General features: G+C 72.4%; 193 protein-coding genes, 2 tRNA genes and 3 pseudogenes. 119 read left to right on the top strand and 79 right to left on the bottom strand.

The features are described from left to right. Positions 1 to 49: 49 nt before the first annotated feature. Positions 50 to 268, top strand: a complete 219-nt coding sequence (locus ABGB21_RS09230; RefSeq protein ID WP_347651277.1) for a sigma factor-like helix-turn-helix DNA-binding protein — start codon at positions 50 to 52, stop codon at positions 266 to 268. Next, entirely contained in the window at positions 268 to 975 is a 708-nt protein-coding gene (locus tag ABGB21_RS09225) for a Clp protease N-terminal domain-containing protein (RefSeq protein WP_347677330.1), read from the top strand. The genes ABGB21_RS09230 and ABGB21_RS09225 overlap by 1 nt, the downstream gene beginning before the upstream one ends. 170 nt (positions 976 to 1,145) lie before the next feature. On the opposite strand, the gene ABGB21_RS09220 is transcribed toward ABGB21_RS09225, so the two are convergent. Continuing rightward, positions 1,146 to 1,835: a TetR/AcrR family transcriptional regulator C-terminal domain-containing protein gene (locus tag ABGB21_RS09220; protein ID WP_347677328.1), complete on the bottom strand. Its 690-nt coding sequence runs from the start codon at positions 1,833 to 1,835 to the stop codon at positions 1,146 to 1,148. Positions 1,836 to 1,964: 129 nt separating this feature from the next. Between ABGB21_RS09220 and ABGB21_RS09215 the strand changes: the two genes are divergently transcribed. Further along, positions 1,965 to 2,672 (top strand): DUF4386 domain-containing protein, encoded by a 708-nt coding sequence (locus tag ABGB21_RS09215; protein ID WP_347677326.1) that lies wholly within the window; start codon positions 1,965 to 1,967, stop codon positions 2,670 to 2,672. Positions 2,673 to 2,749: 77 nt separating this feature from the next. Here the strand turns inward: ABGB21_RS09215 and ABGB21_RS09210 are convergent, their stop codons facing one another. Both ABGB21_RS09210 and ABGB21_RS09205 read right to left on the bottom strand, forming a co-directional pair. Beyond that, positions 2,750 to 3,340 (bottom strand): DinB family protein, encoded by a 591-nt coding sequence (locus ABGB21_RS09210; RefSeq protein ID WP_347677324.1) that lies wholly within the window; start codon positions 3,338 to 3,340, stop codon positions 2,750 to 2,752. A 224-nt stretch (positions 3,341 to 3,564) separates the two neighbouring features. Next, positions 3,565 to 4,662 (bottom strand): crosslink repair DNA glycosylase YcaQ family protein, encoded by a 1,098-nt coding sequence (locus ABGB21_RS09205; protein WP_347677322.1) that lies wholly within the window; start codon positions 4,660 to 4,662, stop codon positions 3,565 to 3,567. A gap of 132 nt (positions 4,663 to 4,794) precedes the next feature. Here ABGB21_RS09205 and ABGB21_RS09200 point away from each other — a divergent pair, with 132 nt between their 5' ends. Continuing rightward, entirely contained in the window at positions 4,795 to 5,064 is a 270-nt protein-coding gene (locus ABGB21_RS09200) for a type II toxin-antitoxin system Phd/YefM family antitoxin (protein ID WP_347677320.1), read from the top strand. A 100-nt stretch (positions 5,065 to 5,164) separates the two neighbouring features. On the opposite strand, the gene ABGB21_RS09195 is transcribed toward ABGB21_RS09200, so the two are convergent. The 3 genes from ABGB21_RS09195 to ABGB21_RS09185 all read right to left on the bottom strand — a co-directional run bounded on the left by ABGB21_RS09195 (position 5,165) and on the right by ABGB21_RS09185 (position 6,771). Continuing rightward, positions 5,165 to 5,776, bottom strand: coding sequence for a histone H1 (locus ABGB21_RS09195; protein WP_347677318.1), 612 nt, complete (start codon positions 5,774 to 5,776; stop codon positions 5,165 to 5,167). A 241-nt stretch (positions 5,777 to 6,017) separates the two neighbouring features. Then, the gene (locus ABGB21_RS09190) at positions 6,018 to 6,209 is read right to left on the bottom strand and encodes a DUF397 domain-containing protein (protein WP_347677316.1); all 192 of its coding nucleotides are present in this window, start codon (positions 6,207 to 6,209) and stop codon (positions 6,018 to 6,020) included. Beyond that, the gene (locus ABGB21_RS09185; RefSeq protein WP_347677314.1) at positions 6,202 to 6,771 is read right to left on the bottom strand and encodes a DUF5753 domain-containing protein; all 570 of its coding nucleotides are present in this window, start codon (positions 6,769 to 6,771) and stop codon (positions 6,202 to 6,204) included. The genes ABGB21_RS09190 and ABGB21_RS09185 overlap by 8 nt, the downstream gene beginning before the upstream one ends. A gap of 455 nt (positions 6,772 to 7,226) precedes the next feature. On the opposite strand from ABGB21_RS09185, the gene ABGB21_RS09180 reads away from it, so the two are divergent. Next, positions 7,227 to 7,670 carry a class I SAM-dependent methyltransferase gene (locus tag ABGB21_RS09180; protein ID WP_347677444.1) on the top strand — a complete coding sequence of 148 codons (444 nt, stop codon included), beginning with the start codon at positions 7,227 to 7,229 and terminating at the stop codon, positions 7,668 to 7,670. 37 nt (positions 7,671 to 7,707) lie between these two features. Here the strand turns inward: ABGB21_RS09180 and ABGB21_RS09175 are convergent, their stop codons facing one another. Further along, positions 7,708 to 8,139, bottom strand: coding sequence for a hypothetical protein (locus ABGB21_RS09175; RefSeq protein ID WP_347651263.1), 432 nt, complete (start codon positions 8,137 to 8,139; stop codon positions 7,708 to 7,710). 90 nt (positions 8,140 to 8,229) lie between these two features. Between ABGB21_RS09175 and ABGB21_RS09170 the strand changes: the two genes are divergently transcribed. The 10 genes from ABGB21_RS09170 (at position 8,230) to ABGB21_RS09125 (ending at position 17,341) form a co-directional block, all read left to right on the top strand. After that, positions 8,230 to 8,562: a PadR family transcriptional regulator gene (locus ABGB21_RS09170; RefSeq protein ID WP_347651262.1), complete on the top strand. Its 333-nt coding sequence runs from the start codon at positions 8,230 to 8,232 to the stop codon at positions 8,560 to 8,562. After that, on the top strand, positions 8,559 to 9,638 hold the full coding sequence (locus ABGB21_RS09165; protein WP_347677312.1) for a hypothetical protein: 1,080 nt from the start codon (positions 8,559 to 8,561) through the stop codon (positions 9,636 to 9,638). The genes ABGB21_RS09170 and ABGB21_RS09165 overlap by 4 nt, the downstream gene beginning before the upstream one ends. Positions 9,639 to 9,846: 208 nt before the next feature. Further along, positions 9,847 to 10,533: a dienelactone hydrolase family protein gene (locus ABGB21_RS09160; RefSeq protein ID WP_347651259.1), complete on the top strand. Its 687-nt coding sequence runs from the start codon at positions 9,847 to 9,849 to the stop codon at positions 10,531 to 10,533. 19 nt (positions 10,534 to 10,552) lie between these two features. Beyond that, positions 10,553 to 11,275 (top strand): uracil-DNA glycosylase, encoded by a 723-nt coding sequence (locus tag ABGB21_RS09155; RefSeq protein ID WP_347677442.1) that lies wholly within the window; start codon positions 10,553 to 10,555, stop codon positions 11,273 to 11,275. Positions 11,276 to 11,347: 72 nt separating this feature from the next. After that, positions 11,348 to 12,136 carry a DUF4129 domain-containing protein gene (locus ABGB21_RS09150; protein WP_347651258.1) on the top strand — a complete coding sequence of 263 codons (789 nt, stop codon included), beginning with the start codon at positions 11,348 to 11,350 and terminating at the stop codon, positions 12,134 to 12,136. Further along, complete coding sequence (locus ABGB21_RS09145) at positions 12,133 to 12,729, top strand: hypothetical protein (RefSeq protein WP_347651257.1); 597 nt, start codon at positions 12,133 to 12,135, stop codon at positions 12,727 to 12,729. Before ABGB21_RS09150 ends, ABGB21_RS09145 begins: the two co-directional genes overlap by 4 nt. Continuing rightward, positions 12,726 to 13,739 (top strand): MoxR family ATPase, encoded by a 1,014-nt coding sequence (locus ABGB21_RS09140; protein WP_347651256.1) that lies wholly within the window; start codon positions 12,726 to 12,728, stop codon positions 13,737 to 13,739. Before ABGB21_RS09145 ends, ABGB21_RS09140 begins: the two co-directional genes overlap by 4 nt. A 35-nt stretch (positions 13,740 to 13,774) precedes the next feature. Continuing rightward, a complete protein-coding gene (locus ABGB21_RS09135) occupies positions 13,775 to 15,268 on the top strand; it encodes a DUF58 domain-containing protein (protein ID WP_347651349.1) in 1,494 nt (497 codons plus the stop codon). A 42-nt stretch (positions 15,269 to 15,310) separates the two neighbouring features. Beyond that, positions 15,311 to 15,862, top strand: coding sequence for a hypothetical protein (locus ABGB21_RS09130; RefSeq protein ID WP_347651255.1), 552 nt, complete (start codon positions 15,311 to 15,313; stop codon positions 15,860 to 15,862). 135 nt (positions 15,863 to 15,997) lie between these two features. Beyond that, positions 15,998 to 17,341 carry an NAD(P)/FAD-dependent oxidoreductase gene (locus ABGB21_RS09125; protein WP_347651254.1) on the top strand — a complete coding sequence of 448 codons (1,344 nt, stop codon included), beginning with the start codon at positions 15,998 to 16,000 and terminating at the stop codon, positions 17,339 to 17,341. A gap of 234 nt (positions 17,342 to 17,575) precedes the next feature. Here the strand turns inward: ABGB21_RS09125 and ABGB21_RS09120 are convergent, their stop codons facing one another. Further along, positions 17,576 to 19,420, bottom strand: a complete 1,845-nt coding sequence (locus tag ABGB21_RS09120) for a hypothetical protein (RefSeq protein ID WP_347651252.1) — start codon at positions 19,418 to 19,420, stop codon at positions 17,576 to 17,578. Positions 19,421 to 19,519: 99 nt separating this feature from the next. On the opposite strand from ABGB21_RS09120, the gene ABGB21_RS09115 reads away from it, so the two are divergent. The 4 genes from ABGB21_RS09115 (at position 19,520) to ABGB21_RS09100 (ending at position 21,939) form a co-directional block, all read left to right on the top strand. Further along, positions 19,520 to 19,603, top strand: a tRNA-Leu gene (locus tag ABGB21_RS09115). A 129-nt stretch (positions 19,604 to 19,732) separates the two neighbouring features. Then, positions 19,733 to 20,542, top strand: a complete 810-nt coding sequence (locus tag ABGB21_RS09110) for a Bax inhibitor-1/YccA family protein (protein WP_347651251.1) — start codon at positions 19,733 to 19,735, stop codon at positions 20,540 to 20,542. Positions 20,543 to 20,675: 133 nt separating this feature from the next. Beyond that, positions 20,676 to 21,431 (top strand): Bax inhibitor-1/YccA family protein, encoded by a 756-nt coding sequence (locus tag ABGB21_RS09105; protein ID WP_347651250.1) that lies wholly within the window; start codon positions 20,676 to 20,678, stop codon positions 21,429 to 21,431. A 214-nt stretch (positions 21,432 to 21,645) separates the two neighbouring features. Further along, a complete protein-coding gene (locus tag ABGB21_RS09100) occupies positions 21,646 to 21,939 on the top strand; it encodes a hypothetical protein (protein ID WP_347651348.1) in 294 nt (97 codons plus the stop codon). A 46-nt stretch (positions 21,940 to 21,985) separates the two neighbouring features. On the opposite strand, the gene ABGB21_RS09095 is transcribed toward ABGB21_RS09100, so the two are convergent. The 3 genes and pseudogenes from ABGB21_RS09095 to ABGB21_RS09085 all read right to left on the bottom strand — a co-directional run. Then, positions 21,986 to 23,248, bottom strand: coding sequence for an acetyl-CoA C-acetyltransferase (locus ABGB21_RS09095; RefSeq protein WP_347677310.1), 1,263 nt, complete (start codon positions 23,246 to 23,248; stop codon positions 21,986 to 21,988). A gap of 118 nt (positions 23,249 to 23,366) precedes the next feature. Continuing rightward, a complete protein-coding gene (locus ABGB21_RS09090; protein WP_347651347.1) occupies positions 23,367 to 24,158 on the bottom strand; it encodes an SGNH/GDSL hydrolase family protein in 792 nt (263 codons plus the stop codon). Between the two features lie 311 nt (positions 24,159 to 24,469). Further along, positions 24,470 to 25,447 (bottom strand): annotated as a pseudogene (locus ABGB21_RS09085) (SGNH/GDSL hydrolase family protein); the annotation flags it as partial. A gap of 237 nt (positions 25,448 to 25,684) precedes the next feature. Here ABGB21_RS09085 and ABGB21_RS09080 point away from each other — a divergent pair. Together ABGB21_RS09080 and ABGB21_RS09075 are read left to right on the top strand one after the other, a co-directional pair. Continuing rightward, on the top strand, positions 25,685 to 26,041 hold the full coding sequence (locus ABGB21_RS09080; RefSeq protein ID WP_347651248.1) for a YkvA family protein: 357 nt from the start codon (positions 25,685 to 25,687) through the stop codon (positions 26,039 to 26,041). Positions 26,042 to 26,289: 248 nt separating this feature from the next. Then, complete coding sequence (locus tag ABGB21_RS09075; protein WP_347651247.1) at positions 26,290 to 27,660, top strand: cystathionine beta-synthase; 1,371 nt, start codon at positions 26,290 to 26,292, stop codon at positions 27,658 to 27,660. Between the two features lie 59 nt (positions 27,661 to 27,719). On the opposite strand, the gene ABGB21_RS09070 is transcribed toward ABGB21_RS09075, so the two are convergent. From ABGB21_RS09070 to ABGB21_RS09040, 7 genes and pseudogenes are all read right to left on the bottom strand, one after another. Next, complete coding sequence (locus ABGB21_RS09070; protein ID WP_347651246.1) at positions 27,720 to 28,544, bottom strand: trypsin-like peptidase domain-containing protein; 825 nt, start codon at positions 28,542 to 28,544, stop codon at positions 27,720 to 27,722. A gap of 115 nt (positions 28,545 to 28,659) precedes the next feature. After that, positions 28,660 to 29,184, bottom strand: coding sequence for a GNAT family N-acetyltransferase (locus tag ABGB21_RS09065; protein ID WP_347651245.1), 525 nt, complete (start codon positions 29,182 to 29,184; stop codon positions 28,660 to 28,662). Positions 29,185 to 29,291: 107 nt separating this feature from the next. After that, positions 29,292 to 29,718 (bottom strand): annotated as a pseudogene (locus ABGB21_RS09060) (MBL fold metallo-hydrolase); the annotation flags it as partial. A gap of 337 nt (positions 29,719 to 30,055) precedes the next feature. After that, positions 30,056 to 30,343 carry a hypothetical protein gene (locus tag ABGB21_RS09055; protein ID WP_347651244.1) on the bottom strand — a complete coding sequence of 96 codons (288 nt, stop codon included), beginning with the start codon at positions 30,341 to 30,343 and terminating at the stop codon, positions 30,056 to 30,058. A gap of 170 nt (positions 30,344 to 30,513) precedes the next feature. Further along, a complete protein-coding gene (locus tag ABGB21_RS09050; RefSeq protein WP_347651243.1) occupies positions 30,514 to 33,237 on the bottom strand; it encodes an ADP-ribosyltransferase in 2,724 nt (907 codons plus the stop codon). Then, positions 33,234 to 33,566: a type VII secretion target gene (locus ABGB21_RS09045; protein ID WP_347677307.1), complete on the bottom strand. Its 333-nt coding sequence runs from the start codon at positions 33,564 to 33,566 to the stop codon at positions 33,234 to 33,236. The genes ABGB21_RS09050 and ABGB21_RS09045 overlap by 4 nt, the downstream gene beginning before the upstream one ends. A 2-nt stretch (positions 33,567 to 33,568) precedes the next feature. Further along, positions 33,569 to 33,970, bottom strand: a complete 402-nt coding sequence (locus ABGB21_RS09040) for a YbaB/EbfC family nucleoid-associated protein (RefSeq protein ID WP_347651241.1) — start codon at positions 33,968 to 33,970, stop codon at positions 33,569 to 33,571. Positions 33,971 to 34,214: 244 nt separating this feature from the next. Here ABGB21_RS09040 and ABGB21_RS09035 point away from each other — a divergent pair, with 244 nt between their 5' ends. Together ABGB21_RS09035 and ABGB21_RS09030 are read left to right on the top strand one after the other, a co-directional pair. Continuing rightward, the gene (locus tag ABGB21_RS09035) at positions 34,215 to 34,514 is read left to right on the top strand and encodes a muconolactone Delta-isomerase family protein (RefSeq protein WP_347677305.1); all 300 of its coding nucleotides are present in this window, start codon (positions 34,215 to 34,217) and stop codon (positions 34,512 to 34,514) included. 176 nt (positions 34,515 to 34,690) lie between these two features. Next, complete coding sequence (locus tag ABGB21_RS09030; RefSeq protein WP_347677304.1) at positions 34,691 to 35,152, top strand: SRPBCC family protein; 462 nt, start codon at positions 34,691 to 34,693, stop codon at positions 35,150 to 35,152. A 156-nt stretch (positions 35,153 to 35,308) separates the two neighbouring features. Here ABGB21_RS09030 and msrA read toward each other — a convergent pair whose 3' ends face one another. Further along, positions 35,309 to 35,968 (bottom strand): peptide-methionine (S)-S-oxide reductase MsrA, encoded by a 660-nt coding sequence (gene msrA, locus ABGB21_RS09025; protein ID WP_347651239.1) that lies wholly within the window; start codon positions 35,966 to 35,968, stop codon positions 35,309 to 35,311. A 188-nt stretch (positions 35,969 to 36,156) separates the two neighbouring features. Between msrA and ABGB21_RS09020 the strand changes: the two genes are divergently transcribed. Further along, the gene (locus ABGB21_RS09020; RefSeq protein ID WP_347651238.1) at positions 36,157 to 36,663 is read left to right on the top strand and encodes a hypothetical protein; all 507 of its coding nucleotides are present in this window, start codon (positions 36,157 to 36,159) and stop codon (positions 36,661 to 36,663) included. A gap of 53 nt (positions 36,664 to 36,716) precedes the next feature. On the opposite strand, the gene ABGB21_RS09015 is transcribed toward ABGB21_RS09020, so the two are convergent. Continuing rightward, a complete protein-coding gene (locus ABGB21_RS09015; protein WP_347651237.1) occupies positions 36,717 to 37,133 on the bottom strand; it encodes an HIT family protein in 417 nt (138 codons plus the stop codon). Positions 37,134 to 37,156: 23 nt separating this feature from the next. Here ABGB21_RS09015 and ABGB21_RS09010 point away from each other — a divergent pair, with 23 nt between their 5' ends. The 4 genes from ABGB21_RS09010 (at position 37,157) to ilvA (ending at position 42,013) form a co-directional block, all read left to right on the top strand. Further along, positions 37,157 to 38,299 (top strand): cystathionine gamma-synthase, encoded by a 1,143-nt coding sequence (locus ABGB21_RS09010; RefSeq protein ID WP_347651236.1) that lies wholly within the window; start codon positions 37,157 to 37,159, stop codon positions 38,297 to 38,299. 126 nt (positions 38,300 to 38,425) lie between these two features. Then, the gene (locus tag ABGB21_RS09005; protein WP_347651235.1) at positions 38,426 to 39,826 is read left to right on the top strand and encodes an amidase family protein; all 1,401 of its coding nucleotides are present in this window, start codon (positions 38,426 to 38,428) and stop codon (positions 39,824 to 39,826) included. A gap of 131 nt (positions 39,827 to 39,957) precedes the next feature. Then, positions 39,958 to 40,758 carry a DUF4328 domain-containing protein gene (locus tag ABGB21_RS09000; protein WP_347677303.1) on the top strand — a complete coding sequence of 267 codons (801 nt, stop codon included), beginning with the start codon at positions 39,958 to 39,960 and terminating at the stop codon, positions 40,756 to 40,758. Between the two features lie 34 nt (positions 40,759 to 40,792). Next, entirely contained in the window at positions 40,793 to 42,013 is a 1,221-nt protein-coding gene (gene ilvA, locus ABGB21_RS08995; protein WP_347677301.1) for a threonine ammonia-lyase, read from the top strand. 32 nt (positions 42,014 to 42,045) lie between these two features. On the opposite strand, the gene greA is transcribed toward ilvA, so the two are convergent. Both greA and ABGB21_RS08985 read right to left on the bottom strand, forming a co-directional pair. Beyond that, positions 42,046 to 42,543, bottom strand: coding sequence for a transcription elongation factor GreA (gene greA / locus ABGB21_RS08990; RefSeq protein WP_347651232.1), 498 nt, complete (start codon positions 42,541 to 42,543; stop codon positions 42,046 to 42,048). 217 nt (positions 42,544 to 42,760) lie between these two features. Further along, complete coding sequence (locus ABGB21_RS08985) at positions 42,761 to 43,195, bottom strand: DUF4307 domain-containing protein (RefSeq protein WP_347651231.1); 435 nt, start codon at positions 43,193 to 43,195, stop codon at positions 42,761 to 42,763. A gap of 227 nt (positions 43,196 to 43,422) precedes the next feature. Between ABGB21_RS08985 and mca the strand changes: the two genes are divergently transcribed. The 4 genes from mca to ABGB21_RS08965 all read left to right on the top strand — a co-directional run bounded on the left by mca (position 43,423) and on the right by ABGB21_RS08965 (position 48,988). After that, positions 43,423 to 44,304 (top strand): mycothiol conjugate amidase Mca, encoded by an 882-nt coding sequence (gene mca, locus ABGB21_RS08980; RefSeq protein WP_347651230.1) that lies wholly within the window; start codon positions 43,423 to 43,425, stop codon positions 44,302 to 44,304. Between the two features lie 52 nt (positions 44,305 to 44,356). Beyond that, positions 44,357 to 44,665, top strand: coding sequence for a hypothetical protein (locus tag ABGB21_RS08975; protein WP_347651229.1), 309 nt, complete (start codon positions 44,357 to 44,359; stop codon positions 44,663 to 44,665). A 221-nt stretch (positions 44,666 to 44,886) separates the two neighbouring features. Next, a complete protein-coding gene (locus ABGB21_RS08970) occupies positions 44,887 to 47,580 on the top strand; it encodes an EAL domain-containing protein (protein ID WP_347651228.1) in 2,694 nt (897 codons plus the stop codon). 67 nt (positions 47,581 to 47,647) lie between these two features. Further along, positions 47,648 to 48,988 carry a hypothetical protein gene (locus tag ABGB21_RS08965; protein WP_347677299.1) on the top strand — a complete coding sequence of 447 codons (1,341 nt, stop codon included), beginning with the start codon at positions 47,648 to 47,650 and terminating at the stop codon, positions 48,986 to 48,988. Between the two features lie 115 nt (positions 48,989 to 49,103). On the opposite strand, the gene ABGB21_RS08960 is transcribed toward ABGB21_RS08965, so the two are convergent. After that, positions 49,104 to 50,051: a helix-turn-helix domain-containing protein gene (locus ABGB21_RS08960; protein WP_347651226.1), complete on the bottom strand. Its 948-nt coding sequence runs from the start codon at positions 50,049 to 50,051 to the stop codon at positions 49,104 to 49,106. Between the two features lie 103 nt (positions 50,052 to 50,154). On the opposite strand from ABGB21_RS08960, the gene ABGB21_RS08955 reads away from it, so the two are divergent. Further along, on the top strand, positions 50,155 to 51,198 hold the full coding sequence (locus ABGB21_RS08955) for a saccharopine dehydrogenase NADP-binding domain-containing protein (protein WP_347651225.1): 1,044 nt from the start codon (positions 50,155 to 50,157) through the stop codon (positions 51,196 to 51,198). Positions 51,199 to 51,283: 85 nt separating this feature from the next. Here the strand turns inward: ABGB21_RS08955 and ABGB21_RS08950 are convergent, their stop codons facing one another. From ABGB21_RS08950 to ABGB21_RS08935, 4 genes are all read right to left on the bottom strand, one after another. Then, the gene (locus tag ABGB21_RS08950; RefSeq protein ID WP_347651224.1) at positions 51,284 to 51,502 is read right to left on the bottom strand and encodes a hypothetical protein; all 219 of its coding nucleotides are present in this window, start codon (positions 51,500 to 51,502) and stop codon (positions 51,284 to 51,286) included. Positions 51,503 to 51,541: 39 nt separating this feature from the next. Further along, a complete protein-coding gene (locus ABGB21_RS08945; RefSeq protein ID WP_347651223.1) occupies positions 51,542 to 51,739 on the bottom strand; it encodes a DUF397 domain-containing protein in 198 nt (65 codons plus the stop codon). An 88-nt stretch (positions 51,740 to 51,827) separates the two neighbouring features. Further along, positions 51,828 to 52,025: a DUF397 domain-containing protein gene (locus ABGB21_RS08940; RefSeq protein ID WP_347651221.1), complete on the bottom strand. Its 198-nt coding sequence runs from the start codon at positions 52,023 to 52,025 to the stop codon at positions 51,828 to 51,830. 35 nt (positions 52,026 to 52,060) lie between these two features. Then, on the bottom strand, positions 52,061 to 52,918 hold the full coding sequence (locus tag ABGB21_RS08935; protein WP_347651220.1) for a helix-turn-helix transcriptional regulator: 858 nt from the start codon (positions 52,916 to 52,918) through the stop codon (positions 52,061 to 52,063). A gap of 164 nt (positions 52,919 to 53,082) precedes the next feature. Here ABGB21_RS08935 and ABGB21_RS08930 point away from each other — a divergent pair, with 164 nt between their 5' ends. The 3 genes from ABGB21_RS08930 to ABGB21_RS08920 all read left to right on the top strand — a co-directional run bounded on the left by ABGB21_RS08930 (position 53,083) and on the right by ABGB21_RS08920 (position 55,156). After that, complete coding sequence (locus ABGB21_RS08930) at positions 53,083 to 53,409, top strand: hypothetical protein (RefSeq protein ID WP_347651219.1); 327 nt, start codon at positions 53,083 to 53,085, stop codon at positions 53,407 to 53,409. An 84-nt stretch (positions 53,410 to 53,493) separates the two neighbouring features. Then, the gene (locus ABGB21_RS08925; protein ID WP_347677297.1) at positions 53,494 to 54,243 is read left to right on the top strand and encodes a TipAS antibiotic-recognition domain-containing protein; all 750 of its coding nucleotides are present in this window, start codon (positions 53,494 to 53,496) and stop codon (positions 54,241 to 54,243) included. 445 nt (positions 54,244 to 54,688) lie between these two features. Continuing rightward, complete coding sequence (locus ABGB21_RS08920) at positions 54,689 to 55,156, top strand: hypothetical protein (protein ID WP_347677295.1); 468 nt, start codon at positions 54,689 to 54,691, stop codon at positions 55,154 to 55,156. 73 nt (positions 55,157 to 55,229) lie between these two features. Here ABGB21_RS08920 and ABGB21_RS08915 read toward each other — a convergent pair whose 3' ends face one another. Next, positions 55,230 to 55,676 carry a helix-turn-helix transcriptional regulator gene (locus ABGB21_RS08915; RefSeq protein ID WP_347677293.1) on the bottom strand — a complete coding sequence of 149 codons (447 nt, stop codon included), beginning with the start codon at positions 55,674 to 55,676 and terminating at the stop codon, positions 55,230 to 55,232. Positions 55,677 to 55,767: 91 nt separating this feature from the next. Further along, on the bottom strand, positions 55,768 to 55,914 hold the full coding sequence (locus ABGB21_RS08910; protein ID WP_347651214.1) for a hypothetical protein: 147 nt from the start codon (positions 55,912 to 55,914) through the stop codon (positions 55,768 to 55,770). A gap of 234 nt (positions 55,915 to 56,148) precedes the next feature. Here ABGB21_RS08910 and ABGB21_RS08905 point away from each other — a divergent pair, with 234 nt between their 5' ends. The 3 genes from ABGB21_RS08905 to purE are packed head-to-tail and all read left to right on the top strand — an operon-like array spanning position 56,149 to position 59,835. Beyond that, a complete protein-coding gene (locus tag ABGB21_RS08905) occupies positions 56,149 to 58,149 on the top strand; it encodes a thioredoxin domain-containing protein (protein WP_347677291.1) in 2,001 nt (666 codons plus the stop codon). A gap of 13 nt (positions 58,150 to 58,162) precedes the next feature. Next, entirely contained in the window at positions 58,163 to 59,338 is a 1,176-nt protein-coding gene (locus ABGB21_RS08900) for a 5-(carboxyamino)imidazole ribonucleotide synthase (protein ID WP_347651212.1), read from the top strand. Further along, complete coding sequence (gene purE, locus ABGB21_RS08895; protein WP_347651211.1) at positions 59,335 to 59,835, top strand: 5-(carboxyamino)imidazole ribonucleotide mutase; 501 nt, start codon at positions 59,335 to 59,337, stop codon at positions 59,833 to 59,835. The genes ABGB21_RS08900 and purE overlap by 4 nt, the downstream gene beginning before the upstream one ends. Before the next feature lie 43 nt (positions 59,836 to 59,878). Here purE and ABGB21_RS08890 read toward each other — a convergent pair whose 3' ends face one another. After that, positions 59,879 to 65,053, bottom strand: a complete 5,175-nt coding sequence (locus ABGB21_RS08890) for a zinc ribbon domain-containing protein (RefSeq protein WP_347677289.1) — start codon at positions 65,051 to 65,053, stop codon at positions 59,879 to 59,881. 220 nt (positions 65,054 to 65,273) lie between these two features. Next, entirely contained in the window at positions 65,274 to 66,701 is a 1,428-nt protein-coding gene (locus ABGB21_RS08885; RefSeq protein WP_347651209.1) for a UDP-glucose/GDP-mannose dehydrogenase family protein, read from the bottom strand. Positions 66,702 to 67,240: 539 nt separating this feature from the next. On the opposite strand from ABGB21_RS08885, the gene ABGB21_RS08880 reads away from it, so the two are divergent. Further along, positions 67,241 to 70,114, top strand: a complete 2,874-nt coding sequence (locus tag ABGB21_RS08880) for a M14 family zinc carboxypeptidase (RefSeq protein WP_347677287.1) — start codon at positions 67,241 to 67,243, stop codon at positions 70,112 to 70,114. A gap of 62 nt (positions 70,115 to 70,176) precedes the next feature. Here ABGB21_RS08880 and ABGB21_RS08875 read toward each other — a convergent pair whose 3' ends face one another. Further along, entirely contained in the window at positions 70,177 to 70,950 is a 774-nt protein-coding gene (locus tag ABGB21_RS08875; RefSeq protein WP_347651207.1) for an SDR family oxidoreductase, read from the bottom strand. Positions 70,951 to 71,145: 195 nt separating this feature from the next. On the opposite strand from ABGB21_RS08875, the gene ABGB21_RS08870 reads away from it, so the two are divergent. The 3 genes from ABGB21_RS08870 (at position 71,146) to ABGB21_RS08860 (ending at position 73,425) form a co-directional block, all read left to right on the top strand. Next, positions 71,146 to 71,598, top strand: coding sequence for a hypothetical protein (locus tag ABGB21_RS08870; protein WP_347651206.1), 453 nt, complete (start codon positions 71,146 to 71,148; stop codon positions 71,596 to 71,598). A gap of 9 nt (positions 71,599 to 71,607) precedes the next feature. Continuing rightward, positions 71,608 to 72,117: a hypothetical protein gene (locus tag ABGB21_RS08865; RefSeq protein ID WP_347651205.1), complete on the top strand. Its 510-nt coding sequence runs from the start codon at positions 71,608 to 71,610 to the stop codon at positions 72,115 to 72,117. 135 nt (positions 72,118 to 72,252) lie between these two features. Beyond that, positions 72,253 to 73,425, top strand: coding sequence for an acyl-CoA dehydrogenase family protein (locus tag ABGB21_RS08860; protein WP_347677285.1), 1,173 nt, complete (start codon positions 72,253 to 72,255; stop codon positions 73,423 to 73,425). Between the two features lie 46 nt (positions 73,426 to 73,471). Here the strand turns inward: ABGB21_RS08860 and ABGB21_RS08855 are convergent, their stop codons facing one another. Then, positions 73,472 to 74,464, bottom strand: coding sequence for a helix-turn-helix domain-containing protein (locus tag ABGB21_RS08855; protein WP_347651203.1), 993 nt, complete (start codon positions 74,462 to 74,464; stop codon positions 73,472 to 73,474). Between the two features lie 271 nt (positions 74,465 to 74,735). On the opposite strand from ABGB21_RS08855, the gene ABGB21_RS08850 reads away from it, so the two are divergent. From ABGB21_RS08850 to ABGB21_RS08825, 6 genes are all read left to right on the top strand, one after another. Beyond that, entirely contained in the window at positions 74,736 to 75,146 is a 411-nt protein-coding gene (locus ABGB21_RS08850; RefSeq protein WP_347651202.1) for a hypothetical protein, read from the top strand. A 27-nt stretch (positions 75,147 to 75,173) separates the two neighbouring features. Continuing rightward, on the top strand, positions 75,174 to 75,641 hold the full coding sequence (locus ABGB21_RS08845; protein WP_347651201.1) for a hypothetical protein: 468 nt from the start codon (positions 75,174 to 75,176) through the stop codon (positions 75,639 to 75,641). 17 nt (positions 75,642 to 75,658) lie between these two features. Continuing rightward, positions 75,659 to 76,165, top strand: coding sequence for a hypothetical protein (locus ABGB21_RS08840; protein WP_347651200.1), 507 nt, complete (start codon positions 75,659 to 75,661; stop codon positions 76,163 to 76,165). Positions 76,166 to 76,499: 334 nt separating this feature from the next. Then, positions 76,500 to 77,849 (top strand): hypothetical protein, encoded by a 1,350-nt coding sequence (locus ABGB21_RS08835; protein ID WP_347677283.1) that lies wholly within the window; start codon positions 76,500 to 76,502, stop codon positions 77,847 to 77,849. Positions 77,850 to 78,028: 179 nt separating this feature from the next. Then, on the top strand, positions 78,029 to 80,062 hold the full coding sequence (locus tag ABGB21_RS08830) for a S8 family serine peptidase (RefSeq protein ID WP_347677281.1): 2,034 nt from the start codon (positions 78,029 to 78,031) through the stop codon (positions 80,060 to 80,062). Next, positions 80,059 to 81,309, top strand: a complete 1,251-nt coding sequence (locus ABGB21_RS08825) for a S8 family serine peptidase (RefSeq protein WP_347677279.1) — start codon at positions 80,059 to 80,061, stop codon at positions 81,307 to 81,309. Before ABGB21_RS08830 ends, ABGB21_RS08825 begins: the two co-directional genes overlap by 4 nt. 15 nt (positions 81,310 to 81,324) lie before the next feature. Here the strand turns inward: ABGB21_RS08825 and eccCa are convergent, their stop codons facing one another. Then, positions 81,325 to 85,317, bottom strand: a complete 3,993-nt coding sequence (gene eccCa, locus ABGB21_RS08820; protein ID WP_347677440.1) for a type VII secretion protein EccCa — start codon at positions 85,315 to 85,317, stop codon at positions 81,325 to 81,327. Between the two features lie 223 nt (positions 85,318 to 85,540). On the opposite strand from eccCa, the gene eccD reads away from it, so the two are divergent. From eccD to ABGB21_RS08745, 15 genes are all read left to right on the top strand, one after another. Beyond that, positions 85,541 to 86,938 (top strand): type VII secretion integral membrane protein EccD, encoded by a 1,398-nt coding sequence (gene eccD / locus ABGB21_RS08815; protein ID WP_347651196.1) that lies wholly within the window; start codon positions 85,541 to 85,543, stop codon positions 86,936 to 86,938. Between the two features lie 3 nt (positions 86,939 to 86,941). Further along, positions 86,942 to 88,348: a type VII secretion protein EccB gene (gene eccB, locus ABGB21_RS08810; RefSeq protein ID WP_347677277.1), complete on the top strand. Its 1,407-nt coding sequence runs from the start codon at positions 86,942 to 86,944 to the stop codon at positions 88,346 to 88,348. A 74-nt stretch (positions 88,349 to 88,422) separates the two neighbouring features. Then, positions 88,423 to 88,779 carry a WXG100 family type VII secretion target gene (locus ABGB21_RS08805; protein ID WP_347651193.1) on the top strand — a complete coding sequence of 119 codons (357 nt, stop codon included), beginning with the start codon at positions 88,423 to 88,425 and terminating at the stop codon, positions 88,777 to 88,779. Between the two features lie 32 nt (positions 88,780 to 88,811). Further along, positions 88,812 to 89,102 (top strand): WXG100 family type VII secretion target, encoded by a 291-nt coding sequence (locus ABGB21_RS08800; protein ID WP_347651192.1) that lies wholly within the window; start codon positions 88,812 to 88,814, stop codon positions 89,100 to 89,102. A gap of 111 nt (positions 89,103 to 89,213) precedes the next feature. Then, positions 89,214 to 89,621, top strand: coding sequence for a hypothetical protein (locus ABGB21_RS08795; RefSeq protein ID WP_347677275.1), 408 nt, complete (start codon positions 89,214 to 89,216; stop codon positions 89,619 to 89,621). An 83-nt stretch (positions 89,622 to 89,704) separates the two neighbouring features. Continuing rightward, the gene (locus tag ABGB21_RS08790) at positions 89,705 to 92,113 is read left to right on the top strand and encodes a hypothetical protein (RefSeq protein WP_347677273.1); all 2,409 of its coding nucleotides are present in this window, start codon (positions 89,705 to 89,707) and stop codon (positions 92,111 to 92,113) included. A gap of 13 nt (positions 92,114 to 92,126) precedes the next feature. Then, complete coding sequence (locus tag ABGB21_RS08785; RefSeq protein ID WP_347651189.1) at positions 92,127 to 92,555, top strand: YbaB/EbfC family nucleoid-associated protein; 429 nt, start codon at positions 92,127 to 92,129, stop codon at positions 92,553 to 92,555. Beyond that, positions 92,545 to 92,880, top strand: coding sequence for a hypothetical protein (locus ABGB21_RS08780; protein ID WP_347651188.1), 336 nt, complete (start codon positions 92,545 to 92,547; stop codon positions 92,878 to 92,880). Before ABGB21_RS08785 ends, ABGB21_RS08780 begins: the two co-directional genes overlap by 11 nt. A gap of 77 nt (positions 92,881 to 92,957) precedes the next feature. Further along, a complete protein-coding gene (locus ABGB21_RS08775; RefSeq protein WP_347677271.1) occupies positions 92,958 to 94,223 on the top strand; it encodes a hypothetical protein in 1,266 nt (421 codons plus the stop codon). Positions 94,224 to 94,314: 91 nt separating this feature from the next. Next, entirely contained in the window at positions 94,315 to 96,006 is a 1,692-nt protein-coding gene (locus ABGB21_RS08770; RefSeq protein WP_347677269.1) for a hypothetical protein, read from the top strand. A 69-nt stretch (positions 96,007 to 96,075) separates the two neighbouring features. Further along, entirely contained in the window at positions 96,076 to 98,667 is a 2,592-nt protein-coding gene (locus ABGB21_RS08765) for a hypothetical protein (protein WP_347677267.1), read from the top strand. Next, positions 98,664 to 102,059 carry a right-handed parallel beta-helix repeat-containing protein gene (locus ABGB21_RS08760; protein ID WP_347677265.1) on the top strand — a complete coding sequence of 1,132 codons (3,396 nt, stop codon included), beginning with the start codon at positions 98,664 to 98,666 and terminating at the stop codon, positions 102,057 to 102,059. The genes ABGB21_RS08765 and ABGB21_RS08760 overlap by 4 nt, the downstream gene beginning before the upstream one ends. 248 nt (positions 102,060 to 102,307) lie before the next feature. Continuing rightward, entirely contained in the window at positions 102,308 to 102,796 is a 489-nt protein-coding gene (locus ABGB21_RS08755) for a sigma-70 family RNA polymerase sigma factor (RefSeq protein WP_347651183.1), read from the top strand. Positions 102,797 to 102,899: 103 nt separating this feature from the next. Further along, positions 102,900 to 103,142 carry a hypothetical protein gene (locus ABGB21_RS08750; protein ID WP_347651182.1) on the top strand — a complete coding sequence of 81 codons (243 nt, stop codon included), beginning with the start codon at positions 102,900 to 102,902 and terminating at the stop codon, positions 103,140 to 103,142. Between the two features lie 224 nt (positions 103,143 to 103,366). Then, complete coding sequence (locus tag ABGB21_RS08745) at positions 103,367 to 114,190, top strand: hypothetical protein (protein WP_347677263.1); 10,824 nt, start codon at positions 103,367 to 103,369, stop codon at positions 114,188 to 114,190. Positions 114,191 to 114,253: 63 nt separating this feature from the next. Here ABGB21_RS08745 and ABGB21_RS08740 read toward each other — a convergent pair whose 3' ends face one another. After that, on the bottom strand, positions 114,254 to 114,967 hold the full coding sequence (locus tag ABGB21_RS08740) for an SDR family oxidoreductase (protein ID WP_347651180.1): 714 nt from the start codon (positions 114,965 to 114,967) through the stop codon (positions 114,254 to 114,256). A 237-nt stretch (positions 114,968 to 115,204) separates the two neighbouring features. Here ABGB21_RS08740 and ABGB21_RS08735 point away from each other — a divergent pair, with 237 nt between their 5' ends. Beyond that, entirely contained in the window at positions 115,205 to 115,828 is a 624-nt protein-coding gene (locus tag ABGB21_RS08735) for a TetR/AcrR family transcriptional regulator (protein ID WP_347677261.1), read from the top strand. 163 nt (positions 115,829 to 115,991) lie between these two features. Here ABGB21_RS08735 and ABGB21_RS08730 read toward each other — a convergent pair whose 3' ends face one another. Both ABGB21_RS08730 and ABGB21_RS08725 read right to left on the bottom strand, forming a co-directional pair. Continuing rightward, positions 115,992 to 116,936 (bottom strand): hypothetical protein, encoded by a 945-nt coding sequence (locus tag ABGB21_RS08730; protein WP_347677259.1) that lies wholly within the window; start codon positions 116,934 to 116,936, stop codon positions 115,992 to 115,994. A 110-nt stretch (positions 116,937 to 117,046) separates the two neighbouring features. Then, positions 117,047 to 117,721, bottom strand: a complete 675-nt coding sequence (locus ABGB21_RS08725) for a hypothetical protein (RefSeq protein WP_347651177.1) — start codon at positions 117,719 to 117,721, stop codon at positions 117,047 to 117,049. Between the two features lie 273 nt (positions 117,722 to 117,994). On the opposite strand from ABGB21_RS08725, the gene ABGB21_RS08720 reads away from it, so the two are divergent. Next, positions 117,995 to 118,549 carry an acyl-CoA thioesterase gene (locus ABGB21_RS08720; protein WP_347651176.1) on the top strand — a complete coding sequence of 185 codons (555 nt, stop codon included), beginning with the start codon at positions 117,995 to 117,997 and terminating at the stop codon, positions 118,547 to 118,549. A gap of 171 nt (positions 118,550 to 118,720) precedes the next feature. Continuing rightward, complete coding sequence (locus ABGB21_RS08715) at positions 118,721 to 120,742, top strand: acetoacetate--CoA ligase (RefSeq protein WP_347677257.1); 2,022 nt, start codon at positions 118,721 to 118,723, stop codon at positions 120,740 to 120,742. Positions 120,743 to 120,777: 35 nt separating this feature from the next. Here ABGB21_RS08715 and ABGB21_RS08710 read toward each other — a convergent pair whose 3' ends face one another. Then, positions 120,778 to 121,470: a TIGR03089 family protein gene (locus ABGB21_RS08710; RefSeq protein ID WP_347651174.1), complete on the bottom strand. Its 693-nt coding sequence runs from the start codon at positions 121,468 to 121,470 to the stop codon at positions 120,778 to 120,780. Between the two features lie 229 nt (positions 121,471 to 121,699). On the opposite strand from ABGB21_RS08710, the gene ABGB21_RS08705 reads away from it, so the two are divergent. Next, positions 121,700 to 122,845 (top strand): glycosyltransferase family 1 protein, encoded by a 1,146-nt coding sequence (locus ABGB21_RS08705; protein ID WP_347651173.1) that lies wholly within the window; start codon positions 121,700 to 121,702, stop codon positions 122,843 to 122,845. 141 nt (positions 122,846 to 122,986) lie between these two features. Then, positions 122,987 to 124,087 (top strand): sugar phosphate nucleotidyltransferase, encoded by a 1,101-nt coding sequence (locus ABGB21_RS08700; protein ID WP_347651172.1) that lies wholly within the window; start codon positions 122,987 to 122,989, stop codon positions 124,085 to 124,087. A 27-nt stretch (positions 124,088 to 124,114) separates the two neighbouring features. Here ABGB21_RS08700 and ABGB21_RS08695 read toward each other — a convergent pair whose 3' ends face one another. Then, positions 124,115 to 124,717, bottom strand: a complete 603-nt coding sequence (locus tag ABGB21_RS08695) for an NUDIX hydrolase (RefSeq protein ID WP_347651171.1) — start codon at positions 124,715 to 124,717, stop codon at positions 124,115 to 124,117. Positions 124,718 to 124,754: 37 nt separating this feature from the next. Between ABGB21_RS08695 and ABGB21_RS08690 the strand changes: the two are divergent. Together ABGB21_RS08690 and ABGB21_RS08685 are read left to right on the top strand one after the other, a co-directional pair. Further along, positions 124,755 to 125,804: pseudogene (locus tag ABGB21_RS08690) on the top strand (hypothetical protein); the annotation flags it as partial. Positions 125,805 to 126,193: 389 nt separating this feature from the next. After that, a complete protein-coding gene (locus tag ABGB21_RS08685) occupies positions 126,194 to 127,219 on the top strand; it encodes a winged helix-turn-helix domain-containing protein (protein ID WP_347677255.1) in 1,026 nt (341 codons plus the stop codon). 7 nt (positions 127,220 to 127,226) lie between these two features. Here the strand turns inward: ABGB21_RS08685 and ABGB21_RS08680 are convergent, their stop codons facing one another. Then, positions 127,227 to 128,561, bottom strand: coding sequence for a coenzyme F420-0:L-glutamate ligase (locus ABGB21_RS08680; RefSeq protein WP_347677253.1), 1,335 nt, complete (start codon positions 128,559 to 128,561; stop codon positions 127,227 to 127,229). After that, a complete protein-coding gene (locus ABGB21_RS08675) occupies positions 128,558 to 129,688 on the bottom strand; it encodes a 2-phospho-L-lactate transferase CofD family protein (protein WP_347677251.1) in 1,131 nt (376 codons plus the stop codon). Before ABGB21_RS08675 ends, ABGB21_RS08680 begins: the two co-directional genes overlap by 4 nt. A gap of 97 nt (positions 129,689 to 129,785) precedes the next feature. On the opposite strand from ABGB21_RS08675, the gene ABGB21_RS08670 reads away from it, so the two are divergent. From ABGB21_RS08670 to ABGB21_RS08660, 3 genes are all read left to right on the top strand, one after another. Beyond that, positions 129,786 to 130,859, top strand: a complete 1,074-nt coding sequence (locus ABGB21_RS08670; protein WP_347677249.1) for a hypothetical protein — start codon at positions 129,786 to 129,788, stop codon at positions 130,857 to 130,859. A gap of 167 nt (positions 130,860 to 131,026) precedes the next feature. Continuing rightward, complete coding sequence (locus ABGB21_RS08665; RefSeq protein ID WP_347651166.1) at positions 131,027 to 133,555, top strand: bifunctional FO biosynthesis protein CofGH; 2,529 nt, start codon at positions 131,027 to 131,029, stop codon at positions 133,553 to 133,555. A gap of 350 nt (positions 133,556 to 133,905) precedes the next feature. Continuing rightward, a complete protein-coding gene (locus tag ABGB21_RS08660) occupies positions 133,906 to 134,163 on the top strand; it encodes a WhiB family transcriptional regulator (protein WP_192765159.1) in 258 nt (85 codons plus the stop codon). Positions 134,164 to 134,251: 88 nt separating this feature from the next. Here the strand turns inward: ABGB21_RS08660 and ABGB21_RS08655 are convergent, their stop codons facing one another. Continuing rightward, positions 134,252 to 134,701, bottom strand: coding sequence for a metallopeptidase family protein (locus ABGB21_RS08655; RefSeq protein ID WP_331212743.1), 450 nt, complete (start codon positions 134,699 to 134,701; stop codon positions 134,252 to 134,254). A gap of 203 nt (positions 134,702 to 134,904) precedes the next feature. On the opposite strand from ABGB21_RS08655, the gene ABGB21_RS08650 reads away from it, so the two are divergent. The 5 genes from ABGB21_RS08650 (at position 134,905) to ABGB21_RS08630 (ending at position 139,804) form a co-directional block, all read left to right on the top strand. After that, positions 134,905 to 135,273, top strand: coding sequence for a DUF3499 domain-containing protein (locus ABGB21_RS08650; RefSeq protein WP_347651165.1), 369 nt, complete (start codon positions 134,905 to 134,907; stop codon positions 135,271 to 135,273). A 325-nt stretch (positions 135,274 to 135,598) separates the two neighbouring features. Then, entirely contained in the window at positions 135,599 to 136,792 is a 1,194-nt protein-coding gene (locus ABGB21_RS08645; protein ID WP_347651164.1) for a spermidine/putrescine ABC transporter substrate-binding protein, read from the top strand. A 2-nt stretch (positions 136,793 to 136,794) separates the two neighbouring features. After that, complete coding sequence (locus ABGB21_RS08640) at positions 136,795 to 138,009, top strand: ABC transporter ATP-binding protein (protein ID WP_347651163.1); 1,215 nt, start codon at positions 136,795 to 136,797, stop codon at positions 138,007 to 138,009. A 5-nt stretch (positions 138,010 to 138,014) separates the two neighbouring features. Next, complete coding sequence (locus ABGB21_RS08635) at positions 138,015 to 138,959, top strand: ABC transporter permease (protein ID WP_347677247.1); 945 nt, start codon at positions 138,015 to 138,017, stop codon at positions 138,957 to 138,959. After that, positions 138,956 to 139,804 (top strand): ABC transporter permease, encoded by an 849-nt coding sequence (locus ABGB21_RS08630; RefSeq protein WP_347677245.1) that lies wholly within the window; start codon positions 138,956 to 138,958, stop codon positions 139,802 to 139,804. Before ABGB21_RS08635 ends, ABGB21_RS08630 begins: the two co-directional genes overlap by 4 nt. Before the next feature lie 42 nt (positions 139,805 to 139,846). Here ABGB21_RS08630 and ABGB21_RS08625 read toward each other — a convergent pair whose 3' ends face one another. Both ABGB21_RS08625 and ABGB21_RS08620 read right to left on the bottom strand, forming a co-directional pair. Continuing rightward, on the bottom strand, positions 139,847 to 140,206 hold the full coding sequence (locus ABGB21_RS08625) for an immunity 51 family protein (protein WP_347677243.1): 360 nt from the start codon (positions 140,204 to 140,206) through the stop codon (positions 139,847 to 139,849). Between the two features lie 37 nt (positions 140,207 to 140,243). Next, positions 140,244 to 141,050 (bottom strand): TIGR02452 family protein, encoded by an 807-nt coding sequence (locus ABGB21_RS08620; RefSeq protein WP_347651159.1) that lies wholly within the window; start codon positions 141,048 to 141,050, stop codon positions 140,244 to 140,246. A 132-nt stretch (positions 141,051 to 141,182) separates the two neighbouring features. On the opposite strand from ABGB21_RS08620, the gene ABGB21_RS08615 reads away from it, so the two are divergent. The 3 genes from ABGB21_RS08615 to ABGB21_RS08605 are packed head-to-tail and all read left to right on the top strand — an operon-like array spanning position 141,183 to position 144,732. Further along, complete coding sequence (locus ABGB21_RS08615; protein WP_347651158.1) at positions 141,183 to 141,854, top strand: phosphotransferase; 672 nt, start codon at positions 141,183 to 141,185, stop codon at positions 141,852 to 141,854. A 56-nt stretch (positions 141,855 to 141,910) separates the two neighbouring features. Continuing rightward, a complete protein-coding gene (locus ABGB21_RS08610) occupies positions 141,911 to 142,306 on the top strand; it encodes a hypothetical protein (protein WP_347677241.1) in 396 nt (131 codons plus the stop codon). Beyond that, a complete protein-coding gene (locus ABGB21_RS08605) occupies positions 142,306 to 144,732 on the top strand; it encodes a DUF4132 domain-containing protein (protein ID WP_347677239.1) in 2,427 nt (808 codons plus the stop codon). Before ABGB21_RS08610 ends, ABGB21_RS08605 begins: the two co-directional genes overlap by 1 nt. 16 nt (positions 144,733 to 144,748) lie before the next feature. Here ABGB21_RS08605 and ABGB21_RS08600 read toward each other — a convergent pair whose 3' ends face one another. The 7 genes from ABGB21_RS08600 to ABGB21_RS08570 all read right to left on the bottom strand — a co-directional run bounded on the left by ABGB21_RS08600 (position 144,749) and on the right by ABGB21_RS08570 (position 151,762). Next, positions 144,749 to 146,686 (bottom strand): hypothetical protein, encoded by a 1,938-nt coding sequence (locus ABGB21_RS08600; RefSeq protein ID WP_347677237.1) that lies wholly within the window; start codon positions 146,684 to 146,686, stop codon positions 144,749 to 144,751. A 226-nt stretch (positions 146,687 to 146,912) separates the two neighbouring features. Continuing rightward, complete coding sequence (locus ABGB21_RS08595) at positions 146,913 to 147,800, bottom strand: oxidoreductase (protein ID WP_347677235.1); 888 nt, start codon at positions 147,798 to 147,800, stop codon at positions 146,913 to 146,915. Positions 147,801 to 148,001: 201 nt separating this feature from the next. After that, on the bottom strand, positions 148,002 to 148,139 hold the full coding sequence (locus ABGB21_RS08590; RefSeq protein ID WP_347677233.1) for a hypothetical protein: 138 nt from the start codon (positions 148,137 to 148,139) through the stop codon (positions 148,002 to 148,004). A 40-nt stretch (positions 148,140 to 148,179) separates the two neighbouring features. Next, positions 148,180 to 148,980, bottom strand: coding sequence for an ABC transporter permease (locus ABGB21_RS08585; protein WP_347677231.1), 801 nt, complete (start codon positions 148,978 to 148,980; stop codon positions 148,180 to 148,182). Next, positions 148,977 to 149,924: an ATP-binding cassette domain-containing protein gene (locus tag ABGB21_RS08580; protein ID WP_347677438.1), complete on the bottom strand. Its 948-nt coding sequence runs from the start codon at positions 149,922 to 149,924 to the stop codon at positions 148,977 to 148,979. Before ABGB21_RS08580 ends, ABGB21_RS08585 begins: the two co-directional genes overlap by 4 nt. A gap of 374 nt (positions 149,925 to 150,298) precedes the next feature. Next, positions 150,299 to 151,159, bottom strand: coding sequence for a DUF4097 family beta strand repeat-containing protein (locus ABGB21_RS08575; RefSeq protein ID WP_347651149.1), 861 nt, complete (start codon positions 151,157 to 151,159; stop codon positions 150,299 to 150,301). A gap of 54 nt (positions 151,160 to 151,213) precedes the next feature. Continuing rightward, positions 151,214 to 151,762: a toxin-antitoxin system HicB family antitoxin gene (locus ABGB21_RS08570; RefSeq protein WP_347651148.1), complete on the bottom strand. Its 549-nt coding sequence runs from the start codon at positions 151,760 to 151,762 to the stop codon at positions 151,214 to 151,216. A gap of 169 nt (positions 151,763 to 151,931) precedes the next feature. Between ABGB21_RS08570 and ABGB21_RS08565 the strand changes: the two genes are divergently transcribed. The 3 genes from ABGB21_RS08565 (at position 151,932) to ABGB21_RS08555 (ending at position 156,382) form a co-directional block, all read left to right on the top strand. Further along, the gene (locus tag ABGB21_RS08565) at positions 151,932 to 153,911 is read left to right on the top strand and encodes an ATP-binding cassette domain-containing protein (protein ID WP_347651147.1); all 1,980 of its coding nucleotides are present in this window, start codon (positions 151,932 to 151,934) and stop codon (positions 153,909 to 153,911) included. Further along, positions 153,908 to 155,737 carry an ABC transporter ATP-binding protein gene (locus ABGB21_RS08560; RefSeq protein WP_347677229.1) on the top strand — a complete coding sequence of 610 codons (1,830 nt, stop codon included), beginning with the start codon at positions 153,908 to 153,910 and terminating at the stop codon, positions 155,735 to 155,737. The genes ABGB21_RS08565 and ABGB21_RS08560 overlap by 4 nt, the downstream gene beginning before the upstream one ends. Before the next feature lie 75 nt (positions 155,738 to 155,812). Beyond that, positions 155,813 to 156,382, top strand: coding sequence for a nucleosidase (locus ABGB21_RS08555; protein ID WP_347651145.1), 570 nt, complete (start codon positions 155,813 to 155,815; stop codon positions 156,380 to 156,382). Between the two features lie 21 nt (positions 156,383 to 156,403). On the opposite strand, the gene ABGB21_RS08550 is transcribed toward ABGB21_RS08555, so the two are convergent. The 3 genes from ABGB21_RS08550 to ABGB21_RS08540 form a co-directional block, all read right to left on the bottom strand. Continuing rightward, positions 156,404 to 157,366: a hypothetical protein gene (locus ABGB21_RS08550; protein ID WP_347677227.1), complete on the bottom strand. Its 963-nt coding sequence runs from the start codon at positions 157,364 to 157,366 to the stop codon at positions 156,404 to 156,406. After that, positions 157,363 to 158,958: a cellulose binding domain-containing protein gene (locus tag ABGB21_RS08545; protein ID WP_347651143.1), complete on the bottom strand. Its 1,596-nt coding sequence runs from the start codon at positions 158,956 to 158,958 to the stop codon at positions 157,363 to 157,365. The genes ABGB21_RS08550 and ABGB21_RS08545 overlap by 4 nt, the downstream gene beginning before the upstream one ends. Positions 158,959 to 159,355: 397 nt before the next feature. Then, positions 159,356 to 160,675, bottom strand: coding sequence for a cellulose binding domain-containing protein (locus tag ABGB21_RS08540; RefSeq protein ID WP_347651344.1), 1,320 nt, complete (start codon positions 160,673 to 160,675; stop codon positions 159,356 to 159,358). A 375-nt stretch (positions 160,676 to 161,050) separates the two neighbouring features. Here ABGB21_RS08540 and ABGB21_RS08535 point away from each other — a divergent pair, with 375 nt between their 5' ends. After that, positions 161,051 to 162,418, top strand: coding sequence for a PHB depolymerase family esterase (locus ABGB21_RS08535; protein ID WP_347651343.1), 1,368 nt, complete (start codon positions 161,051 to 161,053; stop codon positions 162,416 to 162,418). 21 nt (positions 162,419 to 162,439) lie between these two features. Here the strand turns inward: ABGB21_RS08535 and ABGB21_RS08530 are convergent, their stop codons facing one another. The 10 genes from ABGB21_RS08530 to ABGB21_RS08485 are packed head-to-tail and all read right to left on the bottom strand — an operon-like array spanning position 162,440 to position 171,790. Continuing rightward, a complete protein-coding gene (locus ABGB21_RS08530; RefSeq protein ID WP_347651142.1) occupies positions 162,440 to 163,234 on the bottom strand; it encodes a MaoC/PaaZ C-terminal domain-containing protein in 795 nt (264 codons plus the stop codon). After that, entirely contained in the window at positions 163,234 to 164,412 is a 1,179-nt protein-coding gene (locus tag ABGB21_RS08525; protein WP_347677225.1) for a thiolase family protein, read from the bottom strand. The genes ABGB21_RS08530 and ABGB21_RS08525 overlap by 1 nt, the downstream gene beginning before the upstream one ends. Beyond that, positions 164,409 to 164,894, bottom strand: a complete 486-nt coding sequence (locus ABGB21_RS08520; protein WP_347677223.1) for a maleylpyruvate isomerase N-terminal domain-containing protein — start codon at positions 164,892 to 164,894, stop codon at positions 164,409 to 164,411. Before ABGB21_RS08520 ends, ABGB21_RS08525 begins: the two co-directional genes overlap by 4 nt. Beyond that, positions 164,891 to 165,712 carry a fumarylacetoacetate hydrolase family protein gene (locus ABGB21_RS08515; RefSeq protein ID WP_347677221.1) on the bottom strand — a complete coding sequence of 274 codons (822 nt, stop codon included), beginning with the start codon at positions 165,710 to 165,712 and terminating at the stop codon, positions 164,891 to 164,893. Before ABGB21_RS08515 ends, ABGB21_RS08520 begins: the two co-directional genes overlap by 4 nt. A gap of 1 nt (position 165,713) precedes the next feature. Then, positions 165,714 to 166,541 (bottom strand): SDR family oxidoreductase, encoded by an 828-nt coding sequence (locus ABGB21_RS08510; RefSeq protein WP_347651138.1) that lies wholly within the window; start codon positions 166,539 to 166,541, stop codon positions 165,714 to 165,716. After that, on the bottom strand, positions 166,538 to 168,157 hold the full coding sequence (locus tag ABGB21_RS08505; RefSeq protein ID WP_347651137.1) for a long-chain-fatty-acid--CoA ligase: 1,620 nt from the start codon (positions 168,155 to 168,157) through the stop codon (positions 166,538 to 166,540). The genes ABGB21_RS08510 and ABGB21_RS08505 overlap by 4 nt, the downstream gene beginning before the upstream one ends. 24 nt (positions 168,158 to 168,181) lie before the next feature. After that, the gene (locus ABGB21_RS08500; protein WP_347651136.1) at positions 168,182 to 168,592 is read right to left on the bottom strand and encodes a thioesterase family protein; all 411 of its coding nucleotides are present in this window, start codon (positions 168,590 to 168,592) and stop codon (positions 168,182 to 168,184) included. A gap of 9 nt (positions 168,593 to 168,601) precedes the next feature. Further along, the gene (locus ABGB21_RS08495; RefSeq protein ID WP_347677219.1) at positions 168,602 to 169,819 is read right to left on the bottom strand and encodes an FAD-dependent oxidoreductase; all 1,218 of its coding nucleotides are present in this window, start codon (positions 169,817 to 169,819) and stop codon (positions 168,602 to 168,604) included. Beyond that, positions 169,816 to 170,838 (bottom strand): cupin domain-containing protein, encoded by a 1,023-nt coding sequence (locus tag ABGB21_RS08490; protein WP_347651134.1) that lies wholly within the window; start codon positions 170,836 to 170,838, stop codon positions 169,816 to 169,818. Before ABGB21_RS08490 ends, ABGB21_RS08495 begins: the two co-directional genes overlap by 4 nt. A 43-nt stretch (positions 170,839 to 170,881) precedes the next feature. Beyond that, positions 170,882 to 171,790 (bottom strand): PaaX family transcriptional regulator C-terminal domain-containing protein, encoded by a 909-nt coding sequence (locus ABGB21_RS08485; RefSeq protein ID WP_347651133.1) that lies wholly within the window; start codon positions 171,788 to 171,790, stop codon positions 170,882 to 170,884. Between the two features lie 173 nt (positions 171,791 to 171,963). On the opposite strand from ABGB21_RS08485, the gene ABGB21_RS08480 reads away from it, so the two are divergent. From ABGB21_RS08480 to ABGB21_RS08435, 10 genes are all read left to right on the top strand, one after another. Beyond that, positions 171,964 to 173,154 carry an ABC transporter substrate-binding protein gene (locus ABGB21_RS08480; RefSeq protein WP_347651132.1) on the top strand — a complete coding sequence of 397 codons (1,191 nt, stop codon included), beginning with the start codon at positions 171,964 to 171,966 and terminating at the stop codon, positions 173,152 to 173,154. Then, on the top strand, positions 173,151 to 173,924 hold the full coding sequence (locus ABGB21_RS08475) for an ABC transporter ATP-binding protein (protein ID WP_347677217.1): 774 nt from the start codon (positions 173,151 to 173,153) through the stop codon (positions 173,922 to 173,924). Before ABGB21_RS08480 ends, ABGB21_RS08475 begins: the two co-directional genes overlap by 4 nt. Further along, positions 173,921 to 174,574 (top strand): ABC transporter ATP-binding protein, encoded by a 654-nt coding sequence (locus tag ABGB21_RS08470; RefSeq protein WP_347651130.1) that lies wholly within the window; start codon positions 173,921 to 173,923, stop codon positions 174,572 to 174,574. Before ABGB21_RS08475 ends, ABGB21_RS08470 begins: the two co-directional genes overlap by 4 nt. Further along, a complete protein-coding gene (locus ABGB21_RS08465) occupies positions 174,571 to 175,431 on the top strand; it encodes a branched-chain amino acid ABC transporter permease (RefSeq protein WP_347677215.1) in 861 nt (286 codons plus the stop codon). The genes ABGB21_RS08470 and ABGB21_RS08465 overlap by 4 nt, the downstream gene beginning before the upstream one ends. Then, positions 175,431 to 176,423 carry a branched-chain amino acid ABC transporter permease gene (locus tag ABGB21_RS08460; protein WP_347651128.1) on the top strand — a complete coding sequence of 331 codons (993 nt, stop codon included), beginning with the start codon at positions 175,431 to 175,433 and terminating at the stop codon, positions 176,421 to 176,423. The genes ABGB21_RS08465 and ABGB21_RS08460 overlap by 1 nt, the downstream gene beginning before the upstream one ends. 16 nt (positions 176,424 to 176,439) lie before the next feature. Then, the gene (locus tag ABGB21_RS08455; protein ID WP_347651127.1) at positions 176,440 to 176,592 is read left to right on the top strand and encodes a hypothetical protein; all 153 of its coding nucleotides are present in this window, start codon (positions 176,440 to 176,442) and stop codon (positions 176,590 to 176,592) included. Between the two features lie 196 nt (positions 176,593 to 176,788). After that, positions 176,789 to 177,961 (top strand): FAD-dependent oxidoreductase, encoded by a 1,173-nt coding sequence (locus ABGB21_RS08450; RefSeq protein ID WP_347677213.1) that lies wholly within the window; start codon positions 176,789 to 176,791, stop codon positions 177,959 to 177,961. Positions 177,962 to 177,990: 29 nt separating this feature from the next. Next, positions 177,991 to 178,887 (top strand): RNA polymerase sigma-70 factor, encoded by an 897-nt coding sequence (locus ABGB21_RS08445; RefSeq protein ID WP_347651125.1) that lies wholly within the window; start codon positions 177,991 to 177,993, stop codon positions 178,885 to 178,887. A 26-nt stretch (positions 178,888 to 178,913) separates the two neighbouring features. Further along, a complete protein-coding gene (locus ABGB21_RS08440; protein ID WP_347677211.1) occupies positions 178,914 to 179,954 on the top strand; it encodes a hypothetical protein in 1,041 nt (346 codons plus the stop codon). A gap of 172 nt (positions 179,955 to 180,126) precedes the next feature. Further along, complete coding sequence (locus tag ABGB21_RS08435) at positions 180,127 to 180,822, top strand: NAD(P)H-binding protein (RefSeq protein WP_347651123.1); 696 nt, start codon at positions 180,127 to 180,129, stop codon at positions 180,820 to 180,822. Positions 180,823 to 181,178: 356 nt separating this feature from the next. Here the strand turns inward: ABGB21_RS08435 and ABGB21_RS08430 are convergent. The 4 genes from ABGB21_RS08430 to ABGB21_RS08415 form a co-directional block, all read right to left on the bottom strand. Continuing rightward, positions 181,179 to 181,253, bottom strand: a tRNA-Arg gene (locus ABGB21_RS08430). A 118-nt stretch (positions 181,254 to 181,371) separates the two neighbouring features. Then, positions 181,372 to 182,055: a winged helix-turn-helix domain-containing protein gene (locus ABGB21_RS08425; RefSeq protein ID WP_347651122.1), complete on the bottom strand. Its 684-nt coding sequence runs from the start codon at positions 182,053 to 182,055 to the stop codon at positions 181,372 to 181,374. Between the two features lie 190 nt (positions 182,056 to 182,245). Then, positions 182,246 to 183,055, bottom strand: a complete 810-nt coding sequence (locus tag ABGB21_RS08420; RefSeq protein WP_347651121.1) for a DUF305 domain-containing protein — start codon at positions 183,053 to 183,055, stop codon at positions 182,246 to 182,248. Positions 183,056 to 183,060: 5 nt separating this feature from the next. After that, complete coding sequence (locus ABGB21_RS08415; protein WP_347651120.1) at positions 183,061 to 183,960, bottom strand: DUF3105 domain-containing protein; 900 nt, start codon at positions 183,958 to 183,960, stop codon at positions 183,061 to 183,063. Between the two features lie 95 nt (positions 183,961 to 184,055). Between ABGB21_RS08415 and argS the strand changes: the two genes are divergently transcribed. The 4 genes from argS to thrC all read left to right on the top strand — a co-directional run bounded on the left by argS (position 184,056) and on the right by thrC (position 189,746). Next, positions 184,056 to 185,717, top strand: coding sequence for an arginine--tRNA ligase (argS, locus tag ABGB21_RS08410; RefSeq protein ID WP_347651119.1), 1,662 nt, complete (start codon positions 184,056 to 184,058; stop codon positions 185,715 to 185,717). A gap of 122 nt (positions 185,718 to 185,839) precedes the next feature. After that, on the top strand, positions 185,840 to 187,225 hold the full coding sequence (gene lysA, locus ABGB21_RS08405; RefSeq protein ID WP_347651118.1) for a diaminopimelate decarboxylase: 1,386 nt from the start codon (positions 185,840 to 185,842) through the stop codon (positions 187,223 to 187,225). After that, on the top strand, positions 187,222 to 188,571 hold the full coding sequence (locus ABGB21_RS08400; RefSeq protein WP_347651117.1) for a homoserine dehydrogenase: 1,350 nt from the start codon (positions 187,222 to 187,224) through the stop codon (positions 188,569 to 188,571). Before lysA ends, ABGB21_RS08400 begins: the two co-directional genes overlap by 4 nt. 125 nt (positions 188,572 to 188,696) lie before the next feature. Beyond that, complete coding sequence (thrC, locus tag ABGB21_RS08395; protein WP_347651116.1) at positions 188,697 to 189,746, top strand: threonine synthase; 1,050 nt, start codon at positions 188,697 to 188,699, stop codon at positions 189,744 to 189,746. A gap of 12 nt (positions 189,747 to 189,758) precedes the next feature. Here the strand turns inward: thrC and ABGB21_RS08390 are convergent, their stop codons facing one another. Then, positions 189,759 to 192,581, bottom strand: a complete 2,823-nt coding sequence (locus ABGB21_RS08390; RefSeq protein WP_347651115.1) for a BTAD domain-containing putative transcriptional regulator — start codon at positions 192,579 to 192,581, stop codon at positions 189,759 to 189,761. Between the two features lie 143 nt (positions 192,582 to 192,724). On the opposite strand from ABGB21_RS08390, the gene ABGB21_RS08385 reads away from it, so the two are divergent. The 8 genes from ABGB21_RS08385 (at position 192,725) to rho (ending at position 211,925) form a co-directional block, all read left to right on the top strand. Next, the gene (locus ABGB21_RS08385) at positions 192,725 to 196,078 is read left to right on the top strand and encodes a LamG-like jellyroll fold domain-containing protein (protein WP_347677209.1); all 3,354 of its coding nucleotides are present in this window, start codon (positions 192,725 to 192,727) and stop codon (positions 196,076 to 196,078) included. Positions 196,079 to 196,101: 23 nt separating this feature from the next. Continuing rightward, positions 196,102 to 202,341, top strand: coding sequence for an RHS repeat-associated core domain-containing protein (locus ABGB21_RS08380; protein ID WP_347677207.1), 6,240 nt, complete (start codon positions 196,102 to 196,104; stop codon positions 202,339 to 202,341). 311 nt (positions 202,342 to 202,652) lie between these two features. After that, positions 202,653 to 205,979 carry an efflux RND transporter permease subunit gene (locus tag ABGB21_RS08375; RefSeq protein WP_347677205.1) on the top strand — a complete coding sequence of 1,109 codons (3,327 nt, stop codon included), beginning with the start codon at positions 202,653 to 202,655 and terminating at the stop codon, positions 205,977 to 205,979. 187 nt (positions 205,980 to 206,166) lie between these two features. Beyond that, positions 206,167 to 207,375: an MFS transporter gene (locus ABGB21_RS08370; protein ID WP_347677203.1), complete on the top strand. Its 1,209-nt coding sequence runs from the start codon at positions 206,167 to 206,169 to the stop codon at positions 207,373 to 207,375. Between the two features lie 78 nt (positions 207,376 to 207,453). Continuing rightward, a complete protein-coding gene (locus tag ABGB21_RS08365) occupies positions 207,454 to 208,320 on the top strand; it encodes an SPFH domain-containing protein (RefSeq protein ID WP_347677201.1) in 867 nt (288 codons plus the stop codon). Between the two features lie 14 nt (positions 208,321 to 208,334). Beyond that, positions 208,335 to 208,595 (top strand): hypothetical protein, encoded by a 261-nt coding sequence (locus tag ABGB21_RS08360; protein ID WP_347677199.1) that lies wholly within the window; start codon positions 208,335 to 208,337, stop codon positions 208,593 to 208,595. Between the two features lie 62 nt (positions 208,596 to 208,657). After that, a complete protein-coding gene (thrB, locus tag ABGB21_RS08355; RefSeq protein ID WP_347677197.1) occupies positions 208,658 to 209,653 on the top strand; it encodes a homoserine kinase in 996 nt (331 codons plus the stop codon). A 295-nt stretch (positions 209,654 to 209,948) separates the two neighbouring features. Continuing rightward, complete coding sequence (gene rho / locus ABGB21_RS08350; RefSeq protein WP_347677195.1) at positions 209,949 to 211,925, top strand: transcription termination factor Rho; 1,977 nt, start codon at positions 209,949 to 209,951, stop codon at positions 211,923 to 211,925. Positions 211,926 to 212,013: 88 nt separating this feature from the next. On the opposite strand, the gene ABGB21_RS08345 is transcribed toward rho, so the two are convergent. Then, positions 212,014 to 212,904: an NAD(P)-binding domain-containing protein gene (locus tag ABGB21_RS08345; protein WP_347677193.1), complete on the bottom strand. Its 891-nt coding sequence runs from the start codon at positions 212,902 to 212,904 to the stop codon at positions 212,014 to 212,016. A 156-nt stretch (positions 212,905 to 213,060) separates the two neighbouring features. Here ABGB21_RS08345 and ABGB21_RS08340 point away from each other — a divergent pair, with 156 nt between their 5' ends. After that, on the top strand, positions 213,061 to 213,363 hold the full coding sequence (locus ABGB21_RS08340; protein WP_347651342.1) for a helix-turn-helix domain-containing protein: 303 nt from the start codon (positions 213,061 to 213,063) through the stop codon (positions 213,361 to 213,363). 65 nt (positions 213,364 to 213,428) lie between these two features. Beyond that, the gene (locus ABGB21_RS08335; RefSeq protein WP_347677191.1) at positions 213,429 to 216,869 is read left to right on the top strand and encodes a phosphodiester glycosidase family protein; all 3,441 of its coding nucleotides are present in this window, start codon (positions 213,429 to 213,431) and stop codon (positions 216,867 to 216,869) included. 60 nt (positions 216,870 to 216,929) lie between these two features. Here ABGB21_RS08335 and ABGB21_RS08330 read toward each other — a convergent pair whose 3' ends face one another. From ABGB21_RS08330 to ABGB21_RS08315, 4 genes are all read right to left on the bottom strand, one after another. Further along, the gene (locus ABGB21_RS08330; RefSeq protein WP_347651103.1) at positions 216,930 to 217,172 is read right to left on the bottom strand and encodes a hypothetical protein; all 243 of its coding nucleotides are present in this window, start codon (positions 217,170 to 217,172) and stop codon (positions 216,930 to 216,932) included. 71 nt (positions 217,173 to 217,243) lie between these two features. Then, entirely contained in the window at positions 217,244 to 217,450 is a 207-nt protein-coding gene (locus tag ABGB21_RS08325; protein ID WP_347651102.1) for a ribbon-helix-helix domain-containing protein, read from the bottom strand. Between the two features lie 96 nt (positions 217,451 to 217,546). Then, positions 217,547 to 218,446, bottom strand: a complete 900-nt coding sequence (locus ABGB21_RS08320; RefSeq protein WP_347651101.1) for an AAA family ATPase — start codon at positions 218,444 to 218,446, stop codon at positions 217,547 to 217,549. 56 nt (positions 218,447 to 218,502) lie between these two features. Then, positions 218,503 to 219,606 carry an RNA ligase gene (locus tag ABGB21_RS08315; RefSeq protein ID WP_347651100.1) on the bottom strand — a complete coding sequence of 368 codons (1,104 nt, stop codon included), beginning with the start codon at positions 219,604 to 219,606 and terminating at the stop codon, positions 218,503 to 218,505. A gap of 232 nt (positions 219,607 to 219,838) precedes the next feature. Here ABGB21_RS08315 and rpmE point away from each other — a divergent pair, with 232 nt between their 5' ends. Both rpmE and prfA read left to right on the top strand, forming a co-directional pair. After that, positions 219,839 to 220,063 carry a 50S ribosomal protein L31 gene (gene rpmE, locus ABGB21_RS08310; protein ID WP_120780597.1) on the top strand — a complete coding sequence of 75 codons (225 nt, stop codon included), beginning with the start codon at positions 219,839 to 219,841 and terminating at the stop codon, positions 220,061 to 220,063. 97 nt (positions 220,064 to 220,160) lie between these two features. Next, entirely contained in the window at positions 220,161 to 221,255 is a 1,095-nt protein-coding gene (prfA, locus tag ABGB21_RS08305) for a peptide chain release factor 1 (RefSeq protein WP_347651099.1), read from the top strand. Between the two features lie 111 nt (positions 221,256 to 221,366). Here prfA and ABGB21_RS08300 read toward each other — a convergent pair whose 3' ends face one another. Continuing rightward, the gene (locus tag ABGB21_RS08300) at positions 221,367 to 222,929 is read right to left on the bottom strand and encodes a GGDEF domain-containing protein (protein WP_347651098.1); all 1,563 of its coding nucleotides are present in this window, start codon (positions 222,927 to 222,929) and stop codon (positions 221,367 to 221,369) included. Between the two features lie 191 nt (positions 222,930 to 223,120). Between ABGB21_RS08300 and prmC the strand changes: the two genes are divergently transcribed. From prmC to ABGB21_RS08285, 3 genes are read left to right on the top strand one after another with little or no spacing between them, the layout of a single operon-like run. Then, on the top strand, positions 223,121 to 224,197 hold the full coding sequence (gene prmC / locus ABGB21_RS08295) for a peptide chain release factor N(5)-glutamine methyltransferase (RefSeq protein ID WP_347651097.1): 1,077 nt from the start codon (positions 223,121 to 223,123) through the stop codon (positions 224,195 to 224,197). Then, positions 224,197 to 224,838 carry an L-threonylcarbamoyladenylate synthase gene (locus ABGB21_RS08290; protein WP_347651341.1) on the top strand — a complete coding sequence of 214 codons (642 nt, stop codon included), beginning with the start codon at positions 224,197 to 224,199 and terminating at the stop codon, positions 224,836 to 224,838. The genes prmC and ABGB21_RS08290 overlap by 1 nt, the downstream gene beginning before the upstream one ends. Then, positions 224,838 to 225,470, top strand: coding sequence for a phosphotyrosine protein phosphatase (locus ABGB21_RS08285; RefSeq protein WP_347651096.1), 633 nt, complete (start codon positions 224,838 to 224,840; stop codon positions 225,468 to 225,470). Before ABGB21_RS08290 ends, ABGB21_RS08285 begins: the two co-directional genes overlap by 1 nt. Before the next feature lie 62 nt (positions 225,471 to 225,532). Here ABGB21_RS08285 and ABGB21_RS08280 read toward each other — a convergent pair whose 3' ends face one another. Then, complete coding sequence (locus ABGB21_RS08280; protein WP_347651095.1) at positions 225,533 to 225,829, bottom strand: hypothetical protein; 297 nt, start codon at positions 225,827 to 225,829, stop codon at positions 225,533 to 225,535. 298 nt (positions 225,830 to 226,127) lie between these two features. Here ABGB21_RS08280 and ABGB21_RS08275 point away from each other — a divergent pair, with 298 nt between their 5' ends. Beyond that, the gene (locus ABGB21_RS08275; RefSeq protein WP_347651094.1) at positions 226,128 to 226,592 is read left to right on the top strand and encodes a hypothetical protein; all 465 of its coding nucleotides are present in this window, start codon (positions 226,128 to 226,130) and stop codon (positions 226,590 to 226,592) included. After that, positions 226,589 to 226,813, top strand: a complete 225-nt coding sequence (locus ABGB21_RS08270) for a hypothetical protein (RefSeq protein ID WP_347677189.1) — start codon at positions 226,589 to 226,591, stop codon at positions 226,811 to 226,813. The genes ABGB21_RS08275 and ABGB21_RS08270 overlap by 4 nt, the downstream gene beginning before the upstream one ends. 705 nt (positions 226,814 to 227,518) lie before the next feature. Here the strand turns inward: ABGB21_RS08270 and ABGB21_RS08265 are convergent. From ABGB21_RS08265 to ABGB21_RS08255, 3 genes are read right to left on the bottom strand one after another with little or no spacing between them, the layout of a single operon-like run. Then, a complete protein-coding gene (locus ABGB21_RS08265; protein WP_347651092.1) occupies positions 227,519 to 227,872 on the bottom strand; it encodes a cyclic-phosphate processing receiver domain-containing protein in 354 nt (117 codons plus the stop codon). Positions 227,873 to 227,913: 41 nt separating this feature from the next. Beyond that, entirely contained in the window at positions 227,914 to 228,330 is a 417-nt protein-coding gene (locus ABGB21_RS08260; protein WP_347677187.1) for a hypothetical protein, read from the bottom strand. Between the two features lie 16 nt (positions 228,331 to 228,346). Continuing rightward, complete coding sequence (locus tag ABGB21_RS08255; protein WP_347651091.1) at positions 228,347 to 228,511, bottom strand: hypothetical protein; 165 nt, start codon at positions 228,509 to 228,511, stop codon at positions 228,347 to 228,349. A 454-nt stretch (positions 228,512 to 228,965) separates the two neighbouring features. Between ABGB21_RS08255 and ABGB21_RS08250 the strand changes: the two genes are divergently transcribed. Both ABGB21_RS08250 and ABGB21_RS08245 read left to right on the top strand, forming a co-directional pair. Then, positions 228,966 to 229,751: a helix-turn-helix transcriptional regulator gene (locus ABGB21_RS08250; protein ID WP_347651090.1), complete on the top strand. Its 786-nt coding sequence runs from the start codon at positions 228,966 to 228,968 to the stop codon at positions 229,749 to 229,751. Further along, on the top strand, positions 229,742 to 229,930 hold the full coding sequence (locus ABGB21_RS08245) for a DUF397 domain-containing protein (RefSeq protein WP_347651089.1): 189 nt from the start codon (positions 229,742 to 229,744) through the stop codon (positions 229,928 to 229,930). The genes ABGB21_RS08250 and ABGB21_RS08245 overlap by 10 nt, the downstream gene beginning before the upstream one ends. Positions 229,931 to 230,686: the final 756 nt, after the last annotated feature.

Here is a 230,686-nt window from a genome sequence, read left to right as displayed (position 1 = left end):
CGTCAGCATATGTTGACGCAGGCTCCAGCGTCAGCATATGCTGACGACCATGTCCGCGATGGCTGATCTCGACGACGCCGTACACGGCGGCGATCCCGACGCTGGACTCCGAGCCGTGGCCCGGCTCCGCCGGCTGGTGGAACAACTGGAAGCCGAGCATGTCGCGGCGGCGCGGCGGGCGGGATGGTCGTGGCAGGACATCGCCGCCCGGCTCGGCGTCACCAAGCAGACCGTGCACCGCAAGTACCACCGAGGCCGGGAGGAATGATGTTCCGAGGCGACCACCCCGAACTGCGTCGTGTGGTGGCCCGTGCCCTGGCACTGGCCGCAGACGTTGGGCACTCCCGCGCCGGCAGCGAGCACCTGCTGCTCGCCCTCACCACCACCGGCGGCGCGGTCGCGACCGTACTGGCCGAGTACGGCGTGACCACGGCAGCCGTGGACGAGGCGGTTGACCTCGCCGGCCCGGCCGGCGCGGGGGCCGCCGCCGACCGGGACACCCTGGCCCCGCTCGGAGTCGACATCGACCGGCTACTCGCCGCCTCCTGGACGGCGGTGCTGGACCAGCCACCGGTACGCGAACCGCTGCTCCCGTTCGGTGCGGCCGCGGCGAGACGCAGATGCGCCCGGATGAGCCCACCCCTCGGACTGGACGCCCAGGCGGCCTACGAGGCGTCGTTGCGACTCTCGCTGGCCCGCCGCGAGCGCGAACACCGACCCGAACATCTGGCGCTGGGACTCGTCGCGCTCGATCCCGGCGTCGCGTGGGTGCTCAACACCGCAGACGTCGACCCGCAGATGCTGCTCGGCGCCCTGGCGACGGCGTTCCCGCCGCCGCACCGCAATCCGTTGCTGCGGGTGGAACGGCGGCTCGGCCAGCGACTGCGGCAGCACGACATCGTCCGGCGCTACCAGCACACGACGGGGCGCCTCGCCACCGCGGGCCCCGCCGTCGCCACCCTCATCACCGGCTGAGAGAGTCCGTCCCCCTGCCCCGGGCTCGCCGTCACCGATTCGCCCCTTCTCCGGCCTGGCCGCCGCCGCGCAGCGGACCGACGGCGGCGCGGGCCGAGACGGCGATTGGTGATACCGGGTGCCGACTCCGTATCCGCCAGCGAGCGATGTCGAGATCCTGTGCACCCCGGTCAGCCGCGGAGGCGTTCGAGTCCGTCGAGGAGCAGGTCGAGGGTGAACTCGAACTCGACCTGGCTGTCGCACCAGCCGAGTGCCGGGTTGTCGGCGGTGTGGGCCTCGGTGCTGACCATGGCGGTCAGGTGGGGGAGTGCGTTGGCCATCGCGGCCAGGTCCGCCTCCGCAGTGTCGACCTGCGTGCTCCCGCCGGCCGATGCCGGGCTGAAGATCTCCTGGACGAACCCGAACGGCATGCTGCCGAACGCGTGCAGCGCCCGGTGTGCGAGGTGGTACGAGAACCCGGCGCGGACGAGGGTGCCGACGATCCCGTCGTAGTACGCGTACACCCCGGGCGGGATGGTCCGGCGTGAGCCCAGAAGCCCGGGCGCCCACGGGTGGCGCAGCATGACCTGACGCGCCGCGAGAAACCGTCGCCGCAGCCGGGTACGCCAGTCCTCGTCGCCACCACGGTCGCCGAGGCGGCCGACCGCGACGTCGATCTCCGCGATCACGGTCTCCACGACGCCGTCGAGCAGGGCCTCCTTGCCGGGCAGGTGGTAGTAGAGCGACATGGCCTCGACGCCGAGCTCGGCGGCGAGGCGACGCATCGTCAGCGCCTGGAACCCGTTTACGTCCGCCAGCACGACCGCCGCCGCCAGTACCCGCTCGCGGCTCAACGGCGCCCGATCTGCCCGTGCTGCCACAGTCCCCCCTCACCTCTTGCTGGCACCTTACATCGTATGGTTATCTTACGTCGTAAGGCCGACAGTCAGCTCTCCATCGCCAGGACGGACCGGAACCGGTACCGACCGGCGACGCCCGAAGGAGCCACGATGCACCCGCTGATCCGCACCGCCCGCATGACCGGGCTGCTCTACCTGGGTCTCGCCGTCACCGGCGCACTCGGATTCCTGCTCATCCGGCCGCGACTGTTCGCCGCCGGCGACCCCGGCACGACGCTCGCCAACCTGGTCGAGCACGCATCGCTGGCCCGCGCAGGCGTCGCCTTCGAACTGCTCGTCGTCGTCACCCAGACCCTCACCGCCGCCTGGTTCTACCGGCTGTTCCGCACCGCGGACCCGCTCAACGCCGGCGGCATCGCCACCTTCGGCCTGGTCAACGCGATCGCGATCCTGATCAGCGCGGCGACACTCGCCACGGCGGCCCAACTCGCGCTCGACCCGGTCGGCGACGCGGCAGCCACCGTCCAGCTGCTCTACCTGGTCAGCGGCAACCTGTGGGGCGTGGGGGCGCTGTTCTTCGGCCTGTGGCTCATCCCCATGGGCAGCTGCGTGCTCCGCTCCGGCTGGATGCCCCGCCCACTCGGCTGGATCCTCGTCGCCGGCGGCGTCGGCTACCTGCTCAGCGCGTTCGTCCGATACCTCGCCCCGGACGCACAGGTCGTCGCTGACGCTCTCGTCCTTCCCGCGACCGTCGGCGAGTTCTGGATGATCGGCTACCTGCTGATCCACGGCGTACGTCACCACGCACTGGATCAGGCACCGTCGGACACCCGCCTGCCGGTACCAGCCGCAGCGTGACGACCGCCAGGGTCGGCCGCACCGCGCGGTGGACCGACGTCCGGCCGGTGCCTCGGCTCCGGCCGGACCGGGACCAGCTAGTCGAAGCGGTCGGCCAGCTTCGTCAGCTTGCTGACGTACGCCGGCCAGTCATAGTCGTCAGGGATGTTGGCGTTCTCCCGACGCAGCCCCACCGCCATGTCGTGCTGCTCGCGCATGATGTCGGCGTGGCCGGCGTGACGAGCGAGGTCGCAGGTCACGTGGATGATGATCCGCTGCAGCGTCACCGCCTGTCCGCCTGGCCCCCACCACGACACCCGCCCCGGCGCGTCGAGCGGTAGCTGTTCGATCGTCTGGTCCGCGAACACTCCGACCCGGCGGTACAGGTCGATCAGCCCGTCCTTCGTCTCGTCCTCCCGTGCGTACCAGTCCGCCTGCGGGTCCTCGTCGAACGCCTGCTCGGGGACCAGTTCCTCGGGCGTCGGGAAGTCACGCCCGAAGGTGGGCCCGAAGTAGCCAGCTTCGACATTCAGGCAGTGCTTGAGGAGTCCAAGCAGGTTGTTGCCGGTCGCGGTACGGGGCAGCCTGGCGTCGCGTTCGCTCAGCCCGTCGAGCTTCCAGATCAGGTTGTCGCGGGTCGCTCGGAGGTAGTGGTGCAGTGCGGCCTTCGCATCGTCCAGGTCAGTCATGCCCGCCAGTCTTTCCTGTGCACCGGCCGTCGTGCGAGTTGCGTCCACGGGATCGGGGGCGAGGTTCCTCCGGCGGCGTGCCGGTCGACGGCGGTCAGCGGCGCGGTCGACGGCGGTCGGCGGCGCGTCCAGGAACCGGTGGATCGGGGGCCACCGCGTCGGCGACGGGACGGGCTGCCACCGACACGGCGGCCAGCAGCCCACGGAGGACCAGCGGGAGCCCGCTACGCGATGGCCAGGGGCAGCCGGAGCCAGTCCGCCAGCTCCTCGATCTCATGCCGTACCGCCGCGGTCATCGTTCTGGTGAACGGCACGTCCTGGTGGATAGCGTCCACCCGGAACACCCCGGCTGCGCGGTCGGCGGTCGCGTCGAGCTTTCCGACGAGTCGGTCCCCGTACAGGATCGGCATCGCCCAGTAGCCCCAGCGTCGTTTGGCGGCCGGCTTGTACATCTCCAGCTGGTAGTCGTACTCGAACAGCTCGATCAGCCGTTTACGGTCGAAGACCAGCCGGTCCAGTGGGGACAGCAGCGCGGCCCGGCCGGTGAACGGCCGGTCCAGCAGGTCGGGGTCGACCCGCCACTGGCCCGGCACACCCTCGACCACGGCCGGCTCGCCCGTTGTCCGTACGTCGTTCGGCTCGCCCGGGACCTGCTGGGCGCGGGCCCGCGCGATGCCGAGTGCCCGGAGCCGGCGCTGCGCACGGATCCGCAACGCCTCCTCGTACGGTACGACCTCGTCCGGATAGATCCGCTCGGCCAGGTCCCACAGTCGATCGGAGCCGCGCCTGCCGGCGGCCGCGACCTCGCCCCGCTGGACGAGAAAGTCGATCATCTTCGTGACGTTCCGGTTGTTGGTCCAACCGGAGGAGCGCCACGGGACCACGCAGGTGTCCGGCAGCTCCCGGGTGGTCAGCGGTCCGTCGGAGCGGAGCCGGGCCAGGATGTCCCGCCGGCAGCCGTTGTTGGCGTCCATCCAGTCGCGCAGGCCCTCCTGCCAGTCCCGCAACGGCGGACGGCCGGGCCACTCGGCCATCTCTGCCCGGTACAGCGCCAGATCCTCCGGCGGACGGACGAAACCGTGCAGCTCCAGCAGGGTCTGCTCGTCAAGGGCGTCGCGTAGCTGCGTCGGCGAGTACGCGGAGCCGAGGCGGCTCCAGAGCACCAGGTCCGCGCTGCGCGCCACGGCCGCCGTCGGATCGTTCTGCAGCAGGGTCAACCGGCGTACGACGTCGAACATCCCGCTCGGGCGGTCGGCGTCCAGCAGTTGGGCGTGTACGGCGAGTCGACGCGCGTCGGTGCGGGACAGCCTGTGCACGGTCACCGACCGAGACTAGGCGTCAGGTGCGACAACACCAGGCCCGGCTACCAGGTCCGACTGGCGAGTCCCACCGGGTTTCGGTGGGCAGGGCAGGCCTGGAAGGCGCACGATATGACGTACGACCTGGGGAGGGACATGAAGTTCATTACCGCATCCGACCTGCGCGCCAACCTCGCAGAGGTGTTCGACGCGATCCAAAACGACGCCGAACACCTCGTGGTGACTCGTAGCGGACATGAGCCACTGGTCGTCATGCCCAAGAGTGACTACGACGCATGGCTCGAGACAGAACACCTGTCTCGTGGTGCCAACGGCCGTGAACTGCGTCGTCGGATGGCAGAGATGGAAGCGGGCGAACGCATCGAGCACGAGTTGAGCGACGCGGAGGGTGAGACCGCTGCGTGAAACTCGTGTGGCACCCGAACGCCTGAGACGACTATCTGTCCTGTCGCTACCACTACGGAGACCGGTAAGACAGGGGCGCCAGACTACGTCCGCTGCAATCTCAGCGGGAGCGGGTTGCCGTACGGGCCGGTGCCTTGGCGGCGGTGGTCTTCCGCGCGGGCGCCTTCACCGCCTTCTTGCGGGCAGGTGCCCTGGTCGCGGTGGTCTTCTTGGCGGCGGTCGCCTTCCGGGCCGGCGCCTTCACCGCCTTCTTGCGGGCGGATGCCTGCGCCGTCCTCTTCCGGGCGGGTGCCTTGGCGGCGGCTGTCGTTTTGGCTGTCGTCGCCTTGGCGGTTGTCGTTCTGGCAGTCGTCGTCCTGCTGGCGGGGCTCTGCGCCGTCGCGAGGTTGCGGGCCCGGGTCGGGGCTGCCTTTTTCGCCACCGGGGCCCGTTTCGCCGCCGGCGTCCGCTTCGACGGCGGGGTCCGCTTGGCGGGTGTGCGGGCGGCGGCGGACTTTGTCGCCTTCTTCGGTGCCCCCTTGGCCACGGTCGCGCCGGTGGCCCGTCTGGTTGCGGTGGCGACCTTCTTTGCCCGGGCCGCCGCCTTCGTCGGCGCCTTCTTCGCGCCGGCGACCTTCCGGGCGGCGGCGGGCCTGGTCGCGGTCCGGGTCTGGCCGCCGCGTCCGGTACCACGGCCGGTTTTGTCACTCCGGCCGGAGATGAGTCTGCCCATCGCTGCCCCTCCCGTTCCGTCTGTCGGCGGCTGTCTCCCCCCGACCCGGGCAGCTAAACGGCTTTCCCGCCGGTTCCGCCTGGTACGGATCCGCCGACCGCGTTCAGTCGGTCAGGTGCGGGTTAGCGCGGTGCTGCTCGCGGCGCGCCGCGCGGTGAGCGCCACGGGATGAGTCCTGAACCGCCTCGGCCGGCACCGGCCCCGACGCCTCACCGGCTGTCAGGACCGGGGCCGGCCGGGGTCAGGTTCGCCGGGGGAGGCGGGTGAGGAAGGTAGACCAGGCGGCGGCGCGGAAGACCAGCGTGCCGCCGACCGGGTCCTTGCTGTCTCGCACCAGCACCCGCCCGGGCAGCCCACCGCCCACCTCGACGCACGCGCCCTGATTACTACTCCGGCTGCTCTTGCGCCAGCGCACCACGGTCGGCTCAGTCATCGACACCCTCCCTGATGATGACGGCGAGCAGGTCCTCGGAGTCCTCCTGGCTCAGCGCCAGGGTGTCGAGGGTCCGCCAGACGTCATCGTAGGCCCCGATCTCGGCCGGCTTGTCCAGATAGAGCGCGCCGGTCAGGTTCTCGCTGTAGACCGTGGTCGGCTCCGGCGGCCGGGTGCCCTGGGTCGGGAACTCGAAGATGTGGAACGAGCTGGCCACGGAGGCTGCGTGCGGACCGGCGGCGAGCGGCAGCACCCGGACGGTCACCGTCGGCAGCCGGTTGGCGTTCGCCAGGTGGGCGAGCTGGGCCAGCCAGGCGTCACGGTCGAGGATCGGCCGGCGCAGCACCGACTCGTCCACGATGACGTCCAACTCCGGTGCCCTGGGCCGGCGCCGGGTCAGGATCCGCTGCCGCTCCAGCCGTACCGCCACCTTCGCCGCGACCTGCCGCTCGGTGACACCCGGTCGGGTGCGGAAGAGGGCGGTGGCGTACTCCGGGGTCTGCAGCAGCCCCGGAACCAGCGTCGCCTCGAACTGGCGGATCCGGCGGGCGCTCTTCTCCACTCATCCACCTCGGGAGGTCGCGATGCCACACAACCCCGGACCGGGAAAGCCGCCGGCGTCCCGACCCCACGTACCGCAGCGGCCGATCTGGCTCTGCCGGGTCTGTGCCCGGCCCTGGCCCTGCCCGGTCGCCCGGTCACTGCTGCCGATCGAGTACGCCGCCGACCCGACCGCACTGCACGTCTATCTCGCCACCATGCTCCAGGACGCGATCAACGACCTGGCCCGGCTGAATCCGCATTCCGGACCGGAACCGGCCGTACTCCACCATCGTTTCCTCGGCTGGGCGCGCCCACGGCTGCGACCTGCCGGTGCGTACGATCCGGTGTCGCCGGAAGGCATGATCCCAAAGCGGTACCGATGGCTGCTGCGAATGTTGTCGGTCGCGCCGAACGATCAACTTTTGGAGATCGGCTGCGGACCGGGTACGGCAATATCGTTGATCTGCCCCCCGACTGGTCGGTGGTCGGATCGTCGGGATCGACGAGTCCGCCGAGATGGTCGAGCGGGCGCGACGGCGCAACGCCGAACATGTCGCGTCCGGGCGGGCGGAGATCCGGGCCGGCGCCCTCGCTGACCTCGACCGGGCCGGAGTGCTCGCAGACCTCGACCCGGCAGGGGAACGCTTCGACAAGGTCTTCGCGGTCAACCTCGACCTGTTCCACCGTGGTACGCCCGCCCCGGAACTGGCGATCGTCGCCCGCCTGCTCAAGCCGGGCGGCCGGCTGTGTCTCTGCTACGAGCCGCTGACCCCGGAACGAGCCGCCGAACTGGCCGAACGGCTGCCGCCGCTGCTCTCCCGGAGTGGGTTCAGCGCCAGCACCACCACGTCGACCACCACCACCAGCCGGGGGTCGCTGCTCGGCGTCATCGCGTACGCCCGCGACGGACGTACCTGACGCGTCCCGGGCGGTCGGCGAACTCGTTGGCGAGCGGTCAGCCGGTCAGGTGCAGGTCGGCGCGGTACTGCTCGCGTGGCGGCCGCTCGTCCCGGGACCACCACCAGGCGTAGCCGAGCTGCCCGGGGCGGGGCAGGTCGAGCACTATCCGGGCCACCAGTGGTCCCTCGTACGTGGTGAACCGGCCGGGTTCCTGTTGGGTGAAGCACACCACGCCGGGCAGTTCGAGACTGGCGACGTGCAGTTCCAGTCGGCCGTCCGGGCCGGACAGCAGGATGCTGTGTTCGACGTGCCGGAGCCCGTCCCGGTCGTTGGTCGCCTCGTAGTCCAGAATGACGGCACGCCCGTCCAGCGCGGAGGTCACCACCATCCGGGCCAGGAACGGGCCGCTCTCCGGGCCGTCGCCGCGCCCCCGGTAGACCCCGGTGGTGCGCAGCAGGCGGTGCAGGACGTCGGTTTCGGCGGGCACGGCGACACGGTAACCCCGGTCCGCCACGTAGCTCTGCGTCACAGTAGCGCAGCGTTGACGGTACTCCGCATTGAACAGTAGTATCAACCCATGGACACGACCCAGTTGCTCAAAGGCGTGCTGGATCTCGCGGTCCTGGCCGTACTGAAGGACGAGGACGGCTACGGCTACGACATCATGCGTCGGCTGCGCACCGCCGGGCTCGACGAGATCGGCGACGCCTCCGTCTACGGCACCCTCCGCCGCCTCTTCCAGGCCGGACTGCTCACCACCTACGTCGTGCCCAGCGAGTCGGGACCGCACCGCAAGTACTACTCGCTCAACGCGGCCGGCCGCGACCAGCTCACCCGTTCCGGCAAGACATGGCGGTCATTTGCCGGCACAATGGACCGGCTGCTCGACGACAAGGGGTTGGCGGCGTGACGCATCTGATCGAGCAGGAGATCGCCCGGTACGTCGACCGGGTCCGGTCGGCCCTGTCCGACCTGCCCCCGGCGACCCGCGACGAACTCCTCGAAGACCTGCCCGAGCACCTCGCCGAGGTCGCCGCCGAGGCCGCCACCGCCGGGGAGACCGCCGGCTCGCTGACCGACCGGCTCGGCCCGCCCGAGGCGTACGCGCGGGAACTGCGGGCCGCCGCCGGGGTGGCGCCGCCGACCGCCCCGGCCAACCTCGACCAACGGGTCGGCTCCCTGGTGCGCAAGGGCCGCGACCGGCTGCGCGCCGTCGACCGCAAGCTCGGCCCGGTGATCGGGTACGAGCGACTCAGCGACTACCTGCGGCTGCTCCGCCCCGCCTGGTGGGTGCTGCGCGGCTACCTGGCGGCCATGCTGATCGCCTTCTTCGCCTACGGGTCCTCCGGACTGCTGCCCCGGCTCGGCGGCAGCACCCTGGCCGCGCTGCTGCTGCTCGCCGCCACCGTCACCGGCTCGATCTGGCTCGGCCGCCGGACCGCCTCGCTGGGCCGCCGGGGGACGTTGATGATGCGCCTCGGCACGGGGGCACTGGTCCTCTTCGGCCTAGCCGGCTTCATCGGTTGGGGTAGCTACACCAGCCCGGGCATCCAGTACCAGCCGGTCTACAACGACCAGTACTCCGACATCCGGGACGTGTACGTCTACGACAGCGAGGGACGACTGCTGGAGGGCGTGCGGTTGTTCGACCAGAACGGCCGGCCGATCCGGCTCGGCGACCCGTGGTGCGAGTCGGCCCAGGAGCGGCTGCGGACCACCGTTGGCGACCCCTACTACACGGACCCGGCGCAGCAGCCGTACCCGTACTGCCCGGAGGGGGCGCCGTTCCGGCTGCACCCGACCAGCCCGGCACCGCCGGCCGGTCCGGTCGCGAGCCCGCGCGGCAGCGCTGTTCCGAGCCCCGGCGACAGCGCCGACCCGAGCCCGGACGGCGGTGCCGATCCCAGTCCGATCGACAGCCCGGACCCGACCGGGACGCCGGCCGACGACGCCAACCCGGAGGCCTCCCCGAGCCCGACCAGCTGATCTTCTTCGCCCCTCCACCAGGGCGCGTGACGACGTGGCGTACACCAGGGCAACGGGAGGTGTACGCCACTTCCACATTGCCTTCCGTCTTACCCGTCGGGCGTGGCAGGCTACCCGGACACCCGACACGCGAAGACCACCACCGCCGTCTTCGGTCGGAAAAACTGTGCGACCAGCCAACGATGACTGACCGACAGGAGGGCCACCGATGGGTGAGATGGTGAGTTACCGCAGTAACGGGGGAACCAGCGAGGGTTATCTCGCCCTGCCCGCGGCCGGTACGACCGGCCCGGCGGTCATCGTCATCCAGGAGTGGTGGGGACTGGTACCACACATCACCTCGGTCGCCGACCGGTTCGCCGCGGCCGGTTTCGTGGCCCTCGCCCCCGACCTCTACCACGGCGAGTCCACCACCGAACCGGACCACGCCGGCAAGCTCATCATGGGCCTCGCCATGGACCAGGCCGCCCGGGACATCGCCGGCGCCGCCGACTACCTCGCCGACCGGCCCGAGGTCACCGGCCCGACCGGCGCGGTCGGCTTCTGCGCCGGAGGCAGCCTGGCGCTCTGGTCCGCCACCCTCTCCGAGCGGATCGTCGCCACGGTCGGCTTCTATCCCGTGCTGCCCTGGGAGCGGATGCGTCCGGAGTGGACCAACTACGCCGGCAAGGCGGCGCTGATCCACTGCTCGGAGGAGGACGGCACCTCCGCCGCCGAGGGCGTGCAGACGGCCCGTCGGGCGATCGAGGCGGCCGGCGGCGACTGCGTCCTGCACGACTACCCGGGCACCTCGCACGCGTTCTTCAACGACGACCGCCCCGAGGTCTTCGACCAGCCGGCGGCGGCCAGCTCCTGGGCCCGTACCCTCGACTTCTTCCGGAACCGGCTTGGCTGAGCCGCGTACCCCCGGCGAGGTGGCCGCCCGCGCGCCGCGGGTGGCCGACCTGGCCGGGCTGGACGCGGCGATCGCCGACTGCTTCGCCTGCCCCCGGCTGGTCGCCTGGCGCCAGGAGGTCGCCGAGGTACGCCGGGCCGCCTTCCGCGACCAGGTGTACTGGGGCCGGCCGGTGCCCGGTTTCGGTCCCGCCGACGCCCGGATCGCCATCGTCGGCCTGGCACCGGCCGCGCACGGCGGCAACCGGACCGGACGGATCTTCACCGGGGACCGCTCCGGTGACGTGCTCTTCGCCGCGCTGCACCGGGCCGGGCTGGCCAACCAGCCGACCAGCGTCGCCGCCGACGACGGGCTGGAACTGCGGCACACCCGGATCGCCGCCGCGGTCCGCTGCGCGCCCCCGGACAACAAGCCCACCCCGGCCGAGCGGGACACCTGCGCACCCTGGCTGCACCGGGAGTTCGAACTGATCAGACCCACCCTGCGGGTGGTGGTCGCGCTCGGTGCGTTCGCCTGGGCCGCGTGGTGGCCGACGATGCGCCAGGTGTACGGCGTCCGCCCGCCCACCCCGCGACCCGTCTTCGGCCATGGGGCACACTGGTCGGGCGACGCCGTTCCGCACGTCCTCGGCTGTTACCACGTCAGCCAGCAGAACACCTTTACCGGCCGGCTCACACCAGCGATGCTGGACGAGGTGTTCGCCCGGGCCCGGATCCTGGCCGGGCTGGACGAGCGGGACTGAGGGCAGCGACAGGAGGCACGGGTCGCACGCCGACGACCCGGATCGCACCGACGGCACAGGAGGGCGGGGTTGATGACCGACGGGCACTCCGGTCGTGCCCGCTCCGGCGACCGTCCACCCCGTACCGGTCAGACCGGCGCGCTGCTGCGGGCGCTGTGGCCGCCGGCCGCCGTCGTCGGGCTGCTGGCGCTGGCCGCGTTCGCCGCGGCGCACTCGTCGGTCGGCTTCCAGCGGGTCACACCGCCGGCCGACGTCATGCCGACCCTGCGCCAGCCCGCCGTGCCGACCGAGGTCCCGGGCACCCCGCAGCCGTCCGCCGAACCCGGCGGCGGCTATCTGCCCGCCTGGCTGCAGACCGCCGGCCTGGTGCTCTGCGGCGTCGTGGCGGCGGTGCTGGTCGGCGCCCTGCTCTGGGCGCTCGTCCGGGACCTGCTGCGCCGGCGGATCACCGTCGCCCGGGCCGGGCGGGCCGGGCCCCGGCGTTCCGCCGCGCAGACCGCCGAGGAGGTGGTCGCCGCGCTCGACGCCGGTCTGGTCGACCTCTCCGACACCGACACCGACCCACGCCGGGCGGTGATCGCCTGCTGGGTACGACTCGAACAGGCCGCCGCCGCGGCCGGGGTCGAACGGCGCCCCGGCGACACCCCGACCGACCTGGTGACCCGGCTGCTCCGCGGCGGCCGGCCGGTCAGCGCCGACGTCCTGGGCGCGTTCGCCGAGGTCTACCGGCAGGCCCGGTACGCCACCCACACCGTCGACGAGCGGATGCGCGGCCAGGCCCGGTCCGCCCTGCAACGGCTGCGTACCGAACTCACCGCCCCGCAGGAGGCCCAGACCCCGACGGGTGGTGGGCACGGGTGAGCGGAGCCAGCGCCAGCATCGACGACCTGCTCGGCCACGACGAGGAGCCGGCGGGCACCCGGGAGCGACGGCGGCCGGGCGGGGTCCGGGCCTGGCTGCGCAGCCTGCTCGCCGCCGCCGCGCTCGCCGCCGGTCTGCTCGCCGGGCTGCGGATGGTCGGCGTCGCGCTCTCCCCGGCCGCGGTCTTCGCCGGTTTCCTGGCCCTGCTGCTGCTGCGCCGACTCACCGCCGGACTCGCCCCGGTCCCGGCGCCCCCGGTCCGGGTCAGCCGCGGCGAGGCGGGCGGCGAGGAGGACGGCAGCTACAACTGGTCCGCCCGGGACGTGCTGACCAGCTCGATCAGCCGCTGGGAGAACAAACTCACCTGGTCACAGGGGGAGGCGGACCGGTTCGGCCGTGCCGTACTGCCCCGGCTCGGTGAGCTCACCGACGAACTGCTGCGCCAGCGGCACGGGCTGACCCGGAGCAGCGATCCGCAACGGGCCCGCACCCTGCTCGGCGACAAGCTGTGGAATCTGCTGGAGACGCCGCCCCGGCGCACCCCGTCGCCGCGCGACCTCGCGGCGATCGTCGCCCAATTGGAGAAGTTATGAAGGAAGCCCAGCCGGTCACCATCTCCGACGTCGGGCGGCTGGCCCAGAGCGTGCTGGACCAGGTCGGCACGGTGGTGGTGGGTAAGCGGGATCCGCTCGGGCTGGTGCTGGCCGGCATCCTGGCCGGCGGACACGTGCTGCTGGAGGACCTGCCCGGGCTCGGCAAGACGCTCACCGCCCGCTCCTTCGCGCAGGCGCTCGGTCTCGACTTCCGGCGGCTGCAGTTCACCCCGGACCTGCTGCCCGCCGACGTCACCGGTTCGTTCCTGTACGACCAGCGCACCGCCGACTTCAGCTTCCGGGCCGGACCGGTCTTCACCAACCTGCTGCTCGCCGACGAGATCAACCGTACGCCGCCGAAGACCCAGGCCGCGTTGCTGGAGGCGATGCAGGAGAAACAGGTGTCGGTGGAGGGGGTCACCTACCGGCTCGACCCGCCGTTCCACGTCATCGCCACCGCCAACCCGATCGAGTACGAGGGGACGTACCCGCTGCCGGAGGCCCAGCTCGACCGGTTCCTGCTCCGGGTCTCGTTCGGCTACCCGACGCACGAGGAGGAGTGGGACGTCCTGCGCCGCCGGATGTCCCGCCGCCAGGAGGAGGCGGAACTGAAGGCGGTGGTCGACGCCGACACCCTGCGGGCCATGCAGGCCGCGCTGGAGGACGTGGTGGTCGAGGACTCGATCGGCCGCTACATCGTCGCGCTGACCGCCGCCACCCGGGAACACGCCTCCGTCCTGGTCGGCGCCTCGCCCCGGGGCTCCCTGGCGCTGCTGCTGCTGTCCCGGGCGATCGCCGCCTTCGCCGGCCGCGACTACGTCATCCCGGAGGACGTCAAGGCGGTCGCGGTACCGGTCCTGGCCCACCGGATCACGCTGCGGCCGGAGATGTGGCTGCGCCGGGTCGACCCGGCGTTCGTGGTCAACGAGGTGCTGGAGACCACTCCCGCCCCGGCCAGCGGCGCCCTGCCCAGCTACGCGGCCGGCCCGGCCGGCATGCTGTCCCCGTGACCTCCGTCGAACCGTCCGACCAGGTCGGGGAGCCGATGCTGCGCCCGGCGGTGCCCGGGCAGCGCCGGTCCGCCCCGGTCCGGGTGGAACAGCCGGCCGGCCCGGACTGGACACCGACCCGGGCGCTCGGCCGGGCGGTGCTGCTCACCGGTCTGCTGCTGGTCGCCGGGGCCCTGCTCGGCCGGGTCGACCTGGTCGTCCTGGCCGTGCCGTTCGCGCTCGGCACCGCGTACGCGCTGCGGCGTCGGCCGACCGGGCCGCCGGAGATCACCCTCGACGCCGACGACACGAACCTGGTGGAGGGCGGTGCGCTGGCCGCCGCGATCAGCGTCACCAACCGGGACGAGGTCGGCTACGACCTGGTGATGGCCCGCACCATGGTGTCCCGCTGGCTGCACGTCGAGCGGGTCAGCTTCGGCGTGGACGAGACCCCGGCGGCCAACGGCAGCCCGGACCCGGCCGGTCGTACCGGCCCCGGGGCCGTGGCGGGGGCCGCCGAGCGGGCCGGTGCCGCTGGTCCCGGCCGACGACGGGACGCGACCGACCGCCCGTACGGGTTCACCGTGCCGGCCGGCACCGTCGCCGACCTGGGCCTGACCGGCGAGTCGCTGCGCTGGGGACGGCACCCGCTCGGGCCGGCCGCGGCCCGGGCCGCCGCCTGCGACGGGCTGCTGATCAGCCGGCCCGTGGTCAGCGAACCGCGGACCCTCGCGGTCTATCCGGTCACCGAACCGTTCGACGCCGACGAGGCGATGCCCCGGGCCGCCGGACTGGTCGGCGGTCACCGGTCCCGGCGGCCGGGCGAGGGCGGCGAGCTGGCCGGGGTACGGATCTTCGGCCCGGGTGACCGGCTGCGCCGGATCGACTGGCGGGTCTCGCTGCGGGCCCGGCAACTGCACGTCGCCGCGATGCTGTCGGACCGGGACGCCGAGGTGGTGCTGCTGCTCGACGTGCTGGCCGAGGCGGGACGCTCCGGGGGGATCCGGGGCACCACCTCGGTCCTCGACACCTGCGTCCGGTCCGCCGCCGCGATCGCCGAACACTACCTGCACCGGGGCGACCGGGTCTCCCTGCTGGAGTACGGGCCGAGCGCCCGCCGGCTGCGTCCGGCCACCGGCCGCCGCCAGTACCTGACCGTGCTGGAGTGGCTGCTCGACGTCCAGGTCTCCGACGCGCCGTACGAGCCGTACGAGCAGATGTTCGGCCCGCACCTGCTCTCCTCCAACGCGCTGGTGGTGGTGCTCACCCCGCTGGTCGACCCCCGGTCGGCGGCGATGCTGGCCCGGTTGGCCCGGTCCGGCCGGTTCGTGGTGGCCGTCGACACCCTGCCGGCCTCGGTGACCCCGCCGTCCCGGGGGCAGTGGAGCGAGGTCGCGTACCGGCTGTGGCGGCTGGAGCGGGAGAACACCGTCGGACAGCTCCGCGAGCACGGGGTGCCGGTGGTCACCTGGGCCGGTGCGGGCAGTCTGGACCTGGTGCTGCGGGATGTGGCCCGGCTCGCCTCCGCGCCCCGACCCGCGCTGCGGTGAACCGGCGGTGGATCGGGGCGTGACGGTGGACGGAGGCGTACGGTGCTGAGCCGGATCAGGGCGTTCTACACGGCGGTCGGCCGGGTGACGCTCACCCCGCTGCTGGTCCGGGGTGGTGTGCTGCTCTGCGCGCTGCTGGCGCTGGTGCTGGCGTACCCCGACGAGATGTTCAGCCCTCGGGTGCTCCTGCTGCTGGCGGTGCTGGCGGCGTTCCCGGCGGTCGCGCCGAACCGGGCCTGGCCGACGGTGGTGATCCTGGTGGCGGTGGCCGGCTGGGTCGTCGGCACCGGCTGGTACGACCAGCGGGTCGAGTTGTGGCGGCTGCTCGGGCTGGCCACCTTCCTCTACCTGACCCACAGCCTGGCGGCGCTGGCCGCCCTGCTGTCGTACGACGCGGTGTTGGCCCCGGAGGTGTTGGCCCGGTGGATCTCCCGGGCGCTCGGGGTCGCCCTCGCCTCGGCGGTGCTCGCGGTGCCGCTGCTCACCCTCGACGGGCGGTGGGGCGACCGGAGCCTGGTTGTCGCACTGGTCGGCGGCCTCGCGGTCGCGGTGCTGGCCGCCGGGCTGCTCGGCTGGCTGCTCCGCCGCCGCTGACGCTCCCCGGCAGGTCGCCGGGGTGATTTGATCAAGCTTTTCCGATGGGCGTAATGAGCGTCACCTTGTTGTCCTCAGTCACAAAGGGCCCCATCTGGCGGGCGGGTCCGGGCCGGTGGGGGAAGGATGGGGGGCGTGAATCCGCAGCGGATCCTTGTGGTGGGTGCCGGTCACGTCGGGCTGTACGCGGCCCTGCGCCTGTCGAAGAAGCTCCGGTCGTGGGAGGCCGAGGTCATCCTGGTCGACCCGCAGCCGCACATGACCTACCAGCCGTTCCTGCCCGAGGCGGCGGCCGGCAACATCTCACCCCGGCACTCCGTGGTGCCACTGCGCCGCGAACTGCGCAAGTGCACGGTCGTCGCGGGTACGGTCACCCGGATCGAGCACGCCCGCAGGACCGCCACCGTGCAGCCGATCATCGGCCCGGCCCGGGAGATCCGGTACGACCACGTCATCGTCGCCCCCGGCTCGGTCTCCCGTACCCTGCCGATCCCCGGGCTGCGGGAACACGGCATCGGGTTCAAGACCATCGGCGAGGCCATCTACCTGCGTAACCACGTGCTGGACCGGCTCGACGTGGCGGCCGCCACCACCGACCCGGAGACCCGGCGGCGCGCGCTGACCTTCGTTTTCGTCGGCGGCGGGTACGCCGGCATCGAGGCACTCGCCGAGATGGAGGACATGGCCCGGGACGCGCTGAAGTACTACCCGGAGCTCAAGGCCGACGACATGCGCTGGGTGCTGGTGGAGGCGACCCTGCGGGTGCTGCCCGAGGTGGACCGGGACATGGGCGCGTACACCGTCGCCCAGCTGCTCAAGCGGAAGATGGACATCCGGCTGGACACCCGGCTGGAGTCCTGCGTCGACGGCCTGGTCCGGCTCTCCGACGGCGACAGCTTCCCGGCCGACACCATCGTCTGGACCGCCGGGGTGAAGCCGTCGCCGATGCTCGACCGGACGGACCTGCCGCGCGACGAGCGGGGGCGGGTCACCTGTTCGCCGACCCTGCAGGTGGTCGCGGACGGCAAGGTCGTCGAGGGGGCCTGGAGCGCCGGGGACTGCGCCGCGGTGCCGGACCTGACCAAGGCGCCGGGCAACTACTGCTCGCCGAGTGCCCAGCACGCGGTACGGCAGGCGTCCCGGATGGCCGACAACATCAAGGCCGTGATCCGGGGCCGGAACCCGGTCGACTACAAGCACAAGCACGCGGGCAGCGTGGCGAGTCTCGGCCTGCACAAGGGTGTCGCCCAGGTCTACGGCATCAAGATCAAGGGCTTCCCCGCCTGGGTCATGCACCGGACGTACCACATGAGCCGGATCCCGTCCTTCAACCGCAAGGTACGGGTGGTGGCGGACTGGACCCTCGCCTTCTTCCTCCGTCGCGAGGTGGTCGCGCTCGGTCAGCTGCACGACCCGCGCGAGGAGTTCGTCGAGGCGAGCTCGGCGACGCCGCCGGCTCGGACGACGGCCGCGCGCTGATTCTGTACGGGGTCAGGCTGGGGCCGGGTGTCCCGCCTGGTCGCTGTGTGGGGCTGGGGGCCGGGTGACCCGCTCTGGGCGGTCAGGCTTGATCCCGTCGCGGGTCACCCGGCCCCCAGCCGATCCGCCGCCAGGTACGTCCCCAGCCGGGCACGTCCGTCCGTCTCCGGTTGCCGGCCGCCTCCAGCGCCAGGCCTGTCGACAGCCGACCGAGTTGCCCGGCCTCCCGGTGGGTCAGCCGACCCGCCAGGTCCAGACGTCGACGGACCGGGTCGCCGGCCCGAGCAGGCCCTCCAGGGTCGTCCGCAGGCTCTCCGCGTGCGGGGCGTCGTCACCGAGCACCACGCAGGAGGCGTTCCAGAACCGGATGTCCTGCTGCGCCTGCTGACGTTCGGCGTCGCCGATCGCCGGCACCGCGCCGGTCTTCACCACCTCGGTCAACAGTTGTGAGGTCGGCTGCTTGTAGGTGCCCATCGAGGCCCGGCCGCCGGCCGCGTACGGCCCGATGAAAAAGCCCTCCGGCAGGGCGAACGAGGCGTCGGCGGCGACCGCCCAGCGCATCGGCCAGGGCTCCTGTGGCGTTGCCAGCGGCACCGGGACGAGCACCCCGCCCGGTTCGACACAGTCCCGCCAGTGCCCGGCGGTGAAGAACTGCGGCACCTCCGGCCGGGATGAGACCGGCAGCGGGGTCGGGAAGATCGGCACCAGGGCGATCATCGCCGACACCGGCAGCAGGATCCGGACCATCCGCTGCTCGGCGGCGAGCGCCCGGTCGACCGCGAGGGCCAGCACCGTGGCGATCAACGGCAGCAGGGCCAGGGCGAACCGCATCGGCAGCGCCCCGTCCACCACCGGTACGCCCAGCAGCAGCGCGTACGGGCCGCTGAGCTCGGTCGCCTCCCGGTTGACCACGATGGTCGGGCCGAGTGACAGGGCCACCATGGCGAGCCCGGTGAGCGCGGCGGCGATGACAACCGGTCGCCGGATCAGCCAGATGCTGGCGCAGACGGCGGCGACCAGGAGCGGCCAGCCGAGGAAGGTGTTGTACTCGGCCGGTCCGGTGGTCAGCCGGGCGGCCTGGTCGGCGCCGGCGAGCGACAGTGGCGAGATCGCCGGCCAACTCGCCAGGTCGGCGGAGAAGTAGTGCGGGCTGAACATCCCGTTGGGGACGCTCTGCGGCCCGGCGAACTGGAACCAGAGCGGGTACGCCAGCAGCGCCCCGGCGACCACGACCGCGAGCAGCATGCCGGCGAGGAAGCCGGGGGCCACCCGGCGGGCCAGTGACGGGTTCGCGGCAGCGTACACCAGGCTGAGGATCACCATCGCGACGGCGGTCAGGAAGAGCACTTCCTCGCCGATGAAGACCTGCACGGCGACGACGACGGCGAGGCCCACCGCGGACGTCACGACGCCCCGCCGGTCGACGCCGGGCCGATCCGGGCGGGCCTGCGGATCGGCTGCCCGGACCAGCCGGACGACCAGCCAGATCAGTACCGGGACCAGCCACTGCGCGGTCATGTGCAGATGGCTGTTGGTCTGGGAGAGCATGCCCGGCCCGAAGCCGCAGAGTCCGCCGGCCAGGGCGGCGGCGAGCCGGCGTACCCGCAGCGTCCGGGTGAAGAGCAGGTACCAGGCGGCGGCGGTGCCGGCCAGGTTGAGGGCGGCCAGTAGCGCGAAGGTGACCGGGGCGCCGAAGGCGAGGGTGACCGGGGAGAAGAGCACGCCGAGCGCGATGACCGTGGTGTTGGCCATCATGTTGACCCCGTCGGGGGCGTTGAGCCGGTCGCTCAGCAGGCTGAAGTCGCCGTGCAGGACGCGGGCGTCGGCGGCCAGGAACCATTCGTAGAGGGCCTGGTCCTCGGGGTTGAGGGCGAGCACCCGGGCGTCCGGGCTCGGCCACATCCCCTGGGTGAGCCAGGCCGCGAGCACCACGAAGAGCAGGAGGATGCCCAGGTCGACGCGGTGGCGGCGGAGCCCGCCGGCCCAGCGTTCCCCGCGGACGCGGGGCTGCCCGGAGTCGGTGTCGGTCGTGGCCGGGCCGGATTCGGCGCCCTGCGCCGCATGGGCTGTGCTGGTCACGACGATGACCCTAGTGCGGATCCGGCAACGGGGCGCGCCCGGTGGGTGTCGATTCGCTACCGTGGCAGGCACCGGGGCGCGACGGCTCCGGTGCACCCTGCCCGGGTGGTGGAACGGCAGACACGGCCGCCTTAAAAGCGGCTGCCGCAAGGCGTGCGGGTTCGAGCCCCGCCCCGGGCACCATCTTCACCCGCCGACCACGGCCGCCCTGTCGAGTACGAAGTGACGTGGATCTCCACAACATTGTCACCGACCATTACCCTGGACAGGGCACGCCTCATCGTGCACCGACCTTCCAGGAGGCTTGACAAAGTGAAGACGTCCAACCCGGTGCTGGCCCGACTCGGTCAGGCGGCCGAGCGGGAGCGGGCCGCCGGGTACGCCCCGGCCGGCGCATACGGGCAGCCGTACCCGACCGCGGCGGGCTATCCGGCCGCGCCGCCCACCGTACAGCCGATGTCCATCGACGACGTTGTCGTCAAGACCGTGACCCTGCTCGGCATCACCGGGCTCTCCGCCGCGGCCGCCTGGGTGCTGGTGCCGGACGCGTTCGTCGGAGCGGCCTGGATCGGTGCCGCGATCGTCGGTCTCGTGCTCGGCCTGGTGATCTCGTTCATGCGGGTGGCGAATCCCGCCCTCGTGATCACCTACGCCGTCATCGAGGGCGTCTTCGTCGGCATGGTCAGCAAGTTCTTCAACGACATCATGGGCTACCAGGGCATCGTCCTGCAGGCCGTGATCGCGACGTTCGGGATCTTCTTCCTGATGGCCGGGCTCTACAAGCTCAAGGTCATCCGGGCGACGCCGAAGTTCGTCCGTGGCCTGATCGCGGCGATGGTCGGGGTCTTCGCGGTCATGCTGATCAACTTTGTGCTCGCGCTGACCACCGACATCGACACCGGGATCCGCAGTGGTGGCCCGGTGGCGATCGGGTTCAGCCTGGTCTGCATCGTGATCGCCTCGCTCAGCTTCGTCCTCAGCTTCCACGAGGTCGAGGAGGGCGTCCGGATGGGTCTGCCGCAGCGCTACTCCTGGACCGCCGCGTTCGGCATCCTGGTCAGCCTGGTCTGGCTCTACATCGAGATCCTGCGGTTGCTCAGCTACTTCCAGGGCGACGACTGACCGCAGCCCCGCGGCCCCGGCCGCCCGAGTACGTCTCGACGCCCGCCCCCGGACCCGGGGGCGGGCGTCGCCCGTTGTGGCGCCAACTGACGGGAGTGGCTATTCCGAAATATCCATTTTGTTAGCCTGGGGCGTGCAGAGTTCGAACCCGGTGCTCACCCGACTGGGCGATCCGGACCGGGTGCGGCGTCGGGCCCTCGACATCGGCGCAGACCGGATCATGACCGTCGACGACGTGGTGATCCGTACCGCCGTACTGCTGGTCCTGACCGGGGCCGTCGGCGCGCTCGCCTGGACCATGGTCCCGGGCAACCGGGCCGGGCTGGCCACCCTCGGTTCGGCCCTCGCCGGCCTGGTACTGGCGCTGGTCATCTCGATCCGGCGGATCACCAACCCGGTCGTGATCATCGGATACGCCGTCCTGCAGGGTGTCCTGCTCGGCGTCGCCAGCCGTGGCTTCGAGGCGGTCTACCCCGGCATCGTGGTGCAGGCCGTGGTCGGCACCTTCGGAGTGTTCCTCGGCATGGCGCTGCTCTACGGCCTGCGGGTGCTCCGGGCCACCCCACGGTTCACCCGGCTGGTGGTGGGCGCGCTTATCGGCGTGGTGGCGTTGAGCCTGGTCAACCTCGTGGTCTACCTGACCGCCGGCCGCCAGGCCCTGGAGGTCTACAGCACCACCAGCATGGTCGGTTGGCTGCCGTACGTCTTCGCGCTGGTCTGCATCACCGTCGGGGCGCTGACCTTCATCCTCGACTTCGCCCTGGTCGAGCGGAGTGTGCGCGCCGGCCTGCCGGCCCGGTACGCCTGGTACTGCGCCTTCGGCCTGCTGGTCGGCCTGATCTTCCTCTACTGGCAGATCCTCCGGCTGCTCGGCTACGTCCGCCGCTGACGGCCGGACGACGCCGGTCCGGCGGCTCGGCCCCCCGCCGGGCACTGAAGACCTGGTCAGGGCCGTAGACTCAGCCGCGATGACCCCCGCCGAACCCGACCGGCCGGCCGACCCGCCGGTCCCGCAGCACACCACCGGACCGGGCCCGGACGCCGACGCGTCGACCGGGCCGGCCGCCGGGCGACCTTCGGCCGTCGAGTCGTTCGGCCGACAGGTGGATCTGCTGGTGAACCAGGTCGGCCACTGGACGGCACCTCGCTGGACGGCACCGGCCGGCTCCGGTGGGGCACGCCGTTCGGATCTGCTGCACCAGCTTGTCCAGCGGCTGGCCGACCTCGCGGCGGACGCGGAGGGGCAGCCACGGCGGGGCGTACCCCGGCTCGACAACGACCTGGCCCTGCCGGACCAGCTCCGGGTGGTGGCGACCGACCTGGCGCTGGCGGCTCCGCCGCCGGCGGTGCTGACCGAGGCCGCCGCCGAGCTGGCGACCACCCGGCAGACTCTCTGACCGTCGCCGCCGGTGGCCCCTGGCCCGGCCACCGGCGGGCAACCGGTCAGCTGAGCCGTTCGAGGACCATCGCCATGCCCTGGCCACCACCGACACACATGGTCTCCAGGCCGACGGTCCGGTCGTGCCAGGCCAACGCGTTCAGCAGCGTCCCGGTGATCCGCGCCCCGGTCATCCCGAACGGATGACCGACCGCGATCGCGCCGCCCATCACGTTGAGCTTCTCCAGCGGGATGCCCAACTGCTGGTACGACGGGATCACCTGCGCCGCGAACGCCTCGTTGATCTCCACCAGGTCGACGTCGTCGATGGTCATGCCCGCCCGGCGCAGCGCCTGCCGGGAAGCCTCCACCGGACCGAGTCCCATGATCTCCGGCGACAGCCCGGTGACCCCGGTGGAGACGATCCGGGCCAGCGGGGTGATGCCCAGGTCCCGGGCCCGTTCGGCGCTCATCACCACCACCGCGGCGGCACCGTCGTTGAGCGGGCAGCAGTTTCCGGCGGTGATCCGGCCGTCGGGGCGGAACACCGGCTTGAGCCCGGCCACCCCGTCCAGGGTCACCCCGGCGCGGGGGCCGTCGTCGGTGCCGACCACGGTGCCGTCCGGCGTGGTCACCGGGGTGATCTCCCGGGCCCAGAAGCCGTCGGCGATCGCCTTCTCCGCGAGGTTCTGGCTGCGTACGCCGAACTCGTCCATCTCGGCCCGGCTGACGTCGTACACCTGGGCCAGGTTCTCCGCGGTCTGCCCCATCGCGAGGTAGATGTCCGGCAGTTCGCCGTCGAGTCGCGGATCCTGCCAGGTGGCGGCACCGCCCTCGGCCCGGGCGGCGGACCGGGCCCGCGCCGCGTCGAACCGGGGGTTCTGCCAGCCGCCGCCGACCAGCGCCTGCGCCTCCGGGGGCAGGCCGTCGGAGTTGCCGCGGGCGTACCGGGAGACGCATTCCACGCCGGCAGAGACGAAGACGTCGCCCTCGCCGGCCCGGATCGCGTGCAACGCCATCCGGGTGGTCTGCAGCGAGGAGGCGCAGTAGCGGGTGAGGGTGGCGCCGGGCACGGTGTCCAGCCCGAGCAGGGTGGTCACCACCCGGGCCAGGTTGAAGCCCTGCTCACCGCCGGGCAGGCCACAGCCGAGGTAGAGATCGTCGATCTCGTTCGGGTCGAGTTGCGGCACCTTGTCCAGGGCGGCTCGGACGATGGTGGCGGCGAGGTCGTCGGGGCGTACCTCCCGTAGGGAGCCCTTGTGGGCCCGGCCGATCGGTGAGCGGGCGGTGGCGACGATGACTGCTTCGCGGGGGGACGCGGTCGACATGAGGCAACGTTAACCTCACCCGCCCCGTCGGTCGCCCTCGGGCGCGGTGAATCCCTGTACGACCGCATCGGCTCACCGACCGGCCGATGACCGGGAGATACCGGACGGCGTACGGGCGTTACCGCTGGCGGGTGCCGGCGGCCGCCCGGGCCACCGCCGGCAGCAGAGCATGCGCCCAGACGCGGTATCCGTCGGCCGACGGGTGGTAGCCGTCGTGGCACAGCGTGCCCGGATCGGCCCGGAACACCGCACCGGTCTCGGCGGCCAGGTCCACCACCGTGCCGCCGGCCTCGACGACCGCGACCGCCTGGGCCCGCGCGGTCCGCCGTCCGAACCAGCCGACGAGCTGACGCAACGGCGGTGCGATGGCCCGGACCGCGCCGAGGTCGGGACAGGTGCCGACGACCACCCGCACCCCGGCCGTACGCAGGCGGCGTACCGCCGCGCCGAGGTGGGCCGCCGCCTCGCCCGGACGGCGCAGTGAGGTCGCGTCGTTGGCGCCGACCAGGATCACCGCCACGTCCGGACGTTCGCCCAGCAACGCCCGGGCGACCTGGGTGGCCAGGTCGGTGGAGCGGGAGCCGGAGACACCGACGCTGGAGAGCCACACCTGCCGCTCCGGGCCACCGTTCGGCGCGGCGCCCTCGGAGACCAGCCGGGCGAGTTGACCGCCCACCGTGTCCTCGGCCCGTTCCACCCCGACCCCGAGCGCCGCCGAGTCGCCGAGCAGCACCAACCGCAGCGGCGGCGCCCCGGTACGACCGACCGTGGAGCGCAGGGCCAGGCCCAGTTCCGGCTGGGCGTACCGCCGGGTGCGGGCCAGGAAGGCCTCGCCGACCAGCAGCGCGAGCCCGCCGGCCGTACCGGCGATCAGCGTGGCGGCGGCACCGCGGACGAGCCGACCGGTCATCGTCGGTCCGGCCGGGGTCGGCCCGAACGCCTCCCGCCCCGTCATGCCAGTTCCTCTACTGTGGACGCCGCTGTGGCGTCCCGCGCGGTTGCTCCGTCCCGCGATGTCGTCCCGTTCACCGTTGCCGTCCCGTCCCGCAGCGGCGTACCGCCGGGCGCCGGTGTCGTCGCCGAATCCGCCGCCGTGCCCGGTACCGCCGTTTCCGTCGTCGTCTCCAGCGTCACGGTAGCCGCCGTCGGGTCCGGTGCCACTGATTCCGCCGCCGGACCGGCCGCCACGGCCGCGCCACGCGGATGCCCGAACCAGTGTCCCCGGCGACGCAGTTGCGCCCACCGTCCGCCGGGGCCGTGGTCACGACCACCGACCCGGACGCCACGTACCTCCGTGCCGGCGTGCCGGGCCGCCTCGTGGGCCGCCTTCGGAAGAGACCGTACGCCGTGATCGCCGACCTGCGCCGCCCGCCGCTCCGGCCCGACCCCGAGCGCCGCCAGTACGGTCGGCAGTATCGCCGCCGCGGCGATCGCGTAGCCCTCGGCCGACGGGTGGAAGTGGTCCCAGGCGAACATCCGGGTCGGCTCGGCGGCGAACCTGGGGCCGAGCAGGTCCCCGAGGGAGACCGTCCAGCCACCCGCCTCGACCACCGCGACGGTCTGCGCGGCGGCGAGCTGACGGCTCCACCGTCGGGCCAGCCAGCGCAGCGGCGGCTTGATCGGCTGGATCGCGCCGAGGTCGGGACAGGTGCCGACCACCACCTCCGCGCCGGCGGCGCGCAGCCGGTGGACCGCGTCGACGAGAAACCGGACCGCCACCGCGGGCGGCGTACGGTTCGTCACGTCGTTGCCACCGATCAGGATCACCGCCACGTCGGGGTTCCGTTCCAGCGCCGCGTCGACCTGCGGGCGCAACCCGGCGGAGAGGCAGCCGACCACGGCGTACCGGTAGAGCCGGACCGGCCGGCGCAGTCGGCGCGACGTGCCCGTGGCGAGCAGTGCCCCGGGCGTCTCCCGGGGACGGTGCACCCCGTAGCCGGCGGCCGACGAGTCACCCAGCACCACCATGGTGATCGGTTCGCCGGGGAACTTGGCGCCATAGATCCCGTCGCCACGTGGGGGCGGTGCCTCGGCCATCGGAATCACCCGGCGGGCCTGCCGGGCCTGGGCGACCAGCAGGCCGGTCGTCGCGGCGGTGCCCACCGCGGTCACCCCCACGCCGACGGCCGTGGCCGTGGCCACCTGCCGGGCGAGCTGCCACGGCGACCGTTTCGCCTGCACTGATCCGGCCGGACTCATCAAGGCCCCCCGCCTGTCGCGCCGTACCCCGCGACCTTCGAGACTATCTCGGTTACCTGCTCCGGCGCTGTCGGCGTTACGCCTCTCGCCGGGTAACCCGCGCTCCGTCGTGGTCAGCCCAGGTCATGCTGCCGCCGCGCCCGGCGACCTGCGGCCCGGGGGAGCGGGGACGGTCGCAACGAGCGACCTGTTGCGGACGGATGCATCATGAATCCAGGCGACGAGGAGGGCACCGACATGGCGAAGACACTCAGGCGCACCGCGGCCTTCAAGGCACTGTTCCACGCGCTGTCCGCCGGCTCCCGGGGCGGGCCGTCGCTGGGGCGCCGGCTCGGCGCCCTGCCCCGGATGGTCCGGGCCACCCTGCGCGGCGAGTACGACGGCGGCCTGCGGCTGGCGATGATGACCGCCGCCACCGCGTACGTGGTTTCGCCGATCGACGCCATGCCAGAACTGATGATGCTGCTCTTCGGCCTCGCCGACGACGCGCTGCTGGTGACCTGGCTCGCCGGGGCGGTGCTCGCCGAGACCGAGCGCTTCCTGGTCTGGGAGGCCCGGCGGGAGAGCGTGGTCCCCGGCCACGTGGTCGGCTGACGGCACGTAGGCTGGACCGCGGCGGTACGCGACCGGCAACCAGGCCGGCCGCGGCCGACGGTTCGCCGGGCCGACGGTTCGCCGGGCCGACGGTCACGCCGGCACCGTGGCCGACAGCCGGCCCGCCACACGAGCCACACCAGCCAGCCAACAGCCATAATCCGTCACCCGACCGCGCACGCCACCCGCACCGACCGTGCCCCGGCCTGTGCGGTCCGGCGGGCGAGCAGCGGGAAGGGCACGACGAGGTGCGCTACTACGACAACGTCATCGAGCTGATCGGCGACACACCCCTGATCCGGCTCCGCCGGGTGACCGAGGGGATCGCCGCCACCGTGCTCGCCAAGGTGGAGTACTTCAACCCGGGCGGTTCGGTGAAGGACCGGATCGCGCTGCGGATGGTCGAGGAGGCGGAGGCCGCCGGCCTGCTCCGGCCCGGCGGCACGATCGTCGAGCCGACCAGCGGGAACACCGGCGTCGGACTGGCCCTGGTGGCCCAGATGCGCGGTTACAAGTGCGTCTTCGTCTGCCCGGACAAGGTCAGCGAGGACAAGCAGAACGTGCTGCGGGCGTACGGCGCCGAGGTGGTCGTCTGCCCGACGGCGGTGGCCCCGGAGGACCCGCGCTCGTACTACAACGTCTCGGACCGGCTGACCCGGGAGATCCCCGGTGCCTGGAAGCCGAACCAGTACGCCAACCCGGCCAACCCGCGCTCGCACTACGAGACGACCGGCCCGGAGGTCTGGGACCAGACCGGCGGCAAGATCACGCACTTCGTTGCCGGGGTGGGCACCGGCGGGACCATCTCCGGCACCGGCCGCTACCTCAGGGAGGCGTCCGGCGGGGCGGTACGGATCATCGGCGCCGACCCGGAGGGCTCGGTCTACTCCGGCGGCACCGGTCGGCCGTACCTGGTCGAGGGGGTCGGTGAGGACTTCTGGCCGGAGACGTACGACCGGGAGATCTGCGACGAGATCATCAAGGTGTCGGACAAGGCGTCGTTCGATCTCACCCGACGTCTCGCCCGCGAGGAGGGGCTGCTGGTCGGCGGCTCCTGCGGGATGGCGGTGGCCGCCGCGCTGGAGGTGGCCCGCAGGGCCGGCCCGGAGGACGTGGTCGTGGTGCTGCTGCCGGACGGCGGCCGGGGCTACCTGTCAAAGATCTTCAACGACGGCTGGATGGCCCGGTACGGCTTCATGGCCACCAGCGACACCGAACCGACCGTGGCCGACGCGCTCGCGAACAAGCCGGGCGGCATCCCGGAGCTGATCCACGTCCACCCGACCGAGACGGTCCGGGACGCGATCGACTACATGCGGGAGTACGCCGTCTCCCAACTCCCGGTGCTCAAGGCCGAGCCGCCGGTGGTGACCGGCGAGGTGGCCGGTTCGATCGCCGAGCGGGATCTGCTCGACGCGCTCTTCACCGGGCAGGCGCACCTGCACGACACCATCGAGCGGCACATGGGGCCGCCGCTGCCGATGATCGGTGGCGGGCAGCCGGTCAGCGAGGCGGTCGGGCTGTTGGAGAAGACCGACGCCGCGCTGGTGCTGGTCGACGGCAAGCCGAAGGGCGTACTCACCCGGCAGGACCTGCTCGCCCACCTCGGCGCCCACTGAGCTGTCCGTGGTCGTCAGGAAGGGCCCTTCCCGCACAGGATGGGACAGGAGGGCCCTTCCTAACCACGATGCTCGGTCAACTCGGCCGGTACGGCGACCACGTCGACAAACGCGCCCCGGCGCAGTACGGTCACCGGCAGTCGACTGCCGATGGCCGGACCGAGCATGAGTTTCTGCAGGCTCTGGCCGTTCGGCAGCGGTACGGGCACCCCGGCGACGCCCAGCCAGGCCCGCCGGACCCGGCCACTGCTGACCAGTTCGCCGATGATCTGCCGGGTGGTCGAGTTGAGCGGCACCGCCAAACCGAGGCCGTATCCGGCGACGGCGGTGTTGATCCCGACCACCCGGCCGGCCGCGTCGGCGAGCGCACCACCGGAGTTGCCCGGGTTGAGCGCGGCGTCGGTCTGGATCACGTCCTCGATCAGCCGGACGACCCGGCCGTCCCGGGCCGGCAGTGACCGGCCCAGCCCGGAGACCACTCCGGCGGTGACCGAGCCGGCGAGCCCCATCGGGTTGCCGACCGCGACGACCAGTTGGCCGATCCGCAGCGGGTCGGCGTCGCCGAGTTCGACGGGCCGGGTGGTGGTGGCCCGGACCCGGAGTACGGCCAGGTCGGAGAGCGGGTCGGTGCCGACCACGTCGAACCGGGCCTCCGCGCCGTCGCCGAAGGTGGCGAATCCGCCGGTGCCGCCCTGGACCACGTGCGCGCTGGTGAGCAGGAAGCCGTCGTCGGTGAAGGTCACCGCCGAGCCGGCCCCGGCACCGCGCGGTGTCCGTACCGACAGGGCCGCGACGCTCGGCAGCACCCGGGCCGCGACGGTGGTGACCACCCGGGAGTACGCGTCGAGCGCGGCCGACTCCGGGTCGGGGTGTTCGGTGTTCATGTGCGGGCACAACACCCGGACGAGGGCCGTCGATGCCGCCCGCCGCTGCGCCGACAGCGAACAGCCGGCCGGTCTCCCCCGTCGTGGCGAAGCGCTACCGCCGCCCCGGCGGCCGTCAGGGCAGGTCGCGCGCGTACCGGAGCTGCGGGGTCTGCACCCCGCCGATGTCGCCGTCCCGTTCGGCGCCGTCGGGACGCCAGCCGCCCCGGAGATAGAACTCCCGGGCGTGCAGGTTGTCGGCGAGCACCCAGAGCACCGCCCGGGACCAGCCCCGGGCGTGGAGTTTCGCCAACGTGTCGACCATCAGGGTCCGGCCGATCCCGCGCCCCTGAACGGCCGGATCCAGGTGGATCGCGTAGAGCTCGCCGACGTCCGGACCGGCCGAGGCGGGTTCCTCCGGATCGTGCGGGCCGAGATAGGTGAAACCGACGAGCTGGCCGTCCTGCTCGGCCACCGTCAGCAGGTGGGTGTCCCGCTCGTACGCCCAGCGTTCCGACCAGTAGTGACCCATCATCTCGGCGGAGACCGAGGCGAGGGCGTCAGCCGGGATGATGTGCCGGTAGGCCGCTGCCCGGGAGGACTGGTGCAGGGCGCCGACGGTCGGCAGATCCGGGGCGGCCGCCGGACGGAGAGTGATCATCATCCGATCGTAGTGACGTGACGCCGCGATCACCCAGGCCGCTGCGGCGGGTCCGGGACCGGCGACGGCGGCTGGTCGGGCGCCGCCGACCGGGGCTCGGCGACGGTCCGTCGGGCGGGCACCGGCACCCGGACCAGGTCCTCCGCGATGACCAGGTCACCGTCGAACCGGGTACGCGCCTCGGCGGCGAACCGCTCGATCGCCGAGGGACGGTCGGGCGTACCCGGCCCCGGCGGGCCGTACCGCTGGGAGAAGTGGGTGAGGACGAGTCGACGTACGCCGGATTCGGCTGCCACCCGGGCGGCCTGGGCGGCGGTCAGGTGACCGACCTCGGCGACCGTGGAAGTGGGTGACACAGATCCGGGTCAGGTCGCCGGCGGCGACGCCGGCGAACATCATCTGACGCTGGGTGCCCTCGCCCGGGTCGAAGAGGATCACCTCGCGGTCCCAGCGCAGCAGGTAGCCGTTGTGGTTGCGGTGCCGGGTCGGCACCTGACTGGCCGTGCCCAGCACCGTCAGCTCGCGTACGGTCACGCCGGACTCCTGGGGAAATGGTCGACCCCCGGGGTTCCCGCATGACGTGGGTCACGCGGGCGCCGACTGGACTAGGCCGGCGCCCCGGGGGTCGGGTGGCTGTCGTGGATTCGCCGCACCGCTGCCACACGGTCTCGACGACTTCTGAAGCTGCCCACCTCACGGCGGACACCGAAACTGTCAAGGACAGCGGCTAGCGGACAGCCACCTCACGAGTCCCATTGCTATACAAAGCTCGGACCACCTCCCTTCCCGTGTACCGCCACGCTATCCACCCTCGGGCGGCGGCGGCAACGGTTTTTGACCACACCCCCGGGCGGTGGCCCGTACGCCCTGGTCAGGGCTGGTTGGGTGGGGTCGCCCGGCCGATGGCCCGGGGTGCCCCGCCCTCGGGGTGCTCGGCCTCGGGCGGTGGGGTCGCTCGGCCGACGGCCCGGGGCATTACGCCCTCGGGACGCTCGGCCTCGGCCTGCTCCTGACCCTGGCGGGCCTCTTCCTGGCGCTGGCGGGCCTCTTCCTGGCGTCGGATCGTCTCGGCGCGGTGTGCGAGATCCCTGTCGCGTTTCTCGACGGCCCGGCGACGCAACTCCGCGAGGCGGGCCTGCTCCTCCGGAGACACCGTCAAGAAGCGCTTGCCGTCGCCGCTGACGCCGACCGGTCCGCTGAACCTGTGGCCCGGCCGCGGGTGTACCCAGGGTTTGCCCTGCTGCGGGGCTCCGACAGTGTCCGGACGGGGCTCCGCTTCGGTCTCACCCTGAGGAGGAACACTGCTCTCTTCTTCGCGCACGTCGCTGCCTACCTCACCGGTGCCGGGATCTCTGTAAGGAAGATCCGGTATTTCGTCTTGGCGTACTCTTCGTACTCTTCGATGGCGTCGACTCGGAAGCTCGTGCCGCGATCGTAGAGGACCTCCAACTCGCCCTCGTGGCCGCTGTAGAGGTCGACATCCTTTCCGCCGCCGGCACCGGTTATGTGCATCATCACGTCGCCACTGAAGTGTTCTGCGATCGCTTTGTTCTGGCTGGTGCTGACGAAGCTGGGTTCCGTGACGACGGCGCCCTCCGCTCTGTGTGACAGCGCGTCCTGGTATCTGTTGAGGAAATCCTGCAACTCTGCTTCCGTCGTGAAGCCGAGTCCACGATACGTCTCACCATGATGGCCTGGCAGCTTCGCAAGTCCTTCGGAAATCCCGTTGGCTATGTCTGGGATCTCCTCCGGGTTGAGGAACGGTCGGTCGCCCAGGGATTCTCCGCGTAGGAACGTGTTTATCTCGTTGTACTGGTATCCGCTGTATGCGCGGATCGAGTCAACATCTCTCTGGGTCAGGCCGTTGTGGTCGACCGACTCTGGGACATCGGCGGAGTCGTCGCCGTCAGCGTCGGCCGGTTCGTCCCCGTCCCCGTCGCCGCCGTCATGGTCAGGCGAATCGTTGTCGGTCTCGGGCGGGTTGTCGGGGCCGTCCGGGTGGGTGGGACCGTCACCTGGCCCGTCGGGGTGTGCGAGAGCGTGGCCCGGCCCGTCCGACGGACCGCCAGGATCAAGCCCCTTGAGCTTGTCGAGGTCGTTCAGCATCGGCGCACCGGGTGACGTACCAGGGGTGCTTCCCGGGCTGCCGGTGGTCGGGCCTCCAGCGGTCGGGCCGCCCGGTGAGGAGGGGGACGTGCCGCCCGTACCCGGTCCGGTTCCGGGGTCCGGAGCGCCCGGCCCGGTTGCCGGGGCGGGCGACGCAGCGCTCGGCGTGTGGGCCAGGTCCGGTGTGGGTGTAGGCGCGCCGGGGAGAGTGCCGGTCGGTGCCCCGGGAGCGCCGGCCGTCGGCGGCGACCCGGGCGTTGTGCTGTGTGGGGCACCGGGCGGCGTGCCCTGCGGTGCGGCAGGGACGTCCGGTGCGCTGGGCATGCCTGGCGTGCTGGCCGGCGTACCACCGGGTGTGCCGGTGGCCGGCGGCTGGTGTGGGGAGCCGGCCAGGTCACCGACGGGAGGTTGCTGCGGGGTGCCGTACACCGTTCCCGGTGGTGTGCTGCCGGGTATGCCAGCGCTGGGCGGGCTGCCGGGAACCGCTCCGGGAGCCGGGCCGGGCTGACCACCCGGTGTCGTACCCGGCTGTGGCGCCCCGGAGAGACCGTCCGGCGACACCGACGGCGGTGGCCCGTGGACCGCCCACGGCGGAGCACTGCCGGGTGGACCCTGCGGTGTGCCGTACAGCCCGCCGGGTGGAGGGCTGCCGGGGGTCGACTGCGGGCTGCCGTACACCGTGCCCGGTGGAGGACCGCCGGGATTCTGCGGCGTTCCGTAGAGCCCACCGGGGGGAGGGTTCTGTGGCGAACCGTAGACCGCGCCGGGCGGTGGGCTCACCCCGGCGAGCTGTGGGTTGTTGGCCGAGGAGTAGACCGTTCCCGGCGGCGTGGTTGTCGGCGCCGGCGTGCCGGCCGGGTCGCCGACCCCGGCGAGGGACGGCTCCGGGACGGGCATCGGTGCCGGGGCGGGAGCCGGTATCGGCGCGGGTGCCGGAGCGGGCATGGGCGGTGGACTCGGCGGGGCGGGCGCTCCACCGCCGCCGTAACCGCCTCCGCCACCCCCGCCGTAGCCACCGCCTCCGCCACCACCGGCGGGGGGCGGGGGCGGTACCGCCGGGCCGGGTGGCACCGCCGGGCCGGCCGGCGTGGCAGGCATGTGTGGAATCTGGGGAGTCTGTGGCATCTGCGGCCGGATGTCGGGAGCCCCACCGCCACCACCGAAGCCGGTACCCGAGGCGGCGCGCCGGAAGGCGCTCCAGAGCTGGGCGAAGATGTCGTCGAGCTGACGCAGCATCGGCATCAGCTTGCTGATGCTCCGGACCAGGCCGAGCAGCAGGTCGGAGATCTTGGCGACCCACTTCGCGATCAGGGAACTCGCCTGCGCGACCACCCACGGGCTGGCGATGCCGAGGGTCAGGCCGGCCTCCGCCGCCCAGAGCGGGATCCGGGCGACCAGGACCGACACGAGATCGGCGATCAGATCCCGGACCAGTTCACGGACCAGCGCGACGAGCAGGCCCGCGCCCTCCACCGCCGACCCGATCCCGTTGGCCGACTGCGCCGCCGAACCGAGCGCGTCGATCTGGATCCCGATGTTCGTCCGGTACGCCGTCGCGGCCGGCCCGGCCCACTCGGCCAGCTCACCCGCGACGGCGGTACGCAGGTCGGCCGCGGCCTTCGCGGCATGCTCGGCGACGTTGCGCCAGGTCTGTGCGTTGGCGGCAATCTGGTCCGGGTCGCCGGCCAGCCAGTCCAACGCGTCGGAGACCGGCTTCACGTGCTCCATCAGCCACGACACGCCGTAACTGACCAGCGAGCCGATCGGGTCCAGGACGAGGCCCAGCGCCTCCATCGAGGTGGCCAGACCGCCGATCGTCGTGTCCACCCAGCTGCCGGACTCGATGCCGTTCACCAGGTCGGCGATGCCCTCGCCGATGCCGAGGCCGGTGTACCACTCGGTGCTGTCGACGCGGGCCGCGACCAGCGGATTGGCCGGCGCGGTCACAGCGGCAGGTCACGCTTCGGTGCGATCGACATGCTCCGGCTGGCGCTGGCCCGGTCGGTCGACTCGGCGCTCGTGGCGGCGGTGCGGAGGGCGTCGGCGGTGTCCCGCAGCGTCGTGACGGACGCGTCCAGTGCCTTGACCCCGGACGCGGAGATCATGTTGAGCAGCATCGGCAGGATGCCGGCGAGGAGTTTGCCGTACGACTCCTGGTCGCTGTGCACCTGTGCGGCCGCGGCATGGGCGGTCGTCATCGCGTCGGCGGCGGCGTCGACCGAGGTGGCGTGCCGGGTGACCGAGTCGACCGGCATCCGGATGTCCTGACCGGACACGGCTACCTCCGATCCGTACGGTCGTCGTCGGGATCGTCGGCGGGGAACCGGCTCCGGAAGCTGGCGATCACCGCCTGCCCCGACTCGGTGTCGGTGCCGACCGTCTCCTTGACCACGGTCGCGACCGACTCGGTCAGCTTGGCCTGGGCCCGGCGCATCGTACGCATGATCTCGTCGGCGAGGTCGCGGCCGGGCAGTGCCCGGGTCCGGTCGTCCAGTTCGAGTCCTTCGAGGGCACCGGAGGAGGAGACCCGTACCCGGATCGAGCCGTCGAAGTTGGCGGCGGTCGCCGAGATGGTGGCGACCCGGTCGGCCAGTTGGGTGGCCGCCTCAGCCCGGGCCGACGCCTGGGCGGACCACGACCGGATCCACTCCTCGGCCTCGGCCGGATCCCTGCCCAGCACGATGCACACCCCCCATGAAAATCGTTCGCGCGTGCGAGTGTGATTGAACCAGGCAGCCGCCACCCCGTGTGTACCGCCGTAGCCCCGGTCGTCTCCGACGTCCACTGTCCGGCACCCGCCGGCCAGGGGCCAGACCTGCGGAGACGACCCTGGGTGCGGGCATTCCCGCAAGCACCGGGCGTGGTTGCCGGCAATACGCTTAGCATTGCCCTGAGCGGAAGGCGGAGGGGGACAGGGGACGATCGTGGAGTTCTTCGTCGAGATGGTGACCACCGTGCCGGAGGGAACCAGCGAGGCGGAGGTCGACGACATCCGCGCTCGGGAGGCGGCCAACTCCGCGAGGCTTGCCGACCAGGGCCACCTGATCCGGCTGTGGCGTCCACCCCTGGCGCCCGGCGAGTGGCGGAGCTGGGGCCTCTTCCAGGCCGCCGACGCCGATCAGTTGGAACAGGTTCTCGCGACGATGCCGCTGCGGGTCTGGCGCCACGACACGGTCACGCCGCTGTCGCCGCACCCGAACGACCCGGGACCACGGAACTCGTAGCCGGTCGCCGGACGGTTCTGTCCGGCCGTTTCGTCAGCGCCGGGATGACGGAGGCCGCCATGACTATTCGTACGCCCGACGAGCAGGCGGCGCTGCACGCCGTTCTCGACCGGTGGAAGGCCGCCGTTGACGCATCGGGTGACGCCGAAGTGCGGCGGCGGCAGTAAAGTGCGGCAATGTCACGGACAGACACCGCAACCCGAGTGATCGCCGCTCCGCCTGATCGTGTCTACCATGCCCTTGTCGATCCAGACGCGCTTGCCGTCTGGCTGCCGCCGGACGGAATGAGCGGCAGGTTCGAGCGATTCGAGTCTCGAGCCGGCGGGTCCTATCGCATGGTTCTGACCTACGCGGACGCCTCGGCGGCGCCGGGCAAGGCGACGGCGGACTCCGACATTGTCGAAGCACAGTTCGTCGAACTCGTGCCCGGTGTGCGGGTCGTGCAGGCGGTGGACTTCGTCTCCGACGATCCGTCGTACGCCGGCACCATGACGATGACGTGGGAGGTCGGCGCAGCCGGCCGCGGAGCGGAGGTCACGTTCCGAGCCGAGAACGTCCCCGCCGGCATCTCCGCCGAGGACCACGCTGCCGGCCTCGCCTCCTCGCTGGCCAATCTTGCCGCTTACCTGGAGTCGTAGCCCTGGCGGCCCGAAGAGGGTCGGGATGCCCCGTGGCGAGGACCCAGGTACGGTCCAGCGCGGTTCCTGAGGGTGGGGACAGCGAGCCTCGGGAACCCCGCTGATCGCGTCAGCGCGGGCGCGGGTCCGTGGACGCGCGCCCGCGCCATGCCGGGGTCAGGCTGTCTTGGCCACGCCGACCGGGCAGGTCATCCCGTTCGGGCCGTGGTTGCAGTAGCCGTTCGGGTTCTTGGTCGGGGCCAGGTACTGCTGGTGGTAGTCCTCGGCGTAGTAGTAGTCGCCGAGCTTGCCGATCTCGGTGGTGATCTCACCGTGGCCAGCCGCCGCGACGATCGGCGCGAACGCGTCCCGGGACGCGATCGCGGTCGCCGTCTGCTCGTCCGTCGTCGTGTAGATCGCCGACCGGTACTGCGTACCGACGTCGTTGCCCTGCCGCATGCCCTGGGTCGGGTCGTGGTTCTCCCAGAACACCTTCAGCAGGTCCTCGTAGCTGATCGTCGAGGGGTCGTACACCACCTGGACCACCTCGGCGTGCGCGGTTCCGCCGGAGCAGACCTCCTCGTACGTCGGGTTCCGGGTGTAGCCGCCCGCGTAACCCGCGGAGGTGGAGATCACTCCGGGCAGGGTCCAGAACAGCCGCTCGGCGCCCCAGAAACAGCCCATGCCGAACACGGCGACCTGCGCACCCTCGGGCCACGGACCCTTCAGCGAGGTGCCGAGCACCTCGTGGCGGTCGGAGATCGGCATCGCGATCAGCCGGCCGGGCAGGGCCTGGTCGGGGGTGGGCAGTTCGGCCTTCATCCGCCGTAGGAACACGGTTCGAACTCCTCTCGTACCTCTGCCCGGTGTAACGCGGCACGGACAGGATTCCTTACCCGCCACGGCGTGGCTCAGGCCACCCGACCGAGCGAGCCGGACAGGGGGTACGAGGTAGTCGATACCCGACATCCGACCCGCGTCGCGGGTGCCGCGCCCGGACCGGCCCCGCCTAGAATCCCGGTGTCGTGGCCAACACGTTCTTCGCCGAGGGGTCGACCGGACCCGAGCGACTCACCCTCTCCAACGGCGGGACGGACGTCTTCTACGACGTCCTCACCCTGGCCGGCTGTGCGGTCGCCGACACCTCGTGGCAACAGCATCTCGCACTGCACTTCGCGGACGGGCACCGGCTCGGTCGGGGATGTGACGGGTTCGACCTCGGCGAACTGCCCTGGACCCCGGACTGGCCCGACGAGAAGCTGTTCTTCCTGCGCGTCGTCGACCTGGCCGCGACCCGGCACGGCTGGGACCGGCTCCGCTACGAACCGCCGTACGCGCTCGGCTGTCTGGCGACGTACCGGGAGATGCTGGCCGGCTACCGGCCGGTGCCGGTCGACTCGCCGGCGTGGGGTGACTGGCGCGAGCCGCCGGCACCGGAACTGCTGGCCCGCTGCGGTACGCACGACATCTACCAGGGGCGGTTGGGCTGCCGCCTCTGCGATCCCGAACTCCAGCCGCTGCCCGCGCCCTGAGGCGTGGGCGGACAACGGGAGACAGCCGCGGACAGCCGGCGGGGCGGCCGAGGCTACCCGCCGAGCGCGGCGGCGATCCGGTCGGCGTACGACCGGGCCTCGTCGTCCGAGGCGTACTTCGTCCGGGGCCAGAAGAAGCCGCGCAGGCCGTCCCCCTTCGTCCGGGGTACCACGTGGGTGTGCAGGTGTGGCACCGACTGGGACACCCGGTTGTTGATCGCCACGAAGGTGCCACCGGCGCCCAGACCGGCCTCGACGGCCAGGGCGAGCCGCCGGACCAGCGCGAAGTAGGCCGGCACCTCGGCCGGTGGCAGGTCACCGAGGGTCTCGTGATGATCCCGGGGCACCACCAGCAGATGTCCCCGGAACACCGGTCGGGTGTCGAGGAAGGCCACCCCCTCCGGGGAGTCGAGCACCCGGAACGCCGGCACCGAACCCGCCACGACGCCACAGAACACGCAGCCCGCCACCAGGGCAGACTAGCCTCACTGGAATGAGTCACGGCTTCGAGACACTTGCCATCCACGCCGGCCAGGAGCCGGAGCCCCGTACCGGCGCGGTGGTGCCACCGATCTACCAGACCAGCACGTACGCCCAGGACGCCGTCGGTGATCCCCGGCTCGGCTACGAGTACAGCCGCTCCGGCAACCCGACCCGGGACGCCCTGCAGGAGTGCCTCGCCGCACTGGAGGGCGGCCCGGTCGGGCTGACCTTCGCCAGCGGGCTGGCCGCCGAGGACGCGGTGCTGCGTACCGTCTGCCGGCCGGGCGACCACGTGGTGATCCCGGACGACGCGTACGGCGGCACGTTCCGGCTCTTCGCCCGGGTCGCCGAGCGCTGGGGGCTGGGCTGGACGGCGGCCAAAATCTCTGACCTGGACGCCGTCCGGGCCGCGGTCCGCCCCGGCCAGACGAAGATCATCTGGGTGGAGACCCCGACCAACCCGCTGCTCGGCATCGCCGACATCGCCGGGCTCGCCTCGCTCGCCAAGGACGTCGGTGCGCTGCTCGTGGTCGACAACACCTTCGCCTCGCCGTACCTGCAGCAGCCGATCGCGCACGGCGCGGACATCGTCGTGCACTCCACCACCAAGTACGTCGGCGGCCACTCCGACGTGGTCGGCGGCGCCCTGGTCGCGGCGAGCGCCGCGCTCGGCGAGGAACTGCGCTACCACCAGAACGCGATGGGCGGGGTCAACGGCCCGTTCGACGCCTGGCTCACCCTGCGCGGGGTGAAAACCCTCGCGGTACGGATGGACCGGCACTGCGACAACGCCGAGCGGATCGCCGAGTACCTCAGTGGACACCCGGCGGTCGCCCAGGTCCTCTACCCCGGCCTGCCCGAACACCCGGGGCACGAGGTCGCCGCCAAGCAGATGCGCCGGTTCGGCGGAATGATCTCCTTCCGTGCCGCCGGTGGCGAGGAGCAGGCGGTACAGATCTGCAACCGGGCGAAACTCTTTGTCCTCGCCGAGTCGTTGGGCGGCGTCGAGTCGCTGATCGAGCACCCGGGCCGGATGACGCACGCAAGTGCCGCCGGCTCGCCGCTTGAAGTTCCCGCCGATCTCGTGCGACTGTCTGTCGGCATCGAGACCGCCGACGACCTACTCGCGGACCTGGAGCAGGCGCTCGGCTGACCGCCGTCGGAGACGTACGTGACCGGGGCGTGCCGCGTGGGATGGCGCGGCCCGCGCCGGTCGTACGGCAGGGTGGGAGCTGACCCCGCCCGCTCCGGGCGGTACTGCGGACGAGCCGATGGGGAGGTGGCCGTGCAGGACATGATGCCGACCTGGGTCGGCGCGACCGCGAAGCAGATCGCTCGCGCGGTCCGACGTGGTGACACCTCCGCCACCCAGGTGGTGGCGGATCACCTTGAGCACATCGCCCGGGCGGACCGGGAACTCTGCGCGTTCCGGGCGGTACGCGGCGGCGAGGCGATCGTCGAGGCGGAGAAGGTCGACGAGCAGGACGACCTGGCCAACCTGCCGCTGGCCGGGGTGCCGGTGGCGATCAAGGAGAACACCCCGGTCGCCGGGCTGCCGACCTGGAACGGGTCGGCTGCGGTCCGTACCCCGATCGCCGAGACCGACCACGAGGTGGTCCGGCGGTTGCGTGGTGCCGGCGCGATCATCGTCGGGGCGACCCGGATGCCGGAACTCGGACTCTTCGCGACGACCGACGACGACACCGCGGTGACCCGCAACCCGTGGCAGCCCGGCCGTACCCCGGGTGGCTCGTCGGGTGGAGCCGCGGCCGCGGTCGCCGCCGGCCTGGTGCCGATCGCCCAGGCCAACGACGGCCTCGGCTCGATCCGGATCCCGGCCGCCTGCTGTGGCCTGGTCGGGCTCAAGCCGGGTCGGGGCGTGGTGCCGTGCCAGATGCCCGCCGACGACTGGTTCGGCCTGACCGAGCACGGAATCCTGGCCACCACCGTGGCCGACGCCGCAGTCGGCTTCGCCGTCCTCGCCGGACGCCGACCGGACAAGTTGGTCCCGCCGGAGCGGCTGCGGGTCGCCGTCTCGCTCCGCTCGCCGGTCGTCGGGGTACGCCCCGACGCCCCGAACCGGGACGCGGTCACCACCGCCGCCCGGCTGCTGACCACGGCCGGCCACGAGACGGCCAGCCTGGACCCGGTCTATCCGACCTCGCTCGGTCTGCGGGGGGTCGCGACCTGGCTCGCCTCGGCCAGCCGGATCATCGACGAGTTCAAGCTGGACCCCGGCACCCTGCAGCGGCGCAGCCGCCGGCACGCGGCGCTCGGCGCCTGGGCGGACCGACGCGGCCTGGTCCAGGAGAAGGACCGGACGGCCTGGCGGGAGCGGTCGATCGCCTGGTTCCAGGACAACTCGGTGGACCTGCTGCTCACCCCGGCCCTGGCCAGCGCCCCGCTGCCGGCGGTCAACTGGGCCGGTCGCTCCTGGCGGGCGAACCTGCTGGCCTGCATCCGGTACGCCCCGTACGCCGCGCCGTGGAACATCGCCGGCCTGCCGTCGCTGGTCGTACCGGTCGGAATCCGTCCGGACGGGCTGCCGGTCGGGGTGCAGCTCGTCGGCCCGCCCGGCTCGGAACTCCTGCTGCTCGGGGTCGCCGGGCAGTTCGAGCTGACCGCGCCCTGGCAGCGGCACGCACCCGGCTTCCCGAGGGTGCCGACTCCGGCCGGTTGACCGTGACCCCGGTGCGCCCGGCGACCGCCCCTGCCGCCGCGTACCGGTCCGGCACGAAAAATCGATCTTCTTCCGTCGTCCGTTCCACTACCGTGGGCGCGTTTTGGTCAACGGAACGAGGACGGGTGCCCATGGGCTGCGAGACCTGCGACACCGATATTCCGGCCGGTAGGTCGGACTGCCCCACCTGTTACACCCCGGTCGGCGCGCCGGCCGTGCTGCCGGGCGTCAAGATCCATTCGGTGTGGACGTTCGGCCTGGCCGCGACCGCCGCCGTCGCACTGGCGATGCTGGCCGACGCGGCGGTGCTGCTGTCGCCGGTGATCGGTCTGCAGCTGGCCCGCCGGGCGGAGCGGGACCTCGATCCGGCCGCCCTCGACCAGGCCGCGGTCCTCGAGGCCGTGCTGGCGTTCGGCCAGACGGCGATCGTGCTGGTGGCGGCGGTACTGGTGATCATCTGGTGCTACCGGGTCCGGGACAACCTAGACGCCTTCGCCGGTTCGGCACCCGAGCTGCGTACCGGGTGGGCGATCGGCGGCTGGTTCGTGCCCTTCGCCAACCTGGTGATCCCGTTCCGGGTGATGGCCGACGTCGCCCGGGTCAGCCTGTTCCGGGCCGGCACCCCCGGTCTGGTCTGGGGTTGGTGGCTGTCGTTCGTGGTCTACGTCTGGGGCGGCCAGGCGGTCTCCCGGTACGACCTGGGGCAGTTCACCGAGCTGCCGTTGCCGATCGATCCGGCGGACTTCGCCGCCCACGTCGACTACTACCAGCAGGCGCTGTTCCGCAACTCGGTGGTGTTGGTCGCCGGTGTGCTGGCCGCGGTGACGTTCGGGCTGCTCGCGGTGCGGGTGTCCCGGGCGCAGGAGGCCCGGATCGCCCGCGGCGCGCCGCGCGGACCTGTGATGCCCGGCATGGCGGTGCCGGCGCCTTAGTCATTCCGGCCACCGTGATGCGACGATCTGGGACATGACGGAGCTGGTCGGACTCGCCGAGGTAACCGCCGCACGCGAACTGCTCGCCGACGTGATCCGGACCACTCCGTTGGAGCCTTCCCGGCCACTGTCCGCGGCCCTCGGTGGTCCGGTCTGGCTCAAGGGCGAGCACGTGCAGCGGGCCGGGTCGTACAAGGTCCGCGGGGCGTACGTCCGGATCGCCCGGCTCAGCGCGGCCGAGCGGGACCGTGGGGTGGTCGCGGCGAGCGCCGGCAACCACGCCCAGGGGGTCGCCCTGGCGGCCGGCCTGCTCGGCGCCACCGCGACGGTCTTCATGCCGGTGGGCGCGCCGCTGCCGAAGGTGGCGGCGACCAAGGGGTACGGCGCCCAGGTCGAACTGGTCGGCAGCACCGTCGACGAGTCGCTGGTCGCCGCGCAGGACTTCGCCGAACGTACCGGCGCGGTCTTCATCCACCCGTTCGACCATCCGGACGTGATCGCCGGCCAGGGCACGGTGGCGCTGGAGATCCTCGAACAGTGCCCCGAGGTGCGCACGATCGTGGCCGGGGTCGGCGGCGGCGGGCTGGTCTCCGGTCTCGCGGTGGCGGCCAAGGCGCTGCGCCCGGAGGTACGGGTGATCGGGGTGCAGGCGGCCGGTGCGGCCGCGTTCCCGCCCTCGCTGCTCGCCGGAGCGCCGGTACGGCTGCCGTCGTACGCGACGATCGCCGACGGCATCGCGGTCGGCCGACCCGGTGAGGTCACCTTCGCACACGTCAGCAAACTGGTCGACGACGTGGTGACGGTGTCGGACGAGGACATCTCGCGGGCCCTGCTGATGCTGCTGGAACGGGGCAAGCAGGTGGTGGAGCCGGCGGGGGCGGCCGCGGTCGCGGCGTTGATGGCCGGGGTGGTGCCGGTCGAGCCGCCGGTGGTGGCGGTGCTCTCCGGCGGCAACATCGACCCGCTGCTGATGCTGCGGGTGATCGAGCACGGGCTGGCCTCGGCCGGCCGGTTCCTGCGGATCACCGTGCGCTGCGCGGACCGGCCCGGGCAGTTGGCGTCACTGCTCGGCCTGATCGCCGAGCACCGGGGCAACGTGGTCGACGTGGTGCACCAGCGGCAGAACCCGCATCTGCGGCTCGGTGAGGTCGAGGTGGCGCTCTCGGTGGAGACCCGGGGCGCCGAGCACTCCGACCGGCTGATCAGCGCGCTGCGGGGCAGCGGCTACCAGGTTGACGTCGCCCAGCCGGGCTGAGCCCGGCTGGGCGGTCGGGGTTGCCCGGCCGGTCAGCGGCCGAACGGCTCGAACCGGACCACGGTCACCTTGATCTCGGCGCCGCTGGGTGCGGTGTAGTGGACCGTCTGGCCCGGGCGGGCGCCGAGGATGGACTTGCCGAGGGCCGACTCCGGGCTGTACACGGTCAGGTCGGTGGTCGCGGCGATCTCCCGGGAACCGAGCAGGAAGGTCTCGGTGTCGTCGGTGTCGTCGTCGAAGTGGATCGTGACGACGCAGCCCGGTCCCACCACGTCGGCGGCGGGCGCCTCGCCGACCTGGGCGGTCCGGAGGAGTTCCTGGAGCTGGCGGATCCGGGCCTCCTGCTTGCCCTGCTCCTCCCGGGCGGCGTGATAGCCGCCGTTCTCCCTGAGGTCACCCTCTTCGCGTCGGGCGTTGATCTCTGCGGCGATGGCCGGCCGAGCGGCGATCAGCTCGTTGAGCTCCGCCTGCAGCCGGTCGTAGGCCTCCTGGGACAGCCAGGTGGCTGCCGCGCGGTCGGTCGTGGACACAGACGATCTCCTCGGGTAGTCGTGCGGCGGACAGGGACGAATTACCAAGTTACCAGTGCACTACACACGGGACGCCAGGTCATTTATCGCCGTACGGGGACCTGCGGTGCGGCGGCCCAGCCCTGCCTGGTCCCGGGCCGGCGGCCCGCCGTCCCGGCCCCGCCGGTCGCTCAGACGCCGGGTGCGGTCGTGACCCGGCGGCGGGCGGGGACCTGGCTCAGTCGGCGGGGCGGCAGCGAAGCACCTCTCCGATGATCGGCCGGGCGGCGGTGGCGAGGCGGTGCCGGGCGGTCAGGTGCCGCTGTCCCGGTTCCGCGGCGACCCGCAGCTCCTCGCGACCGACCTCGGCGCCGTCCTTGGACCGCGCCCGCAGCACGCAGATCGCCGACCCGCCCTCCGGTACGGTGACCCGGAAGTCGATCACCACCTGCGTCTCGGTGATCTGGGTGTAGGTGATCACCTGGGCGTCGTAGTTGGGGTCGCCGTACTGGCGGTAGAGCCGGAACGAGACGGCTACCATCACCCCGAGCAGCACCGCCACCAGCAGCACCGCGACCCAGGGACGCCGTTGCCGGCCCGCACGCCGGTGCCCGTACCGGCCGGGCGGGAAAACCGGGGCGGCGGTCGGTGGTGTGGTGGGCGTCTCGGGCACCGGTGGTGATCTCCTGGGACTGATGTCGGTGGCATCGGCAAGAATGGGTAGGCCCCATCCTCTCAGCCGGAGGTCCGGCCGGAGACGGCAGGTCCACCTGAGGAGTACGGCACCACACCACCCGTCCAGCACCAACGGCGGGGCCGCACAACCACCGGGTCGCACGACCAGCCGACCAGCCCGGCCGGCACGGGTTCGGCCTGGTACGACGAGGGAGCACACCGGAGTTGACTGAGCAGCTACGCCTGATGGCCGTGCACGCCCATCCCGACGACGAGTCGAGCAAGGGCGCGGCGACCATGGCCAGGTACGTCGCCGAAGGCGTGCAGGTCCTCGTCGTCACCTGTACGGGCGGCGAGCGTGGCAGCGTGCTGAATCCGAAGATGGACCGACCGGACGTCTGGGCCAATATCGCCGAGATCCGTCGGGCGGAGATGGACGCGGCCCGGGCCATCCTCGGCATCGACCAGGCGTGGTTGGGTTTCGTCGACTCGGGGCTGCCCGAGGGTGATCCGCTGCCGCCGCTGCCGGAGGGCTGTTTCGCGCTGCAGGACGTCGAGGTCGCGGCCGCTCCGCTGGTCCGGCTGATGCGCGAGTTCCGGCCGCACGTGGTGACCACGTACGACGAGGAGGGTGGCTACCCGCACCCGGACCACATCATGTGTCACAAGATCAGCGTCGCGGCGTTCGACGCGGCCGGCGACCCGGCCCGGTATCCCGAGCTCGGCGCGCCGTGGCAGCCGTCGAAGCTCTACTACGACATCGGCTTCTCCAAAGCCAAGATCACCGCATTGCACGAGGCGGTGCTGGCCACCGGCAAGGAGTCGCCGTACGCGGAGTGGCTGCAGCGCTGGGAGGACCGGCCGGACAAGGGTCCCCGGATCACCACCCGGATCGAGTGCGCGGAGTACTTCCCGGTCCGCGACGACGCGCTGCGGGCCCACGCCACCCAGATCGACCCGGACGGCTTCTTCTTCCAGGTGCCGATGGAGGTGCAGCGGCGGGCCTGGCCGACGGAGGACTTCGAGCTGGCCCGTTCGCTGGTCGACAGTCCGCTACCCGAGTCGGACCTGTTCGCCGGGATCCGCGAGACCACGCACGCGGGATGAGCACGGACAGGCGTACGGTGGGGGACAACTCGCACATCGGAGGAATCCCGTCATGCTGACCGCTGCGCAGGTGCTCGCGGAGAACAACTTCGGGGACACCCGGACCGGCGGCCTGGCCGGGCCGATGGGTCTGTTCCTGATCGTCGTACTGGCCATCGCCACCGTGCTGTTGATCCGTAACATGAACGCCCGGCTGCGTCGGCTGCCCGACCGGTTCCCCGAGCAGCCGACCGCCGGGCCCGGGTCGTCGGACGCTGCCACGATGGTCTCCGCCGACAGCGGAACGGTCGATGCGGAGGAATCTCATGGAAGCGCTCCCAAGGGCGCTGACCAGGGTGGAAAGAGCCCCAGCACGCCATGATTCACGCTAATCCGACGCGGCGCCCCCTGTTGCGCTCAATCGGATTGGCTTAGCCTTCCGCCGGGGGACCAAAAGTCCCCGTACCGTGCGCGGAAGGGGGCGCCGATGATCATCAGACCCGACGCCCGGCATACCGTGCTGGCGGGCCCCGCCAACATGCCCGGCCGCGGCGCTGGTCGACGCCCCGGCGCGCGGCGACGTACCGCGAACGGCGGGGATCCGTGACCACCGCTCGGCGGGGTGGGCAGGTCCTCGCCGGCATCGCCCCGGCTCCCCGACGCCGGCTCGTGTTCAGCCTCGCCGTCCTGACCGTCGCGATCGGCGCCGCCGTGACCGGCCTGGTCCTTCCCACCGCCCTGCCGGCCGACGACCCGCTCACCCCGCTGGCCCGGTTCGGCGTCGCCGCCGCCGTGCTGGGCACGGCGCAGCTGTTCCGGCTCCGGTTCCGGGTTGCCAACGGAGTCGTCAACGTCTCCTGGGGCGAGGCGGCCCTGATCATCGGTCTCTATCTCGTACCGCCGGGGTGGATGCCGGCCGCCACCCTGGTCGGGGTGGCCGTGGCCTGGACCCTGCTGTCGATCGTCGCGGACCGCCGATCCGTTCTCGACGTCCTGCACACCAGCGCCTCGCTCTCCGTCGCGGTCGCCCTCGCCACCGTGGTCACCACGGCGCTGGCCACCCCCTTCGGCGCCGGCCTGACGCCCCCACTCGCCGGAACCCTGGCCGTCGGCGCACTGACCTACCTGCTGGTGACCGCCGGGTTCGCCGCGCTCACCCTCGCCCTGCGGCACGGGTGCCGTCCCGGGCCGGTACTGCTGCGCGCCCTGCGCGGCAAACTGCTGATGTTCGTCGGCAACATCCTGATCGGACTCGCCGTCGTGGCGGTCACCGAACACGACCCGCGCTGGCTGCTGCTGCTACCGGGCGTGCTCTGGCTCCTGCAGCAGCTGTACAGCCAGCACCTCCGGGCCGACGACGAGCGGCGCACCTGGCGGGCACTCGCCGAGGCCACCGGCGTGCTCAACCAGCTCGACGAGCACGCCGTGGCGACCGCCGGGGTGACCGGCCCGCTGGAGATCTTCGGCGCGGACCGGGTCGAGGTGGACGTCCGGCGCGCCGACGGCCGGTGGCGCCGCTACGCGGGCGAGCCCGGGACGGCGGTGGTCCACCGTGAACTGTCCGAGGGGGAGTGGCCGGAGCCCTGTCGGCAGGCCGGCTGGGTCGTTCCGCCGCGGTGGGAGCCGACCGGGGCCGACGGTGACCGCCAGACCACCACCGGGCAGCTCGACCCGGCGGCCCGACGACGGGATTCGGCGGCCGGCGCGGTCGGCGACCCGGAGGCGCCGGTCGCCCGGTGCGACCAGGAACTGGCCCGTTCGCTGGTGGTCGGGACGATCCAGGTCGGCGAACTGCGGGTACGGTTCCCCCGCTCGGGCCCGCCGGCCCGCCGGGAGCAGGACGCCCTCTCCACCTTCGGTGACGCGCTGGCGGCCGCGTTGCACGACGCGGTCACCCACCAGGAACTGCGGATCGTGACCGCCCGGTCGTCGTACGAGGCGGTGCACGACCCGGTGACCAACCTGGCCAACCGGGCGGCGGTGCTGAGCCGGGGCGACCTGGCCCTGCACCAACTGGCCCACGACCACCCGGTGGCGCTGCTGCTGCTCGACATCAACCACTTCAAGGAGGTCAACGACACCCTCGGGCACGCGGCCGGCGACGAACTGCTGCAGGTGACGGCGGAACGGCTGGAGGCGCTGACCCGGCCCGGCGAACTGCTCGGCCGCCTCGGCGGTGACGAGTTCGCCCTGCTGATCCCGTCGCCGACGGTGTTGACCGGAGCGACCGGGGGCGACCGGTCCCCGACCCCGCAGGTGCTGCGCCGGGCCCGGGAGATCGTCGAACAGCTTGCCGCCCCGATCGAGGTCGCCGGGGTCAGGATGTCGGTCGAGGTCTCGGTCGGGGTGGTCGTCGCGGGTGCGGGTACCGCCGACATGACCGAGCTGCTGCGCCGGGCCGACATCGCGATGTACCAGGCGAAGGAGGGCGGCGGCAGCGTGGCGTCGTACGACAGCACGCGGGACGCGGCCAGCACCGACAAACTCGCCCTCCTCGCCGAACTGCGCGAGGCACTCGGCGTCGACGACCAGCTCGTCCTGGCCCTGCAACCCGCCGTCGACCTCGCCACCGGCGAACCGACCGGGGTCGAGGCGCTGATCCGGTGGCGGCATCCCCGCCGGGGTCGGCTCAACCCGGCCGAGTTCGTCCGGGCCATCGAGGGCAGCGAACTGCTCGGCTCCTTCACCCGGTACGTCGTCGACAAGGCGCTGGCGGTCGCGGCGGACTGGGCGCGGCACGGGCTCGACGTACCGATCTCGATCAACCTCTCGGCCCGTAGCCTGCTCGATCCCCGGCTGCCGGCCGAGGTGGCCGAGTCGCTGCGCCGGCACCAGGTGCCCCCGCACCGGCTGGTCCTGGAGATCACCGAGACGGTGGTGATGAGCGAGCTGGAGGTCATCGACGAGGTGCTCTCCGCGTTGCGCCAGATGGGCGTGCAGCTCGCGGTCGACGACTTCGGCACCGGCTTCTCGTCGCTCGCCTTCCTGACCCGGATCTCGGTCGACGAACTCAAGGTCGACAGGTCGTTCGTGATGAAGATGGCCGAGTCGCCGGAGGCGGCGGCGATCGTCCGGACCACCGTCGACCTGGCCCGCTACCTGGGCCTGCGGGTGGTGGCGGAGGGGGTGGAGACCGCCGACCAGCGGGCCGCTCTCGCCGAGCTGGGCTGCACCGCGGCCCAGGGCTACCACTTCTTCCGGCCGATGCCGTCGGACAAGATCGTCGCGGTGCTCCGGTCACTGCTCGACTCGGCCCAGGCCCGGATCCTGCCGCTGCGCGCCGACGGCGCCTCGTGAATCAGGGCTGCCCGGGCTGAGTACTTCGACTCACGTGCCACCGGGAACACGCCGCCAGACTGTCCGGATGCGCAAGACGGGTGTGGTGGTGGGAGCGCTCCTGACGGCGGTGGTTCTGGTCTCCAGCTGCGCCGGGTTCAACCCGTCCGATGCGGACGAGACGGTGATCCCCGACGAGGTCATGCTGACCGGGGCCGACCTCGGGGACGGAGCCCGGATCGCGGACGGCGGACCGGGCGCCGAACATCCCCTGCCGCCCCTGCCCTGCGAGCCGCCGACCCCTGTCGCGTCGACCGACCCGCCGACCCCCACCACGTCGACCGACCCGCCGGCGGCAGCAGCGCCGACCGGCGAGCGGACCATCAACGCCGCCGTCGGCCGGTACCACGTCTACGAGTACGTCGCGCGGTACCCGGGTGGGGCCGGGCCGGCGCTGACCCGGCTGCGTGACGAGCTGACCCGGTGTGCCCGGTCCGGTCCCGCCGAGAGCTGGAAGGTGCTGGCGGTGGACAACGCGGGCCTGCTGGTGCTGCGTGACTACCGGGCCGGGGAGGCGTCCGACGCGTACTACCTGGGCCACGCCGGGGACTATCTGCTGGCCGTACTCGTGGTCGGGGACGGGACGACGGACGGCGACCCGACGCTCGCGTCCGACCTCGGCAGCCGCGCGTTGGCCCGGGCGGGTGGCAGCCGGGGCGAGGTGACGCCGCCACCGACGGCGGCGGCCGCACCGACGTGGAGCACGTACCAGGCCGACGTGACCCGGGTACGCCCCGGTCCCGACCGGCGCACCCTGCTGCTCGACGTCGACCTGCCCGCCGGGCATCCGGAGTGCGCCCGGAACCCACGGATCACGAACTACACCGAGGAGCCGGGTCCGGACGGGCAGCCCGACCGGATCTACGCGGACGTGGCCGTCGACTCGGCGCGGTCCGGGATGGTGGGTGGCTGTCCGACCCGGACGACCCGGCAGGTACGACTGCGCGCACCGAAGCCGATCGGCGACCGGCTGGTGGTGCTCAACCAGGAGACATGGGCGCGGCAGGCCGACGGCTACCGCCGCTGCGACCCCACCGTCGGCTGTACGCCTCCAGCCGACCACTGCGATCCGGTCTGGATCACCGCCGCGGTCCAGGGGATGGACGTCCCCCGCAACAGCGCCCGGAACACGGAACGGTGCGACGGCAGCTGGCTGGTACTGACCCTCGACACGAACAGTGCGGCGTGCGGGGTGGGCGGCCGGCCCGGCTGCGAGGCGCCGCCCTCGGTGCACCGCTACTTCCTGCACTGGGAGTCGAACGGCTGGCGGATCGTGGTACGGACCCAGGGCCACGGGTGCGGGGATGTTCTGGCGGTGCGGCCGGACTTTCCCCGGAAGCTCTGCCAGTACCTGCCCACCACCCGGTGATTCCGGACCTGCCCACCACCCGGTGATTCCGGCCTGGGACGAGCCCGGGTCGGCCCGCAAGGCGGGTGGCCCGTCGGCTATTGACCCGAGTGCCGTCAGGGTGAGAAGTGCAGCCTCACCCCCGGAACGTCTGGCGGTAACTGTCCGGCGGCACGCCGATCGTGCGGTGGAAGTGGCGGCGGAGCGTTGTCGCGGTGCCCATGCCAGCGGCCGTGGCAATGGTGTCGATGCTGCCGTCGGTGGTCTCGAGCAATTCCTGCGCGCGGCGGATCCGCTGGGTCAGCAGCCACTGCAGCGGGGTGGTGCCGGTGATCGCGTGGAAGTGGCGGGTCAAGTGGCGCGAGCTCATGTTCGCCTGGCGGGCCAGGTCCTCCACGGTGAGCGGCTGGTCCAGCCGCCGCATGACCCACGGGAGCAGGTCGGCCAGGGGGTGGTCGTCCTGGGCGGGCACCGGTGTGGTGACGAACTGCGCCTGACCACCGGCCCGGTGCGGCGGCACGACCAAGCGGCGAGCGGCGATGTTGGCGATCGCCGAGCCGTGGTCGCGGCGGACCAGGTGCAGGCACAGGTCCATCGCCGCGGCCTTGCCCGCGGAGGTGAGCACACTGCCGTTGTCGACGTAGAGCACGTCCGGGTCGACCGTCACCCGGGGGTAACGCGCGGCCAGTTGCTCGGTGTGTGCCCAGTGCGTGGTCGCGCGCAGCCCGTCCAGCAGGCCTGCGGCGGCGAGTACGAACACTCCCGTGCAGAGGGAGACGACCCGCGCGCCCGCCTCGTGGGCCGTGCGCACCGCCTCGACGATGTCGTTCGGCGGGTCCTCGTCGACGTCCGCCAGGGCGGGGACGATCACAGTGTCGGCGCGGGCCAACTGGTCGAGCCCGCAGTCCGGCTCCAGCAGGAACCTGCCGACCCGCACGGGCCGCGTGCCGCACACGCTCACGTCGTACCAGGGGCCCTGCACGGCGTCCGGGGCTGAGCCGAAGACCTCGTAGGCCAGGGCCAACTCGAAGTGCAGCATCCCGTCGGTGGCGGCGAGGGCGACGGAGCGCGGGACAGCAGTCATGTCGGGAATTGTACGGGCCATGTCGTTCCGGACACTGGCAGTGGTACGCCGACGAGGCCAAGATCTACAGCAGCGGATCACTTCACGCGCCGAGGAGCAGGACATGGCAACGATTCGGAACGTCGCGGTCTACGGCGCGTACGGGCACACCGCCCGGTTTGTGGTCGCCGAACTGCAGAAGCGCGGATACCTCCCGCTCCTGCTCGGACGCGACCAGGACAAGCTGCAGGCGCTGGTGCAGGAGCACCCGAACCTCGAGGCGCGGCAGGCGTCGGTCGACGATCCGGCCTCGCTCGACCGGGCACTGGACGGGACGGACGCGGTGATCAACACCGCCGGGCCGTTCGCCTTGACCGCCGGGCCGGTGGTCGAGGCGGCGCTGCGCGCCGGCGTCCCGTACGTCGACGTGGCGGCCGAGATCGAGGCGAACCTCGACACGTTCGCGCACTTCGCCGAACGCGCCCGCGCCGCCGGCACCGTGGTGGTCCCGGCGATGGCCTTCTACGGCGGCCTCGGCGACCTGCTGGTCACCGCCGCGATGGGCGACTGGGCGGCCGCGGACGAGGTGCACGTCGCCTACGGCCTGAGCAGCTGGCACCCTACCGCCGGCACGCTCGCCTCGGGAGTGGTCTCGTCGCAGCGGCGCGGTGGCCGCCGGGTCCGCTTCACCGGCGGACAGTTGCAGTACCACGACGATGCGCTGCCGACCCTGGAGTGGTCCTTCCCGGCACCGCTCGGCCCGCAGAGCGTCATCGGCGAGTTCACCATGGCCGACGTCGTCACCGTCCCCAGCCACCTGGCCGTGCCGGAGGTGCGCACCTACATGACCGCCAAGGCGGCCTCGGACCTGTTCTCCCCCGACCCCATGGCACCGACCGCCGTCGACGAGCGCGGCCGCTCCGCACAGACATTCGTCATCGACGTCCTCGTCCGCTCCGGCGACACGGAACGCCGCGTGGCCGCCACCGGTCAGGACATCTACGCCATCAGCGCGCCGCTCGCCGTGGAAGCCGTCGACCGCATCCTCACCGGCCGGACCCGGGCAACCGGCGTTGTTTCCGCCGGCGCGGTCTTCGACGCCCCCGACTTCCTCAACGCCCTGTCCGCGCACCTCACGCTGCTCGGGCCGGCCGACACCCGCAGCTGACCAGCAACAGGTATCGGTGTTACCGACCATGCGCCCAGCCGTACATGAGATCGGGGATGAGGCGGTGACAGTGCGAAACAACAAGCTAGGCATTGCGTACGATGCCCTGACTCAGGTCTGACTCTTCGTTGGTCACGTAGTCGACCCGCAGGCACTCGGCGGGTTTCGGCTCGCCGAGAACGGCCACCCCCAGGGTGACCAGGAACGCGTCGAGCCCGGACTCGTCCCGACAGGACCGCAGGTCGACGGCGGACAGGTGGGCGAGTAGGTCAAGGCTGCTTGACCATGACAAGGCTCCGGACACGGGGCAACTATGCCGGCGGCCGTCGCAGGACGCGTTTTTTCATCTCGGGTTGGTGCCGAGGATGGTGGCCGAGCTGATGAAGTTGGTCCAAGCGGTAGGGGAGAAGGTGATCACCGGTCCGTCGCGGTCCTTGCTGTCGCGGACCTCCACGCGGTGATCGACGCGGCGTGTCTCGACGCACTGACCCTGGGTGCCGGTGCGGGTGCTGACCCGCCAGGTCGCGTCCAACGGCCCCATGGCGATCCTCCCGCTAAGTCAACGTCGGCATGAGCCGCCTGAGCAGCTTGACGGAGTCAGGCTTGCTCGTGGCCGCCCGCGAAGAGTGTCAGGCGCCGACGGTCGGGCTGGCGCCGAGAGCGGTGACAAAGCCGGTCCACGCGGCAGGGGGGAAGGCGATCACCGGGCCGTTGCGGTCCTTGCTGTCCCGTACCTCCACCCGGTGGTCGACGCGGCGCACCTCGACGCATGCGCCGTTGTTGCCCGTGCGGGTACTGACCCGCCAGGTTTCGTCCATAGGTGCCATTGCCATAACCTCTTCGGTCGGCCGCGCATGCCGTCTCAACCATCATATTCGCCCATGCTTTCCCTGATCAGCTTCAGAGAGTCGGTCTTGCTGAGGGCGGCGGAACGCAACTCGTCGAAGACAAGGGTGTAGGCCTGGGCATCAGCTTCCTCTTCCATGATCATGCCATTCATTCCCTCTGTGAAGACGATGTCCTGGTCGGGTGGCGGGAACGAGATGATCCAGAACGAGGCGATCAGTCCGACATAGAGCGCCTGGTTGAAGGGCAGGACCTGGATCGAGACGTGCAGGAGGTCGTGGGCCAGGTCGAGCATGTGTTGGAGCTGCCGGCGCATGATCGAAGGACCGCCGAACGGCCGGTGGAGGACCGACTGCTCAAGGATGATCCACACACTCGGCGGATCCTGCGCCGTCAGCCGCTGTTGGCGCCGCATTCGGATGCCGATTCGCCGATCGGCATCTTCGCCCGTCACCCGTGGGATCCCGTGTTCGAGTAGGGCTCGGGCGTACTCCTCGGTCTGGAGCAGGCCGTTCACCGCGATGCCCTCGTAGCTGCGCAGGTCGGAGGCTTCGTGCTCGAAGCTGATGAAGCTGGCGTACGGACCGGTGATGGTCTGGCCGTAGCGGTTCCACCAGCCACGCTGCTTGCTCTCCCGCGCAAGCTGGGTCAACTCGGTGCGGGTCTCCGGGTTTGTCACCTCGAGGGCATCGAGCAGATCGTGCAGGTCGCGGACTCGTAAGCCAACGCGGCCGTTCTCGACCCGGCTGACCCAGGACGCGGACCGCTCAACGCGCCGGCCAACCTCGTCGCCGGTGAGGCGTGCGGCCAACCGCAGGTCACGAAGGATGAGGCCGAGTCGACGCCGACGGACGGTAGGGCTTGACTCTGGCATGACAACTCCTTCTCATCGATCATCATCGTGCCGATCTCACCGAGAATATTGCACATGCTCTTTTGTTTTGCCAGATTCATGGGTGACCAAATAGCTCATAGAGATCGACTGCTTGCTGACAGTCGAAGGTTGGTGTCGGCCGAAGCGTGTGGAAGGGAACCCCGATGGCCATGCCCGACGAGCTTCCGACTAGCGCGAATGCCTGCCCGGTGGTGCCGGAACATCCGTTCTGGTGTGAGGTGGACCGGGACGGCATCCACTACTCCGGCGAGGTGCCGCCGTGGGGCAGCGACCGAATCGTCCACGCGACCGCCAGCCTGTTCCGGATGGATGCGCTGCCGGTGCCGCTGGTCGGGGTCAACCTGCGGCTCTGCGCGGCCGATCTGGTCGAGGACTATCCGCTCGACCTCGACCTCGACCAGGCCAGGATCCTCGCCTGGTCGCTCCGACGGCTGGTACGACATGCGGACTCCGCCGACGAGCGGCGCTGAACGTACGTCTCCCGGGTAACGGCTTGACTCTGCCGCCGCGTCAACTTCTACCGTTGACCCGTACGACGAGATCGGGAGCGGACGGTGGAGTGGTCGATCCAGGAACTGGCCCGGTCGGCCGGCACCACCAGCCGAACCCTGCGGCACTACGACCAGGTCGGGCTGCTGACGCCGAGCCGGATCGGCCGCAACGGCTACCGGTACTACGACGAGGTTGGGCTGCTGCGGCTGCAGCGCATCCTGCTGCTGCGGGAGCTGGGTCTCGGCCTGGCCGAGATCAACCGTGTGCTGGACGGCGAGCGGGACAGCGGCGTGGCGCTCCGGACCCATCTGCGCCTGCTCGAACAGGAGCGGGAGCGGATCGGCCGGCAGATCGAGTCGGTACGCACCACGCTGCGGAAGCTGGAGGGAGGTGAACAGATCATGGCTGATGAGGCGTTCGAGGGATTCGACCACACCCGCTACGAGCAGGAGGTCACCCAGCGGTGGGGCCGGGAGGCGTACCAGCAGGGTGACCGCTGGTGGCGTTCGCTGAGCAAGACCGAGCAGCGGGATTTCATGCAACGCCAGCTCGACATCGCCGCCGACTTCGGTCGGGCCCACGCCGCCGCCGCACCGGTGGACGGCGACGAGGTCCAGGCGATCACCCGGCGCCACCACGAGTGGCTGACGATGGCCGGCAACCCGGTGCACCGGGAGTACTTCCTCAACCTGGCCGAGATGTACGTCGCGGACCCGCGGTTCACGGCGAACTACGACCGGCACGGTGAGGGTACGGCGGTTTTCATCCGGGACGCGATGAAGGTCTACGCCGAGCGTGTGTTCGGCGGCTGAGCCGGCAGGTCGGGTCGGAGGCTCCCGGAGCGAGCCGTGTTCGCGGTCGAGCGTTGTGCCTCAGAGTCACCAGGGTGACTCTGAGGCACACGTGGACATGTTGGGTGCCCGCGGCGAGTAGATGGGAGAGGCGGCCCCGAGTCTACGTGCACGTCTGCCCTCGGTGGGGCACAGACGGTCAAGGCCGCCCTGCGGGCCACTAAGGATCTCGGCAAGAACGAGCGCCTGGTGGCCATCGCCATCGCCGCGCACACCAACACCACGGGCGACGCCTGGCCGTCGGCTGCATCACGACCGTAGTTCGGAAGGTGATCGTGGACGCATCGTCAAGCCACTGTGCACTCGTCGCCAACGACAGACCCGTCGTGCCCCGAGATCCTGGAGTCAGGCCGGACCGGGTGGAGTTTCCGGTCCGGGGACATCGATCACGGTCAGGGGAGGGAACGTGAAGAAGTACATCGGCCGGCTAGGCGTTCTGGGTGCGGTGGTGATGATGCTGATGGCGATGTTCAGCGCACCGGCGCAGGCGGCGGCGAACCCGTACACCCGCTTCCAGGCGTGCGCGGGTGACTTCGGAGGTAGCTGGAGCGACACCACCGACGGACACCGGAACGTGTTGACCCCTTCGGGATCCAAGTGGGGTGACGTGTACCTGATGTACAACTCGGCCACCGGGTACAACTGCGTCGTCGTGCTCAAGTCGACCTACCTCGGTACGTCATCGCGAACGGTCGCGGGACTCCTGATCCAGGGCGAGTCCAACTGGCGGCAGGAGGCCGGCAACTTCTCGTACTACGCGGCCGTACAGGGGCCGGCCCGTGACAAGTGCGTGCAGTACGACGGTTTCATCTGGAGCCCGAGTGGTGCGTCCAGGGCGCACGGCGCCCGGTACAGTTGGGGCAACTGCGGCTAGTCGGTGTTGCTGATGGGTGTGCGGGTGGCCGTCGGGCGGCCACCCGCACTTCGCGTACCCGGGGGATCCGCTGTCAGCCGGCTCTACCCGTATCCGCCACGTCGCGGTAGTCGCGGGGCGGCAGACCGTAGGCGTCGCGGAGTGCCCGGCTGAACGTGGCCGCGTGGGTGAAGCCCCAGCGTGCGGCGATCCGGCTCACGGGCTCGGTTCCGAACACCGGATCGGCCAAATCGCGCCGGGGGCGTTCCAGCCGCTGCTGGCGGATCCAGGCCGACACCGTGAGGTCGTCGTCCTCCTGGAACAGCCGGTGCAGATAGCTGGTGGAGATGTGGTGGGCGGCGGCGATGCTGCCGGGGGTGAGCCGCGGATCGCCCAGGTGGTGCTGGACGAACGACCGGATACGCAGGACCAGCGTCCGGCGGTGCGCATCCGGTCGCAGTGCCGGTTCGGCGTCGAGTACGTGGGCGAACAGCGCCGACGCCAGGTCGACGAGGACCACCTCCAGCCGTGGCCCGTCCATCGGACCGTACGAGCCGGTGTTGTCGCTCAGCCGCTTCAGGAGCGCGGCGAGCAGGTCGCCACCGCGCCCTGTCCCGGGATTCCCCGGCCCATCAACCGGTGTCGAGTACCAGCAGATCGTTGGTGTCGCAACTGGTGGAGCTGTTGTCCCATTCGAGGTGCAGACGTCCGTGTGTGGGCAGCGAGATGTGCAGCGCCTCGGGATCGGACTGCCTGATCAGCCGCCGCGTACGGATCATGGCTATTGGCTGGAAGGAAGTGGGCCACACGCGCACCGCGCCGAGTTCGAGCCTGCGCTGGCGGGCTTAGTTGCGGACATTCGGTGCTCCGACAACACAGGTTGGGGTGATAGATGCCAATGTCAGTTACCGGTCAGATCAGTTGGCTCGTGGGACGGTCTCGTGCTCGCGCGGGCGTCAGCCGTTCCGGGACCGTCGGGGACAGCGGCGCGCTCGGTGTGCGAAGGTGGTCGGGTGACTCGACTGGCCGACGCGACCAGCCCGTACCTGCTCCAGCACAAGGACAACCCGGTCGACTGGTGGCCCTGGTCGCCGGAGGCGTTCGCCGAGGCGGCCCGACGGGACGTACCGGTGCTCATCTCGGTCGGTTACGCCGCCTGCCACTGGTGCCACGTGATGGCGCACGAGTCGTTCGAGGACGAGACGGTCGCCCGGCTGCTCAACGACAACTTCGTGTCGATCAAGGTGGACCGGGAGGAGCGGCCGGACGTCGACGCCGTCTACATGACCGCCACCCAGGCGATGACCGGGCAGGGCGGCTGGCCGATGACGGTCTTCGCCACCCCGGACGGCACCCCGTTCTTCTGCGGCACGTACTTCCCGAAGCCGCACTTCCTCCAGTTGCTCCAGTCGGTCACCACGGCGTGGACCGAGCGGCGGGCGGACGTACTCGGTCAGGGCGCCGCGGTGGTCGAGGCGATCGGCGGAGCCCAGGCGATCGGCGGGTCGAGCAGCCCGCTCACCGCCGACCTGCTCGACGCCGCCGCCGACCAACTCGCCCGGGAGTACGACGAGACGAACGGCGGCTTCGGCGGCGCGCCCAAGTTCCCGCCACAGATGAACCTGCTCTTCCTGCTCCGGCACCACCAGCGGACCGGCTCGGCCCGGGACCTGGAGATCGTCCGGCACACCTGCGAGGCGATGGCCCGGGGCGGCATCTACGACCAGCTGGCCGGTGGCTTCGCCCGCTATTCCGTGGACGGGCACTGGACGGTGCCGCACTTCGAGAAGATGCTCTACGACAACGCCCAGCTGCTCCGGGTCTACACCCAGCTGTGGCGGCTGACCGGGGACGAGCTGGCCGGCCGGGTCGCGGCCGAGACCGCCGCGTTCCTCCTCGACGACCTCGGCACCCCGGCCGGTGGTCTCGCCTCGGCGTTGGACGCGGACACCGAGGGGGTGGAGGGCGCCACCTACGCCTGGACCCCGGGGCAGCTTGTCGACGTACTCGGCCCGGAGGACGGCGCCTGGGCCGCCGACCTGTTCGGGGTCACCGAGATCGGCTCCTTTGAACACGGCACCAGCGTGCTGCGGCTGGCCCGGGACATCGACGACGCCGACCCCGAGCTGCGCGAACGGTGGCGCCGGGTGCGGGCCCGGCTGCGCGCCGCCCGGGACCGCCGGCCGCAGCCGGCCCGGGACGACAAGATCGTCGCCGCCTGGAACGGTTTGGCGGTCACCGCCCTGGTCGAGTACGCCACCCTCACCGCCGACCCGGTCACCACCGCCGCCGCGGTCGGCATCGCCGAGGTGCTGGCCGACCGGCACATCGTCGACGGGCGGCTGCGTCGGGTCTCCCGGGACGGCCGGGTCGGCGAACCGGCTGGGGTGCTGGAGGACCACGGTGCGGTGGCCGAGGCGTTCTGTGCCGTACACCAACTGACCGGTCAGGGCCGCTGGCTGAAGCTCGCCGGGGAGCTGCTGGACACCGCGCTGGCCCGGTTCGGCACCGGGAAGGGTGGCTTCTACGACACCGCCGATGACGCCGAGCAGCTGATCAGCCGGCCGGCGGACCCGACCGACAACGCCACCCCGTCCGGGTTGTCGGCGCTCTGCGCGGCGCTGGTGACGTACACCGCACTGACCGGGCAGACCCGCTACCGGGAGGCGGCCGAGACCGCCCTGGGCACGCTCGCCCCGATCATCGCCCGGCACGCCCGGTTCACCGGCTATGCCGCCGCCGCGGGAGAGGCGTTGCTCTCCGGCCCGTACGAGATCGCGGTGGTCACCGAGAACCCGGCCGGGGACCCGCTGCTCGCGGTCGCCCACCGGCACGCCCCGCCCGGGGCGGTGGTGGTCGCCGGCTCGCCCGACCAGCCCGGGGCGCCGCTGTTGGCGGACCGGCCAATGCGGGACGGCGAGTCGACCGCGTACGTCTGCCGGGGTTTCGTCTGCGAGCGGCCGGTGACCGACCCCGAAGCCCTGCTGTCGCAGCTCCGCCCGGCCAGCGGCTAGGCTTGCCGGCGCTATGGATTCCCGCACGGGTCTGCCCGTTGTCGGCATGGTGGGCGGAGGCCAGCTGGCCCGGATGACCCACCAGGCCGCGATCGCCCTCGGCCAGTCGCTCCGTGTCCTGGCGCTCAGCCCGGACGACGGTGCCGCGCTGGTCGCCGCCGACGTCCGGATCGGCTCGCACACCGACCTCGCCGCGCTGCGGGACTTCGCCGACGGCTGTGAGGTGGTCACCTTCGACCACGAGCACGTGCCGACCGAGCACGTCCGGGTTCTCGCCGAGGCCGGGGTGACGGTCTACCCGCCGGCCGACGCGCTGCTGCACGCCCAGGACAAGCAGGTGATGCGGGAGCGGCTGTCCGAGCTGGGTGCCCCGGTGCCGCGCTGGCGTCCGGTCAGCGAACCGGACGACCTGGTGGAATTCGGTAACGAACTCGGCTGGCCGGTGATCCTGAAGGCGGCCCGGGGCGGCTACGACGGTCGCGGCGTCTGGGTCGTCACCGGCCCGGAGCAGGCGACCGAGCTGGTCGGCACGCTGCGCGCCGCCGGGACGCCGCTGATCGCCGAGGAGCGGGTCGTCCTGCGCCGGGAGCTGGCCGTGCAGGTGGCCCGTTCGCCGTTCGGGCAGGTGGCGGCGTACCCGGTGGTGGAGACGGTGCAGCGGGACGGGATCTGTGTCGAGGTGCTCGCCCCGGCACCCCGGCTGCCGGAGGAGCTGGCGGTCGCCGCCCAGCAGCTCGGCATCGACCTGGCCACCTCGCTCGGCGTGGTCGGGCTGCTCGCGGTCGAGTTGTTCGAGGTGACCGGCGCCGACGGTGAGCCGGCCCTGGTGGTGAACGAGCTGGCGATGCGGCCGCACAACTCCGGGCACTGGACCATCGAGGGGGCCCGGACCTCCCAGTTCGAGCAGCACCTGCGGGCGGTCCTGGACTACCCGATGGGGGACACCGCGCTGACCGCCCCGGTGGTGGTGATGGCGAACGTGCTCGGCGGGCCGGACGGCGGCATGTCGATCGACGAGCGGTTGCACCACCTCTTCGCCGAGGACCCGGGCGTCAAGGTCCACCTGTACGGCAAGCAGACCCGGCCCGGCCGGAAGATCGGGCACGTCACGGTGCTCGGTGACGACCTGGAGAAGGTACGCGAGCGGGCCGCCCGGGCGGCCTGGTGGCTGCGGGAGGGACACGAGTGAGCGCGGGCACGCCCCGGGTCGGTGTGATCATGGGCAGCGACTCGGACTGGCCGACCATGGGCAAGGCCGCCGAGGCGCTCGACGAGTTCGGCGTCGGCTACGAGGTCCGGGTCGTCTCGGCGCACCGCACCCCGGTCAAGATGATCGAGTACGGCCAGACCGCCGCCGACCGGGGCATCCAGGTGATCATCGCCGGGGCCGGTGGCGCCGCCGCCCTGCCCGGCATGGTCGCCTCGGTCACCCCGCTGCCGGTGATCGGCGTACCGGTGCCGCTGGGGCACCTGGACGGGATGGACTCGCTGCTGTCGATCGTGCAGATGCCGGCCGGCATCCCGGTCGCCACCGTCTCGATCGGCAACGGCCGCAACGCCGGCCTGCTCGCCGTACGGATCCTCGCCGCGACGGATGTCGCCCTGCGGGACCGGATGGCGGCGTACCAGGCCGAGCTGGAGCAGCTTGTCGCGCAGAAGGAAGCCGCCCTGCACGCCACCCTGTGAGGTAGCGGCCCGCCGCGACGGCGGGTGGACGTTGGCGGGGCGGTCAGCGCATGCCGCGGACCGCCCGCAGCCGCTCCTGGGTGCGCCGCCGGTTCTCGTTGCTCGCCCCGAACGCGAGCAGCAGCAGCCCGACCGGGATCAGCACCAGCCACGGCCCGAAGCTGAACAGCGCCCGCAGCGCGGCGAGCGCGGTCACCACCGCGCCGATGATCACCGGCGCCTGCTGCTGCCGGTACGAGCCGAAGATCAGCGTCGCCACCCCGCCGAGCAGCAGCAGGACCTGGCGCAGCGCGCTGTCGTCACCGGCGAGCAGGATCACCAGGGTCGGCAGGAACGCCGCCACCAGCGCCGGCGCGTACGCGTACCAGCTGCTCAGGTCGGCGCGGTGTCGCAGTTCGAGGAGCCCGACCAGCAGCGCCAGCACCGCGAACGGCAGCGTGTACGCCTCCGGCAGGGCGACGTCGGCCAACGCCATCAACAGCCACCAGGCGACGATCTCGCAGCCGACCGCCGCCCAGAAGAGGGTGCGGCGTTCGGCGGTACTCCGGTAGGGCCGGGTCGCGGCCATCCCGAGCACGGCACCCCAGGCGGCCAGCAGCGCGGCGATGTGCCGCGGCGAGTCGTACGCCAGGGCGGCGGCGAGCAGCGCGGCCGCGTGACCGGTCCACTCCACCGTGGTCGCCTCGCGGGTCGCCTCCGGGTGCCGCAGCCGGGGCAGCGTCGACGAGGCCAGCACCAGGACCGCGCCGACACCGAGCACCCCGAACGCGGACCACTCGGGGGCGAACCCGAGGACCAGACCGAGGGTGAAGACGAAGGTCTGCGCCATCACCGAGGCGAAGAGCCAGCCGAGGATGCGGGCGTACTGGGTCCGGCCGCCGAGCGCGGCGACCGCGCCGACCCCGACCGCGGCGCCCAGGGTGAAGAGGGTCAGTTCCCGGGTGGCCAGGGCGCCGGCGAGTCCGGCACCACCCGCGGCGAGCCCGATGCCAAACACCAGCACCCGGGTGAGCCGCAGCGACCGGGCCAGTTCGGCGTCCGGCGGCGGCGGGGTCAGGGCGAGGCCGAGCATCGCGAGGGTGAAGACGGCGAGCGCGGCCAACGTGCTGTGCGGCCAGCCCATGCCGAGCGAGATCGGGGCGATCAGCAGGGTGATCGCCGCACCGGGCAGCACCACCGGGACGGCCCGGGACGGCCGTCCGCCGCTGAAGCCGGTGGCGGCGAGTCCGGCCGAGATGGTCAGCAGCAGCGCCGCCAGCACGTTGCCGTCGTTGCCGGCTCCGGCCTGCGGTCCGGCCAGCCCGGCCGGTGGTCCGCCCCAGATGTCCCGCAGGGTCTCGTACGGCTCGACCAACGCCGCCACCAGCGCCGGGGCGAGGGCCGCCACGGCCAGTGTGGTCGGCAGTACGGCGGCGACCATCGCGCCGACCGCCGGGCTGACCGACCACCGGCCGGTCGGGGTCGGCTCGGGCAGCCGGCGCAGTGCCCCGCCGAGCATCACCGACCAGCGCCGGGCCGGTTCGCGCAGCGGCGTCGGTGCCGGGGTGACCGCCCGGACCAGTTCGGCGAGGACCCCGAGCAGGACGGCGGCGGCGGCGTAGACGCCCCAGTGCAGCTGGGTGAGGAGCGCCGCGAGGGACGCCGAGGTGGCGCCGCCGACGATGCCGACCGTGGCGTACGGCAGGTACTGCGGGACCTGACGGCGGACCAGCGCCGCCACGGCGACCCCGAGGCTCGCCCCACCGAGGGCGGCCAGCACCACCACCTCGGCGGGTCGTTCGAGGGCGGCGCAGAACGAGGCCAGCGCCCCGGCGAGGGCGAGCAGCGCGCCGCCGCCGGCGAACCCGCCGATCTGGGCGGTCTGCGGCATCATGGTCAGCGGCCCGGTGTCGTCGGCCGGCCCGGCGAGGCCGCCGACCAGCCGGGCGAGGGCGGCGACGACCACCCCGATCAGCACGATCATGCCGAGCGCGGCCGCAGTCGTCCACGGCCGGACCAGGCTGGCACCCACGGCGTGCAGCGCGACCACGCCGGCGACGGTGGCCCGGGCCAGCCCGGCCCGGGGGTCGGCGGCGACGACGGCGCTGATCCCGTAGCTGGTGGCGACCGCTCCGCCGACGATGATCGGGGACCACCAGGGCAGGCCGAGCGCGGCCGGGGTGCCGATGGTGGCGAGTCCGACGCAGGCGGCGGCGACGTCGTACGCCCAGGGGCGGGGCAGCGCGATCGCGGCGGCCCCGGCGAGCAGCACCAGCGCGACCGGGGCCTGCCAGCCGGTGCCGGTGCCGTCCACCGGCCAGTCGGCGAGGCTGGCCGCCCAGAGCCGGCCGGGGGTGGCCAGCGCCTGCAGGCCACCGGCGAGCGCGGTCCAGCCGGCGATCAGCGCGATCACCCCGCCGCAGAACGCCATCCCGAGCACCGGGCCGCGCCGCCACTGCTCCGGCATGGCCCGGATACCGGCGGCCACCACCAGGACGACAAACGCGGCGGCGGCCAGTTCGGCGCCGTCACCGAGGATGCCGGCGATCCGGGCGAGGGTGCCGACCAGCGCCGCGGTCGCCGCGGCGGCGGCGATGTCGGCCCCGTCCAGCAGCCGGTCGGCCCGCCGGCCCGCGTCGATCGACGGGGCGAGGACCAGCAGCACCGCGCTGACCAGGAGCAGTCCGCCCACGGCGGCGTCGGCGAGGGTCGCGCCGGGGGCGCCGAAGGCCGCCGCGGTGACCGCGAGCGCGCCGAGCAGGGTGCCGACCGCCAGCGGCCGGCTGATCAGCCGCTGTGCCACCTGGGTGACCGTCGCGTAGCAGAGCACCGCACAGACGGCGAGGAAGCTGGCGGCGAGGACCGGTTCGGTGGCGTGCCGGACCGAGAGCGTGGTCGGGGTCGGGTCCACCGGCACCGTCGCCGCGACGAACGCGGCCACCGCACCGGGGAAGGCGAACGCGGCCCCGCCGGCGGCCCAGTCGCCGACCAGGCCGGCGGAGCGGCCCAGCGGCGCGGTCCGGATGGTGGGGGCGACGGCGACCAGCGTCCCGGCGACGCTGAGGGCGAACAGCACGGCGGCGGTGAGGCCGGGTCGGGTCACCGACATGGCGGCGCCGGCGAGCCCGACCAGGGCGGCGGCGCCGGCGTGCACGGCGGCGGACCGGCGGGTCTGCGCGGTCAGCCCGGCCACCCCGATGCCGATCGCGACCAGCACCGGCGGCCACGGGGCGGCGATCCAGTTCAGACCGTACGAGGCGGGCGCGGCGAGCGCGGTCAGCGCCGCCCCGACGACGGCGAACTCGCGCCGTACCTCGGCCGGGGAGGCGAGTACGGCGGCGATGGTGAGCAGGAGCGCGGTGGTGGCGAGCTGCCAGGTGGTGGCGCTGGCTCCGGCGGCCAGTTCGGCCGGGTACGCGGCGAGGTCGGCCGCCCAGACCGGCAGCGCGGCCCGGACCGGGGCGAGAGCGGCCCGCAGCGCCCCGCCGGCGACCACGATCCCGATCACCACCAGGGCGGCGGCCGAGGCGAGCTGCGGTCCGCGTCGGGCCGCCTCCGGCACCGCCCGTACTCCGACGCCGGTGGCCACGATGACGGCGGCGATCACGACGAGCGCCTGGCCGGGCAGGGCGACGGCGGCGATCCGGCCGGCGGCACCGATCACCGCCAGGGTCAGCACGGCCGCCCCGACCGCCGGGAGCGGCGGCCGACGTAGGGTCAGCGCACCGACCAGTACGGCCGCGGCGGCGAGCAGCAGCGCCGTCCCGGCCCGGGTCGCCGCCGGCACGGTGTCGGCGGTCAGCAGTGCGCTGGTGGCGAAGGTGAGCGCCACCGCGAGGGCCACGCCGTGCAGGGTCCAGGCGAGTTCCCGTACCCACGGGGTGGGCCGGCCGGCGCCCCGGCCGCCGGACGGCGTGGCGGCGGTCAGGTCCGGCCGAAGTACCGCGTCGGCCTCCTCCGGGACCGTCTCGGGCCGGCCCGGACCCCGCTGCGGTCCGATCCGTTCCCGGCCGGTCAGCCGCTCGGCTCCGCCGGCCGGCCGGCCGTCTCCATCCCCGTCGTCCAGGTCGGGGTCGCCGACCAGGTCGGGGTCGTCGTCCGCGTCAGGGTCGTCGACCAGGTCGGGGTCGTCGGCCGGGTCGGTGGCGGCGGACCGTCGGTCCCTCGGTGGCGGCAGGTTCGCCGGACGTCGGGCCGGCAGGTCCGCCGGGTCGAAGTCGCCGGTCGGGTGCAGCAGGTCGGTGGAGCGGCCGCCGCCGAACGGGAAGCGGGCGGTGCCGGTGAGCCGTCCGTCCTCGGTGAAGAGTTGGCTGAGATAGAGGTTGCCGAGGGCGACCGCGGTCAGCACCACCACCCAGCCGGTCGGGCCGGCGACCCAGTCGTACGCGGCCAGCGGCAGGATCGGCTGGACGGCGAGCACCGCCGCGTACCGGGGGGCGGCGAGGTCGGTGGCCCGGGCGTACGCGGCGGCGATGCCGGCGGTGAGCAGGAAGGTCAACCCGGCGAAGAGGGAACCGGGCAGGCCGCTGTCACCGAACCGGTCGACGGTCCAGAGGGCGTACCCGACCAGGGGGACCAGCAGCAGGCCGACGGCGGCGATGGTCTCGGCGGTGGCGGTGAGGCCACGTCGGGCGATCCTGGGCGGGGCGAGCAGCGTCAGCGCGGTCGCCAGCACCATGATCGCGACCCGGCTGAAGTCGTCGAGCGAGCTGATCGCCACGGCGGCGAAGACCACCGCGGCCACCCCGAGCACCAGAGCGCCGAGCCCGAGCAGGATGTTCTGGACCTCGCGGGTCGAGGCCTCGGGCCGGTTCCCGGGCCCCGGGTCCCAGGTCGGTTCCGCCCCGGGCGGCGGCGGTGGCGGTGGTGGCGGCACGGTCCGGTCGGTGCCGCTGGTCGGCTGCCGGGGCACCCGGGGTGGTGCGGTGCCGCCGGGGGCGGCGGTCGGTGGGCGGCGGTCGGCCCGCCGGCGCAACACCCGGCGCGGCTTGGCGTTCTGCTTGCGCCGCTGCTGGGCGGCATGGGTGAGGATGTCGCGCTGGAAGAGCGCCGCCTGCATCTGGGAGGCGATCGTCTTCTGCTCCTTGGCGATCGCCGACTCGCGGATCTTCATGTCCGCGATGGCGCGTTCGATCCGGGCCAGCTCCTCGGACCACTGTTCCTGTTCGGCACCACACTGTGGACATCGCGGTGCCGCTTCGAACTCCCGGCCACACGAGGAGCACAGGTACGTACTCACGGCACCCCCTCCAGCCCCGGCCGAGGCCGCGTCCCGGACCCTCCCCGAAGCATGCCCAAGCCGGGCCGGCGTTGAACAGCCCCCGTTCGCGTGTGAATCCGCCTGAGGAGATCCTAAGAGTCCGGCCGTGGACCACGCGGGGTCCACGGCCGGCAAGTCGGAGTCGAATTTATGTCCGTCGGCCTCCCGGGCGACCCGGGCGGCGTCGGATCGGCGGTCCTTACGGCCGGCCCATGCCCCGGTAGTCCCAGCCCGCCTGGGTCCACAGTGTCGAGTCGAGGCAGTTGCGCCCGTCCACCACCCGGCGGCCGGCGACCAGGTCACCGAGGACCACCGGGTCGGCGTTGCGGAAGTCGGCCCACTCGGTCAGTACGCAGACCAGGTCGGCACCGCGCGCCGCGTCGTTCATGCTCGGCTCGTACGACAGCTCGGGCCGCTCCCGTCGGGCGTTCTCCATGCCCTGCGGGTCGTACACGTGCACGTCGGCACCGGCCTTGGCCAGCGCGGCGGCGACGGCGAGCGAGGGGGCGTCCCGGACGTCGTCGGAGTTCGGCTTGAAGGTGGCGCCGAGGACGGCGATCCGGGTGCCGGAGAGGTCGGGGCCGGCCGGACCGTAGCGGCGGCCGAGCAGTTCGGCGGCGAGCTGCAGCACCCGGCTGCGGCGGCGCAGGTTGATCAGGTCGACCTCGTGCAGGAAGCGCAGCGCCTCGCCGGCGCCGAGTTCCTGGGCCCGGGCCTGGAACGCCCGGATGTCCTTGGGCAGGCAGCCGCCGCCGAAGCCGACGCCGGCCTGCAGGAACCGGTTGCCGATCCGGGGGTCGTAGCCGATCGCCCGGGCGAGCTGGGTGACGTCGCCACCGGCGACCTCGCAGACCTCGGCCATCGCGTTGATGAACGAGATCTTGGTGGCCAGGAAGGCGTTCGCGGCGACCTTGACCAGCTCGGCGGTGGCGAAGTCGGTGACCACCAGCGGGACCTCCCGGTCCTCGGTGGCGGCCAGGTCGAAGACGCCCTTGTGGGCGGCGTAGAGCATGCCGTTGGCCCACTCGCTCTTGACCCCGACCACGATCCGGTTGGGCCGGAGCACGTCCTCGACCGCGAAGCCCTCCTGCAGGAACTCGGGGCTCCAGGCGACCTCGACGCCGAGGTCGGCCTCGGCGTGCTTGCCGACCAGCTGCTCGATCCACTCGGCGGTGCCGACCGGCACGGTGGACTTGCCGACGATCAGCGCCTTGCGGGTGAGGTGCTGGGAGAGGCCGGTGACGGCCGCCTCGACGTACGACAGGTCGGCACCCATCCCGTCGGCCCGCTGCGGGGTGCCGACGCAGATGAAGTGCACGTCGCCGAACTCGGCGGTCTCGGCGATGTCGGTGCTGAACCGCAGCCGGCCGGCGGTCAGGTTGCGCTTGAGCAGCTCGTCCAGGCCGGGCTCGTGGAACGGGACCTCACCGCCGGCCAGCTTGGCGATCTTCTCGGCGTCGACGTCGAAGCCGATCACCTCGTAGCCGAGCTCGGCGAAACAGATCGCGTACGTCGCGCCCAGGTAACCGGTGCCGAGGAAGGTCAGTCGCGGGCGGGAGGCGCCGGAGGGCGGGGTCACCGCGGGGATCGCCGGCATGGGTTGAGTGCTCGGGTACGGAATCGTCACGCCTGTGTTCTCCGCTCGCGCTTGGCGGCGCTACGTTGCGTCGCGGTCGGGAGGTCGGCACCGCCAGGACAGCGCCGATGTCGGACATTGTGGGCCTTGTACACCTCGGTGTCGCGCCTGCGTGGCCGGCGAGTCGGCCGCCGACGCGGGCGACGACAAGCGCTGAGCCTACGCGGAGGCCGCTGCCCGGCGCACGTACGGTCGGCATCTTCACAGCCGGACGACCGGTCGGGTGGGGCGACCCCCGGCCGGCGGGCCGAGGGGGTCATCCGCCGGGCTACCGACGGGCGGCTGTCTGGTTGCTCCCTGACTGTCACGTCGAGTCCAGATCTGCCGGGGCGGGGACCGGCTGGTGGGTGCCGCGTGGTGACGGGGTGTCGAGTTGGTGGTGACTGCTTCCATCGCGTTTTGCCCGCTGGGCCGGTTTGTAACCAACCCCGGCGCGACTGCCCGCTTTGGGATCTTGACCGGATGAAATCGCTGCTCATAGGCTCCGAGCCACTTTCCCCCCAATCCCCCAGAAGGGACCTGAACTTCAGATGACAGTTCCGAAGTTCTCCCCGACGACCCCCACAGAACCCCCGAAGTCGGTCGTCGGCCGGAGGCTGGGCGGCGCCGCGGCCGCGCTGCTGGTCGCCCTGCCGCTGCTGCCGACCACTCCCGCCGCCGCCCGACCGGCCGACCCGACCCCGACCGCCGCCGCCACCGCCCGGCACGGCGGACCGGGGTGCGGCACCGACCCGACCACCCGACTCGCCGGCGTACCGAGCCCGGAGGCGTACCTCGGCTTCCCGCTCGGCGTCGGCCAGGAGCGGATGGTCACCGACGACGAGATCCGGTCCTACCTGCGGGCGGTCGACACCGCCTCGGACCGGGTGGTCACCGGCAACCTCGGCGACAGCGTGCTCGGCCAGTCGATGCCGTACGCGATCGTCTCGGACTCCCGGCACCTGCGCGGCGACAACCTGCGGAAGATCGCCGACGACATCCGGGACCTGCGCGACCCGCGGCGTACCTCGGCCCGGACGGCGGCCCGGACCGCCGCCGACAGCCCGGCGATCGTCTGGATCACCGGCAACGTGCACGGCGGCGAGAAGTCCGGCGCCGACGCCGCGCTGAAGACCCTCTACGAGCTGGCCGCCGGCCTCTCCTGCGAGGTACGCCAGCGCACCGACAACCTGGTCACGATCATCGTGCCGACCCAGAACCCGGACGGCCGGGACGCCAGCCGCCGACAGAACGAGTACGGCTTCGACCTCAACCGCGACTGGTTCGCCCGGACCCAGCCGGAGACCGACGCCAAGGTCGAACTGCTCCGGCGGTACCCGGCCCAGGTCTTCGTCGACGCCCACGAGATGGGCGGCGACGAGTACTTCTTCCCGCCGAACGCCGACCCGATCCACCACGAGACCCCGGGCGAGGCGGTCGACTGGATCAACCGGATCGGTGCCGCCAACGCCGCCGGTTTCGGCTACAACGGCGCCTGCACCGACACGGTGACCAGCGAGTGCTACTTCAACTACGACACCTACGACCTGTTCTTCATGGGGTACGGCGACACGGTGCCGACCACCGGCTTCGGCGCCGCCGGGATGACGTACGAGAAGGGCAGCTCGTCCGCGGTACCGGACCGGGTGCAGCAGCAGTTCCACACCCAGTGGGCCACCCTCGGCTGGGCCGCCGCGAACAAGCGGGAGGTCCTCACCGGCTACTACAACATCTGGCAGGACGCCCTCGCGCAGGGGCGGGCCGGCACCCTGGAGCCGAACGAGGTCGTCCAGCCGACCAACGAGGTCCAGTTCCCGGTCCCGGACGTCACCGTCCGGTCGTACTTCCTGCTGCCGGACCGGCAGCTCGGCGACGTACGACGGCTGGTCGAACGGCTTCGCGGGATGGACGTCGAGGTGTACGAGCTGACCAAGCCGGTCAAGGTACCGAACGCGAAGATCTTCGGCGGGCGGTCGGCGAAGAACCTGACCGTGCCGGCGGGGGCGTACTGGATCCCGATGGAGCAGCCGCAGAAACACTGGATCCAGGCGGTCATGGGCGAGGACCCGTACGTGCCGTTCCCGTACTTCTACGACGTCTCGTCCTGGAGCAACCCGCTGCTGATGGGCGTCAACACCGTCTACACCGGTGACAAGCTCGCCCCGAAGGCGCACCGGGTCCGGGACATCGAGGGCGGCCGCGCCTCCGCCGCACCACGACACGGCTCGTACGCGTACCCGCTGGACTCGGCCGCGGCGGCCGAACTGACCTTCGCGCTGCTCGACCAGGGCGTCGAACTGCGCCGCGACCAGCGGACCGGCGTCGTCACCCTGCCCACGACGGCGCTGACCGGCGCCCGGGACCGGCTCGCCGAATCCCTCGGCGTCACCCTGACCGCCGGCCGGTCCCGCCCCACCGGCACGGTACTGCGTCGGCCCGACGTCGGCCTCTTCGCCGGCACCGGCATCTCCACCACCTCCGGCTCGCACGGCGAGGCCCGGTACGTCCTCGGCGAGCGCTGGGGACTCGACCTCACGCCGGTCAGCACCGCCGACATCAACGACAACACCCCGGCCTTCACCGGCCGCGACGTCCTGCTGGTGCCGGACGGCAGCAATCCCACCGGTGGGCTCACCGCCACCGGCCAGGCGAACCTGCGAGCCTGGGTGGCGGCCGGCGGCACCTACCTCGGGCTGCGTAACCAGGGCACCCGGATGGCCCGGGCGGCCGGCCTCACCTCCACCGTCGAGGTGCCGAAGCCGACCGGCTACCAGGTGATCGGCTCGCACCTGCGGGTCGACGTCGACCGCCGCAGCCCGGTCGGGCTCGGACGGCCGGCCGAGGACTTCGAGTTCAACAACGGCGACTCGATCCTCAGCCCGTCCAGCACCGGGACGAACGTGTTGACGTACCCGGCCGACCAGCGGTTCTGGCTCAACGGCTACACCGTGCACGCGGACGTGCTCAGGGGCACGGCCGCGCTGGTCGACGAGCCGACCGGAGCAGGACGGGCGGTGCTGTTCGCCTTCAACCCGCTGTTCCGGGCGTACAACGAGTCCGGCCTGCACCTGGTGGCCAATGCCCTGCTCGCCCCGACGGGCGCCACGGTCGCGTCGCCGGACGCCCGCTCGACGGCGCCGACGGTCGACCCGGCCCGGGCCGCCGCCGCGGCGGCGCCCACCCCGGAGAACCTGGGCGGGGAATGGCGCCCGATCACCATCCAGGTGTCGAGCACCGAACTGAACCGGACCCGGTCCGTTGTCGCCCGGTACACCGGTGACGTCCGGGTCGCCGAGGTCGACGGTTCCGCCTACCTCACCATCCCCAACCCCGACGGCCTCACCGCCGACGAACACCCGTTCCTGCGCGACCTCGTCCGCGACCTGCGCGGCGCGGCGATCCCGCTCCGCTCCCTCACCGCCTGAGTGGACGGAAGGGTCCCTTCCCTGGGTAGGAAGGGACCCTTCCGGACAACCCGGCGCCGGGGTCAGATGGTGAATCCGCCGTCGACGTTGACCGTCGCCCCGGTGACGTAACGCCCGTCCGGGCTGGCGAGGAAGGCCACCACGGCCGCGACGTCGGCCGGGTCCGCGAAGTGTCCCAGCGCGGTGAAGCCGTTGATGGTCTCCGCGTTCGGGCCGTCGGCCGGGTTCAACTCGGTGTCGGTCGCGCCGGGGTTCACCAGGTTGACCGTGATCGCCCGGCCGCCCAGTTCCCGGCCGAGTGCCTTGGTCAGGCCGATCATCGCGGTCTTGCTCGTCGCGTACAGCGAGAAGCCCGGGAAGACCGCCCGCTCGGCCATGTTGCTGCCGATGTTGACGATCCGCCCGCCGGCCGACATGTGCCGGACCGCGGCCTGCGCGGCGACGAACGGCGCCCGGACGTTGACCGCCATGGTCTGCTCGAAATCGGCCAGGCCGAGCTGCTCCAACGGCCCGAGCAGGAATGCCCCGGCGTTGTTGACCAGGATGTCCAGCCGACCCCACTCGTCGGCAACCCGGTCGACCGCGGCCACCACCGCCGCCGGGTCGGCACTGTCGGCCTGGATCGCCAGCGCCCGCCGTCCCATGGCCCTGACCTGCTCCACGACGTCGTCGGCGCGGTGTTTGTCGTGCTGGAAGGTGAACGCCACGTCGGCGCCCTCCCGGGCCAGCCGGAGCACCACGGCGGCGCCGATACCGCGCCCCCCACCGGTGACCACGGCCACCCTGCCGTCAAGCTGGTTCTTCGTCATCTCGTGGTTCAGGACTTCGTTGTTCATGATGAAGAGCCTGGTCGACGGCGACCCGTACGTCTGGCGGCGATCGGACGTCGCGTCGACCGCCCGGCTGGGCGCCCGGTATCGCGATCGCCTCCGGGCCGTCGGCGTTGGCGGAGGCGGCGCCGCGGGGCAGCCTCGTCGGCGACCGGGCCTGGCTGGGCGCTGCGGGGGCGGATCGGCGCCGACGGCCCGGAGGTGCTGCTCCACGACCGGCACGGGCTCTGGGAGATTGGTGACCGGAGCCGGATCCGGCTGCTCTACGGCAGCGACGTGCCGGGACACCGGGTGGCGCTCGTGCTGGTCCCGCTCCGGTTCGGCCTGCTCACCCGGTGGAGCTACGTCTGGTACGCCGGCCCGGCCGGCGCCGACGCCGGGCAGATGCGCTACGCCGGGCACAGTGCGGGTGGAGACAGTCTGGTCGAGATGTTCATGCGGGTCGACGAGAACGGCGGAGCCGGGGTCGCGGTGGTGGTCGCGCCGACCGGGGCGACGGTGGACATCGGTGGCGAACCCCGCTACACGCCGGCCGGAACAGTGGAGTTCGCCCAGCTCGCCACCCCGGACGGCAGCGGGGTCGGTGTGTGTGGTGTCGGGGGGTACCGGCATGATGCACGTCACTGGCGGCCCTCGGCCTCCGGCCAACAGTGAGGAGCCATCGTGTCCGCTGCGGTTCCGGTCTCCGTCGTCTCCGACGGACGCGCCGATTTCGATTTCATCTTCGGCAGGTGGTCGGTGCACAACCGCAAGCTCGTCGACGGTACCGATCCGGACTGCGACGAGTGGGTGGAGTTCGGCGCGGTCTCGCAGGTCGAGCCGGTGCTCGGCGGGCTTGGTCACGTCGACCGGATGTCCGCCGAGGCCCCGCCGGGCGGCGAACCGTTCGAGGGTTTCACGCTCCGGCAGTTCGATCCCGAGGCGCGGGTGTGGCGGATCTGGTGGGCGTCGAGCCGGCGTCCGGGTCATCTCGACGCTCCGATGGAGGGCTCCTGGAGCGACGGGCTCGGCCAGTTCTTCTGCGACGAGATCCTGAACGGTCGTGCGGTGAAGGTCCGCTTCCAGTGGGTCAGCAACAGCCCGACCAGTGCGCGTTGGGAGCAGGCGTTCTCCTACGACGGTGGCGCCACCTGGCGGACCAATTGGATCATGGACTTCTCCCGGCTGGAGTAGTCGCGGCCAGGGGCGCCGGGCGGGCGTCGCGCGGACGGAGTCGGGTGCCCGGGGGTGCCAAAGCGTGGTTACCCACGAGTATCCTCGGGGAGCCGGCCGGGCAGCCGCCGGCGACGAGCGACGGGGAGGGCCGCGATGAGCAGTGCCGGGTCGGAGTTCGACGCGTACCAGGTGCCCGAGGAGCACCAGGCGATCCGGGAGGCGGTCCGCGAGGTCTGCGACGCGAAGGTCGCCCCGAACGCCGCAGTGGCGGACGAGACCGGCGAGTTCCCGAAGCAGTCGTACGAGGCACTGCGCGCCGCCGACTTCCACGCCCCGCACATCCCCGAGCAGTACGGCGGAGCCGGCGCCGACGCGCTCGCCACCGCCATCGTGATCGAGGAGGTGGCCCGGGCCTGCGCCGCGTCCAGCCTGATCCCGGCGGTGAACAAGCTCGGCACCATGCCGCTGCTGCTCGCCGCCTCCGAGGAGTTGAAGCGCCGCTACCTACCGCCGGTGGCCAGCGGTGAGGCGATGTTCTCGTACTGCCTCTCCGAGCCGGAGGCGGGCAGCGACGCGGCCTCGATGACCACCCGGGCCGTCGCGGACGGCGACCACTACGTGCTGAACGGCGTCAAGCGCTGGATCACCAACGCCGGGGTCTCCGAGTTCTACACCGTCTTCGCGGTGACCGACCCGACCGCCCGCAGCCGGGGCATCTCCGCCTTCGTGGTGGAGAAGTCCGACCCGGGGGTCAGCTTCGGGGCACCGGAGAAGAAGCTCGGGATCAAGGGATCGCCGACCCGCGAGGTCTACCTCGACGACGTACGGATTCCGGCGGACCGGATGATCGGCGCGCCGGGCACCGGCTTCGCGACCGCGATGCGGACCCTGGACCACACCCGGGTCACCATCGCCGCCCAGGCGGTCGGGATCGCGCAGGGCGCGCTCGACTACGCCATGGGGTACGTCAAGGAGCGCAAGCAGTTCGGCACGCCGGTCGCCGACTTCCAGGGTGTGCAGTTCATGCTCGCCGACATGGGCATGAAGCTGGAGGCGGCCCGGCAGTTGACGTACGCGGCGGCCGGGAAGTCGGAGCGCGGCGACGCCGACCTGACCTACTTCGGGGCGGCGGCGAAGTGTTTCGCCTCGGACGCCGCGATGGCGATCACCACCGACGCGGTCCAACTCCTCGGCGGGTACGGCTACACCCGCGACTACCCGGTCGAGCGGATGATGAGGGACGCCAAGATCACTCAGATCTACGAGGGCACCAACCAGGTGCAGCGGATCGTCATGGCCCGGCAGCTCCTCAAGGGCGTCAGCTGAACTGTCTTCCCAGGCAATACCGATTCCCTGAACGGCGCAGGTCGGCTTATTGCCCCATCGTTGCCTGCAGGTGCCGGCCGCGGAAGTCTCGTGGCGGCATGCCGTACGCGGAGCGGAACGTACGGCTGAAGACCGCCGCATCGGGGTAGCCCCATCGACTGGCGATCTCGTGGATCGGCGTGCTCAGCATGGCGGGGTCGGCGAGGTCCCGGCGGGCCCGTTCCAGGCGCTGCTGGCGGATCCACGCGGCGACGGTCGCCTCCTCCGTTTCGAACAGCCGGTGCAGGTAGCTGACGGAGATGTGGTGTGCGGCGGCGATGCTGCCCGCGGTCAGGTCCGGGTTATGGAGATGTTGCTGGATGAACGCCCGGATCCGCAGCATCAGGGTCCGGCGGTGGGTGTCGGGGGGAAGTATGCGTTCGGCGTCGAGCGTGTGGGCGAACAGCGCCGACACCAGGTCGACCAGGACCGCGCCCAGGCGAGGTCCGTCGGCGGGTCGGTAAATGTCGGCCTCGGCGCCCAGCCGGATGGCGAGTCCCATCACCAGCGCCCCGAGCCCGTGCTGGCCCGGCAACCGCCGGGCCAGGAGCTTTTCCACCTCGCGCTCGGGCAGCGGTAGCAGCGACTTGGGGATCCTGAGCCCGATCGCCTCGATGGGTCCAGCGCCGCCGCCGAACAGGTGACAGTCGAAGGGCCGGGACATGTCGGCGACGTACAGGTCGTGTTGGCGGTGTATGGCATGCTCGCCGGCCTGATCGATGCCGATCGCCCCGTCCAGGATGAGCGAGAGATGGTACATCTCGGGAGCGGACTGCCGGGCCAGCTTCGGGGTGCGGTGGCACCGCATCGGCTGTATGGTCGTCGGCCACACCTGGGTGGCGCCAAGGCGCAGAATGCGCGCACGTGCCTGGAAGTCAGCTGCGTGATCGCTGGTCATCCGCATTGGTGCTGCCAGGTTGGTCATCTGTTCACACCAGACCCCGAACCGCTCGGCCCTGGGAACATCCTCGGTCCGGAACATGGTGATCTCGACCATCATCAGCCCCCGTCGCTGGTCCCCGCCCTGTCGTTCCTGCCTATCACGCATTGACGATCATCATCAATATATTGCGACTCGACCGGCCTGACGCATTTCCGACTCACTCGGGCCTCGAGTGGTCCACGGCGCCGGGGTCGGCGTAGACATATTGTCAGACATCTGTGCGTCCCCGGTGCCAACGACTCCTCTCGCGAACTCCGGAACTCTGGGCAGGGAAGGAAATGAACCGCGCGGACGTCTGTTCCCGCGATCGACCAGAGGAGATCACCTCATGCAAGTAGCCCGCAGAGTGTCGGGCGCCCTCGCCATGTCACTGGTGACGGGTGCGATGTACACCGTCGCGTCGGCGGTGCCGGCCGCCGCCGATGTTTCGGCGTCCCCACGACAGGGTGGTGGCGTCGGGCCCGCCGCAGTCGAGATGACGTTCACGGTGAGCACCGGCGGCCCGGCGACGAACATCCGCAGTTGTGCCCAGCTGAGTTGCGGCGTCGTCACGACGATCTCGAACGGCACGTTCGTCACCGTCGACTGTCAGAGGCGCGGCGAGACCGTCACCGGCAACCTCGGCACCAGCGCCGTCTGGGACCGGATCGTCGCCTTCAACGGCCCGATCGGCTTCGCCTCGGACACCAACATTCGGACCGGGTACGACGGGTTCCACCCCGGCCTGCCCCGTTGCTAGCCCCCAGACGACAGAGGAGAAAGCACCATGCCTCGATCCACCCTCCGCCGCCGCCTCGTCGGGTTGCTCGGCGTCCTGGCCGCAGCCAGCCTCGCCCTGCCGCTGACCGCCACTGCCACGTACGCCAGTGACGGCGGATCGACCGGCCGGGCTGCGGCCGTCACGGCACCTGCGGAGCGAGCCGCCGCCGGGCCGTCGGCCGGTACGCCCGACGACGGCGACCAGGTCGCCGCCCTGGTCTTCCAGGTCAACACCGGCGGCCCTGCCATGAACCTCCGCAGTTGCCCCCGGCTGAGCTGCTCGTCGGATCTGCAGGTCCCGAATGGGGGCTACGTCACCGTCGACTGCCAGACCCTCGGCGACACCGTCACCGGTTACTACGGCACGAGCGCCATCTGGGACCGGGTGCTCTCCGGAATGACGTACTTCTTCGCCTCGGACACCAACATCCGGACGGGGTACGACGGGTTCCACCCCGGCCTGCCCCGCTGCTGACAGAACGGAGACCAACCATGCTGGCAACGTCACGTCCGCTCGCACGGACCGATGCCCCCCGGCCGGTACGGCGCTCCCAGCCACGTGCCGTACTCGGTGCGGGCCTGATTCTCCTACTGGTCGCGCTCGGCGTTGTCGCGGCTCCCGGCCCGGCCAGCGCGCACGCCAAGCTGAGCCCCGGAGGCAGCTGCCCGGGTTCGGAGCTGAGTCCGCACCGGGACTTCTTCAACGGCCAGGTGTCGGTCTTCGTCTACTATTCCAGCGCCAACGGGGGGACGAACTGCGCCTGGGCCCAGAAGAACGTCGGTCGGGGCACCGCCCAGTACCTCAATGTGGGGATCGGGGTCTGCCCAACCGGCAACCCCGGCTTCCCGTGCGAGCCGGTCGACTTCGATGACGACCGGAACGCCTGGGAGTACTACGCCGGACCGGTTCGGGTGGACAACACGGCCGGGCGGTGCATCATGATCTGGGCCGAGTACCTCGACCAGGAACGGACCATCGGTCCGGTGCACTGCGGTTGAACCCTCCCGGGGCGGCCGACGAGGGACGGTCGGCTACGGTCCACACCAGCCCGGTCGGGGGACATGACCTCGCCCCCGACCGGGCTCGGCGGACGACCCCGAGATCGACGGATGCGGTGCCTCGGGCGGCCGCGCCGTTGCATTATCGGATCGGTGGACGTATCGAACCAGTATGGGGTCCGCAGTTAGTTGGTACTCCAACGTCACTTGATCTTTCGGTTGGTTCGCTGACCGAGTCTGCGTTGGTGGTGCGCGCTGATCGGCGGCCGGCACGACTCGCGTACCGTCTGGGCGGACCTGCGGCGGTCTGCGGACTGGGGAGGACGGTGCGGGTATGGGCAGCGCGGTCACGGCCCGGCCTGGTCGGCACGGGTGGGGCGGGAAAGCACGTTCCCGCGCCGCCACGGGGCACCTGCGCTCCGGGGCCGTCCTGCTGTTACTCGCCACCGTCCCGCTGATCGGGGCGACGTCCGTACCCACGCCGGTGCTCGCCGCGTCGACCCCGGCTCCCACCCCGCGGCAGACCGGTCCGGCGGTCAGCCCAGGCGTGCCCCGGTACTACGTGGTCGGGGCGCCCCGGGACGGTGTGCGCGAGCACCTGTACCAGATCGCGGTGCGGACCCTCGGCGACGGCAACCGGTTCCGGGAGATTTTTGAACTCAACCGGGACCGCCACCAGCCGGACGGCGGTCGACTCGACGATCCGTTGTCGGCGTTGCGTCCGGGCTGGATCCTGCAGCTGCCCCCGGACGCGGCCGGCCCGGACGTCCGGATCGGTCCGCTTCCGTCGCAGTCCCCGACGCCGCCGGAGCGGTCCGCCGACGGCGGGGGAGCCGGATCGTCCGGCGGCGGTGCGACCCCGTACCTGATCGGTGCCGCCGGTCTGCTGGTGATGTCGTTGTTGATCGCGTGGGCGCTGCGGCTGCTCCGCCGCGGTCGTCGGTCACGGAACGGGGCCGAGCCGGTGGCGGCCGAGTCCCCGGACGTCGAGCCGGTGACGGCCCACTCTCCGGACGTCGGGCCGGTGGCGGTGCCGGCCGCGGCCGGGCATGGGGCCGCCGGGCCGGCTGCCGTCGTACCGGCGCCGCGTGGGCCCGCCCCTGAGGGTGGTCCGGCATCGACCGCGCGGCCGGCGGTGGACACGTCGTCGGGGCGGGTGCTGGTCGACCTCCAGCCGTTGGCCGGTGACCTGCCGAACCGGCTCAACGTCCGTCTGCTCGGGGTGAACTCCGAGGGCGCCGGGGCCCCGTACGCCTGGCTCGGGAACGAACCGCTCCCGGCGGCGACGATGCCGGTCGTGCTCGGGCGGCAGGACGGGTGGCGGTTCTTCGTCGACCTCGGCGCCGCGCCGGACGTCTTCACCGTCAGCGGTACGCCGTCGGCCGCCCGCCGGGTCGCCCTGGCCCTCGCCGAGCAGCTCCACGTGGCCGGCGTGGCGGTGACGGTCGTCGGGGACGCGCTCGGTGCCGAGGTCCCGGCCGGCTACCGGCGGCTGGCGACGTTCCCACTCGACGATCACGACATCGCGTCCCTGGCCGAGCCGGGCGTCCTGATCAGCGGCGGACTCCGGGGTGCCGAGCTGGCCGCCGCCCGGGGACTGGCCACCCGGACCCGGCACCGGGTGGTGCCGCTGCTGGTCGGCGAGGTACTGCGGGGCCGCTGGTCGGTGCGGGTGACCGGATAGCCTCCGGTACTCCAGGCGTCACAGTCCGCCGTGACTCCGGGCTACGTAGTCCGCGATGCCACTTTTCCGCATCCGAATTGAACCGGACGGCGGTCGGCACCGTCGTCGGGACGAGGGTTCCGGTTGGGCTGACCGCGAGGCGGAGCGTGGGCGTGTCGGGAAAGCGGAGGTGGGCATCCGTGTGGTCGAGGCTGCGGGTCCTTGGCAGTCTGCTCGGCTGCGTGGCCCTGGTGGCCGTACTGACCCAGATGGCCGGCCCGGGGCAGCCGGTGGCCGCGGTCGCGCCGGAGCTGGCCCCGGTGGCCGCGCCGGCCGCGCTGTCGCCGGCACCGACCCCGCCGACCGGCGACGGCGACTACGTCAAGTACTACACCGTCCCGGTGCCGCCCCAGGATGCTCCAGAGAGCCTGACCTCGATCGCCGGGCGGCTGCTCGGCGCGCCGGGGCGGGCGGAGGAGATCTACCGGCTCAACGTCGGACGGCGACAGCCGGACGGCGGGGCGCTGACCGACTCGAAGCAGGTCCGGGCCGGCTGGTCGTTGGTGCTGCCCTGGGACGCGTACGGGGACGGGGTGCGGATGGGACTGCTGCCCACCGAACCTCCGGCGTCGCCCACCGAACCTCCCGTGTCGCCCACCGTCCCGCCGCCCTCGGCCGGGGCGCCCCCGGTGCCGCCCCACCGGCCGGCGACCACGCCGCCCACCACTCCTGCCAGCTCTGCGAGCCCTGGCGGTCCGGCAGGCCCGACACCTACCACCCCGGCCAGCCCGACACCTACCACCCCGGCCAGCCCGGGCACACCCACGACCCCGGCGAGCCCCGGTCGGGACGGCTCCTCCACGTCGCCCGGCACGTGCACGAACTCGGTACCGTCCCGCCCGGACTCCGGCTGGGCCCGGGACCGGATGGCGGCGGACCAGGCCTGGGGTCGTACCCAGGGTGAGGGCGTGCTGGTCGCGGTGGTCGACTCCGGAGTGGACGCCAGCGTGCCGGAGCTGAGCGGCCGGGTCGCGCTGGGCGCGGACATCCCGACCGGACGCGGCCGGGGCGACGTCGACTGCCTGGGCTCGGGGACCGCGATGGCGAGCATCCTCGGTGCCCGTCCGACCGGATCCGACGCGGCCCGGCGCGACCAGGTGGTCGGGATGGCGCCCGGCGCCACCATTCTGCCGCTGCGGGTGGTGGCGGAGGCGCCGCAGGCCAAGCCGGCCGACTCCGCCACCGCGATCGAGGTCGCGGTCACCGCCGGCGCCCGGGTAGTCGCGCTCGGTGGTTTCGTGGACCTCGCGGACAACGCCGTGCAGGACGCGATCCGCTCCGCGGTCGCGCACGACGTCGTGGTGGTGGCGGGCGCACCGACCGTCGCCGGCGGCCCGCCGCCTCCGACGTCGGCAGCACCGGACGGCTCGCCCACCCCGGCGCCGGCAGCCCTGGACGGCCTGCTGCGGGTCGCCGGCGTCGGCCCGGACGGGCAACCGGCGGCGAACTACCGACCGTCCGGTGTGGACGTCACCGCACCCGGCATCGACGTGGCCACCCTCGGCGCCGGAAGGTCCGGGGTACGGGCCAGCAGCGGCTCCCAGTACGCGGTCGCGTACGTCGCCGGGGCGGTGACCCTGGTCCGCTCCGCCTTCCCGAACCTGAACGCGGCGCAGGTGGCGCACCGGATCAAGGTGACCGCGGACCGCGCCGGTCAGGACGGCCCGGATCCGGCCGTCGGCTGGGGAATGGTCAATCCGAATGCCGCGGTGACCCTGGCGCTCGCCGAGGAGGCGCCACCCCGACCCGCCGAGACCGACGGCTTCGGCCCGGTGCGGATTCTCACCATCTCCCTGCTGGTGGTGGTGGGACTGGCCGCCGCCGCGGTACTGACCCGACGGGCACCCGCCCCGGCGGAGGCCGCCGCCGCCCGCCTGCTCGTGATCGGTGGCAGGAGGCGGCGTACCGGCGGGGCGGGAACCGGACCGGACGGCGGCGACACCGGTACCGCCGGCCCGTCGATCCCGGACGACGACGGGCGGAACCCGGCCGGTACGGACTCCGGCGCCGACAGTGGCAGCGGGACGGCGGTCGACGGCGTACCCGGGACCCCGAAGTCCGCCGGCACCAGCCCGGACGGCGGCACCGAACCCGGGCCGGACAGCGGCACCGGGCCCGGGCAGAGTACGGGGGAGCCGGGAACAGACCCGGCCGGGCCCGCCGCCCGCGCGTGACCGTGCAGGTCCGACGTGCGGCCCGGCTGACCGTCGCGGCGCTGCTGCTCGTCGGCGGTACCGGCGTGCTGCCGTCGCCGCCCGCCCGGGCCGGTGCCGGAACACCAGGTGCGGTGAACCGGATCGCGGTGGCCCGGTACGCCGTGGCGGAACCGCCCGGGCTGCCCCAGGTCACCAACGGCACCTGCGTGGGCGAGTCGCCGACCGTGGCCCAGCACACCCCGTGGGCGCTGGGTCGGACGGCGCCGACGGACGTCTGGCCGTTGAGCAGCGGCGAGGGCGTACTCGTGGCGGTGGTCGACACGGGGGTCAGCGCCGCCGCCTCCGGGCTGACCGGGGCCGTCCGGCGTGGCACCGACGTGGTGCGTGGGGGCCGGGCCGACCAGGACTGCATCGGTCGAGGTACCGCGTTGGCCGGCATCGTCGCGGCGCGGCCGGTCACCGGAAGCGTGTTCGTCGGGGTCGCACCCGGCGCGACCGTACTGCCGATCCGGATCGTGGACGGCAGAGGAGAGGTGGCGACCGGGGCGATCGCCGCCGGGATCCGGGCGGCGACGGCGGCCGGAGTGGACGTGATCCTGCTCGGCGTCGGCACCCCCGAGCCGGACGCGGAGCTGCGTGCGGCGGTACGGGCGGCCGTCGCCCGGGACATCGTGCTGGTCGCCAGCGTCTCCGACGTGAAGCCGTCGACAACCGGGCAACCGCCACCACCGTGGTATCCGGCCGCCGACCGGAACGTCCTCGCGGTCGGCGGCATCAACTCGAAGGGCGTACCCACCGAGAAGTCGCCGGCCGAGGCTGGCGTGGACCTGCTCGCACCGGCGGAGGGCGCGGTCAGCGTCGCGCCCCGGGGCACCGGCCACTTCGCGGTCGGCGGGCCGGCGGTCGCGGCGGCGTACGTCGCCGGAGCCGCCGCACTGGTCCGCGCCTACCATCCCCGGCTCTCCGAGGCGGAGGTGCGACGTCGACTGGAGTTGACCGCCGAGCACCCGCTCGGCGAGTGGCCGGCACCGGGGGTCGGCTACGGCACGCTCGACCTGTACGGCGCGATGACCGTGCTCGACCTCGCGGACACCCCCCGGTCGGTGGAGCAGGCGGCGTTCGTCCCGATCCCGGCCAGGGCACCGGCCGACCCGGCGAAGACGGTCGCCGGGTGGGTCGCGGCCGGCATCGTCGGCGCGGCCGGCGTCGGTTACCTGTCGATGCTGACCGTCCGGTCGGGCCGGCGCCGCCGCTGGCGCCCCTGAATCCGACCGGGCGACCTACGCCGTGGCGGGTTGCGCCGGGGACGAGCCCACCGGCTGTTCCGCCGACTCCGCCGGGTCGCTCCAGGCGGTCTGGACGAGCCGGGCGCCCCGCCGGGTACAGAGCAGCGCCCGGCCCGGTGGCAGGTTCCGCGGCTTGGTGTTGCCGATCAGCGGCCCCTCGTTCGGCGGACAGGAGAGCGCCACGTCCGGGCTGTTGGTCTCCTGGAGCCGGCGGATCAGCGGATCCATCGACATCCGCATGACGTTCGCCGCGCCCCGGGTCAACACCAGGTGGAAGCCGATGTCCGCGCCCTGCGACAGGTAGGGCATCAGCGGCAGCAGCGGGTTGTCGTGCCCGGCCAGCAGGTCGTAGTCGTCGATCAGGACGAACAGTTGCGGGCCGGTCCACCAGTCCCGGCGGCGCAGCTGCTCCGGCGTCACGTCGGAACCGGGCACCCGGGGCCCGAGACCGGCGACCGCGTCCGCCACGGTCTCCCGGGTCGAGTCGAGGGAGACCGAGTAACCCAACCGGTACGGCTCCGGTACCGCGTCGAAGAGCTGCCGACGGTAGTCGACGATCATGATCCGTGCCTCGGCCGGGGTGTACCGGCGTACCACCGACCGGGCGAGGTGGCGCAGCAGGTTCGTCTTGCCGCTCTCGCTGTCGCCGAGCACGGTCAGGTGCGGCAGGTCGCCGAAGTCGTGCCAGACCGGCTGCATCCCGGCCTCGTCCAGACCCAGCGCGACCCGTACGTCGCCGTGCGGCTCCGGCAGTGTGTCGGCGGGCAGCACCGCGGGCAGCGTACGCACGGGCGGGGCCGCCGCACCGGTCCAGAACTCGCCGACCATCGCCGCCAGCGCGCGTACCCCGTCGCTGACGCCGGCCGGGTCGGCGACGCCGTCGATGCGCGGCAGCGCGGCCAGGAAGTGCAGCTTGTCGGCGGTGAGACCCCGGCCGGGAGACTGCGGCACGGTGGCGGCCATCCGCAGGTCGATGGTGGAGTCGACCGGGTCGCCGAGCCGCAGTTCGAGCCGGGTGCCGATCTGGTCGCGCATCGCGTGGTGCACCTCCGACCACCGGGACGCGGTGAGCATCAGGTGGACGCCGAAGTTGAGGCCCTGCGCGGCGATCTGCCGGACGGCCGGCTCCAGCGCCTCGAACTCCTGCCGAAGGGTGAACCAGCCGTCGACCACGAGGAAGACGTCACCGAGCGGGTCGTCGCCGACCCGTCCGTCCGCCCGGAGCCGCCGGTACGTCGCCATGCCGTCCACGCCGAGGTCGGCGAAGCGCCGCTCCCGTGCGGTGATCAGCCCGGTCACCTCGGCGACGGTGCGGTTGACCCGGTCGGTGTCGAGCCGGCCGGCGACGCTGCCGACGTGCGGCAGGTCGGCGATCGCGCCGAGCCCGCCACCGCCGAAGTCGAGGCAGTAGAACTGCACCTCGTACGGGGTGTGCGTCAACGCCAGGCTGCTGATCAGCGTACGGAGCAGGGTGCTCTTGCCGCTGCGTGGTCCACCGGCGATCCCGACGTGCCCGCCGACGCCCGACAGGTCGGCGACGAGGAGATCCCGGAGCTGCTCGAACGGCTTGTCGACAAAACCCACCGGGGCGGCGAGCCGACTGTTCCCGGGCCAGCCGGCGGCGGTGAGCCCCCGGTCGGGGTCGGGCACCAGGCTCGGCAGCAGTTGGTCCAGGGTCGGCGGGGTGGCCAACGGCGGCAGCCACACCTGGTGTGCCGGCGGTCCGTGGTCGACGAGCTGCTCCACCACGACGCTCAGGACGCTCCGGGTGGCCTCGGGGCCGGGTCCGTCCGCCGGCACGTCCGCTGGCACGTCCGCCGGCACGTCCGGGGTGTTTGGCTCGGTCGGCCGCGGCTCCGGCCGCCGGTGCGGCACGTGGTCGAGCGAGTACGGCACCACCTGCTGCTGCACGATCTCCTGCCGGACCCGGACCGTGGTGCTGCGGTACGGACCCGAGACGTAACCGGCCTTGAACCGGATCAGCGTCGACACGTCGGTCCGCAGGTACCCGTTGCCCGGGGCCGGTGGTAGCTCGTACGCGTCCGGCACCCCGATCACCGACCGGGACTCCAGCACCGAGAAGGTCCGCAGCCCGATCCGGTACGACAGGTGCGACTCGAGCTGGCCGATCCGCCCGTCGTCGACACGCTGACTGGCCAGCAGCAGGTGCACCGCGAGGGATCGACCGAGTCGGCCGATCATGACGAACAGGTCCATGAAGTCGCGGTGGGCGGCGAGCAGTTCGCTGAACTCGTCGACCACGACGCAGAGGGTGGGCAACGGGTCCAGGACGGCGCCCTGGGCCCGGGCCCGCTCGTAGTCCAGCACCGAACTGAAGCCGCCGGCCTGGCGGAGCAGCTCCTGGCGGCGGACCAGTTCACCGTGCAACGCGTCCTGCATCCGGCCGACCAGGGCGGCCTCGTCGGCCAGGTTGGTGATCACCGCCGAGGTGTGCGGCAGCTGGTCGAGGCCGAGGAAGGTCGCACCGCCCTTGAAGTCGACCAGGACGAAGTTCAGCGTCTCGGAGGAGTGGGTGGCGGCCAGCGCCAGCACCAGCGTACGCAGCAGTTCGCTCTTGCCCGATCCGGTGGCGCCGATCAGCATGCCGTGCGGCCCCATCCCGCCGAGCGCGGACTCCTTGAGGTCCAGCTCGACCGGGTTGCCGTCGGCGTCGACGCCGATCGGTACCCGCAGCCGCTGCCCGGCGGACCGGGGCGCCCAGAGCCGCTCCAGGTCGAGCTGGCGCAGGTCGGGGAGGTGCAGCAGGGTGCCGAGGTCGAAGTCCGACTTCAGGTTGTCCGCCGCGGTCTCGGTGACCACCCCCAGCCGGTACGGCGACAGGGTCCGGGCCAGCGCGGCGGCCGCGGCCGGGCCGATCCGGTCCGGGGTGGCGAGCCGGTTGCGTACCTCGTTGCCGACCCGGTCCTGCCGCAGCATGACCAGGTCGTCGCCGTCGACCGCCAGGCAGAGCGCACCCTTGCCGGCCGCCGGCGTCGGGTCGTCCAGGTCGACCAGGACCGCGTTGCGGTAGCCGGCGGTCGCCATCCGGCTGCCGTTGCCGAGTCGCCCGCCGTCCCGCAGCACGACCACGAACGGCTCGTCCCGGCTCGGCGTGGTTCCCGACTCGTACCGGGGTCGGGCGGCGAAGCGCTCGCCGAGAAGCTGCTCCACCTGCTCCACCGTCGCCGCGACCAGTCGTACCGCACCCGCCGCGTCCTGCTCGGTCGGGTGCTGCAGGTGCGGCAGCCACTTCGTCCACTCCCAGGCGGTCACCCCGTCGTCGGCGACACAGAGCACCAGCCGGACCTCCTCCGGGGCGTGGAAGGTCACCAACTGCGCGAGCAGGGCCCGGACCACCGGGCGGGTGTACGCCTTGTCGCCGGCCAGCCGGATCTGTGCAAACCCGCGCAGGAAGAGCGCGATCGGCTGGTCGGAAATGGTGGTGTAGGCGCGGATGAACCGGCGCAGGGACTTCGCCGCCAGCGGCTCCAGGTCCTCGACCGGCTTGGTCTGCATCGGGGTGATCCGCACCGCGAGCCGCTGCTCCCCGGTGCCGACCCGGACCTCCAGGAAGTCCGGGTGGGTGGGCCGGCGTTCCCACCGGCGCGACGTCATCGCCAGCGACCAGAGCGAACGCGGGTCCGGGTGCTGCCAGTCGTTGGCCTCGCGCTGACGCAGGACGTGCTGGCGTACCCGGCGGCGGTTCTGCGCGAGATACCGCAGGTAGTCGCGGCGGTCGGCGCCGAGCCGGGTCCGACGTTCGACCCCGCCGACCGCGAACTGGGCCACCACGATGCCGATCAGCGCCACCGCCAGCAGGGTCAGCACGATCCAGGTGAACGCGCCGCCGCTGCGGTTGATGAAGAGCAGCACCATGACCCCGGACATCAGCGCCACGGGCAGCACCATCATCGCCTGCCGCAGCCCGTTGCGCTGCTGCTCGGGCAGGCCCGGCGGCTCCTGGAGGCTGATCTCGCCGGCGGGCATCTCCGGGCCGGCCCGGCGGGCCGGGCGTCGGAACAGCACCGTACTCAAGGGGCAACCCTCCACGTCGCGGGCGGTTCGCCCGGATCCTCAGGTCGGGTCGGGCCGTCGGATCCGACCGGCCCGCCCCTGCTACGACGGATGCGGAGCCGATTCGGGTCAACCGGCCCGGAAGGTGGTGGAGGGAAATTTGAACCGACGGCGGGCGTGAGCCGTCGTGGGGGGCGTGAGCGTCGCCGCCCCTGCGGAGATGTGCCGACTCGTGGTGGTGGGACCGGGTCGGCAGATCGAGGTAGCCGTACCAGCGAACGTGTTGGTCGCCGACCTGCTTCCCGCGCTGCTGCACCATCTCGGCGAGAAGCTTCCCGACGCCGGGCTGGCGCACGGCGGCTGGGTGCTGCAACGGCTCGGCGGTCCGCCGCTGGACGAGGAGAGCACACCGGCCCTGCTCGGACTCCAGGACGGCGAGACCGTCCACCTGCGACCCCGCTCGGACCAGCTTCCTCCGGTGCACTTCGACGATCTCGCCGACGGACTCGCCACCGGCGTACAGTCCCGGTCCGGGCTCTGGCGGCCCGAGATGATCCGCTGGGCCGCCCTGGGGGTGTACGCGGTCGTCCTGGCGCTCGGCGGCGCCGTGCTGGCCATGCCCGGGCCGCCGCTGGCCCGGACGAGCTGCGCCGCCGCCGTCGCGCTGCTCTGCCTGGCCGGCGCCTTCGGACTCACCCGCGCCGCGGCCGACCGGGGATTCGGCCTGGTGACGGCGGTGGGCGCGATCGGGTACGCCGGCCTGGCCGGCCTGATCGTGCCCGACCTGCACCGGGCCGGCGCGGCCCTGGTCGTCGGCGCGCCGCAGGTCTTCACCGCCTCGGTGGCCGCGCTGACCACGGCGGGGCTGGCCGCCGCGCTGGTCGGCCGGGCGGGACCGTTCTTCGCCGCGGTCGTCTCCGCCGGGCTGCTCGCCGCCCTCGGATCGGGCCTGGCCGCATACGTGCCGCTGGACGCGGGGCAGGCCGCGGCGGTGATCGCGGTGACCGCGACCGTGGCGACGATCCGGGTACCGCTGCTCGCCTTCCGGCTCGCCCGCATCCACCTGGCGCCGCTGCCGACCGAGCCGGAACACCTCCAGGAGGAGATCGACCCGGAACCGAGCGAGCAGCTGATGGCCCGGACCGCCGTGGCCGACCGGTACATGACCGCCCTGTACGCCGGGATGGCGGCGGCCGTCGGGACCTGTCTGGTCCTGCTCGCCCGGACCGGCGGCTGGGCGTCCTGGACCCTGCTCGTCCTGGTCGCCCTGGTCCGGCTGCTGGCCCTGCGACCGATGACCAGCGGCTGGCACCGGCTCGGGCACGCCGTGCCGGCGGTGGCGGGGCTGGTCGCGCTCGCCCTGGTCGGTGCGGCGTCGGCCCCGACAGCGGTCCGGCTGATCCTGCCGGTTGTCGTACCGGCGCTGGCCGGCGTGCTGCTCTTCGCGATCGGGCGCTGGCTGCCCGACCGTCGGATCATGCCGTACTGGGGGCGGACCGGTGACGTGCTCCAACTCGTCTGCACCGTCGCCCTGCTGCCGGTGCTGCTCGCCGTCCTCGGCGCGTACGCCGCCGCGCGGGCACTGGCGGGGTGAGCCGTGCAGTCGCGTCGTGACCAGGTGGAGGCCCAGACGTACGTGCTGGGCAGGCTGACCGGTGCGCTGGTCGCCGCCGAACCGGACGGCCTGGAGAACCCGAACCGCCGGATGGTGGTCGGCATGATCAGCGGGGTGCTGGTCGCCGCACTGGTCGTGGTCGGCTGTCTGATCTTCGGTGCGCTGGTGCCCGGCGGGGCCACCAGGTGGCGGCAGCCCGGCGTGCTGGTGGTGGAGAAGGAGACCGGCACCCGGTACGTCTACCTCGACGGGCTGCTCCGGCCGGTGCTCAACCACACCTCGGCCCGGCTGTTGTTCGGCACCGAGCCGAAGACCGTCACGGTCTCCCGGGCGTCGTTGCGGGGGGTCGGACACGGGCAGCCGGTCGGCATCGTCGGCGCGCCGGACGCGTTGCCGACCGGCGGCACGGTCGACCAGCAGGTGTGGACGGTCTGCGCGGTCGCCGCACCGGACCGGGCCGGCACCATCCTGTCGGCCACCACACTCAGCATCGAGTCGGACGGCGCGCCCCGCGACGACCGGCCGCTCGCCGCGGACGAGGCGATCCTGGTCGAGGCCGAGAAGCAGACCTTCCTGGTGTGGCGGGGGCGTCGGCTGCGGTTGACCGAACCGTGGCTGCTCCGGGTACTCGGGTTCGACGGTGCGGCGTTCCCGGTCTGGACGGGGTGGCTGGAATCCGTACCGGTGGGGCCGGACATCGGGCCGCCGGACGTACCGGGGCGGGGACGGCCGGGTCCGGTGGTCGACGGCCGCCGGGCCACCGTCGGCGAACTGTTCACCGCCCGTACCCCCGGGAACCCGGAGCGGCACTACCTGCTCCAGACGGACGGGCTGGCCGAGCTGAACACGTTCGCGTACACGCTGGTCGCCGCCGACCCGCGGACCGCCCAGGCGTACGCCGGACGGCCGGTGCGGCCGACCGAACTGAGCCCCGCCGCGCTGGCCGTACTGCCGGTCTCCCGGCGACCCGTGCTCGCCGCGGAACTGCCGACGACGCCGCCCCGGCGGGCGGTGGCGCCGGACCGGGGCACCTGGTGCGTACGCCAGTCCATCGCGGACGGTCAGACAGAGGTGACGGTGGACCTGCCGGTGCCGCCCGCCCGCGAGGTGGAGGCCGGCGCGGGGGTGACCTTCAGCTCGCGGACCGTCAACGCGGTCGCCGTGGCGCCGGGCCTCGGCGGACTCGCGCTGGCCGGCCGCGCGGGCCAGGCGGCCGGCTCAGGTCTCTACCTGCTGACGGACGCCGGGGTGAAGTACCCGGTCGGGTCGGCGACGGTGGCGGCCCAGCTCGGTTTTCCGGCGACGACGGCCCGGCCGGTGCCGCGTCGGCTGCTGGAGATGCTGCCGACCGGGCCACTGCTCGACCCGTCCTCGGCGGCGAGGGGGTGATCGGCAGGCCGACGTCGCCCGCCCAGCCCAGGAAAGTGCCATCCCGTATTCATTCGATCAGTGAGGAGTGAGTCATGCCGTCAGGTATGCAGATCGTCGACGAAGGCTCAACCGTCGAACTCGTCAAGGCGTTCGGGGTCGCCTACTCGGACCAGGTCAGCGCGCTGAACCAGGCCAACATGACCCAGGGCGACCTCGCCAGTGGCTGGCAGGGTCAGGCGTCGAACACCTACAGCGCCGGCCTGGACGAGTGGAAGGCCGGTCTGCAAAAGGTGTCGGCCGCGCTCGAGTCGATCCGGGACAGCATGAGCCAGTTCGCCCAGCTGACCCAGAGCACCGAGGACGACAACATCATGTTCGCGCAGCTCCAGCCGGCCACCATGACCCCGGTGCAGGCCGGGACGCCAGCGACTCCGGCGAGCTGGACCTGATTCCCACCCCGCATCCGAGGGAGAAAACGTAAATGGCCAACTATGCGGTTCGTACCTCCGCCATGGACGACGGCGCGACCAGTCTGCAGGGCATCACCGACAAGCTGGCGGCGTCGCTGGAGCAGCTGGAGCAGCGGGCTTCGATGTTCAAGAACGCGAACGCCGGTCTGGCGATCGACGGCTACGACGAGGCCCAGCGGCAGTGGAGCCTGGGCATGACCGAGATGCAGAACGCGCTCCGCGGTCACGCCGGCAACCTGGTCCGGATCAACGACAACTACCTGGAGACCGACCACCGGGGTGCGGCCCTCTTCCAGCGCTGAACCGTCACCTCCGGTTTGGACCACGGCGGCACGGGACTCCGCGCCCGTGTCGCCCTGCCGGCCGTCTCCCGGCGAACATCGCCCCGGTATCTCCGAGAGGACGTGTGTCCCGTGCCAGCCCAGATCACCGTCGACGAGAACTACCTCCGCGCCCTGGCGGAGAAACTGATGACAATGCGTAGCCAGGTAACCCAGGTCAGAGCCGGAGTGAATCCGCTCGACCCGGCCCACCCCCACGGCGAGCGTTTCAACAGTCTGCAGGTCAGGGCGGGTTCGGACAAGTTCGCGGCCGGCGTCAACCTGAAATCGCGGATCGCCGCGGTGGGCAGTCAGGCCGACCAGAAGCTGACCGCCTACGACCAGAAACTGTCGAGCCACGCGCAGGGCATCGCGCACATCATCTCGTCGAGCGACAACGTCGAGCGGGCGAACAACTCGTACGCCACGTTCAACTCGTACCTCGGTGGCCCGAGCCCGAGCCCGGTGCCGGGCCTCGGCAGCGGTCCGACCACCACCTGAGAGATCTGCGGTACCGCGCTTCCAGACCGCGACGCGGACGTGACGGCGTCGAGTGACGTGATGGCGTTGAGTGGAGACCCCCGATGACCCAGCCGAATCCGAACCAGCCGACCACCCTGCCCGGCACCGACCCGCTGGGCCTGCCGGCCTGGGAACAGGGTCTCACCGAGGTGCTCGGTGCCGGCGACATGGACAGTCGCCGGTTCACCCGGCCGGCCTGGCTCACCCTGATCATGGCGGGTACCTACATCAAGGCCGGCAACCAGCCGTGGAACGACTCGATGGGTACGGTGGGCGCGAACGAGTTCACCCTCTACCGGCGTACCGCGGCCAGCATGACGAAGATCGGCGGTCCGCTTTCGAGTGACGGCCAGATAGGCGGGAACTGGCTCGGGGTCTCGCACGAGGCGTTCTGGATCATCAAGGGTCGGGTCGACTGGTACGCGAAGTCGGGCAGCTACTCGCCGCACGAGTACTTCTGGAACGAGTTCTGGAACCACTCGCGGGACATCCTGGACACCCCGCCCACCCCACTGCCGTTGGACCCGCAGAGCTTCCACACCGCCGCGGAGTCGTTCTACAACCTCGCCATGTGGCTGGACAGTTCGGCACAGCGACTCCAGGCCGAGATCGACAGTCTCGGTTCGAGCGGGTCGGGCTTCCAGGGCTCCTCGTCCCAGGCTCTCTCCGACGCCCTGAGGAATCTTCACGGCGAGATGCGGCTGCTGCGGCAGGATCTGGAGACCTCCGACAACTGGGTCCGGATGCTGCACGAGAACGGTGATGCCGCGCAGCGCTTCTGGACCCAGGTACGCCAGGCGTGGGCAGACTTCACCAGTCATCCGGAATACCAGCCGAGTTCGATGGTCGCGGCGGTGATGCGGGACCTGGAACGCGCGATCGACGACCTCGGCCGGAGCACCGACGGTTGGAACAGGAAGGCCTGGGACAACGGTGACCTGGTCGTCTGGGAAAACCTCGAACACTGGTGGATAGGCGTCGACATCGGCGACGGCCGGGGTGCGGTCGATTACGACTTCAAGCATCCGGATGTGGCGTTGAAGGAAATCGACGACCGGATGCACGCGTTTTTCAACCGGGCTGCGGCCTCGCTGCACAACGCGATGGCCGTGCGATTCCAGGAACTGCGGAACAGCTTCGAACACACCTATACGAGCATGGTCGACCTGCAGACGTACGTGCCGATCCCGCCGCCCACCACCGGTTCCGGTTCCGGTTCCGGTGGCGGTGGCGGCCTGGACGACCTGCTCAACAACCTTGGTGGGGGTGGCGGGGGCGCCAACCTGGACGACATTCTCGGCGGTGGGGGTGGCGGCGGTGGGGGTGCCAACCTGGACGACATCCTCGGCGGTGGCGGTGGCGGTGGCGGTGGCGGTGGCGGCGGCGGTGGCGGTGGCGGCGGTGGCGGCGCCGACCTGGAGGACCTCCTCGGCGGTGGCGGCGGCGGCGGAATGTCGGCCTCCGACCTCGGCGGCGGTGGGGCCGGCGCCGGTGGGCTGACCGGCGGCGGTGCCGGCCTTGGTGGCGGCGGCCTGGGAGCCGGTGCCGGCCTTGGCGGGCTGACCGGCGGTGGTGCCGGTCCCGGTGGTGGCGGCCTGGGGCTCGGCGCCGGCCTCGGTGGACTTCCCGGCCTCGGCGGTGGCGGCCTGAACGGCCGGCCCGGCGATGACGAGCAGCCGGCCAAGCCGCCGACCGGACTCCCGGGCACCGGGGACTTCGAGGAAGGTCCGTCGCCGATCGACGAGTTGCCTGGTTCCGGCGGTGGTGGTTCGTTCCCCGGCCTGGGCGGTCCGGGCGGAGGGCTGGATGGTCTGCCGCCGGGTACCGGAGGTGGGTCAGGTTCGGGTTCCGGTGGCGCCCTGCCCGGTCCGGGTGGTTCGGGTTCGGGTGGGTCGTTCCCGGGTCTGGGCGGATCTGGTTCGGGCGGCTCCTTCCCGGGCCTCGGTGGTTCGGGCACCGGCGCTGTCGGGGCCAACGACTTCTTCGGCGGCAGCGCCGGCGGTGAACATCCGGAACTCGGCGGCGCGGGGGGCGTGGGGCTCGGTGGCGGCGGTTCCGGTGGGCAGTGGAGCCCCGGCACCCCGCCGCCGAACGGGCTGATGGTCGGCGCGCTCGGTCCCGCGCCGGTCAGCCCCGATGCCGGCATCGAGGGTCTGATCCCGCCGTCCACCGGCGCGGCGGGTCCGGGCGGATTCGGCGGGGGATACCCGCCCATGATGCCGCCGATGGGCGGCATGGGAGCAGGTGGTGGGCAGCAGGAGAAGGATCGCGAGCGCACCACCTGGTTGGCCGAGGAGGAGGAGGTCTGGGGAACCGACCCGGACGTCGCTCCGGCGGTCATCGGCCGGGACGAGGTGCCCTCGGCCCCCGGTGGCGAGCGCACTCCCTGGTCGCCGACCGGGCCCGGCACGCCCGCGTCCCCGTTCGGGCCGGCCAGAGGCACCGGCCGACAGACCAACCGCGCCAACTGAGGAGGAGTCGAACGTGACCAGCCCGCTGCACGACAGGATCGAGCAGGCGTACGCCGAGTTCGAACGGCAGAAGCAGGCGATCACCGAGGTCAGACGGGAACTGTCGACGGCGCAGACGACGGTCACCGCCAAGAACCGGGCGCTCACCGTCACGGTGGACGGTCGGGGAGACCTGGTGGAGATCAGGTTTCCGACGAACTCGTACCGGACGATGGCGCCGGCCGAACTGGCGAACCTCCTCATGGAGACCGTCAAGACCGCCCGGGACCAGGCGAGGGGACGGACGGCGAACGCGTTCCAGACGTTACTGCCGACCGGTCTGCCGCTCCTGGACATGCTCAACGGAACGGCGGACTTCGACGACCTGATGCGGGAGACGGTGCGGGTGGTGACCGAGCCGTTCCCGAGTGCCGGGGGCGAGGGGGCGACCGATGGCCGCTGACCACCTTCGGGCCGACACGGACCTGGTCGACAACGACAAGCTCGTCCCGCCGTTCGCGCACATGTCGGTGGTCGGGGAGAGGTTCAGGCACGTCACGAGCCAGAACGTCCCGCCCGGGACGGTCCGGGGCGACGTCGACCGGCAGATCCACGACCGACTCGCGGTGCAGATCGAACTGGTCACCGCCGTGATCGACGGCATCACCCGGCTCGCCCACGGCGACACCGACGACGTCGGCAGTTGGCGTTCCCTCCTCGAGAACGTGGAGGACGACAACTCCGACCTGGCGCGCTCGGGCGGCGACCGGGTGCCGCCCAGGCACTGAGCGTCCGACCGGACGGCACCCCCGTCCGGAGCGGGACGGACCAGACCCCGGACGAACCAGAAGGACCAGACCCGACGATGAGCCAGACAATCGAGAGCCGGCCGGACCAGAGCGCCGCCTTCCACCAGATGCTGCTGCGGATGGCCGGTCGGCTGCCCGACGAGTTGATCGTCGAGGCCCGCCGCTGGCTGGTCGAGGGCGAGTTCGCGGAGATCAGCCAGGCGGTGGTCTTCGCCGCGCTCGCCGGGCGGATCGCGGTGACCGGGGCCGAGGCCACACTGCTGGCCGACGTCCTCGGTGCCGCCGGTGAGGACGTCGAGGCGCTGGCCGACCTCGAACGTTCCGACGCCGACCCGCAACCGGTGTACGGGGTGGCACCGGTCAGCCCCGAGGTGCTGGCCGAGCACGGCCCCGACGTTCCGTACAGCATCGACCTGACCGTGCCGTACCCCGGACCGGGCGGACCGGACGGAGTCGACGCCGCGGCGGTCGCGGCGGCGGCGTCGATCGCCGCCGGGTACCCGGTCCGCGCGCTCTGGCGCTTTTGGCGGTTTCCGGCGGGGGACACCCGGTGGCCGCCGGCCCGTCGGGTGTACCTGCTGCAGGCGGACGACGAGGCGTCGCTACCCGGGCTGGCCGTCCGGCTCCAGGCCGCGCTGGCCGCCGCCGGGGAGACCCATCCGCAGGTGGAGGTCTTCCGCGACCCGGACACACTGCCGGCGTACCAGCGGACCGGGCTCGGCTTCGCCGCGCTGCTCTGGACGGCCACGCCGGCGGTGGTGCCCCTCGTCGCCCGGGTGTTCGACACCTTCGAGCCCGACTCCGGTCCCGGGTTCGAGCCGACGCATCCCCGGCTCGACGAGGCCGAACGGGAGCGGGTCGCCGGCTATCTCGACGCGGGGGTGCCGCTGCTGATCACGCCGGATCTCGCGCCGGACGTACTCGACCCGGAGCGGCCCGAGGTGGTGCCGGCCGTGGTCCGGACCGACGGACGGTGGATCTGGACCGACGCGGTCGGCTACTACCTGCGCGGCTACGGCCTGGCGCCCGACGCCGGCCTCCTCGAGGCGATCCGGGCGAACGACTACCTGCCGCCCGAGGTCGACGCGGTGGCGATGCACCGGGCGTTGTCGGTGCTCTACGCCACGGCGACCGGTGACCCGGCCGACGGCCCGACCGTGGCTGACCCGGTCGACGTCCCGACCGCCGTGGGGGTGGCCGCCGGCCCGACCGTGGCTGACCCGGATCCTGCCCCGACCGCTGTCGTGGTGGACAACTCCGGGACGAGGTCGGCGTACGTCGACCGGGTCGGAGGTGGGTTGCCGTCCGCCCGGTTCGACTGAACCGGGCGTCTGGTTGAACCGAACACGGGCGACGTCCGTCGTGTTGCGGGAAGCCGTTGCTGAGGGGGATCGAGCTGAGGGGGATCGAACAGTGCCGACGACGCCCGGTGATGGTGTGCCGTCCTGGTTCCGACGTACCGGCCTGCGCGACCGGCTCCGCCGGCAGGGCAAGCTGTCCGGCGACCTGTTTCGCCGGCTCGCCCGCCTGTCCGGCGACCTGTTTCGCCGGCTCGACCCGGTCCGGCGGGCGATGGCGGTGCTCCTGCTGTTGGTGCTGGTCGGAGTGGCCGGGGTGGTGGCCAGCGCTGGCTTCGGCAGCGCCACCGCCGAGGCGACCCAGCGGGTCGGTCGGCCGGTGCCGGCCGGCGAGGCACGGGTGATCGCCGCCGCCGGGCTCTCCTGTCCGGCGCTCACCCCGGCCAGGCTCGCCGGGCAACTGATGGCGGCGTCCGGCTTCGACGCCGCCGCCACCACCGCCACCGGTCGTGGCGTGGCCGGGCTGAGTGACGCCGCCTGGGAGCGGTGGAAGCCGCGCGCGTCGGCCCGGCGCGACGACCCCGCCGCCAACATCCTGGCGCTCGCCCACCTCACCTGCGACCTGGTCGGACAGGTACGGCACGCCGGCATCGGCGGTGACCCCTGGCGACTCGCCCTCGGCGCGTACCACTCGGGACTGGCCGCGGTACGCGAGACCAGGGGGGTCCCCGCCCCCGCCCGGCAGTACGTGGACACCGTCGCCGGCTACGCCGCCTGGTACGCCCACCAGCCGGGCACCGGTGGCGGCGGACCGACCAGCACGAGGGGCCCGGTCGGCACGGTGCCCGGCAGGGGCACCGACCCGAAGCCGGTGCCGGACGACTACCTGGCCGCCATCCGGGCGGCCGGACACCGCTGCGCCGCCGTGACACCGGCCCGGGTGGCGGCCCAGCTGATGGCCTCCTCCGGCTTCAACCCGAACCTGCTCGGCCCGCAGGGCGGACAGGGGATCGCCCAGTTCACCCCCGAGCTGTGGGCCCGGTACGCGCCGTTCGCCACCGCCACCTCGCCCTGGGACCCGGCGGCCGCCGTACCGGCGCTCGGGCGGGCGATGTGTTCGCTGGTCGGTGAGTTGAGCGGGGTGGGTGGCGATCCGTACCTGACGGCGGTGGCCGCGTTCCGGGTCGGTCCGGACGCGGTGCGTCAGGCCGGCGGGGTGCCGGACAACGCCGGCCTGCGTGACCATCTCGACCTGGTGACGTCCTACGCCGACCACTACTACGGCAGGGATCCCAGGCTGGGCGGCAGTCCGTCGGCGCCCACGGGTGGCAAGCCTTCGACGCGTCCGACCGGCACCGCACCGCCGACCGGGGTCCGTCCACCGCCCGCCCGCCCGCCGGTGCGGACGCAGTCGCCGACCCGACCGCCGAGGGCCCCGGCCACGACACGTCCCCCGGCGAAGCCCGACTGGCAGACCCGGGTGGTCAACGGTACCTCCGTCCTGCGGCCCGGGCAGTCGTGGAGCACCAACCGACTCAGGCTGACCCTCACCGCCAACGGCAACCTTGCCCTCTACGACCAGGGGCGCCTGGTCTGGAGCGCGGGTACCGGGGGCCGGGGCGCCGCGGAACTGGTCTTCCAGGCTGACGGCAACTTCGTGCTGTACACGTCGAGGAAGGCGACGATCTGGAGTACGCGTACCGACGGTCACGACGGCGCGATCCTCGTCCTGCAGGCGGACGGCAACGTCACCATCTCGCAGCACGGCCGGACGCTCTGGCAGACCGGCACGGCGAAGGCGAGCTGACCCGGCCGCACCCCGGCCCCGACACCACGAATCCCCTGTCCGGTCCGTCGAAACGAGGAGATCTGCCCGATGCCCGAGGGCTGGTCCGATCCAGCGCGGACGGCCGGGGTCGCCGTGGAAGCCGTCGGTGACGTGCTCGTCCTGCGCGGCGCGGCAGACCCGCTGGAGCCGCTGGTCGCGCTGGCCACGGCGGTTCCGGCGGAGTCCGGACCGGCGGCGGTGCTGAGCGCACCCCCGGTCACCGGCCGGGAGGACTTCTTCGAACTCGTCGCGGACCTGTTGGTCGAGCACCTCGGCGGCAGCATCGGGGCGGTCCGCCTGATCGCGCTCGGCGGGTACGCGGGATCGGTCGAGGTGGTACCGGCGGCGCGGCGGTTGGCCGAGTGGGTCGGCCAGGAGGTCCTGCTACCCGTTTCCGGACTGGCCCTGGCACCCGACGGGTGCACCCTCCGGCCGGCCGGTGACCCGGCCGAGCCGACCTGGGTACGGTGTCCGCCCGGCGGGGCGCCCCGGCCCGCTGCTGCCTGGCCGCCGACCGGGCCGTCGTTTGCCGCCCCGGTCGAGTCGCCGGTCTCCCCGGCGGCGCCGGCCGCTCCGGAGCCGGCTCCGGCGGTCGGGGCGCCGGCCCGAGCCCGGTCGACCGGTCCGGGGCGCTGGAACTGGCCGGCGGGCGGATCCTGGTGGCTCGTACGGGCCGCTGCGGACGCCGGGCTCGCGGTCGTACCCCGGACACGCCCGGACGTCGTGTGGCGGCCCGCCCGTCCGACGGCCGCGGCGCCCCGGGCCGAGGCGGCGGTCACCCCGCCGTCGACCGACCTGCCGGGGGTACGCACCCGCGCCGGCTGGTCGTTCCTCGAACGGCCAGGAAACCGGAATGTTGCCGCCCTGGCCGGCTTTGTCGTCGAGGTCGGCGTCAGCGTGACCGGGTTCCAGGTCCTCGGCCGCCCGCAGTCCCCCCGCGCGCTGGCCCGGATGCTCGCCTCCTGCCACCGGGACACCCGTCAGCCGGTCGTGGTCGTCGCCCGTGGGGTCACCGTCAGCGGAGCGGCCGCCGACCTGCTGTACGGGGGACTGGCCGACGCGTTGGGGGTCCCGGTCCACGCCGCCGACGCGGCGGTGGAGTTGTCCGCCACCGGTCTGCTCAGGACCTCCGGCACGTTCCGCCGGTGGAGTCCCCGGCCGGTGCGGGTGGGTGACCGACGGCCGCCGCGTCAGGTCCGGGCACTCGGCCCGGTGCTGCCGCCACTGCCTGTTGTCGTGTCCGGTGACGCCCGGCCGGTGTCCGGTGGCGTCGTGCTGACGTTCGGCGCCGTCACGTCAGCACCCCGTCATGCAGGGGCGACCTCCGGGCATCCGACGTCAGCACCCCGTCCTGCGGAGCCGGTGCCGCCGCGGACCGAGCCGGTGGTGTTGGGCCGGGCGATCGTCGACCTGCTCGATCCGGAGCGCTGGCGGACGCTCGGCGCCACACCGGTGGCCGAGATGTCGGTGCTGCCCGGACCGGTGTCGCCGACGGCCCTGCCGGGCGCCGGCGCCGGGGTGGCGACCGTCGTACCCGCCCCGGCCGCCGGCACCGCCACGCCCGCCGGGCCAGGTGCCGACCCGGCGGGGCCGCCCGAGCCGACGGTCGACCAGGTCACCGGTGGCACGTTCGTGCCGGAGAGCAGCATCGTCGCCGCCGGTTCGACCCTCCCGACCGCGGCCACGCTGTCCGGGCTGTCCGGGCTGTCCGGGCTGTCCATGAGCGACGAGCTGTCCGAGGCGGACGGCAACGGGCCCGGCCAGGTCGTACCGGCGCCCGGCCCCGGGACCGGTGGTTTTGTCGCCGCCTCGTCCGTGTCTCCACGCTGGCTCTCCGAGGCCGACGTCGAGACGGTCGTCGCCCAGCGGCCCGCGTTGCGGTCGGCGGTCGGCGGCCGGTACGACGCCCACGCGCGGGTGGTCACCCGGACGTTGGCCGAGTCGCCCGGACTGCGTGCCACACCGGGCGGCCTCGCGGACCTCACCGCGGGGCTGGTCGCGGTCCGGGCGTACTGCGACGGCGAGCGTGATCTCGTCAACGAGGTGCTGCGCGGCGCCGGCCCGGTGGAGCAGGTCACCCGGTTGGGGCTGCTGGCCCGCTGGGCCAGCTACGGACTGCACCGGATGCCGTCGGTGTTCGGTCCGGTCTTCCGGCCCGGTCCCGCCGGCTCCGGGTACGTCGCCGGATACCGCCCCGGCGACGTACTCGTCGAGCCGGCCTTCGTCGACGTGGACCTGCGGCCCGGTCGGCCCCCGGAGTCCGGCGTCGAATTCGCCATCTGGTCGATCAGCGCCCGCCGCCTCGCCGGCCTCGGCGCCGGTACCGGCACCGGAGGTGGCCTGTTCGCGTCGGGGAGCCGGTTCCTGGTGCTCGCCGTCGACGGCCCGGGCGACGGCGCCGGGCCGGTACGGGTGTTCCTACGGGATCTCGGTGCCCTCCGGAGTACGCCGGGCCGGGCCGTCCGGGACGACCCGGAGCGGATCCTGGCCCAACTGCGGGCGGTGCCCCGGGCCGACGACGGTGCTACTACCGACGCGGCGCCGTCGCGGTTCGCCCCGGGGCTGGACGACAACGGGCGACCTTTCCCTCCGCCGGTGGAATCCACCGGCGGCGCTGCCGGATCAGGTGGAGAAGCGTGAGTAACAGCATGCTGTTGGTGTCCCAGACCGACCCCGGATGCCTGCCGACCATCGCGGACGCCGTGCGGGCCGCCGGGCCGGGGGCCACCGTCGTCGTCCAGCCCGGCACGTACCGCGAGCAGGTACGGCTGACCGGGGACGTCACCGTGACCGCCGAAGACGGCCCGGGCACCGTGACGATCGACGGCGGAGCTGGGGTGGCGGTGTTCGCCGCCGGTGGCGTGGGCACGTTACGCGGCCTGACGGTCCGGGGTGGGGGCGCCGACCTGCCCGCGATCCAGCTCGGTCGTGGCACGCTGCATCTGGTCGACTGTGAGGTCGTCGGAGCCGGGATCGTGGCGGTGCACGTGCCCGGCGGCCGTCTCGACATGACCGACTGCCGCGTCAACAACCCGGCCGGGGCCGGCTTCCTGGTCGACGGAGGCGGCACCGGCACGGTCGTCCGGACCGAGGTACGCGGCGTCGGCAGTACCGGAATCGTGATCGCCGGCGGTGCCGACCCGGTGTTCCGGCACTGCACCGTGACCGACGGCCGGGGCGTCGGAGTGCTCTCCACCGGGGGCGGCCGGGGCCGCGTCGAGGACTGCCGGATCAGCGCCGTCGAGGGTGCCGGGGTGGCTGTCGAGGGGGACGGCGCCGTGCGGGTGGTACGGACGACGGTGCACGACACGCCGGGCGCGGGTGTCCTGGTCGCCGGCGGCACGCCCACGTTCGAGGAGTGTGAGGTCCGGGCTGTCGGTGGGCACGGCGTGGTCCTGACCGACCGCGCGAACCCGGTACTTCGTCGGTGCCGGGTGGACGGTGCGGCCGGGCACGGGCTGTACGTGCTGGAGTCGGCGACCGGCGAGTTCACCGACGGGGAGATCGACGGAACCGGGGCAGCCGCGGTGGCGGTCAGCGGCTCGGCGACGCCCCGGATCGAGGGTGGGCGGGTGTCAGGTGGTGTGGGGGTGGGCCTGCTGTTCGAGGCCGACGCGGCGGGCACGGTACGCGGCACAACTGTCCGGGGTGGACAGGTCGGTCTGCTGGTCCAGGGCTCGGCGTCTCCGGTGGTCGAGGATGTCACCATCACCGGCTGCACCGACCACGGTGTACGGGTGACCGACAGCGCCCGGCCGACCGTGCACGGCGGTCAGGTCGACGGCTGCCGGGCGGGCGGCTTCCTGGTCGCCGGCGGCGCGGCCCTGACGGTCGACGAGGCCACGGTCCGGGGCGGCACGAACGCGCTGCTGCTGGCCCCTGGCGGTACGGCAACGGTGACCGCCTGTGACTTCCGGGCGGCCCGGGACGCGGGAATCCTGCTGCGGCAGGACGCCGAGCTGACCCTGCGGCGTACCCGGGTCCAGGACAGCGGCGGGCCGGGAGTCCGGTTCGGCCCCGGCTCGTCCGGCCGGCTCGACGGCTGCGAACTGGTCGGGAACGCCGGTGACGGCCTGCTGGTCGAGACGGTGGAACGGGTCCGGGTACGGACGACCACGATCGTCAACAACGGCGGCGAGCGGATCCGGTTGGTGGTGCCGAGCAGTGCGCTCGACGTGGACGAGCAGGAGACCGCGCCGCCGGCCCGGCCGGTGTCGGCCGGTGAGCCGCCCCGGGAGGATCCGTCCCCTGGGCGGCCGGCCTCCGTCGTACCGGGGACGCCCGGCCCGGGCGACCCGGGGAACGCGGTGGGCGGCGTCCAGCCGGCGGCCGTCGGACCGGAGGGTCTGACCCGGCCCACGGTCGACCCGGCGACGCCGCTGCTCGCGGAGCTGGACGGGCTGGTCGGGCTGGCCGGGGTGAAGCGTGAGGTGGCGACGTTGGTCGGACTGCACCGGGTCGGCCAACGGCGGGCGGCCGCCGGCCTGCCGGCGCCGCCGATGTCCCGGCACATGGTCTTCGCCGGTGCTCCGGGCACCGGCAAGACCACCGTGGCCCGCCTGTACGGGCGGATTCTCGCCGCGCTCGGCGTGCTGCGGACCGGCCAGCTGGTCGAGGTGTCCCGGGCCGACCTGGTCGCCGAGCACATCGGCGGCACCGCCGTGAAGACCACCGAGAGGTTCAACGAGGCGCGGGGCGGGGTGTTCTTCGTCGACGAGGCGTACACGCTCGCCGCCGTGGAGGGCGGTTCCGGCCACGACTTCGGTCGGGAGGCGATCGACACGCTGGTCAAGCTGATGGAGGACCACCGCGACGAGGTGGTGGTGATCGTCGCCGGATACTCCGCCCAGATGCGTTCGTTCCTGGATTCCAACCCGGGGCTCGCCTCCCGGTTCTCCAGGTCGGTCGAGTTCGAGAGTTACTCGACCGAGGAACTGGTCACCATCGTCGAGCGACTGTGCAGCACGCACCACTACTCGCTGGAGTACGACACGCGGCTGGCCCTGGCCCGGCTGTTCGACGGGATGGACCGGGACGCGAACTTCGGTAACGCCCGGGTGGCCCGGAAGGTGTTCGAGGAGATGGTCGGGCGGCAGGCGTTCCGGTTGTCGGAGGCCGGTTCGTCGTCGGGCGTGGAGTTGGCGCAGCTTCTGCCGCAGGACCTCGGAGAGGTGGCGAAGAGCGGCGGACCGGCGGGGGTGGCCCGCGACGACGAGGTCAACCAGTTGCTCGCCCGACTCAACGGGATGATCGGGTTGAGTGCGGTGAAGCGCGAGGTGGCCGACATGATCGACCTGCTCGCCACCATCCGGACCCGGGTCGAGGCGGGGCTGCCGGCACCGTCGGTCTCCCGGCACCTGGTCTTCTCCGGGCCGCCCGGCACCGGTAAGACCACGGTGGCCCGGCTGTACGGCCAACTGCTGACCGCGCTCGGCGTACTGGCGGGTGGGCAGTTGGTCGAGGTGGCCCGGGCGGACCTGGTCGGTGAGTACATCGGGCACACCGCCCAACGCACCCGGGAGGCGTTCGACCGGGCCCGGGGCGGGGTGCTCTTCATCGACGAGGCGTACACCCTGGCGCCGCCGGATGCCCGGCAGGACTTCGGTCGGGAGGCGATCGACACGCTGGTCAAGTTGATGGAGGACCACCGGGACGAGGTGGTGGTGATCGCCGCCGGGTACGAGGAGGAGATCGAGGAGTTTCTGTCCGCCAACGCGGGTCTGGCGTCCCGGTTCTCCCGCCGGATCCACTTCGCCAACTACGACGCGAACGACCTGGTGGCCATCTTTCAGGGCCTGGCCTCGGCCAGCGGCTACGAGTGCGGCGGCCGGACGCTGGTGGCGCTGCGTGAGCACTTCGAGCGGGTGCCGAAGACGCGCTCCTTCGGCAACGGCCGCTACGCCCGGCAGGTGCTCGACGAGGCGGTCACCCGGCAGGCCGGCCGACTCCGCTCGCTGCGTGCGCCCACTGTGGACCAGCTGAGGACGTTGCTGGTCGAGGATCTGGTGCCCACGGCGCCGGTGGTCGTATAAAAGGCTGCTCCCGCATGCCCCGATAAATTGGCTGAACATTTGCTTGATCGGGGTGAAGTCGATCGTATGCTCATCGGAGCCGCAGCCGGTTCACAAGGCCGGAGGGTGGCGCGTGCCAGACAGTCACGGCGATCCGGTGAAAGGGCGACTCGGTGTTTGCACTGGCCAACCCCTGCGATACGGTCCAGGAGACCCGAACCGGAACCGATGGCGCGGGACCGGTCGATACTGCGGGAGCGCAGGCGCGAATGCGTCAGTTGCACGTCGAACACGCCGAGCCGCTCTATCGATTCCTGCTTCGGTTAACGTGGGGTGAACAACACCTTGCCGAAGATCTGCTCCAGGAGACAATGCTGCAGGCGTGGCGGCATCTCGACCGCTTACCCGCCGAGGGTGAGTCGGTCCGCCGGTGGCTTTTCATCGTCGCCAGACGGATCGCCATCGACGCGGCCCGCGCCCGACAGGCGCGACCCACCGAGGTCGGGGTGATCGACCTGACCGGGATCCCGGGACGCAGTGACCTGGTGGAGTGTGTGGTGGCCGAGCAGACGGTCCGGCGGGCGTTGCCGAAGTTGAGCGCCGCCCATCGGGCGGTGCTCAACGAGTTGTACTTCCAGGGCCGCTCGACCGACGAGGCCGCCGCCCGGCTCGGCATACCCGAGGGGACCGTCAAGTCCCGGGCGCACTACGCGCTTCGGGCCCTCCGGGCCGCGATCGGACCCACGGACCTGGACTGACGTCGGCGGGTGTGCGCCGCGCCACCTGGTGAAGAGCGGGTACGCTGCGGGCACGTCACCGGGGCGAGGTGGGCTCACCCCGACCAGTCGCCCATCGCGGGCGATGTCACCGAGTAGGTCCGACGCGCTGATGATCGAGGACGGCGAGGGCGACGACGCTCTCTGCGCAGATTGTGGGCCGTACCTGATGGGTGCGCTCGCCCCGGACGCCGTGGTCGCCTTCGAGGGCCACCTCACCGGCTGTGTCGCCTGCCAGGACGAGTGCGAGGCGCTCGGTCCGCTGGTGAGCGCCCTGGGGCACGTCGCACCGGACGAGGTGGCCGCCGGCGGCGCCGCCGACAACTGAGTCGGCGCCACCTGGAGGTCGCCCGAGGCGTGGGCGCCAGCACGAATCCGCCTCGACAACCACGGCGGGCCGGACGGGTACGCCCCGACGCGCGCCCCTGAACAGGGTGAACGAGTTCTTCAGCGCCAGTTTTCCTCGGGTTAACCCGCCGAAAGGTGCCTGTTCCCTCGTTGCGGTGAGCTGTCCTCCTTGTCGCGGCCGGCCCGGCGGAGGTGGCGGTAGTCATGGCCATCGAGGTGTCCGACGATCTGGCCAGCTTCCTGCGGTGGCTCGCCGGCGAGGAGTTCCCCGGCACCAACGAGGACAAGCTGCGCAACCTGGGTGTGGTGCACCGGGAGACCGCGGACGGCATCGACGAGGTGTTGCCGATGCTGGTGAGCGCGGTCAACAGCATTCGGGAGGGCGTACAGGGGGACTCCGAGCGGGCGTTCGTCGACGCCATGCAGGAGTTCATCCGCGAGCCCGGTTACCTCAGCCTCGCCGGCAAGTACGTACGACGGTTGGGGGAGGGCCTCGAGGACACGGCCACCCAGGTCGAGTACACCAAACTCATGATCATCGCGACGTTGGTCGAGCTGATGGTCGAGATCGCGGTCGCGTTGGCCATCGCGTGGTTCTTTCCCAACGTGCTGGAGTTGCTCGCGGAGCGGCTGTTCGTCGCCCGGCTCGGCATCAAACTGTGGCTGGCCAAGCTGATCATGGCGGTGGTACTCGGCCAGGTCGTCGGCATCGGCATGCAGGTCCTGATGGACCTGATCGTGCAGGCCCTGCAGATCCAACAGGGACACCGCGACGGGATCGACACCAAGCTGACCGGCGACGCGGCTGCGGTCGGCTCCCTGGGCGGGGCGGTCAGCATGCTGCTCGGCCCCGCCGGGAACGGGATCGGAAACCTGGCCAAGGGCGCCCGCAACCTGTTCCGGGGCGCCGCCGACGAGGTGATCGACGTGGCCGGCGGCCTCGGGGGTACGGGTGTCGTCCGGAACACGGCGGACAACGGCACGGGTAACGTCGCCGGCGGTGCCGCCCGGAACGCTGGCGACGACGTCACGGACGTCGGCGGCGGGGGCATGTTCTACCGCGCCCCCGACAAGCCCACCCTGTCCGGGTTCACCAGCGACGTGGCGCACGAGGCCACCGCCGAGGTGATCACCGAGGGCACGTACGGACTGATGACCGAGGGCGAGTGGAACGTCGGCACCATCCCGGTGACCGCCGTTTCGGGCGGGCTCTCCGCCCTGGCCGAGAGCACAGGTACGGCGATCGGCTACACCCTGCGGCACCGCAACGACAGCGGGAACGGCGACGGGGAGGACGTGACCCGGTCCGACCCGGCGGACGGTTCCCCACCCTCGACGGCCGGCCAGCCACCGGCGGCGTCTCCCGGACAACCGTCGACTCCGGGTGAGCAGGACGTCTCGGGCGGGCCCGACGTCTCCGGCGGCGGTACGGGAAACTCGACGAACGGCCCCGCCTCGCCGGCCGGCGGCGGACCGACCCGAATCCCGAATCTGCCTTCCGGCGTCGGGTCCGGCTCCGGCGTCGGAGCCGGGGTCGACGTGGACCCCGACCGGTCGGACCAGCCGGCCGGGCCCGGGGACGCCGTCGTTCTCCCCTCGGATGTCCCCGGCACCCAGGGGAGCAGGAACCCGGTGACAGACGGCTCACCGTCCGGACCGGGCCCGGGTCCCGAGCCGACGTCGCCGGTCCCGGAGGGGTCTGCGCCGTTCCAGGGATCTGCGCCGCTCACCGGGGCGCCGCCGCCGGCTTCCGGGTCGACCGCGCCAGGTTCCGGGTCGGCTCCGCCGGCTTCGGGGTCGACTCCCACGGCGGAGCGACCCGACGCGGCGGACCCGGGGCCCACGCCGTCGGTGATCTCCCCGTCGACGGTCCCGACTCCGGCTGGGACGGTGACGCCGCCGGACCCCGGTGCCGTGGCGGATGGCGTGTGGGTTGGTGCCACGCCCCCGCCGCCGGTCCCTGCCTCGGTCTCCGATGTCACGCCGTCCGAGCCGGTGCCGCCGCTGAACTCCGCTGTCACCTCGAACCTCGGCGGGCCGGGCCCCGCCGGCGTGACGTCGACCGCCGTTGGCACCGGTACGACCGCCGGCGTGACGTCGATGGCCGCTGCCGGTGGTGCCGGTACGACCGCCGTGGACCCGGCCGCCACACAGACGAGGATCGGCCGCTCGGACGTCGTACCCCGGGTGGGGTTGGCGGAGCCGACGCGCGCCGACAGTCGGAGCGGGCCATCCGCACACGCCGCGTCGGACCTGCCGTCGGGGCCGGCGCCGGTACGGCGCACTCCGGAGCTCGGGGCCGGTGACCCGACCCCCGGCCGGAGGCCGGAGGCGGCGCGGTCGGACCAGGCTGCCCCGGCGGCGCGGCCCGACCAGCCGGACCCGGCGGCGCGGCCTGGTGCCGCGCCGACCGCCAGCCCCGCCGGTGCACCGGGCCGGGCGTCGGACCCGCCGGCGAATCGCGGCTGGACCGGCGGCTCCACCAGCGGACCGTCGATCCGTCAACGACGGATCGGCCACGGCGCCCGACTCCCGCTCAGCCGGGCGGCCCGGCGGGCGACCCGGGCTTCGGCCGGCTGGTCCGGAGCACGCCCGACCGGCGGTACACCGTTACCGGGTGCCCGTCCGGTGCCGTCCGGTCCCGCCGAGAGCCGCCGGGGTGTCTGGCTGGACGGCGACGACGACACGGTGACGCCGTCCGCGACGTCGGTGCTGAAGTCGGGGGGCCGGTGGCGGGTCGACGGTGCCGAACTGTTGGTGCGGAGGATCCCCGGCGGTCGGCCCGGCCTGATGCTGCTCACGCCCGACCTGTCGGCACAGTTGCCGGAGACCGACGTGCTGCCGCCGGGCTCGGGTTTCCCGATCCTGGTACGTGGTGACGGCAACACCGCGAGCGTCGGCCGGTTCGTCACCGTGCCGGTCCGGACGCCGGAGGGCATCGTTCGCGAGGTGCAACTGGACGGGTCGCAGCTTGCCGACATCGTGCGGGACCTGGCACCGCCCGACGTGGATATGACGCTCGTCGCCTGTGGCAGCGGCAGTCTGCCCGGCGGGCTCGCGCAGCGGCTCGCGGACGCGACCGGTCGGGACGTACTGGCGCCACCGGACCAGGTGGGCGTCGGGCTGCCGGACCACCCCGGGGAGGTCGTCTCGGCAAGTGGTCGGTCCTGGTTGCTGTTCGTGCCCGGGGGGCAGGGCGGCGAGGGTTTCGACGTCGTCAACGACGAGATCGTCCCGGGCGGGGGAACAGCCCGGCACGGTGCACCGCTGCGGCGCCGCTTCGACGGGATCGGTTCGGTGCCGTCGAGCCCGGGTCCGTCGAGGGGGATGCCGTCGAAGCCGGGTCTGCAGAGCCCGGGTCCGGTCAGGTCGGGTCCGGCCAAGCAGATGCCGTCGGGCCCGGAGTCAGGCAGTCGGGTCGTTCCGGAGTCAGGAACGCGGGTCGTTCCGGAGCGGAAGCAGCCGGAAACCCGGACGCGCACCTCCCGGACGTCCGCCGCGCCGCCACCGCGTCAGCGCCAGGTCAGGTTCGCCGAGACGCCGGTGAGGGAGGGGGCGGGCACCGGTCCGGTCAAGCCGGGCCCGGCTCCGTCACGATCGGGCGGGCCGCCGTCGGGCCCACCACCGGACCCCGCCCAGGAGCTCGGCCTCTACCAGCAACATCCGGAGCTGGTGTACGAGGCGGACGGCGCCACCGACCCGGAACAGCTCGTCACCGACCTGCGAACCGTGGTGGAACAGGAGGTACGGGCCCGGACCCGCCCGAGGTTCGGACGCCTCGACCGGCGCAACCGGGAGCGGATCAACGTCGACACCTCCGCGATCGAGGCGGCGCTGCGCCAGGATCTCCAGTCCTTTTTCACCACCGGCGGTCGAACCTTCGACGTACGCGACGGGTTCGGCAGGTGGCACTCCGTCACCGTCGCCCCGACCAGGCTGGAACAGGGGCAGCGGCGACTGGACCAGAAGCCGGACAAGGCGAAGTACGACACCCGCAACGATGTCAACACCACGGTGCGGGACACCGAGACCGCCGGCGACAGCCTGATGGTCGGCGTCGGCGGGGCCGCCGCGGGCAGGTTCGGGCCGGGTGGCGGGGCCAGCATCGACATCGCCGTGGCCCAGGCCGCCGAGACGAGCGAGTCCAGCGTCAACCTCTTCGACTCGCACAACGTGCGCAGCGGTGGCGTCTCGCACCTGCTGCTCTCCCAGGTGCGGTTCACCGTCACGGCGCGCGGGATCGGCGCCGACCCGCCGGTGACGCCGCCGGCGTACGAACCGGCCCGCACCGGAGCGCCGCCGGTGACGTACCCGCCGCTGCGGAACCAGGTCACCGCCGAGATCGGGTTCCGGGTGTCCGACGACATCGCCACCGCGAGGCAGCGGCCCGGTGGGCACGTCAGGACGGGCGCGTTCGACAACGCGTTGGTGGCGGAGAACGCCAGCGTGGTACGTCTGCTCGACGCCTGGGAGGTGGTGGACGGCACGGCGACCCCGGTCCGGTCCTGGAACTCGTTGGTCGAGTCGATCATCGGCCGGTTCAGGCGTACCGGCACCGTCGACGCCGGTTCGCTCAGCCGGGAGCAGTTGCGCGGGCTGCTCAGCGAGCCGAGTCTGCTCGGGCAACTGCTGCCGAGTCTGGAGTCGACGGTGCACTCGCCGCTGGTGGTCAGCCCGTCCCGCCGGCAGGCGGTCATGCTGGGGATGAGTTCCGAGGTCACCGGCATGGAGGTGATCGCCGACGTCGCGAAGTCGTCGTTCCGGTGGCAGCCCGGCGTGAGCTGGAGCGGGCGTGAGCAGCACACCAGCAGCGTCGGTGGAGGCGGTAGCGTCGTACCGATCCGCTGGGGATGGGGGATGGCCTACGTACAGCTGCGGCTCAGCGCGCTGTTCCGGCGCAACGCCACGACCAGCGTCCGGCAGACCGCGACCTCCCGGACGGGCACCGAGTTCAAGGACGTGAAGAACGTCCTCAGCAAGGTGCGGTTCCGGGTGACCATCGATCCGACGGCCCGGGTGAACGCGTTCCAGCAGCCGTTCCGGTCGGCCGTCCGTCCGGTGGTCCTCGACCTGACGGTGCTGACCCGGATCCCCACCGACAAGGCCGAACAACTGCTGCGCGGGGCGCCGTCGACCACCGCCCCGACCACACCGTCGGCCACCGCGTCGACGTCGGCCGGTGGTGCCGGCACGGGCACGGTGGACAGCAGTCCCACGGCCCGGCCGGCCCCACCGTTCGCCCGGTCGGGCGGACACGCCATGCCGTACGGCATGAGCCAGTTCCAGTCACTGCACACCCAGACCCGGGACCTGGTCCGCCGGATCGGCGGCGGCTTCCTGCCCCGTAGCCGGGACGCGCACGTCCCCAGGCGGATGTTCTTCGTCAGCTCGGCCAGTGAGCGGCAGCGCAACCAGGCGGAACTCGACTACGCGCTCTCCCCGTCGGCGCTGCGGCAGAACTACTCCACGCTGCTGGGCGGCGGGGTGGCGGTCAAGCTGACCCGGCGGAGTCTGTTCCAGACCCGGCACGTCGTGATCCACGTGACCGCCGAACATCCGACCGCGCCCGGCTACGTCGGCCCGGAGAAGAACGTCGCGGTCCGCAACTACCAGGCCTCGGGTGGGCAGGACCGGACGGCGGCCGGCAGTGAACTGCGGGCCGCGGTGGCCGTCGAGGGCGGCTTCATCGACCGACATCCGGGACAGGCGTTGAACGTCAGCCTCAGCCCGGGCGGGGCGGTCGAGGTACAGGGCCGGTGGGCGCGGCAGGGCGGGGTGGACGTCAGCGGACAGCGCACCGCGCTGCACGGCGGTACGCCCGACTCGGAGCGGTTCCGTGGCGACCTCGAACTGACGGTCCGGGTGTACTCGTACAAGGTGGGACTGGGCCGGGCGGTCGGCTCGTGGTTCTTCGGCGTCGGCCGGCGGATCACCGCGATCCGGCCGGTCCCCGGCGGCGGGTTCAGCCGGCGGACCGTGGAGGTGGCGCACAAACGGATCCCCCGGTACCGGATCAGCCAGCGACGGTCGGTGGACGTCCTCTACGCCGGGAGCGCCGTCCCGGACACCGTCGTCGACCGACCGGTGCAGGCGCGGGACCACGAGGTGCGGGCACTGGCCCGGCGGACGGCCACCGACCTGAGCACCGTACGGGACTTCGTCGACCGCCCGCCGAGCGGCCGGACCGGCCCCGAGCGGGCTGTCGAGGCGTGGGACTACGTCGAGTCGATGCCGGGGGCGAAGCTGGTGCTCGACCTGGCCCGGCGCGCGGTGCGGGACACCCAGCGGTACACCGAGCCGGCGCCCCGGCCACGGTTCGGCACACCGGCGGACGGTCCGCAGGGCACCGTGCAGCGGGCGTCCGAGCGTCGGCTCGGTGGGGTACGCGGTGACGCGGGTCTGGTCGAGGGCATGCCGGTCTGGGCGGACCTCACCGAGGGCCTCTCCGTCAACCGTCAGCAGGCGAACCTGGCCGCGATGACCGAGCAGCGCTGGGAACTCGAACCGATCACCACCGAGGCCGGCGGCGGCCGGCTCGACGTGGCGCTCGCCGGGCGGCTGGTCAACCCGCGGCTGGTGCCGAACCAGTCCGAGATCACCACCGAACACGCCCCCAGCGGGGGCGTCCAGGTCTGGCACAGCCGGACCAGGGTGCGGCAGATCATGGCCCGGGCGCAGTTCAGCCTCACCCTGCGCAAGCCCACCGAACGGACGGACCCGTCCGGTGGCAGCGGCACCGGCACGGTCGGGTACCAGTGGATGCCGTACCAGCGGTTGACCCGGACACGTACCAAGGTCGGCGGCAGCATCGAACGCAACGTCAACAACCGTAAGGGCAGGAAGCGGACGTACCTGGTGGTGGCCGACCTCCGGGCGACGGCGGTCGCCGAGGTGACCAATCCGGCCGAGTTGCCGAAGTCGCTGGTGCCGGCGCCGTTCCAGCCGGCGGGTTGGGAACACCACAAGACGACCCGGCACAGTGCGGTGATCACGAACGCGGTCTACCTGCGGCTCACCGAGGAGCAGGCGATCAGGGCGGGACTGCTAAACTCGGCGTCGGTACGCCGGGACAACCCGATCGCGCCGGAGGTACGGCAGACCGGGCTGAGCCTGCCCGACGACCGGTCACCCGGACTGGGCCTGCAGACCCTCCACCACGTGCCGACGCTGTTCGACTCCGTGGTCGAGGCGTTGCGGGACACGGCGCGAGGGGCCGGCCCGGAGCCGTGGTCGCGGCGGATCATGCGGGCGTTGTCCGGCGACCACCGTACCGATCCGGCGGAGGAGCGCCGCCGGATCGCGGGACTGCTGCTGGACTCGCTGACCGGCAACGGGCTCGACGATCCGATGCTGAACCGTCGCCGCGCGGCCGGGGCGTTGTCGTCCGACGGCCTGCAGCGCAGACTGGGTTCCCTCTTCGACGGTGGCGTGTCGCTGATGCACATCCTGCCGAAGACCTTCCGGCAACTGCAGTACGACGTCCGGATCGAGGCGACGCTCGACCCCGACCGGGACGTACGCTTCGAGCGTTTTGTCGCCGACCACAACGACATCGACCTGCGGACCACGGGCGTGATCGGGGAGACGCGGTTGGACCGGCGCTCCCGGGGCGACGGCCTCTTCGCCGGCGCGGCCGGCGCCGGCGTGATCAACGAGAACGGCCAGCAGGCGGCGATCGGCCCCGGCTACCAGTACAGCCTGGTGAACGTCACCTCGAACACCACGACCTCCGAGTCGGAGCAACGGACCTCCGGCATCAGCTCCGGTCGTGGGGTCAAGGCCAGACTGGCCCTCACCCCACGGTTCCAACTGCGGATCTACCACCGGGGCGAGCCGGTGCCGGGCGGCGTGATCCCGGTCCGGACCCCGGAAGCCATCAGGGTCGACCGGTGGGCCGCCGGCCTGCGTGCCCGGAGGACACCAGCCGACCCGAACTGGCCCGGCCGGCCGGTGCCGTACCACCCGACGGCCGGGCCCGGGCCGGAGCCGGGCTGGCAGAGCCACCACAGGCTCCTGCTGCCGCCACGGTTCGTACCCGAGGATCTCTCCGGGGCGGTCGAGATCCAGCGGACCACCGAGGGGGCCCTGGCGGACGCCGCCCGACGGCTCCGGCAACCGGGGTACGTCGGCGCGCACCAGGTGCACGAGAGCCTGAGCCCGGAGCTGCTGTTGCCGAACGCCGGTGCCGCACTCTCCGCGGACGGGCTCGTGCTGCCCCCGGTGCCGAGTGCCCAACTGCTGTTCCAACAAGCGATGATCAGGGTTGGCCTGGTGCCGGTCGCCGCGCGGCTGGCCGACGTCGACTCGTCGGTCTACCGCGAGCACGTGACCCAGCACACCGACGAGGTCGGTAGCGGGTCCAACCTGGTCAGCCAGTCGCAGCACGCGCCGCGGCTGGTGCTGGGCCGGGGCTACATGGGCGACGCGTACCAGCCGCTGGAGACCGGCAACAGCGGTGCCGTCGGCGGTGACACCGTGGAACTCTCCGTCGGCGGCGGCAATTCCGCGACCGCCTTCGGCAACGTCAAGCCGGAGAGCCGGTCGGTCGCCATCGAGTACGAATGTCAGCCCGTGGTGGACGTGACGCTGCCACAACTGGTCGGGGGCGAGCGGCAGGTGTCCTCCACCGCCCGGCAGAACGTCCGGGTCGTGCTGCGCATGTCGGCGGAGCATGCCCGCCGGGTGCTGGGCCTGGACGGTTACGGTGCGCCCGACGACGCGAACGACCGCTTCGCGGAGATCCTCCGGCACGAGAGCGAACTGGCCAGGGCCGAGAGCGATTTTGTCAAGGAGGGCGAGGCGGAGGACGCCGCCCGGTACGCCATCGTCGCCACCGAGGCGAGCGGCTCGTCGGTCGACGCCGGAACCCGACTCCGGTGGCAGCAGGCGGCCGAACGGCGTAAGGCGGCCGAGCGGCGCTGGTGGGAGTTGGCCCAGCAGCACTACCGGGGGCTCGACGAGTTCAACGCACACCACGTGGCCGTCGCCGACCGGGTGGCGCCGCCGTCCATCCCGGTGCTCTCCAGCATTCCCGAGAACCCCGACATGGACGACCTGGAGTACGCGGACGACCTGGAGTACGCGGACGACCCGGGCGATCCGGCCCCGGCGGTGCGCAGCGGGCCGTCGGCCCCGGCCCGGACGCTACCGGCCCGGACGCCGACGGCCCGGACGCCAACGGCCCGGACGCCGCACCCCGCACTCGTCGCGGAGACGCTGTCGTCGCGCCCCGCCGAAGAGCAGTTGCGGATCCGGCGATACGCCGACGCGTTCGCCCGGTCGGCGACCGACACCCTGCCGGTCGACCTCACCTCGTACCTCGGACGACGGGACCAGGCTGCCGCGGTGCTGATCGACGAGGGGCCCGCCGAGTCGGTCCCGACCCGTCCGTCGCCCGTGGTCGTTCCGCCGGAGGTGCCGCAGCCGGCCACCGACTCCCGGCCGGCGGTCGAGTCGACCGGGCCGGCGCCGTGGGACGTGCCGCCGGGCACCGATCTGGACCACGAGTACGGTCCGCTCGCCGGGCCGAAGAAAGTGAAGCCGGCAGAGCAGGACGCCGACGGTCGGCTGCGGTTGAACCCGTTGTGGTACCGGATCGGTGACTTCCGGCCGCAGTTGCTGGAGCGCAAGGACGCGCGATGGCACTACTCGGTCGACGCCGACGGCGAGATCCGGATCGGCTCCGAAGAGATCCTGACGGTGGTGGAGGACGCGGAGTGGGACAAACTCTTCGACTCGATGCGGGCGGCGGCGGCGCGTAACGGTGAACCGTTCACGCTGACGCTGGCGGAGCTGAAGGAGTCCCTCAACGGCCAGGGGCATCCGACGATCGCGGCGGGGTTCGGCCGCGGCGGCACGACCGAGGTGCTGTCGGGGCGGGTGAGCGGCGAGTTCGGATGGAATCCGGAGACCAGCCGGTGGGAGGTGAACGACAAGTCGGGCCGGTACATGAGTGACAAGGTCCGGCCGGACCTGAACCCGGCGGACCTGTCCCGGTGGGTCGGCAACGTGGCGGAGCGGCTGAGCGCCCGACTTGGGGTCGAGGTGGACCCCGTACTGCTGAAACACGCCGACCTGCCGAAGCCGCCGCCGGTCCCGCCCGGCAGGCGAGCCGCCGGGCTGCCGGGCGAGTCGGCCGAGCCGGCGCCGTGGGACGTGCCGCCGGGCACCGATCTGGACCACGAGTACGGTCCGCTCGCCGGGCCGAAGAAGGTGAAGCCGGCAGAGCAGGACGCCGACGGTCGGGTGCGGTTGAACCCGTTGTGGTACCGGATCGGTGACTTCCGGCCGCAGTTGCTGGAGCGCAAGGACGCCCTGTGGCACTACTCGGTCGACGCCGCCGGTGAGATCCGGATCGGGTCGGAGAAGATCCGTACGGTGGTGGAGGACGCGGAGTGGCAGCAACTCTTCGACTCGATGCGGGCGGCGGCGGCGCGTAACGGCGAGCCGTTCACGCTGACGCTGGAGGAGCTGAAGGAGTCGCTCAACAGCAAGGGACACCCGACGATCGCGGCGGATTTTGCCGGCGGGGGCGGGACGGAGGTGTCGTCGGCCCGGGTGAGCGGCGAGATCGCGTGGAACCCCAGCACCGAGCGGTGGGAGCTGAACGACAAGTCGGGCCGGTACATGAGCGGTAAGGTCCGGCCGGACCTGAACCCCGAGGACAACATCCGCTGGGTCAACAACGTGGCCCGGCGGCTGAGCGCCCGGTTCGGTGTGGAGGTCGTTCCCGGCCTGCTCAAGTACGCCGGGCCGGCACCGTTGCCCGCGGCACCGTTGCCCCCGCAGGTGCCGCCGGCGCAGCCGCCCGGACAGCCGATGACCGGGCTGCAGGCCCGGAACAACCTGTTCCTGACCGCCGACGCGATCGTCCGTCCGTACCAGGGTGTGCTCGGTGCGGGTGACCCGCGGTTCCAGCAGCTCCTGAACATCGCGATCCGAGCCCTGTCCGCCGGAACGGAGCCGACGGTGGTGGCCCGGCAGGTACGCGACGCCGCGCGGAATCTGGGGATCGAGCCGCCGACCTAGTTGTTGCCGGCGGTGCGTGGGTCGAGGATCCGGCGGTCCAACGCCCTCGACCCACGCCGCCGCTCAGGCGTCGCCGGCCAGCTGCGGATAGAGCACGGCGATGTCCTGGGCCAGCGCGCTCTTCACGGTCCGGGAGAAGTCGTCGGCGAGCACCTCGTGCTGGCCGGCCTCGACACCGTCGATGGCCAGTCGGGCCACGTCGGCGGGGTTGGACCGGGGCACGTCCGCCGGGGCCCACTGGTCCGCCATGTCGGTGTCGACCCAGCCGACGTGCAGGCCGGTGACGCCCACCCCCTGCGGGTGCAGTTCCTGGCGCAGCACGTTGGTCATCGCCCACATCGCCGCCTTCGACGGGGCGTAGGCGCCGAGGGCCGCGTACCAGGAGAGCACCGAGTGGATGTTGAGCAGGTGGCCGCGATTGGCGATCAGGCGGGGGGCGAGCGCCCGGGTCACCTGGAGTGGTCCGTAGAAGTTGATCTCGATTTCCCGGCGGACCTCGGCGAGGTCGCCGTTGAGCAGGTCCGCGTTGAGGGTGACGCCGGCGTTGTTGACCAGGAGGTTGACGTCCGTGGCGTCGGCGGTGGCGGCGGCCACCGAGGCGGGGTCGGTGACCTCGAGTCGTACCGGGACGACCCGGGGGTCGGAGATGATCGTCTTCGGGTCACGTGCGGTGGCGTACACCTTGGCCGCGCCCCGGGCGAGCACCTCGGTGACCAGGGCCCGACCGATGCCGCGGCTGCCTCCGGTGACGAATACGACGGAGTCCTGAATCTTCATGCCATTCCCTTGCTGCCTGGAGGGCGTGGAGGATGTGACGTTCGGGCTGGTTGTCCGATCGATGCCTTGTCGAGATCGCGGATGACGTCTGTAATCTAACCCTGGTCGCCGGGGTTGGGCGCCAGTTAGAGGCTGGGTGTAATCTAAATCTCGGCCATCGGGTTACCGGGGCGGACGGCGATGGAGAAACCCGGGGACAGCGGTCGCCGGGTGACCGGAGGCGGAGGGAGAATCGAGATGGGCAGGGCGTCACGGGCCGACGCGGCGAAGCACCGTGCCGAGGTGGTGGTCGCCACGTCGAAGCTGCTCCGCGAGCGCGGCGCCACGGCGATGACCGTGCAGGAACTCATGGCGGCCGCCGGACTCACCCACGGCGGCTTCTACAAGCACTTCGGCTCGAAGGAGGAACTCGTCGGCATCGCCGCCACCGCGGCGTTCGACGAGATCATGGCCCTGCTGGTGGAACTGGCCGAAGAGGCGGACGACCCGTCGACGGCCCAGGCCGACCTGGCGCGGCGCTATCTCTCCACCGAGCACCGGGACTCACCGGGCATCGGCTGCGCCAACACCGCACTCGCCACCGACGCCGCCCGGTCGCCGGCGGACAGCCCACTGCGGACCTCGTACGCGGCCGGGCTCCAGACCACCCTCGAGCGGCTCACGGCGTACCAGGAGACACCGGGCCGTACGCCGGAGCAGGCCCGCCGCCGGGCGATCGTCGACTTCGCGACCATGGTCGGCGCGCTGACCCTCGCCCGGGCGACCAGCCAGACGCCGCTCTCCGAGGAGATCCTCGAGGTCGTCCGGGAGGCCATCACCGAGACACCGCCTGACGCCGCTGTCCCCACGTCGACGGCCTGACGATGCCGGCCTGACCATGACGGCCCGGACACCGCAGCACGGTGTCCGGGCCGTCATCGTCCTGGCGGTACGGCCAGCCGGTCGGTCGGCGCCACGGTGCGTCGACTGTGGCGCTGGTGTCGCCCCGAACCGCCCCGATGTCGCGGCAGGTACGGGTGGAGGCTCAGAACGGTCGGGTGTCGCCGAGTTTGCGGGTCGGCCCCTCCGTACCGTCGTCGTCCGAACGGCCGCCGAACTGGGTGGTCTCGTCCGCGGGCGAGCGGGGCGGTGCCGGCGGCGCGAAACCCGGGGAACTCACCGGAGGCGCCGAGGTCGGCGGGCGTGGCCCGGGCGGGGCGAAGGACGGCGGCATGGGCGTCGGTACCGGCGGTGCCGAGCCGGGCACGCCGGACACCGGCTGGCCGGGTACCGAACCCGGAGCCGGGGGACCGGCCTGACCGTGGTACGGGGTGGCCGCCGGCGGGTTCGGCGCGGCCGGACCGTAGTTGGCGGGGAAGTTCGGCGGGGCCGCCGGACTGTGGCTCGGCGGCGCCGACGGGCCGAAGTTCGGCGGATAACCGGCGGGAGCGCCGGGCGGGTACTGGCCGGCCGGCGGCTGGCCCCCCGGCGGGAACTGGCCGGCGGGTGGCTGCTGACCGGCCGGGCCGGGCGGGAACGTCGGCTGGCCGGGCTGACCGGGCACCCCGGGGTAGCCGGCGGCGGGAGCCGACCGGGCGCGACCCCGCCAGCGGTCCGGACTCACCGCCGTGGCGAGCAGCGGGATGGCGACCAGCATGGAAATCGTGCCGACCGGTACGTTCATCAGCCCCGCCGGGCCGACGAGATCGTCCGGGATGACCTTCGCGAGCGATTCGATGTGGACCAGTGCCCAGAAGCTGACCAGCAGGTAGAAGCCGCCGGCGATGATCGGGCCGATCGGTGAGATCCGGGGCACCAGCATCGCGGCCAGGATGATGCCGACGCCGAGCAGGCACAGGAAGCCCAGGAACCGGTCTCCGGCACTCTCCTCGAGCAGTCCGCCGTTGAGCTTCCACGATCCGAAGGCGCTCAGCATCCATATCAGTGGCACGCTGATCAGCCCCAGGAGCAGCGATCCAAGGTGTCGCACGTCCACAACCTCCTCAGCCGGTCGCCTGATCGCACCCTAGTCCGACGCGGCAACCCCGGCGTCGCCGTACCGGATGGGCGGGCCGACGGAACGGCCCGCCCGGAGGCCCCTCAGCTTGCCGTATTCCGGTCCGTCGCGTCGTCCCGTTTGGCGCTCGCCCGGGGCGGCGCCGACCACGGCGAGCCGGACCCGCCGGCCTCCCGGCGCGGCAGCGGCGGCAGCGGCTCGGTGTCCGCCTCCGGGTATCCCAGCGTCGGCGGCCTGGTGTCGTGTTCGACCGGACTGGTCAGCACGGACCAGTCGGTCAGCGTCGGCTCCTCCGCGGCGGGCGTGGGGGCGGGCGGAGCGGCGACGACCGGGCGTGGCCAGCGCCGCCACCGCTGGACGCTGAAGGTCGCCATCAGCAGCAGGGCTCCGATCAGGAACATCGTGCCGTTGTCCAGGAGTTGGACCAGCGGGATCGGGTCGCCGAACACCTCCCAGTTCGTCGGCACCGCGTCCCGCACGGTGAACGGGTCGATGAACAGCCCGACGTACGGGGCGACGAGCAGCAGCCCCGCGACGAGCGGACCGAGTGGGGAGACCCGCAGCGTGCCGAGGAGTCCGAGCAGGACGCCCGCGACCGCGAGGTACACGGCTCCTTGGATCAGGTTGGCCGTGTTGTACGTGCCGAGTTCCACCCAACGGGTGACGGTGCGGGCCGACCCGTCCTGACCCAGTGCGATCAGAACCCAGCTGAGCGGTGCCGCCACCACTCCGGCGAGGAAGCTCCAGAGATGTCGCATCCGCGCACCGTACCGCTTCCGCCGGAATCGGTCAGCCGGCGGCGCGGAGGCCCGCACCGATCTTGCGGCCAGTCACCGTCATGGATCGCTCGGTGACCACCGGGGTGGGCGCCGCGACGGTCCGGGCCGGGCATCGGGCCGGAGCATGCGGCAGCTCAGGGTCTTCCTCCGGACACCGCGCCCGGGGTGGGTGACCGGAGGCCTGCCGGAGACCGGGTAACCGACGTCACGCGACGGGGCGGAGCCGGCGGACAGACCCGTACCGTTGCCGACATGACCGAAACCTCCGCCCCGTCGACCCCGGTCCCGCCGCCGGCGGGCAAGCCCACCTCGTACTCCCGGGTGACGCTGAGCCGGATCATGACCGCGGTCGACGTCAACCTCTACGGCACGGTGCACGGCGGCGTCCTGATGAAGTTCGTCGACGACGTGGCCGGGGCGGCGGCGGCCCGACACTTCGGCGGTACGGCGGTGACCGCCGCGATCGACGAGATCGTCTTCGCCGAGCCGGTCCGGGTGGGTGACCTGGTGCACGCGCACGCCCAGGTCAACTGGACCGGCCACACCTCGATGGAGGTCGGGGTACGGGTCGTCGCCGAGCGCTGGGACAGTGCCGAGGAGGCGCCGATCGAGGTGGCCACGGCGTACCTGGTCTTCGTCGGGGTGGACGCGGCCGGTAGTCCGCTTCCGGTCCGTCCGGTGCTGCCGGAGAGCACGGAGGACAAGCGGCGGTTCCGCGAGGCGGAGATCCGCCGGGAACACCGGTTGGCCCGTCGCCGGGCGATCCAGGCCCACCGGGGTGACGACGGTTTCCCCGCCGCCGGCTGACGCCAGTCGGACACCCCGGAGGGTGTCGGGCCCACATGATCCGGGGCGGGTCCGTGTGGGCTGGGCACGCGTCCTCCACCGCCCTCCGGATCGCAGAATTGCGGGTCGGGTACGGCAGGATGGCGATCGGGCCCAGCACACCGGCGTGCTGGCCGAGGGAGGAGCTTCGGCATGGATGGTGAGGTGCTCTGGACGCCGCCGGCCGACGTGCGCGACCGGTCCCGGATCGGCGCCTACCTGCGCTGGTTGCGTACGCATCGGGGGCTCGAGTTCGCCGACTACGCCGACCTGTGGTTGTGGTCGGTCACCGATCTTGACGCGTTCTGGCGTTCGATCTGGGACTTCTTCGAGGTCCGGGCGTACGCGGAGCCGACCGCCACGCTGGCCGGGGCCCGGATGCCCGGGGCCCGCTGGTTCCCCGGGGCGACGCTGAACTACGCCGAGCACGTGCTGCGGATGCCCGGCGTCGGCGACGACGAGCCGATGGTGATCGCGCACAGCCAGACCCGGGCGCCGGTCACCCTTACCGCCGCCGAGCTGCGCGAGCAGGTACGTCGGGTCCGGGCCGGACTGGTCCGGCTCGGGGTCGGCTCCGGTGACCGGGTGGCGGCGTACGCCCCGAACATCCCGGAGACCCTGGTGCTGATGCTGGCCACCGCCAGCCTCGGCGCGATCTTCTCCTCCTGCGCGCCCGAGTTCGGCACCCGCAGCGTGCTGGACCGCTGGCGGCAGATCGAGCCGACCGTGCTGGTCGCCGTCGACGGCTACCGGTACGGCGACAAGCCGATCGACCGCCGCGCCGAGGTGGCCCAACTCCGGGCGGAGTTGCCGTCCGTTCTGCACACGGTGGTGCTGCCGTACCTGGATCCGGAGGCCGCGCCGCCGGCGGGCACGCTGAGTTGGGCGGAGCTGACGGCGGAGACGGACCAGCCGCTGGAGTTCGCGGCGGTGCCGTTCGACCACCCGCTCTACGTGCTCTACTCCTCGGGCACCACCGGCTTGCCGAAGCCGATCGTGCACGGGCACGGCGGCATCCTGCTCGAGCATCTGAAGGTGCTCGCCCTGCACCACGACCTCGGTCCCGGCGACCGGTTCCTGTGGTTCACCACCACCGGCTGGATGATGTGGAACTACCTGGTCTCCGGGCCGGCGGTCGGGGCGGCGATCGTGCTCTTCGACGGCAACCCGGCGGTCCGGGCCGAGCCGGGCCGGCCGGCCGAGCCGGATCTCGGCACGCTGTGGCGGCTCGCGGCGGAGACCGGCACCACCTACTTCGGCACCTCGGCGCCGTTCCTGCTGGCCTGCCGTAAGGCCGGGCTGCGTCCGGCGGAACTGGCCGACCTCTCCGCGCTGCGCGGGGTCGCGTCGACCGGCGCGCCGTTGCCGGCCGAGGGCTTCCGTTGGGTGTACGACGAGGTCGGCACCGATCTGCAACTGCACTCGCTCTCCGGCGGCACCGACGTCTGCACCGGTTTTGTCGGCGGCGTGCCGCTGCTGCCGGTACGGGCCGGCGAGATCGCCTGCCGTTGCCTGGGGGCCAGGGTGGAGGCCCGGTCGGCGGACGGCACCCCGGTGCTGGACCAGCTCGGCGAGCTGGTGATCACCGCGCCGATGCCGAGCATGCCGGTCGGCTTCTGGAACGACCCGGACGGGCGTCGGTACCGGGAGGCGTACTTCGACGTCTATCCGGGAGTGTGGCGGCACGGGGACTGGATCACGGTCAGCGGTCGGGGCAGCTGTGTGATCACCGGCCGCTCGGACGCCACCCTGAACCGGGGCGGGGTACGGCTGGGCACCGCCGAGTTCTACTCGGTCGTCGAGGGGCTGCCGGAGGTGACCGACTCGCTGGTGGTGCATCTGGAGGACGCCGAGGGCGGCGCCGGTGAGCTGCTGCTCTTCGTGGTGCTCGGGGATGGACTGGAGCTGGACGGGACGCTGCGCGGCCGGATCGTCCGCGAGCTGCGTACCGCGCTGTCGCCCCGGCACATCCCGGACGAGATCCACCAGGTGGGCGCGGTGCCCCGGACGCTGTCGGCGAAGAAGCTGGAGGTGCCGGTGAAGAAGATCCTCACCGGTGCGCCGGTGGACTCCGCCGCCGCGACCGGAGCGCTGGCCAACCCGGAGTCGTTGGTCGCGTTCGAGCGCCTGGCCCGGCAGCGGTCCGCCGCCGGCGGGGCGCCGGTCGCCGGGTAGCGGCCCGGGCGGCGGTCCCACGCCGCCGTTCCCGGTCAGGTCAGCGCGACGGTGACCTTCTCCGCCCTGATCCGGTCGGGTAGCCGGGCCGGGTCGAGGTGGCCGCAGAGCACCACACTGGCCCCGGCGACCAGCGGGGCGAGCAGCCAGTCGACCGGGTCGGGGTGGCGGGCCGCGTCGACCAGCACCCGGGCGCCCGCGTCGAGGCCCAGCTCCGTCGCGCGCCGGGCCGCCCGCCCGGCCAGTTCCGCGTCCTGCGGCCCGCCGTCCGGGTACGGCGTGAAGTGGTCGCCGTGTCCGCGTACCTCGATCACGTAGTCGAGGTACCCGGGCGGCACCTGACGCAGCGGGGCGGCGAGCGGAGCGAGCGCCAGGGCGTACCGGTCACCGGCCGACCAGTCCGCCGCGTCGGCGAGCCGGTCGGCGGCGGCGAAGAGCACGTCGACCGGCCGGGCCGGCCCGCTGTGCACCTCGGCCCCGGCCGACCAGGCGCCGAGCAGTACGGCGGCGGTCTGCCAGTGCGGCGGGAGCAGGACGCCGACCGGGTCACCGGGGCCGAGGCCACCCGCGTCGACGAGCAGGTTGGCGGTCTTGGCGACCCAGTTGGCCAGCGTCGCGCCGGAGAGTTCGGTGCGGTCGCCGGTGCTGTCGTCGTACCAGGTGAGTAGCGGCCGGGTCGGGTCGGCGCCGACCGCGGCGGCGAGGATGCGGGTCAGGTTGTCGGCCATCGTCCGCGACGATACCCACCCGGCCGGCGCGGGGTGCCGGACCCGTCGGGGGAGGACCTTCGGTCACCGGCGATTCCACCCTCGGTCATCGAAGATCACAGTCACCGGAAAGACAGTTGCCCGACGGGTCGCCGTCGTCGCGTCCGGGCCCGTGCGGCGTAGGCTTGGCGTGAGTGTTCTTCCCCACAGATGTTCCGTTTCCCGCACCTGTCAGTCGAGGAGTCGCCACGTGACCGCCGGTCGTCCGCCCCGCGTGCTCATTGACGCCACTAGCGTCCCCGCCGACCGGGGTGGCGTTGGTAGATACGTTGACGGCCTGCTCGGCGCCCTGGCCGGGGCCGCCGGGTCCGGCCAGGACCTGGCCGTCGTCGCGCTCCGTACCGATGTCGAGCGGTACTCGCGGATGTTGCCGGCTGCCGAGGTGCTCGCCGCACCGGCGGCGGTGGCGCACCGGCCGGCCCGGCTCGCCTGGGAGCAGACCGGGCTGCCGCTGCTCGCCCAGCAGGTCGGCGCGCAGGTGCTGCACTCGCCGTTCTACACCTGCCCGCTGCGCGCGGGTTGTCCGGTGACGGTGACCGTGCACGACGCGACCTTCTTCACCGAGCCGGAGCACTACGACAAGTCGCGGCGGACCTTCTTCCGCAGCGCGATCAAGACGTCGCTGCGGCGCGCCGACCGGGTGATCGTGCCGAGCAAGGCGACCCGGGACGAGTTGATCCGGCTGCTCGACGCCGACCCGACCCGGATCGACGTGGCCTACCACGGGGTCGACCCGGCGGCCTTCCACGCCCCGACCGACGAGGAGAAGGCCCGGGTCCGGGCCCGGCTCGGGCTGGGCGGGCACAGCTACGTCGCGTTCCTCGGGTCGAAGGAGCCGCGCAAGAACGTGCCGAACCTGATCCGGGGCTGGGTGCTGGCGGTGAAGGACCGCGAGGACCCGCCGGTCCTGGTGCTCGCCGGTGGTCAGGGGCACGACGACGAGATCGACCGGGCGGTCGCGGACGTCCCGGCCCACCTGCGGCTGCTGCGCCCCGGCTACCTGCGCTACGCCGACCTGCCCGGCTTCCTCGGCGGTGCGCTGGTCGCCGCCTATCCGTCGTACGGCGAGGGCTTCGGGTTGCCGATCCTGGAGGCGATGGCCTGCGCGGCGCCGGTGCTGACCACGCCCCGGCTGTCACTGCCCGAGGTGGGTGGTGACGCGGTCGCGTACACCAGCGAGGACCCGGCGCAGATCGCCGCGGATCTCGGGGCGCTGCTGGACGACGAGGCGCGTCGGCTCGCGCTCGCCAAGGCCGGCTTCGACCGGGCCAAGGAGTTCACCTGGGAGTCCAGCGCCGAGGTGCACCTGGCGGCGTGGAGCCGGGCCCGGGCCTGACCCGGGCGGAGGGTCCGGTGGGGCGGCGGTCGGGTTTACCGGCCACCGACCCGACGGCCAACTACGCTTAGTGACATATTGATTGCTTGTGGCAATGACATGGAAAGGTGATCGGGCGCACCCGTCCGGCATGATGTGCTGATGCTCTTCGCCGTAATCCCGGCCGGTGGCAGTGGGACCCGTTTGTGGCCGCTGTCCCGCGCGGGGCACCCCAAGTTCCTGCACGCGCTCACCGGCACCGAGGCCTCGCTGCTGCAGGCCACCGTGGACCGGCTCGGCCCGTTGACCACCCCGGAACGGACCATGGTGGTCACCGGCGCCGCGCACGTGGCCGCCGTCGCCCGGCAGCTGACCGGGTTGCCCGAGGAGAACATCCTCGTCGAGCCCTCGCCCCGGGACTCCTGCGCGGCGATCGCGCTGGCCGCCGCGTTGATCGCGACCCGCGAGCCGACGGCCGTGATGGGCTCGTTCGCCGCCGACCACCTGATCCGCGACCCGGCGACCTGGGTGTCGACGGTCCGGCAGGCGGTCACCGGCGCCGAGCGCGGCCTGCTGATGACGGTGGGGATCACCCCGACCCGACCGGAGACCGGGTACGGCTACCTGCAGTGCGGCGAGCTGATCGACGGCGGCCCGCTGCGCCGGGTCGAGGAGTTCAAGGAGAAGCCGGCGGCCGAGGTCGCCCGGGAGTACGTCCGCTCCGGCCACTACCTCTGGAACGCCAGCATGTTCGTCTGGCGGGTCGACGTCTTCCTCGCCGAGCTGGCCCGGCAGCAGCCCGAACTGCACGCCGGGCTGACCACGATCGCCGACGCCTGGGACACCCCGGACCGGGAGGACGTGCTGACCGGGATCTGGCCCACCCTGCCCAAGATCTCGGTCGACTACGCGGTGATGGAGGGGGCCGCCGCGGCTGGCCGGGTCGCCACCGTACCGGGCGACTTCGGCTGGAACGACGTCGGCGACTTCGACACCCTCGGTGAGGTGCTCACCGCCGACGGGTCGGGCAACGTGGTGCTGGGCGCCGAGACGGGCGGGCCGAAGCCCGGGGTGCTGCTGCGGGACTGCGAGCGGCTGGTGGTCGTACCGCACTCCGGTCGGTTGGTCGCCACCCTCGGCGTACGGGACCTGATCGTCGTCGACACTCCGGACGCGCTGCTGGTCTGCCCACGGGACCGGGCCCAGGACGTGAAGAAGCTCGTCGACGAACTCAAGGCGCGGGGCGAGGAGGACCTGGTCTGAGGTCGGCGACCGCACCGTCCCGGACGGCTATCCGGTCCGGGACGGCGACGCCGGTCCGAGCCGGTCCGCGGTCGCGGTCGCGGTCGCGGTCGCGAACGCGACCAGCGCCGGTGCCACCAACTGCTCGGTGGCGTCGAGCAGCTCTCCGGGCAACGCGTCCGGGGCGAACCAGCCGAGCTCCAGCGACTCGGCGCTGACCCGGGCCACCGCCCCCGGCGGCGCGATCGCGGCGAACCGTATGTCGTGGTGGAACGAGCCGCCCTGGCAGGAAACCGGGTGGATGTCCAGGTCGATCGGGACCGGGGCGAGCCGCAGCCCGGTGATGCCGGACTCCTCGGTCGCCTCCCGCAGCGCCGCGCCGGCCACGGTCAGGTCGTCGGGCTCGCAGTGGCCGCCGAGCTGCGCCCACCGTCGGTACTTGCCGTGCAGGCAGAGCAACACCCGGCTACCGGTCGCGTCCACCACCAGCGTGCTGGCGGTGACGTGCCCCCGACGGTGGGCCCGGGTCATCGCGACCGGCCCGTCGGCGAGCAGCTTCAGGGTCCGGTCCCGGGCGTCGGCCGCGGCCGGGGTCACCGGCTGCCAGCCGCTGAGCAGGGCGATCGCGTCGGAGTGTAGGGAGTCCAGCACGGATCCAGCCTAGGCGAGCTTCCGTAGCATGATCGGCATGGCACGCCCCCTGCGTACGGTCGAACTCGCCCTGCCCGGCAACGAGGCGAGCGACCTGCTGCCGGTACGGTCATCGGCGCTGCTCGCCGCGCACGGTGCGCGCCGGGGCTTCTGGACCGTGCTCGACGAGGGGCCGGTCGAACGCTGCCTGGCCCTGCTGCTGGAGCGGTACGACGGCGGGTGGACCACCCACCACCTGCCGATGGACGCGGGCGGGGAGAACGGCCGGACCGACGACGGCGAGGCGCTCGCCCGGGACGGCGGCTGGATCTACGTGGTCGGCTCGCACTTCGGGTCGAAACGGGGACCGTTGCGACCGCGCCGCGCCTTCGTCGCCCGGTTCCGGGAATCCGAGGCGATCACCGGGCTGCCCCGCCTGCAGGTGGTGCGCAACGGGTTCCGGCTGCACCGCGCGGTCAACGACGCCCTCCTGGCGGCCGGCATCGGTGCGCTGCCGCTCGGCGACCGGGTACGGGAGCGGTTCATCACCGCCACCGTGGACCGGGGTACCGCCCGGGCGAAGACCTGGGTGCGTCGGCTCACCGCCGAGGACTTCCCGATCAACGTGGAGGGGGCGGCCTTCACCCCGGCGGGCACCCTGCTGCTCGGGCTCCGCTTCCCGGTCACCGCCGGAGGTGAGCCGATCGTCGTCGAGGTGGCGGACGTCCCGGCGATGTTCGACCGGACCGCCCGGGGGTGGCCCCGGGTCGTCGGGGCGTACGCGTTGACCGGGGTGGCCCGACCCGGCGAACTCACCGGGATCCGGGCACTCTCCGCCCGGGGCGACGGGACGTACGACGCGGTGATCGGCTCGATCGACGCGCTCGGCAAGGCGTCGGTGCTGCTCGACGACCACCCGACCGGCGGCGACGTGCCCTGCCGGCACGTACGGTTCCGTCCGCCGGTCGGTCCGGGCCGGCCCGCCGGCACCGCCGCCGTACCCGTCGCGGACCTGGCGCCGCTGTACAACGTGGAGGGTCTGGCCGAACTTGACGGGGCCCGGTACTACGTCACCGACGAGGCACACCGGATCGCGCTGTGGATCGGTGAGCCGGACCGGGACGACCCGGAGACGGACCTCGGCGATCCGGAGACGGACCGCGACGGTCTGGCTCGTGACCGGTCCGGTGATGACGGCGTGGGCAGCGACATTCGCCTGGAAGGCGACAGCCCGGACGGCACCCTTCGCGGATGAAGGGCCGCGAACCCTCGTGGAAGCCGTCCGGGTGCCGCGTTCCTCCCCTGCCCCCGGCACATGCCACACCGGCCGCTCGGCGTCGGAACGCCCGCGACACCGGCATCGCTCAGTGAGCATGCCCGCTGACGGCGACGAGCGTCGAGGTCTTTCAGCCCAGCCTGAAAGACGCAGGTGGATGCCATCCAGGTAGAGTTCGACTGGTTGCCGTGGGACCCGCCGGCGATTCGGGAGTGCGAGTCATGCTACGGATCGTCTTCTCCAGTGAGGACATCGCCCGGACCCGGGTCGCCCCTGCCGCCGACGAGGTCTGGGAGCTCGTCCTCAGCCTGCACCTGCTGCAGGGCCGCAGCCGGGACCCGGTGATGGCCGGCTGGCGGCGCGAGGTGGCCGGCGGCATCCGGCGGGAGAGTACGCCCGGACGGCTGCGGCTGCTGCTCGCGCTGAACCCGCCACGTGGCTACTTCCCGGACTTCCTCACCCCGTACGCGAGCCGGTACGGCATCGAGGCCGGACTGGACGCCGTACGCTCCACCCCGGTCAGCTCGCTGGAACGTGACCTGACCGTTCTCGCCAGCGAGAACCCGCTGCCGATGCCCGGCTCCGCCGTCGCGTTGGCCCGGGGCGACGTGTCGGTGCTCCGGCACCTCACCGACTCGATGCGGACCTACCGGGAGATGGCGATCACCCCGTACTGGCAGCGGATCCAGGCGGCGGTGGAGGCGGACCGGAGCCGCCGGGCCCGGGCCCTGCTCGACGACGGCACGGAGGGGCTGCTGGCCAGCCTGCGACCGATGGCGCGGTGGAACTCGGGGGTGCTGGAGGTGCCGGACTATCCGGTGGACCGCGAGGTGCATCTCGGCGGGCGCGGGATGCTGCTCGTACCGTCGTTCTTCTGCGCCCGGATCCCGGTCACCCTGGTCGATCCGGAGCTGCCGCCGGTGCTGGTGTATCCGGTGGACCGGCTCGGTGGCCTGACCCCGGCACCGGGTGAGGGCGCCGGTCCGGCGGGGATGGCCGGCATCGGCCGGGAGAACGGGCGGGCGGCGCTGGCCGCACTGCTCGGCCGGACCCGGGCCACGGTCCTGGAGGCGGTCGGCGACGGCTGTTCGACCGGTGAGGTGGCCCGTCGGCTGCACATCTCGCCGGCTGCCGCGAGCCAGCACACCACCGTGCTCCGTAACGCCGGCCTGCTGGTCAGCCACCGGGACCGGAACACCGTGCTGCACACCCTGACCCCGCTCGGTCGGGCGATGCTGAACGCCTGACCCGGGGTCAGCGGTTCGGTGTCGCCGGCGCGGGTATGGCGGTGAGCAGCAGGAACACCCCGATGTCGCCGTCCGGGGCCGGCAGGACGCCGGAGTCGACCCCCTCGGCGGCCAGGGCCGCCCGCAGCCGGTGCAGGTCGGCGCCGAACCTGATCAGCGCCGTCGGACCGGTGGCCGGCGGTCGGCAGTCCAGCACCGCGGTCCCGTCGGTGACGGCGGGTGTCCCGGCCGGCGCCGTGACCGCGTCGGCCGCGGCGGACGGGTCCGTCGGCGCCGCCACCTCGTCGGGTACGGCCGGCACCGCCGCGCCGAGCCGGGCGACCAGGTCCGGGTCGGTGACCAGGGCGAACCGGGTGTCGGGCGCGATCACTCCGGTGACCGTGTCGACTGCCCGGGCCACCGCGACCGGGTCGACCGTCGGCTGCGTTGCCGGCGCGGTCGGCGGCTGACCGGCTGTTCCGGTGGCCGGCTGACCGGCTGTTGCGGTGGCCGGCTGACCGGCTGTTCCGGTCGGCGGCTGCGTTGACGGTTGCGTCGGCGACGCAGACCACGGGGACGTGGGCCGTCGGACGGACTCGCCGAGGGTGGCGGCGGCCCGCAGTCCGGCCGCCCGGGCCTCTGCGGTGCCGAGCGAGAAGAGGTCGTGGGCGGCGTCCCGGACCAGGGCGGCCACGGCGCCGTCGCCGTCGTCGGCGTCCGGGGCGGTCAGGTAACCCCGGATCACCGCCACCGGCACCTGGTCGCACTTGCCCTTCACCAGTTCACCGGCGGCGGCCAGTTCGTCCACCACCGCCATCTGGGTGATGTTGAGCTGGTTGCCGTACGGGTCGACCTCACCCCGGTGGTCGCGCAGCGCCGACATGCCGGCGACCCCGAGGGCGACGTCGGTGAGCCCGTTGCGCCACGGCCGACCCATGGTGTCCGAGATGATCACCGCCACGTCCGCGCCGTGCCGGTCCCGCAGCGCGGCCCGCAGCGCCCGGGCCGAGGCGTCCGGGTCCTTCGGCAGCAGGACCAGCCGGGACCGGTCCACATTCGAGGCGTCGATCCCGGCGGAGGCCATCACAAAACCGTGGTGGGTCTGGACGATCCGGGTCGACCCCCGCCGGGCGACCGGGCGGGCGGTCTCCGCGGCCAGGACCTCCGCCCGGGCCGCCTCCCGTTCCGGGCCGTCCGTCGGTACGTCGACCAGCCGCCCCTCCGCCTTCGAGACGATCTTGCTGGTCACCACGAGTACGTCGCCGTCGCGCAGCCAGGGTGCGGCGGTGGCGATCAGCGCCGCCAGGTCGTCGCCCTCCCGTACGTCGCCGATGCCGAGTACGGGCAGCACCTCGAGCCTCACGCCGGTCCACCCGCCTCGCCCGTCCGGTCGACCGGACGCACCGTCGTGGCCAGGTCGACCGCGGCCCGGACCATGGCGACAGTGGCCGCCTCGTCCATCATCCAGAGCGGCACCGCCTCGACGGCCACCCCGGGCACCTCGACCCCGGCGTCGGAACTGTCCACCAGCCAGCCGTCCAGCAGACCGTCGGCCGAGCGGGCGCCGTACAGGCCACCGACCCCGGCGGCGGTGCACGGCACCCCGAGTACGTCGAGACAGCGGTCCGCCATCCCCCGGACCGGGGCACCACCGATGATCGGCGACACCCCGACCACCGGCGCCCGGTTGCCGACCAGTGCCTCCCGCAGCCCCGGTACGGCGAGGACCGGTGCGATGCTCACCACCGGGTTGCTCGGCGCGACCAGTACGACGTCCGCCTCGGCGAGGGCGTCCAGCACCCCGGCGGCCGGCTTGGCCGACTCCGCACCGACAAAAACGAACCGGTGGGTCGGCAGCGCGCCACGGTGCCGTACCCACCACTCCTGGAAGTGGATCGCCCGCCGGGCCGGCTCTGCCCCGGGCGCCTCGGCCGGTCGCGCCTCCACCGGTTGCCCCCTGCCGTCGGTGCCGGCGCTGTCCGGTGCTCTGTCACCGGCGCCGCTGCTGTCCGGTGCGCCGGCGCCGCTGTCGGTGGCGTTCGGCGCCGGGTCACTCACCACGACGTGGGTCTCCAGCCGGTCGTCGGTCGCCGGGAGCAGACGTACACCGGGCTGCCAGCGGGCGCAGAGCGCCTCGGTCACCGCCGAGAGCGGGTAACCGGCGTTCAGCATGGTGGTCCGGACCAGGTGGGTCGCCACGTCCCGGTCGCCGAGCCCGAACCAGGTCGGCTCGGCGCCGTACGCGGCCAGCTCCTCCTTGACCGTCCAGGTCTCGCCGGCCCGTCCCCAGCCCCGTTCCCGGTCGGCGCCCCCGCCGAGGGTGTACATGACACTGTCCAGATCCGGACAGATCCTCAGGCCGTGCATGACCACGTCGTCCCCGACGTTGACCACCGCGGTCACCTCGGCGCCCACCTGACGGGCGTACCCGCGTACGCCGGTCAGGAAGCGGGCCCCGCCGATGCCCCCGGTCAACACCACGATGCGCATACCGACCATCCTCGCCCATCCGCTCGTGGCGGGCGGCGGGCGGGTTCGCCGACTAGGCTCAGGCGTCGCCATCATCCGTCCTGTCCGAGGGGGAGCCGTGACCAGCCAGCCCGGGCCCGCGCCGACCGAGGCGCCACCGGCCAGTCAGATCACCAAGCCGCTACGCGAACTGATCGCGCTGGTGCTACTCGGCGCGAACGCGCTGTTCCTGTTCACCGGGCTCCTCGACCTGTTCTTCGGCTGGCCGGGCACCGGCTTCGACGACCGGGCCGAGGCCGTCTACTCCTCGTTCGCCGGTGCCTCGGCGATCAGTTTTCCGATGCTCGCCGTGCTGCTCGCCACCCACGTGCGGCCGGTGGTCGGCCGGGCCCGCCTGCTCGTCCAGGTCGCCCTCGTGGAGTACGCCGTCTCGCTGCTGTTCGGCGGGATAGCGCTGCTCGCCGCAGGGTTCGGCGCGCTGGCCGAGGCCCGGTTCTACGCCGGTTTCAGCATCGGACTGGACCAGGTCGGCTGGTACGCGGTCCTCGCCGTCGCGGCGTTCCTGGTCTTCCGGATCTGGCAGACGCTCTACCACGTACCGAAGCCCAAGCCGCAGCCGGGCGTCTACGGCCAGCCGCAGCCGTACGGTCAGCAGCCGTACGGTCAGCAGCCGTACGGCCAGCCGGGCCAGCCCGGGTACCCGGGCTACCCGCCGGTGCCGGGACAGCAGCAGGGGTACCCGTCGGCGGCCTACCCGCAGGCGCCGGTCGAGGCGACCGTCTACGGCCAGCCGACCGGCTACGGGCAGCCCGGGTTCGGTGCCGCCCCGTCGTCCGCCCCGCCGAGTCCGTCCTCCGCGCCGCCGGCGACCGGGCCGGCTCCGGGCGCCGGGCCGGTGCTGGGTTCGGGACCGGTGGTGGGTGCCGGGCCGGCCCCCTCGACGCCCGGTGGCTCGGCCGGTTCGGCTCCGTCGCCCGCCGGTTCGGCTCCGTCGCCCGCCGGTTCGGCTCCGTTGCCCGGCGGTTCGGCCGGACCGGAGGAGGACGAGGATCCGGGCCGGACCCAGGTGGTCCCGCAGCGCGGCGCGACCGCGTCCGGCACCGACCAGACCCAGCGGATCAACCCGGCGAGCCAGCAGCCGTCGGCGGGTTCGCCGCCGCCGGACCGCGACGACGACCCGGCCGGGCGCTGACCTCGGCCGGGCGCTGCCCCCGGCAACGCGCTGGCCTTGGCCCGGCGCCGACTACGGCGGACGGGACGGTACCGCCGGCCTCGCGGTGCGCGTTCATTCGAAGGACGGGGATCACCGTCGGGGCGGTCGGGCGCGGCGCGGCCGGCCGTACGGCCTAGGCTGCACGAGTGGCAGATCGGAGTGACCCGGCGCCGACCACCGCGAGTCTGCGGCGGGCGTTGCGCCGGGCGGCGGACGGACGGGCTCTCGACCGGGACGAGGCGGCCGTGCTGCTCGCCGCGCGTGGCGAGTTCCTCGACGAACTGCTGGCGGTCGCCGGCCGGCTGCGCGACGCCGGACTGGCCGACGCCGGCCGTCCCGGCGTGGTCACCTTCTCCAAGAAGGTCTTCATCCCGCTGACCCGGCTCTGCCAGGACCGTTGCCACTACTGCACGTTCGCCACCGTGCCGCACCGGCTACCCGCGCCCTACCTGGAGCGCGACGAGGTACTGGCGATCGCCGCCGCCGGGGCGGCCCAGGGCTGCAAGGAGGCCCTGTTCACTCTCGGCGATCGGCCGGAGGCCCGCTGGCCGCAGGCCCGGCAGTGGCTGACCGAGCGCGGCTACGACTCCACCCTCGACTACCTGCGCGCCTGCGCGATCGCAGTCCTGGAGGAGACCGGGCTGCTGCCCCACCTCAACCCCGGCGTGCTCTCCTGGGCCGAGCTGCAGCGGCTGAAGCCGGTGGCGCCGAGCATGGGGATGATGCTGGAGACCACCGCGACCCGGCTCTGGTCGGAGCCGGGCGGCCCGCACCACGGCTCGCCGGACAAGGAGCCGGCGGTGCGGTTGCGCGTCCTCTCCGACGCCGGCCGGGTCGGCGTACCGTTCACCACCGGCATCCTGATCGGCATCGGCGAGACCGCCGCCGAACGGGTCGACTCGCTCTTCGCGATCCGGCGCAGCGCCCGGGAGTACGGCCACATCCAGGAAGTCATCGTGCAGAACTTCCGGGCGAAGCCGGACACCGCGATGCGGGGCATGCCCGACGCCGAGCTGCACGACCTGGCCGCCACCGTGGCGGTGGCCCGGATCCTGCTCGGGCCGGGGGCCCGGATCCAGGCGCCGCCGAACCTGATCGAGGGCGAGTACGACCTGCTGCTGCGGGCCGGGATCGACGACTGGGGCGGGGTGTCGCCGGTGACCCCGGACCACGTCAACCCGGAGCGGCCCTGGCCGCAGCTGGACGAGTTGGCGGCCCGGACCGCCGCAGCCGGGTTCACCCTGCGGGAGCGGCTCACCATCTACCCCGAGTACGTCCGCCGGGGCGACCCCTGGCTCGATCCACGACTGTCGGCGCATGTGGCGGCGCTGGCCGACCCGGCGACCGGGCTGGCGGTCGAGGCGGCCCGGCCGGGCGGACTGCCCTGGCAGGAGCCGGACGACGCGTTCGTGCCGGGGGGCCGGACCGACCTGCACGCCACCATCGACACCGCCGGTCGGACCGGTGACCGGCGCGGCGACTTCGACCACGTGTACGGCGACTGGGCCGAGGTCGGTGCCCGGGTGTCGACGGCGGGGCAGACCCCGTCGTCGAGCGCCGACGGGCCCGACCACGACCTGCGGGCCGGGCTGCGGCTCGCCGCCGACGATCCGGCCGCGCTGCTGGAGGCACGGCACGAGGCGGCGGCGCTGGCACTGTTCGGCGCGGACGGGGCGGCTCTGGACGAGGTGTGTCGGATCGCCGACGAGCTGCGCCGGGCGACCGTCGGTGACGATGTGACGTACGTGGTCAACCGGAACATCAACTTCTCCAACGTCTGCTACGTCGGTTGCCGGTTCTGCGCCTTCGCGCAGCGGGAGCGGGACGCCGACGCGTACCGGCTGTCGGTGGAGCAGGTGGCGGACCGGGCCGAACAGGCGTGGCAGGCGGGCGCGACCGAGGTCTGCATGCAGGGCGGCATCGACCCGAAGTTGCCGGTCACCGCGTACGCCGATCTGGTCCGGGCGGTCAAGACCCGGGTGCCCGGGATGCACGTGCACGCCTTCTCTCCGATGGAGATCGTCACCGCTGCGGCGAAGGCCGGAGTCTCCATCCGGGACTGGCTCGGCGAACTGCGCGACGCCGGTCTGGACACCATTCCCGGCACCGCCGCCGAGATCCTCGACGACGACGTGCGCTGGGTGCTCACCAAGGGCAAACTGCCGGCCGCGACCTGGGTCGAGGTGGTCAGTACCGCGCACGAACTCGGCATCCGATCCAGTTCGACCATGATGTACGGCCACGTCGACCATCCACGACAGTGGCTGGCGCACTTCCGGGTGCTGGCCGGGATCCAGGACCGTACCGGCGGATTCACCGAGTTCGTGGCGCTGCCGTTCGTCCACACCAACGCGCCGATCTATCTGGCGGGTATCGCCCGCCCGGGTCCCACCTGGCGGGAGAACCGGGTCGTGCACGCGATGGCCCGACTGCTGCTGCACGGCCGGATCGACAACATCCAGTGCTCGTGGGTCAAGCTCGGCGACGCCGGTACGGCGGAGCTGCTCCGGGGCGGGTGCAACGACCTCGGCGGCACGCTGATGGAGGAGACCATCTCCCGGATGGCGGGTTCGGACCACGGCTCGGCCCGGACCGTCGCCCAGCTGGAGCGGATCGCGGCGGCGGCGGGCCGTCCCGCCCGGCGACGCACCACCGTGTACGGACTCGCCGGCTGAACCCCCCGTTCCGGGACTTGCGGAAACGGTGCCGGACTGTCGGGCCAGGCGACACGCCGGAGTCGCCACGCCGATTTCCGACCCAACTCGCCGAGTCGGCGTTACCCGTACCCGGTCTGAATCGATAGGCCCGGTTGCGAGGCCGTGATGACGCGACAGTCGTCCGGACACGCGGTAAGGGGTGACTCCACTTAGCAGGTTCGGCTTGACGACGCACGTATAACACGCGTGTAATTTCAGTGGGGTCGTTCGTACGGAGCGCACCAAATCGCTACCGGGCGGACAAACACGCCTTCCGCGTGGGGGGTTGCACCGGCTGCCACGTCGGTGCGCGATAAGGAGGCAACTGGATGGACGGCCGACTCGAGGTGGCCGACCTACTCGGAAATGCTCCGGAGTGGCAAGAGCGCGCACTGTGCTCGCAGACCGATCCGGAGGCGTTCTTTCCCGAGAAGGGCGGCTCCACCCGCGAGGCGAAGCGAATCTGCTCCCGCTGTGAGGTCAAGACCGAGTGCCTGGAGTACGCGCTCGGTCACGACGAACGGTTCGGCATCTGGGGCGGGTTGTCCGAACGCGAACGGCGCAAGTTGAAGCGTCGCGTCGCCTGATCGGCGGTGATCCGGGCGGTGGGGGGCCGCTCGGGTCCGGCCGGTCGCGTCCGGGTCCTCGTCGGGGGGCGAAACCCGGCCAGGGGGGTCAGGCGAGCTCGTCCGGGTCGACCCCGAGCAGGTTCGCCACCTGCTCGATGATCACGTCGTGGACCAGGTCGGCGAGGTCCTCCCGGTCGATCGCCCGGAACTCCAGCGGACGCCGGTAGAGCACGATCCTCGGCGGCACCTCCTGCCGTCCGGGCCGCCCGGGCAGGAGCCGGGCCAGCGGCACCTCGCCGTCCTCCAGCACGTCCGAGTCGTAGACGTTCAGGTCCGGCGGGACGTCCTCGACGGCGAACTCGACCCCGGCGAGTTCCTTGGCGAACCGGCGCTCCAGGGTTTCGACGGTGTCCAGCACAAGATCATCGAAGATCTCCGACTTGGTCCGGGCCAGCGGCACGGTGGCGGGGACCAGCCGACCACGCAACCCGCGGCCGTGCCGGTCCCGGCGCGACGGACGGCCGTTACCCGGGCGACGGTTCTCCGGACTGGTCAACTCAGCCTCGCTCCACTCGCTGTGCTTGCCCCACGACGACAGGGTAGACCTGGTCGGGCCGGTACCGGATCGTGGATTCGGCCGTGTCTCCGGTCGCCCCGGCCTGACTGTCCCGATCCGTCTCCCGAAGTGTGATCACGGTTACCGGCGTGTCGCAGGCCCAAGCGCTGCTCCGGAGCCGGTAATGGAGATACCGTGCCGCCGTGAGGTCACCACGGCGTTGCTCCCGCAACGGCTGCCCCCGGCAGGCGGTCGCCACGCTGACCTATGTCTATAACGAGTCGACGGCGGTGGTGGGCCCGCTGGCGGCCTTCGCCGAGCCGCACACGTACGACCTCTGTGAGCCACACGCCCGGAGTCTGACCGCCCCGCGTGGCTGGGAGGTGGTCCGGCACGAGGGGGAGTTCGAGCCGCCGCCGCCGACCACCGACGACCTGGTCGCGCTCGCCGAGGCGGTCCGCGAGGCGGCCCGTCCCGCGCCCCGGCCGCCGGACGAGGTGGACGTCGATCCGCACACCGGCCAGCAGACCGGACGCCGCGGCCATCTGCGGGTCATTCCGCCCAGCTACTGAAGGACGGGCTCCTACCCACCCACCGGCTACCGCTCCGGCGCCAGCCGGTGGGAAGGACAACGCCCCCCTCCGGACAACGCCCCCTCCTGACAGTGCACCGTCCGGAGCCGGGACCGGAGCCGACCGCGGCACCCCTCCGCCCGCCTCGTCCGTTCGGTGCGGGGCCCTCGTGCTGTCGGCCGACCGGTGGTCGTCCTGGGATACCCGTTCGGCTTTCCGGAAGGCCGCATGCCAGGATCGGCATCTGATCGGATCTCCGCGACGCCTACGGCAGCGGGCCGACCCGCGTACCCACCCGTCGGCACGACCCGTGAGGAGCCGCCCCATGTCCGCCCGTACCCCTGCCCTGCCCCGGCTGCCCCGGCGTACGCTGCTGCGCGGCGCGGCCGGGACGGCGGCACTGTTCGCCACCGGCGGCCTGCTCGGCGCCTGCGGCACCAAGGGTGCCCGGCAGACCGAGGCGAGCTGCGTCAGCGAGGACCGCTCCGGCAGCGAGAAGACGCTGCTCTTCTCGAACTGGCCGCAGTACCTGGACGTCGACGAGGAGAACGAGTCGAAGCGGCCCACCCTGGAGGCGTTCCAGGCCCGGACGGGCATCCAGGTGACGTACACCGAGGACATCAACGACAACAACGAGTTCTTCGGCAAGGTACGGCCGCAGCTGGCCGCCTGCGAGCCGATCGGCCGGGACATCATCGTGCTCAGCGACTGGATGGCGGCCCGGGTGATCGGGCTCGGCTGGGCGCAGCGCCTGGATCCGGCCCGGATCACAAACGTCGACCGTAACCTGCTGTCCTCGCTGCGTAACCGGACGTACGACCAGGCGAACGTGCTCGCCATCCCGTGGCAGTGCGGCCTGGCCGGGCTGGCCTACAACGGGAAGGTCACCGGGGAGATCCGGACCGTGGACGAGCTGCTCACCCGCCCGGACCTCAAGGGTCGGGTGACCCTGCTCAGCGAGATGCGCGACACGATCGGGCTGATCCTGCAGTCCAACGGCGCCGACCCGACCAACTTCACCGACGCCCAGTTCGACGACGCCCTGGAGAAGCTCCGGCGGGCGGTGGCGAGCGGCCAGATCCGGCGGTTCACCGGCAACGACTACGCCCCCGAACTCGCCAAGGGCGACATCGCCGCCTGCATGGCCTGGTCGGGCGACGTTATCCAGCTCGCCGCCGAGGACGAGCGGATCCGGTTCGTGGCGCCGGACTCCGGGGCGATGCTCTACTCCGACGACATGCTGGTGCCGAACCGGGCGACGCACCGGGCGCACGCCGAGGCGCTGATGGACTACTACTACGACCCGGCGGTCGCCGCCCAGGTCGCGGCGTACGTCAACTACATCTGTCCGGTGCAGGGCGCGCAGGCGGAGATGGAGAAGATCGATCCGGAGCTGGCGACCAACCCGCTGATCTTCCCGGACGCGGCGCTGCAGGCCCGGTCCAAGAAGTTCATGACGCTGACCGAGGAGCGGGAGCGGGCGTACGAGTCGAAGTTCCAGCAGGTCATCGGGGGATAGCGGTGGAAAACGAGCAGCCCGGGGCGCAGTTGCGGCTGGTCGAACTGACCAAGCGGTTCGGCCCCGCCCGCAGGCGCCCACGGCGCGACGCCGGATCCGACGGTGGTGCGCTCGCGGTCGACCGGCTCGACCTGACCGTGCCGGCCGGGACGTTCTTCGCCCTGCTCGGACCCTCCGGCTGCGGCAAGACCACCACCCTGCGGATGGTCGCCGGGCTGGAGGAGCCGACCAGCGGCCGGGTGCTGCTCGACACGGAGGAGATCACCCGGCTGCGGCCGTACCGGCGACCGGTGAACACCGTCTTCCAGAGCTACGCGCTCTTCCCACACCTGGACGTTTTCGAGAACGTGGCGTTCGGGTTGCGCCGGCGGGGCGTACCGGACGTGGCCGGGCAGGTCCGGGCGATGCTGTCGCTGGTCCAGCTCGACGGGTACGACCGGCGCCGGCCGGCCCAGCTCTCCGGTGGCCAGCAGCAGCGGGTGGCGCTGGCCCGGGCGCTGGTCAACCGACCCCGGGTGCTGCTGCTCGACGAGCCGCTCGGCGCGCTCGACCTCACCCTGCGCCGTCGGATGCAACTCGAACTGAAACGGATCCAGACCGAGGTCGGGATCACCTTCGTGCACGTCACGCACGACCAGGAGGAGGCCATGACGCTGGCCGACAGCGTCGCGGTGATGAACGCCGGCCGGATCGAGCAGCTCGGCACCCCGGCCGAGCTGTACGAGTTCCCGGCGACCGCGTTCGTCGCCACCTTCCTCGGTCGGTCCAACCTGCTGGCCGGCCGGGTGATCGGGCGTGGCGGTGACGACGTCCTCGTCGAGGCGTACGGGGAGCGGCTCTCGGTGCCGGCGGTCCGGTCCCGGAGCACGGCCGGCGCGGTGCTGCTCGGGATCCGGCCGGAGAAGCTGCGGCTGGTCCGGTCGGTGGACGAGGTCCCGGCCGGGCACCAGTCGGTGGCCGGGATCGTGACCGACGCCGCCTACCTCGGCACCAGCACCCAGTACGTGGTCCGGACCGGCTGGGGCACCGAGCTGTCGGTCTTCGCCGCCGCCGACGGACAGGCCCGGCCGGTACCGGTCGGCGCCGAGGTGGTCGCGCACTGGCATCCCCGGTACGCGTTCCTGCTCGACGCCGGGACGGGAACGCCGGGTGGGGAGGTCGTGCCGTCGGTGGGGTCGGCCGGTGCGGTACCGGCGAACGGCGTCGGGCCACGATGACCGGGGTGACGACACCCCGGCCCCGGGCGGTGGAGGACCGGCCCGACCCGTCAGGGCGCCGGTCAGGGACGGCGGATCACCGGTCGGGGACGGCGGGGCGGCGGCCCGGGCGCCGGCTGCTGCCGTACCTGCTGGCCGCGCCCGGGGTGCTCTGGCTGGTGGTCTTCTTCCTGCTGCCGGCGGTCCAGCTCGGTGCGACCAGTCTCTACGACCCGACCGGCTCGCTGGCCGACGGCTACGCGATGACCTGGTCGTTCGGCAACTACCCGGACGCGATCGCCGCGTACTGGGTCCACTTCGGACGATCCTTCGGGTACGCCGGGCTCGCCACCGCGCTGGCGCTGCTGCTCGGCTACCCGCTGGCGTACGCCATCGCGCTGCGCGCCGGACGCTGGCAGAACCTGCTGCTGGTCTGTGTCGTCGCCCCGATGTTTACCAGCTTCCTGGTCCGGACCCTGGCCTGGAAGACCGTGCTCTCCGACACCGGCACCCTGGTCGGGCTGCTCCGCGACCTGCACCTGCTCGCGCCCGACGGGCGGCTGCTCGCCTCCCCGGTCGCGGTGGTCACCAGCCTCACCTACGGCTACCTGCCGTTCATGGTGCTGCCGATCTACGCCAGCCTGCAGCGGCTGGACCGTCGGCTGCTGGAGGCGGCCCGGGACCTGAACGCCCGACCGGCCCAGGTCTTCCGGACCGTCACCCTGCCGCTGTCGAAACCCGGGGTGGTCGCCGGCACGCTGCTCACCTTCATTCCGGCCGCCGGCGACTACATCAGCGCCGAACTGCTCGGTACGCCGAACGAGTACATGATCGGCAACGTGATCGACGCGGCGTTCCTGGTCCGGCTCGACTACCCGCAGGGCGCCGCGCTCTCCGTCGTCCTGCTGCTGGTGATCCTGGTGCTGGCGGTCGGCTATCTGCGCCGGAGCGCCGCCGAGGAGGTGGGGTGAACGTGGGGCACCGGTTCTGGCGCTGGATCGCCGACCACTGGGTGCTGGCGGTCGCCGGGCTGGTCCTCGGCTACCTGCTGCTGCCGGTGGTGGTGGTCGCCGGGCTGTCGCTGAACCGGCCGTCGACGCGGCTGTCGTACGACTTCGCCGAGTTCACCCTCGACAACTGGCGGGACCCGTGCGCCGCGCCGGGGATGTGCGGGGCGGTGCTGCGCAGCGTTCAGATCGGTTTCCTGGCCACCCTGGTCTCCACCGTGCTCGGCACCCTGCTGGCGTTCGCCCTGGTCCGGCACCGGTTCCGGGGCCGGGCGGTGGCGAACCTGCTGGTCCTGGCGCCGATGGCCACCCCGGAGGTGGTGCTCGGCACCTCGCTGCTCGCCCTGCTGGTCGCGGCCGGGATACCGCAGGGCTTCTGGACCGTGGTGATCGCGCACGTGATGTTCTGCGTGTCGTTCGTGGTGGTGACCGTCCGGGCCCGGCTGTCCGGGATGGACAGCCGGCTGGAGGAGGCGGCGCTGGACCTCTACGCCAGCGAGTGGCAGGCGTTCCGTCGGGTCACCCTGCCGCTGGTGCTGCCCGGCATCGTCGCCGCCGCACTGCTCGCCTTCTCGCTCTCCTTCGACGACTTCATCGTCACCAACTTCAACTCGGGCACCACGGTCACCTTCCCGATGTACGTCTGGGGCGCCAACCAGCGCGGCATCCCGCCGCAGGTGAACGTCGTCGGCACCGCGATGTTCGGGCTCGCCCTGCTGCTGATGCTGGCGGTCCGGCTCCGCTGGCGGTTCCCCCGTCGCCGGCAGACCACCGCGCCGCCGGCCGACGGCCACGCCGGCGTCGGGTGAGCCGGGCCGGGGGCGGGTGAGCCGGGCCGGGAGCGCCGCCGGTCAGTCGAACCAGTCGGGGTCACCGGACCGGATCAGGGCGGCGAGCCGGGTCCGGTCCCGGAAAGCGGCCTGGAGCAGACCACCCAACCGGCGCAGCGCCTCCGGGTCGGTGCCGTGGGCGACGAAGGTGCCGGCCTCCGGGTCGAAGTCCACCCGGTCGGCGAGCTCGGGAGCCTCCGCCTCGATCACGGAGCGGGCCACCCCCGCCCAGCCGTAGCCGTTGCCGTACTGGTCGCACTCCTCGAAGACGTCCATCACCTCGAGCATGTGCGTGTCAGTGAGCTGCAGGCAGTAGGAGCCCGGCCGGTGGTCGTACTCGAAGAAGACCAGCGGGGCGAAGGTCCGGTCGGTGTCGGTCACGCCGGCGATCCTAGGGACGGCCGCCGACAGAACCGGGTCACCGGCCGAGGGTCCGGGCGAACGCGGCGTGGGTCGGCGCCCCACGCTGGCGGTCGAGTACCGCGAAGACGACCTCGTCGAAGTGCGGGCGGTCGCGCAGCGCGCCGGCGAACGCCTCCGCCACCACGGTCGGCTCGTTGCCGAAGACCCCGCAGCCCCAGGCGCCGAGGACGAGCCGGCGGTGCCCGTACGCGGCCGCCACCGCCAGCACCCGGTCGGCCCGGCGGCGCAGCAGGGCCGGGACGTCCGCCACCCGGTCCGGCTGACTGCGCAGCATCGCCGACCGGTTCGGCGCCGCCGAGGTCAGGAACGAGACCGGGTACGGGCTGTCCAGCGGGTCCCCGCTGTCGTCCCGGAACACCGGAACCGCCGGCGAGTAGATGACCCGGTCGCTGTAGCCGAGATCGGGGTCGACCCGGTGTGCGGCGTAGAAGTCCCAGGCCGCCTGGAGGCAGGCGTACAGCCCGGAGGCGCGGGCCACACTCTCCTCCTGGGCCTGGGCGCCGTTGCGGAACCCGCCGCCGGGGTTGCGGGCCGAGGCGAACACCAGGCAGGCCAGGTCGCCGCCGAGCCGACGGGTCGCGGCGAGGGTGCTCTCGTTGGTCACCTCGATCGTGGCCGGCGGATGTGGCGCGGGGGCCGGCGCACCGGGCAGGGGATCGTCGGGCAGGTACAGCCGGGTGCCGGCGACCGCCCCCGCCACCTCGTCGGCGATCACCACCTCGGCGCCACCCGCCGTCCGGTAGGCGCCCCGGTCCAGCGCCTCCACCGTCTCCCGGGCGATCGCCCGCAACCGACTGCTCACGCCGCCATCATGATCGCCTGCTGGTCGCCGTTCCACTCGTTTCCCGTCGGCCGGGGTGGCCGTGTTCCTGCGGACCGACCGCGGCCGCCGCCGTACCCGGTCACCTGGACCCGGTCCGATACCGTGACCGGCATGGCTGACCAGGTGTTGCTCGGCACCGGCCGGGACGCGGACGTCTTCGCGTTGGACGACGGGCGGGTGCTGCGCCGCTACCGCGACGGCGGCGACGTTGCCCGGGAGGCCTCGATCATGGCGTACGTCGGCGGGCACGGCTTCCCGGTGCCCAGGGTGGACCGGGCCGAGGGCGCCGAGCTGGTGATGGAACGGGTCGACGGTCCGACCATGCTGGCGGCGCTGATCGCCGGGGAACTCGACGTGCCGGACGGGGCGGCGATCCTGGCCGACCTGCACCGCCGGCTGCGCGGACTGCCGCCCCGGCCGGGCGGTGACCCGGGGCTGCGGGTGGTGCACCTGGACCTGCATCCGGAGAACGTCATGCTCGGCCCGGGCGGGCCGGTGGTCATCGACTGGCGCAACGCCCGGGATGACGAGCCCGACCTGGACGTCGCGATGTCGGCGCTGATCCTGGCCGAGGTGGCGGTGAACAACTGGTTCGGTCTCGGTGACGTGGGTGAGCGTTTCCTCACCGCGTTCCTGGCCCGGACGCCCGGGGATCCGGTACGGCTGCTCGACGCCGCGCTCGCGACGCGGCGGGTCAATCCGACGCTGAGCGTCGAGGAGATCGGCCGGCTCGACGACGCGGCAACGTTGGTCCGCGAGCACTGGCGACCGACGGCAGGGTGACCGCCGGCCGGCGGCGGGTCGGTGGGTGTCGGTGGCGGTGTCTAGACTCCGCCGTCATGGCAAAGGTGAGCTTCGTCGATGAGACCACGGCCGGGGCCCGGGTGCCCGCGTGGGCACTGGAGATATTCGAGGAGCGGCTGACGCTGCGGGAGCTGGTCCGGCGCCGGATCTTCCAGGAGGTCGCGGAGTACAACGCGAGCAGCTCCGGGCCGTTCCGGGGACTGGTGCAGCCCACGACCGCCGAACGGGCACTCAACGGCGACCGGTCGACGGTGCCGCCGCGTCGGGTCGACCCGGAGCGGCAGGTCGCGCTCGCCGAGGCGGCGTTCGCCCGCAACGGTTTCGTGGTGCTGGTCGGCGACCGGCAGGTCGACGACCTCGACCAGGTGGTCGAGCTGGGGCGGGACACCGAGGTCACCTTCCTGAAGCTCGTACCCCTGGTGGGCGGCTGATGACCACCGCCACCGGAGACCGGCGCAGCCACCTCGACGACCTGGTCGCCGCCGGTCGGCTCGACGAACTGGCCCGACACCTGCGGGTCAACCTGGGCTCCTCGACCACCGACGAGGCCGTCCGGCGGGCTCTGCGTGGGCTGTCCCGGGAGCAGATGGTCGAGCTGATCCGGGTACTGGCCGCCGCGGTTCCGCCCTCGTCCCGGATGTCCTGGCGCGAGCAGGATCTGGTCCGGGAGTTGGCCCGCCGGCTGCCCGAGGACGTCAGCGCGACGGTCGCCGCCGAACTGCTCGCCTTCGCCGTCCGGAATCCGAACGCGATGCCGCCCGCCGCGCTGGCGACGCTGGTCCGGCGCGCCCACCCGGACGGCAATCCGCCGGACGAGGTACGCAAGCTGGTGCAGGACCGGTCCGGGGAGAGTCCGCACCTGCGGCAGCTGCTCGCCGACCTGGTGGGGCCGTCGGTGCGGCGGGGTGACCCGTGGGCCGACCGGATCCTGGCGGACCTGCCCGGCCTGGAGCCGGCCTGGACAAAACTGGTCGGTCACGCCAGCACCGCGACCAGTGCCCGCCCCTCCGCCGACTGGCGTCGCGGTGCCGAGGCCCTCCTGTCCACGATGGAGGCGGCACGGGTCCGGGCCGTGCTCGGTGACTGGGTGGCGACGGCGACCCGGACGCCGCACCGGCAGCCGGACCCGCTCAACGCCGACACCCTGCGTGGGCTGCTCTGGGTCCTGGAAGTGGTCGGACCCGCACCGGAGCAGGTGCGCATGCTGGCCGCCCTGGTCGAGGCGATGCTGCGCCGGCTGCCCGGGATCGGGCCGGCCAGCCCGAAACTGGCCAACGCGGCGGTCGGCGTACTCGGCAGGCTCGACGGAGAGGACGCCCTCGGGCAGCTCGCGCGGCTCGTCAACCGGATCAGCTACCGGGGCACCCTCAACGAGATCAACAAGGCGCTCGCGGTCCGGGCCGAGGCGCTCGGACTGTCCCGGGACGAGATCGAGGAACTCGCCGTACCCGACTACGGGCTCACCGACGTCGGCCGGCACACGGTGCGGTTCGCCGCCGGCCGGGCCGAGCTGGAGATCCAGGCGGGTACGGTCACCGTCACCTGGTTCACCGACGCGGGCCGCCAGGTCAAGAGCCCACCGGCGGCGGTACGCCGGGACCAGCCGGGTGAGCTGGCCGAACTCAAGGCCATGGTCAAGGAACTCTCGGCCATGCTCAGCGCCCAGTCCGCCCGGCTGGACGGGTTGTTCCTGGCCCGACGGGAGTGGTCCGCGCCGGTCTGGCGGGAGCGCTACCTCGACCACCCGCTGGTGGGCACGCTGGCCCGTCGACTGATCTGGGTGGTCGACGGGGTGCCCTGCGGGTACGCCGACGGCGTCCTGCGTACCGTCTCCGACGCCGAGCACGTCGTCGGCGACGCCGCCCGGGTCGAGCTGTGGCATCCGATCGGCCGGCCGGTGCCGGAGGTGGTCGCCTGGCGGGAGTGGCTGGAGCGGCACCGGGTCGTGCAGCCGTTCAAGCAGGCGCATCGCGAGGTCTACCTGCTCACCCCGGCGGAGGAGCAGACCGGGACGTACTCGAACCGGTTCGCCGGCCACGTCCTGCGCCAACACCAGTTCCATGCCCTGGCCGCGGCCCGGGGCTGGCGGGACAAGCTCCGGCTCTCGGTCGACGACACCTATCCGCCGCCGGTGCGGGAGCTGCCCCGGTGGGGGCTGCGCGCCGAGTACTGGGTGGAGGGCGTCGGCGACGAGTACGGCGTCGACACCACCGAGTCCGGGGCGTACCTGCGGCTCGCCACCGACCAGGTGCGGTTCTATCCGATCGACGCCGACTCGAACTGGACCCACGCCTGGACCGGGGGATATTCCGCCTCCGGGGGCGCCTGGGACAACCCGGAGCCGGTGCCGGCGCTGCGCTTGGACCAGATTCCGGCCCTGGTGTTCAGCGAGATCATGCGGGACGTCGACCTCTTCGTCGGGGTGGCCAGCATCGGCAACGACCCCACCTGGTCCGACGGCGGGCCGCAGGGCCGGTTCCGCGACTACTGGGCGTCGTACAGCTTCGGCGAGCTGTCCGAGACCGCCCGGACCCGGCAGCAGATCCTGACCCGGCTGCTGCCCCGGCTCTCGGTCGGTGCCCGGGCGACGATCGACGGACGGTTCCTGGTCGTCCGGGGCGACCTGCGGACATACAAGATCCACCTGGGGTCGGGCAACATCCTGATGAGCCCGAACGACAGGTATCTCTGTGTGGTGCCGGCCCGGGGCGCCGCCGCCGGTGCCGGTACCGAACGGCAGTTCCTGCCCTTCGAGGGGGACGGTCTGCTCGCGGTGATCCTCAGCAAGGCGATGCTGCTGGCCGACGACAGCGCCATCACCGACCCCTCGATCACCCGACAGTTCGAGGTCGCCTGAACCGGCCCGGCCCCCGTCAGGGCTGGCTGCGTGGGCTGTCCGGGTCGAGGCTGTCGATGAACTCGTGCGGCTCGCCGAGCTCCACGCTGGAGCGGGCGACCTGGGCTTTCCGCTTCAGTTCGGCTTCGGCCCGGTCGGCCGGGACCCCTGCCTCCCGGGCGCCCTCGACCACCTGGCGGTAGGCCTGGTCGGCGTAGCCGTACGCCGCCGGGTAGTCGTGCTCGGCGAGCGCGGCCCTGGCCCGGCCGAGCAGCCGGTCCGCCGCCCTCAGCTCGTCGGACGCCCGGTGCGCCCGAGGGGCGGCGAGCACGTCGGCCGCCAGCCGGTTGGCCGCCTCGTTGTACGCGGCGGTCAGGAACCGGTCGCTGTTGTCGTGGTCGAACTGGCTGAAGTCCCAGTTCAGATCGATGTAACTCATCATCGAGTTGACCTGGTCACCGGCGTTGACAAAGTAGAACTCGTCGGCCGGGCCGTAGTCGACCCCGGTGCTGCTGTCGTAGCCGTCGTGCGGGTGGCTCATCCCGATGTGGTGCCCGACCTCGTGGATCAGCGTGGTGGTGAGGCCGTACCCCCGCTCGACGATCTCCGGCGAGACGAACGCGAAGACGTACGACTGGGTGCCGTCGACGTAGTTGTCGTCGGCGAAGCCGAGCCCCGGAGTCGGGGTGCCCGCCGGCAGGGCGTAGCTGAAGATCGGAAGCTCGTAGTCGACCCGGCCCTGGTCGTCCTGGGTCCGCGCCAGCTCCTTGGTGTTCTGCAGGTAGAAGTTGGCGAACCCGGGGTAGCCCTCCTCCGGGTAGCAGGACTCGTCCGCCTCGATGGCCAGGAAGTAGCAGCGTTGCGCGTCACCGGTGAACGGCAGGTCCTGGCTGTCGTAGTCGAGCGTGTTGCGCCAGCGCAGTTCGCGCAACTCGTCGAGGATGAGCTTCGGCTTGACGTACGTGGCGGAGGCGTCCACGCCGGCCCAGCCCTCGTAGACGTTGCTGTCCAGGTTGATCGACCGAGGTGGTTCCGCCGTCGGCAGTTCGGCCGGGTAGAGCGGGGACGTGGTGAAGAGCAGGTTCAGCGCGACGTACCGGGTGATCTTGCTGAGGTCGCCGGCGAGCGCGTCCGGCGCCCGGTAGCCGCCCGTCCGGTACTCCCAGGTCGCCGGCATCCGGTAGTCCTCGACGCCGTTGCCGTCGAGGTCCGGTTCGTCAACGTTCCAGTTCGAGGTCCAGGACTCCGGGCCGGCGGAGAGGTCGTGGAACCAGATCCGGCGGGTCGAACCGAGGCCGTTCTCCTCGTCCCTGGCGGTGGTGCCACCCCACGCGATTATCTTGCGGCTGTGCCGTTCGACGCCGAAGTTGTAGCCGGTGTCCGGGTCCGGCTCGTCGGTCTTGGTGTAGACGTGGAACCGGAAGTCCGACCGGCCGTACCAGTTGATGAAGAAGACCGTGTTGCGGCGGGTGTCGACCCCGGCCGGCGGGTTCTTCGCCAGCCAGCGCTCCACGCTCGGCGCGTCGATCTCGTGGTTGTCCGTGACGTCGAGGACGTTGTTCTGCTGCTCGTTGTACGCCTGCTGGTAGTCGGTCAGCGGCGCGGGCCGGGCCAGCCGCTTCAACTCACCGAAGAACCGGTCCTCGTAGCGCCGGTCGGCGTAGCTGATCCGGTAGTCGTACGTGTACTGCAGTCCGAGCTTCTCCTCGATGCCGTAGAAGAGCCGGTACCGGACCGCGGGCTCGTAACCCGACGGAAGGCCGGCCCGGAACGTCGACTGCGGCACCTGGGACGGCGAGTAGCCGACGAAGACCACGTTCACCGGGACCCGCTCGGTCAGCCGGGGCTGCCCACCCGGATCGAGGTGCGGGTAGCGGTCCTTCCCGGCCGCGGTGGCCTGGCCCGCCGGTGCCAGTGCCAGCACGGTGAACACCGCGGTGGCCGCCGCCACCAGAATTCTGCGTTTTCCTGTCATGCCTGCCCCTCCCGCCATGACGACTGGTCGATCCCTCAGTCGCGCCGAGGCGAGCGTACGTCTGACGTGGATCTATGAACAGGGCGTCGAGACTGGACGGGTCGAATCGCCGGAGTCGATTCCCCGGCGGAGTGGGACAGGCCGGACAGGGCGCCGGGCGGTCCCCGGAGGAGGAGACGGCGATCCGTTCGTCACCGTACTGGGCCCGGCAGGACGTGCTCCGCCGCTACCCGGTGCGTGGGGCCAGCATCGCGGCGACCGGCGTTTTCCCGAGGTCGACGCTGCTGTCGAAGTCGGTGCTCCGGCTGAGGTCGGCCCAGGCGGTCGTCTCCTGGGCGCGGGCCTTCGCCGACTGTTCGGTGAGCTGTACCGCGTCCGAGCCGAGCAGCAGCCGCAGCGGCGGTGCCGCCATGTCGACCAGGTCGACCAGGATCCTCGCCGCCCGCGTCGGGTCGCCGGCCTGCTTGCCGTCCATCTCGCGGCGGAAGTCGTGTATCCGGCCCACGGTCTGCCGGTAGTCCTCGCCGACCTCGGCGATCCGCATCGACGAGCCGCCCCAGTCGGTCCGGAACGCGCCCGGTTCGACGATGGTGACCCGGATCCCGAACGGTTTGACCTCGTTGGCCAGCACCTCCGAGAACCCCTCGACGGCGAACTTCGCCGACTGGTACGCGGCCAGTCCCGGCGTGCCGCCGACCCGACCGCCGACCGAGGAGAACTGCAGGAGGTATCCCGACCGTTGGGTACGCAGGATCGGCAGCGCCGCCTTCGTCACGTTGACGACCCCGAAGAAGTTCGTCTCGACCTGGGCCCGGAAGTCGTCGTCCGGGGTCTCCTCGATCGGCGCGCTGTTGGCGTACCCGGCGTTGTTGGCCACCACGTCGAGCCGGCCGAAGGTCTGCACCGCCGCCTCGACCGCGGCCCGGGCGGCGGCCGGGTCGGTCACGTCGAGCGGGTACGGCCGCACCTGGTCGCCGTACTGGTCGGCGAGGTCGGCGAGCTGGTCGGGCTGGCGGGCGGTGGCGAGCAGGTTGTCGCCCCGGATCAGGATCTCCCGGCACAGTTCCCGGCCCAGTCCCCGGGAACTTCCGGTGACCAACCACGTCCTGGTCATGTTGTTTCCTCCTCGGGGCGCCCCGCTCGACTCTGCTACGCGCCGGGCGGCGAACCCGGGGGAATATCGGGTTTCACCCGACCGGGCGACCCGGTCCGGTAACCGGGGAGGGTCCCCGACCGGTCGGCCGGGGACCCTCCACCGCATGTTCCGCCCCATCCGACCCGGGGATGCTCCCCGGGGGAACGGACCGTCGGGACGTCAGTCCCAGGTTGCCAACGCCGCCCGCAGGTACGGCCGCAGCGTCTCGGCCATCGCCGCCTGCACCGCCGGCCGAGAGTGCGGCGCCGGCGTGCGCGGCGACGGCGATCCTGGACCGGGCTGGACAGCGCTGGACACGGCTTGGACCGTCGGGTGCCGTGGGTGGTCGGGCGGTCGGTTACCGGTTCGGCAACCGCTGGTACGACGTCCGGGCCCACAGGTAGCCGACCAGGGTGATACCGACGCACCAGGCGGCGGCGAGGTACCCGCTGGTGCCGATCGGAGCGCCGCTGAGCAGGCCACGCAGTGTCTCGATGATCGGGGTGAAGGGCTGGTACTCGGCGAACCAGCGCAGCCCGGTCGGCAGCGAGTCGGTGGGTACGAAGCCACTGCCGAAGAACGGGAGCAGCATGAGTGGCATCGGGATGTTGCTCGCGGACTCGACCGACTTGCTGATCATGCCGAGCGCCACCGACAGCCAGGTGAGGGCGAGGGCGACCAGGGTCAGCAGCCCGAGGACACCGAGCCACTCGACCGGGGTGGCGTCCGGGCGGAAGCCGATCAGCACCCCGACGCCGAGCACCACCGCCACCGCGAGCAGCGCCTGGATCACGCTGCCGACGACGTGTCCGGTCAGCACCGCCGCGCGGGAGATCGCCATGGTGCGGAACCGGGCGATGATCCCCTCGGACATGTCCATCGCGACCGTGATCGCGACCCCCTGGGCGGTGCTGGTCAGGGCGAGCAGGATGATGCCGGGCAGGACGTACTCGACGTAGGCGGCACGACCTCCGGAGCCGATGGCGGGCCCGCCGATGCCGGCCCCGAGGGTGCCGCCGAAGACGTAGACGAAGAGCAGCAGGAGGACCAGCGGCATCGCGACCAGGATCGCGGTCATCGAGGGGTAGCGCTGCATCCGTCGGAGGTTGCGGCGCAGCATGGTCATCGAGTCGGTCACGGCGTAGCCGAGGGCGCTCATCGTACGGCTTCCTTCTCCTGGTCGGGGCGGCCGGTGAGGGCCAGGAACACGTCGTCGAGGTCAGGGGTGTGCACGGAGAGTTCGTCGACCTCGACCGTCGCGTCGTCGAGGCGGGCGAGCAGGGTTCGCAGCGACCGGACGCTGCCGTCGGTCGGCACCCGCAGGGTGAGGGTGTCGTGGTCCGGCGTCGCCCCGTCGACGACGTGGGCGGCCCGGTTGAAGCCGTGCGTGTCGGTGAACCGCAGCTCGACGTGGCCGCCGGGGACGAGTCGCTTGAGCTGGGCCGGGGTTCCCTCGGCGACCAGCCGGCCGTGGTCGAGTACGGCGATCCGGTCGGCGAGCTGGTCCGCCTCCTCCAGGTACTGGGTGGTCAGGAAGACGGTGGTGCCACCGGCCACCAGGTCCCGGATGATCTGCCACATGGTGCGTCGGCTGCGCGGGTCCAACCCGGTGGTCGGCTCGTCGAGGAAGATCACGCGTGGCTCGCCGACCAGCGTCATCGCCAGGTCGAGCCGACGACGCATCCCGCCGGAGTACGTCGCGGCCGGCTTCCGGGCCGCCTCGACCAGGTCGAACCGCCCCAGCAGCTCCTCCGTTCGCTGCCTGCCCTCGGCCCGGCCCAGGTGGCGCAGGTTCGCCATCAGCCGGAGGTTCTCCTCGCCGGTGAGCAGGTTGTCCACTGCGGAGAACTGTCCGGTGACGCCGATCGCGGCGCGTATCCCGTCGGGGTCGGTGTCGAGGTCGTGACCGGCGATCCGTACCTGGCCGGCGTCCGCGTCGACCAGGGTGGAGAGGATGTGCACGGTGGTGGTCTTGCCGGCACCGTTGGGGCCGAGCAGCGAGAAGACGGTTCCTGCCGGGACGGTCAGGTTGATGCCGTCGAGGACGACCTTGCTGCCGAACGATTTGCGTAGGCCGGTCACCTCGATGGCGGGTGGGGGCATGGCCATGGCCTGTCCTTTCGTCATGTTTTGTCCTATCGGAGTGCGTGGTCGTCCGGCGGGTGGGCAGGGTCGTCCCGACCGTGGGCAGGGTGGGAGCACGGATGACGCCGTCGGCGGTGGACCGGGTGTGGTGTGTCGGTCGGCGGAGGGCGCCGTCGCGGCGGCGGACCGTGGGCTACGTCGGGAGACCGGCCGCTGGTGTGTGGTGCGGCCGTGGCCGGGGGCGGGTGTCAGCGACGTCGGACCCTGGGCTCACCCGGACGGGTGGGAGGGAAACCAGGTGCGGGGAGGGCGGCGGGTGACCCAGGTGCGGGACGAGGCGGTGCCGGTGTGGCCGGAGGATCGGGCGGCGGGGCTGAGCCGGGAGCGGCGGATCAGGCGGCGGGGCTGAGCCAGGAGCGGCGGATCACGATGTCGCCGGAGTAGGTACGGGCCTGGATCCGGACGGTCTCCTCCGACTGTCCGGGCGCACCCGAGGTGTCGAGCGAGTTGCGGACCTGCCCGGACATCGTGGCCAGGTCGAGCCAGGCCGCGCTGCCCTCCCGGATGCCGACCTCCAGTTCGCCCGAGGCGGCGCCGACCGTGACGTCGCCCCGGGCCACCTCGGCGAGCCGTACGCTGCCGTTGGCGGTCTTGGCGCTGACCCCGCTGCCCGCCCGGTCGACGGAGATGTTGCCGTTGGCCGCGTTCAACCGCAGGTCGCCGGCGACCGCGCCGACGTACGTGTCGCCGTTGGAGTTCTTGACCACCGCGCTGCCGTCGACCTGGCCGACCCGGACGTCGCCGGAGTGGGTGGTCACCTCGGCCCGGCCGTCGACCCGGTCCACGGTGATCGCGCCGTTGCTGGCGTACAACTGGACGGAGCCGGCCTGCGCGACCCGGAGCTGTCCGGAATGGGTCTTCAGTCGGCAGTCGCCGACTCGGCCGTCGCAGTGGATGTGGCCGGCCGTGGTGCCGGCCTGCACGGACGAGCCGGTGGGCAGCGCGATCGTCAGGTCCACCGAACCGACCCGGACGTTGAACAGCGACAGCGGCTTGTACCCCTTGACCAGGAGCTTGCCGTTGCCGAACTCGATGCGGGTCTGCTCGGCCGCCCGTACGTCCAGGGCGCTGCCGGGGTCGGTGGGGTGGACCTCGACGACGGTGTCGGCCCGGTCGGTGGCGGTGATCCGGATGTCGCCGAGCGCGAGGTCGACAGTGGCGGAGATGGGGTCGGGTGTGTCGTACGTCGGCATGACAGGTGCCCTTCCATGGGAGTTCGGTGCGGACGGGGGAGGATTCGGGCGCGGCTAGCGGACCCAGCCCGTGTAGCGCTGGCCCAGCGCGCTGCCCCGGCCATCCGGAGCCGGTCTGGGATGGGTGTCGGCCAGGGCGGCGGTGACGACCCGGACGAGCCAGGCGTTGACGGAGAGCCGCTCCCGGCCGGCGGCCTCCTCGATTCGGGCCTTGAGCTGCTCGGGCACCCGGAGGTTGATCCTGGACACGGTGCCCTCGTCCGGCTCGGCCGGTGACGGACCGCCGAGAGGGCCGGCCGTGGTGTCGGTACCGGCTGTGCCGGTCGGCGGCGGCACCGGTGACTCGTACGACTGTGCGGTCGGCGGCGGCGTCACCACGAAGTCGGGCTCGCCGCCGCGTAGCCGCAGGTCGACCGAGCCGGGGGCAAGATCCCGGGTGATCTCGTCGGCGGCCGCCGAGAGTGCCTCCAGCAGGGTGAGTCGGACCGCCGACTCGAGTGGCACGGCCAGCCGTTCGGCGAGCGCCCGGGTCTCCTCGCCGCCCATCTCGGCGGAGAGGGCGAGCTGGTGTCGCAGGCGGTCGACGTACTGCGAGATTTCCATGGCGCCACTATGGCACCTCTGTGGCGCCATCGCAAGTGCTTTGGCGCTTGAGTGGCGCCAGTCGTGGCGTCTGGCTGGTGGCTGACAAATCCGTTGCGGTACCGGCGGCGGGTGGCCACCATCAATACGGGTCGATCGGGGGAGGCGGATCCGGAGTGGTGAGCGGCTGATGAGAAGTGCCGTACGGCTGTTCGCCACCCGGATCCGGCTGTTGCGGCTGCTCGCCGGTGGCGGTGGCATCCCGACCGGAGCCCTCGTCGGTGTCCAGCTCGTCCGGGCGGTGGTGCCGACCGCCCAGGCGCTGTCGGTCGGCCACCTGGTCGCCGTCTTCGGGCGGGGGGAACTCGGCGGTCCGGTCTTCGTCGCGGCGGCCCTGGTCGCCGGTCTGCTTCTGGTCGACCAGTGGGTCTGGCTGACGCTCGCCGCCGTACGGAACCTGGTGGTCAGACGGATCGACGGCGGACTCCGGGCCGGACTGCGTACCCTCGCGGTCAACCTGCCCGGCCTCGACCGGCTGGAGAGCCGGGAGTTCCAGGACCGCGCCGCCCGCGCGGTGGACGTCGGCTCCGGGTTCGGCCGGGACCGCTCGCCCGGCACCGCCGCCACCGGCCAGCTCGAACTGGTGTTCCGGATGGTGGGCGCGGTGAGTGCCACGGTGCTGCTCGCCACCTTCTCGGTGCCGCTCGCGGTCGGCCTGCTCGCGGTGTCGCTGCTGATCCGGGCGACCCTGCGCCGGCAGTGGCTGGGCATCATCGACGTCCTGGACGCGGACACCGTCGGGCACCGCCGGAACTACTACGTCTCGGAGCAGGCCGTCCACGGTGCCGCGAAGGACGTCCGGCTGTTCGGGCTCAGCGACTGGTTCGCCGGACGACTGCGGGCCACCTCGGCCCGGACCTACGGGCCGGTCTGGCGCCGGCAGTTGGCGGTGCTGCGGCGGCAGTGGTGGATCGTACTGCTCGCGGCCGGCTTGGCGGTGGCGACGATGGCCGTACCGGCCGGCGCGGTCTTCGCCGGTTCGCTCGACCCGGCCCGGATGATCACGTACGTGCTCGCCGGCTTCGGGATCATGGAAATCGGCCGGATGGGCGAGGAGGCGTTCGACATCGAGTACGGCCTGCGCGGCATCCAGGCCACCGACGAACTCGCCGCCGAGTACCGGGCCACCGGCCGCTCCGGCACCCCGACGACCACGACCCCCCGCCGACCCGCCGGACCGGAGCCGGCCAGCGGACCGGCGTCGGCAAGCGGACCGAAGTCGCCCACCGGACGCGAAGGCGGGACACCGGAGTCGGCCGCCGACCGGGGCGGGGCAGGATCGCCGCCGGTCGCCGGGCCGCCGACGATCCGGTTCGAGGAGGTCGTCTTCCGGTACCCGGGCGCGACCCGCCCGGTCCTCGACGGGCTGACCCTGACCCTGCGACCGGGCGAGACGGTCGCCCTCGTCGGGGAGAACGGCGTCGGCAAGACCACCTTCGTGAAACTGCTCGGCGGGCTCTACCGTCCCGACTCGGGTCGGATCACCCTGGACGGCGTCGACCTCGCCGCCCTGGACCCGGCGCTGTGGCGGCAGCGGCTCGCCGTCCTCTTCCAGGACTTCGTCCGGTATCCGGCGAGCCTGCGGGACAACGTGGCGCTGGCCGCCGCCGAGCGGATCACCGGCGGCCCGGCCGACGACCGCGCGGTACGGGACGCCCTGGACCGGGCCGGCGCCACCAAGCTGCTCGCCGGCCTGCCCGACGGGCTGGACAGCTCGCTGTGGCGGGCGGGGACCGGTGGCACCGACCTCTCCGGCGGGCAGTGGCAACGGGTCGCCCTGGCCCGGGTGCTGTACGCGGTGGCCGCCGGCCGGCGGGTCCTCGTCCTCGACGAACCCACCGCCCACCTCGACGTCCGGGCCGAAGCCGAGTTCCACGAGCGGGTGGTGTCCCGGGTACGGGAGACGACGACCCTGCTCATCTCACACCGGCTCGCCACGGTGCGGCCGGCCGGGCGGATCATCCTGCTCCGCGCCGGCCGGGTCGCCGAGGACGGCCCGCACGACGAGCTGATGGCGCTCGGCGGCGGCTACGCCCGGTTCTTCACCGTCCAGGCCGAGGCCTTCACCGCCGCCGGGGAGCGCCGACGAGCCGCCGGGGAGTGCCGGTGAGTGGCCGGGGAGCGCCGACGAGCCGCCGGAGGGCGGCGACGCGAGACTGGTACCAACTGCTGCGTCACGTCACCCGGACGGCGCTGCGGGCCGACCGACGCTCGGTCACCATCCTCTGTGTACTGACCGTGGGGCAGGCAGGCATCATCGCCGCGCTGGGGCTGAGCCAGCGCTGGCTCGTCGACCACAGCGCCGGCCGGGACCTCGCCGGAGTGGTCGGCGCAGTCGCGCTCGGCGCCGCCGCGTTCGGGCTGTCGGCCGGGGCGGGCCGGATCCAGAGCAACCTGATGCTCTACGTCACCTACCGGACCCAGGGGAACCTGAACGAGGAGACCCAGCGCCGGGTCTCCGCCATCCCGACCATCACCCACGTGGAGCACGGGCCGTATGTCGACCGGTGGAACCGGCTGTTCCAGAACGCCTGGTCGATGGCGTCGATGCCGTGGTCGGTCCTGAACGCCACCGCCGCCCTGTTCAGCCTCGCGGTCACCATCGGCCTGCTGGCCTGGGTCAGTCCGGCACTCTGCCCACTGGCCCTGCTCGCCGTACCGCTCTTCCTGGCCAACCGACGGGCCGACCGGCTGCTGCGGGAGGCCCGCGACGCCGGCACCGAGCTGCTCCGGCACGAGCGACGGCTGCACGAGCTCTGCGTCGATCCGGAACCGGCGAAGGAGGTGATGCTCGCCGGCAGCGGCGGGATCCTGAGCGGACGGGCGACCGAGTCCTGGGACGCCGCCGTGGCCCGGGAGAACAGCGCCCGGCTGCGCGGTGCCGCGTACCAGGGAGGTGCCTGGCTGCTCTACACCACCGCCCTGGCGGGCGCGCTGGTGGTGGTCGCGGGCCTGATCGCCGACGGTCGGACGACGGTCGGCGCCGTGGTCATGGTGATCACGCTGGCCACCCAGCTGCAGCACCAACTGCACACCGTCCTGCAGAACCTGAGTGTCGTCGCCCAGGCCGGCCAGGTGGTGGAGAACTACTGGTGGCTGCGGCGCTACGCCGAGGAGGCGGACCGACCCGGCGACCCCGCCCCGGCCACCCTGACCGACGGGATCAGCCTGCACGACGTACGGTTCCGGTATCCCGGCGCCGACCACGACGTGCTGCACGGCGTCACCCTGCACCTGCCGGCCGGCAGCACGGTCGCGGTCGTCGGCGCCAACGGGGCCGGCAAGTCGACCCTGGTCAAGCTGCTCACCGGCATCTACCAGCCGACCTCCGGGACCATCACCGTCGACCGGCGGCCCCTCTCCGGACTCGACTCCACCAGCTGGCGGTCCCGACTGACCGGGGTCTTCCAGGACTTCGCCCGGCTCCGGCTGCTGACCTGGGAGACCATCGGCGTCGGCAGCGCCCGGCACATCCGGGACCGGGGGACGGTCCGGGCCGCCGTCGACCGGGCGGACGCCACCGACGTGGTCACCGGCCTGCCGGACGGGCTCGACACCCAGCTCGGGGCCTCCTTCGACGGGGTCGAACCCTCGCTCGGCCAGTGGCAGCGGCTGGCTCTCGCCCGGTCCCTGATGCGGGAGGTCGGCGGCGGCCGGCCGCCGCTGCTCGTGGTCCTCGACGAGCCGACCGCCGCGCTGGACCCGATCGCCGAACACGACCTGTTCCAGCACTTCACCGCCCAGGTCCGGGCCGCCACCCGGCAGGGCGCGGTGACCGTACTGGTCTCGCACCGGTTCACCACCGTCCGGATGGCCGACCTGATCGTGATGCTGGTCGACGGGCGGGTGGCGGAACTCGGCTCCCACGCCGAGCTGATGGCGGCCGACGGCGGCTACGCCGAGCTGTACCGGCTCCAGGAACGGGCGTACCGGTAGGTCCGGTTGTGGGCCGTTCCACCCCACGTCACGGGAGCACCCGGGGGATGGCCGGAGCCCGGATAGCATGCCGCCGTGGAACTGACGGGAGTGCTGACTCCGGACCGGCCGCTGCTTGTCGTCGCGCTCGCCGAGGAGGCGGCGTACCTCGACCGGAGCCTGCCGGTGCTGGTCACCGGGATGGGCAAGGTCAACGCCACCCTCGCGCTGGCGACCACCCTCGCCCGGGGACCGCTGCCGTCGGCCGTGGTCAACCTGGGCACCGCCGGGGCGCTGCGGTCCGGGTGGACCGGCCTGCACGAGGTCGGCCAGGTCTTCCAGCACGACCTCGACACCGACTTCCTCCGGGCCCTGACCGGCCTGACCGTCGGCGCGCCGGTCACCCTGGCCGGCGACGGTCCGGTGCTGGCCACCGGCGACCAGTTCGTCGCCGAGGAGTCGGCCCGGGCCCGACTCGCCGAGCAGGCGCACCTGGTCGACATGGAGGGCTACGCCGTGGCGTCGACCGCGGCGCGGTTCGGCGTACCGGTCCGACTGATCAAGCAGGTCAGTGACGAGGCGGACGAGTCGGCGGCCCGGAGCTGGCAGGAGTCGGTGGACGGCTGCGCCCGGATCCTCGCCGAGTGGGTCCGTACCCACCTCTGAGCGGTTCCGCAGCCCGGAGCCTCACCCGGCGTACTCCGCCGCCTTCGCCCGGACCGCCGGGTCGGCGGAGGCGAGCAGCGCGGTGACCACGGCCGGCCGGTCCGCGGGCCCGAGCCGGTCGAGCAGGTCCTCGATCGGATCCCAGTTCCACAGGTACGGGCCGACGGCGTAGCCGTCCTCGACCGGGGTGCGGTCGAACCACGGGTCGCCGTCCGCCCAGCCGGCCCGGACCGCCTCGACCGCCGGCGTACCGGGCCAGGGGCCGGCACGCCGGGCGGCGGCCAGCGCGGCCGCGGCGCGTACCGGGGCCGGCTGGCCCCCGACGAGCGCCTCGGCGAGCAACGCGGTCTCCGGGTCCAGTGCGGCGGCCGAGATGACCAGACCACCCCGGACCTGCGGATCGGTCTCGACCGCCCACCGGTGGTACAGCGCCGGCAGGATGTCGTCGGCCCGGCCCGGACAGTTCCCGAGCGCGTAGCCGGCGGCCAGCCGGGTCCACTGCTCGGGAGCGGCCAGCAGCGGCAGCAGCCGGTCGACCTCGGCGGTGACCGCGGCCCGGAGCGCGGCCAGCACGGGATCGTCCGGGTCGACGATGTCGGCCATGTCGCCGAGCAGGTGCGCGATCCCGTCCGGGAACGTGGTGGCGGGGTCGGCGAGCAGCGCACCCAGGAACGGCACCACCGGGGCGGTGGCCGAGCAGACGTTGCCCTGGTGCAGCACGCTGGCCCGCAGCTCGTACAGCGCGTGGACCGCGTCCTCCTCGTCCGGCCCGGCGACCCGGCGCAACAGCCCGGGTACGTCGTCGGCGGGACCGTACGCGTGCCTCAGCTCCGCCCACGGCACCCGGTCGAGATCGTCGAGCAGCACGACGCGACCGTACCCGGCCGGCGCCAACGCCCGGGCGGCGGAGCGGGCCGGGCCCGGTGTGGCGGCGGTCGGCCACCACACCGGGCCCGGGAGGAACGCGTCGGGCGTGACGGTCACCTGGCGGTACAGGTGGGACTGAGCCCGGTGCCGGTACCGGTGCCCTGGAAGCCGAACTCGGTCGACTGTCCGGCGGCGATCGATCCGTTGTAGCCGACGTTGGTGAACTGGACCGCTCCGCTGTTACCGCTGCGGTTGACGTTCCAGGCGTTGGTGACGCTGACCCCGGACGGCAGGGTCAGCGCAACCGTCCAGCCAGTGACCGGCGCGGAGCCGGCGGTGACCCGTACCGTGGCGACGAAACCGCCGTTCCACTGGTTCACCGACATCGACGCCGCGCAGCCCGCCCCACCGGCCGGCGGAGTGGTCGGCGGCACCGTCGGCGGGGTCGCCGGCGGGGTGGTCGGGTTCACCGGCGGGGTGGTCGGGGTGCCGGTCGGCGGCGTGGTCGGCGGGTTGGTCGGGCCGTCGGCCAGCGTCGGCGTGGTCCAGTCCCGCCACTCGGCCAGGTTGCCGGCCTTCCGGCTGGAGATCCGGAAGACGCCGGCGGCGTTGCCGGTCTTCACCAGGAACTTCTGGATGTTCTGCTGCAGCGGGGTACGCCACTCGTTGCGGGTGGCGCAGTGTGTGCCGTCCTGGACGTCGGACCAGTAGCTGATGTTCTCGCCCGCACCGAGCGCCTTGTAGATCTCCGCGCCGCCCAGCGCCGCCACACTGCCGGAGCGCGAGCCCAGCCAGTCGACGTGCGGGTTCTCCATGATGAACAGGCCACGCGGGGCGACCATGCCCACCATCTGGTGGGTGTCCACCGGCAGTCCGTTCGGGTTGCCCGTGTAGGAGCCGAACGCGTCGCCGAGCCACGGCTGCTCGCCGTACGCGCTGCTCAACGGCTGTGCGCCGCTCTCTGCGGCGATCGCCCGGAAGGCGGGTACGCCGGCGCTGCCGGACTCGATCGGCATGGTCAGCGCCACCCGCTGGTCGAAGACGCCGGCGGTGAAGGCGCCCTTGCCGTACCGGGAGCAGCCGGTGACCCCGATGTCGGTCCGCAGGACGTTGCCGCCCGACTGCTGGATGACGTCGATGATCCGGCTGACGCCCCAGGCCCAGGCCATCAGCAGCCCGGTGCTGCTGTTGTTGCCGTAGATCGTGTAGAACGCGCCCTGCTTGTTGTTCCGGGGCGTGCCCTCCCGCCCGACCGTGAACGGGTCGTAGTTGATCACGGCGGCGCCGGCGGACCGGATGGTGGCGGTGTCCGCCCCAAATCCGCCGTAGACGATGACGGCGGGGAAGGGACCGGTGCCGCTCGGCAACTGGACGCTGGCGGAGAAGCTCGCACTCCGGCCGTTCTGCGAGACGTTCACCGTGATGCTGGAGCTGGAGACCGTACCGCTGACGGTCGCCGGCTTGGCGGGTTTGTCGCCGTAGACGTACCGCTCGGCCAGTTCCCTGGTCTCGGCCCGACGGCAGCGCCAGTCGGCCTTGCTGGTGATCCGCGAGCCGTCGAACTTCCGGAACGGGTCGGGGAGTCGTGAGCTGGACGGGAGTGAGCCGGGCGGGTTCACCGGGCAGTCGGCGCCCTCGTCCTCGACGGTCGAGGCGGCCAGGACGACGTCGCCGGGGGCGGCTTCGGCGACGGTTGACTTCGCTACCACTGAGACTGCTCCGCCGACCGCGAGTGCCGCTGCCGCCAGCACGACGACCGTCGAACGGATCTTTGAGCGGCCCGAGCTGATGATCACTAGGGCCTCCTTCCGGATAGGGTGAGGGACGACGACGGCGATCGATGATCACGGATGTCGATAGTCAAGTTTCGAACGGAACAGCGAAACATGTCAATGCTGTTGCGTTCGCCGCCCGGTTTCGGTCAGGCGGCGTGGACCGGACCGCCCGGGCGGCGGGCCTGACAGGGCGGCGCGCGTTTCCCCGGTTGCCCGGTGGCAGCAGGTCGGCGTCATGCCACGGGTGGGTACGGAGCATGTCGATCGAAAAACGAGCCGAGCCCCGGGGCGCCTGGTCGTCGCCTCCGGGGCTCGGTTCGGGTGCTGTTGATCAAGTGGTGGTGCAGGTGGCGCCGTTGAGGGCGAACGAGGTCGGGATTCCCGTGTTGCCGGTGTGGTTGGCCTGGAAGCCGATGGTCACCGAGGCGTTGGGGCCGATGGTGCCGTTGTAGGAGACGTTGCGGGCGGTGACCTGTCCGGAGGTGGGGGAGTAGCTGGCGTTCCAGCCGCCGGTGATGGTCTGGCCGCCCGGCAGGGTGAAGGCCAGGGACCAGCCGTTGACCGCGCTGCCGCTCGTGTTGGTGATGGTGATGTTCGCGGTCAGGCCGGTGTTCCAGGCGTTGATCGCGGTGCTGACCCGGCAGGCGCCGGTCGCCGGCGGAGTGGTGGGCGGCGTCGTCGGGGTGCCGGTGGGCGGGGTCGTCGGCGGCGTGGTGGGTGGCGTCGTCGGGGCGGTGCCCTCGAACTGGGTGAAGAACTTCCAGGTCTCCGCCGGGACCCAGGTGCGGGAGCCGCTGGGGTTGGACCCGTCGACCGGGCTGGGGGTGTGGTCGCCGTCGAACGCCGCCCAGACAACCGGATATCCGGCCCGGCATCCGCTGTACGCGGTCAGGGTGTGGGTTCGGCTGCCCTGCCCCGGCTCCGGCGGGTTCTGCCGGGTGCAGCCGTTGTTGGTGACGAACCGGTCGCGCAGGGATCGCCCCTGGGAGATGTTCAGGACCGAGTCGCCGATGCCGTGCACGCCGAGGTAGGCGACCGGCTGGCTACCGCCGCTGCACCCGCTGAGCTGGGCTCCGGCCAGCACCGCGACCGCCCGGAACACGGTCGGTCGGGCGCACGCGAGCGCGAAGCTCATGCCGCCGCCGTAGCTGAAGCCGGTGGCGAACCGTTGGGCCGTGTCGATGCACAGCGCCCCGTCGAGCAGCCGGATCATGTCGTCGACGAAGGTCACGTCCTGGCCGCCCGAGTTGGCCCAGCCGGCGTTCAGACCCTGGGGGGCGACGAAGATCGTGCTGTTGTTCGCCAGGCGGTGGAGCCCGTAGTAGGCCCAGGCCGCTCCGTCGCTTCCGCCCGAGGCCACGTCGTTGGCCGAGCCGTTCAGCCAGTGGAATCCGAAGACCAACCGGTAGGGCCGGTTGTTGTCGTAGTTGTCGGGCAGCCGCAGGATGAACGAGCGGTTCATGCCGCCGGTCTGGATGGAGTGTGTCCCGTTGGCCAGGGTCGGGGCCCGGCCACATCCGGCGGTTGCCGCGAGGATGCCGGCGTCAGCGGCCGACGCGGTCGTACCGGCGTTTCCGACCAGCGTCGTGCTGGCGGCGGTCAGCAGGAGCGCCGCCGCGGCCACGACGGGCCCGAGGGTGAGCTTGGGCATGGACATCGCGAAGCTCCGTCTGTCGATGATCGATGTTTGTGGGAGGGGATCGGGGACGCGGGCGGGCGTGCCGCTGACGGCCCGGGCCCGGTCGGTTGGTCAGGTGGCTGCCCGCTCCCCCGGTATGTATCGATGACAGTCACTATGGACGGTCGTCGGATGAAAGTCAACGATCCGCTTTGCTCCTGCTGGTGGCCGCTCCGCCCGGGTCGCTCCGGTCTGCTGGCCGGTCCGCGTCACCCCGGGGGCGGGTGGGGTGTCGGCGGCCGGTCTGGCCCGCCGTGTGCCCGGAGTCGATCGGCGCCGGGCTGTCGATCCGGAGAAGCCATACACTTTATTGACGACCGTCGCTCAAGTTGCTAGCTTACGGCAATGATGACAATCAATATGTTGCGCGCGCGTCGGGGACGCGCCGCGCTCATCGGACTGGCCGCCGCGGCGCTCGTGGCGGCAGGCGGGGTGGTGGCGTTGCCGACCCCGGCCGCCGCGGCGTCGCTGGTCGAGGTGACCGGGTTCGGCGACAACCCCGGTGGCATGCGCATGCACGTCTACGTGCCGGACAACCGGCCGGCCAACCCGGCGATCGTGGTCGCCATGCACGGCTGCGGCGGCTCGGGCCCGGGCTTCTACTCGGGCAGCGAGTTCGCCTCGCTCGCCGACCGGTACGGGTACGTGGTCATCTATCCCAGCGCGACCCAGCAGGCCGGCTTCGGCAACTGCTTCGACACCTGGTCGGCGGCGGCCAAGCGTCGGGGCGGCGGCAGTGACCCGGTGTCGATCGCCTCGATGGTGGCCTACGTGCAACGGCAGTACGGCGGCGACGGCAACCGGGTCTACGCCACCGGCAGTTCGTCCGGCGGCATGATGACCCAGCACATGCTGGCCGTCTATCCGGACCTGTTCCGGGCCGGTGCCTCGTTCATGGGGGTGCCGTTCAACTGCTTCGCCAACGCGGCCGACTACCCGCCCGGCGCCAGCCAGTGCACCAACGGGCGGATGGACCGGACCCCGCAGCAGTGGGGCGACGCGGTACGCCAGGCGTACCCGGGCTACACCGGCCGCCGGCCGCCGATCCAGCTCTGGCACGGCACCAACGACACGCTGGTGCCCTACCAGCTGCTGCAGGAGTCGGTCGACCAGTGGACCAACGTGCACGGGTTGAGCCTCAACCCGACCTCGACCGACACGCCCCAGTCGGGCTGGAACCGCCGACGCTGGACCAGCGGCGGCAGCACCCTCGTCGAGGCGATCGCGGTCAACGGTGCCGGTCACAGCCTGCCCTCGAGCGGCATGGCCCTGGCGGCGATCCAGTTCTTCGGGCTGACCACCCCGCCGACCACGCCACCGACAACTCCACCGACCACCCCACCGACCACCCCGCCCACGACCACCCCGCCGACCACCCCACCGACGACTCCGCCGGGCACCGGCACCTGCCGGGTCAACTACACGGCCAACAGCTGGGGCAACGGTTTCACCGCCAGCGTCACGGTGACCAACACCGGTACCAGCGCGGTGAACGGCTGGACCGTGCAGTGGTCCTGGTCGGGCAACCAGCAGGTGACCAACGCATGGAACGCACAGGTCAGCCAGTCCGGCCCCCAGGTCTCCGCGCGCAACGTCTCGTACAACCCGTCCATCGCGCCGGGCGCCAGCGTCAACTTCGGCTTCCAGGGCACCTACAGCGGCAGCAACCAGACGCCGACCCAGTTCACCCTGAACGGCACGGGATGCTCCCCGTGATGGCGTCCTGACAAACGACGATCAACGAACATGTCGCAGTTCGGCCAGGCCGGCGCCCAGCACCGGGGCGCCGGCCCCGTCCTGACTCTCGAACCGGTACCCACCCTCGTGCTTCCAGACCCGGGTGGTCAGCGTGTCGCCCGGGGCGATCGGACGGGTGAAACGACAACTCAGCCGCGTCACCTGCGAATCGGCGCGCAACACCGTCTGCCCGGCGAGGGCGAGCAGGGCCAGGCCGTGCACGATCACCCCGGGCAGCCCGGCCGCCCGGGCGACCGCGTCGTCCAGGTGGATCGGGTTGTGGTCACCGGAGGCGGCGGCGTACCGGCGGGGAAGGTCCGCCGGAAGCGGGACGATGCTGACCCGGACCGGCTCGCCGGCCGGCGGGTCGACCGGCAGGGCGGGGGAGGACACACCGAGCCGCAGATCCGTCGGGACCCCCCGGTAGAACTCGGTGACGTACTGCTCGTTGAGCAGGTCGCCGTCGACGGTCCGGGTCTGTACGCCGATCGTCGCCACCGTGCCGCTGCGCTTGCCGTGCAGGCCGACCACGGCGGCGCGTACCGTCACCCGGCCGTCGACCGGCAGCGGGTGGTGGAAGAACATGTCCTGCTGGCCGTGCACCACCCGGGTCCGCAGGTCGGCCGGTGCGGCGGTGCCGGCCACCGCGAAGACGAGGTCCATCGCCGGTACGACGGCGTACACCGGGGAGGGCCCGCCGACCGCCTCGGCATAGTCGGCGACCCCGGCGGGCGTCACGTCGAACAGGTGGTCGTCGCTCCAGCGCCCGACCACCGAGGTGTCGAAGGGCGCCATCAGTCGGTCACCTCCACCACGACCGCACCGGCGGTGTCGCCGGCCGCACAGCCGGTGAACAGCCCTCGGCCACCGCCCCGGGCGTGCAGGGCGGCGACGAGTTCGGCCAGCGCCCGCATCCCGGTGGGCCCCTGCGGGTGGCCGTAGACGAGGCTGCAGCCGTACGGGTTCATCCGGTCGAGCGGAAAGCCGGTCTGGCGGGAGAAGTACAGGTCGTTGACGGCGAACGGATTGTGGGTCGTCACCACGTCGACCGCGTCGATGTCGAGGTCGGCTGCGGCGAGGGCGGCCCGGGCCGCCGGTACCGGCGCCTTCGGCATCCGGGCCCGCCCGGCCCGGGCGAACCCGACCGCGCGCAGCCGGGCGACCCCGGCGCCGCCGCTCAACTCGCGGGCCCGAGCGACGGTGGTGACCACCAGGCCGGCGGTGCCGTCGCCCGGATGGGTCTGCGACCCGTACGTCACCACGCCGTCCGGCCGTACCGGGGACAGTTTGGCCAGGCCCTCGGCCGTGGTGTCGTGCACGCCCTGGTCGTCGGTGACCACGGTGTCGCCGCGTCGACCCGGCACGTGGACCTCGACCAGGTGACCGGGCCGCCGCGCCGCCGCCGCCCGGTACTGCTCGTGGCGCAGCAGGGTGACGGCGTCGATCTCGGCGCGCGGATAGCCCTCCTCGGCCGCGACGTTCTCCGCGGTGTCCAGCATGGACTGACCGGTGTTCGGGTCGTGTCGCATCGGGTCGAGCACCCAGTGCTCGGTGACCGGCGCCGCGCCGGGGGTGCCCTGCGCCGACCAGACCATCAGCGGGCCGTTGCTGGTCCGGTCGGTGGTCAGCGCGAGCACCGTCCGGTGCGCGCCGAGTTCGACCTGTACGGCGGCGGCCTGCAGCACCGCGACCGAGGTGGCGCACGCCTGGGCGATCGTGGGGCCGGTGACCCCGTCGAGCCCGAGCCGGGGGGTGACGGTGGTGACGCCGTAGAAGGAGGTCGGCTGCGGCACGGTGGTGCCGAGCACCACGTTCGTCACCTCCGTGACGTCGAAACCGCGCGCGTCGAGGGCCCGGCCGGTGACGTCGACCAGCAGGTCGACGCTGGACATCCCGGCCAGTGCTCCCTGCCAGCGGCAGAACGGCGACGACCAGGCGAAACCGATCGGCACCGCCACGTCGGAGAGTCTCATCGCGCCTCCTTGACCAGGTCGGCGAGCTGCTGGGCGTGGCCCTGCTTGTGCCCGAGGACGTAGCGGTCCAGGAACGCGGTCAGCGGCTCCGGGCCGTACCGCCGGTTGTTGGTCCGCACGGCCAGGTGGTCGTCCTCCAGCGCGTCGAGCGCGGCGGCGAGGTTCGCGAAGGCCGCGGTGACCTCGGCGCGCAGCTCGTCCAGCGAACGGCTCCCGGCGGCGGCGACCGCGGCGAGCCGTTCCGGATGCTCGTGGGTGCGCCCGACCGCGACGGCCGGGTCGGCGAGGAGCCGGCGCAGTTCGGTGGCGAAGAACCGGGAGAACTCGGCGACGTGCGCGAGGACCGTCGCGGCACTCCAGGCCTCCACCCCCTCGGGCTTCTGCTCCGGTACGTGCAGTCGGCGCGGGTCGATCAGATCCACGATCGAGAGCAGGTGGTCGTCGAGTTCACCGTTGCGGCGACGGACCTCGTCGGCGTTCATCCGACCTCCTTGACGCACTCGTTCACACACTCGCCCAGCCCTTCGATGCTGGTGCGGAGCACCTGCCCCGGGCGGAGGAAGACCTTCGGGTCGCGGGCGTTGCCGACCCCGCCGGGGGTGCCGGTGGCGACCAGGTCGCCGGGGCGCAGGGTGGTGAACCGGCTGATGTAGGCGAGCGTCTCGGCCGGCCCGAAGAGCAGGTCACCGGTACGGGCCCGCTGCATCACCTCGCCGTCCACCGCGCAGCGCACCTCCAGGTCGGGCTCGGCGCCGACCTCGTCGACGGTGGTCAGCCACGGCCCGACCGGGGTGCTCGCCTCGAACGCCTTGCCGGGCAGCCACTGTGTGCTGTGCGTCTGCCAGTCCCGCATCGACACGTCGTTGAGCACCGTGTAGCCGGCGATCGCGGCGGCCGCCTCGGCGGCGGTCCCCCGGCGCAGCGGCCGTCCGACCACCACCGCCAGTTCGACCTCCCAGTCGACCCGGTCGCTCACCGCCGGCAGGACGAGCGGGTCGCGGGCGCCGAGCAGCCCGGCCGGGAACTTCGCGAAGAGGGTCGGCGTGGTCGGCATCTCCCGACCCATCTCGACGATGTGGGCGCGGTAGTTCAGTCCGACGCAGAAGATCTGCGACGGGCGGGGCACGACCGGGGCGAGGTCGAGTTCGGCGACGGGCAGCCGGGGTCCGCCGGTCGGGGCGGACCGGTCCGGGTCGGCGAGCAGCGCGCCGACGTCGGGTGCGGAGAGCAGGACGGCGTGCTCGCCGACCAGGCGGGCGGCCCGGGTGCCGCCGTCGATCCGGATGGTGGCCAGGCGCATCTCAGCTCATTCCCTCGGCCTGCCCACCGGCGACGGTGAGCACCTGTCCGTGGACGAAGTTCGACCACGGTGTGCAGAGCAGGAAGACGCCGCCGGCGGCCTCGGCCGGGGTGGCCGGCCGGCCGAGCGGGATGCCGGCGGCGGCTCGCTCGCGTACCGCACCGGGGATGCCCAGCGGTATCCGGCGGTCGCCGTACGCGAAAGCGCCGCCCTCGTCGGCGTCCGCGGTGAGCCGGGTCTGCACGAACCCGAACGCCACCGCGTTGACGTTGATCTTCAGCGGTCCCCACTCCTTGGCGAGCGTCTTTGTGAGCCCGACCAGCGCGGACTTGGCGGCGGCGTAGTTGGCCTGGCCGACGTTGCCCATGGTGCCGGCGATCGAGGTCACGTTGACCACCTTGCGGAAGACCTCCCGCCCCTGCGCGGCGTCCCGCTTGGCCGCCTCGCGCAGCACCGGGGCGGCCGCGCGCAACAGCCGGAACGGGGCGACCAGGTGGATGTCGAGCATCGCGGTCAGCTGCTCGTCGCTCATCTTGTGGAAGATGCCGTCCCAGGTGTAGCCGGCGTTGTTGACCACGATGTCGAGCTGCCCGTACCCGTCGACCGCCCGGGCGACCACCTCGGCCGGCGCCGCCGGGTCGGTCAGGTCGGCGGTGACCGCCGTGCCCTGGCCGCCGAGCAGCTCCACGGTCTCCCGGGCCGCGTCGCCGTCCAGGTCGGCGCAGACCACCCGGGCGCCGTGTACGGCCAGCAGCTCGGCCGTGGCCCGCCCGATGCCCCGGCCGGCGCCGGTGACCACGGCCACCCGCCCGTCCAACACTCCACTCACGACTGCCCCTTCCGGCCTGCCGGCCCGGTTCGGTCGGCGAGGATGTCCCGCCACAACGCACGTGCCGTCTTCTTGTCGAACTTCCCGGTGGCCGTCGTGGGCAGCGTCTCGACGAACCGGATGACGTCGGGCAACCACCAGCTCGCCACCCGGGGGCGCAGGTGCGCCAGCAGCGTCCCGGCGGAGACCGGCTCGGCGGCCACGACCAGCGCCGCCGGACGTTCACCCCAGATCGGGTGGGGCACCGCGATGACCATCGCCTGCGCCACGGCGGGGTGGTCCATCAGGTGGTTCTCCAACTCGATCGAGCTGATCCACTCGCCGCCCGACTTGATCAGGTCCTTGGTCCGGTCGACCAGGTGCAGGTAGCCGTCGGGGTCGACGGTGCCGACGTCACCGGTACGCAGCCAGCCGTCCCGGAACCGGGTGCTGTTCGTGTTGTCGTCGGGCCGGTGGTAGGAGGCGGTGACCCAGGGGCCGCGTACCTCGATCTCGCCGGCGGACACGCCGTCGTGCGGCAGGACGCGGCCGTCCGGGTCGACCACCCGCAACTCCACCCCGGCGGTGGGTACGCCCTGGGTGGCGTGCCGGGCCAGCCGCTCCGCCTCCGGCCGGTCCTCCAGGTGGCGGCGGACCATGGTCAGGTTGCCGGACGGCGACATCTCGGTCATGCCCCAGCCCTGCCGCATCGTCACCCCGCGTGCGTGGTACCGGTGGATCAGCTCCAGCGGGATCGCCGCGCCCCCGCACAGGATCCGGTCCAGGCTGGCCAGGTCGTCGGCGGTCGGCCCGAGCTGGTCGACGGCGAGCCAGAACGTCGGCACCCCGGCCGCCACGGTCACCCGCTCCTCCCGGATCCGTCGGACGACGGTGGCCGGGCTGGTGTCCGCGCCGGCCAGGACCAGGCCGGCGCCGGCCAGCGCGGCCGCGTACGGCATGCCCCAGGACAACGCGTGGAACAGCGGGGTGAGCGGCAGCAGGACGTCCCGTTCCCGGATCCCGAACGAGTCGACGAACAGCCCGCTCATCGCGTGCAGGGTCAGCGAGCGGTGCGAGTAGACCACCCCCTTGGGGTGGCCGGTGGTGCCGCCGGTGTAGCAGAGGCAGGCCGGCGTCCACTCGTCCACCTCGGCCGGCTCGTCGGTCGACGCGCCCGCCAGGAGCTGCTCGTAGTCGACCGCGTCGGCGAAGTCGGGATGCGGGTCGGTGCCGTCCGGCAGCACCACGTAGCAGCGGACGCCGGACAGCATGGGCCGGATCGGCGCGAGCTGCGCGGTCAGTGCCGCGGCCACGAAGATCACCCGGTCCTCCGCGTGCGCGACCACGGCCGCCACCTGGTCGGGGTGCAGCCGGATGTTCACCGGCTGCAGCACGGCACCGGCCAGCGGCACGCCGTAACAGAGCTCCAGGTGCGGCAGGCAGTTGCCGGCGAAGGTGCCGACCCGGTCACCCGGGCGGACACCCAGGGCCGGCAGGGCGTTGGCGAGCCGCCGGGCCCGGACGGCCAGCTCCGGCCAGGTCCGGGTGTCGCGGCCGGCGGCGGTGAAGTCGACAAGCCGCGCGTACGGGCCCATGGCGTCGCCGCGACGCAGCACCATGGCCACGGACAGCGGCATCGATCCCATCGTGCTGCGCATCGGTCAGCCCTCCTGCGGCCCGGCCTGGGTCAGCAGCGTACGGAGCCGGTCCGGCCACGGTGCCCCGCGTCCGGTCGCCGGGTCGAGCAGCACCACGGTCAGCGTGCCGCGCGCCAGCGGTGTGCCGTCCCGGGCGACGTGGAAGGCGTACCGCAGGGAGGTGCGTCCGACGTCCTCCACCGCGAGCGTGGTCTGCCCGACCTCGCCGAAGTGCAGGGAGCCGAGGTAGTCGACGGTGAGGTTGACCCGGACCATCCGCCGGAAGTCGGCGTCCGGGACGCCGAGCCGGTGGTGCAGCAGGGTCTCCGCGCTCTCCACGAAGCGCAGCACCGCGCCGTAGTGCCACCGGTCGGCCGGGTCGGTCTCCGACCACTCGAGGCGGCGGCTGGTGACGATCGACGCTGGCTCGGCCATCACGCTCTCTCAGTACTTGTGGATGGTGTTGCCGGGTGGCAGCCCCCGTGGCCCGTACGGCGTGGTGTCGAGCCAGTGCCCACGGCTCTCGTCGGTCGGCGCGTCCCGGGCCGCCTGCTCCAGCACCGCCCGCTCGGTCGGGCCGGGCCGCAGGTGGGTCAGCGCGGCACCGGCCGCGTCCCGGTTGAACAGCGCGGCCCGCCGCCGGGCGAGCACGAAGTCCTCCACGGCGGCCCGGGCCCGGGCCGGTACGACGGTGGAGAGCGCGACGTGCACGGCGGTCGCGGCCGCCTCCGCGTCGGCGACGCCGGAGTTCAGGCCCCGGGCCCCGAACGGTGCGAACAGGTGCGCCGCCTCTCCGACCAGCAGGGTGCGCCGGGCCGGTTCGGCGAAGTCGTCCGCCACGACCTGGAGGAAGCGGTAGGTGGAGGCCCAGCCGACCCGGTCCGCGTACGCCGGTGGCAGCACGGCCCGCAGCCAGTGGCGTAACCCGTCGCCGTGGCCCAGTTCCTCCGGATCGTCGTCGTCGTGCAGTTGCAGGTCGACCCGCCAGCCGCCGGCGAACGGCACCAGCAGCACGTTGCGGCCGCCGACGGCCGGGTGCGCGTAGTGGAAGACCCGTTCCACCGGCAGCGGTGTGGCCGGATCCTCCTCCACGTCGACCACGACGTACCAGCCGTCGGAGCGGCTGCCCTCCATCGGTACGCCGAGCGCGCGGCGGACCCCGGACCGGGCGCCGTCGGCGGCGATCACGTAGTCGGCGGTCCACCGGGCGCCGGCGCCGGTCCGCAGTGTGACGCCGTCCGGGCCGGAGTCGACCTGCGCGACCTCCGCGTTCCAGGCGAACTCCACGCCGGCGGCCTTGCACGCCTGCAGCAGGTAACGCTCGGTCTCCACCTGCGGCAGGCTGGTGAAGTGCGGCAGCGTACCGGCCGGTGGCGGCGGGTAGCTGCGGGCGAAGACCTGCCGGCCGGCGTAGAAGGTGCGCTTGGTCTGCCACACCAGCCCGTACGCGGCGAGTTCGGCGGCGAGCCCCGGCGCGGCGCGGTCGAGTACCTCCAGGGTGGCCCGGTGGACGAAGATGGCGCGGCTGCCGGGCCGCAGCCGGTCCTCGGCGCCGGCCTCCAGGACGGTGGCCGGTCGGCCGAGCGCACGCAGCGCGAGTGCGGCGGCCATCCCGACCGGGCCGGCCCCGACCACGACCACCGGTCGGTGCCCGCCGCTCACGCAACCTCCTCGCGGTAGAGGCCGAGTGCGGTGATCGCGGGTGCGTCGCTGTACGAGAAGAGGATGGCGTCCTCGCTCGCCGAGGAGTTGACGTGCTGGTACCGGGCCCAGCCGGGAACGGCGAAGACGTCCTTCTCGCCCCACTCCAGCAGCTGTCCGTCCACCATGGTGGTTCCGCTGCCACGTACCACGTGGTAGATGGTGCTCGGGGTCTGCCGGCGGGTGACGCCCCGGAAACCGGGGCGCAGCCGGGCGATCCGGCAGCCGATGGTGGGCATCACCGGCCCGCCGGTCCACGGGTTGGTGTATTCCAGCACCACGCCGTCGGCGTCGCTGCCGGTGGCGTCCTCGGCGATGGCGTCGAAGGCGCGGACGGTCTCCGCCCAGGGGTAGTTGCCGATCGGCGAGGTGGGGCCCGGGCGGGGATCCCAGGCGGGGGTCAGCCGTCCGTGGATGAACTGCCGCGAGGAGAGGTCGTCGGGCACCTCCGCCTTCTGTGTCCGTTCGCCGAACAGCTCGAAGAACCCGGCCTCCACTGCGTTGACCAGGGGGAAGTCCAGGCCGTCCAGCCACAGCATCGGGCCGTCGCCCTCGTGGGCGTGGTCGTGCCAGTGCCAGCCGGGGGTGAGCAGCAGGTCGCCGGGGTGCATGTGCACCCGCTCGCCGTTGACCGTGGTGTACGCGCCGCGCCCCTCGATGATGAACCGGAACGCGCCGGCGGTGTGCCGGTGTGCCTGCGCGGTCTCGCCGGGCAGGATCACCTGGATGCCCGCGTACAGCGTGGTCGTGGTCGCCGGTGGGTCGGGCAGGCCGGGGTTGACCAGCATCAGTACCCGACGTTCGGCCTCCTCCAGGGAGAGCACCTCGGCGAAGTGCAGCAGGTACGGCCGCAGCTCCGCATAGCGCCACAGGTACGGGACGGCCCGGCTGTGCGGTTCGGCGTTGAAGAGGTTGCCGAAGTATCGCCAGAGTGGGGCTGTGCCGAGCCGGGCGATGGCTTGGTAAGCCTCCTCGGTCATGCGCCGAGTCTGACTCCATCGATGCCTAGCGTCAAGACTAGTGTCACATGTCCCGGGTGGTGTGGCTGCGGACGAGCGCGGCCAGCGCGGGGTCGTACGCGGCGACCACCTGGACCACCCGCTGCTCGGCCAGGCCGGCGAGTCCGTCGTACAACTCGACGAAGAGTTGCCGGGCCCGCGCCCGGGGCCAGCGGGGCGGCAGCAGTTCGGTCGGCAGTTCCGGGTCGAGGCTCGGCAGGGTGCGCCACTCGTCCATCAGCGCGGTCCGGGAGACCAGCGCCTCCGCGGTGCCGATCCGCCCGCCACGCCACTGCCGCAGGACCGGGTCGAACCTCGACAACAGACGTTCGTAGCCGGCCCGCAGCGCGTCGAGGTCCCAGGCCCGGATCGGGTGGCCGGCCACCGGTCCGCCCTCGGCCAGTTCGGCGGTGAAGACCGTCGCCCGGTCGATGCCCAGCTCGGACAGGATCGCGGTCACCTCGGTCACCCGCTCCTGTGGGGAGACCCAGAGCCCGTCGTAGAGCGGCGCGAAGCCGTACCAGCCGAGGCGGGTGCGCAGCGCGTTGCGGCGGGAGCGGTCGTCCTCCGGCACGGAGAACGCGGCCACCGTCCACCGCCCGGTCCAGCCGGTCCGGTCCGCGCCGAACGACAGGATGTGGGCCCGGCCCTCGGTGAGCACCTCGGCCGCCCGGGGGCTCAGCGCGTAGGAGGTGCGCCGGCCGGTCTTGGACTGCTCCAGCAGGCCGCGGCGGGCCAGCCGGCTCAGCGCCGCGCGGGCGCCGACCTCGGTGATGTCGAACTCGCCGAGCAGCGCCACCAGCGCGGCCGAGGGCAGCGGTGCGCGCTGGCCGTACCAGTAGTCGCCGAGCAGGGTCAGCAGCAGGTGCTGCGGGCTTCCGCCGGTCTGCATCCGGGGCAGGTCGGCGGCGGGCGCGGCGGGCGGGACCGACATGCCGGTAACTATACAGTTGGCGTGTCGTGCGCCATCTCATCAGCTTCGCGCCTTGCGGCGACGTCGGTGACGCTACTGCACCGGTTAACAGAAGGCATGAATATTGACCGGCGTGCAATAGGTGTCTAGCGTCCTGGTAACACACCCGTCCCCCTCGTGGTGGGAGGCACCCCGTGCGACGTACCGCCGTACCCGTCGCCGCGCTCGCCGTGGTCCTCGCCACGGCCGCCTGCGCCGACGACTCACCCGCCGGGACCGGCGCGGGACCGATCAGGGTCGGCCAGATCGTGTCGCTGACCGGCAACTACGCCCCGCTCGGCACCGAGAACGAGAAGTCCGTCGCGCTCGCCGTCGAGCAGGTCAACACGGCCGGCGGGGTGCTCGGTCGGCAGATCGAACTCGTTGTCCGGGACGACAAGAGCCAGCCCGACCAGTCGGTGCTGGCCTTCAACGACCTCCGGGGCCGGGACGCGGTCGCGGTGATCGGCTCGCCGTTCTCCAACTCCGCGCTGGCGACCATCCCACTGGTCGAGCGGGAGAAGATTCCGTACATCTCGTTGACCCCGGCCGACGAGCAGGTCGACCCGGTCCGCCCGTACGTCTTCGTCGTGCCGGCCACCTCCGCCACGTACGCGGACCGGATCCTGCAGTACCTGAAGGCGGAGCGGATCAGCCGGGTCGCGGTCGCGTACGACGGCAAGAGCTCGTACGCCCGGGCCGGCTTCGACGGAACCAGGGAGAAGGCCGCCACGTACGGCATCACGCTGACCGCCACCCCGGAGTTCCAGACCACCACGACCGAGTTCTCCGCGGTCTTCAACCAGGTGCGGTCCTCAGGTGCGCAGGCCCTCGTGGTCTGGGCGACCGGCCCGCCCGGCGTCGCCCTGGCCAAGCAGTACGCCACCGCGGGCCTGGACCTGCCCGTCGTCTTCACCGGGGCGCAGGCCAGCAAGCTGTGGCTGGAGCCGGTCGGCGCCGCCGCCGAGGGGGCGCTGGTGGCCAGCTCGATCGGGGTGGTCGGTGCCGAGCTGCCCGATGGTGCCCAGAAGCGGGCGATCGACGAACTGGCCGGCCCGTTCCAGAGCAAACACGGCTACGCACCGCCGCAGTTCGCCCAGGACGGCTACACCGGGGTGAAGCTGCTGGTCGCCGCGATCGAAAAGGCCGGCAGCACCGATCGGGAGAAGGTCCGGGCCGCGCTGGAGGGGCTGACCCTGACCACCCCGAACGGCAGCTACGCCTACAGCGCCACCGACCACGCCGGCCTCAGGGCCGACTACATCTCGATCAACGTGGTGAAGGGCGGGGGGTTTTTACCCACCGAGTGGGCGCGGGAGCAGTTGGCCACGGTGGCGGGCCGGTGACCGAGCCGCTGCTGCGGGTGGCCGGCGTCGCCCGGTCCTTCGGCGGCGTCTACGCCGTACGCGACGTCCACCTCGACGTCGCCCCCGGGGAACTGCGCGGAGTGATCGGGCCGAACGGCGCCGGCAAGTCCACGTTGTTCGGCCTGATCGGTGGGCAGTTGGCGAGCCAGGCCGGCACGATCACGTACGCGGGGGAGCGGATCGACCGGCTGCCGCCGCACCGCCGGGCGACCCGGGGCATCGCGATCGTCTTCCAGGGGGCCCGGGTCTTCCGGGGCATGACCGCGCTGGAGAACGTGATGGTGGGTGGGCACGCCACCACCCGGGGCGGCTTCCTCGGCGCGGCGCTGCGGCTGCCCCGGCACCACCGGGAGGAACGGGAGATCCGGCGGCAGGCCCGGACGGCACTGGACCGGGTCGGGTTGGCCGACTGGGCGGACCAGCCGGCCGAGTCCCTGCCGCTGGGTCAGCAGCGGGCCCTCCAGGTGGCCCGGGCCCTGTGCGGCCGGCCCCGGCTGCTGCTGCTCGACGAGCCGGCGGCCGGCCTGCGGGCCGCCGAGCGGGAGGCGCTCGCGCAGCTCATCGAGGAGCTGAAGGCCGACGGCCTGACCATGATCAAGATTGAGCACGACGTGGCCTTCGTGACCCGGCTCGCCGACCGGGTCACGGTGCTGGACCTCGGCCGGGTGATCGCCGAAGGCACCCCGGCCGAGGTCCGCGCCGACCCGGCCGTGGTGGCCGCGTACCTCGGTGCGGAGGTGAGCAGGTGATCGAGGTCCGCGAGCTCACCGTCCGGCACGGGGCCGCGGTCGCGCTCGACCGGGTCGACCTCACCGTGGCGGCCGGCGAGATGGTCGCCCTGATCGGCCCGAACGGCGCCGGCAAGTCCACCCTGGCCGACACCCTGGCCGGGATCCTCCGCCCGGCCGCCGGCACCGTCGCGGTCCGGGGCCGACTCGGGTACGTGCCGGAGGGGCGCCAGATGTTTCCCGACCTGACCGTCGACGACAACCTCCGGCTCGGCGGCTGGGCGATCCGCAACCGGACCACCGCGCCGGTCTACGACATCCTGCCCCGCCTCGACCCGCTGCGTCGCCGCCGCGCCGGCTCACTCTCCGGCGGCGAACAGCAGATGGTCGCGGTAGGCCGGGCGCTGATGGCCCGCCCGGAGGTGCTCGTCGTCGACGAACTCTCCCTCGGCCTCGCCCCGCTGGTCGTCGCCGACCTGGCCCGGCACCTGCGCGAACTCAACACCGACGGCCTCGCCGTCCTGCTCGTCGAACAGAACGCCCGGCTCGCCCTCGACCTCTGCGGCCGTGGGTACGTGCTCGAAGCCGGTCGGGTCGTCGCCACCGGCACCGCCGCCGACCTCGCCGCCGACCCCCGGGTCGCCGACGCCTACCTGGGGGCGGCCCGGTGAGCGACCTCCTCCAGTACCTGATTACCGGACTCGGCGGCGGCTGCGCCTTCGCCCTGGTCGGCAGCGGAATGGTGGTCATCCACCGGGTCACCCGGGTGGTCAACTTCGCCCAGGGCAGCTTCGCGGTGCTCGCCGCCCTGACCACCTCGACCCTGCTCGCCACCGGGCTGCCGCACGGGGTGGCGGAACTGCTCGCCGTGGCGGTCGGCGCCGGTGCCGGACTGCTGGTCGGCCTGGTCGCGATCGGGAAACCGGGTACCCCGCCCGGCGCCTCGCTCATCATCACGCTCGGACTCGCCGTCGCCGCGTACGCGGTCGAGGTGCTGATCTGGGGCGACCAGCCCCGCTCGTTCGCCGGTGTGCCCGGCGCCGTGGAGCTGGCCGGCGCCCGGTTCCAGGCCCACTACCTGCTGATCATCGGCGCGACGGTGGCCGTCTTCGTGACCCTGGCGATCCTGTTCGCCCGTACCGACGTCGGCCGAGCGCTGTCGGCCTGCGCGTCCAACCCGTACGCCGCGAAGGTGGTCGGGATCAACGTCACCCGGATGGGCCTGCTCTCCTTCGCCGTCGGCGGTGCGCTCGGCGGCCTCGCCGGGGTGCTGGTCACCCCGATCCAGCTGGTCACCTTCGACTACGACGTCACCCTCATCGTCGGCGGCTTCGCCGCCGCGATCCTCGGCGGACTGGTCCGGCCGGCACTCACCCTCGCCGGTGGACTGCTGCTCGGCGTCGCACAGGCACTCGTCGCCGGCTACGGCAACGCCGCGTACCAGTTGGAGGTCGCCCTCGTGCTGATGCTGGCCGCGATGATCTGGCAGGCCGCCCGCCAGCCGGCCGCCCAGCGGGAGGTGGCCTGATGACCCGGTGGGCACCGGTGGCGGCGGTGGCCGCGCTGACCCTCGCCCTGCCGCCGCTGCTCTCGGCCAGCCACCTGGCCATGTACATCCTGCTCGGCCTCGCCGCGATGGTCACCGTCGGACTGTCCCTGCTGATGGGGTACGCCGGGCAGGTCTCGCTCGGGCAGGCGTCGTTCTACGCCATCGGCGGTTACACCGCCGGCCTGCTCAGCGTGCACAGCCTGCCGCCGCTGCTCGGGCTGCTCGCCGCGCCGCTGGTCTCCGCCGCGTTCGCCACAGTGGTCGGGGTGCCGCTGCTGCGACTGCGCGGCCACCACCTGGCCTTCGCCACCCTCGCCATGCAGCTGATCCTGCTGTCGCTGCTCAGCCAGGCGGAGTGGGCCGGCGGCGCGATCGGCCTGCAGGGCATTCCCCGGCTGTCGGTCGGCGGCTACGAGTTCGCCGACGATCTCTCGTACGCGTACCTGGTCTGGGCGGCGGTCGCGCTCACCCTGCTGGTGGCCCGCAACGTCGTCGCCTCCCGACCCGGCCGGGCGCTGCGCGCCCTGGCGACCAGCGAGACCGCGTCGGCCGCCAGCGGCGTCCCGGTCGGCCGCTACCGGCTCACCGTCTTCGCGCTGGCCGCCGCCTGCGCCGGCCTCGCCGGCGGCATCTACGCCTTCTATCTCGGCTATCTCGCGCCGGGCTCGTTTCCGGTCCTGCTCTCCATCGAGTACGTCGTGATGGCCGTCGTCGGCGGTCTCGGCACCCTGTGGGGGGCCCTGGTCGGGGCGACCGCCATCGTCCTGCTCGTCCAGCTGCTCAACACCCTGGGCACCCAGCCCGGCATGCCCAGCTACGCGCCCAGCGTGCTGTCGTACGCGGTGTACGGGCTGCTGCTCGTCCTGGTGGTGCTCTTCCTGCCGCACGGCATCGTCCCCGCCGCCCGGGACCGCCTGACCCGGTTCCGGTTCCGTACCCGGCCGACGGAGCCGGTCGCCCCGGAGCCGTGAGCATGCCCGGCGCCGCATGACCGCTGCCCGCTGCCGCGCCGGCGCAGTCGACCCGGCGTCCGCCCGCAGGATCGTCGAGGAGTTCCTCGCCGCCCCCACCCGCCTCGCCCGTCTCACCGCAGCCTGGCGGCGACACGAACCGGACACGCCGCTCAGCACCTGGTGGTGACCCGACGCCGACCGCGGCCAGGCGTGGCACCCGCGCTGGTTGTCAGCCTCGGCTACCACGGCGCTTGGTTGCCTATCGGCCCGCCGCTTGTCGAACGCCGGCCGTTGGCCGGGACGAGTGACCCGGCTCACGCGCTGTTATGCCAGCCCCTCAGGCGGTGTCCTGTGGCCGAACACCGAAACACGAGGGAGACACGATGACGGAGAACATCAGTGTGGTCGTGGTCGGCGGCGGATACGCCGGTGTCATGGCGGCCAACCGCCTCACCCAACGCGACGACGTGACCGTGACCCTGATCAACCCGCGGCCGGACTTCGTTCACCGCATCCGCCTGCACCAGCTCGTCGGCGGAACCGGCGACGCGGTCGTCGGCTACCGCGACGTCCTGGCCGACCGCGTCCGGCTGATGGTCGACACCGCCAGCCGGATCGACGCGGCCGAGCGCACCGTTTTGTTGGCGAGCGGTGGCACGGTTGGTTACGACTACCTCGTCTACGCGGTGGGCAGCGGCAGCGCCGACCCGGGTGTGCCTGGGGCCGCCGAGTACGCCCACAACATGGCCAGCCTGGAGGAGGCGCAGCGGCTGCGGGCAGTGCTCGAGACCACGCCCACGACGGACGTGGTGACGGTGGTCGGAGCCGGCGCGACAGGCATCGAGGTCGCCACCGAACTGGCGGCCGAGGCCCGCGCCGTGACGCTCGTGTGTGGCAGGGTGCTCCACCCGTACCTGCACCCCCGGGTTCGCCGCAGGTTCGCCAAGCGGCTGGCCAAGCTCGGGGTGACCGTCATCGACGGTCCTGGTGCGAAGGTTACCGCGGTGAGCCGAGACGCCGTCCTACTGGCGGACGGCCGGGAGCTGCCCAGCACGGTGACCATCTGGACGGCCGGGTTCAGCATTCCCGACCTGGCCGCCCGCAGCGGGCTCACGACCGACGTGGCCGGACGCCTCCTGACCGACGAGACGCTCACCAGCATCGACCACGACCACATCGTCGCCGCTGGCGACTCGGCGGCACCGTCGAATCTGCCGCTGCGAATGAGCTGTCAGGCCGCCAATCCCCTCGGCGCACATGCGGCCGACACCGTGCTCGCCCGGATCGCGGGCAGGCAACCGGCGACCATCGCCATCGGCTTCTTCGGGCAGTGCGTCAGCCTGGGCCACGGCGCCGCCACCGTACAGATCGCCTCGAGGAACGACCTCGCCAAAGGCTTCGCGATCGGCGGCTTCCTCGGCGCGAAGATCAAGAGCGGCAGCTTCCCGGGCCTGGTCGAGCACCTGGCGCACGAGGCGCACAAGCCCGGCTCCTACACCTGGAAGTTCCGCGACGACACCCGTCGTCAGCGGCTCCAGGCGCGCGCCGCCCGCTGACCTGACCCGTCGGAATGGAAGGTCCTGCAGTGGACACACCCCCCGCCGACCCCGCCACCGAAACCTTTGTGGCCCACCGGAACCTGCTGTTCACCGTCGCCTACGAGATGCTCGGATCGGCGGCCGACGCCGAGGACGTCCTCCAGGAGACCTGGCTGCGCTGGGTCAAAGTGGACCTGGCGCGGGTCAGCGACGAGCGGGCCTACCTGGTCCGGATCACCACCCGACAGGCGCTCAACCGGCTGCGTACCATGCGGCGTCGCAGGGAGGCGTACGTCGGCTCCTGGCTGCCGGAGCCGCTGCTCACCGCGCCGGACGTGGCCGACGACGTCGAGCTTGCGGAGAACATGTCGATGGCGCTCATGCTCGTCCTCGAAACGCTGACGCCGACCGAACGCGCCGTCTTCGTCCTTCACGAGGCCTTCGACGTCAGCTACGACGAGATCGCGGCAGCCCTCGACAAGACCCCCTCGGCGGTCCGCCAGATCGCCTACCGCGCCCGCCAGCACGTCGACGCCCGCCGCCCGCGCCAGGTGGTCCCGGCGAGCCTGACCCGGGCGGCGCTGGACTCGCTGCGGCACGCGATCGAAACCGGTGACCTGCAAGGCCTCCTCCACGTGCTCGCCCCAGACGTGGTCCTGGTGGCCGACGGCGGCGGTATCAAACAGGCCGCGCTGCGGCCGGTGACCGGTGCCGACAAGGTGGCCCGCATGTTTGTCGCCGGCATCGGCAAGGTGGACAGCATCCTCACCGCCGAACCCTCCGTGGTCAACGGCAACCCGTCACTGGTGTTGCGCCTGGACGGCCAGCTCGACGGCGTCCTCGCCGTCCGCGTCGAGGACGCCCGCATCACCGGCCTCTACTACGTCCGCAACCCGGAAAAGCTCACCCGTGTCGAGTCCGCAACCCCACTCACCCTGCGGTGAACACCGACTATCTTGGAGAACACGACATGGCCGTTCAGGCCCAGCCCGTAACCGATGCATCACCGTCGCCCTGGACGGCGGTGGCCCGGGCCGTCGCCCTGCTCACGGCGGTCGTCAGCGTGCTCCTGACCGCCTTCGCCTGGCCCTCGGTGCGATCGTCGATGCACGACGTGCCAATCGCCGTCGCCGGGCCGGCACCCGCGGTCAGACAGCTCAGCGTCGCCCTCGACGAACGCCTTCCCGACGCCTTCGACATCACCGAAGTCGCCGACACCGCCACCGCCGAACAGTTGATCCGCAACCGCGATGTCTACGGGGCGATCGACGTAAGCTCCGGCGCACCGCAGGTCATCCTCGCCTCGGCAGGCAGCGCAGCCGTCGCCCAGACCCTCAACGGCATCGCCACCGCGCTCAGCCAGGCGCAGTCCCAGGGCGTCAGTTCGCCGTCCGGCGTCCGCGACCTTGTCCCGTTGCCGGCCGACGACCCGCGTGGCGCCGGGCTGGCCGCCGCGGCCCTACCCTTGGTCATGGGCGGTCTGCTCGCCGCGTTTCTGCTGACGAGACTCGTCCTCGGCGCCACCCGCCGGGTCGTCGGAGCGCTCGCCTTCGCCGTCACCGGCGGTCTCGCCGTGGGGGGCATTCTGCAGTTCTGGCTCGGCTCCCTGACCGGCTCCTACTGGGCGAACACCGGCGCGGTCGCCCTGACCATCGCGGCCACCTCCCTGAGTATCCTCGGGCTGGAGGCCCTGCTCGGATCCGCCGGGCTCGGCCTGGGTGCGGCCATCATGATGCTCCTCGGCAACCCCCTGTCGGGCACCGCGACCGCGCCCGAAATGCTGCCCGGCTGGTCCGGCACGCTCGGCCAACTGCTACCGCCCGGTGCGAGTGGCGGGCTGCTGCGGTCCACCGCGTTCTTCGACGGCCACGGTGCCACCCATTCGGTCATCGTCCTCGCCACGTGGCTAACGCTCGGCATACTGTTGTGTCTCGCCGGCGGCATGCTTCGGCGGCGCCCGGCCGCCGACCGAGTGACCACCACCGGGCAGCCCGCACAGGCGACCGTATGAGGCGCGGCGCTGCTGGTGGTCCTGGAAACCCTCACCCCGCTGGACACCCGCTACTTGCGGTATCGAGTTCGCCAGCGCCACGGCCACTTCGGCGAACGAGGAGCGGCACCGCTTACCGGACAACGTCTCCAGCTTCTGATCAAGAAACAGACGCCACAGGAGAACAGTCATCATGCGTATCACAATCTTCGGCGCCAACGGTCCCACCGGCCGCCTGCTGACCGGCCAGGCACTCGCCGCCGGGCATCAGGTCGTCGCGGTCACCCGGCAGCCGGACGCGTTTCCGCTGCACCATGATCGCCTCGAGGTGGTCGGTGCCGATGTGCTCGATCCGGTGGCCGTCGACGCCGCCGTGGCGCAGCGGGATGCGGTGCTGTCGACGCTCGGAGTGCCCGCTGGGAAGAGCCCGATCAGCACCTACTCACGTGGTGTGACGAATATTGTCGCCGCGATGGGTCGGCATCGGGTACGTCGCCTCGTCGTGGTCAGCTCAAGCGGGGTCGCTCCGCACCCGTACTCCGATGGCGGGTTCCTGTTCAACCGGGTACTACTGCCGTACGTGACGCGGGTGCTGGGGAAAACGCTGTACGACGACATGCGGCGGATGGAAACGCTGGTCCGCGCCAGCGATCTGGACTGGACGATCGTGCGCCCGAGCGGCCTCTACCACCTGCCGTCGCCCACCGACTACACCCTCGTGGAAGGCCATGCCGACGGCAGGTTCACCGCCCGCACGGATCTGGCCGCGTGCATGTTGGCCTTGCTGGACGACGACCGCTACCTCCGCACCACCGTCGGCGTCATCACCACCGTCGACAACCCCACCCTGCTCCAGTGGATCCGCCGCGAAGCACTCGCCAAGCGCTGAGCGACCGCCCGGAGTACCGGAAGCCTTCACACGCCGGTCGCCGCCTATGGCGACGCGGTGCGCCGCCGGAGTTGGACGTGACCCACAAGGCTGGCTTCGCCAACCTCGCGGCCACTCTGGCCCGGACGCCTTGTGGCTGACCTGAGGCACGCGGCGGTGTCGACGTGGCTCAACGGGGGAGTGCCGCAGACTTGGATCATGCCGTTCCAGGTGCTCGGCAGGCTGCGAGAAACCTGGCCGCGTATGTGCCGTGACTGGCTGCCGACGGCCGTGGATCATCGGACACGGCCGGACAGACGAAGAACGCCCCTGACCGGGTTGCGCCTGGTCAGGGGCGTATCTGTGCTGCTAGCTGTTGGTGCCCCCGGCAGGATTCGAACCTGCGCCCCCGCCTCCGGAGGGCGGTGCTCTATCCCCTGAGCTACGGGGGCTCAGCGACTGGAGAAGAGTAGCAAACGAGGGCGGCGGACGCCGAATCGGTATCCGTCGTGGCGTCCGGCGCCGCCACAACCGCCCTCGTCGAACCGCGTGCCACCAGCCCGGGTCACGTCACCGGCCGCAGCTCGGCAGCGGGTGCGCGACGATGTGCGGCGGCAGTCGGCGCGGCCACTCGGTACGGGTCCAGGACCCGTCGACCACCACGTGCAGGGCCCGGTTCTCGCTGCCGCTGAGCCGGAGCAGGAAGTCCCGGGGCAGCGGCGGGTCGACGTTCGGGGTGGCGATCAGGAACCGTACCCGGCCCCGGGCCGAGAGCGCGGAGAGAACGTCGGCGGCCGGCACCACGCCGTGCAGCCGGGTACGCCCGATCCACCAGACCTCGGCCCGGTGTTCCAGGGCCGACCGGAGGATCGCCGGGTACTCCTGCTCGACCCAGCTGGCCACCGACTCGACGCAGAGGCCGCAGGCCCGGTCGGTCGGCTGGCGCGGGCCGAGGCCCCAGGCGCGCAGGTAGCCGCTCATCTCGGCGTCGTCGGCGGAGAGACCGTACTGCCGCTGGGCGAGGGCGGCGACGCTCTGCCGGCTCCAGAGCTCGTCGTCGAGGCCGTGCTGGTCGGGGTAGCTGCCGCGCAGCGTTTCGATCAGTTCCAGTTCCTGGTCGCGGCTGAGGCCCCCGGTGGCCTCGCCCGACCGCTGTCCGCGACGGGCGGCCGCCACCGCGCCGTCGCCGCCGATGGTGTGTCGACGGCACCAACTGGTGGCCGACCGACGTCCGTCCCGGAGAGCAACCGTCATGTCTAGGACAACGAAGGCAGATCGGACCCGTCACGTTATGTACGGAGAAAACTCGTCAAACTGGGCAAGTCCTACAAGCCACCCTTAAGCGGACGTACCGTCGGCAGGGCGCGAGACGGGCGGTGATCATCAAAACGGCGGCCGCCCCGCAGGACGGCCGCCGTGGTGACGGTGCTGGTGATCTGGGCCGCTACCGGGCCCCGAGCTTGCCGAGCAGCGACTGGATCAACTGGATCTCCTTCTGCTGGCCGTTGATCATCGACTGGGCCAGTGCGGTCACCTGGTCGTCGTCGCTGGCCTCGGTGACCGCCTCGGCCATGTGGATGCCGCCGATGTGGTGGTCGAGCATCAGCTTCAGGAAGAGGACGTCGAAGTCACGGCCGGTGGCCGCACGCAGCTCGGTCCGCTGCTGGTCGGTGGCCATCCCGGGCATCAACCCGTTGCGGACCATCGCCGTACCCTCCGGCATCCAGGCCATCCTCGGCTGGCTGCCGGTCGGGTTCAGACCCCAGGTCTTCAACCAGGTCTGCATGGTGCCGATCTGCGCCTGCTGGGTGAGGGCGATGTCGGCGGCCAGGGTCCGGACGTCCGGGTCGGTGGCCCTCTCGTGGGCGAGGATCGACATCTCGACCGCCTGGGCGTGGTGCGTCGACATGTCCCGGGCGAAGCCGGCCTCGGCGGAGTCGTCACCGGGCTTGAACAGGTTCGGTGCGAGCAGGCCGGCGGCCAGTCCGAGCACCAGCCCCAGTACGACGCCGAGCGCCAGCAGGCCGGTGCCCGGTCCACGCCGCCCCGGACCGTCCGCCACGTCGCCGCCACCGGGGCCGCCGACCGACGGCCCGCCGGTGCCCGGCTCGCCGACCGACGGCTCACCGGTCCCGGTCACGTCCGGGCCGGTCGCGGTCGATCCTGCCGGGCCGGACGCGGTCGATTCCGCCGGCCCGGCCGACGTCGTCAACTCCGCCGGGCCCGCGGTCACCGTCTCCGACCTGCTGGTCATGGTGGTCAGCTCCCCGGCGGCGGCACCGGCTGGTCACCGGGGGCGCCGCCCGGCGGCATCGGCTGGTCGCCGGGGACGTTGTCTCGCGGCGTGGTGCCGGTGGCGGTGATTCCGCTGGAGCAGGGCGCACCCGGCTCCATGCTGGCGTTCTGCCGCAGGGCGGTGATGAACTCGTCGATCCGGCCGTCGTCGGCGCTGTCGACCTTGAGCTGGTAGCCCCAGGCCTGCAGCGAGATCGGCTTGTCGAGGCCCTCGACCGGGCTCATCAGCATGAACTCGTTGTTCCGGACCTTGCCGGCGAGCTGCTCCACCTGCTCGGCCGGCAGGCTCGGGTTGTAGGTGATCCAGACCGCGCCGTGCTCCAGGCTGTGCACCGCGTGCTCGTTCGCGATCGGCGCGTCGTAGACGTCGCCCATGCAGTTCTGCCAGGCGTTGTTGTGGGTGCTGCCGACCGGCGGGTTGATCTTGTAAGTCTGCGGGCCCGGCTCGTGCGACTGCTTGCCCGGCAGCGGGTCGACCACCGACGGGTCGCTCTTCCGGTAGTTGACGATGCCGCTGATCGCCTCCGCCTTGTCCTCCCAGCTCTTGCCGTTCTGGATCACCGCGTACGCGCCGTACCCGATGATGCTGGCGGCGATCACGCCGACCGCGACGAAGATGGCGATGTTCGGCCATGAGCGACCGCCGCTGACCTTGACCGGGGCGACCGGGCGACGCGGCGGCTTCTTGCCGCTGCCGGTACGGCCGGCCGGCACCCGCCCGGCGGAGGCGCCCTTCGCCGTGCTGGTCGCGGTCTTGGTCCCGGCCGCCTTGCCCTCGGAGGGCTTGCCGCCGGCCGGCGCCTTCTTTCCGGTGCTGACCACGGACGGGCGGCGCTGTTCGCCACCCGAGGTGCTGATGCTCATGGTCCCTCGTCAGGTCGGTCGGTCAGGGGATGGCGGCTGGCACACCTGCAGGGTCGCCACCGAGGGACCGAGTCTACCCCCGGTAACATGTTTCGGTGACTCCCGCCAACCTCGCCGAGGCCGTTCTCGCCGCCGCCCACGCCGTCTTCACCCGGCGTGGCCTGGATCACACCATGCTGCCGGAGTCGGTGACGCTGGAGCGACCCCGCAACCCCGAGCACGGCGACTACGCCTCGACCATCGCCCTGCAGCTGAGCAAGAAGGTCGGCGTCCCGCCCCGGGACCTCGCCGCCGCGCTCGCCGAGGAGCTGGCCCGGACTCCGGGGATCAAGTCGGTCGAGATCGCCGGCCCCGGCTTCCTCAACCTCCGGCTCGACCCGGCCGCCGCCGGGCAACTCGCCCGCGAGGTGGTCGAGGCCGGCGGGGCGTACGGGCGCAGCGACCGGCTCACCGGCCAGAAGGTGAACCTGGAGTTCGTCTCGGCGAACCCGACCGGCCCGATCCACCTCGGGCACACCCGGTGGGCGGCGGTCGGCGACTCGCTGCGCCGGATCCTCACCGCGGCCGGCGCCGAGGTCACCAGCGAGCACTACATCAACGACGCCGGCGCCCAGATCGACCGCTTCGGGCAGTCGCTGTACGCGGCCGCCAACGGCGAGCCGACCCCGGAGGACGGCTACGGCGGCGAGTACGTCGCCGAGATCGCCGAGCGGATCGTCCGCGAGCAGCCCGACCTGGCCGGCCAGCCGGCCGGGGAGGCGCTGCCGGTCTTCCGGGACCGGGGCTACCAGCTGATGCTGGACGAGATGCGGGCCAGCCTGGAGCGGTTCGGCGTGCACTTCGACGTCTGGTTCTCCGAGCGCACCCTGCACAGCAGCGGGGCGATCGAGCACGCCCTGGGCCGGCTGCGCGAGCAGGGCCACGTCTACGACGCGGACGGGGCGATCTGGCTGCGCACCACCGACTTCGACGACGACAAGGACCGGGTGCTGATCCGCAGCAACGGCGAGCTGACGTACTTCGCCGCCGACTCGGCGTACTACATCAACAAGCGGGAGCGCGGCTTCGACAAGTGCGTCTACCTGCTCGGCGCCGACCACCACGGCTACGTCAACCGGCTGCGGGCGATCGCCGCCTGCGCCGGTGACGACCCGGACTTCAACATCGAGATCCTGATCGGCCAGCTGGTCAACCTGGTCCGCGACGGTCAGCCGGTCCGGCTCTCCAAGCGGGCCGGCAACATCATCACCCTGGACGAACTGGTCGACGCGGTCGGCGTGGACGCGGCCCGGTACTCGCTGGCCCGCTCCTCCACCGACTCGCCGCTGACCCTCGACATCGAGGTGATCACCCGGCACTCGAACGACAACCCGGTCTACTACGTCCAGTACGCGCACGCCCGGATCGCGTCCCTGCTGCGCCGGGGCGCCGACCTGGGGGTGGTACGGGGTGCCGACTTCGACCCGGGGCTGCTCAGCCACGAGAAGGAGAACGAGCTGCTCAAGACGCTCGGCGAGTTCCCCGAGGTGGTGGCCACCGCGGCCGAGCTGCGCGAGCCGCACCGGATCGCCCGCTATCTTGAGGAGCTGGCCGGTACGTACCACCGGTTCAACGACGCCTGCAAGGTGCTGCCGCTCGGCGCCAACCCGCCGGCGCCGGAGCTGACCCAGGCCCGGTTGTGGCTGGTCGACGCGACCCGGATCGTGCTGGCCAACGGGTTGGCGCTGCTCGGTGTCTCCGCGCCGGACCAGATGTGAGCGACGCGCCGGACCAGATGTGAGCGACGTGCCGGACCAGATGCGAGCGACGTGCCGGACCAGATGCGAGCGGCGAACCGGAACAGATGTGACCCACAGGCGGCGAACGGAAGGCTGAGCTGATGCGCGCGCACGAGGCCGGGGCACTGCACGGCGAGATCGGGGTACGGGGGCCGGCGTGGCTGCGTACCCCGGAGGACGTCAACGCGCTGGTGCCGCGACTGTGGCCGCGGACCGTGGCGCGCGGCGCCGAGGGCGCGCTGACCGTCGCCGGCCTCGACGTCCGTGAGCTGGCCGCCGAGTACGGCACCCCGGTGTACGTCCTCGACGAAGACGACCTGCGGGCCCGGTGCCGGGAGTTCCGGGCGGCCTTCCCGGACGAGGACATCTTCTACGCCGGCAAGGCGTTCATCTGCAGGGCGGTCGTCCGGATCATCGCCGAGGAGGGGCTGCACCTGGACGTCTGCTCCGGCGGTGAGCTGGCGGTGGCGCTGGCCGCCGGGATGCCCCCGGAGCGGATCGGCTTCCACGGCAACAACAAGTCGGTGGCGGAGCTGACCCGGGCGGTGGACGCCGGGGTCGGGCGGATCGTCGTCGACTCGTTCCAGGAGATCGACCGGCTGACCGCGCTGGCCCGGGAGCGGGGTGTGCGGCCCCGGGTGCTGGTCCGGGTCACCGTCGGGGTCGAGGCGCACACCCACGAGTTCATCGCCACCGCGCACGAGGACCAGAAGTTCGGCTTCTCGCTGGCCGGCGGCGCGGCGGCGACCGCCGCTTTCAAGATCCTCGACGAGGACGTGCTGGAGCTGCGCGGGCTGCACTCGCACATCGGTTCGCAGATCTTCGACACCAGCGGTTTCGAGGTGGCCGCCCGGCGGGTGCTCGCGCTGCAGGCGCAGATCCGGGACGCGCGCGGCGTCGAGCTGCCCGAACTGGACCTCGGTGGCGGCTTCGGGATCGCGTACACCACCCAGGACGACCCGTCGACCCCGCACGAGCTGGCGAAGCGGCTGCACAAGATCGTCGAGGGGGAGTGCGAGGCCGAGCGGCTCGGCGTACCCCGGCTGTCGATCGAGCCGGGCCGGGCGATCATCGGCCCGGCGATCTTCACCCTCTACGAGGTCGGCACGGTCAAGGACGTGGACGGGATCCGGACCTACGTCAGCGTCGACGGCGGCATGAGCGACAACATCCGGACCGCGCTGTACGGGGCGTCGTACTCGGCGACCGTCGCCTCCCGGGCGTCGGCGGCGGAGCCGATTCTCGCCCGGGTGGTGGGAAAGCATTGCGAGGCCGGGGATGTGGTGGTGAAGGATGAATTCCTGCCCGCCGACGTGCAGCCCGGAGATCTTGTCGCCGTGCCCGGCACGGGCGCCTACTGCCGGAGCATGGCCAGCAACTACAACCATGTTCCCCGGCCACCCGTCGTCGCGGTCCGCGACGGCCGGGCGCGGCTGATCGTCCGGCGGGAGACCGAAGACGATCTGCTCGCATTGGATGTGGGATGACAAAGCCTGTCCGCCTGGCCCTGCTCGGCTGTGGGACCGTCGGTGCCGAGGTGGTCCGCCTGCTGCACGAGCAGGCCGACGACCTGACCGCGCGGGTCGGCGCCCCGCTGGAGCTGGCCGGCATCGCCGTACGCCGGGCGGGCCGGGACCGAGGGCCGCTGCCGGTCGACCCGACGCTGTTCACCACCGACGCGCTCGGCCTGATCAAGCGCGACGACGTCGACCTGGTCATCGAGGTGGTCGGCGGGATCGAGCCGGCCCGGGGCTGGCTGGTCGAGGCGATGCGGGCCGGCAAGAGCGTGGTCACCGCCAACAAGGCCCTGCTCGCCGAGGACGGCGGCACGCTGCACGACGCCGCCGCCGAGGGTGGGGTCGACCTCTACTACGAGGCGGCGGTGGCCGGCGCCATCCCGCTGCTGCGCCCGCTGCGGGAGTCGCTGCACGGCGACACGATCACCCGGGTCACCGGGATCGTCAACGGCACCACCAACTTCATCCTCTCCGCGATGGACGCCAGCGGCGCCGGCTTCGCCGAGGCGCTGGAGGAGGCGACCGAACTCGGCTACGCCGAGGCCGACCCGACCGCCGACGTGGAGGGCTTCGACGCCGCCGCCAAGGCCGCGATCCTCGCCTCGCTCGCCTTCCACACCCGGGTCACCGCCGCCGACGTGCACCGCGAGGGGATCACCGAGGTCACCGCCGCCGACATGGCCAGCGCCAAGGCGATGGGCTGCACGATCAAACTGCTCTGCATCGCCTCCCGGGGCCCGGACTCGGCCGGCGTCGAGTCGGTGAGCGTCCGGGTGCACCCGGCGATGATCCCGGTCGGCCACCCGCTGGCCAGCGTCGGCGACGCCTTCAACGCGGTCTTCGTCGAGGCCGCCGCCGCCGGACAGCTGATGTTCTACGGCCGGGGCGCCGGCGGGGCGCCGACCGCGAGCGCGGTCCTCGGCGACGTGGTCGCCGCCGCCCGCAACCACCTGGCCGGGGTCCGCGCGGCCAGCGAGTCGGCGTACGCGGCACTGCCGATCCGGCCGATGGGGGAGGCGGTCACCCGCTACCACATCAGCCTCGACGTGGCCGACCGTCCCGGTGTGCTCGCCGCCGTCGCCGGGGTCTTCGCCCGGCACGACGTGTCGATCGCGACCGTACGGCAGGCGTCGGTGCCACCGGGACCGGCCGGTGGGCCGACCGGCTCGGCGACCCGTGGCGGCGACGCCGACCTGGTCATCGTCACCCACGCCGCGCCGGACGCGGCGCTCGCCGCGACCGTCGCCGAACTGCGCCGACTGGAGATCGTCCGGTCGATCGCCAGCGTGCTGCGGGTCGAGGGCGAGGGCGGCTGACCCCGGTCGGCCGTCCCGCCAGGTGGTTACCGGCTGGTGCGCGGAGAGCCGATCGACGACGGTGGGTCACCGTGGAGAGAGGCCGCCGCGGGTGCGGCCGACGCGGGAGTCGCGAGGAGAGCGTTATGTGGCGGGGTCTGATCGAGGCGTACCGGGACCGGCTGCCGGTCAGCGAGGCCACGCCGGTGATCACCCTGTACGAGGGGAACACGCCGCTGATCCCGGCGCCGGTCCTCGCCGACCGGCTCGGCTGTGACGTCTACCTGAAGGTCGAGGGGGCGAACCCGACCGGTTCGTTCAAGGACCGGGGCATGACACTTGCCGTCTCCAAGGCGGTCGAGGCCGGCAACAAGGCGATCATCTGCGCCTCCACCGGCAACACCAGTGCCTCGGCGGCGGCGTACGCGGCCCGGGCCGGGCTCACCTGCGCGGTCCTGGTGCCGCAGGGCAAGATCGCGCTCGGCAAGCTGGCCCAGGCCCTGGTGCACGGCGCCCGGCTGCTGCAGATCGACGGCAACTTCGACGACTGTCTGGCGCTCGCCGCCAAACTGGCCGTCGACTATCCGGTGGCGCTGGTCAACTCGGTCAACATCGACCGGCTGCACGGGCAGAAGACGGCGGCGTTCGAGATCGTGGCCGCCCTCGGTGACGCCCCGGACATCCACTGCCTGCCGGTCGGCAACGCCGGCAACATCACCGCCTACTGGATGGGTTACCAGGAGGAGGCCGAGGCCGGCAACACCACCCGCCGGCCGAGGATGTACGGCTTCCAGGCCGCCGGCGCCGCACCGATCGTCACCGGCCAGGCGGTACGCGAACCGTCCACCATCGCTACCGCGATCCGGATCGGCAACCCGGCGAGCTGGACGAAGGCGGTCGACGCCCGGGACGCCTCCGGTGGGCTGATCGCCGCCGTCACCGACCGGGAGATCCTCGCCGCGTACCGGCTGCTCGCCCGGGAGGTCGGGGTTTTTGTCGAGCTGGCCAGCGCGGCGAGTGTCGCCGGGCTGTTGCAGCAGGCCGCCGCCGGACTGGTGCCGGCCGGCTCCACGGTGGTCTGCACGGTGACCGGGCACGGGCTCAAGGACCCGGAGTGGGCGATCTCGACCGCGCCGTCGCCGATCACCATCCGCAACGACGTACTGACCGCGGCGCGGGCCCTCGACCTCGCCTGAGCGGTCGACAGGTCAGGCGGCGGCGAGTCTGGCGCGAACCTCGGCCGCGTCGGGATGGTGGAGTTCGGTGAGGATCTCCAGCGCCTGACGCCAGGCCCGGTCGGCGGCGGACCGGTCACCGGACTCGGCGTACAGGTCACCGAGGCGGGTCAGGGTACGTGTCTCGTAGTAGCGGCTGCCGGATTCGCGGTGCAGGTCGACCGCCTGCGCGTAGTGCGCGACGGCCCGCCCCCGGTCGCCGAGCCGGTGGTACGTGTAGCCGAGGCTGTCGTAGGCGTTGGCCCGGTACGCGGCGTCGTCGTACCCGTCGCACAGCCGCAGGCTCTCCTGGCAGTAGCGCAGCGCCTCGGCGTGGTTGCCGAGCCGGGCGTGGGTCCAGCCGACGCTGTTCAACGCGGCGACCTGCCCGGCGTGGTCGTCGATCCGGCGGGACAGCTCCAACGCCCGCAGGGAGTGGTGCAGCGAGGTGTCGTGGTCGCCCTGCCGGTCGCTCAACCAGGCCAGTCCGTGGTGCACGTCGGCCTGGTGCAGCGGGTCGGCCACCTCGGCGAACAACTCGAGGGCACGGGTGAGGTGGTGCTGGGCCTCCTCGTGGCGCAGCGTCCCGGCGTACGCGACGGCGAGGCCGCGCTGCATGTGCGCCTCGCCGGCCCGGTCGCCGAGGCGTCGGGTCGCCGCCAGCGCGGTCCGGTGCGCGGCGATCGTGCCGTGCCAGTGTCCGCCGCGACGCAGGAAGGTCGCCAGGCACCACGCCAGCTGCCAGGCATGGGTGTCGAATCCGTGCGCCGCCGCGTACTCGACGGTGGCGAGCAGGACCTCCTGCTGGTCGGTGAACCAGGCGAGCGCCGGTGCCCGGTCGGCGAGCCGTTCCGCCGCGGCGCCGGGCTGGACCGCCGACAGCGTGATCGACATCCGGTACGGGTACAGCATGTGGTTGGCCTGGTAGGCGCTGTGCAGGTAGTGGTCGAGCAGCCGGTGCGCGGCGGCCCGGCGGGCCGGTTCCGGCTCGTGGCCGTCGAGCAGTTCCCGGGCGTACGCGCGGAGCAGGTCGTGCATCCCGTACCGCCCCGGGGCCGGTTCGGTGACGAGGTGGGCCCGGGCCAGTTCCATCAGCAGCGGACGTACCCGGTCGGCCGGGACCCCGGCGAGGCTGGCCGCGCCCGCCGTCGTGCTGGTACCGGCCGGGTGCAGGCCGAGCAGCCGGAACAGCCGCTGGCTCTGCGGGCTGAGCGTGCGGTACGACCAGGAGAACGTGGCCCGTACGTCGGTGCCGCGGTCGCCGTCGTCGAAGACGTCGAGGCTGCCGCGTGCCTCGTCCAGTTCGGTGGCGATCGCGGCCAGCCGGAAACCGGGGTTGGTGGCGGCCCGGGCCGCGACGATGGCGAGGGCGAGGGGAAGCCGGGCGCACTGGGTGACGATCCGGGCCAGGGCCTCCGACTCGGTGGCGAGCCGGTCCGGGGCCAGCCGGGCGGCCAGCAGTTCCCTGGACTCGGCGGCGGTGAGCAGGTCCACCTGCACCGGCTGGGCGCCCTCGGTGGTGACCAGGCTGGTGAGCCGGTTCCGGCTGGTCACCAGGACGAGGCTGCCGGAGGTGCCCGGAAGCAGCGGCCGGATCTGTTCGGCGTCGCGGGCGTTGTCCAGGACGACCAGGACCCGGCGGTCGGCGAGCAGGCTGCGGTACAGGCCGGCCTGTGCGGTGAGGCCGAGTGGTACCCGCCCGGCCGGTGCGGGCAGGGCGGCCAGGAAACCCTGGAGCGCCTCACCGGGGCTCACCGGGGCGGCGCCCGGGTCGAAGCCGCGCAGGTTGACGTAGAGCTGACCGTCCGGGAAGAGGTGCCGGACCCGGTGTGCCCAGTGGACGGCGAGGGTGGTCTTGCCGATGCCGGCCGTCCCGGTCAGGCTCAGCACCAGCGGGGCGGCCGGGGCGCCGGACCAGCGTGTGACCAGCCCGTCGAGCCGGTCCAGGTACGCCCGCCGGCCGACGAAGCTGGGCAGGTCGATCGGCAACTGTGCGGGGACCACCGGCTGGGCCGCGACCGGGGTGGTCGCGGTGTCCGTCGTCGCTTGGGGCGACCCGACCTGCGCGACGGTGCCGTTCAGGATCGCCACGTGCAGCTCCCGTAGCTCCCGGCCGGGGTCGAGGCCGAGTTCGTCCCGGAGCAGCGCCCGACCCGTGTGGTACACCGAGAGGGCCTCCGCCTGCCGCCCGCAGCGGTACAGGGCGACCATGAGCTGGCCACGCGGCCGTTCGCGCAGGGGATGCTCGGCGAGCAGTCGGGCCGCCTCGCCGGCCACCTGCCGGTGGTCGCCGGCCCGGAGCAGCGCGTCCAGCCGGGTCTCGGTGGCGATGACCCGCTCCTCGTCGAGCGCGGCGCTGAGTCGCTGCCCCCGGGCGGTCCCGGTCAGCTCCGCCAGGGCGGGGCCGCGCCAGAGGCCCACCGCCTCGGCGAGCAGCCGGGCGGTGGCCGCCGGGTCGGATCCGGCCGGCTCGGCGGCGGCCCGTGCGGTGAGGTCCCGGAAGCGTCGCAGGTCGAGGGTGTCGGCGGGAACCTCCAGGCGGTACCCGTGCCGCGATCCGTGGACGACGACCCGGGGTACGTCGGCGAAGAGTCGCCGGAGCTTCGACACGTAGACCTGGACGGCCTTGCGGGCGGTCGGTGGCGCCTCGTTCTCTCGCCACAGCAGCTCCAGCAGGGTGTCGACGGAGACGACCTGGTTGGCGTGCAGCAGCAGGGCGGTGAGCAGTTGTCGCGGGCGCCCCTCCGGGACCCGGACGACCGCGTCGGGAACCCGGACCTCCAACGGGCCCAGCACCCGAAACCAGACCTCTGGCATCGGCAGCTCCATTCCCGGGCGTCACCAGGGGATTTACCGCGGACCAGGCTCGGATTTACCACCGGGCCAAGGATGAATTGTGGTCGATCTTGGCTCGGTGCACCACCACCAGGTTCGACGACCTTCTATCGGAGGAGTGTGTGATGCGTACTCGGCTGTGGCACGGGTCGCGCGGGTCCGGCCCGTCCGGGTGCGGCTTCGGGCGGCGGATCGCGACCGGATCGGTGCTGGCCCTGCTGGCCGGTTCGCTCTCCGTCGCCGCCCCGGCCACGGCGGCGCCGGTTCCGCTCGCGGCGGAGCTCGACGAGGCGGCGGCCCGGGCGGCGGCGGTGAGCTCCGGCCGGCCGGTCGAGGTCACCGCGATGAGCGACGAGCGGCAGCGGGTCGTGGCGAACCCGGACGGCAGCTTCACCCTGACCCAGACGGTGGTGCCGACCCGGGTACGTCGTGGCGACGGCTGGGTGCCGGTCGACACCACCCTCCGGTTCTCCGCCGACGGCCAGGTCGCGCCGGTCGCCACCCCACTGGAGATGACCTTCTCCGGCGGCGGTACGGCGCCGATGGCCCGGCTGCGCCGCGACGGCACGGAACTGGCGCTGAGCTGGCCCACCCCGCTGCCGAGGCCGGTGCTCTCCGGTGACACGGCGACGTACCCGGAGGTGCTGCCCGGCGTCGACCTGACCGTACGCGCGCTGGTGGAGGGCTTCTCCGAGCTGCTGGTGGTCAGGTCGGCGCAGGCGGCGGCGAATCCGGCGCTGGCCCGGCTCCGGCTGCTGACCTCGACGGCCGGACTGTCGGTGCGGACCACGGCGGACGGCAGCCTGGCGGCGCTGGACGCGGCGGGGCGGGCGGTCTTCGAGGCGCCGGCGCCGTACATGTGGGACTCCAGCGGCTCGGGTCGACGTACCGTGCCGGGCGGTCAGGTGCGGTCGGTCCGGGCCGCGGTGAGCACCGGCGAGGTGGCCCTGGTCCCGGACCGGGGCCTGCTGACCGGCAGGAACACCAAATATCCGGTCTACATCGACCCGTCCTGGACGGGGTCGCGGACGGCTTGGACCCAGGTGTGGAGCAACTATCCGACGCTGTCGTTCTGGAACGGGGCCAACGACGCCGAGGACGAGGCCCGGGTCGGGTACGACGCCACCGACCGGAAGACCACCCGGTCGTTCTTCAAGTTCAACGTGAGCGGGGTCAAGAACAAGCACATCCTCGGCGCGACGCTGCAGACCCACGAGGTGTGGTCGCGTTCGTGCACGGCGCGGGAGGTGCAGGTCTGGGAGACCGGCGGCATCTCGTCGTCGACGACCTGGAAGAACCAGCCGAGTTGGATCACCAAACTCGCGGCCAAGAGCGTGGCGAAGGGCTACTCGTCGAGCTGCCCGGCCGGCGGGATCGAGTTCAACGTCACCGCACACGTGGTCAAGGCCGCGGCCGCCGGACGGGACACCCTGGACCAGGGCCTGAAGGCCTCGGCCACCGCCGAGTCGAACAAGGACACGCTGTCCTGGAAGCGGTTCCGCAACAACCCGTCGATCAGCATCACCTACAACACGGTGCCCGGGGTGCCGACCAGTCTGACCACCGACGGCGCCAGCGTCTGCAAGACCGGCACCGGACGTCTGGTGATCGGCACCACGACCCCGACCCTGCGGGCCACGGTGAGCGACACCGACAACTCGGTGAAGGCCCGCTTCCAGTGGTGGACCCTGGACGGGACCGCGCCGGTCGGGGAGTTCCTCTCCGCCTCGGTCGCCGGCAAGACACCGACGATCGTCGCGAAGCAGATCCCGTCCGGGGCGTTCGCGAACGGCGCGACCGGCCGGTGGCGGGTACGCGGTGAGGACGGCACCGACAACAGCGCGTGGAGCGCCTGGTGCGAGTTCCAGGTGGACACCAGCCGTCCGCCGATCCCGACGGTGACGTCGACGGCGTTCCCGGACGGTGCCGAGGGAACCGCGGTGATGGGCCGGAGTGTGCCGGTCGGATTCGGCCCGAACGGCGGAACCGACGTCGCCAGCTACGAGTACGTGCTCAACGGCGACTCGACCGTGTTGTCCGGCCGGGTCACCCCGGCCGCCGACGGTACGGCGACCGTGTCGGTCACCCCGGACCGGTTCGTGAACTGGCTGCATGTCCGGTCGGTGGACCGGGCGGCGAACCGGTCCACGGTGGCGACGGTGGTCTTCTACGCCGGCCCGCCGTCCGGCCCGGTCGCCGACTGGACGATGGACGAGTCCGGGGACGGTACGACGGCGGTGGACAGCACCGCCAACGGTTGGCACGCCGCGCTGGTCGGCGGTGCGGCCTGGGCCGACGGGGTGACCGGCGGCGCGCTGGACCTGGACGGGGTGAGCGGACACGCGGTGACCTCAGGCCCGGTGGTGGACACCATGCGGTCGTTCTCGGTGAGCACCTGGGCGCGGATCGACGACCTGTCCCACAACCAGGTGCTGTTCACCCAGCCGGGTACCCGGGCCAGCGCGTTCGCGCTCTACTACTCCAGCGCGTACAGCCGGTGGATCTTCAACCGGACGACGGCGGACGTCGACAAGCCGACCTTCGTCCGGGCCACCTCGACCAGCGCCCCGGCAGCCGGCACCTGGACGCACCTGGCCGGGGTCTACGACGCGCCGGCGCAGCGGATCCGGCTCTACGTCAACGGTGTGCTGGCGGCGGAGACGGCGTTCACCAGCCCCTGGAGCGCCACCGGCCCGTTCCAGATCGGGCGGGCGCAGGTCGCCGGCGTCTGGGGTGAGTACTGGACGGGCGGCATCGACGGGGTTCGGGTCCACGACCGGGTGCTGCTGCCGGGCGAGCTGCAGCAGGTTCCCCGGCTGGCCGGCCACTGGAAGCTCGACGAGACCAGCGGTACCACCGCGGCCGACCCCGCCGGCGGGCATCCGGCGACGTGGTCGTCGACCGGGGTGACCCGGACCACCGGGGTCAGCGGCAACGCGGTGGTGGTCGACGGCACCACCGGGGTGCTGACCGCCTCCGGTCCGGCGGTGCGTACCGACGCCAGTTACACGGTGACGGCCTGGGCGCGGCCGGACACGCTGACCAAGAACGGGATCGCGGTGAGCCAGCTCGGTGCCGCCGTCGCCGGGTTCAACCTCGGCTACTCCTGGAACGACGACCACGCGGCCTACCTGTGGTCGGTGCGCAGCTCGACCACGGACGCGGCCGGTGCGGAGCTGCGACAGGCGGAAAACCTGTTCGACGCCCCGGTCGCCGGGACCTGGACCCATCTCGCGGCGGTCTACGACGCGCAGGCGCACCGGCTGCGGCTGTACGTCAACGGCCAGCTGGCGGACGAGACGCACCACGCCGGTTCGTGGCACGCGAACGGCGCGCTGCTGATCGGCCGCGGCCAGGTCTCGAACGTGAGCTTCTCGCAGTACTTCACCGGTGGGGTCGACGACGTGCGGGCCTATGCCGGGGTCCTCTCCGACCAGGAGATCTTCGATCTCCACAACGCCGTCGCCAACCCCAACTGACGCGTCCGGGACAGGGGAGAGTCGTGCAGAGACAACGGTGGAACGGCAGGACGTCGGTGGCGGCCGCGCTGACCGCGGCGGTGATGGCGGCGGGCCTGCTGGTCGTGCCCACGCCGCCGGCCTCGGCCGCGCCGGCCTTCCGGGTACCCGACACCCAGCTGGAACGTTCGGTGCCGGGTACCGACTTCGTGCCGCGCGGCACGTCGGCCCGGACCGCCGCCGGGGTGGCGTCGGCACCGGCGGCGGTGGCCTGGCCGGCCGGGACCGCCGACACGGTGCTGTCGGCCGGCAGCCGGGCCCAGGCCGGTGACCTGCCGGTACGCGTCGGCGTGGCCGCGCCGCGGTCGCGGGGAACGGACGGCGTCGGTCGGGCGGCTGACCCGGCGCGGGTGCCGGGCCGGGCCCGGGTGCGGGTGCTGGACCGGGCGGCCACCGAGCGGGTCGGCGTCGCCGGGCTGCTCCTCACCGTCACCCCGGACCGGGCCGGTGACCTGTCGCTGGAGGTCGACTACTCGGCGTTCCGGTCGGCGTACGGCGGGGACTGGGCCGCCCGGCTGCGGCTGGTCCGGCTGCCCGACTGTGCGCTGACCACTCCGGACGAGACCGACTGCCGGACGGGTACGCCACTGGCCACCACCAACTCGGTCCGTGACGCGCGTCTGGCCGCCGACGTGTCGGCGGGGACCGGGGCGACGCTGCTGGCGGTGACCGCCGCCCCGGCCGGCAGCGCCGGCGACTACCGGGCGACGAAGTTGTCGGCGTCGTCGTCCTGGCAGGCCGGCGGCTCGGCCGGCGACTTCACCTGGTCGTACCCGCTGGAGGAGCCGCCCGCGTTCGGCGGGCCGACCCCCGACCTGGACCTGCAGTACTCCTCCGGCAGCGTCGACGGGCGTACCGCGTCGACCAACAACCAGTCGTCCTGGGTCGGCGAGGGCTGGGACCTCAGCGAGGGCTTCATCGAGCGGCGCTACAAGTCCTGCTCCGACGACGTCACCACCACCCCGAAGCCGTACGACCTCTGCTGGGAGACGGACAACGCGTTCCTGAACACCGGCGGCCGGACCGTCGAACTGGTCCGGGACGCCGCCTCCGGCACCTGGCGGCTACGTAACGACGACGGCTCCCGGGTCGAGCGGCTGACCGGGGCGAGCAACGGCGACAACGACGGCGAACACTGGCGGATCACCACCCGGGACGGCACCCGGTACCACTACGGGCTGCACCGGCTGCCCGGCTGGGCCAGCGGCAACGAGGTGACGAACTCGACGTGGACCGCGCCGGTCTTCGGCAATGACTCCGGCGAGCCCTGCCACGCGAGCAGCTTCGCCGCGTCGTACTGCACCCAGGCGTGGCGGTGGAACCTGGACTACGTCGTGGACCCCAACGGCAACGCGATGTCGTACTTCTACGAGACCGAGACGAACCACTACGGCCGGAACCGGACCGCGAGCGCCGGTACGTCGTACGTCCGCGCCGGTCACCTCAGGCGGATCGACTACGGGCAGCGGTCCGACACGATGTACTCCGCGTCCGCGCCGATGCGGGTGGTCTTCGGCACCGAGGAGCGCTGTGCCGCCGGGGCGACCTGCGGCACCGGTGCGATCACCAAGGACACCGCGAAGAACTGGCCGGACGTGCCGTACGACCAGGCGTGCGCCGCCGGCGCGACCTGCACGGACCTCTTCGCGCCGACGTTCTGGAGCCGCAGGCGGCTGGCCAGCGTGACGACCCGGGTGTTGGCCTCCGGCACCACCTACCGGGACGTGGACACCTGGACGCTCGGCTACCAGTTCCGGGACCCGGGCGACGGGACCTCGCCGGCGCTCTGGCTCGCCTCGGTCACCAACACCGGCAAGGTGGGCGGCAGCCTCGCCCTGCCGGCGGTGCGCTTCGAGGGGGTCCAGTTGGAGAACCGGGTGGATGCCGAGGAGGGCATCCCACCGATGTACAAGTGGCGGCTCAGCGACGTGTACGACGAGTCCGGCGGACACGTCCGGGTGAACTACTCGGCGAAGGACTGCACCCGTTCGGCGACCCCGACCCCGGACTCGAACACCCGACGCTGTTTCCCGCAGTACTGGGTGCCGGAGGGCGCCCTGGCGCCGAAGCTCGACTGGTTCCACAAGTACGTCGCGGTGCAGGTGCTCGAGGACGACCAGTCCGGGCTGGCCGGCATCGAGCAGACCGACTACGAGTACCTGGGCGGCGCGGCCTGGCACTACGACGACAACGAGCTGACCCCGGCGAAGTACCGGACCTGGAGCGAGTGGCGCGGTTTCGCCCGGGTCCGGACCACCCGGGGCGCCCCCGGCGGGGTGCGGTCGCAGCACGAGGAGCTGTACCTGCGCGGCATGGACGGCGACCGGCTGAGCAGCGGCACCCGCAGTGTCTCGGTCACCGACTCGGAGGGGGTCGCGGTGACCGACCACCCGGCGCTCGCCGGGTTCGTCCGGGAGGAGATCACCTACGACGGCGTCGGCGGCGCCGTCGTGGACGGCGAGATCCGTGACGGCTGGGTGTCGGCGGCGACCGCGACCCGGGGTTCCACCCGGGCGTACCTGACCGGGGTGTCCCGGGAGCGGAGCCGGCTCGCGCTGGCCGCCGGCGGCTGGCGGCGTACCGAGACCCGGACCGGCTTCGACTCGTACGGTCTGCCGAGCCAGGTCGACGACCTGGGTGACCTGTCGACCACGACGGACGACGAGTGTCTGCGGACGACGTACGCCCGCGACACCGGCGCCTGGATGATCGAGTTCGTGGCCCGGCAGGAGCGGGTCGGGGTGGCCTGCGGTACCACCCCGTCCCGCCCCGGCGACGTCATCTCCGACCTGCGGACCTTCTACGACGGCTCGACGACCTTCGGCGCCGCGCCGACCCGGGGTGACGTGACGCTGACCCAGGAGCTGTCCGGCTACCCCAACGGCAGCCCGGTCTACGTCCAGGCGACCCGGGCCCGGTACGACAGCTACGGCCGGACCGTCGAGGCGTACGACGCGCTGGACCGGAAGACGACGACGGCGTTCACCCCGGCCAGCGGCGGCCCGACCACCGGCACCGTCGTCACGGACGCGCTCGGCCACACGGTCACCACGACCCTGGAGCCGGCGTGGGGCCAGGAGACGGCGATCGTCGATCCGAACGGCCGCCGGGTCGACCAGACGTACGACCCGCTCGGTCGGGCCACCGCGATCTGGTTCGCCGACCGGTCGAAGGCGGACGGGGCGTCGCCGAACCAGAAGTACTCCTACCTGGTCCGGACCGACGCGCCGAACGTCGTCACCACCCAGACCCTCCGCGACGACGGCGGCTACGAGTCGACGTACGAGTTCTACGACGGCCAGTTGCGGGAGCGTCAGACGCAGGCGCCGGCACCCGACGGCGGCCGGACCGTCACCGACACCTACCACGACTCGCGGGGCCTGGTGTCGAAGGAGAACGGCGCCTACTGGAACGAGGGTGCCGCCGGGACGACGCTGCTGGTGGTCGCCGACAACACCGTCCCCGCCCAGACCCGGTACGTCCACGACGGCGTCGACCGGGAGACCGTCGAGATCCTGGTCTCGTACGGCACCGAGAAGTGGCGTACCACCAGCTCCTACGGCGGGGACCGGACGCACGTCACCCCGCCGGCCGGGGGTACCGCCACGACCACGGTCTTCGACGCCGAGGGGCGGACCACCGAGCTGCGGCAGTACACCGGGCCGACACCGTCCGGAAGCTACGACGCGACGACCTACACGTACGCCCGGGACGGTCAGCTCGCCTCGGTCACGGATGCGATGGGCAACGTCTGGCGGTATGGCTACGACCTGCGAGGCCGCAAGATCGAGGAGCGGGACCCGGACAGGGGGACCATCCGCTACAGCTACGACGACGCCGACCAGCTGCTCACCACCACCGACGCCCGGGGCGTGACCCTGGCGTACGGCTACGACCAGCTCGGCCGCAAGACCGCCCTGTACGAGGGGTCGACGTCCGGGCCGAAGCGGGCCGAGTGGACGTACGACCGGCTGGTCAGCGGGGTGCCGGTGAAGGGACAGCTGGCCAGCTCGACCCGGTACGTGAACGGCAACGCCTACGTCGTCTCGGTCAACGGCTACGACACCCGGTACCGGTCGCTCGGCACCACCGTGACGATCCCGGCGGCGGAGGGGGCGTTGGCCGGCAGCTACCGGTTGGACAGCGGTTACACCGACACCGGGCTGGACCTGGCGGTCGGCTATCCGGCGGTCGGTGGGCTCGCCGCGGAGACGCTGCGCTACGGCTACGACGCGCACGGCCGGCTGCAGTCCGCCCAGTCGGGGCTCGGTACCCAGCTCGTCGCGGCCAGCTACACCCCGTACGACGAGGTGTCGCAGTACACCCTGCAGGCGGCGGCCGGGAAGCAGCTGGTCCAGACGTTCTTCTACGACGACACGACCCGGCAGCTCAGCCGGGCCCTGGTCGACCGGAGTGTGTCGCCGACCCGGCTGGCCGACGTCAACTACACGTACGACCCGGCCGGCAACGTCACCCGGATCTCGGACCGGCCGACCGCCGGCACCACCGACACCCAGTGTTTCCGGTACGACCACCTGCGTCGGCTGCGCGAGGCGTGGACGGCGACCGACGACTGTGCCGCCGCACCGACGCCGGCGGTGCTCGGCGGTCCGGCCCCGTACTGGCAGTCGTGGGAGTACGACAAGACCGGCAACCGGTTGACCGAGACCAACCGCAGCACCACCACCGGGGCCGGGGTGACCAGCCGGTCGACGTACCCGGCTGCCGGCGGGGCCCAGCCGCACGCGCTCGCCACGGTCACCACCGGGGACCGCACCGACCGGTTCGGCTACGACGCCACCGGTAACACCACCGGCCGGACGGTCGGCGGGTCTTCCCAGGTCCTGACCTGGGACGCCGAGGGTGATCTGAGCCGGGTCACCGAGGGCGCCAAGGTCACCGAGTTCCTGTACGACGCCGACGGTGACCGGCTGATCCGCCGCGATCCCACCTCGGTGACCCTCTACCTGCCGAACACCGAGGTGAAGCTGACCCGGTCGACCGGTGCCGTCTCGGCGGCCCGCTTCTACGACCTCGGCGAGGTGACCGCGGTCCGGACCAGCACCTCCGGGCTCGCCTTCGAGGTGGCCGACCGGCACAACACCGCGCAGCTCTCGGTCGACGCCGCCGACCTGGCCGTCACCCAGCGTCGCTACCTGCCGTTCGGGGAGCTGCGTGGCGCCGGATCGGGTGGCTGGCCCACCGACCGGGGATACGTCGGCGGCACCGTCGACGCGTCCACCGGGCTGACCCATCTCGGCGCCCGGGAGTACGACCCGGAGCTCGGCCGGTTCCTCTCGGTCGACCCGCTGATCGACCCGGAACAGCCCCAGCAGATGAACGGGTACGCCTACAGCGACAACACGCCGGTGACGATGAGTGACCCGGACGGCCAGTGGCGGATCCTGCCGGGCGGGCACTACTGCGACGGCTGCGGCGGCTACAACAACCCGCCACCGAAGAAGGGGCAGAAGGCCAAGAAGAAGACCAAAAAGAAGGCGACCCCCCGGAAGAGCCCGGCCCGGAGCTATTACTGCGACAGCTGTCACTACAGCAAGCCGAAGCCGAAGGTCTACCCGGGTGACCTGCGCCAGCACGACCAGGCGATCGCCGCGGAGGCCCGCCGGCTCGCCCGGGAGTACGCCGCGAAACAAGCCCGGAAGGAGCGGGAGAAGAAGGCGCGGGAGGCGGCGGAGAAGCGGAAGAAGAGCAGCAGCTGCAAGTTGACCAGTTTTTGGAGCAGCGCCTGCCGCAAGGCCGCCGGGCGGGCCGTCAAGTCGGTCGGTCGCGGCGCGGCCAAGGTCGGCAAGTGGGCCTGGAAGAACCGGTCGACGATCCTCGCGGTCTGCTCGGCCGTTGCCGTGGTGGTCTGTGGGATCGGCGCGGCGATCAGTTCCGGCTACGATGCCTACAAGGATTTCAAGAGCGGCAACTACCGGTCCGGGGCGCTCAACGCACTCTCCGGCCTCTCCGGCGGTCTGGGCGCGGGCTTCGCGGCCGGGTCGAAACTGGCGGCCCGGGGCGCGAAACTGGTGAACAAGATCCCCACTCCGAACCTCTGGACGAAGCGGGGCTACCGGGTCAGCTCCTCGATAGCCCGTGGACTGGGCCGTTCCGAGGCGGCGCTGCGGCGCGGCACCGTCGGCGGCAACTTCAAGTCCAACATGTGGGGCACGGCGAGCTTCGGGTTCGGGGTGTCGAACACCGCCTGGAACATGTGGTGAGCCGGACCGGCGAGGGCCGGCACCGACACACCGACCTGGTGGGCTGACCACCGTGGCCGCCGCCGGAGGACCGGCGGCGGCCACCGTCGTCCGGCGGCGCGGGGCCGGGAGCTGAGAGGACCCTGAGGCGGGTTGGCGAGGGGCCGGGCGGGCCCCGGACGATGGGGGCGGCGTCACCCTGGCGGGTGCTGGACGCGTCCGCCCCCGCAGCGGGGACGAGATGTGCGTCAGGCACACTGCTGGTGCCGCGCAGCCTCGAAGCCCGCGTGAGCGTCACCTCGCGCTACTCATGCACAGGAGTGAGCCGCCGCATGTCGTTGCTCGCCAGACTCAGTCTCGCCAACCGGGGGCTCGTCGCCCTCGTCGCGATAGTGATCACCGGGTTCGGGGCGTTCGCCGTACCTTCGCTGAAGCAGCAGTTGCTGCCCTCGCTGGAGTTCCCGGCCGCGTTCATCGTCGCGCCGTTCCCGGGTGCCGGGCCGGAGGTGGTGGAGGCGCAGGTCGCCGAGCCGATCGAGAACAGCATCCAGGGCATCGCCGGACTGTCCAAGGTCACCTCGACGTCCCGGGAGGGCAGCGCGACGCTGCAGGTCGAGTTCGAGTTCGGCACCGACCTCGACGACGCGGTCAACAAGCTGCAGACCTCGATCAACCGGATCGGGGCGCAGCTGCCGGCCACCGTGGAGCCGCAGGTCCTCGCCGGCAGCACCGCGGACATTCCGGCGGTGGTGCTGGCCGCGGCCGGTGCCGGTGACCCGCAGGCCCTCGCGGACCGGCTCGCCGAGACCGTCGTACCGGAACTGGAGGCGATCGAGGGGGTCCGCACGGTCGAGGTGACCGGGGCGCGGGACCAGCAGGTGGTGATCACCCCCGACCCGGCGAAGTTCGCCGCAGCCGGGGTCGCGCCGACCGCGATCGGTACGGCGCTGCAGGCCAACGGCGTGACCATCCCGGCCGGCGCGGTCACCGAGAACAACCAGACCCGGACGGTGCAGGTTGGCGGCCGGATCGCTTCGGTCGAGGAGCTGGCGGACATCTACCTGCCGCCGTCCGGGCCGGGCAAGGCGCCGGTACGGCTCGGCGACGTCGCCACCGTGCAGCAGCAGCCGGCCGCACCCACCTCGCTGACCCGTACCGACGGTGTGGACAGCCTCGGCATCATGGTCACCGCGACCCCGGACGGCAACGCGGTGCGGATCTCGCACGAGATCCAGGACCGGCTCGACGACCTCACCGCCGCCTCCGGTGCGACCCTCACCGTGGTCTTCGACCAGGCGCCGTTCGTCGAGAAGTCGATCGAGAGCCTCACCACCGAGGGCCTGCTCGGCCTGGTCATGGCGGTGCTGGTGATCCTGGTCTTCCTGCTCTCCGTCCGGTCCACCCTGGTCACCGCGGTCTCCATCCCGCTGTCGGTGCTGGTGGCGCTGCTGGCGCTCTGGATCGGCGACTACTCGCTGAACCTGCTCACCCTCGGCGCGCTCACCATCGCGGTCGGCCGGGTCGTCGACGACTCGATCGTCGTACTGGAGAACATCAAACGACATCTCGGGTACGGCGAGGACAAACGTGCCGCGATCCTGACCGGTGTCCGGGAGGTGGCCGGCGCGGTCACCGCCTCCACCCTCACCACGGTCGCGGTCTTCACCCCGATCGTGCTGGTCGGCGGCTTCGTCGGGCAGCTCTTCGCACCGTTCGCGATCACCGTGACGGTGGCGCTGCTCGCCTCGCTGCTGGTCTCGCTGACCATCATCCCGGTGCTGGCGTACTGGTTCCTCCGGCCCGCGAACGGCGGTGCGGACGCCGAGGAGATCCGTCGGGAGGCGGAGGAGAAGGAGCTGCGCAGCCCGCTGCAGCGGGCGTACCTGCCGGTGATCGACTTCGCCACCCACCGGCGTTGGCTCACCGTCGGTATCGGTCTGGTGGTCCTCTTCGGCACCTTCGGTCTCGCCACCCGGCTGGAGACCAACTTCATCGACAGCTCCGGACAGGACACCCTGAGCATCAACCAGGAGCTGCCGGTCGGCTCCAGCCTGGCCGCCACCGACGCGGCCGCCCGCCAGGTCGAGGGGGTGCTGTCCCGGACCGACGGTGTCAGGTCGTACCAGGTCACCGCCGGTGGCGGCGGTGGACCGTTCGGCGGCGGAGGCGCCGCCAACACCGCCAGCTTCTCGGTCGCGCTGGACGAGGGGACCGACGCCGAGCGGGTCGAGAAGGCGCTGCGGACGGAGTTCGACAAGCTGACCGGCGTCGGCGACCTCCGCTTCGGCGGGGCCGGCGGACCGGGCGGCGGCTCGACCAACCAGATCCAGGTGATCGTCCGGGCGCCGGACGCCGACGTGCTGGCCCGGGCGAGCGAGCAGGTCCGGCAGCTGATGGCGGACGTGCCCCGGGTGACCGACGTGCAGAGCAGCCTGGCGGAGAGCGCACCCCGGATCGACGTCACCGTCGACCGGGCCGCCGCCGCCCGGGTCGGGCTCACCGAGGCCGCCGTCGGGCAGCTGGTCGCCCAGCAGTTCCGGGGCACCCCGCTCGGCCAGGTCAACCTCGGCGGCGAGCCGCGGGACGTGGTGCTGCGCGGTGGGCTGCCGCCGGCCGGGATCGAGGCGCTGCGGGCGCTGCCGATCGGGCCGGGCGGTGCGGTCAGGCTCGACGACATCGCCGACGTGGCCGAGGTGCAGGGGCCGCTGGCGGTCACCCGGATCGACGGCGAGCGCAGCGTCACGGTGAGCGGCACCGCCGCCGGGTCGAACCTGGGCGCGATCACCGCCGACCTGCGGGAGCGGCTCGACGGGCTCGACGTGCCGGGGGCGACGTTCACCATCGGCGGCGTCAGCGCGGAACAGCAGGAGGCGTTCGCCGACCTGGCACTGGCCGTACTCGCCGCGATCGCGATCGTCTTCGTGATCATGGTGGCGACCTTCCGCAGCCTGATCCAGCCGCTGATCCTGCTGGTCTCGGTCCCGTTCGCGGCCACCGGTGCGGTCGGTCTGCTGCTGGCCACCGGTACGCCGCTCGGCGTACCGGCGCTGATCGGGATCCTGATGCTGGTCGGCATCGTGGTGACCAACGCGATCGTGCTGCTCGACCTGGTCAACCAGTACCGCGAGCAGGGGATGGGGATCGTCGAGGCGGTGGTCGAGGGCGGCCGACGGCGGCTGCGGCCGATCCTGATGACCGCGATCGCGACCATCTTCGCGCTGCTGCCGATGGCGCTCGGCCTGACCGGCGAGGGCGGCTTCATCTCCCGGCCGCTGGCCATCGTGGTGATCGGCGGGCTGGTCAGCTCGACGCTGCTCACCCTGGTGCTGGTGCCGACCCTCTACACGATGGTGGAGAACACCAAGGAGCGGTTCCGGCGGCGGCGGGCCGGCAGGGCCGGCCAGGACGTCGCCGTCGACCCGGAGACGCCGACCGGCGGTACCGGGTCGGCCGGCGGGCCGGTGCCTGCCGGCGCGGGTGCGGCCGGTTCCGGTGCGGGGCCGGCGGCCGCCGGCACGACCGTGGCCGCCCCGGCGTCGGCAGCGGTCGCTGGCCGGCCCGCGCCGTCCGGTGCGCTGATCGACGGCACCGACCAGTTCGAGGTGCTGCGGCTGCCGAAGAGCCGCCGCTCGCCGCTGCCCCCGCCCGGCGAGAACTGACCGTCGGGGATCGGTCGCCGATCCCGCGGCTCCGCGCCGCACACCGGCCCCGGGCCGGACCGAATCCGGTCCGGCCCGGGGCCGTCTGCGGGCACCCGGGGGGCCTGCTGCTGGCGCAGGGCCTGCTGCTGGCGCAGGGCGGGCGCTGCCGGTCGACCCCGTACGCCGGCCGGTAAGGTTCGCGTACGTGTCGTCACCCCTTTCGGTCCTTACCGGTAATCGGGACTTCCGTCGCCTCTTCGCCGCCGAACTGGTGGTCTTCGGGGCGGACTGGTTCGTCATGGTGCCGCTGCTGGTGCTGCTGCCGAAGCTGACCGGCAGCGGGGTCTGGGGCGCCCTGGTGCTCGCCGTCGACACCGGGGTCCTCGCCCTGCTGCTGCCGTACGCCGGAACGGTGGCCGACCGGGTCGACCGCAAGAAGATCATGATCGTGGCGAACCTGACCGCGCTGGCGGCGGTCCTGCTCCTGTTCGGTGTCCGCAGCGCCGCCACCGCCTGGCTGGCACTGCTGGCGATCGGGGCGGTCGCGGTCGCCAAGGCGTTCTACTCGCCGGCCGCGCAGGCGGCCCTGCCGAACGTGGTCGACCCGGTCGACCTCGCGCCGGCGAACGCGGTCGCCGGTTCGGCCTGGGGCACCATGACCGTGGTCGGCGCCTCGCTCGGCGGGGTGCTGACCGCCGCCGTCGGCCCGTACGCCTGCTTCTGGGTGGCGGCGGTCGGCCTGGCGGTGGCCGCCGGCCTGGCCTGGCTGATCCGCCGGCCCCTGCAGGCCCCGCGCGACCACACCGCACCGGTCCCGCGGCCCTGGGCGGCGATCCGGGAGGCGCTCGCCTACATCGGCGCCCGTCCCCGGGTGCTGGCGCTGGTCACGGTCAAGAGCGCGGTGGGGCTCGGCAACGGCGTACTGACCGTCTTCCCGCTGATGGCCGCCCTGTACGGGGTCGGGGCGATCGGTACCGGGCTGCTCTTCGCGGTACGCGGCGCCGGCGCCCTGGTCGGTCCGCTGCTGATGCGCCGCGTCCTGGGCCACCGCTCCTGGCTGCTCACCGGCCTCGCCGTCTCGATGTCCGCGTACGGCATCGCGTACCTCGGGGTGTCGCTGGTCCGGTGGTTCCCGCTCGTGCTGCTGCTGGTCTTCGTCGCCCACTTCGGTGGCGGCGCCAACTGGGTGATGTCGAACTTCGCCCTGCAGGGCGAGGTGCCGGACCGGTTGCGGGGCCGGGTCTTCGCCACCGACATGATGCTCGCCACCCTCGCCATCTCGGTGAGTCAACTGGCGGTGGCCGCGGTGGTGGACCACGTCGACGAGCGGGTGGTGATCGCCGGCTGCGGCCTCGTCACCGTGGTCTACGCGGCCGGCTGGTGGGTGGCGACCCGCCGCCTCGACCGGTCCTGAGACGAGGCGAATCCCTCTTGAACCGGGTTGCGGACGCTCGCTATCGTAGTGATATCACTTTAATAGCGAGGAGATGTCATGGAGCGATCCGCCTTCCGGCTCTCGGGCTTCGCCGCCATCGGGGCGCTGCTGATCCTGACCGCCGTCGCCCTGGCGGTGACCGTCCCGGTCCTGGCCAACTCGGGGCCGGCGCCCTGGATGCTCGCCGTGGTCATCGGCTACGGCCTGGTGGTGCTGCTCGCCGCCACCGGATTCATCGTGGTCAACCCGAACGAGGCCCAGGTGGTGCAGTTCTTCGGCCGTTACGTCGGCAGCGTCCGGCAGCCCGGCCTGCACTGGACCTGGCCGCTGACCGACCGTAAGAAGGTCACCCTGCGGGTCCGTAACTTCGAGACCGACCGGCTCAAGGTCTCCGACGCCGACGGCAACCCGGTGGAGATCGCGGCCGTTGTCGTGTGGCAGGTGGTCGACACCGCCAAGGCCGCGTTCGCGGTGGACAACCACGTCGAGTACGTCGCCGTGCAGTCCGAGGCCGCCGTCCGGCACCTCGCCACCAGCTACCCGTACGACGCGCACGACTCGGCCCGGGCGAGTCTGCGGGACAGCACGGTGGTCAGCGACGAGTTGACCCACGAGCTGCGGGAACGGGTCGAGTTGGCCGGCGTCGAGGTGCTCGAGTCGCGGACCACCCACCTGGCGTACGCGCCGGAGATCGCCCAGGCGATGCTGGCCCGTCAGCAGGCGAACGCCATCGTGTCGGCCCGGTTCAAGATCGTGGAGGGGGCGGTGGGCATGGTCTCCAACGCCCTGGAGCGGCTGCGCGAGGAGCACGTGGTGGAGTTGGATGAGGAGCGGAAGGCGCAGATGGTGTCCAACCTGCTGGTCGTACTCTGCGGTGACCGGGCCGCCCAGCCGGTGGTGAACGCCGGATCCCTCTACAGCTAGGACCTTCCTCTCTCATGGCCGAGCGTAAGAAGCTCCTGCTGCGGCTCGACCCACAGGTCCACGACGCGATCGCGAGATGGGCCGCGGACGACCTCCGTAGTGTCAACGCCCAGATCGAGTACGCGCTGCGCCTGGCGCTCCGGACGGCCGGCCGCACACTGCGGCCGGCCCGTGGCGACGACGAACCGGCGACGGCGGCGCCGGCCGACCCGACCGACGCGAAGGCACCGGACGGCGGTGCCGGTCCGGCGGCCGGGTCGGCGGAATCCGGGTAGCCGACGTCCCAGGGCGCGGACACCGCGACGGCGCCGGACCGGCCGCCGCCTAGCATGAACCGGTGCGCCCGTCCTTCCTCTCCGAGCCGGTCCGGGTCCGGGTGCCCGCGACCAGCGCCAACCTTGGCCCGGGTTTCGACACTCTCGGCCTGGCCCTGGCGCTGTACGACGACGTCAGCGCCCGGGTCGCCCCGGCCGGTTGTCACGTCGACGTCACCGGCCAGGGCGCCGGTGAGCTGCCGACCGACGACGGACATCTCGTGGTACGCGCCATGCGGGTGACCTTCGACGTGCTCGGCGGCCAGCCGACCGGTCTGGCGGTGGAGTGTGTCAACCGGATCCCGCAGGCCCGTGGCCTCGGCTCCTCCTCGGCGGCGATCGTCGCCGGGGTGACGCTGGCCCGGGCGCTTGTCGTCGACGGTGACCAACTGCTCGACGACGCGGCCGTGCTCCGGCTGGCCGCCGACCTGGAGGGGCACCCGGACAACGTCGCGCCGTGCCTGCTGGGCGGCTTCACCATCGCCTGGACGGAAGAACCGCAGGGCCTGGCCGGCGCCGATGCCGGGGACCGGGACGCCGGTGCCGGTGGCGGGGCCGGGGCGTGCCGGCTCGAGGTCGCGCCCGAGGTGCGGCCGACCGTGCTGGTGCCGGACGAACGCGGGCTGACCTCGGAGGCCCGGGCCGCCCTGCCGGCGGTGGTGCCGCACGCCGACGCGGCCCGCAACGCCGGCCGGGCGGCGCTGCTGGTGCACGCGTTGACCGCGGCGCCGGAACTGCTCTTCACCGCCACCGAGGACCGGCTGCACCAGGACTACCGGGCGCCGGGAATGCCGGCGACGGCCGCCGTGTTGGCCGGGTTGCGTGCGGCCGGTGTGGCGGCTGTGGTCAGTGGGGCGGGACCGACGATCCTCGCCCTGACCAGCATTCCCGACGAGCACCTGCCGGGAATGGGATGGGCCGCGCAAAGGTTGGCGGTAGACGTAGCCGGGGCCCGGGTCGATAGGGGTAGACTGGGACACGCCGAGCGGGACCCTGTTGCCGCAGGTCGGAAGAGTTGATTACGCTCTAGACCTAGCACAGCCGCGAAGCAATGCGACTCCTGCGGGTCGGTGCACCCCCGAAGCTTTCGGCGGTCAGCCCGTCTCACCCCTGCCTAGGTTCACGCCGCACCGCAGTTTCCACAGGTCGCCGCAGGCGGCGAGACCTGCCCACCGATGTTGGTGGGTCGGAAATCTACCGGCTGCTGTGTTACAGACTCCCGCGACGCGTCAGGCGAGGCGGGTGCACCGAGGCCGCCCGGCCCCGTTATTCCGGGCCAAGGGCAGCCCCGGCCTTATCGAGGGAAGGACTCCATTGAGCGACACCACCGACGTGACGTCGGATGTTTCCAACGTCGCTGGCGAAGCCACCGCAGGTTCCACCCGCCGTCGGCGGACCGGGACCGGGCTGTCGGCAATGCTGCTGCCCGAGTTGCAGAGCCTGGCCGCGTCGCTCGGCATCTCCGGTACGGCCCGGATGCGCAAGGGCGAGCTGATCAGCGCGATCTCGGAGCGGCAGTCCGGCGGAGCCACTGCCAGCACCGGTGGAGCGCCCCGCCCCCGGGCCGAGGTGGCGGCCGCGGCCGCGCCGACCCGGGACGAGGTACGCGCCGAGGTGCGCGACAGTGGTGAGCGGCGGTCCGCCGAGCAGGTGCCGGCGACGGCCGCCGAGCAGGCGCCGGCCGCCACCGAGGGACGTACCCGGACGTCCCGCCGGTCGCGTGCGGCCGCGACGGCCGCCACCGCCGTGGAGACCGAGGCGACGCCGACGGAGCGCACCGAGCGCGGTGAGCGGGCGGAGCGCACCGAGCGCGGTGAGCGGGCGGACCGTACCGACGGCGGCGAGCGCGGTGAGCGGGCGGACCGTGCCGAGGGTGCCGAGCGCACCGACCGGGGCGAGCGCGGCGAGTCCCGCAACGGCCGGGACCGCAACGACCGGGGCGACCGGGGCGAGCGCGCCGAGTCGCGCAACGACCGCAACGACCGTGACCGTGGTCAGCGTTCGGCGGATCGGGACGACAACGACGACGACGACGCCGGTGGCCGGCGCAGCCGGCGCAGCCGTTTCCGGGACCGGCGGCGTGGCCGCGGGGACCGCGCCGAGGGCAACGAGGGCGGCGGCAGCGGTGGTGGCGGCCGGGAGCCGCAGGTCAACGAGGACGACGTGCTCGTCCCGGTGGCCGGCATCATCGACGTGCTGGACAACTACGCCTTCGTCCGGACCACCGGTTACCTCTCCGGTCCGAACGACGTCTACGTTTCGATGTCCCAGGTCAAGAAGTACGGCCTGCGGCGTGGTGACGCGGTCACCGGCGCGGTGCGGGCGGCCCGGGACGGCGAGCAGCGGCGGGACAAGTACAACCCGCTGGTCCGACTGGACACCATCAACGGGATGGACCCGGACGAGGCGAAGCGGCGTCCCGAGTTCTACAAGCTGACCCCGCTCTACCCGCAGGAGCGGCTGCGGTTGGAGACCGAGCCGCACATCCTCACCACCCGGGTCATCGACCTGGTCACGCCGATCGGCAAGGGTCAGCGGGCGCTGATCATGTCGCCGCCGAAGGCCGGTAAGACCATGGTGTTGCAGGCGATCGCCAACGCGATCACCCACAACAACCCGGAGTGCCACCTGATGGTCGTGCTCGTCGACGAGCGGCCCGAAGAGGTCACCGACATGCAGCGCTCGGTCAAGGGCGAGGTTGTCGCGGCCACGTTCGACCGTCCGCCGCAGGACCACACCACGGTCGCGGAGCTGGCCATCGAGCGGGCCAAGCGCCTGGTCGAGCTGGGCCACGACGTGGTCGTGCTGCTCGACTCGGTGACCCGGCTCGGTCGGTCGTACAACCTGGCCGCGCCGGCCAGTGGCCGGATCATGTCCGGTGGTATCGACTCGACCGCGCTCTACCCGCCGAAGCGGTTCCTCGGCGCGGCCCGGAACATCGAGAACGGCGGCTCGCTGACCATCATCGCCACCGCCCTGGTGGAGACCGGTTCGGTGATGGACACGGTCATCTTCGAGGAGTTCAAGGGCACCGGTAACGCGGAGCTGAAGCTGGACCGGAAGATCGCCGACAAGCGGGTCTTCCCGGCGATCGACATCCACACCTCGGGTACGCGTAAGGAGGAGATCCTGCTCGCGGCCGAGGAACTGGCGATCACGCACAAGCTGCGCAAGGTGCTCCACTCGCTCGACTCGCAGGCGGCGCTGGACCTGCTGCTGGACCGGCTCAAGAAGAGCCGGACCAACATCGAGTTCCTGATGCAGATCGCGAAGTCCACCCCGGGCGAGTAGCCCGGAGGCGTTTCGACGGTTCGCCACGTCGTGGGGCCCGGCCGGATCATCCGGCCGGGCCCCACGTGTCTGTCCGGGCTGGTTGGTGTCAGCGGAGCAGCAGGTCGACCACGCCGGCGTCGCTCTCGTCGCCGTGTCCGTCGGCGAGTCGGCGCGCCATCAGCCCGGCGTACGGGGTCAGCAGTTCGGTGCTGACCCCCTGCTCCTGCGCGGTACGCAGCAGGGTGGCGTTGGCCGTGACCATCATGGCGAGGTTGGACGTCACCCCCATGGTGTAGTCACCGCTGGCCAGTTGGGCCGCGGTCAGGTGCACGGCGCCGGCCATCGCGGCGAGCCAGTCGGCGAGCAGCGGGGCGAGGTCCTTCGGCGGGATCTCCTCCCGCCGGATCAGTGCGAAGGCGTGCGCGGCTCCGGAGAACATACCGGTCATCGCGCTCAGCAGGGCCACGTCGTACAGGGCGGCGAAGCCGGGATCCGTGCCGACGTACCGGGTGCCGGTCGGTACCGCCAGGGTGTGCCGGTACGCCTCGAAGACGTCGGTCGATCCGCTGTACAGGACGTAGCCGCCGGACTCCGGTACGCTGATCATCGGCGGCACCGCCATGATTCCGCCGTCGAGGAACCGGCCGCCCCGGTCGCCGATCCAGTCCGCGAGAGCGCGGGCCTGGCCGGGAGTGCTGGTGGTGAGGTTCACCACGTCCCGGCCGGTCAGGTCGACGTCGGACAGGGCCTGCCGGACCGAGTTGTCGTCGAGCAGGCAGACGACCACGAGGCGGTTCGCGGCCACCGCCTCGGCGGCGGTACCGGCGACTGTCGCCCCCTCGGCGGCGAGGGCCTCGGCCCGGGCGGGGGTGCGGTTCCAGACGGTCAACGGGTGCCCGGCGGCGAGCCAGGCGCGGGCGAGTGCGGTTCCCATGGCGCCGAGGCCGAGCAGGGTGAACGGGTGCTGGGCAGAAGGGTCAGAAGTGTGCTGTTCCACGCCCTGAAGACTCCCCGGAATCCTTGAACCGCTCAAGTACGCACTCTGAAGTGCGTGGTTACCCTGGGGTGCGTGAGCAGCCAGAAGAGGGTGGCCGTGGCGACGGTACGGAGGCCGGGTGGGCCGGGGGAGTACGTCTGCGGGATCGACGCGGCGATGGCGGTGGTCGGCGGGAAGTGGAAGGTGCTGATCCTCTGGGCGCTCGGCGAGCAGGCGTGCCGGTTCGGTGAGCTGCGCCGGCTGGTGCCCGGGGTCACCGAGAAGGTGCTCGCCTCCCACCTGCGGGAGCTGGAGGCGGACGGCATCGTGCACCGCGAGGTGTACGACGAGGTGCCGCCCCGGGTCGAGTACTCGCTGACCCCGCTCGGTGTCTCGCTGAACGGGGCGCTGGGGCCGCTCGGCGACTGGGGGCGGGCGCACGTGCTGGGGCGGAGCCCGGACACCGGCGGACACCGATGAAGTTTTCCTTCAATTCTGCTGGCGGATATTGAAAATTCTGTGCGTCGTCGGGTTGACTACCGGACATGGTGAACCGCCGTCGATCCGCCGCCCTCGCCGGCCTGCTCCTGCTGCCATCGTCACTCGGCCTCGTCGCCCCGCGGCCGGCCGCCGCCGCTCCGATGTGGACGGCCACGGCCGTCGCCGCGCCGGCCCAACCCGGCACCGCCGCCCCGGCGGTGTCGCAGCTCACCGGCCCGGCCGTCGACGCGGGGATCACCACCGACACCCGGACCCGGCCGGTTGCGCCCGGGCTCCAGCTGACGTCGTACGACCGGATCGAGCCGAACGGGTGGATCCGGGCCGACGCGCTCACCGCCGACCTGGCCGGCGGGGTCACCGTCGACTACGTCAACTCCGGCGCGGTCACCCGGACCGAACCACTGCGCGGCCCGGTCGACCGGGCCGGCGCGGTCGCCGCGGTCAACGGCGACTTCTTCGACATCAACAACTCCGGCGCCGCCCAGGGCATCGGCATCCAGGGCGAAAAGCTCGTCCAGTCACCGGTCTCCGGCCACCACGAGGCGGTTGCGGTCACCGCCGACGGCGTCGGCCGGGTCGTCCAGGTCCACTTCGACGGCACCGCGACCCTGCCGACCGGACCGGTCACCCTCACCCAGTTCAACAACCTGGTCGCGGCCGACGGTATCGGCGTCTTCACCGCACTCTGGGGGTCGTACCCGCGCGACCGGGCGGTGGCGGGCGCGACCCGGGTCACCGAGGTCACCCTCACCGGCGGGCGGGTCGAGGCGGTGACCGGTGCCGCCGGCAGCGGACCGGTTCCCGCCGGCAGCACCGTCCTGCTCGGCCGGGACGCCGGCGCCGACGCCCTCGCCACCCTCCGCCCCGGCGACCCGGTCGACCTGCGGTACGCGCCGAAGACCTCCGACGGCAGCACCCCGTACGCCGCGATCGGCGGCAACCGGGTCCTGGTCCGCGACGGTGTGCCGCAGGAAATCGGTGACGTCAACCCGGAGCCCCGTACCGCGGTCGGCTTCTCCGCCGACGGCCGGACGATGTATCTGGTCACAGTGGACGGACGACAGGCCGACAGCCGGGGCGTGACCCTCACCGAACTCGGCCGGATGATGGCCGACCTCGGCGCCCACCACGCGCTCAACCTCGACGGTGGCGGCTCGTCCACCCTGCTCGCCCGGGAACCCGGCCAGTCGACGGTACGCGTCGAGAACAGCCCGTCGGACGGGACCGAGCGGGCCGTACCGAACGGGTTGGCGCTGTACGCCCCGGCCGGCAGCGGGCGGCTGCGGGCGTACTGGGTGAAAACCGTGCTGGACCCGGCGGCCGCACCCGGGACCGGGCCGGTCCCCGGCGGCCGTCCGGACCGGGTCTTCCCCGGACTGACCCGGCGGCTCACCGCGGCCGGCTACGACGAGACGTACGGGCCGGCGGCCGGAAAACCGACCTGGCGGACCAGCCCGGCGAGCCACGGCACCGTCGACCGCGACGGCCTCTTCCGGGCCGGCCGGCCCGGCCAGGTCACCGTCACCGCCGCCCGGGGCAGGGCCACCGGTGACCTCGACCTGACCGTGCTCGGGCCGCTGGACCGGATCGACGCCACCGCCGAGAAACTCGGCCTGGCCGGCGCCGACGCCACCGGCACCGTCGGCGTCGTCGGCTACGACGCCGAGGGGCGGAGCGCACCGGTCGAACCCGCCGACCTCCGGCTGGAGTACGACCCCGACCTGTTCGAGATCACTCCGACCCCGGGCGGACAGCTGTCGGTGCGGGCCAAGGTGGACAGCGGCGCCGGGCTGGTCACCGCCCGGGTCGGCGATGCCAGCACGGTGCTGCCGGTCACCGTCGGGCTCACCGACGTACCGGTGGCGATGTTCGACGACGCGGCGAGCTGGCGGTTCAGCGCCGCCCGGGCCACCGGCTCGGCCACCCCGGCGCCGGGCCACACCGGGACCGGCCTGAAACTGGCGTACGACTTCGGCCAGTCGACCGGCACCCGGGCCGCGTACGCCGACCCGCCGGCCTGGATCGAGGTGCCCGGCCAGCCGCAGGCGTTCGGGATGTGGATCCACAGCTCCGGCCACGGCGAGTGGCCGAGCCTGCACCTGCACGACGCACTCGACCAGCAGCACGTGCTCCGCGGCCCGTACCTCGACTGGACCGGCTGGCGGTACGTCGAACTGACGGTGCCGGCCGGCGTGGTGTACCCGGTCCGGATCCGTCGGTTCTACGTCGCGGAGACCGACGCGGCGACGGCGTACACCGGCGAGACGGTGATCGACGACATCGTGGCCCGGGTGCCGGTGGAGATCGACCCGCCGGTCGAGCCGCCCCGCACCGACCGGGTGGTGGTCACCGACGGCACCGTCGACCGGGCACCCTGGCGGTTCGCGGTCCTCTCCGACGCCCAGTTCGTCGCCGCCGACCCGGACAGCGACCTGGTCGCCCAGGCCCGCCGTACGCTGCGGGAGATCCGGGCGGCCCGGCCGGACTTCCTGGTGGTCAACGGGGACTTCGTGGACACCGCGTACCCGGCCGACTTCGCGCTGGCGAAGCGGATCCTCGACGAGGAACTCGGCGGCGAGGTGCCCTACCACTACGTGCCGGGCAACCACGAGATCATGGGCGCGCCGATCGCCAACTTCCGGGCGGTCTTCGGCGACACCACCCGGGTCTTCGACCACCGTCCGGTACGCGGCGGCACCGCGACCCGGTTCGTCACCCTGGACACCTCCGCCGGCAGCCTGCGCGGCAGCGGATTCGGTCAGCTCCCGGCGTTGCGGGCGGCACTGGACGGGGCCGCCGCCGACCCCCGGATCGGCTCGGTGGTGGTACTGGAACACCATCCGCTGCGCGACCCGACCCCGGCCCAGGCGAGCCAGCTCGGCGACCGGAAGGAGGCGGCGCTGCTGGAACGCTGGCTCGCCGAGTTCCAGGAGCGGACCGGCAAGGGCACCCTTTTTGTCGGGTCGCACGTCGGCACCTTCGCCGCCGACCGGGTCGACGGGGTGCCGTACCTGATCAACGGCAACACCGGCAAGAACCCGTCGACCGCGCCGCACCTCGGCGGCTTCACCGGCTGGACGATGTTCGGGGTCGACCCGGTGAGCCCGGTTGAGGCGGCACAGGCCCGGCGGGACCCGGTCGCGGCCGGACCGCAGTGGGTGACCGCGCAGACCCGGGCACACGTCGACACGCTGGCGATCGCCGTACCGCCGAGCCTGCCGGTCGGGACGACCACGCCGGTGACCGCCACCCTCACCCAGCCGGCCGGTGGCCGGCAGGTGCCGGTGGCGGCCCCGGTCAGCGCCGACTGGACCGGCTCGGCGAACCTGCACGTCGGATCCCGGTCCGGGCTGCGACCCTGGCACGCCGCCTGGTTCGACCCGGCGACCGGCCGGCTGACCGGGCTGCGGTCGACCGGCACCGTCCGGCTCGCGGTCACCGTCAACGGCGTGCGGGCCGAGGGCACCGTCCGGCTCACCGGCTGAGGTGTCGGTTCGGACCCCGGTGCACGCCGGTCCGGCACGCCTCCGACCTGTGGGGTGCCGCTACAGGCCGAACAGGCGGCGCAGGCCGTGGTCGACCTTTGCGGCGAGTGTGGCCGCGATCCGCCCGTGACGGTGCCCGAACGCTGCCGGGTCGGCGAAACGAACGCGTGAAAGGTCGATGGTGCCGCCTCCGGCCAGATCACCAGGCAACGGCAGCAGGATTCCCGGAACGTCGCCGTCAGTGCGGTCGTGGATCAGGACGATCACGGGGTAGACGCGGCTGTACGCGGTCGCGCTGACCACCAGCACCCGGATGCGCCGACTGCCGAGGGCGTAGTCGTAGACATCGCCGCGAGCCGGTCCGCCGAACTGCCCTACCACTCGGCGTTGAACTCGGCGAACGCAGCAGCATCGTCGCCGGTCAACGAAGCGTGCCACGCGGCGGCTGCCGCGACAGCTCGGCGGTCCAGATATTCGCGGATCGCCTCCGCGACAACGGCGGACCGGTTGCCGCCGCCGACGGCCGTGTTGAGTTCGACGCCGAGATCGTCGTCCAACGTGATCGAAATGCTGACCGTCACGCCGCTGACACTATCACTGGTGCCTCTGTCAATGTTGGTGGCGACAATATCGATCTCCGGCTCGGCGGGTACGTCGCTGCCCCCGGGTGACGCGACTCAGAAGTCGCCCTCGGCGACCTGGAAGACGGTCAGGCCGAGGGCGCGCCACATCCTGACCACCTGCATCCGGTCGTCGAAGACCCCGACCACCCGGTAGCGGTCCCGGATCTCCCGGTCGAAGATCTCCCGTTTGACGACCGAGTCCCTGCGGGAGTCGCCGACCGCCCGCATGTGCAGGGCGAGGTACGGCACGCCGACGTGCTCGGCGAGCCAACGCTCGGTGGTGCTCCGGGCCGAGGCGTCCCGACCGGAGCAGAAGACGACGCCGTAGCCGGCGGCGTGCATCGCCCGTACCGCCGCGATCACGGCGGTGTTCGGCAGGTCCACGCCGACCCGGCTCATGTCGTACGGGCTGCGGTCGCCGAGCAGCGCGACGGTGCCGTCGATGTCGACCAGGACGATCTCCGGGGCGTCGCCGCTCGGCGGGGTGTAGACGGTGGCGGCGGCGCCCTGCTCGGCGGTCGGGACCGGCAACGGCAGGGTACGGCCGGCCAGGTAGCGCTCGTGCAGCCGACGGATCGCCTCCTCGCCGACCCGGTCCTGTTCGGGCCGTTCGGCGTCCCGGCGTACGCACTCCTCGACCGGCACGTCGGTGAAGTCGTGCACCTCGAACTCGGCCCCGAACCGGGCGGCGAGCTGCGCCCAGTCCCGCAGGGTGCGGGACCGCAGGTTGGTGTCGTCGACGCAGACGTCGACCCCGGCCCTCAGCAGCGCCTCGACCTGGGCCCGCTGCGCGACGGTCACCTGCCCCTCGGCCCACTGGGTGAAGAGCCGTTCGCCGTGCAGCATCCGGCGCAGGTCGTCCCGGTTCACCCGGACCACCGCCGGCTGCAGCTTCCGGGCGTAGGTGGTCTTGCCGGAGGCGGGCAGCCCACGGGTGGCGATCAGTCGGGTCATTCCTTCACTCACTCCTGGTCGGGGTTCGCGCTCGGCCGCCGTCGGCTGGCCGAGGGTCACTCCTGGTCGGGCTCGTGGCCGTGCGGCGTCCAGTCCGCCGACGGGCGTACCTGCTGCCAGAGCCGGGCACGGTAGTCCCGGCCGTCGAGGCGCAGGAACAGGTGGCCGGCGTCGGGGTGTCGGGCGGCGTGCGCGGCGAAGTCGCGTCGGGTCCAGCCGTCGGGCAGCCCGGCCACGATCTCACCGTACGCCTGCTCGATCTGCGCGGCGCGGGCCTCGACGGACGCGGTCAGCGCGGCCACGACGTCGCGGACCCAGGCGTGGAACTCGTCGGGCAGCGGCTCGACCAGGGCGGCGAGGTCGCCGTCGGTGACCAGCCGGTCCCAGACGGCGCGGGCGTTGAGTCCGAAGACCAGCCGGTGCAGCTGCAGGTACTCCGGATATTTGATCTTCACCCGGGTGTCGGTGTCCGGCCAGTGCACCACCAGCCCCTCCCGGCCGGGCCGGGGCGGCGCGGCGAGTGCCTCGGCCAGGGTCCGGTACGGCAGCCGTTCGACCACCGGTCCGGGCCAGTCGCCGACCGCCTCCGGTCCGTGGCTGCGGCCGGTCGCGATCTCCACCGTGCCGAGCAGCACCAGGTCGTCGAGGGCGCCGTAGTCGAGCACGATCCGGTTCGCCGGATAGACGATCTCGACGAGTACGGTCTGCCCGGGCGGCGGGGTGAAGTCCGGGTACCGGCCCTGGAGCACGGCGGTGGCGTGCCGGGCCTGGGCGGAGCCGAACGAGCCCCGGGTGGCGACGGCGTAGCCGTCACCGGCCGGGTAGACCACCCCGAGGCTGCCGTCCGCCTTGTCGGTGATCGCCGCCGCCGCGTCGAGCCGCAGCTCCGGCGCGCCCGGCTGGTCGTGGTTGAAGAACTTCCGGTACGGCCGCGCCACGACCGTCCCGGTCGGCTCGTCCACGATCAGCCCCCGGCAGACGAGTGTCTCCGGTGTCCAGTTGCCGGCGTAGACGCACGACTCGGTGTAGTTGTAGATCAGCAGCGGCAGTTCGGGGTGCCGCTGGACCCGGACGAACTTCTCGGCGATCGCCGCGTCGAGCGCGGTCGGGTCGAGAACGTCACGAAGCTGGACACCGGTCACGGCGGCGGGGCGGGTCACGGGGGTGTGCCTTCCGGCTGAGGGGGAATGCGGGAGGGGGGAGTGACGTTAACCGTCACGGATCAGCTGCGCCTCCCGATTTCGGGCCCGCCCGAACGGCATGGCAGACTGGTCAGTCGGCCACCGGTTCCGGTTCACGCCCGAGTCCGTCCCCGCCAGACACGCTTCTGAGCTGCGGGTACGGGTGTCGAGGGGCGACCCGGCGACCACTTGACGAAAGGACCACGGCGACATGAAGCCGAACATCCACCCCGAGTACGTCACCACCGAGGTCACCTGCTCGTGCGGTAACACGTTCACGACCCGCAGCACCGCCAAGGGCGGCGCGATCCACGTGGAGACCTGCAGCGCCTGCCACCCGTTCTACACGGGCAAGCAGCGTGTGCTGGACACCGCCGGCCGGGTCGCGAAGTTCCAGCAGAAGTACGCCAAGGTTCAGGCCAAGAAGGCCAAGTAGCTGCGTCGACGGCGCCCGTCTCCGGTACCGACCGGGGGCGGGCGCCGTGTCGTGCGCCACGGACCGGGCGGAGCAGTCGAGTAGAGGAGATGCGGGCATGAGTGCTGGTGGTGACCGGCTGGCCGGTCTCCTCGACGAGTACACCGAGCTGGAGCGGCGGCTAGCCGACCCGGGGCTGCACGCCGACCAGGCGACCGCCCGGCGGGTCGGCCGGCGTTTCGCCGAACTCGCCCCGGTCCACAAGGCCGCCGGTGATCTGGAGCAGGCCCGCGCCGACCTGACCGCCGCCCGGGAACTCGCCGCCGAGGATCCCGCGTTCGCGGCCGAGGCGGAGTCGATCGCCGAGACCCTGCCCGGGCTGGAGGCCCGGCTCGCCGAGCTGCTGATCCCGCGTGACCCGCACGACGCCAAGGACGTCATCGTGGAGATCAAGGCGGGGGAGGGCGGCGAGGAGTCGGCGCTCTTCGCCGGCGACCTGCTCCGGATGTACCTGCGGTACGCCGAGCGGCAGGGCTGGGTCACCGAGGTGATCGACGCCCAGGACTCCGACCTCGGCGGGGTGAAGGACGTCTCGCTGGCGGTCAAGACGAAGGGCGTACCGGAGGGCGGCAACGGCGTCTGGTCCCGGCTCAAGTGGGAGGGCGGGGTGCACCGGGTGCAGCGGGTTCCGGTGACCGAGTCCCAGGGGCGGATCCACACCAGCGCGGCCGGCGTCCTGGTGCTGCCGGAGGCCGAGGAGGTCGACGTCACCATCGACCCGAACGAGCTGCGGATCGACGTGTTCCGCTCGTCCGGCCCGGGCGGCCAGTCGGTGAACACCACCGACTCGGCGGTGCGGATCACCCACCTGCCGACCGGGATCGTGGTCTCCTGCCAGAACGAGAAGAGCCAGCTGCAAAACCGGGAACAGGCGATGCGGATCCTCCGGGCCCGGCTGCTCGCCAACGCCCAGGAGCAGGCCGACGCGGCGGCCTCGGACGCCCGCCGCTCCCAGGTCCGGACCGTCGACCGCTCGGAGCGGATCCGGACGTACAACTTCCCGCAGAACCGGATCACCGACCACCGGATCGGCTTCACCGCGTACAACCTGGACCTGGTGCTCGCCGGCGAGCTGGACGGCGTACTCGACGCGCTGGCCGAGGCGGACCGGGCGGCCCGACTGGCCGGCGAGACCGAACTCTCCCGTCGCTGATCCGACGCGCTTCAGCAGGCGGCGGCCCGTCTGGTAGGTGGCGGCCCGTCTGGTAGGTGGCGGCCCGTCTGGTAGGTGGCGGCCCGTCTGGTAGGTGGCGGCGCGGCGCGTTCAGCAGGCGGCGGCGCGGGCCTCCGCCTTGGCGCTGAGCATCCGCCGGTCGGCGACGTCGAACGCGGCGCTGAACGGGTCACGCGTGCCGACCCCGGCGGTCTGCACCTCGGCGAAACCGACACTCACCCCGACCGGTGTCCCGGGGACGATCGACTCCCAGTCCTCGGACCGGATCGCCGTACTGATCCGCCGGCCGACCTCGGCGGCCTCGGTCATCCCGGCGCCGGGCAGCACCACCACGAACTCGTCGCCGCCGTAGCGGGCCACGAAGTCGCCCCGGCGCATCACCCGGTTGATCACGCCGGCGACCCGTTGCAGCACCAGGTCGCCGGAGTGGTGCCCGTGCGCGGTGTTGACCGCCTTGAAGCCGTCCAGGTCGCAGACGCCGATGACGGCCCGCTCGCCCCGGCCCACCATGCCGGCCACGTACCGTTCGAGGCGGCGCCGGTTCGGCAGCCCGGTCAGCGGGTCGGTCAGCGCCTCGCCCTCGTACCGGGCGGCGGCCCGGCGCATCTCCTCGTGCTCGATCCGCGCTGCGATGCCGTCGACGTAGACGTCCCGGAGCCGGTCGTTGCGCCGGGTCGCCAGCCGGAAGGCGTACCGGTCGGCCCGGTGGGCGGCCGCGTGGTCGCCGGCCCGGGCGTGGGCCAGACTGCGGAGCCGGGCGTGTTCGGCCGAGCCGAGCGTCTCGGCGGAGACGTTGACCACGTCGAGCCGGGCCAGCGCCTGGGCCGACCGGCCGGCCGCGATCGCCAGGCAGGCCTCGCCGAGCTGCCGCATGTCCCGGGTACGCGCGCTGTCCCCGCCGTTGGCGAGCAGCCACGCCGGGTCGAGTTCCGGTCGGCTCGGCGGCTCGACCGGTGCGCCGAGGGCGGCCCGCCGGACCAGCGCGTAGCCGTACGCGGCCCGGCTGCTCGGCCGCAGCCGACCGGCGGTGCCGGAGCCGACGAACCGCTCCAGGTCGGCGCCGATGTCCCGGAGCACCCGCAGGCAGCCGTCGCTGTCGCCGTGGTGGTCGAGCGCGACGGCGTTGCGCAGCCGGATGCCGGGGGCGGCGAAGGTCTCCTCCGGGATGCCGGCGGCCAGACCCAGGGTGCGGGCCCGTTCGATCGCCCCGAGGGCGTAGCCGTGGAAACTCAGGTAGGAGTACGCCATCGCCAGGTCGTGCCAGCCCCAGGCGGTGTCCCGGTCCGGCTCGTCGACCGCGCTGAGCGCCCGGGCGCCCTGCACCAGGTGGCTGACGCAGCGGTCCAGCGCGCCCTGGTCGTGCGCGGCGAGCGCGGCGAGGGCGTGCAGGTGTCCGTGCAGGTACGGCTCGGTGACGTCCCGTACCGCGTCGAAGGCCCGTTCGACGGCGCTGGTGTACTCGGCGGTCCGGCCCAGGTTCAGGACCGCGGAGAGCCGCTGGACCAGCGCGTCGGCCCGGGCGTACGGATCGGTGGTGCTGCCGAGGACACGATCGAAGGCCACGCACGCCTCGGCGGAGCGACTGCTCTCCACCAGGGCACGGCCCTGCCGCAACGCCTCGGCCTGGTCGCCGACCCGGTCGAGCCAACCCACGCGGAACCTCCATCGGTCCAGCAGACCCGTCGGCCCGGCTGGACCCCGATGTCCAGGGGTGCCCGACCGGTCCGAGTAGCGGCGTCGGGACGGGGTGGCGCCACGGTCGTCCGGGAGCGGTACGCGGTGTTCCAGACGCGGAAACACACCCGGAACGAGATGATCCCCGGCCGACGTTTCATGATTATGTCGTGACCCACATTCCCCGGCATCCTCAGGAAGCGACGGATTGGACGCCGCCGTCCGTCGCGATCTCCGACGCGGCGTCCGCGCTGGCCGGTGCCGGGGTCGAGCCGGCCCGCGTCGAGGCCGAGCTGTTGGTCGGGTACGTCCTCGGCGTGTCGCGGGCCGCGCTGGTGCTGGCCGACCCGCTCTCCCCGGACCAGTCGCGGCGGCTGCGGGAGCTGGTGGCCCGACGGGTACGCCGGGAGCCGCTGCAGTACCTGCTCGGTACGGCGGCGTTCCGCTACCTGGAGCTGGCGGTCGGGCCGGGGGTCTTCGTGCCGCGTCCGGAGACCGAACTGCTCGCCGGGTGGGGGGTGGAGCAGGCTGCGGCTCTGCTTCCCTCGGACGGGCCTGGGGGGCGGGGCGGCCCGTCCCGCTCTGGGCGGTCAGGCTTGATCCCGTCGCGGGTCGGGCCGCCCCGCCCCGGGACGCCAGCATCCGGGGCGGCTGGGCCGGTGGTGGTTGATCTGTGCAGCGGGTCGGGGGCGGTCGCGCTCGCGGTCGCCCAGGAGGTGCCCGGGGCTCGGGTGATCGCGGTGGAACGGTCCCCGGCCGCGCTGACCTGGCTGAACCGCAACGCCGACGACCGGGCCCGGGCCGGTGACCCGCCGATCGGGGTGGTCGAGGGGGATGTCGCCGATCCGGAACTGCTGCCCGAGCTGACCGGCCGGGTGGACGTCCTGCTCTGCAATCCGCCGTACGTCCCGGACGGGACCGTGGTGGGGCCGGAGGTCGCCGGACACGACCCGGCCGAGGCGGTCTTCGGCGGCCCGGACGGGCTGGCGGTGATCCGGCAGGTGGTGGCCGCCGCCGCCCGGCTGCTGCGCCCAGGGGGCACGCTCGGCATCGAGCACGACGACACCCACGGCGCGGCGGTTCCGGCCCTGTTGTCCGCCGATGGCCGGTTCATCGACGTTGTTGATCATGTCGATCTGGTGGGTCGACCCCGGTACGTCACCGCACGGCGGGACGGAGCTGGTCCGGGACCGGACCGCACCCGTGACACGGTGGGCGGCGCGGCGTGGCAGACTGGCTCACCGTGATGCTCTACGACTGCCGGTCGGTGGCGGACCGGGACCGAGGCATCGCCGCGGCGATCGAGGCGGTCAAGAACGGCGAGCTGGTCGTGTTGCCGACCGACACGGTCTATGGAATCGGTGCGGACGCCTTCACTCCGTACGCGGTCAAGGCGTTGCTGAACGCCAAGGGCCGGGACCGGCAGCATCCGCCGCCGGTGCTGGTCGGCTCCCGGCGCACCCTCGACGGGCTGGTCTTCATGCTGCCGCCCGCCGCCCGGGAACTGGCCGACGCGTTCTGGCCGGGGGCGCTGACCATCGTGGTCGAGCACTCGCCGAGCCTGCAGTGGGACATCGGCGAGACGAACGGCACGGTCGCGGTCCGGATGCCGCTGCACCCGGTCGCCCTGGAGGTGCTCCGCGAGACCGGCCCGATGGCGGTCTCGTCGGCGAACAAGACCGGGCAGCCGCCGGCGGTCACCGCCGAGGAGGCGCGGGAGCAGCTCGGCTACTCGGTGCGGGCCTACCTGGAGGCCGGGCCGTGCCCGGACCCGGTGCCGAGCACCATCGTCGACGTGACCGGCGAGGTGCCGCGGATCCTCCGGCAGGGCGCGATCCCGCTGGAGAAGCTCCGGGACGTGGTGCCGGACATCGAGGGCGCGGACTGATGCCGCCGTTCACCGTCCTGCACGTCTGCATGGGCAACATCTGCCGCTCGCCGATGGCGGAGCGGCTGCTCGCCCTCGCCGTACGGGAGCGGCTGGCCCGGCGGGTCGGTGCCGGCGGCGGTACACCGGTCGACGCCACCCTGGCGGACCACCTGGTGCACAGCCACAGCGCCGGTACCGGCGGCTGGCACGCCGGTGAGGAGATGAACCCGCCGGCTGCCCGGCAGGTCCGGGCCCGGGGCGGCGACGTCGAGGACTTCGGCGCCCGCAAGCTCCGCTCCGAGCACATCGACGCGGCCGACCTGGTCCTCACCGCCACCGCCGACCAGCAGGAGTACGTGGTGGCGTTGCGCCCGGACGCGGCCGGCCGGACGTTCGTGCTGGGCGAGTTCGGCCGACTGCTGGCCGGGGTCGACGCCGGTACGCTGCCGCCGGCCGGGGACACCCCGGACGAGGTGTACGCCCGCGGCGTCGCCCTGGTCGAGGCGGTCAACGCCGCCCGCAGCCACGCCTCACCGCTGCCGGCCGACGATCTCGACGACCCGTGGGGTCGGGGCGAGCAGTGCTTCAGCCGGGTGGCGGACGAGATCGAGGAGACCGTCCAGCCGCTGGCCGCCGTACTCCTGCCCTGAGGCTCCGTACGCCGGGGGAGCTGCCGTCGGCGTCTGCGGGACCGTCGCCTTGCTGCCGCGTTCTAGCGTGACCGGATGACGGCATCCCGGGCGGCACCGCCGTCGGGCTGAGTCGTCCGTTGACGTTCCTGTTCGCGGTGGCGGCGGGAGTCGCGATCAGCAACCTGTACTGGGCGCAGCCGCTGCTCGGCCTCATCGCTGGCGACTTGCGCACCAACCACCGCGACGGCCGGCTGGCTGGTCACCGCCACCCAGGTCGGGTACGCCGCCGGATCCGCCGCCGCGGCCGTACTCTGGGCGGCGGGCGGCTCGACGGCGGTTACGAGCGCGGGAGCCGCGCTGTGCTGCGTCGCGCTCACCCTGTGGGCTCTGGGGCGTCGGGGTCCGCTGATCCCCTTCGCCGTGCGGACGGCGATCTGAGGACCGCTGTGTGGCCATGACGGACGAGCCGGGCTCAACGAGGACGGCCATGACTGGCCCACCTAACGATCTTGCTTGCGTTGAGTATGTGTCGGCTGCAGCCTTCGGCGTTGCCATCCGCACTACACGCATCTGCCGAGTGGAGTGCGTCTGATCATGCTGGCCCCCCGGCGTCGGGAACCGCTGGTTGCCGACGATCGAGTAGCTAGTCTGAACTACTTCAGATAAACTTGTCGCGTGGCAGTGCAGACCTTCCCATACAGCTCATTTCTCCGCGGACCCTCACAGGTCCTTCCGTCGCTGACTGACGCGGACGTCATCCTTGAACGCCGTGATGAGGAGAACCTGGTCCTCACCCGGATGGAGCGGTTCGAAGCCGTCGCGACCGGGCTTCGGATCGCGGCGCGGTCGCTGGCGATCCTCGCTCGACGCCACCGCGACCTCGCTGAGGAGGCTCTCGCTGAAGAACTGCCCTGGCTGTCCTGGCTGCCGGCCGAGGAGCGGCTCACCTGCGTCCGTGAACTCCTCGCGGATCTTGTCGCCGGGGCCGACACCGGCCTGCTGACGCCGTTCGCGCGAAACCTCGCTTCCTGGCGGTCCACCGCCGAAGCCTGGTCCGACCCGCGCCTGGCCCGCGAACTTCAAGGGCCCTTCGACGGCGACGGCCCCGTCATCGACCGCCCCGTCGAGGACGCCGCGTGACCGGACGGGGCGCCGAGATCCCACGACCGAAACCATGGACGGTCCGCGCCGCCGATCGTCAGGCATACCAGGGGTGGCAGCGCCTGCTGACCGTCATACCCGGCAACCTTGACCGGGCATGGGTCGCGTTGACCAGTGACCCCCGCCAGATCGATCAGCGCCAGCACCCGTTGAAAGGCGCGCTCGGGTTCGTCAAGGTCGGCGGGGCGACACTTGAGTAGTGGCAGTACGAGGTTACCGGAGGCGGTCGGATCTGGTACGCCATCAACGACGACACTCGGACCCTGTGGATCACCCGAGCCGGTACCGGTCACCCGAAGCAGACCGACACCCACCGACGTTGACGACATCGTTCTGGTCGGCCGCCGCATCCCCCGCCCACCAACGCGCTGCTATCGATAACCAGGTAGCCGGCCGAGTCCCGGACGCAAAGCCGCCATCGAAGCACTCATCGCCAAAGTCCAACTCGCCGACCAGGCGTTGGTCACCCGTCGCAGCGCCGCCAGACTGATCCGGATCCGCGAACAGCACCGGCGGCTGCGGCCCGATCACCCGACCGTCACTCGTGGATCATGAGGGCCAGGGCGGTGGCCCCCTGCTGCCGATCCTCCGCCAACATCGACGCTGTCCTCGGTTCTCGCACCACCACGATCGGCGTGCGACGCTTCGTCCCCGACATGCTCAGAACAACGAAGGCCCCGGCCGTACGGGAACGAGACCCGCCGCCGACGCCGCCAACCACACCAACTCGCAGGGCTTCCTCTCGGCGAGGATGCACTGTCATGCTTGATATGCAGGTAATCGTCGTTGGTCAGTTGGGCGGAGGCGTGGTCGTCGTTCAGCTGGGACGCCGGGCTGAGGGCGGTCGTCCGACAGCGGGGTCAAGCGCGTCGCGAACACGCTGGCCGAGGTGCGCGTCGGGAACGTCAAAGGTAACCGACGTCCGTCGAGGCGGACGCGACGTGCACCCGATAGCCCCAGTGCTGCAGAACCTGGACGACCTTTGTGGCACCGGCCGGGTTGGCGGAGTGGACGTGGATGACGCCGATGTCGAACCGGCGATCCTCGAAGGCTGCCCGTTCCAACACCTCCACGACCGGCCAGATCGTGTCGTCCCCACCCAGGTCGTGGTCCAGCCACAACTCGTCCAGCCGCCGATCCCGGTACTGGTCGAGGAGTTGGACCCCGGCCGCACTGGTACGGGCCACCTCCGCACGGCGGCCGTCCACGAAGCAACGGAGGTCGTCAACCAGGATGATCCTGGTCTCGCTGGCATCCATTCGGAGATGATGACTGGTTCCGTCGTGACTCGGCGTCCGGATTATTTGCCGGCCCCGGGGCGTGGCGCCGTTCCGTCACCCGACGAACCGCCTGCGCTCCCGGTCGGGTCCGTCATCCCCGTCCCGGGCGGGGGACGGGTCGGGTAGCCGGCGGCGATGCGGCGGGCGAGGGCGCCGACGATCAGGCGGCGTTCGGGTACCCAGCCGAGGAACCGGGCATGCAGGGCGGCCGGGTCCGGCCCCGGGTTCGGGTGAAGCTTGTAAAGATCCTCGGTCGCCTCGTAGAGACAGATCCCGAGGTAGACGAAGAGCGCCAGCGGGTCGAGGCGGAACTGTGCCGGTAGCAGGGTCCTGGCCGTCCGGCACGGCCACTCGTCGTGGCAGGCGCGGCACGTCCACCGGGGGCGCTGCGGCACGTGTTCCCGGTCGGGGTCGTCGAGTCGCCTCAGGTTCCGCATCACGACCACACCCATCTCAGCGTGTGTTGCCGGCGGCGGTGCGGCTGTGGGCGCCGGCTCGGGCCTGTTGGGCCGGGGTGAGCCGGCCGGCCCGCCCGACCCGGTGGCCGAAGCCGGTCGGCCCGTCCCACGCCGGCCGCTGGTTGCGCCCGGAGATCACGGTCGGGACGTTCCACACCACTCGCTGATTGCGCGATCGTTTCGGTGTCGGATCGGGATTGAACGGCATTGGTACGACGGGTACCGCGTCCGGACATGCCCAGCGGAATCCGCACCAGCAGTACCGCCAGAGTCGGCGCCAGTCCCTCCGGTGTTCTTTCACAATGCGACCGCCTCTCGGAAGCTCCTGAATGTGTGGAGGCGGGGACCGCCGCGCCCGCCACCGGCGTCACCGGGGGGGTGGTGACGCTGGTACGGACCTTGCCGGTGGGCGGCCCCCGCCGACGGAGTACGACCCACGGGGAAACGCGAGGGGGACGATTCTCCCGGCGGGTTGGGCCTTGGCAACTCCGTCGATATCCACTCTGGATCCGTCTCGCCATCAACGGAACAATCTCGATGGGGGCAGGGAAGCCGTAGGCACGCCGAGGTAAATGACCATGAGGGCCGGAGTGATTTGGGGGATGTGAAGACCTATGTCTGCGAGTCAATATCTGATAAAGGAGCTTCGCTGGGCGCGGGAGACTCTCGGGCTGACCCAGGAGGCGTGGGGCGAGCGGATCCACTTCTCCGCCAAGCACGTCGGCGCGGTGGAGCGCGGTGAGCGGCCCGCACTGCTGGGCTATCTGACGGCGGTGGACCGCGCGTTCGGGACCGCGCTGATGGAGTTCTACCGGCTGTTCGTGACGGGAGAACACGTCCCGGTCTGGTACCGACCGTTTGTCGAGTACGAGGGTCGGGCGACCCTGCTCCGGGTCTATCACCCGCTGCTGGTCCCGGGGATCCTGCAGACCGAGGCGTACGCCCGGGCCGTCCTGACGGGATACCGCTTCCAACCGGACATCGTGGAGGGCATGCTGGCGACCCGGCTGGGCCGGCAGGAGATCCTGCGCCGCCGGCCCGACCCGTGCCAGTTGGTGGCGGTGCTGGACGAGGGGGTGTTGCACCGCCGGGTCGGCGACGCCGAGGTGATGCGTGACCAACTCAAGGCTCTGGTGGCAGCCTGCGAGCAGCCCAACGTGCGGGTGCAGGTGGTGCCGTTCGACGCCGGTGCCTATGTGGGGCTCGATGGCCCGCTGGCGATCGCGAGCGTGGACGGCCGGTCGGTCGGCTTCCTGGAGGGGTACCTGAAGGGCCGGGTGGTGGAGAGCCCGGACGCGGCTACGGATCTGGAAGGCGCCTGGGAGGCGATCCGGGACTACGCTCTGCCCAGTCACCAGAGCCTGGAAATGATCACGAGGGCGGCGGAGAGATGGACCTGAACACCACCCCGAACTGGCGCAAGTCGTCGCGTAGCGACAGTGGATCCTGCGTGGAGGTGGCGGACAACCTGGCCGGTGTGGTGCTGGTGCGGGACACCAAGGATCGGGACGGCGGGACGTTGAGCTTCGGCCCGGCCGCATGGCGGGCGTTCGTCAACCTGGCCAAGGCGCAGCGCTGACGTTGCCGGCCACCCGCCCCGGCCGTCTGTTGTCGTCCGGGGGGCCGACTCGGCGCATCGGGGCTCGGGGACGCATGGTAAGCGGTGAGCTGTCATGTACGGGGCGCCGCCGAGTCCCCGGACCCGATGATGATCTGAGCACTATGGCCCTTACCCGGGCGGGTTAGGGTCCGTAGCGCTCAGATCAACAACAGCGGAGCTGGCGTGGTGCTGATCCGGGACACCAGGGACCGGGATGGCGGGACCGACCCGCCACCATCTTGTCCGTCACCGGGCCAGTGAATCTCGGTACGCACCTGTGGCGTTCGCCCCCGGGCATGGTCGATGGCAACCGTCCACCACCAGCCGATGTGCCAGGTGATCCACCCGATCGTCGGGACGGGGATCGGGCCAGGTTCGACGTCCGCCCAGTCCGGTCCAGCCGCCGTCGGCGCCGGGACGCACGGCCCAGCAGTGCGGGGCGGGCTCCCACCGGAAGTCTGTCGGCTCCAGCCGTTCCAGGTGGTACTCGAACAGCGACCAGGTCAGATCGAACTGCCAACACGCAGCAGGTCGCGACGGGAAACAGACACTCGGCGACCTCGCCACACCCGAATGTGCCGGACCGAGTGGATTTCTTCATCGGCCGGGCCCTGTCTGTCAGGGTGAGTTGAGGCCAGCGGCTCATAGCAAGTCCGTCGGACAGGGCGAGTTCAGGATCGAGAAGCGTTGAATACTGTTGTTGGCGTGGTGACGGCCCAGGATGGGGTCATGAGT

It is taken from the genome of Plantactinospora sp. B24E8 (assembly GCF_039871735.1).
Lineage (GTDB): Bacteria > Actinomycetota > Actinomycetes > Mycobacteriales > Micromonosporaceae > Plantactinospora.
Note: the sequence above shows the minus strand (reverse complement) of the source record. Positions and strands in the feature narration are given on the sequence as shown.

Bases quoted from the DNA above. Each gene is read 5' to 3' on its own strand.
- ABGB21_RS08565 (WP_347651147.1), top strand. From the start codon at position 151,932: ATGAGAAGTGCCGTACGGCTGTTCGCCACCCGGATCCGGCTGTTGCGG.
- ABGB21_RS08805 (WP_347651193.1), top strand. From the start codon at position 88,423: ATGCCGTCAGGTATGCAGATCGTCGACGAAGGCTCAACCGTCGAACTC.
- ABGB21_RS09010 (WP_347651236.1), top strand. From the start codon at position 37,157: ATGAGTCACGGCTTCGAGACACTTGCCATCCACGCCGGCCAGGAGCCG.
- thrC (WP_347651116.1), top strand. From the start codon at position 188,697: ATGTGGCGGGGTCTGATCGAGGCGTACCGGGACCGGCTGCCGGTCAGC.
- ABGB21_RS08595 (WP_347677235.1), bottom strand. From the start codon at position 147,800: ATGACCAGGACGTGGTTGGTCACCGGAAGTTCCCGGGGACTGGGCCGG.
- prfA (WP_347651099.1), top strand. From the start codon at position 220,161: ATGAGTGCTGGTGGTGACCGGCTGGCCGGTCTCCTCGACGAGTACACC.
- ABGB21_RS08725 (WP_347651177.1), bottom strand. From the start codon at position 117,721: ATGCGACATCTCTGGAGCTTCCTCGCCGGAGTGGTGGCGGCACCGCTC.
- ABGB21_RS08420 (WP_347651121.1), bottom strand. From the start codon at position 183,055: ATGACCAGCAGGTCGGAGACGGTGACCGCGGGCCCGGCGGAGTTGACG.
- ABGB21_RS08535 (WP_347651343.1), top strand. From the start codon at position 161,051: ATGACAATCAATATGTTGCGCGCGCGTCGGGGACGCGCCGCGCTCATC.
- ABGB21_RS08365 (WP_347677201.1), top strand. From the start codon at position 207,454: ATGGAGCGATCCGCCTTCCGGCTCTCGGGCTTCGCCGCCATCGGGGCG.
- ABGB21_RS08500 (WP_347651136.1), bottom strand. From the start codon at position 168,592: ATGGCCGAGCCAGCGTCGATCGTCACCAGCCGCCGCCTCGAGTGGTCG.
- ABGB21_RS08775 (WP_347677271.1), top strand. From the start codon at position 92,958: ATGAGCCAGACAATCGAGAGCCGGCCGGACCAGAGCGCCGCCTTCCAC.
- ABGB21_RS09090 (WP_347651347.1), bottom strand. From the start codon at position 24,158: ATGACCGGTCGGCTCGTCCGCGGTGCCGCCGCCACGCTGATCGCCGGT.
- rpmE (WP_120780597.1), top strand. From the start codon at position 219,839: ATGAAGCCGAACATCCACCCCGAGTACGTCACCACCGAGGTCACCTGC.
- ABGB21_RS08515 (WP_347677221.1), bottom strand. From the start codon at position 165,712: ATGCGCCTGGCCACCATCCGGATCGACGGCGGCACCCGGGCCGCCCGC.
- ABGB21_RS08945 (WP_347651223.1), bottom strand. From the start codon at position 51,739: ATGGGGCCGTTGGACGCGACCTGGCGGGTCAGCACCCGCACCGGCACC.
- ABGB21_RS08765 (WP_347677267.1), top strand. From the start codon at position 96,076: ATGCCCGAGGGCTGGTCCGATCCAGCGCGGACGGCCGGGGTCGCCGTG.
- ABGB21_RS08780 (WP_347651188.1), top strand. From the start codon at position 92,545: ATGGCCGCTGACCACCTTCGGGCCGACACGGACCTGGTCGACAACGAC.
- ABGB21_RS08720 (WP_347651176.1), top strand. From the start codon at position 117,995: ATGACCGAAACCTCCGCCCCGTCGACCCCGGTCCCGCCGCCGGCGGGC.
- ABGB21_RS08965 (WP_347677299.1), top strand. From the start codon at position 47,648: ATGCGCAAGACGGGTGTGGTGGTGGGAGCGCTCCTGACGGCGGTGGTT.
- ABGB21_RS08245 (WP_347651089.1), top strand. From the start codon at position 229,742: ATGGACCTGAACACCACCCCGAACTGGCGCAAGTCGTCGCGTAGCGAC.
- ABGB21_RS09000 (WP_347677303.1), top strand. From the start codon at position 39,958: ATGGGCTGCGAGACCTGCGACACCGATATTCCGGCCGGTAGGTCGGAC.
- ABGB21_RS08935 (WP_347651220.1), bottom strand. From the start codon at position 52,918: ATGCCAGAGTCAAGCCCTACCGTCCGTCGGCGTCGACTCGGCCTCATC.
- ABGB21_RS08390 (WP_347651115.1), bottom strand. From the start codon at position 192,581: ATGCCAGAGGTCTGGTTTCGGGTGCTGGGCCCGTTGGAGGTCCGGGTT.
- ABGB21_RS09150 (WP_347651258.1), top strand. From the start codon at position 11,348: ATGACCGACGGGCACTCCGGTCGTGCCCGCTCCGGCGACCGTCCACCC.
- ABGB21_RS08385 (WP_347677209.1), top strand. From the start codon at position 192,725: ATGCGTACTCGGCTGTGGCACGGGTCGCGCGGGTCCGGCCCGTCCGGG.
- ABGB21_RS08840 (WP_347651200.1), top strand. From the start codon at position 75,659: ATGCTGGCAACGTCACGTCCGCTCGCACGGACCGATGCCCCCCGGCCG.
- ABGB21_RS08930 (WP_347651219.1), top strand. From the start codon at position 53,083: ATGGCCATGCCCGACGAGCTTCCGACTAGCGCGAATGCCTGCCCGGTG.
- ABGB21_RS08285 (WP_347651096.1), top strand. From the start codon at position 224,838: ATGCCGCCGTTCACCGTCCTGCACGTCTGCATGGGCAACATCTGCCGC.
- ABGB21_RS08580 (WP_347677438.1), bottom strand. From the start codon at position 149,924: ATGCCCCCACCCGCCATCGAGGTGACCGGCCTACGCAAATCGTTCGGC.
- ABGB21_RS08745 (WP_347677263.1), top strand. From the start codon at position 103,367: ATGGCCATCGAGGTGTCCGACGATCTGGCCAGCTTCCTGCGGTGGCTC.
- ABGB21_RS08610 (WP_347677241.1), top strand. From the start codon at position 141,911: ATGGCAAAGGTGAGCTTCGTCGATGAGACCACGGCCGGGGCCCGGGTG.
- ABGB21_RS09170 (WP_347651262.1), top strand. From the start codon at position 8,230: ATGGACACGACCCAGTTGCTCAAAGGCGTGCTGGATCTCGCGGTCCTG.
- ABGB21_RS08845 (WP_347651201.1), top strand. From the start codon at position 75,174: ATGCCTCGATCCACCCTCCGCCGCCGCCTCGTCGGGTTGCTCGGCGTC.
- ABGB21_RS08850 (WP_347651202.1), top strand. From the start codon at position 74,736: ATGCAAGTAGCCCGCAGAGTGTCGGGCGCCCTCGCCATGTCACTGGTG.
- ABGB21_RS09095 (WP_347677310.1), bottom strand. From the start codon at position 23,248: ATGTCGACCGCGTCCCCCCGCGAAGCAGTCATCGTCGCCACCGCCCGC.
- ABGB21_RS08750 (WP_347651182.1), top strand. From the start codon at position 102,900: ATGTCACCGAGTAGGTCCGACGCGCTGATGATCGAGGACGGCGAGGGC.
- ABGB21_RS08585 (WP_347677231.1), bottom strand. From the start codon at position 148,980: ATGAGCGCCCTCGGCTACGCCGTGACCGACTCGATGACCATGCTGCGC.
- ABGB21_RS08915 (WP_347677293.1), bottom strand. From the start codon at position 55,676: ATGGACGGGCCACGGCTGGAGGTGGTCCTCGTCGACCTGGCGTCGGCG.
- ABGB21_RS08450 (WP_347677213.1), top strand. From the start codon at position 176,789: ATGACGGAGAACATCAGTGTGGTCGTGGTCGGCGGCGGATACGCCGGT.
- ABGB21_RS08490 (WP_347651134.1), bottom strand. From the start codon at position 170,838: ATGACCGAGGAGGCTTACCAAGCCATCGCCCGGCTCGGCACAGCCCCA.
- ABGB21_RS08645 (WP_347651164.1), top strand. From the start codon at position 135,599: ATGTCCGCCCGTACCCCTGCCCTGCCCCGGCTGCCCCGGCGTACGCTG.
- ABGB21_RS09160 (WP_347651259.1), top strand. From the start codon at position 9,847: ATGGGTGAGATGGTGAGTTACCGCAGTAACGGGGGAACCAGCGAGGGT.
- ABGB21_RS08755 (WP_347651183.1), top strand. From the start codon at position 102,308: ATGCGTCAGTTGCACGTCGAACACGCCGAGCCGCTCTATCGATTCCTG.
- ABGB21_RS08360 (WP_347677199.1), top strand. From the start codon at position 208,335: ATGGCCGAGCGTAAGAAGCTCCTGCTGCGGCTCGACCCACAGGTCCAC.
- ABGB21_RS08660 (WP_192765159.1), top strand. From the start codon at position 133,906: ATGGACGGCCGACTCGAGGTGGCCGACCTACTCGGAAATGCTCCGGAG.
- ABGB21_RS08835 (WP_347677283.1), top strand. From the start codon at position 76,500: ATGGGCAGCGCGGTCACGGCCCGGCCTGGTCGGCACGGGTGGGGCGGG.
- ABGB21_RS08735 (WP_347677261.1), top strand. From the start codon at position 115,205: ATGGGCAGGGCGTCACGGGCCGACGCGGCGAAGCACCGTGCCGAGGTG.
- ABGB21_RS09080 (WP_347651248.1), top strand. From the start codon at position 25,685: ATGGCGAAGACACTCAGGCGCACCGCGGCCTTCAAGGCACTGTTCCAC.
- ABGB21_RS08435 (WP_347651123.1), top strand. From the start codon at position 180,127: ATGCGTATCACAATCTTCGGCGCCAACGGTCCCACCGGCCGCCTGCTG.
- lysA (WP_347651118.1), top strand. From the start codon at position 185,840: ATGCGCGCGCACGAGGCCGGGGCACTGCACGGCGAGATCGGGGTACGG.
- ABGB21_RS08940 (WP_347651221.1), bottom strand. From the start codon at position 52,025: ATGGCACCTATGGACGAAACCTGGCGGGTCAGTACCCGCACGGGCAAC.
- ABGB21_RS08260 (WP_347677187.1), bottom strand. From the start codon at position 228,330: ATGCGGAACCTGAGGCGACTCGACGACCCCGACCGGGAACACGTGCCG.
- ABGB21_RS09065 (WP_347651245.1), bottom strand. From the start codon at position 29,184: ATGATCACTCTCCGTCCGGCGGCCGCCCCGGATCTGCCGACCGTCGGC.
- ABGB21_RS08975 (WP_347651229.1), top strand. From the start codon at position 44,357: ATGCTGACCGCTGCGCAGGTGCTCGCGGAGAACAACTTCGGGGACACC.
- ABGB21_RS08415 (WP_347651120.1), bottom strand. From the start codon at position 183,960: ATGAGCATCAGCACCTCGGGTGGCGAACAGCGCCGCCCGTCCGTGGTC.
- ABGB21_RS09190 (WP_347677316.1), bottom strand. From the start codon at position 6,209: ATGACTGAGCCGACCGTGGTGCGCTGGCGCAAGAGCAGCCGGAGTAGT.
- ABGB21_RS08910 (WP_347651214.1), bottom strand. From the start codon at position 55,914: ATGATCCGTACGCGGCGGCTGATCAGGCAGTCCGATCCCGAGGCGCTG.
- ABGB21_RS08960 (WP_347651226.1), bottom strand. From the start codon at position 50,051: ATGACTGCTGTCCCGCGCTCCGTCGCCCTCGCCGCCACCGACGGGATG.
- ilvA (WP_347677301.1), top strand. From the start codon at position 40,793: ATGACGGAGCTGGTCGGACTCGCCGAGGTAACCGCCGCACGCGAACTG.
- ABGB21_RS08875 (WP_347651207.1), bottom strand. From the start codon at position 70,950: ATGAACAACGAAGTCCTGAACCACGAGATGACGAAGAACCAGCTTGAC.
- ABGB21_RS08575 (WP_347651149.1), bottom strand. From the start codon at position 151,159: ATGCCGACGTACGACACACCCGACCCCATCTCCGCCACTGTCGACCTC.
- ABGB21_RS08250 (WP_347651090.1), top strand. From the start codon at position 228,966: ATGTCTGCGAGTCAATATCTGATAAAGGAGCTTCGCTGGGCGCGGGAG.
- ABGB21_RS09200 (WP_347677320.1), top strand. From the start codon at position 4,795: ATGAAGTTCATTACCGCATCCGACCTGCGCGCCAACCTCGCAGAGGTG.
- ABGB21_RS08715 (WP_347677257.1), top strand. From the start codon at position 118,721: ATGGATGGTGAGGTGCTCTGGACGCCGCCGGCCGACGTGCGCGACCGG.
- ABGB21_RS09210 (WP_347677324.1), bottom strand. From the start codon at position 3,340: ATGACTGACCTGGACGATGCGAAGGCCGCACTGCACCACTACCTCCGA.
- ABGB21_RS08860 (WP_347677285.1), top strand. From the start codon at position 72,253: ATGAGCAGTGCCGGGTCGGAGTTCGACGCGTACCAGGTGCCCGAGGAG.
- ABGB21_RS08955 (WP_347651225.1), top strand. From the start codon at position 50,155: ATGGCAACGATTCGGAACGTCGCGGTCTACGGCGCGTACGGGCACACC.
- ABGB21_RS08600 (WP_347677237.1), bottom strand. From the start codon at position 146,686: ATGACAGGAAAACGCAGAATTCTGGTGGCGGCGGCCACCGCGGTGTTC.
- ABGB21_RS08290 (WP_347651341.1), top strand. From the start codon at position 224,197: ATGCTCTACGACTGCCGGTCGGTGGCGGACCGGGACCGAGGCATCGCC.
- ABGB21_RS08855 (WP_347651203.1), bottom strand. From the start codon at position 74,464: ATGATGGTCGAGATCACCATGTTCCGGACCGAGGATGTTCCCAGGGCC.
- ABGB21_RS08740 (WP_347651180.1), bottom strand. From the start codon at position 114,967: ATGAAGATTCAGGACTCCGTCGTATTCGTCACCGGAGGCAGCCGCGGC.
- ABGB21_RS08710 (WP_347651174.1), bottom strand. From the start codon at position 121,470: ATGGCCGACAACCTGACCCGCATCCTCGCCGCCGCGGTCGGCGCCGAC.
- ABGB21_RS09135 (WP_347651349.1), top strand. From the start codon at position 13,775: ATGCTGCGCCCGGCGGTGCCCGGGCAGCGCCGGTCCGCCCCGGTCCGG.
- ABGB21_RS08675 (WP_347677251.1), bottom strand. From the start codon at position 129,688: ATGCGCATCGTGGTGTTGACCGGGGGCATCGGCGGGGCCCGCTTCCTG.
- ABGB21_RS08530 (WP_347651142.1), bottom strand. From the start codon at position 163,234: ATGGCGCCCTTCGACACCTCGGTGGTCGGGCGCTGGAGCGACGACCAC.
- ABGB21_RS08700 (WP_347651172.1), top strand. From the start codon at position 122,987: ATGCTCTTCGCCGTAATCCCGGCCGGTGGCAGTGGGACCCGTTTGTGG.
- ABGB21_RS08605 (WP_347677239.1), top strand. From the start codon at position 142,306: ATGACCACCGCCACCGGAGACCGGCGCAGCCACCTCGACGACCTGGTC.
- ABGB21_RS08525 (WP_347677225.1), bottom strand. From the start codon at position 164,412: ATGAGACTCTCCGACGTGGCGGTGCCGATCGGTTTCGCCTGGTCGTCG.
- ABGB21_RS08335 (WP_347677191.1), top strand. From the start codon at position 213,429: ATGGTGAACCGCCGTCGATCCGCCGCCCTCGCCGGCCTGCTCCTGCTG.
- ABGB21_RS08520 (WP_347677223.1), bottom strand. From the start codon at position 164,894: ATGAACGCCGACGAGGTCCGTCGCCGCAACGGTGAACTCGACGACCAC.
- ABGB21_RS09140 (WP_347651256.1), top strand. From the start codon at position 12,726: ATGAAGGAAGCCCAGCCGGTCACCATCTCCGACGTCGGGCGGCTGGCC.
- ABGB21_RS08540 (WP_347651344.1), bottom strand. From the start codon at position 160,675: ATGCCCAAGCTCACCCTCGGGCCCGTCGTGGCCGCGGCGGCGCTCCTG.
- ABGB21_RS08900 (WP_347651212.1), top strand. From the start codon at position 58,163: ATGGATTCCCGCACGGGTCTGCCCGTTGTCGGCATGGTGGGCGGAGGC.
- ABGB21_RS09230 (WP_347651277.1), top strand. From the start codon at position 50: ATGTCCGCGATGGCTGATCTCGACGACGCCGTACACGGCGGCGATCCC.
- ABGB21_RS08340 (WP_347651342.1), top strand. From the start codon at position 213,061: ATGGCGGTGGTCGGCGGGAAGTGGAAGGTGCTGATCCTCTGGGCGCTC.
- eccCa (WP_347677440.1), bottom strand. From the start codon at position 85,317: ATGCCCGCCGGCGAGATCAGCCTCCAGGAGCCGCCGGGCCTGCCCGAG.
- ABGB21_RS08440 (WP_347677211.1), top strand. From the start codon at position 178,914: ATGGCCGTTCAGGCCCAGCCCGTAACCGATGCATCACCGTCGCCCTGG.
- ABGB21_RS08505 (WP_347651137.1), bottom strand. From the start codon at position 168,157: ATGCCGCTGTCCGTGGCCATGGTGCTGCGTCGCGGCGACGCCATGGGC.
- ABGB21_RS09225 (WP_347677330.1), top strand. From the start codon at position 268: ATGTTCCGAGGCGACCACCCCGAACTGCGTCGTGTGGTGGCCCGTGCC.
- ABGB21_RS08460 (WP_347651128.1), top strand. From the start codon at position 175,431: ATGACCCGGTGGGCACCGGTGGCGGCGGTGGCCGCGCTGACCCTCGCC.
- ABGB21_RS08685 (WP_347677255.1), top strand. From the start codon at position 126,194: ATGCTACGGATCGTCTTCTCCAGTGAGGACATCGCCCGGACCCGGGTC.
- ABGB21_RS09070 (WP_347651246.1), bottom strand. From the start codon at position 28,544: ATGAACACCGAACACCCCGACCCGGAGTCGGCCGCGCTCGACGCGTAC.
- ABGB21_RS08880 (WP_347677287.1), top strand. From the start codon at position 67,241: ATGACAGTTCCGAAGTTCTCCCCGACGACCCCCACAGAACCCCCGAAG.
- ABGB21_RS08800 (WP_347651192.1), top strand. From the start codon at position 88,812: ATGGCCAACTATGCGGTTCGTACCTCCGCCATGGACGACGGCGCGACC.
- ABGB21_RS08425 (WP_347651122.1), bottom strand. From the start codon at position 182,055: ATGACGGTTGCTCTCCGGGACGGACGTCGGTCGGCCACCAGTTGGTGC.
- ABGB21_RS08400 (WP_347651117.1), top strand. From the start codon at position 187,222: ATGACAAAGCCTGTCCGCCTGGCCCTGCTCGGCTGTGGGACCGTCGGT.
- ABGB21_RS08615 (WP_347651158.1), top strand. From the start codon at position 141,183: ATGGCTGACCAGGTGTTGCTCGGCACCGGCCGGGACGCGGACGTCTTC.
- ABGB21_RS09215 (WP_347677326.1), top strand. From the start codon at position 1,965: ATGCACCCGCTGATCCGCACCGCCCGCATGACCGGGCTGCTCTACCTG.
- ABGB21_RS08485 (WP_347651133.1), bottom strand. From the start codon at position 171,790: ATGTCGGTCCCGCCCGCCGCGCCCGCCGCCGACCTGCCCCGGATGCAG.
- ABGB21_RS09195 (WP_347677318.1), bottom strand. From the start codon at position 5,776: ATGGGCAGACTCATCTCCGGCCGGAGTGACAAAACCGGCCGTGGTACC.
- ABGB21_RS08455 (WP_347651127.1), top strand. From the start codon at position 176,440: ATGACCGCTGCCCGCTGCCGCGCCGGCGCAGTCGACCCGGCGTCCGCC.
- ABGB21_RS09030 (WP_347677304.1), top strand. From the start codon at position 34,691: ATGTCACGGACAGACACCGCAACCCGAGTGATCGCCGCTCCGCCTGAT.
- ABGB21_RS08375 (WP_347677205.1), top strand. From the start codon at position 202,653: ATGTCGTTGCTCGCCAGACTCAGTCTCGCCAACCGGGGGCTCGTCGCC.
- ABGB21_RS08790 (WP_347677273.1), top strand. From the start codon at position 89,705: ATGACCCAGCCGAATCCGAACCAGCCGACCACCCTGCCCGGCACCGAC.
- ABGB21_RS08570 (WP_347651148.1), bottom strand. From the start codon at position 151,762: ATGGAAATCTCGCAGTACGTCGACCGCCTGCGACACCAGCTCGCCCTC.
- ABGB21_RS08265 (WP_347651092.1), bottom strand. From the start codon at position 227,872: ATGGATGCCAGCGAGACCAGGATCATCCTGGTTGACGACCTCCGTTGC.
- ABGB21_RS08320 (WP_347651101.1), bottom strand. From the start codon at position 218,446: ATGACCCGACTGATCGCCACCCGTGGGCTGCCCGCCTCCGGCAAGACC.